Source organism: Pedobacter hartonius, assembly GCF_900107535.1.
Classification (GTDB): Bacteria; Bacteroidota; Bacteroidia; order Sphingobacteriales; family Sphingobacteriaceae; genus Pedobacter; species Pedobacter hartonius.
Genome location: NZ_FNRA01000001.1, coordinates 461,373 through 692,058, shown reverse-complemented (window position 1 = coordinate 692,058; position 230,686 = coordinate 461,373). Strand labels below are relative to the sequence as shown.

General features: G+C 44.3%; 207 protein-coding genes, 2 tRNA genes, 2 pseudogenes and 2 riboswitches (1 of these 213 running past the window's edge). Of the genes and pseudogenes, 110 read left to right on the top strand and 101 right to left on the bottom strand.

Annotation, left to right across the window (positions count from 1 at the left end):
* Both BLW16_RS03120 and BLW16_RS03115 read left to right on the top strand, forming a co-directional pair.
* A protein-coding gene (locus tag BLW16_RS03120; RefSeq protein WP_090555194.1) for an RluA family pseudouridine synthase crosses the window boundary here: on the top strand, positions 1-619 show its 3' portion. It extends 410 nt beyond the left edge of the window; the window shows 619 of its 1,029 coding nt (coding positions 411-1,029); the start codon falls outside the window, past its left edge; it ends in the stop codon at positions 617-619.
* Between the two features lie 6 nt (positions 620-625).
* Positions 626-1,465 carry an aminotransferase class IV gene (locus BLW16_RS03115; RefSeq protein ID WP_090555053.1) on the top strand — a complete coding sequence of 280 codons (840 nt, stop codon included), beginning with the start codon at positions 626-628 and terminating at the stop codon, positions 1,463-1,465.
* 12 nt (positions 1,466-1,477) lie between these two features.
* Here the strand turns inward: BLW16_RS03115 and fmt are convergent, their stop codons facing one another.
* Complete coding sequence (gene fmt / locus BLW16_RS03110; protein ID WP_090555051.1) at positions 1,478-2,386, bottom strand: methionyl-tRNA formyltransferase; 909 nt, start codon at positions 2,384-2,386, stop codon at positions 1,478-1,480.
* 59 nt (positions 2,387-2,445) lie between these two features.
* On the opposite strand from fmt, the gene BLW16_RS03105 reads away from it, so the two are divergent.
* Entirely contained in the window at positions 2,446-3,498 is a 1,053-nt protein-coding gene (locus BLW16_RS03105; protein WP_090555049.1) for a DNA topoisomerase IB, read from the top strand.
* Between the two features lie 50 nt (positions 3,499-3,548).
* On the opposite strand, the gene BLW16_RS03100 is transcribed toward BLW16_RS03105, so the two are convergent.
* From BLW16_RS03100 to BLW16_RS03085, 4 genes and pseudogenes are all read right to left on the bottom strand, one after another.
* Positions 3,549-3,935, bottom strand: coding sequence for a hypothetical protein (locus BLW16_RS03100; RefSeq protein WP_090555046.1), 387 nt, complete (start codon positions 3,933-3,935; stop codon positions 3,549-3,551).
* Positions 3,936-3,965: 30 nt separating this feature from the next.
* Positions 3,966-4,079, bottom strand: a pseudogene (locus tag BLW16_RS23975) (type II toxin-antitoxin system HicA family toxin); the annotation flags it as partial.
* A gap of 134 nt (positions 4,080-4,213) precedes the next feature.
* Positions 4,214-4,429 carry a hypothetical protein gene (locus BLW16_RS03090; protein WP_090555044.1) on the bottom strand — a complete coding sequence of 72 codons (216 nt, stop codon included), beginning with the start codon at positions 4,427-4,429 and terminating at the stop codon, positions 4,214-4,216.
* A 15-nt stretch (positions 4,430-4,444) separates the two neighbouring features.
* On the bottom strand, positions 4,445-5,713 hold the full coding sequence (locus BLW16_RS03085; RefSeq protein WP_090555042.1) for an exo-beta-N-acetylmuramidase NamZ family protein: 1,269 nt from the start codon (positions 5,711-5,713) through the stop codon (positions 4,445-4,447).
* A gap of 80 nt (positions 5,714-5,793) precedes the next feature.
* On the opposite strand from BLW16_RS03085, the gene BLW16_RS03080 reads away from it, so the two are divergent.
* The 3 genes from BLW16_RS03080 (at position 5,794) to BLW16_RS03065 (ending at position 9,686) form a co-directional block, all read left to right on the top strand.
* Entirely contained in the window at positions 5,794-7,014 is a 1,221-nt protein-coding gene (locus BLW16_RS03080) for an ABC transporter permease (protein ID WP_090555040.1), read from the top strand.
* A 381-nt stretch (positions 7,015-7,395) separates the two neighbouring features.
* Positions 7,396-8,700, top strand: a complete 1,305-nt coding sequence (locus BLW16_RS03075; protein WP_175470469.1) for a DEAD/DEAH box helicase — start codon at positions 7,396-7,398, stop codon at positions 8,698-8,700.
* A gap of 395 nt (positions 8,701-9,095) precedes the next feature.
* The gene (locus BLW16_RS03065; RefSeq protein ID WP_139298247.1) at positions 9,096-9,686 is read left to right on the top strand and encodes a styrene monooxygenase/indole monooxygenase family protein; all 591 of its coding nucleotides are present in this window, start codon (positions 9,096-9,098) and stop codon (positions 9,684-9,686) included.
* Between the two features lie 103 nt (positions 9,687-9,789).
* Here the strand turns inward: BLW16_RS03065 and mazG are convergent, their stop codons facing one another.
* The 4 genes from mazG to mnmD form a co-directional block, all read right to left on the bottom strand.
* Positions 9,790-10,599: a nucleoside triphosphate pyrophosphohydrolase gene (mazG, locus tag BLW16_RS03060; RefSeq protein WP_090555034.1), complete on the bottom strand. Its 810-nt coding sequence runs from the start codon at positions 10,597-10,599 to the stop codon at positions 9,790-9,792.
* A 36-nt stretch (positions 10,600-10,635) separates the two neighbouring features.
* Positions 10,636-11,751, bottom strand: coding sequence for an AI-2E family transporter (locus BLW16_RS03055; RefSeq protein WP_317039932.1), 1,116 nt, complete (start codon positions 11,749-11,751; stop codon positions 10,636-10,638).
* Between the two features lie 97 nt (positions 11,752-11,848).
* Positions 11,849-12,802, bottom strand: a complete 954-nt coding sequence (locus BLW16_RS03050) for an aldo/keto reductase (protein WP_090555032.1) — start codon at positions 12,800-12,802, stop codon at positions 11,849-11,851.
* 90 nt (positions 12,803-12,892) lie between these two features.
* On the bottom strand, positions 12,893-13,564 hold the full coding sequence (gene mnmD / locus BLW16_RS03045) for a tRNA (5-methylaminomethyl-2-thiouridine)(34)-methyltransferase MnmC2 (RefSeq protein ID WP_090555031.1): 672 nt from the start codon (positions 13,562-13,564) through the stop codon (positions 12,893-12,895).
* Between the two features lie 44 nt (positions 13,565-13,608).
* On the opposite strand from mnmD, the gene BLW16_RS03040 reads away from it, so the two are divergent.
* Positions 13,609-13,953, top strand: coding sequence for an MmcQ/YjbR family DNA-binding protein (locus BLW16_RS03040; protein ID WP_090555029.1), 345 nt, complete (start codon positions 13,609-13,611; stop codon positions 13,951-13,953).
* A 114-nt stretch (positions 13,954-14,067) separates the two neighbouring features.
* Positions 14,068-14,772, top strand: a complete 705-nt coding sequence (locus tag BLW16_RS03035) for an OmpW/AlkL family protein (protein WP_090555027.1) — start codon at positions 14,068-14,070, stop codon at positions 14,770-14,772.
* A 71-nt stretch (positions 14,773-14,843) separates the two neighbouring features.
* Here BLW16_RS03035 and BLW16_RS03030 read toward each other — a convergent pair whose 3' ends face one another.
* Positions 14,844-16,883 carry a M13 family metallopeptidase gene (locus BLW16_RS03030; RefSeq protein WP_090555191.1) on the bottom strand — a complete coding sequence of 680 codons (2,040 nt, stop codon included), beginning with the start codon at positions 16,881-16,883 and terminating at the stop codon, positions 14,844-14,846.
* 401 nt (positions 16,884-17,284) lie between these two features.
* On the opposite strand from BLW16_RS03030, the gene BLW16_RS03025 reads away from it, so the two are divergent.
* Together BLW16_RS03025 and BLW16_RS03020 are read left to right on the top strand one after the other, a co-directional pair.
* The gene (locus BLW16_RS03025; RefSeq protein ID WP_090555025.1) at positions 17,285-17,830 is read left to right on the top strand and encodes a GNAT family N-acetyltransferase; all 546 of its coding nucleotides are present in this window, start codon (positions 17,285-17,287) and stop codon (positions 17,828-17,830) included.
* Between the two features lie 57 nt (positions 17,831-17,887).
* Positions 17,888-20,563, top strand: a complete 2,676-nt coding sequence (locus BLW16_RS03020; RefSeq protein WP_090555024.1) for a valine--tRNA ligase — start codon at positions 17,888-17,890, stop codon at positions 20,561-20,563.
* A 167-nt stretch (positions 20,564-20,730) separates the two neighbouring features.
* On the opposite strand, the gene BLW16_RS03015 is transcribed toward BLW16_RS03020, so the two are convergent.
* From BLW16_RS03015 to BLW16_RS02990, 6 genes are all read right to left on the bottom strand, one after another.
* The gene (locus BLW16_RS03015; protein WP_090555023.1) at positions 20,731-23,172 is read right to left on the bottom strand and encodes a TonB-dependent receptor domain-containing protein; all 2,442 of its coding nucleotides are present in this window, start codon (positions 23,170-23,172) and stop codon (positions 20,731-20,733) included.
* Between the two features lie 2 nt (positions 23,173-23,174).
* The gene (locus BLW16_RS03010) at positions 23,175-24,518 is read right to left on the bottom strand and encodes an HTTM domain-containing protein (protein WP_090555022.1); all 1,344 of its coding nucleotides are present in this window, start codon (positions 24,516-24,518) and stop codon (positions 23,175-23,177) included.
* Positions 24,505-25,620, bottom strand: a complete 1,116-nt coding sequence (locus BLW16_RS03005; RefSeq protein WP_090555021.1) for an imelysin family protein — start codon at positions 25,618-25,620, stop codon at positions 24,505-24,507. Before BLW16_RS03005 ends, BLW16_RS03010 begins: the two co-directional genes overlap by 14 nt.
* 70 nt (positions 25,621-25,690) lie before the next feature.
* Positions 25,691-26,782: a DUF4856 domain-containing protein gene (locus tag BLW16_RS03000; protein WP_090555020.1), complete on the bottom strand. Its 1,092-nt coding sequence runs from the start codon at positions 26,780-26,782 to the stop codon at positions 25,691-25,693.
* Between the two features lie 93 nt (positions 26,783-26,875).
* Positions 26,876-27,517: a response regulator transcription factor gene (locus BLW16_RS02995; protein ID WP_090555019.1), complete on the bottom strand. Its 642-nt coding sequence runs from the start codon at positions 27,515-27,517 to the stop codon at positions 26,876-26,878.
* Positions 27,518-27,613: 96 nt separating this feature from the next.
* A complete protein-coding gene (locus BLW16_RS02990) occupies positions 27,614-28,075 on the bottom strand; it encodes a type I restriction enzyme HsdR N-terminal domain-containing protein (RefSeq protein ID WP_090555017.1) in 462 nt (153 codons plus the stop codon).
* A 56-nt stretch (positions 28,076-28,131) separates the two neighbouring features.
* Between BLW16_RS02990 and holA the strand changes: the two genes are divergently transcribed.
* The gene (gene holA / locus BLW16_RS02985) at positions 28,132-29,157 is read left to right on the top strand and encodes a DNA polymerase III subunit delta (RefSeq protein ID WP_090555015.1); all 1,026 of its coding nucleotides are present in this window, start codon (positions 28,132-28,134) and stop codon (positions 29,155-29,157) included.
* An 86-nt stretch (positions 29,158-29,243) separates the two neighbouring features.
* The gene (locus tag BLW16_RS02980) at positions 29,244-29,648 is read left to right on the top strand and encodes an EVE domain-containing protein (RefSeq protein ID WP_090555013.1); all 405 of its coding nucleotides are present in this window, start codon (positions 29,244-29,246) and stop codon (positions 29,646-29,648) included.
* A gap of 29 nt (positions 29,649-29,677) precedes the next feature.
* On the opposite strand, the gene BLW16_RS02975 is transcribed toward BLW16_RS02980, so the two are convergent.
* Positions 29,678-30,199 carry an acyl-CoA thioesterase gene (locus BLW16_RS02975; protein ID WP_090555011.1) on the bottom strand — a complete coding sequence of 174 codons (522 nt, stop codon included), beginning with the start codon at positions 30,197-30,199 and terminating at the stop codon, positions 29,678-29,680.
* A gap of 77 nt (positions 30,200-30,276) precedes the next feature.
* On the opposite strand from BLW16_RS02975, the gene BLW16_RS02970 reads away from it, so the two are divergent.
* Positions 30,277-31,767 carry an alpha-amylase gene (locus BLW16_RS02970; protein WP_175470468.1) on the top strand — a complete coding sequence of 497 codons (1,491 nt, stop codon included), beginning with the start codon at positions 30,277-30,279 and terminating at the stop codon, positions 31,765-31,767.
* A gap of 51 nt (positions 31,768-31,818) precedes the next feature.
* Here the strand turns inward: BLW16_RS02970 and BLW16_RS02965 are convergent, their stop codons facing one another.
* The 3 genes from BLW16_RS02965 to BLW16_RS02955 all read right to left on the bottom strand — a co-directional run bounded on the left by BLW16_RS02965 (position 31,819) and on the right by BLW16_RS02955 (position 35,456).
* On the bottom strand, positions 31,819-32,151 hold the full coding sequence (locus BLW16_RS02965; RefSeq protein ID WP_139298246.1) for a hypothetical protein: 333 nt from the start codon (positions 32,149-32,151) through the stop codon (positions 31,819-31,821).
* 117 nt (positions 32,152-32,268) lie between these two features.
* Positions 32,269-33,537, bottom strand: coding sequence for a type IX secretion system plug protein (locus BLW16_RS02960; RefSeq protein WP_090555007.1), 1,269 nt, complete (start codon positions 33,535-33,537; stop codon positions 32,269-32,271).
* The gene (locus BLW16_RS02955; RefSeq protein ID WP_090555005.1) at positions 33,537-35,456 is read right to left on the bottom strand and encodes an ABC-F family ATP-binding cassette domain-containing protein; all 1,920 of its coding nucleotides are present in this window, start codon (positions 35,454-35,456) and stop codon (positions 33,537-33,539) included. Before BLW16_RS02955 ends, BLW16_RS02960 begins: the two co-directional genes overlap by 1 nt.
* A gap of 166 nt (positions 35,457-35,622) precedes the next feature.
* On the opposite strand from BLW16_RS02955, the gene BLW16_RS02950 reads away from it, so the two are divergent.
* On the top strand, positions 35,623-36,654 hold the full coding sequence (locus tag BLW16_RS02950) for a quinone-dependent dihydroorotate dehydrogenase (RefSeq protein ID WP_090555003.1): 1,032 nt from the start codon (positions 35,623-35,625) through the stop codon (positions 36,652-36,654).
* 89 nt (positions 36,655-36,743) lie between these two features.
* Here BLW16_RS02950 and BLW16_RS02945 read toward each other — a convergent pair whose 3' ends face one another.
* The 3 genes from BLW16_RS02945 to BLW16_RS02935 form a co-directional block, all read right to left on the bottom strand.
* On the bottom strand, positions 36,744-36,926 hold the full coding sequence (locus BLW16_RS02945; RefSeq protein ID WP_090555001.1) for a spore protein: 183 nt from the start codon (positions 36,924-36,926) through the stop codon (positions 36,744-36,746).
* A gap of 36 nt (positions 36,927-36,962) precedes the next feature.
* Positions 36,963-37,036 (bottom strand) — tRNA-Cys (locus tag BLW16_RS02940).
* 48 nt (positions 37,037-37,084) lie between these two features.
* Positions 37,085-37,834 carry a TrmH family RNA methyltransferase gene (locus tag BLW16_RS02935; RefSeq protein ID WP_090554999.1) on the bottom strand — a complete coding sequence of 250 codons (750 nt, stop codon included), beginning with the start codon at positions 37,832-37,834 and terminating at the stop codon, positions 37,085-37,087.
* On the opposite strand from BLW16_RS02935, the gene tamL reads away from it, so the two are divergent.
* Positions 37,825-40,200, top strand: a complete 2,376-nt coding sequence (gene tamL, locus BLW16_RS02930) for a translocation and assembly module lipoprotein TamL (protein ID WP_090554997.1) — start codon at positions 37,825-37,827, stop codon at positions 40,198-40,200. The two genes, BLW16_RS02935 and tamL, sit on opposite strands and share 10 nt — an antisense overlap.
* Here the strand turns inward: tamL and BLW16_RS02925 are convergent.
* The 3 genes from BLW16_RS02925 to BLW16_RS02915 form a co-directional block, all read right to left on the bottom strand.
* Positions 40,197-40,727 (bottom strand): hypothetical protein, encoded by a 531-nt coding sequence (locus BLW16_RS02925; protein WP_090554994.1) that lies wholly within the window; start codon positions 40,725-40,727, stop codon positions 40,197-40,199. The two genes, tamL and BLW16_RS02925, sit on opposite strands and share 4 nt — an antisense overlap.
* 32 nt (positions 40,728-40,759) lie before the next feature.
* Positions 40,760-43,012, bottom strand: a complete 2,253-nt coding sequence (locus BLW16_RS02920; protein ID WP_245735106.1) for a patatin-like phospholipase family protein — start codon at positions 43,010-43,012, stop codon at positions 40,760-40,762.
* A 91-nt stretch (positions 43,013-43,103) separates the two neighbouring features.
* On the bottom strand, positions 43,104-43,598 hold the full coding sequence (locus BLW16_RS02915) for a TspO/MBR family protein (protein ID WP_090554992.1): 495 nt from the start codon (positions 43,596-43,598) through the stop codon (positions 43,104-43,106).
* A 96-nt stretch (positions 43,599-43,694) separates the two neighbouring features.
* On the opposite strand from BLW16_RS02915, the gene BLW16_RS02910 reads away from it, so the two are divergent.
* Entirely contained in the window at positions 43,695-44,243 is a 549-nt protein-coding gene (locus tag BLW16_RS02910; RefSeq protein ID WP_090554990.1) for an acyl-CoA thioesterase, read from the top strand.
* Between the two features lie 277 nt (positions 44,244-44,520).
* Here the strand turns inward: BLW16_RS02910 and BLW16_RS02905 are convergent, their stop codons facing one another.
* Positions 44,521-45,414 (bottom strand): LysR family transcriptional regulator, encoded by an 894-nt coding sequence (locus tag BLW16_RS02905; RefSeq protein ID WP_090554987.1) that lies wholly within the window; start codon positions 45,412-45,414, stop codon positions 44,521-44,523.
* 352 nt (positions 45,415-45,766) lie between these two features.
* Between BLW16_RS02905 and BLW16_RS02900 the strand changes: the two are divergent.
* The 7 genes and pseudogenes from BLW16_RS02900 to BLW16_RS02870 form a co-directional block, all read left to right on the top strand.
* Positions 45,767-46,408 (top strand): annotated as a pseudogene (locus BLW16_RS02900) (RagB/SusD family nutrient uptake outer membrane protein); the annotation flags it as partial.
* A 123-nt stretch (positions 46,409-46,531) separates the two neighbouring features.
* The gene (locus tag BLW16_RS02895) at positions 46,532-48,484 is read left to right on the top strand and encodes a glycoside hydrolase family 127 protein (RefSeq protein WP_090554984.1); all 1,953 of its coding nucleotides are present in this window, start codon (positions 46,532-46,534) and stop codon (positions 48,482-48,484) included.
* Complete coding sequence (locus BLW16_RS02890; RefSeq protein ID WP_175470467.1) at positions 48,477-50,303, top strand: SGNH/GDSL hydrolase family protein; 1,827 nt, start codon at positions 48,477-48,479, stop codon at positions 50,301-50,303. The genes BLW16_RS02895 and BLW16_RS02890 overlap by 8 nt, the downstream gene beginning before the upstream one ends.
* Before the next feature lie 31 nt (positions 50,304-50,334).
* Positions 50,335-50,724 carry an SxtJ family membrane protein gene (locus BLW16_RS02885; protein WP_139298245.1) on the top strand — a complete coding sequence of 130 codons (390 nt, stop codon included), beginning with the start codon at positions 50,335-50,337 and terminating at the stop codon, positions 50,722-50,724.
* A 10-nt stretch (positions 50,725-50,734) separates the two neighbouring features.
* Complete coding sequence (locus tag BLW16_RS23150; protein ID WP_090554979.1) at positions 50,735-50,884, top strand: DUF5989 family protein; 150 nt, start codon at positions 50,735-50,737, stop codon at positions 50,882-50,884.
* Positions 50,885-50,889: 5 nt separating this feature from the next.
* Positions 50,890-52,596: a carbamoyltransferase family protein gene (locus BLW16_RS02875; protein WP_090554977.1), complete on the top strand. Its 1,707-nt coding sequence runs from the start codon at positions 50,890-50,892 to the stop codon at positions 52,594-52,596.
* A 317-nt stretch (positions 52,597-52,913) separates the two neighbouring features.
* Positions 52,914-53,012: riboswitch (SAM riboswitch) on the top strand.
* A gap of 56 nt (positions 53,013-53,068) precedes the next feature.
* Positions 53,069-54,241 carry a cysteine desulfurase family protein gene (locus BLW16_RS02870; protein WP_090555188.1) on the top strand — a complete coding sequence of 391 codons (1,173 nt, stop codon included), beginning with the start codon at positions 53,069-53,071 and terminating at the stop codon, positions 54,239-54,241.
* Here BLW16_RS02870 and BLW16_RS02865 read toward each other — a convergent pair.
* Both BLW16_RS02865 and BLW16_RS02860 read right to left on the bottom strand, forming a co-directional pair.
* The gene (locus BLW16_RS02865) at positions 54,192-55,145 is read right to left on the bottom strand and encodes a bifunctional helix-turn-helix transcriptional regulator/GNAT family N-acetyltransferase (protein ID WP_090554975.1); all 954 of its coding nucleotides are present in this window, start codon (positions 55,143-55,145) and stop codon (positions 54,192-54,194) included. The two genes, BLW16_RS02870 and BLW16_RS02865, sit on opposite strands and share 50 nt — an antisense overlap.
* 333 nt (positions 55,146-55,478) lie before the next feature.
* Positions 55,479-55,814: a hypothetical protein gene (locus tag BLW16_RS02860; protein WP_090554972.1), complete on the bottom strand. Its 336-nt coding sequence runs from the start codon at positions 55,812-55,814 to the stop codon at positions 55,479-55,481.
* A gap of 367 nt (positions 55,815-56,181) precedes the next feature.
* Between BLW16_RS02860 and BLW16_RS22930 the strand changes: the two genes are divergently transcribed.
* A complete protein-coding gene (locus BLW16_RS22930; RefSeq protein WP_139298244.1) occupies positions 56,182-56,340 on the top strand; it encodes a FeoB-associated Cys-rich membrane protein in 159 nt (52 codons plus the stop codon).
* Here BLW16_RS22930 and BLW16_RS02855 read toward each other — a convergent pair.
* The 10 genes from BLW16_RS02855 to BLW16_RS02810 all read right to left on the bottom strand — a co-directional run bounded on the left by BLW16_RS02855 (position 56,331) and on the right by BLW16_RS02810 (position 71,230).
* Complete coding sequence (locus tag BLW16_RS02855; protein ID WP_090554969.1) at positions 56,331-56,882, bottom strand: P-loop NTPase family protein; 552 nt, start codon at positions 56,880-56,882, stop codon at positions 56,331-56,333. The two genes, BLW16_RS22930 and BLW16_RS02855, sit on opposite strands and share 10 nt — an antisense overlap.
* Before the next feature lie 206 nt (positions 56,883-57,088).
* Positions 57,089-57,991: a glycerophosphodiester phosphodiesterase family protein gene (locus BLW16_RS02850; protein WP_090554967.1), complete on the bottom strand. Its 903-nt coding sequence runs from the start codon at positions 57,989-57,991 to the stop codon at positions 57,089-57,091.
* 228 nt (positions 57,992-58,219) lie between these two features.
* Positions 58,220-58,363, bottom strand: a complete 144-nt coding sequence (locus BLW16_RS23145) for a hypothetical protein (protein WP_175470466.1) — start codon at positions 58,361-58,363, stop codon at positions 58,220-58,222.
* Between the two features lie 267 nt (positions 58,364-58,630).
* Entirely contained in the window at positions 58,631-59,512 is an 882-nt protein-coding gene (locus BLW16_RS02845) for a PorP/SprF family type IX secretion system membrane protein (protein WP_090555187.1), read from the bottom strand.
* A gap of 60 nt (positions 59,513-59,572) precedes the next feature.
* Complete coding sequence (locus BLW16_RS02840) at positions 59,573-67,192, bottom strand: MBG domain-containing protein (protein ID WP_090554966.1); 7,620 nt, start codon at positions 67,190-67,192, stop codon at positions 59,573-59,575.
* Between the two features lie 170 nt (positions 67,193-67,362).
* Positions 67,363-67,890: a phage tail protein gene (locus BLW16_RS02835; protein WP_090554962.1), complete on the bottom strand. Its 528-nt coding sequence runs from the start codon at positions 67,888-67,890 to the stop codon at positions 67,363-67,365.
* Between the two features lie 27 nt (positions 67,891-67,917).
* The gene (locus tag BLW16_RS02830; protein ID WP_090554959.1) at positions 67,918-68,412 is read right to left on the bottom strand and encodes a phage tail protein; all 495 of its coding nucleotides are present in this window, start codon (positions 68,410-68,412) and stop codon (positions 67,918-67,920) included.
* Between the two features lie 7 nt (positions 68,413-68,419).
* Complete coding sequence (locus tag BLW16_RS02825; protein ID WP_090554957.1) at positions 68,420-68,947, bottom strand: phage tail protein; 528 nt, start codon at positions 68,945-68,947, stop codon at positions 68,420-68,422.
* 3 nt (positions 68,948-68,950) lie between these two features.
* A complete protein-coding gene (locus BLW16_RS02820; RefSeq protein WP_090554954.1) occupies positions 68,951-69,922 on the bottom strand; it encodes a methionyl-tRNA formyltransferase in 972 nt (323 codons plus the stop codon).
* A gap of 369 nt (positions 69,923-70,291) precedes the next feature.
* Entirely contained in the window at positions 70,292-71,230 is a 939-nt protein-coding gene (locus BLW16_RS02810; RefSeq protein ID WP_090554951.1) for a DNA/RNA non-specific endonuclease, read from the bottom strand.
* 407 nt (positions 71,231-71,637) lie between these two features.
* Between BLW16_RS02810 and BLW16_RS02805 the strand changes: the two genes are divergently transcribed.
* The 3 genes from BLW16_RS02805 (at position 71,638) to BLW16_RS02795 (ending at position 78,572) form a co-directional block, all read left to right on the top strand.
* Positions 71,638-73,023 (top strand): aspartate kinase, encoded by a 1,386-nt coding sequence (locus BLW16_RS02805; RefSeq protein ID WP_090555186.1) that lies wholly within the window; start codon positions 71,638-71,640, stop codon positions 73,021-73,023.
* An 870-nt stretch (positions 73,024-73,893) separates the two neighbouring features.
* The gene (locus tag BLW16_RS02800; RefSeq protein ID WP_090554949.1) at positions 73,894-77,043 is read left to right on the top strand and encodes a SusC/RagA family TonB-linked outer membrane protein; all 3,150 of its coding nucleotides are present in this window, start codon (positions 73,894-73,896) and stop codon (positions 77,041-77,043) included.
* 11 nt (positions 77,044-77,054) lie between these two features.
* Positions 77,055-78,572, top strand: coding sequence for a RagB/SusD family nutrient uptake outer membrane protein (locus BLW16_RS02795; protein WP_090554948.1), 1,518 nt, complete (start codon positions 77,055-77,057; stop codon positions 78,570-78,572).
* Between the two features lie 781 nt (positions 78,573-79,353).
* Here BLW16_RS02795 and BLW16_RS22925 read toward each other — a convergent pair.
* Positions 79,354-79,506: a lmo0937 family membrane protein gene (locus BLW16_RS22925; protein ID WP_139298243.1), complete on the bottom strand. Its 153-nt coding sequence runs from the start codon at positions 79,504-79,506 to the stop codon at positions 79,354-79,356.
* A gap of 174 nt (positions 79,507-79,680) precedes the next feature.
* Here BLW16_RS22925 and BLW16_RS02790 point away from each other — a divergent pair, with 174 nt between their 5' ends.
* The gene (locus tag BLW16_RS02790) at positions 79,681-80,439 is read left to right on the top strand and encodes an SDR family NAD(P)-dependent oxidoreductase (RefSeq protein WP_090554946.1); all 759 of its coding nucleotides are present in this window, start codon (positions 79,681-79,683) and stop codon (positions 80,437-80,439) included.
* On the top strand, positions 80,411-80,872 hold the full coding sequence (locus BLW16_RS02785) for an OmpA family protein (RefSeq protein WP_245735105.1): 462 nt from the start codon (positions 80,411-80,413) through the stop codon (positions 80,870-80,872). Before BLW16_RS02790 ends, BLW16_RS02785 begins: the two co-directional genes overlap by 29 nt.
* Positions 80,873-80,979: 107 nt before the next feature.
* On the opposite strand, the gene BLW16_RS02780 is transcribed toward BLW16_RS02785, so the two are convergent.
* The gene (locus BLW16_RS02780) at positions 80,980-82,296 is read right to left on the bottom strand and encodes a PQQ-dependent sugar dehydrogenase (RefSeq protein ID WP_090555184.1); all 1,317 of its coding nucleotides are present in this window, start codon (positions 82,294-82,296) and stop codon (positions 80,980-80,982) included.
* 126 nt (positions 82,297-82,422) lie between these two features.
* On the opposite strand from BLW16_RS02780, the gene BLW16_RS02775 reads away from it, so the two are divergent.
* From BLW16_RS02775 to BLW16_RS02745, 7 genes are all read left to right on the top strand, one after another.
* Positions 82,423-83,118 carry a DUF2490 domain-containing protein gene (locus tag BLW16_RS02775; protein ID WP_175470465.1) on the top strand — a complete coding sequence of 232 codons (696 nt, stop codon included), beginning with the start codon at positions 82,423-82,425 and terminating at the stop codon, positions 83,116-83,118.
* A 178-nt stretch (positions 83,119-83,296) separates the two neighbouring features.
* Positions 83,297-83,605 carry a GNAT family N-acetyltransferase gene (locus BLW16_RS02770; RefSeq protein ID WP_090554942.1) on the top strand — a complete coding sequence of 103 codons (309 nt, stop codon included), beginning with the start codon at positions 83,297-83,299 and terminating at the stop codon, positions 83,603-83,605.
* Between the two features lie 86 nt (positions 83,606-83,691).
* Positions 83,692-84,210, top strand: coding sequence for a (2Fe-2S)-binding protein (locus BLW16_RS02765; protein ID WP_090555183.1), 519 nt, complete (start codon positions 83,692-83,694; stop codon positions 84,208-84,210).
* The gene (locus tag BLW16_RS02760; RefSeq protein WP_090554939.1) at positions 84,203-85,222 is read left to right on the top strand and encodes an FAD binding domain-containing protein; all 1,020 of its coding nucleotides are present in this window, start codon (positions 84,203-84,205) and stop codon (positions 85,220-85,222) included. The genes BLW16_RS02765 and BLW16_RS02760 overlap by 8 nt, the downstream gene beginning before the upstream one ends.
* A gap of 25 nt (positions 85,223-85,247) precedes the next feature.
* The gene (locus BLW16_RS02755; protein WP_090554937.1) at positions 85,248-87,488 is read left to right on the top strand and encodes a xanthine dehydrogenase family protein molybdopterin-binding subunit; all 2,241 of its coding nucleotides are present in this window, start codon (positions 85,248-85,250) and stop codon (positions 87,486-87,488) included.
* A gap of 129 nt (positions 87,489-87,617) precedes the next feature.
* Positions 87,618-88,394, top strand: coding sequence for an alpha/beta hydrolase (locus BLW16_RS02750; protein WP_090555182.1), 777 nt, complete (start codon positions 87,618-87,620; stop codon positions 88,392-88,394).
* A 436-nt stretch (positions 88,395-88,830) separates the two neighbouring features.
* Positions 88,831-91,281 (top strand): PAS domain S-box protein, encoded by a 2,451-nt coding sequence (locus BLW16_RS02745; protein WP_175470464.1) that lies wholly within the window; start codon positions 88,831-88,833, stop codon positions 91,279-91,281.
* A 15-nt stretch (positions 91,282-91,296) separates the two neighbouring features.
* Here BLW16_RS02745 and BLW16_RS02740 read toward each other — a convergent pair whose 3' ends face one another.
* Entirely contained in the window at positions 91,297-92,847 is a 1,551-nt protein-coding gene (locus tag BLW16_RS02740; RefSeq protein WP_090554936.1) for an acetolactate synthase large subunit, read from the bottom strand.
* Between the two features lie 340 nt (positions 92,848-93,187).
* On the opposite strand from BLW16_RS02740, the gene BLW16_RS02735 reads away from it, so the two are divergent.
* Positions 93,188-94,042, top strand: coding sequence for a lysophospholipid acyltransferase family protein (locus BLW16_RS02735; RefSeq protein WP_090554933.1), 855 nt, complete (start codon positions 93,188-93,190; stop codon positions 94,040-94,042).
* A 7-nt stretch (positions 94,043-94,049) separates the two neighbouring features.
* Here the strand turns inward: BLW16_RS02735 and BLW16_RS02730 are convergent, their stop codons facing one another.
* The 3 genes from BLW16_RS02730 to BLW16_RS02720 all read right to left on the bottom strand — a co-directional run bounded on the left by BLW16_RS02730 (position 94,050) and on the right by BLW16_RS02720 (position 98,852).
* Positions 94,050-95,993 carry a non-ribosomal peptide synthetase gene (locus BLW16_RS02730; RefSeq protein WP_090554931.1) on the bottom strand — a complete coding sequence of 648 codons (1,944 nt, stop codon included), beginning with the start codon at positions 95,991-95,993 and terminating at the stop codon, positions 94,050-94,052.
* Between the two features lie 321 nt (positions 95,994-96,314).
* Positions 96,315-97,187 (bottom strand): inositol oxygenase family protein, encoded by an 873-nt coding sequence (locus tag BLW16_RS02725; RefSeq protein ID WP_090554929.1) that lies wholly within the window; start codon positions 97,185-97,187, stop codon positions 96,315-96,317.
* A 36-nt stretch (positions 97,188-97,223) separates the two neighbouring features.
* Positions 97,224-98,852, bottom strand: coding sequence for a sodium/sugar symporter (locus BLW16_RS02720; protein WP_090554927.1), 1,629 nt, complete (start codon positions 98,850-98,852; stop codon positions 97,224-97,226).
* A 357-nt stretch (positions 98,853-99,209) separates the two neighbouring features.
* On the opposite strand from BLW16_RS02720, the gene BLW16_RS02710 reads away from it, so the two are divergent.
* Entirely contained in the window at positions 99,210-99,410 is a 201-nt protein-coding gene (locus BLW16_RS02710; protein ID WP_090554922.1) for a hypothetical protein, read from the top strand.
* A 393-nt stretch (positions 99,411-99,803) separates the two neighbouring features.
* Here the strand turns inward: BLW16_RS02710 and BLW16_RS02705 are convergent, their stop codons facing one another.
* The 7 genes from BLW16_RS02705 to BLW16_RS02670 form a co-directional block, all read right to left on the bottom strand.
* Positions 99,804-100,916: an acyltransferase family protein gene (locus tag BLW16_RS02705; RefSeq protein WP_090554919.1), complete on the bottom strand. Its 1,113-nt coding sequence runs from the start codon at positions 100,914-100,916 to the stop codon at positions 99,804-99,806.
* 641 nt (positions 100,917-101,557) lie between these two features.
* A tRNA-Arg gene (locus tag BLW16_RS02700) sits at positions 101,558-101,632 on the bottom strand.
* A gap of 205 nt (positions 101,633-101,837) precedes the next feature.
* Positions 101,838-102,575 (bottom strand): GntR family transcriptional regulator, encoded by a 738-nt coding sequence (locus BLW16_RS02695; protein WP_090554917.1) that lies wholly within the window; start codon positions 102,573-102,575, stop codon positions 101,838-101,840.
* A gap of 453 nt (positions 102,576-103,028) precedes the next feature.
* Positions 103,029-103,556, bottom strand: coding sequence for a hypothetical protein (locus BLW16_RS02685; protein ID WP_139298241.1), 528 nt, complete (start codon positions 103,554-103,556; stop codon positions 103,029-103,031).
* Positions 103,557-103,741: 185 nt separating this feature from the next.
* A complete protein-coding gene (locus tag BLW16_RS02680) occupies positions 103,742-106,561 on the bottom strand; it encodes a lantibiotic dehydratase (RefSeq protein ID WP_090554909.1) in 2,820 nt (939 codons plus the stop codon).
* A gap of 64 nt (positions 106,562-106,625) precedes the next feature.
* Positions 106,626-107,585 carry a sensor histidine kinase gene (locus BLW16_RS02675; RefSeq protein WP_175470462.1) on the bottom strand — a complete coding sequence of 320 codons (960 nt, stop codon included), beginning with the start codon at positions 107,583-107,585 and terminating at the stop codon, positions 106,626-106,628.
* Between the two features lie 353 nt (positions 107,586-107,938).
* Positions 107,939-108,658, bottom strand: coding sequence for a LytR/AlgR family response regulator transcription factor (locus BLW16_RS02670; RefSeq protein ID WP_175470461.1), 720 nt, complete (start codon positions 108,656-108,658; stop codon positions 107,939-107,941).
* Positions 108,659-108,941: 283 nt separating this feature from the next.
* Here BLW16_RS02670 and BLW16_RS02665 point away from each other — a divergent pair, with 283 nt between their 5' ends.
* On the top strand, positions 108,942-109,490 hold the full coding sequence (locus BLW16_RS02665) for a TetR/AcrR family transcriptional regulator (RefSeq protein WP_090554901.1): 549 nt from the start codon (positions 108,942-108,944) through the stop codon (positions 109,488-109,490).
* A 122-nt stretch (positions 109,491-109,612) separates the two neighbouring features.
* Positions 109,613-110,986 (top strand): magnesium transporter, encoded by a 1,374-nt coding sequence (mgtE, locus tag BLW16_RS02660; RefSeq protein WP_090554899.1) that lies wholly within the window; start codon positions 109,613-109,615, stop codon positions 110,984-110,986.
* 238 nt (positions 110,987-111,224) lie between these two features.
* Here the strand turns inward: mgtE and BLW16_RS02655 are convergent, their stop codons facing one another.
* From BLW16_RS02655 to ychF, 3 genes are all read right to left on the bottom strand, one after another.
* Positions 111,225-112,031, bottom strand: coding sequence for a phytanoyl-CoA dioxygenase family protein (locus tag BLW16_RS02655; protein ID WP_090554896.1), 807 nt, complete (start codon positions 112,029-112,031; stop codon positions 111,225-111,227).
* 294 nt (positions 112,032-112,325) lie between these two features.
* Positions 112,326-113,102, bottom strand: a complete 777-nt coding sequence (locus BLW16_RS02650) for an SDR family NAD(P)-dependent oxidoreductase (RefSeq protein WP_090554893.1) — start codon at positions 113,100-113,102, stop codon at positions 112,326-112,328.
* Positions 113,103-113,248: 146 nt separating this feature from the next.
* Complete coding sequence (gene ychF / locus BLW16_RS02645; RefSeq protein ID WP_090554890.1) at positions 113,249-114,343, bottom strand: redox-regulated ATPase YchF; 1,095 nt, start codon at positions 114,341-114,343, stop codon at positions 113,249-113,251.
* Between the two features lie 131 nt (positions 114,344-114,474).
* On the opposite strand from ychF, the gene BLW16_RS02640 reads away from it, so the two are divergent.
* Entirely contained in the window at positions 114,475-114,960 is a 486-nt protein-coding gene (locus BLW16_RS02640; RefSeq protein ID WP_090554887.1) for a DUF5362 family protein, read from the top strand.
* 25 nt (positions 114,961-114,985) lie between these two features.
* On the opposite strand, the gene BLW16_RS02635 is transcribed toward BLW16_RS02640, so the two are convergent.
* The 8 genes from BLW16_RS02635 to tatA all read right to left on the bottom strand — a co-directional run bounded on the left by BLW16_RS02635 (position 114,986) and on the right by tatA (position 124,321).
* The gene (locus BLW16_RS02635) at positions 114,986-115,675 is read right to left on the bottom strand and encodes a YgaP-like transmembrane domain (protein WP_090554884.1); all 690 of its coding nucleotides are present in this window, start codon (positions 115,673-115,675) and stop codon (positions 114,986-114,988) included.
* Between the two features lie 2 nt (positions 115,676-115,677).
* Positions 115,678-115,923 (bottom strand): hypothetical protein, encoded by a 246-nt coding sequence (locus BLW16_RS02630; RefSeq protein ID WP_090554881.1) that lies wholly within the window; start codon positions 115,921-115,923, stop codon positions 115,678-115,680.
* A gap of 477 nt (positions 115,924-116,400) precedes the next feature.
* Entirely contained in the window at positions 116,401-119,556 is a 3,156-nt protein-coding gene (locus BLW16_RS02625; protein WP_090554879.1) for an efflux RND transporter permease subunit, read from the bottom strand.
* Between the two features lie 32 nt (positions 119,557-119,588).
* Positions 119,589-120,692, bottom strand: a complete 1,104-nt coding sequence (locus tag BLW16_RS02620; protein ID WP_090554877.1) for an efflux RND transporter periplasmic adaptor subunit — start codon at positions 120,690-120,692, stop codon at positions 119,589-119,591.
* A gap of 7 nt (positions 120,693-120,699) precedes the next feature.
* On the bottom strand, positions 120,700-121,989 hold the full coding sequence (locus tag BLW16_RS02615; protein WP_090554875.1) for a TolC family protein: 1,290 nt from the start codon (positions 121,987-121,989) through the stop codon (positions 120,700-120,702).
* Between the two features lie 69 nt (positions 121,990-122,058).
* Complete coding sequence (locus BLW16_RS02610; RefSeq protein ID WP_090554873.1) at positions 122,059-123,423, bottom strand: sensor histidine kinase; 1,365 nt, start codon at positions 123,421-123,423, stop codon at positions 122,059-122,061.
* An 8-nt stretch (positions 123,424-123,431) separates the two neighbouring features.
* Positions 123,432-124,109 carry a response regulator transcription factor gene (locus tag BLW16_RS02605; protein ID WP_090555180.1) on the bottom strand — a complete coding sequence of 226 codons (678 nt, stop codon included), beginning with the start codon at positions 124,107-124,109 and terminating at the stop codon, positions 123,432-123,434.
* Between the two features lie 50 nt (positions 124,110-124,159).
* Positions 124,160-124,321 carry a twin-arginine translocase TatA/TatE family subunit gene (gene tatA, locus BLW16_RS02600; protein ID WP_090555179.1) on the bottom strand — a complete coding sequence of 54 codons (162 nt, stop codon included), beginning with the start codon at positions 124,319-124,321 and terminating at the stop codon, positions 124,160-124,162.
* 286 nt (positions 124,322-124,607) lie between these two features.
* Between tatA and BLW16_RS02595 the strand changes: the two genes are divergently transcribed.
* The 3 genes from BLW16_RS02595 (at position 124,608) to BLW16_RS23140 (ending at position 125,996) form a co-directional block, all read left to right on the top strand.
* A complete protein-coding gene (locus BLW16_RS02595) occupies positions 124,608-125,060 on the top strand; it encodes a KTSC domain-containing protein (RefSeq protein WP_090554871.1) in 453 nt (150 codons plus the stop codon).
* A gap of 229 nt (positions 125,061-125,289) precedes the next feature.
* A complete protein-coding gene (locus BLW16_RS02590; protein ID WP_139298240.1) occupies positions 125,290-125,838 on the top strand; it encodes a DUF6934 family protein in 549 nt (182 codons plus the stop codon).
* Positions 125,835-125,996, top strand: coding sequence for a hypothetical protein (locus tag BLW16_RS23140; protein WP_175470460.1), 162 nt, complete (start codon positions 125,835-125,837; stop codon positions 125,994-125,996). The genes BLW16_RS02590 and BLW16_RS23140 overlap by 4 nt, the downstream gene beginning before the upstream one ends.
* A gap of 398 nt (positions 125,997-126,394) precedes the next feature.
* Here the strand turns inward: BLW16_RS23140 and BLW16_RS02585 are convergent, their stop codons facing one another.
* Positions 126,395-127,369 (bottom strand): YihY/virulence factor BrkB family protein, encoded by a 975-nt coding sequence (locus tag BLW16_RS02585; RefSeq protein ID WP_090554867.1) that lies wholly within the window; start codon positions 127,367-127,369, stop codon positions 126,395-126,397.
* 161 nt (positions 127,370-127,530) lie between these two features.
* On the opposite strand from BLW16_RS02585, the gene BLW16_RS02580 reads away from it, so the two are divergent.
* From BLW16_RS02580 to BLW16_RS02560, 6 genes are all read left to right on the top strand, one after another.
* Complete coding sequence (locus tag BLW16_RS02580) at positions 127,531-127,968, top strand: DoxX family protein (RefSeq protein WP_090554865.1); 438 nt, start codon at positions 127,531-127,533, stop codon at positions 127,966-127,968.
* Positions 127,969-128,033: 65 nt separating this feature from the next.
* Entirely contained in the window at positions 128,034-128,621 is a 588-nt protein-coding gene (locus BLW16_RS02575; protein WP_090554863.1) for an LEA/WHy family protein, read from the top strand.
* Positions 128,622-128,710: 89 nt separating this feature from the next.
* The gene (locus tag BLW16_RS02570) at positions 128,711-131,146 is read left to right on the top strand and encodes a PIG-L family deacetylase (RefSeq protein WP_090554861.1); all 2,436 of its coding nucleotides are present in this window, start codon (positions 128,711-128,713) and stop codon (positions 131,144-131,146) included.
* A 4-nt stretch (positions 131,147-131,150) separates the two neighbouring features.
* Positions 131,151-131,282: a hypothetical protein gene (locus tag BLW16_RS23830; protein ID WP_262497142.1), complete on the top strand. Its 132-nt coding sequence runs from the start codon at positions 131,151-131,153 to the stop codon at positions 131,280-131,282.
* The gene (locus BLW16_RS02565; RefSeq protein ID WP_090554859.1) at positions 131,279-132,979 is read left to right on the top strand and encodes a sodium:solute symporter family protein; all 1,701 of its coding nucleotides are present in this window, start codon (positions 131,279-131,281) and stop codon (positions 132,977-132,979) included. The genes BLW16_RS23830 and BLW16_RS02565 overlap by 4 nt, the downstream gene beginning before the upstream one ends.
* Positions 132,980-133,039: 60 nt before the next feature.
* Positions 133,040-133,696: a DUF4142 domain-containing protein gene (locus BLW16_RS02560; RefSeq protein WP_175470459.1), complete on the top strand. Its 657-nt coding sequence runs from the start codon at positions 133,040-133,042 to the stop codon at positions 133,694-133,696.
* Positions 133,697-133,759: 63 nt separating this feature from the next.
* Here the strand turns inward: BLW16_RS02560 and BLW16_RS02555 are convergent, their stop codons facing one another.
* On the bottom strand, positions 133,760-135,568 hold the full coding sequence (locus BLW16_RS02555) for a hypothetical protein (protein WP_090554855.1): 1,809 nt from the start codon (positions 135,566-135,568) through the stop codon (positions 133,760-133,762).
* Between the two features lie 165 nt (positions 135,569-135,733).
* On the opposite strand from BLW16_RS02555, the gene BLW16_RS02550 reads away from it, so the two are divergent.
* The 5 genes from BLW16_RS02550 (at position 135,734) to hemN (ending at position 140,231) form a co-directional block, all read left to right on the top strand.
* Positions 135,734-136,060: a hypothetical protein gene (locus BLW16_RS02550; protein WP_090554853.1), complete on the top strand. Its 327-nt coding sequence runs from the start codon at positions 135,734-135,736 to the stop codon at positions 136,058-136,060.
* Between the two features lie 24 nt (positions 136,061-136,084).
* The gene (locus BLW16_RS02545) at positions 136,085-137,269 is read left to right on the top strand and encodes a PAS domain-containing sensor histidine kinase (RefSeq protein ID WP_090554852.1); all 1,185 of its coding nucleotides are present in this window, start codon (positions 136,085-136,087) and stop codon (positions 137,267-137,269) included.
* A 6-nt stretch (positions 137,270-137,275) separates the two neighbouring features.
* Positions 137,276-138,334: a response regulator gene (locus tag BLW16_RS02540; RefSeq protein ID WP_090554850.1), complete on the top strand. Its 1,059-nt coding sequence runs from the start codon at positions 137,276-137,278 to the stop codon at positions 138,332-138,334.
* Positions 138,335-138,418: 84 nt separating this feature from the next.
* Positions 138,419-138,877, top strand: coding sequence for a Rossmann-fold NAD(P)-binding domain-containing protein (locus BLW16_RS02535; protein ID WP_090554848.1), 459 nt, complete (start codon positions 138,419-138,421; stop codon positions 138,875-138,877).
* On the top strand, positions 138,867-140,231 hold the full coding sequence (gene hemN, locus BLW16_RS02530; RefSeq protein WP_090554846.1) for an oxygen-independent coproporphyrinogen III oxidase: 1,365 nt from the start codon (positions 138,867-138,869) through the stop codon (positions 140,229-140,231). The genes BLW16_RS02535 and hemN overlap by 11 nt, the downstream gene beginning before the upstream one ends.
* Before the next feature lie 33 nt (positions 140,232-140,264).
* Here the strand turns inward: hemN and BLW16_RS02525 are convergent, their stop codons facing one another.
* The 8 genes from BLW16_RS02525 to BLW16_RS02490 all read right to left on the bottom strand — a co-directional run bounded on the left by BLW16_RS02525 (position 140,265) and on the right by BLW16_RS02490 (position 148,565).
* Positions 140,265-140,945: a sulfite exporter TauE/SafE family protein gene (locus BLW16_RS02525; protein WP_090554844.1), complete on the bottom strand. Its 681-nt coding sequence runs from the start codon at positions 140,943-140,945 to the stop codon at positions 140,265-140,267.
* Positions 140,946-140,965: 20 nt separating this feature from the next.
* Positions 140,966-141,388 (bottom strand): FixH family protein, encoded by a 423-nt coding sequence (locus BLW16_RS02520; RefSeq protein ID WP_090554842.1) that lies wholly within the window; start codon positions 141,386-141,388, stop codon positions 140,966-140,968.
* Positions 141,389-141,391: 3 nt separating this feature from the next.
* A complete protein-coding gene (ccoG, locus tag BLW16_RS02515; RefSeq protein WP_090554840.1) occupies positions 141,392-142,789 on the bottom strand; it encodes a cytochrome c oxidase accessory protein CcoG in 1,398 nt (465 codons plus the stop codon).
* A gap of 2 nt (positions 142,790-142,791) precedes the next feature.
* Positions 142,792-143,628 carry a cbb3-type cytochrome c oxidase N-terminal domain-containing protein gene (locus BLW16_RS02510; protein ID WP_090554838.1) on the bottom strand — a complete coding sequence of 279 codons (837 nt, stop codon included), beginning with the start codon at positions 143,626-143,628 and terminating at the stop codon, positions 142,792-142,794.
* Positions 143,612-143,791: a hypothetical protein gene (locus BLW16_RS02505; RefSeq protein WP_090554836.1), complete on the bottom strand. Its 180-nt coding sequence runs from the start codon at positions 143,789-143,791 to the stop codon at positions 143,612-143,614. Before BLW16_RS02505 ends, BLW16_RS02510 begins: the two co-directional genes overlap by 17 nt.
* Before the next feature lie 16 nt (positions 143,792-143,807).
* On the bottom strand, positions 143,808-145,919 hold the full coding sequence (gene ccoN / locus BLW16_RS02500) for a cytochrome-c oxidase, cbb3-type subunit I (RefSeq protein WP_090554834.1): 2,112 nt from the start codon (positions 145,917-145,919) through the stop codon (positions 143,808-143,810).
* 67 nt (positions 145,920-145,986) lie between these two features.
* Entirely contained in the window at positions 145,987-146,175 is a 189-nt protein-coding gene (gene ccoS, locus BLW16_RS02495; protein WP_090554832.1) for a cbb3-type cytochrome oxidase assembly protein CcoS, read from the bottom strand.
* A complete protein-coding gene (locus tag BLW16_RS02490) occupies positions 146,172-148,565 on the bottom strand; it encodes a heavy metal translocating P-type ATPase (protein ID WP_090554830.1) in 2,394 nt (797 codons plus the stop codon). The genes ccoS and BLW16_RS02490 overlap by 4 nt, the downstream gene beginning before the upstream one ends.
* Positions 148,566-148,787: 222 nt before the next feature.
* On the opposite strand from BLW16_RS02490, the gene BLW16_RS02485 reads away from it, so the two are divergent.
* Entirely contained in the window at positions 148,788-150,083 is a 1,296-nt protein-coding gene (locus tag BLW16_RS02485) for a sensor histidine kinase (RefSeq protein ID WP_175470458.1), read from the top strand.
* 54 nt (positions 150,084-150,137) lie between these two features.
* A complete protein-coding gene (ribB, locus tag BLW16_RS02480; RefSeq protein ID WP_090554825.1) occupies positions 150,138-150,788 on the top strand; it encodes a 3,4-dihydroxy-2-butanone-4-phosphate synthase in 651 nt (216 codons plus the stop codon).
* Positions 150,789-150,832: 44 nt separating this feature from the next.
* Here ribB and BLW16_RS02475 read toward each other — a convergent pair whose 3' ends face one another.
* On the bottom strand, positions 150,833-151,705 hold the full coding sequence (locus BLW16_RS02475; RefSeq protein WP_090554823.1) for a LysR substrate-binding domain-containing protein: 873 nt from the start codon (positions 151,703-151,705) through the stop codon (positions 150,833-150,835).
* 96 nt (positions 151,706-151,801) lie between these two features.
* Between BLW16_RS02475 and BLW16_RS02470 the strand changes: the two genes are divergently transcribed.
* Positions 151,802-153,016, top strand: a complete 1,215-nt coding sequence (locus BLW16_RS02470; RefSeq protein WP_090554821.1) for an MFS transporter — start codon at positions 151,802-151,804, stop codon at positions 153,014-153,016.
* A 1-nt stretch (position 153,017) separates the two neighbouring features.
* Here BLW16_RS02470 and BLW16_RS02465 read toward each other — a convergent pair whose 3' ends face one another.
* From BLW16_RS02465 to BLW16_RS02455, 3 genes are read right to left on the bottom strand one after another with little or no spacing between them, the layout of a single operon-like run.
* Positions 153,018-153,413: a DUF1634 domain-containing protein gene (locus BLW16_RS02465; protein WP_090554820.1), complete on the bottom strand. Its 396-nt coding sequence runs from the start codon at positions 153,411-153,413 to the stop codon at positions 153,018-153,020.
* A gap of 5 nt (positions 153,414-153,418) precedes the next feature.
* The gene (locus tag BLW16_RS02460; RefSeq protein ID WP_090554817.1) at positions 153,419-154,252 is read right to left on the bottom strand and encodes a sulfite exporter TauE/SafE family protein; all 834 of its coding nucleotides are present in this window, start codon (positions 154,250-154,252) and stop codon (positions 153,419-153,421) included.
* Positions 154,253-154,259: 7 nt separating this feature from the next.
* Positions 154,260-154,898 (bottom strand): FadR/GntR family transcriptional regulator, encoded by a 639-nt coding sequence (locus tag BLW16_RS02455; RefSeq protein WP_090554814.1) that lies wholly within the window; start codon positions 154,896-154,898, stop codon positions 154,260-154,262.
* A gap of 175 nt (positions 154,899-155,073) precedes the next feature.
* A riboswitch (TPP riboswitch) is annotated at positions 155,074-155,161 on the top strand.
* A gap of 60 nt (positions 155,162-155,221) precedes the next feature.
* On the opposite strand from BLW16_RS02455, the gene thiS reads away from it, so the two are divergent.
* From thiS to BLW16_RS02415, 8 genes are all read left to right on the top strand, one after another.
* On the top strand, positions 155,222-155,425 hold the full coding sequence (gene thiS / locus BLW16_RS02450; RefSeq protein WP_090554811.1) for a sulfur carrier protein ThiS: 204 nt from the start codon (positions 155,222-155,224) through the stop codon (positions 155,423-155,425).
* A gap of 76 nt (positions 155,426-155,501) precedes the next feature.
* The gene (gene thiC / locus BLW16_RS02445) at positions 155,502-157,385 is read left to right on the top strand and encodes a phosphomethylpyrimidine synthase ThiC (protein ID WP_090554809.1); all 1,884 of its coding nucleotides are present in this window, start codon (positions 155,502-155,504) and stop codon (positions 157,383-157,385) included.
* A gap of 10 nt (positions 157,386-157,395) precedes the next feature.
* On the top strand, positions 157,396-157,995 hold the full coding sequence (locus BLW16_RS02440; protein WP_090554807.1) for a thiamine phosphate synthase: 600 nt from the start codon (positions 157,396-157,398) through the stop codon (positions 157,993-157,995).
* Entirely contained in the window at positions 157,995-158,615 is a 621-nt protein-coding gene (locus BLW16_RS02435; RefSeq protein ID WP_090554805.1) for a thiamine phosphate synthase, read from the top strand. Before BLW16_RS02440 ends, BLW16_RS02435 begins: the two co-directional genes overlap by 1 nt.
* The gene (locus BLW16_RS02430; RefSeq protein WP_090554802.1) at positions 158,596-159,360 is read left to right on the top strand and encodes a thiazole synthase; all 765 of its coding nucleotides are present in this window, start codon (positions 158,596-158,598) and stop codon (positions 159,358-159,360) included. Before BLW16_RS02435 ends, BLW16_RS02430 begins: the two co-directional genes overlap by 20 nt.
* Positions 159,353-160,468 carry a 2-iminoacetate synthase ThiH gene (thiH, locus tag BLW16_RS02425; RefSeq protein ID WP_090554800.1) on the top strand — a complete coding sequence of 372 codons (1,116 nt, stop codon included), beginning with the start codon at positions 159,353-159,355 and terminating at the stop codon, positions 160,466-160,468. Before BLW16_RS02430 ends, thiH begins: the two co-directional genes overlap by 8 nt.
* A gap of 121 nt (positions 160,469-160,589) precedes the next feature.
* A complete protein-coding gene (locus tag BLW16_RS02420) occupies positions 160,590-161,333 on the top strand; it encodes a DUF481 domain-containing protein (protein WP_175470457.1) in 744 nt (247 codons plus the stop codon).
* 70 nt (positions 161,334-161,403) lie between these two features.
* A complete protein-coding gene (locus BLW16_RS02415; protein ID WP_090554796.1) occupies positions 161,404-164,094 on the top strand; it encodes an alpha-L-rhamnosidase-related protein in 2,691 nt (896 codons plus the stop codon).
* 3 nt (positions 164,095-164,097) lie between these two features.
* Here the strand turns inward: BLW16_RS02415 and BLW16_RS02410 are convergent, their stop codons facing one another.
* Positions 164,098-164,613 carry a hypothetical protein gene (locus tag BLW16_RS02410; RefSeq protein WP_090554794.1) on the bottom strand — a complete coding sequence of 172 codons (516 nt, stop codon included), beginning with the start codon at positions 164,611-164,613 and terminating at the stop codon, positions 164,098-164,100.
* 154 nt (positions 164,614-164,767) lie between these two features.
* On the opposite strand from BLW16_RS02410, the gene BLW16_RS02405 reads away from it, so the two are divergent.
* The 7 genes from BLW16_RS02405 (at position 164,768) to BLW16_RS02375 (ending at position 173,236) form a co-directional block, all read left to right on the top strand.
* Positions 164,768-166,075, top strand: a complete 1,308-nt coding sequence (locus BLW16_RS02405) for an NAD(P)/FAD-dependent oxidoreductase (protein WP_090554791.1) — start codon at positions 164,768-164,770, stop codon at positions 166,073-166,075.
* A gap of 118 nt (positions 166,076-166,193) precedes the next feature.
* Positions 166,194-167,522 (top strand): cytochrome ubiquinol oxidase subunit I, encoded by a 1,329-nt coding sequence (locus BLW16_RS02400; RefSeq protein ID WP_090554789.1) that lies wholly within the window; start codon positions 166,194-166,196, stop codon positions 167,520-167,522.
* Between the two features lie 3 nt (positions 167,523-167,525).
* A complete protein-coding gene (locus BLW16_RS02395) occupies positions 167,526-168,545 on the top strand; it encodes a cytochrome d ubiquinol oxidase subunit II (protein WP_090554786.1) in 1,020 nt (339 codons plus the stop codon).
* Between the two features lie 205 nt (positions 168,546-168,750).
* Positions 168,751-169,953: a DUF763 domain-containing protein gene (locus BLW16_RS02390; protein ID WP_090554784.1), complete on the top strand. Its 1,203-nt coding sequence runs from the start codon at positions 168,751-168,753 to the stop codon at positions 169,951-169,953.
* Between the two features lie 85 nt (positions 169,954-170,038).
* Complete coding sequence (locus BLW16_RS02385) at positions 170,039-171,469, top strand: glycoside hydrolase family 30 protein (protein ID WP_090554782.1); 1,431 nt, start codon at positions 170,039-170,041, stop codon at positions 171,467-171,469.
* Positions 171,470-171,563: 94 nt separating this feature from the next.
* Positions 171,564-172,325 (top strand): AcvB/VirJ family lysyl-phosphatidylglycerol hydrolase, encoded by a 762-nt coding sequence (locus BLW16_RS02380; RefSeq protein ID WP_090554780.1) that lies wholly within the window; start codon positions 171,564-171,566, stop codon positions 172,323-172,325.
* A 131-nt stretch (positions 172,326-172,456) separates the two neighbouring features.
* A complete protein-coding gene (locus BLW16_RS02375) occupies positions 172,457-173,236 on the top strand; it encodes a DUF3050 domain-containing protein (RefSeq protein WP_090554778.1) in 780 nt (259 codons plus the stop codon).
* A 46-nt stretch (positions 173,237-173,282) separates the two neighbouring features.
* Here the strand turns inward: BLW16_RS02375 and BLW16_RS02370 are convergent, their stop codons facing one another.
* Together BLW16_RS02370 and BLW16_RS02365 are read right to left on the bottom strand one after the other, a co-directional pair.
* On the bottom strand, positions 173,283-174,116 hold the full coding sequence (locus tag BLW16_RS02370; protein WP_090554776.1) for a CvfB family protein: 834 nt from the start codon (positions 174,114-174,116) through the stop codon (positions 173,283-173,285).
* A gap of 106 nt (positions 174,117-174,222) precedes the next feature.
* Positions 174,223-174,816: a hypothetical protein gene (locus BLW16_RS02365; RefSeq protein ID WP_139298239.1), complete on the bottom strand. Its 594-nt coding sequence runs from the start codon at positions 174,814-174,816 to the stop codon at positions 174,223-174,225.
* Between the two features lie 143 nt (positions 174,817-174,959).
* Between BLW16_RS02365 and BLW16_RS02360 the strand changes: the two genes are divergently transcribed.
* From BLW16_RS02360 to BLW16_RS02345, 4 genes are all read left to right on the top strand, one after another.
* Entirely contained in the window at positions 174,960-175,472 is a 513-nt protein-coding gene (locus tag BLW16_RS02360; RefSeq protein ID WP_090554772.1) for a DNA-deoxyinosine glycosylase, read from the top strand.
* Positions 175,473-175,516: 44 nt separating this feature from the next.
* The gene (locus BLW16_RS02355) at positions 175,517-176,677 is read left to right on the top strand and encodes an MFS transporter (RefSeq protein ID WP_090554770.1); all 1,161 of its coding nucleotides are present in this window, start codon (positions 175,517-175,519) and stop codon (positions 176,675-176,677) included.
* A 214-nt stretch (positions 176,678-176,891) separates the two neighbouring features.
* The gene (gene trxA / locus BLW16_RS02350; RefSeq protein WP_090554768.1) at positions 176,892-177,188 is read left to right on the top strand and encodes a thioredoxin; all 297 of its coding nucleotides are present in this window, start codon (positions 176,892-176,894) and stop codon (positions 177,186-177,188) included.
* A 107-nt stretch (positions 177,189-177,295) separates the two neighbouring features.
* Positions 177,296-177,733 (top strand): nuclear transport factor 2 family protein, encoded by a 438-nt coding sequence (locus BLW16_RS02345; RefSeq protein ID WP_090554766.1) that lies wholly within the window; start codon positions 177,296-177,298, stop codon positions 177,731-177,733.
* A gap of 19 nt (positions 177,734-177,752) precedes the next feature.
* On the opposite strand, the gene BLW16_RS02340 is transcribed toward BLW16_RS02345, so the two are convergent.
* Positions 177,753-179,015: a prephenate dehydrogenase gene (locus tag BLW16_RS02340; RefSeq protein ID WP_090554764.1), complete on the bottom strand. Its 1,263-nt coding sequence runs from the start codon at positions 179,013-179,015 to the stop codon at positions 177,753-177,755.
* A gap of 97 nt (positions 179,016-179,112) precedes the next feature.
* Between BLW16_RS02340 and BLW16_RS02335 the strand changes: the two genes are divergently transcribed.
* Positions 179,113-179,493, top strand: coding sequence for a YybH family protein (locus BLW16_RS02335; RefSeq protein ID WP_090554762.1), 381 nt, complete (start codon positions 179,113-179,115; stop codon positions 179,491-179,493).
* A gap of 3 nt (positions 179,494-179,496) precedes the next feature.
* On the opposite strand, the gene BLW16_RS02330 is transcribed toward BLW16_RS02335, so the two are convergent.
* Positions 179,497-180,138, bottom strand: coding sequence for a YceH family protein (locus BLW16_RS02330; protein WP_090554760.1), 642 nt, complete (start codon positions 180,136-180,138; stop codon positions 179,497-179,499).
* A gap of 220 nt (positions 180,139-180,358) precedes the next feature.
* Between BLW16_RS02330 and BLW16_RS02325 the strand changes: the two genes are divergently transcribed.
* A complete protein-coding gene (locus BLW16_RS02325; protein WP_090554758.1) occupies positions 180,359-180,670 on the top strand; it encodes a hypothetical protein in 312 nt (103 codons plus the stop codon).
* 475 nt (positions 180,671-181,145) lie between these two features.
* On the opposite strand, the gene BLW16_RS02320 is transcribed toward BLW16_RS02325, so the two are convergent.
* Positions 181,146-181,700, bottom strand: a complete 555-nt coding sequence (locus BLW16_RS02320) for a hypothetical protein (RefSeq protein ID WP_090554756.1) — start codon at positions 181,698-181,700, stop codon at positions 181,146-181,148.
* Between the two features lie 188 nt (positions 181,701-181,888).
* On the opposite strand from BLW16_RS02320, the gene BLW16_RS02315 reads away from it, so the two are divergent.
* Positions 181,889-182,272, top strand: a complete 384-nt coding sequence (locus BLW16_RS02315) for a (deoxy)nucleoside triphosphate pyrophosphohydrolase (protein WP_090554754.1) — start codon at positions 181,889-181,891, stop codon at positions 182,270-182,272.
* Between the two features lie 55 nt (positions 182,273-182,327).
* On the top strand, positions 182,328-182,513 hold the full coding sequence (locus tag BLW16_RS02310) for a hypothetical protein (protein WP_090554751.1): 186 nt from the start codon (positions 182,328-182,330) through the stop codon (positions 182,511-182,513).
* Positions 182,514-182,658: 145 nt separating this feature from the next.
* On the opposite strand, the gene BLW16_RS23135 is transcribed toward BLW16_RS02310, so the two are convergent.
* Positions 182,659-182,835, bottom strand: coding sequence for a hypothetical protein (locus BLW16_RS23135; RefSeq protein ID WP_175470456.1), 177 nt, complete (start codon positions 182,833-182,835; stop codon positions 182,659-182,661).
* Between the two features lie 132 nt (positions 182,836-182,967).
* On the opposite strand from BLW16_RS23135, the gene BLW16_RS02305 reads away from it, so the two are divergent.
* From BLW16_RS02305 to BLW16_RS02295, 3 genes are all read left to right on the top strand, one after another.
* Positions 182,968-185,109, top strand: a complete 2,142-nt coding sequence (locus tag BLW16_RS02305; protein ID WP_090554749.1) for a S9 family peptidase — start codon at positions 182,968-182,970, stop codon at positions 185,107-185,109.
* Positions 185,109-186,314, top strand: a complete 1,206-nt coding sequence (locus BLW16_RS02300; protein WP_090554746.1) for an MFS transporter — start codon at positions 185,109-185,111, stop codon at positions 186,312-186,314. The genes BLW16_RS02305 and BLW16_RS02300 overlap by 1 nt, the downstream gene beginning before the upstream one ends.
* A gap of 66 nt (positions 186,315-186,380) precedes the next feature.
* Positions 186,381-186,797, top strand: a complete 417-nt coding sequence (locus BLW16_RS02295; protein ID WP_090554743.1) for an OsmC family protein — start codon at positions 186,381-186,383, stop codon at positions 186,795-186,797.
* Between the two features lie 398 nt (positions 186,798-187,195).
* Here the strand turns inward: BLW16_RS02295 and BLW16_RS02290 are convergent, their stop codons facing one another.
* The gene (locus BLW16_RS02290; RefSeq protein ID WP_090554741.1) at positions 187,196-187,801 is read right to left on the bottom strand and encodes a hypothetical protein; all 606 of its coding nucleotides are present in this window, start codon (positions 187,799-187,801) and stop codon (positions 187,196-187,198) included.
* A gap of 98 nt (positions 187,802-187,899) precedes the next feature.
* Positions 187,900-188,025 carry a hypothetical protein gene (locus BLW16_RS23825; protein WP_262497141.1) on the bottom strand — a complete coding sequence of 42 codons (126 nt, stop codon included), beginning with the start codon at positions 188,023-188,025 and terminating at the stop codon, positions 187,900-187,902.
* A 146-nt stretch (positions 188,026-188,171) separates the two neighbouring features.
* Here BLW16_RS23825 and BLW16_RS02280 point away from each other — a divergent pair, with 146 nt between their 5' ends.
* A complete protein-coding gene (locus tag BLW16_RS02280) occupies positions 188,172-188,588 on the top strand; it encodes a hypothetical protein (protein WP_090554736.1) in 417 nt (138 codons plus the stop codon).
* A gap of 41 nt (positions 188,589-188,629) precedes the next feature.
* Here the strand turns inward: BLW16_RS02280 and BLW16_RS02275 are convergent, their stop codons facing one another.
* A complete protein-coding gene (locus tag BLW16_RS02275) occupies positions 188,630-188,956 on the bottom strand; it encodes a DUF3276 family protein (RefSeq protein WP_090554734.1) in 327 nt (108 codons plus the stop codon).
* 69 nt (positions 188,957-189,025) lie between these two features.
* Positions 189,026-190,816, bottom strand: coding sequence for an ABC transporter ATP-binding protein (locus BLW16_RS02270; RefSeq protein ID WP_090554732.1), 1,791 nt, complete (start codon positions 190,814-190,816; stop codon positions 189,026-189,028).
* Between the two features lie 112 nt (positions 190,817-190,928).
* On the opposite strand from BLW16_RS02270, the gene BLW16_RS02265 reads away from it, so the two are divergent.
* From BLW16_RS02265 to BLW16_RS02230, 9 genes are all read left to right on the top strand, one after another.
* Complete coding sequence (locus BLW16_RS02265) at positions 190,929-192,017, top strand: Glu/Leu/Phe/Val family dehydrogenase (protein ID WP_090554730.1); 1,089 nt, start codon at positions 190,929-190,931, stop codon at positions 192,015-192,017.
* 90 nt (positions 192,018-192,107) lie between these two features.
* Positions 192,108-193,001, top strand: coding sequence for a transcription antitermination factor NusB (gene nusB / locus BLW16_RS02260; protein WP_245735104.1), 894 nt, complete (start codon positions 192,108-192,110; stop codon positions 192,999-193,001).
* 2 nt (positions 193,002-193,003) lie between these two features.
* Positions 193,004-193,447 (top strand): DUF1573 domain-containing protein, encoded by a 444-nt coding sequence (locus tag BLW16_RS02255; protein WP_090554726.1) that lies wholly within the window; start codon positions 193,004-193,006, stop codon positions 193,445-193,447.
* Between the two features lie 26 nt (positions 193,448-193,473).
* On the top strand, positions 193,474-193,794 hold the full coding sequence (gene yajC, locus BLW16_RS02250) for a preprotein translocase subunit YajC (protein WP_090554724.1): 321 nt from the start codon (positions 193,474-193,476) through the stop codon (positions 193,792-193,794).
* A gap of 78 nt (positions 193,795-193,872) precedes the next feature.
* Positions 193,873-194,823, top strand: a complete 951-nt coding sequence (locus BLW16_RS02245; protein WP_090554722.1) for a CdaR family protein — start codon at positions 193,873-193,875, stop codon at positions 194,821-194,823.
* Positions 194,820-195,404 carry a dephospho-CoA kinase gene (gene coaE / locus BLW16_RS02240; protein WP_090554719.1) on the top strand — a complete coding sequence of 195 codons (585 nt, stop codon included), beginning with the start codon at positions 194,820-194,822 and terminating at the stop codon, positions 195,402-195,404. The genes BLW16_RS02245 and coaE overlap by 4 nt, the downstream gene beginning before the upstream one ends.
* Positions 195,405-195,417: 13 nt before the next feature.
* Entirely contained in the window at positions 195,418-196,359 is a 942-nt protein-coding gene (locus BLW16_RS02235) for an MBL fold metallo-hydrolase (protein WP_090554716.1), read from the top strand.
* Positions 196,359-196,520, top strand: a complete 162-nt coding sequence (locus BLW16_RS23130; protein ID WP_175470455.1) for a DUF5522 domain-containing protein — start codon at positions 196,359-196,361, stop codon at positions 196,518-196,520. Before BLW16_RS02235 ends, BLW16_RS23130 begins: the two co-directional genes overlap by 1 nt.
* A gap of 22 nt (positions 196,521-196,542) precedes the next feature.
* The gene (locus tag BLW16_RS02230; RefSeq protein WP_090554713.1) at positions 196,543-196,992 is read left to right on the top strand and encodes a MarR family winged helix-turn-helix transcriptional regulator; all 450 of its coding nucleotides are present in this window, start codon (positions 196,543-196,545) and stop codon (positions 196,990-196,992) included.
* 31 nt (positions 196,993-197,023) lie between these two features.
* On the opposite strand, the gene BLW16_RS02225 is transcribed toward BLW16_RS02230, so the two are convergent.
* Genes BLW16_RS02225 through BLW16_RS02215 form a run of 3 tightly spaced genes read right to left on the bottom strand, consistent with a single transcriptional unit; the run spans position 197,024 to position 199,040 of the window.
* Positions 197,024-197,746 carry a ZIP family metal transporter gene (locus BLW16_RS02225; RefSeq protein WP_090554710.1) on the bottom strand — a complete coding sequence of 241 codons (723 nt, stop codon included), beginning with the start codon at positions 197,744-197,746 and terminating at the stop codon, positions 197,024-197,026.
* Positions 197,746-198,312, bottom strand: a complete 567-nt coding sequence (locus tag BLW16_RS02220) for a phosphatase PAP2 family protein (protein WP_090554707.1) — start codon at positions 198,310-198,312, stop codon at positions 197,746-197,748. Before BLW16_RS02220 ends, BLW16_RS02225 begins: the two co-directional genes overlap by 1 nt.
* Positions 198,309-199,040 carry a class I SAM-dependent methyltransferase gene (locus tag BLW16_RS02215; RefSeq protein WP_090554705.1) on the bottom strand — a complete coding sequence of 244 codons (732 nt, stop codon included), beginning with the start codon at positions 199,038-199,040 and terminating at the stop codon, positions 198,309-198,311. The genes BLW16_RS02220 and BLW16_RS02215 overlap by 4 nt, the downstream gene beginning before the upstream one ends.
* Positions 199,041-199,157: 117 nt before the next feature.
* Here BLW16_RS02215 and glmM point away from each other — a divergent pair, with 117 nt between their 5' ends.
* The 5 genes from glmM to BLW16_RS02190 all read left to right on the top strand — a co-directional run bounded on the left by glmM (position 199,158) and on the right by BLW16_RS02190 (position 205,339).
* A complete protein-coding gene (gene glmM, locus BLW16_RS02210; RefSeq protein ID WP_090554703.1) occupies positions 199,158-200,546 on the top strand; it encodes a phosphoglucosamine mutase in 1,389 nt (462 codons plus the stop codon).
* A 5-nt stretch (positions 200,547-200,551) separates the two neighbouring features.
* A complete protein-coding gene (locus BLW16_RS02205; RefSeq protein ID WP_090554701.1) occupies positions 200,552-201,700 on the top strand; it encodes a cysteine desulfurase family protein in 1,149 nt (382 codons plus the stop codon).
* Between the two features lie 101 nt (positions 201,701-201,801).
* The gene (locus BLW16_RS02200) at positions 201,802-202,344 is read left to right on the top strand and encodes a GNAT family N-acetyltransferase (RefSeq protein WP_090554698.1); all 543 of its coding nucleotides are present in this window, start codon (positions 201,802-201,804) and stop codon (positions 202,342-202,344) included.
* A 67-nt stretch (positions 202,345-202,411) separates the two neighbouring features.
* Positions 202,412-202,624 (top strand): hypothetical protein, encoded by a 213-nt coding sequence (locus BLW16_RS02195; protein WP_139298238.1) that lies wholly within the window; start codon positions 202,412-202,414, stop codon positions 202,622-202,624.
* Positions 202,625-203,044: 420 nt separating this feature from the next.
* Positions 203,045-205,339 carry a GH92 family glycosyl hydrolase gene (locus tag BLW16_RS02190; RefSeq protein WP_394332002.1) on the top strand — a complete coding sequence of 765 codons (2,295 nt, stop codon included), beginning with the start codon at positions 203,045-203,047 and terminating at the stop codon, positions 205,337-205,339.
* A gap of 542 nt (positions 205,340-205,881) precedes the next feature.
* On the opposite strand, the gene accD is transcribed toward BLW16_RS02190, so the two are convergent.
* Positions 205,882-206,727 (bottom strand): acetyl-CoA carboxylase, carboxyltransferase subunit beta, encoded by an 846-nt coding sequence (gene accD / locus BLW16_RS02180; protein WP_090554690.1) that lies wholly within the window; start codon positions 206,725-206,727, stop codon positions 205,882-205,884.
* Between the two features lie 173 nt (positions 206,728-206,900).
* Between accD and fbaA the strand changes: the two genes are divergently transcribed.
* The 5 genes from fbaA (at position 206,901) to BLW16_RS02155 (ending at position 212,310) form a co-directional block, all read left to right on the top strand.
* The gene (gene fbaA, locus BLW16_RS02175; protein ID WP_090554688.1) at positions 206,901-207,980 is read left to right on the top strand and encodes a class II fructose-bisphosphate aldolase; all 1,080 of its coding nucleotides are present in this window, start codon (positions 206,901-206,903) and stop codon (positions 207,978-207,980) included.
* A gap of 114 nt (positions 207,981-208,094) precedes the next feature.
* Positions 208,095-209,093 carry a hypothetical protein gene (locus tag BLW16_RS02170; protein ID WP_090554686.1) on the top strand — a complete coding sequence of 333 codons (999 nt, stop codon included), beginning with the start codon at positions 208,095-208,097 and terminating at the stop codon, positions 209,091-209,093.
* Entirely contained in the window at positions 209,056-211,344 is a 2,289-nt protein-coding gene (locus tag BLW16_RS02165; protein WP_245735103.1) for a hypothetical protein, read from the top strand. Before BLW16_RS02170 ends, BLW16_RS02165 begins: the two co-directional genes overlap by 38 nt.
* Positions 211,345-211,409: 65 nt before the next feature.
* Positions 211,410-211,910: a low affinity iron permease family protein gene (locus BLW16_RS02160; protein ID WP_090554683.1), complete on the top strand. Its 501-nt coding sequence runs from the start codon at positions 211,410-211,412 to the stop codon at positions 211,908-211,910.
* Positions 211,888-212,310 (top strand): GNAT family N-acetyltransferase, encoded by a 423-nt coding sequence (locus BLW16_RS02155; RefSeq protein WP_090554681.1) that lies wholly within the window; start codon positions 211,888-211,890, stop codon positions 212,308-212,310. The genes BLW16_RS02160 and BLW16_RS02155 overlap by 23 nt, the downstream gene beginning before the upstream one ends.
* A 47-nt stretch (positions 212,311-212,357) precedes the next feature.
* Here BLW16_RS02155 and BLW16_RS02150 read toward each other — a convergent pair whose 3' ends face one another.
* From BLW16_RS02150 to BLW16_RS02135, 4 genes are all read right to left on the bottom strand, one after another.
* Entirely contained in the window at positions 212,358-213,206 is an 849-nt protein-coding gene (locus BLW16_RS02150) for a hydroxymethylglutaryl-CoA lyase (protein WP_090554679.1), read from the bottom strand.
* A 93-nt stretch (positions 213,207-213,299) separates the two neighbouring features.
* A complete protein-coding gene (gene secDF / locus BLW16_RS02145) occupies positions 213,300-216,248 on the bottom strand; it encodes a protein translocase subunit SecDF (protein ID WP_090554677.1) in 2,949 nt (982 codons plus the stop codon).
* A gap of 195 nt (positions 216,249-216,443) precedes the next feature.
* Positions 216,444-216,929 (bottom strand): dihydrofolate reductase, encoded by a 486-nt coding sequence (locus tag BLW16_RS02140; RefSeq protein ID WP_090554675.1) that lies wholly within the window; start codon positions 216,927-216,929, stop codon positions 216,444-216,446.
* Positions 216,926-217,720, bottom strand: coding sequence for a thymidylate synthase (locus BLW16_RS02135; RefSeq protein WP_090554673.1), 795 nt, complete (start codon positions 217,718-217,720; stop codon positions 216,926-216,928). Before BLW16_RS02135 ends, BLW16_RS02140 begins: the two co-directional genes overlap by 4 nt.
* Positions 217,721-217,932: 212 nt before the next feature.
* Between BLW16_RS02135 and ispE the strand changes: the two genes are divergently transcribed.
* Both ispE and BLW16_RS02125 read left to right on the top strand, forming a co-directional pair.
* A complete protein-coding gene (gene ispE / locus BLW16_RS02130; protein WP_090554671.1) occupies positions 217,933-218,736 on the top strand; it encodes a 4-(cytidine 5'-diphospho)-2-C-methyl-D-erythritol kinase in 804 nt (267 codons plus the stop codon).
* 4 nt (positions 218,737-218,740) lie between these two features.
* Positions 218,741-219,157, top strand: a complete 417-nt coding sequence (locus tag BLW16_RS02125) for an OsmC family protein (RefSeq protein WP_090554669.1) — start codon at positions 218,741-218,743, stop codon at positions 219,155-219,157.
* Between the two features lie 147 nt (positions 219,158-219,304).
* Here the strand turns inward: BLW16_RS02125 and BLW16_RS02120 are convergent, their stop codons facing one another.
* The 5 genes from BLW16_RS02120 to tgt all read right to left on the bottom strand — a co-directional run bounded on the left by BLW16_RS02120 (position 219,305) and on the right by tgt (position 225,862).
* Positions 219,305-219,589, bottom strand: coding sequence for a LapA family protein (locus BLW16_RS02120; RefSeq protein WP_090554667.1), 285 nt, complete (start codon positions 219,587-219,589; stop codon positions 219,305-219,307).
* 4 nt (positions 219,590-219,593) lie between these two features.
* Positions 219,594-222,230, bottom strand: coding sequence for a TolB family protein (locus tag BLW16_RS02115; protein WP_245735102.1), 2,637 nt, complete (start codon positions 222,228-222,230; stop codon positions 219,594-219,596).
* 504 nt (positions 222,231-222,734) lie between these two features.
* Positions 222,735-223,628, bottom strand: coding sequence for a DMT family transporter (locus tag BLW16_RS02110; protein ID WP_090554663.1), 894 nt, complete (start codon positions 223,626-223,628; stop codon positions 222,735-222,737).
* Positions 223,628-224,731, bottom strand: coding sequence for an LptF/LptG family permease (locus BLW16_RS02105; protein WP_090554661.1), 1,104 nt, complete (start codon positions 224,729-224,731; stop codon positions 223,628-223,630). The genes BLW16_RS02110 and BLW16_RS02105 overlap by 1 nt, the downstream gene beginning before the upstream one ends.
* Complete coding sequence (gene tgt / locus BLW16_RS02100; protein ID WP_090554659.1) at positions 224,732-225,862, bottom strand: tRNA guanosine(34) transglycosylase Tgt; 1,131 nt, start codon at positions 225,860-225,862, stop codon at positions 224,732-224,734.
* Positions 225,863-225,994: 132 nt separating this feature from the next.
* Between tgt and BLW16_RS02095 the strand changes: the two genes are divergently transcribed.
* The 4 genes from BLW16_RS02095 to BLW16_RS02080 all read left to right on the top strand — a co-directional run bounded on the left by BLW16_RS02095 (position 225,995) and on the right by BLW16_RS02080 (position 230,396).
* The gene (locus BLW16_RS02095; RefSeq protein ID WP_090554657.1) at positions 225,995-227,116 is read left to right on the top strand and encodes a glycosyltransferase; all 1,122 of its coding nucleotides are present in this window, start codon (positions 225,995-225,997) and stop codon (positions 227,114-227,116) included.
* A complete protein-coding gene (gene rsmG, locus BLW16_RS02090) occupies positions 227,107-227,739 on the top strand; it encodes a 16S rRNA (guanine(527)-N(7))-methyltransferase RsmG (protein ID WP_090554655.1) in 633 nt (210 codons plus the stop codon). The genes BLW16_RS02095 and rsmG overlap by 10 nt, the downstream gene beginning before the upstream one ends.
* A 46-nt stretch (positions 227,740-227,785) precedes the next feature.
* Positions 227,786-228,877, top strand: a complete 1,092-nt coding sequence (gene dprA / locus BLW16_RS02085) for a DNA-processing protein DprA (RefSeq protein WP_090554653.1) — start codon at positions 227,786-227,788, stop codon at positions 228,875-228,877.
* 157 nt (positions 228,878-229,034) lie between these two features.
* Positions 229,035-230,396 carry a pyridoxal-phosphate dependent enzyme gene (locus BLW16_RS02080; RefSeq protein WP_090554651.1) on the top strand — a complete coding sequence of 454 codons (1,362 nt, stop codon included), beginning with the start codon at positions 229,035-229,037 and terminating at the stop codon, positions 230,394-230,396.
* Positions 230,397-230,686 lie beyond the last annotated feature (290 nt).

Here is a 230,686-nt window from a genome sequence, read left to right as displayed (position 1 = left end):
GCTGCCGCAACTTCCCGGAAATGAAGGCAGGCCAGGCCTGGTTCACCGGATTGACAAAGACACTTCAGGCCTGCTGATCATCAGCAAAAACGAAATTACGATGACTAAACTGGCGAAGCAGTTCTTCGACCACAGTATTACCCGTAAATATATTGCACTTGCCTGGGGCGATATTCAGGAAAATGGCACAGTTTCTGGGTATATCGGCAGAAGCGCAAAAAACAGGATCGTGATGGACGTTTATGATGATGAGGAAAAAGGCAAGTGGTCGGTTACACATTATACAGTTTTAGAACGTTTAAATTATGTGACTTTAATCAGTTGTCAGCTGGAAACCGGGCGTACACATCAGATAAGGGCACACATGCAGCATATTGGCCACCCATTATTTAATGATGCCAATTATGGCGGAGATAAAATACTGAAGGGAACAACCTTTAACAAGTACAAGCAATATGTGGCTAACTGTTTTGAATTGTTACCACGCCAGGCGCTGCATGCACAAACTTTAGGCTTCATACATCCCACAACAAAGGAGTATATGGAGTTTGAAGCGCCACTGCCACCGGATTTTGATGCTGTGTTGAACAAATGGAGAAACTATATTGTACAGGCATAACAATTAATGCAACACGAATATATATTATATAATGACGAGTTCGTTGCCGTAGATGAGAAGATACTTACGGTGAAAAACCGTGCTTTCAGATATGGGGACGGCCTTTTTGAATCCATGCGGATGTCTGGCGGCAAGTTGAAATTTGCAGAACTGCATGCCGGCCGTCTGCAGGCCGGCATGAATGCGCTGAAGATGGATGGCGGGATTTTGTTTGATAACTATTTTCTGAAACAGAAAACCGCCGAGTTATGTAAGAAAAATAAGCTCAAAGATAATGTAAGGTTCCGTCTTTCTGTTTATCGTGATGCAGACGGGCTGTACACACCGGACAACAATAAATCCGGCTATGTGCTGGAAGCGTCTGCCATGCAGGAAACTGGTTATGAATTGAATAAAAAGGGACTGATCATCAACGTCTATGATGAGATCACCAAACCGGTGAATAAACTGTCGAATTATAAAACAAGTAATTCCCTGCTGTTCGTTATGGCTGGCCTTTATAAAAAGCAGCACCGGCTTGACGAGGCCTTTATCCTGAACCAGAATGGCTTTCTGTGCGAGAGCATCAGTTCAAATGTATTTGTGGTGTACGATAAGCAGATCTATACCCCGGCACTGTCTGAGGGCTGTATTGCCGGAGTGATGCGTAATGTGGTCATGCAGACGGCGAAAGCCAACGGCATTTCAATCATAGAGGCCCAGATCAATCCCGAGGTCTTAAAAGAAGCCGAGGAAGTTTTTATCAGCAATGCTACCTCAGGTATCCGCTGGGTAATGGGATATGGCAAGAAGCGTTATTTCAACGAAGTGACAAAATCGTTAAGCTCGCTGCTCAATACGTTATAGCTGCCAGGTAGGTTATAAACGCATCCCCCTCAGAAATTCATCCACCATCATTCTCTTCTTTCCTTCATATTGTACATCCAGTACACTGATAAAGCCATCTAGAGCAGCAAACTTCAGGAAGGTCTTTCCGTCGGTTAGGTATGTGCCGGGAGCAGTATCAGGTATTGTTTCCTCATATTGCGTTTTAAAGAGCTTAATGGTTTTACCGTTCAGCGCTGTAAACGCAGTTGGGTATGGACTAAGACCGCGGATCAGGTTATAAATGGTTTTTACCGGCTGGTTCCATTCCACCTTACAAAATTCTTTATATATTTTAGGGGCGTGTTTCAGCTCATCTGATGACAGCTGAGGCTGTTCTTTGTAATTGTCTTCAGCAATAGCTTTCACTGTTTTAACCAGCAGACCGGCTCCTGCTGCCATGAGATGATCATGCAGATCGCCTGCAGAATCGTCTTCGGCAATGGCCACTTTTTCCGAGAAGATTACATCACCCGTATCAATTTCGTGTTTCAGGAAAAAGGTAGTGACTCCACTTTCCGTTTCTCCGTTGATAATAGCGTGGTTGATCGGCGCTGCACCACGATAATTTGGTAACAGGGAAGCATGCAGGTTGATTGTTCCTTTCGCAGGCATATCCCAGACGATTTCAGGAAGCATCCTGAAAGCCACCACTACCTGCAGATCCGCTTTTAAGGAACGGAGTTCTTCAACAAATTCAGAATCTTTTAGTTTCAGAGGCTGTAATACCCTCAGTCCTTTTTCTACCGCATACTTTTTTACAGCACTTTCCTGCAGTTTCTGACCTCTGCCTGCCGGTTTATCTGCTGCGGTAACTACACCAACAATATCGTAACCTGCTTCAAACAAAGCATTTAAAGAAGCTACTGCGAAATCGGGGGTGCCCATGAAAACTATCTTCATTTTTGTGTGTTTATTGAACAAAATAACTAAAAATTTAACGCATATTTTGCTCAATTTATATGGTACAGACCCCGGAGGAGATTAAAGAAAGTGGTTTAGTGTATGTTACCGACAGTATGCCTGGCATTTACAGAAAAGGAAAACCCGGTAATTTTTATTACGAGGACAAAAATGGTGATAGAATTACTGATGAGGCACAACGGGATAGAGTAAAAGGACTGGTATTACCACCGGCATGGACGGAGGTTTGGATCGCTGCGAAAAAGAACGCTTACCTACAGGCCACGGGCCTTGATGCTGCCGGCCGCAAACAATACCGCTACCATCCAAAATGGACCTCCCGGAGATCGGATCATAAGTATTTCAGGTTGCTGGAATTCGGAAAAGCACTTCCCATCGCAAGAAAAAGAATAGCTAAAGACCTGAAACGAAAGGATTACGATGAACAGAAGGTACTGGCAATTTGTGTTCAGGTAATGCAGAAAACACTGATCCGTGTGGGCAACGAATCTTATGCGCAACTTTATGACAGTTATGGGCTTTCCACCCTGAGAACCAAGCATGCCAAAGTTGATGGTAATACCTTAAAGCTGAAATTCATCGGTAAAAAAGGAGTGAAGCAGGAGGTAGCCCTCAATGATAAAAACCTGGCGAAGATGGTCAAGCGCTGTATGGAGATCCCTGGACAGGACCTATTTCAGTATTATACCGAGGAAGGTGAACATAAGGGTGTTGATTCAGGAAAGATCAATAACTATATCAGAGAGATCACCGGGAGTGATTTTACGGCTAAAGACTTCCGCACCTGGGGCGGAACTTTAGAGGCACTAAGGCAATTTGCTGTCTGCTCAGGCAATGTAGAAGAGGACCATTCTAAAAAGAAGATCATCGTGCAGGTGCTGGACTGTGTAGCCGGCAAACTGGGAAATACCCGGGCAGTGTGTAAAAGTTCTTACGTATATCCGCTGTTACTGGACGCTTTTGAAAATGATGACCTGGTCAAATACCTGAAGCAGATTCATAGGGAGGCCCCTCATACACAGCAGGCGATAGAAAATGATGAAAAGGTGTTGATGAAATTCCTGAGAGCGGGGCAGAAAGCGAAAAAGTAACAGAGACTGTGATTGTAGAAGGTTAACCATCCAATCACAGTCCATGATAACTACTTAGCATGAATCAGCACTTTACTCATGTCATGCCCTAACTGATGTATGGTCTCTTCAATTTTCTTTGCTTGTTTGGCCGAAGGATATTTGACCTGGCTGGCATACTGACGTAAGAGGCCGGCATTAATTCCTGCACGTTTCGCAACCTTTCCTATATTCAAGAAATTGAACTCCTGAAAGAGAGAAAATATATCATAATAATATTCAAATTCAATGCGGTCAGGATCAAGTTCCTCAAAATCGAAGAGGAGAACTTTCAGTTTTTCTGATAGTGAATGTACATCTTGTGCATTTTCAATGATAAGATTGTTATTATAAGTTACCCGCCCTGTCAGATCATTCTCGCCCCGTTCAATGATCAGTTCTAATTTTAGTTTTTCCATTTGATTTAAATATTACATCAAACAGGCGGGCTATTTAAGCCCTGCCTGTTTTAAAATTGAATTCAGGGTACCTTTTGGTATATCCCCCAAATGTGCCGGCAAGGTAACTTTGCCAGGCTTTGAAGGATGCTGAAGCCGCAGATGACTACCCCCGTTGGGTTTTTAATTCCCAACCATCTTCTTTAAGCAGCTTGAGTACCGCTTTGTACTTCATACAACAAAGGTAGCAAATTTGCTACCTTTTGTAAAATAATATTTAAAATTTCAATGGGATTGTCTTAATCTTTAGTCGGCGCTTTTTTGATAGGATCTACCGGCTGCTCTTCGCGTTCGCGTTGTTTTGCGGGATTCTTAAAATCAGGGTTATCTTCTGTATAATCTTTATCCTCTGGTTTTTTTACAGCTTTCTCTCCCTCGTCAACCTTCCCTTTCGGAGTTGGTTCCTGGAAATTGCTGCTCGGTTTTTCGTTTTTCTTTTTAGGTTCGTTATTCATGTTCGTAGATTTTAGTTAAGGATACAGCAGGTATTTCCTGCGTATCTCCTTGTAATGGCTCAATCCTGGTTCCCAGCTTGCCCTGATCTCTTTTTCAGATTTACCTGCGATGATCTGCTGTTTTAAGGTATACACACCGGAAAGCTTATCAATATTACCCATTTGCTTACTCAGCTTTGTGTCGAAAAAGTCGGCTTTGTCAGGATAAGCTTTATACAACTCGATCAGCCATTTAATGTTTAACGTTTTATCTTTTCTAATGTTTGAAATATCATAATTTCTCAGGTCCAGCCCATAACATTCCTGATCCTGATGAAGTGGTGTTTCAGCCATTCCTTTGATGCTTTTTGGTGTAAAGGAGAAATCATACTTCCCTTTCAATTTCGGGGCACCTAAAACGGTAAACGGAAATTGTGTACCGCGTCCCTGACTCAGATAGGTTCCTTCGAACAGGCATAATGTAGGGTATAGCAAAATAGATTGCTGTGTGTTCAGATTCGGAGAGGGTTTAACCGGCAGCTCATAAGCCATATCATGCGTATAGTTTGCCACTGTAATGATAGTAATCTTACATTGGGCTTTATTGTTCAGCCAGCCTTCACCGTTTAACATCTGCGCATATTCTCCAACGGTAAGCCCGTGAACGATAGGGATGGGCTTCAGGCCAACTCCTGAAACCAGTTTGGGATCAAGTATGGGTCCATCGATATAAAAACCATTCGGATTAGGGCGGTCAAGGATCAGCAGTTCTTTGTTGTTCTCAGCACAGCCCTGCATCACATGCTGCAGTGTATTGATATAGGTATAAAAGCGAACGCCGACATCCTGGATATCAAAAACCATGATATCTATATCAGAAAGGTCTTCCGCGCCAGGTGTAGTATGTTTGCCATATAATGATATGGCTTTAATCCCCGTCTTTTCGTCGATGGCGTCGTTTACCGTTATGCCGGCACTCGCATCGCCTCTGAAACCATGCTCCGGGCCAAAGATTTTGACGATGTTTACGCCTACTTTAATCAGGCTGTCCACTGCTGTCATTTTTCCGATCACAGATGTAGGGTTTACCACCATGCCTACGCGTTTTCCGCGGAGCAAAGGAAGATATTTCTCTGTTTGTGCAGCGCCGGTGAGTATTTCTTCAGCAGGTTTTTTAAGGCTGTCAGCTTTAACTGAAGAATTTGACTGCGCCGCAGCGTCTGCTGGTTTCGGACTGGCACCACAGGCTTGTACAGCGAGCATACAAAGACCCAGGGGATAGATGAGTTTGGAAAATAGTTTCATTCAGTACCTTTTTTAATTAATTATGGTTGAATTCAAAATCAAATAACCACTTTTGCTAAGTTACAGTTTATTGAAAAAATTTGAACACAGAATATTTTATAGCCAGGCGCATCGCCATTAAATCTGAACGTACTTTCTCTAAGCTGATCGTCCGTATCGCTATCTCGGGAGTAATGCTCAGTCTGGCCGTTATGATGCTGTCCGTTGCTATTATTAAGGGTTTTAAAACAGAGATTCAGGAAAAGGTGAGAGGGTATGTGGGGGATGTGAGGATCTTCAAACTGGATCTGAACAATTCCTTTGAACTTACGCCTTTTGTGCCTTCGTCAAAAACGATCTCCGATCTTAAAAACAACAAAAATATAGTATATTTCCAGTCATATGCCACAAAACCGGCAATTATCTCTGCAAATGAGGAAGTGGAAGGGATTAATTTCAAGGGGATAGACCGCAATTTTAACTGGGCATACATCACGAAACACCTGGTAACCGGTAGGACCATAGATTTTACAGATAGCGTTAAGGCAACTAAAGAAATCATGATCTCTGCTTTTACGGCCAACCGGCTTAAGCTGAAAACAGGAGACACTTTTATCATGTATTTTGTACAGAACCCGCCGCGGAAAAGGCCATTCAAGATTGTGGGTATCTACGATATCGGTGTAGAGGAAATTGACAAGGGCTTTGTTCTGGGAGACATCAACATCATCAGGCGTTTAAATAATTGGGAGCCCGACCAGATCGGGGGAATAGAAATCAGGCTGAAAAACTTCTCTCAGCTGCAACCGGTATCTGACGAGATCTATGCCAACCTGGAAATCAAACTGAAATCTGAATCCGTACAGGAATACTTTCCCAATATCTTTACCTGGCTGTCACTGTTGGACATAAATACAAAGGTATTACTCATCCTTATGATGATCGTGGGTGTGATCAATATGATCACGGCCCTGCTAATCATGATACTGGAGCGGACCAATATGATCGGGATGTTAAAGGCTTTTGGAATGACAGACTACAGCGTAATGAAGGTCTTTCTGTACAATGCGGTTTACCTTGTTGGAATCGGCTTGCTGCTGGGCAATGTACTGGGCTTAGGCCTGGGCTTTATACAGCAGTTTACTCATGTCTTTAAGCTCAACCAGTCATCCTATTATTTGTCTTATGTGCCAATTGAATTCCATTTGACAGATGTACTGCTGCTGAACCTTGCTACACTGGTGATCTGCCTGGTTGTACTCATTGTACCCTCTATGCTGGTCAGCAGGGTCTCTCCGCTGAAAGCAATCAGGTTTAAATAGATTTTTCTTCCGGAATTAAAGACTGACTATACATGCGTTTATCTTTTTCTGTAGTAAATCCGATGCAGGTCTGAGGTAACTCCGGGTTTAGGCCTGAATCTCGAAGTTACCTCAGACCTGCATCGGGTTTACCCTGGACTTACATACTTCCGTAAAGCCGGAATGATCTTAAAATGCGTCTGTTATACAAAAAAAGCTGCTTCCGGATAATGATCATTCGGTTTGGCGGATGCCTGCCGTTGGCACGGTTTGTTAGCGGCAGATAGAAAACAGCATTTGAGAGGTGCCGGATAACGTTCATTTTCATCAATTCCGGGGATTATACCAGATATTAGGCTTATTTGCGTAAATTTGCATCAATATCATTTTAACTGTAAAACTGTGTCGTTAGATAAATTAAAACTGAGTAAGTCCCTGGTAACAGCAATGACTGATGCCGGCTACTTAACCCCAAAAGAAATTCAGGCCAAAACTATGTCGAGAATTCTGGGAGGACAAGATGTGCTTGCTGTAGGCCCTGAAGGATCAGGAAAAACAACAACTTATATTCTTGGCGTTTTAATGCGTTTAAAATACACTAAGGATGATGCACCAAAAGTGCTGATCCTGGTGGCCGACAAAGACCGTGCAATTGCCGTGATCGATCAGTTTGTGTCACTCAGCAAAAACAGGGACCTCAATATTGTTGGGCTTTACGGTACCGGTGGAGTAGAGGCCGAAGTAAATGAGCTCGTTTTGGGTATCGATATCGTGGTAGCTACACCTACCCGCGCCAGGGCCATCTATCTGAAGCTGGGTTTAAACCTGAGTAAACTGCAAACCTTTATCGTAGATGATGCAGAACTGATCATCAAACAGGGAATGCAGCTGCCGGTTTGTGAGTTGGCCAGAAGTGCTGGCAAATGCCAGCACCTTGTTTTTACGGAGGTAATCCACGAGAAACTGACCAAAATGACGGATCAGTTCCTGAACTTCCCAACGGTTATCGAAGTAGAAGATTTTGGTGATACCAGTGTAGAAACAGTCACACAGGTGCTGTATCATGTGCCGAACTATAAAACCAAGATCAACTTGCTGCATACGCTGCTGCGTGACGAGGAGGTGTTTGAAAAGGTTGTTGTGTTTGTAAATTCACGGTTAACTGCGCAAAAGCTAACCAAAAGTATTGCCAGTGCTAAGGAGATGGAGTTCTCCATGTTAAAGCCGCTGCATTTTGATGAGGAGGGTTTTGACGATTTTGAAGACTTTAAACAGAACCCTGAAGCAAGGGTATTGGTAGTTGCAAATGAGGGCGAAGGGCCTTTGGACTTAAACGGAATCCCTTTCATTTTCCACTTCGAAGTTCCTGAAGAAAAAGAAACTTTCTTAAGCCGCATCATTAAAAATAGGAACAGTCCTGAAGAGGTTGTGGCAATCACTTTCGCTACCGATATGGAACTTATCCAGGTGAAAAAGATCGAACAGTCTATCGGCCAGAAAATGGAGCTTTCAGAACTTCCTGAAGAGATCCTGATTGAAAAGAATACCAAACCTAAGGGCTTGGATAAGAACAGGATCGTGAAAACAAAGGCTGATGAACCCGCAGGTGGAGGAGCTTATCATGATAAGAAAGAAAGCAACACGAAAAATTATAATTATGGCATCGGCCAGAAGGCTAAAATGACCATGAAGAAAAAGCATTCCTAAGGCTTAGGAAACAGCTATCTTAACAAAAGGCTGTATCATTGACGAAATGATGCAGCCTTTTTTACACAAGACCGTCTCAAATATTCATAATTATTAATGTATTCTATTTTAATTATTTTTACAATCTGTTTTTATTAATGATAAAGCAATAAATCTCCTTGTTTGACGCTTACCAAACATATATTACTAGAGAAACATTGAGAAAAATAGCAATTATCGGCACAGGTCTGGCAGCCCTATACCTGGCAAACAAACTTCTTAAAAGTCAATATGATGTTACCCTTATTTCAGATAAGACTCCTGAGGAAATACTAAATGGTCCTCCAACCGGAGCCACTTATTATTTAACGATGCAATAGAACTGGAACGGCAGCTGGGGCTTGACCTATGGACTGATGCTGCATTTTATTCTACCGGAGAAAAACAAAACTACAGCCATAACCCTTGATAACATCATGGGAGCCGGCGAAATCATCACCGCACCCTTTTATCACAAAGATGGTGTTCAGTGTGCCTTCTTCCTGATTGAAATTGTTCCGGGCAGTATTATTGATGTTTTTGATGAAGCAACATCAGGAGCAGAAATTCTTCAGAAAGGTAAGGAGATCATTAAAAATCTTGTACCCTGGAGGTTTGACGTTTTTGAAAATGCAGAACTTGCTGATAACAATTTCCTGAGGGGTTCACTTACTGCTGTTGTGCGTAAACCCGTCTTACAGCTGGGAGCATCAGCTATTCTGGAAATGGGTGATACTGTGATTCTCAATGATCCTATCGTGGGCCAGGGCGGCAACAATGCGATAAAAATGGCAGATGCCTATGCCAGGTCTATCCTGGAACATGGTACAGCTGCTTTCGATGCACACTGGATGGATAAGACCTTTGAAGCTTTCTGGGACTATTCGAAGTATGTAAACCACTTTAGTGATATATTCCTACTGCCGCCAGCTCCTCATGTTGCTGAAATCCTGGGGGAAGCCTCATAAAACGGAGCAATCGCATCTGACATCGCCAATGGATTTAACTATCCTCCGGGACTGTTCCCATGGCTGGAAGATCAGGGAAAGCCAGCAAATATCTCTTGTCCGGTTATTTCATCGTCTTTGCTTCGTTCCAGTAAATATCCATCTCTGCTAAGGTCATATCCTGAAGCGCTTTTCCGCTTTCCAGGGCTTTGCTCTCGATATACTGGAAACGCTTTATGAATTTCTTATTGGTTTTCTCCAGCGCATTCTCGGGGTTGATTCCGATAAACCGTGCGTAGTTCACCAGGGAGAAGATGAGGTCGCCAAATTCGCTTTCGGCTTTGTCGATATCTATCGCCTCATTTTCTACTACATTGTATTCTTTTTTAAATTCTTCCAGTTCCTCTTCCACTTTTTCCCAAACCTGTGCTTTATTATCCCAGTCAAAACCGATCCCACGTGCCTTTTCCTGGATCCTGCCGGCTTTAACCAATGCGGGTAAGGAGGCCGGAACTCCACCCAATACAGACTTGTTTCCCTCCTTCAGCTTGATCTGCTCCCAGTTACGTTTTACATCGTTTTCATCCTGCACTTCCACATCGCCATAAATATGCGGATGGCGGTTGATGAGCTTATCGCAAACGCTGTTGAGAACATCCACAATTGTAAAATCATTAGTTTCGGAAGCAATCCTTGCATAAAAGACCAGGTGCATCATTACGTCTCCAAGTTCTTTTTTTACTTCCTGCAGGTCGCCATCCAGTATCGCATCAGAAAGCTCATAGGTTTCTTCTATCGTCAGGTGGCGCAATGTTTCCATTGTTTGTTTCTTGTCCCATGGACACTCTGTTCTCAGTGAGTCTAATATGATTAACAATCTCAAAAACGCTGATGATGGATCGGTGGCTGTTACAGGAGGAATAGTGTTGGGCATAACTGATATGAATTGGAAAGCAAAAGTACAATTTTTCTATTCTGGTTCTTCCAGTTTGATTTTTTTGGTGATACGGTAAACTTTTCTCTTTTTCGAAGGATTTATTTTTTCGCCCAGCAGAATACCCCATGGCTTTAATTCATCTATCCTGTCAAATATAATCTTTAACATTGCCAGATAGGGGATGCAGAGAAACATACCTGAGATGCCCCAGATCATTTCCCCTACTACTATACCTATAAAGGCGAACAGGGCGTTGATCTTTACCTTTGAACCTACTACCAGGGGCATCAGGATATTGCCATCCAGTGCGTGTACAGCTACAAAAGCAATGATCACCAGCACAACTTTCGCTCCTCCTGCCGTGGCAAAGGTGATGAGCACGCTGATCAGTAAGGCCGAAAAGATCCCGACGTAGGGTACCAGGTTAAAGATCCCGGTGATGAGCCCCAGCAGAACGGCATATTTTACACCCAGGATGGTAAGCACGATCATCATCAGTCCCGTAACGATCAACATCTGTAGAAATAAGCCCAGGATATAACGTTTGATGATGTACTGAATTTGCCCCACAATATCACTTACTTTCTGTTCGTGTTCTTCTTTGAATACAGCTCTTAGAAAGGAATATAATATTCCGCGGTAGTTTAAAATAAAGAAGGTGAAGAGCAGTAAAAAGGCCAGAAACAGAAAAGTTGAAGACAATGTCATTAAAGTGACGCCCACCAGCGTAGCACTGGTGGCAATGGCATTTGCAGCACTATTTTTTAAATAATCGATCTGTTTATGCGCATTTACCTTAAAAGTTCTGGAGACCCAGTGCTGCAGTTCCTCAAAGGAATGCATGGCCTGTTGTTTTAACAAGGGCCAGTCCTGCCCGAGGTCACTCAGCTGGTTGGCAAGAAAGGTCATGATCATCGCAATCACGGCGATCATGATCACGACAGAAACAATTGATGCCAGGCTTCGTTTAAACCTGCACTTAAACTCGAGGAAATTACACAGGGGCAGTAATAAAAAGGCGAGTAAAAATGAGGACAGCAGCGGTGCAAGTATAGTCTGGCCTAAAATCGCAAGGTAACCCAGGCAGATGATGGCAAACAGGACCAACGCAAGTTTGGCGTAAAAGGGCAGGTAAATGGTTTTGATCAAAATGTTCGTATTAAGCGTATACCTTGCTGAAAGACAAATGCCCTGCCAGAATTAAGGGGCAGGGCATATCGTGCGAAATTTTATTGAAATACCTGTCTTATGACCAGGCGCTTGCTTCATCCAGAATGGAAATATCCTCAACGTCCAGCTTTAAGGCTGCTGCTCTGGTAAGCTCACTGAGCTGATTGAGGCTCGTAACACTGGCAATTGGTGCTATAACTGACGGTCTGGCAATTAACCAGGCCAGGGCTATACTGGCGGGTGTAGCATCGTATTGTTCAGAAACTTCATCCAGTGCCTTCAGGATCCTGAAGCCCCGTTCATCCATGTGTTTTTTCACTCCGCCGCCTCTCTTGCTTTTATCGAGATCAGCCTCGGAACGGTATTTTCCTGACAGGAAGCCGCTGGCAAGTGAATAATAACCGGTTACCCCCAGATGATGATCCAGGCAGATCTGCTCAAATTCTTTTTCAAAGGTCTCTCTTTTATACAAGTTATATTCGGGCTGAAAGCTCTGGTATTTCGGGAGGCTTAACCTTTTACTGGTTTCCAGGGATTCTTTCAGACGTTCTGTACTGAAGTTCGAAGCGCCAACCCAGCGTACCTTGCCAGCCCTGATCAACTGGTCATACGCTTCAAGGGTTTCTTCCACAGGGGTTTCCGGATCGTCATAGTGTGAGAGGTAAAGATCAACATAATCTGTCTGCAGGCGTTTTAACGATCCCTCAATAGAGGCTATGATATGCTCCTTCGACAAGTCTTTCTTTCCGCTGCCCATATCGCCGCCTACCTTGGTAGCCAGGATCACTTTACTGCGGTTATTTCTGGATTTCATCCATTTGCCTATGATCTTTTCAGATTCGCCGCCTTCATTTCCATCCGCCCATCTGGAATAGGTATCTGCGGTATCAACAAAATTGAAGTCCGCCTCAAAAAAACCATCCAGTATCTCAAAAGATTTTGCTTCGTCCAGCGTCCATCCAAAAACATTACCTCCAAAGGTTATCGGAGATACCAGTAAGTCGGTACTCCCTAATTTTCTTTTATCCATCTTATTGTCTTTGATGTATGAGGAACAATTTTCAGGATAACATGTTTGGGCTGTTCAGCGTGGATGATGTAATTAAAATGTAATGTATTGTCACGCGATCTTGGTTGCGCGCAGCATTTCCCTTTTTCCGGGGGCACCGGGAAGTTTTTCAATTTGCATACCAAAACTTTTAAGTGCACGTTTCAGTTTTCCGGTGATCGCATAGGTAACAAAGATCCCTCCGGGCTGCAGAAATGAGCAAACGTGGCCAATGATCTCATCAGACCACATTTCCGGCTGATGCTGTACCGAAAAGGCATCAAAATAAACCAGCTTGAACAGGGTAGGGGAGTTAAATTCCTGAAGGGTGGTATGTGCAATTGTCAGTTGCTGGTTTGCATTCAGCACTGCCTTCGCTGCCAATGCCTGTTCATAATTGCTGATAAAGGTATTCCAGATCTCAGCGGGTACATATTGGGCATAAAGGGTGGACAGGAGTTCTTCTTTAGTCAGGGGATAGGCCTCAATCCCTGTATAACTGACCGTCATCTGCTGCGCTTCCGCGTAGGCTGATGTCATCAGGAAGTTTAACCCCGTTCCAAAACCAACTTCCAGTATAGTGATCGCCTCGCCCGGAAAGCTTTGCCCGGCATGCCTGAGCCCTGCCTCTATAAATACATGTTTACTTTCCTGCAATGCACCATGTTTAGAGTGGTAATGCTCGCCAATGGTTTCATTGTACAGGGTGTTAGAGCCGTCTGCGGTGGGGGTGATGATATTCATTTCTGCAAATTTATCCTATTTACTTAAATTAGCTTAAATTATTAATGATGGATATAGAAATGTTTCGGGAATATTGCCTGAGCCTGCCAGGCACAACGGAAGAAGTTAAATGGGAAGATAACCTCTGCTTTATGATCGAGAGGAAGATTTTTGTGATGAGTTCCCTTACAGCAGGAAGCCTGGCTTTAAAATGTAACCCTGAAGAATTTGAGGAGCTTGTTGCCCGTGATGGCATTACACAGGCATGGCATCTGGCTAAAGGACAATGGATTGGACTGATGGGCCTGGAGGTGATGCCCGCCACAGAGCTGAAAAGAAGGATTTCGGAATCGAGGGCACTGGTACTCGCTAAGCTGCCTAAAAAGATCAGGGAAAAATATATGGAATAAGCATTATATCTCTTCTCTGAAATTTTTATGCGCAATATCACTTTCATTTGTGTTGCGATACATTATTTTAACCGCATTGTGACGATAGATTTGCTTCAAATAAATCACGTTATTATGAAAAGTTTATTCGTATTTGCTGCAATGATGATTGTTGGACTGGGTGTTTTTGGTCAGTCAACCGAGAGTAAATCATCCGAAACTCGTTACAATTGGAGAATCAGGCTTCGCGGTGTTGGGGTGATGCCCCAGGAAAGTGCCACGATTGGTGTGATAGGAGGAGATGCCAAAATCTCTAATTCATTTATTCCTGAACTGGACTTCACCTATTTTTTTACCGGCCACTGGGCTGCAGAGCTGATACTGGGTACTACCAGGCATAAGGTAAGTACCGTTGGGTCAGACCTCAGTGCCATTGGTGCGGGCAGTAATGCCAGTGTCGACCTGGGTAAAGTGTGGTTATTGCCGCCAACCCTTACGCTTCAATACCATTATCCTGTTGGGAAATTCAATCCATACCTGGGCGCAGGCATTAACTATACCATATTTTATAATGCAGATCAGGGGCCTGTAGTAAAAAATGTGGATTATAAAAACAAGTTTGCCTTTGCCGCACAGGCGGGTATAGATTACGATGTGAGCAAAAGATTCTTTATCAATATCGACCTGAAAAAGATCTTTTTATCTACTACGGCAACTGTCGATGCTGCTAATTTAACTCCTGCAGCAAGCCCTCAGCTTTCACCGGTGCTGGGAAATATCCAGGCAGATGTGAAGATCAACCCCTGGTTGCTTGGCGCAGGTATAGGGTATAAGTTTTAAGAAACTCTACTACAATAAAAAGGCTCCCTGCCGGTTTATTCCGGAGGGAGCCTTTTTATTGTAGTATCCATTTACCACATCCTGATCCTGTCCTCCGGTTTTTTATATAATTTATCCCCGGGTTTAACATCAAATGCTTTGTACCAGGCATCCATGTTTACCTGTGCCCCGATCGTTCTGAACTCTCCCGGCGAATGCGGATCTGTTTTGATCAGCTGTGCAGCACTTTGCGGAAGAATATTGCCCCTCCACACCTGCGCCCATGAAAGGAAGAAACGCTGGTCGGGAGTAAAGCCATCGATGGTCTCATTAGATTGGCCCTGTTTGGTCAGCTTAAACGCTGTGTAGGCAACGTTCATTCCGCCCAGATCTCCTATGTTTTCACCCATCGTCAGTTTACCGTTGACGTGGATAGAATCCAGTACGGTATAGTTGTCAAACTGCTCTCCCAGGGCTTTTGTCCTGGCTTCAAATTTGGTACGGTCTTCATTTGTCCACCAGTTCCGTAAGTTACCGTCTTTGTCGTACTGGCTTCCGCTGTCGTCAAATCCGTGCGACATCTCATGTCCGATCACCGCGCCGATACCGCCATAGTTAACGGCATCGTCTGCATCAGGAGCAAAGAAAGGGAATTGCAGTATTCCTGCCGGAAATACAATTTCATTCATTGTTGCGCTATAATACGCGTTCACCGTTGGAGGCGTCATGCCGAAACGCGTACGGTCTGCCGGTTTGCCCAGATGAGAGATCATGTCTTTATACTCCCATGCACCTACGTTTCTTAAGTTTTGAAAATAAGCATTGCGCGCAATGGTCAGCCCCTCATAGGTTTTCCATTTATCGGGGTAGCCGATCTTTGGTACAAAAGCATGCAGTTTAGCCAGGGCTTTCTCTTTGGTTGCATCGCTCATCCAGTCCAGCCCTTTGATACGGATCTCAAACGCCGCACGCATATTTTTGATCAGTTCGGTCATCCTTGCTTTGGCTTCCGGTTTGAAATATTTTGCTACATATAACTGCCCCAGCAGTTCGCCAATGGCATTATCGGTTAAAGAAGACATGCGCTGCCATCTCGGGGTCTCTATTTTTTGTCCTGTCTGGGTCTGGGTAAAGGCAAAATTGGCTTTTACAAAGGGAGAACTTAAGTTGCCTGCTGCGCCTTTAAGAACAGACCATTCCAGGTATATTTTCCAGTTGGCCACAGGGACGCTTTTCAGCATTCCGTCTAAGGCCACGAAGAATTTTGGTGCAGATACCAGCAGGGTGTCCTGTCCATGTACCTGCAGTTCAGATAAGGTTACTGCCCAGTTGATATTTGGTGTGGTGGCCGTAAATGCCGCAACAGTAAATTTATTATAGGTTTTATAAGGATCACGCATTTCCAGGCGCGGCATCTGTGCTTCAGCCAGTGATTTCTCCATCGCGAGCACCGTATTCGCTTTTTGTGCAGCTTCGCCTGCTGAACTGCCGGTCAGGGTAAACAGCGTAGTCATATAGGTGATGTAGGCTTCGCGGATCTTCAGTGAGCGGCTATCGTCCTTCAGGTAATAATCACGATCTGGCAGGGTGGTGCCTCCCTGGACCATTGAAGGAAGGTATTTGGTAACGTTTTTTCTGTCCTGCTCAACGCCGAAGCCAAACATCGGGGAGGCAATACCTGAAGTGCGCATGTAAGTGGCTTCATTCAGGATGCCCTGCAGGTCTTTAACCTTTTTAATTCTTGCAAGATCTGGTTTTATAGGGGTATAGCCCAGTTTTTCAATGGTCAGGCTGTCCATGGCAGCAGCATAAAAATCGCCTGTGCGTTTTTTTGCAGATCCTGCGGGGGCGGATTTGTCGACCGATGCCTCTTCTACAACACTCTTTACAGCATTGATATTAAAATCTCTCAGTTCGTTAAAACTTCCCCAGCGTGTTTCTTTTGCCGGAACCGGATTGTTCCTGATCCAGGTACCGCTGGCGTATTCATAAAAGTCATTTCCGGGTTTTACTGTCAGATCCATATTGGCCGGATCAATGAATTTTTTGGGTGCTTTCTGCGCGTAGGAGGAATAGCCTGCAGCCAGGATTCCCAGCGCCGCGAGGATGTTTTTCAGGTGTTTAGGTTTCATTATTTTCAGTTCATAAAAATATCTTAGCATGAACCTGGGCTGGTATGATGAAAAAATAATAAGAAACAGGTCTTCTAAAAAGATATCGTAAGGGCTGAAATTAATAAAATACCGATAATGAAAAGTTTTCTAATGAAAATATTACCGATTGAACCAATGATAGATTTTGGTTAAACCTAACTTCCTGATGATTAATCCCGGAAGGAGAAACACTTTGATCGATTTCATAGCTGGAACAAGTTATATAGCCTGATGACTATTCATACTATTAACATATTTTAACATTTATTATTGTGTTGATTTGAAAAATTATATTATGTACATCAAATTTTTGGTTTATTCGGGCATTTATGACCTGTTTCATATTTAGTATATTTGACCTTTAATCCCAACGAACACAAATGGCTGAGTTGAAATTTTTTACGGAACGCTTAAAATTGAGATTGGTGGAAATGGCAGACCTGGAGGCTATCCATCTGCTGCATCACCTGGCAGAAACAGATCAGTACAATACACTCGGAATTCCAAAGGATCTGGAAGAAACCTATGTTATTGTAGATGGCTGGATAAATGATCATCTGAAAAGGACGATAAAGAACTATACTTTCGCCGTAGAGCTGGAGAAAGGTGGTTTCATCGGCCTGATCTCCCTGAAGTTGTCCTCCTCTAAATTTAACAGTGCTGAAGTATGGTACAAGATCAATGTTGACCACTGGAATAAGGGCTATGCAACAGAAGCTATCCAGGCGGTGATCAGGTTTGGCTTCAGCCGCCTGACGCTGCACCGCATTGAAGCGGGCTGTGCAGTGGAAAATCTGGCATCTATCCGCGTGCTTGAAAAAGCCGGCATGACCCGGGAGGGCAGAAAACGGCAGATCCTGCCGCTGAAAACCGGGTGGATGGACAGTTTTGAATACGCTATTCTTGATGAAGAATGGAAAGCCTGAAGATTTTGCCTCAAAAACCTTATTTTTGTAATTCAACCCCGATATTTTTTTAAACTAATGAGCATTTCTACTAAATACGATCCTGCAGAAACCGAAGATAAGTGGTACAGCTATTGGCTGGAAAAGAACTTTTTTCATTCAGAACCTGATGAACGTGAGCCTTATACGATTGTAATTCCTCCGCCCAATGTGACCGGTGTGCTGCACATGGGCCATATGCTGAACAATACCATCCAGGATGTGATGATCCGCCGTGCGAGGATGCAGGGGAAAAATGCCTGCTGGGTAGCGGGTACAGACCATGCTTCGATCGCTACTGAGGCCAAGGTAGTGGCCATGTTAAAGGAGAGGGGAATCAGTAAAAAGGACCTGACCAGGGAAGAGTTTATGGCCTATGCCTGGGAGTGGAAAGAGAAATACGGGGGCATCATCCTTGACCAGCTTAAAAAGCTGGGAGCAAGCTGCGACTGGGAGCGCACACGTTTTACGATGGAAGACGACCTTTCCGAAGCGGTGATCGATTGTTTTGTTGATCTCTATAAAAAAGGAAAGATCTACCGCGGTATCCGTATGGTAAACTGGGATCCCGCGGGTAAAACTGCCGTTTCTGATGAGGAAGTAATCCGTAAGGAAGTGAACCAGAAACTTTATTATATCAAATATTCTATCGCACCCGCAAAAGCAGATGCTGCGGTAGAGTGTTTAACTATTGCCACTACACGTCCGGAAACGATCATGGCCGATGCTGCGATCTGTATCAATCCGAATGATGAACGGTATACACACCTGAAAGGGAAAACGGTTTTTGTACCGCTGATCAACCGCGAAATTCCGGTGATCGAGGATGAGTATGTGACGATGGATTTTGGTACGGGTTGCCTGAAGGTGACACCTGCACATGATTTGAATGACTATGAACTTGGAGTAAAACATCAACTCCCGGTGATTGATATACTGAATGAAGACGGTACGCTGAATGAACTGGCGGTGATCCTGGTGGGCGAAGACCGTTTCACAGCAAGGAAGAAAATTGCAGTGCTGCTGGACGAAGCCGGTCATCTGGATAAGGTAGAAGACTACAAATCCCAGGTAGGGTTTTCTGAACGTACCGACGCAGCGATTGAACCAAAACTTTCGATGCAATGGTTCTGTAAGATGGATGAAATGGCAAAACCTGCCCTTGCAGATGTGCTGAACGGTGAGGTGAAACTGATCCCTGAAAAGTTTGTGAATACTTACCGTCACTGGATGGAAAACGTAAGGGATTGGAATATCAGCCGGCAGTTATGGTGGGGGCAACGTATTCCCGCCTGGTATGACGATAAAAACAATTGGGTGGTAGCAAAAACAAAAGAGGAAGCACTGGATGAGTTTCTGAAAGTTAAAGATATCGATGGCAAATTCTCAGAAGAGGAAGCTCATGGGTTCAAACATCAGCTGGCTCCTTTTATCAGGCAGGATGATGATGTAATGGATACCTGGTTTTCATCATGGTTATGGCCCATCTCTGTATTTAATGGCTTCAAAGAGCCTGGTAATAAAGATATTAATTATTATTATCCTACAAATGACCTGGTGACTGCCCCTGAAATCCTTTTCTTCTGGGTGGCACGTATGATCATGGCAGGACATGAGTTTATGGGCAAAAAGCCATTTACAAATGTATACCTGACGGGGATCGTCCGTGATAAACTTGGCCGCAAGATGTCTAAATCACTGGGGAATTCCCCTGATCCGATTGGCTTGATTGAGAAATATGGAGCTGACGGAGTGAGGGTAGGCATGCTATTGTGCTCTCCTGCCGGAAATGACCTGATGTTCGATGAAAGTTACTGTGAACAGGGAAGGAACTTTGCCAATAAAATATGGAACGCTTTCCGTCTGATTAAAGGATGGGAAGTTGATGACAGCCTTCCTAATCCCAATGAGCAGGCAATCCTGTGGTTTGAAAACCGTTTCAATGAAGCCCTGGCAGAAATTGAAGAGAACTTTAAACAGTACCGCCTGTCGGAGGCCCTCATGATCACCTATAAGCTGGTTTGGGATGATTTCTGTGCCTGGTACCTGGAAATGGTGAAACCGGTATATCAGCATCCTGTAGATGCGGCTACGCTGAAAGCAACGATCGGCTTCTTTGAAAAGGTACTGAGCCTTTTACATCCTTTTATGCCTTTTATTACAGAAGAACTCTGGCATGATGAGCTATTTGGCGAAAAAGGAGAACTGGATTGTATTATCGTAGCGCCCTACCCGGTTGTGGGTGCCGCTGACGCTGCTTTACTGAAAGATGTGGAAGTGGTGAAAGGGATTGTAGCCGAGGTACGTAACATCAGGAATACGAAACAGATCTCTCCAAAAGAGGGACTGCCATTGAGCATAAAAGTAAATTCTGCTATAGCTTATGATAAATGGCTAACGATCATTTCTAAGCTGGCGAATGTCACCGAAGTTGATTTTGTGACTGATAAAGTAGCTGGCGTTTCCGGGTTTATGGTTGGGAACGATGAGTTTTTTGTTCAACTAAATGAGACGCTGGATGTTGAGGCTGAACGCGAACGTTTAAATGCGGAGTTGGTTTATTTGCAGGGATTTTTGAAGTCTGTGGATGCGAAGTTGAGTAATGAACGTTTTGTACAGAATGCCAAGCCGGAGATTATTCAGAATGAACGGAATAAAAAGGCAGATGCGGATGCGAAGATAAAGATTATAGAAGATTCTTTGGCTTCGCTGTAAAAGGAAAGGTACTTCAATGCTGCCCTTCAGCAGCATTGAAGTACCTTTCCTTTTACAGGGTTTATCCAATGTATGGCGCTTTACCAGTCAGGATTTATATAAATTCTCTTTCCTTAGTCCGTGTATCATGATGTGTAGATATCTATATGTCAAGATCTATATACCATTTATAATTTTACCTGCAGCGTTAAAAATACGCTTCTTGCATCTGCAGGGATGATACCGGGTCCGGGATAACTTTCAGCACGGCGGGTGAAATACCTTTTGTCTGCGAGGTTGTTTACTGAGCTTTGTATGGTGAAAACTTTACTGAGTTTATATTCCGCAGAAAGATCCATTACAGTATAAGCCGGGATTAAACCATCGATAGCATTGCTTGTAAAGATGGCATTCGTGGCATCGGTAAATTGTTCGCTGGTGTAGGATACCTGATAGCTGGCTGAAAATCTCTGATGCTGAAAGGAGAGCCCTGTTTTAAAGATCAGGTCTGGTGCCAGTTCTACCTTTTTATTCTGATAAGCAGGTTCATCACTGTTTACATAACGCGCGTTGATCAATGCAAGGTTAGTGAAGAGGGATACCCTTGTATTCTTATTGGTGATGTCATGGGTGATAAAGTGCAGGAGCTCCAGCTCTGCAAAAGATTCGAGGCCCAGGTTCCTGGATTGCGAAACATTGGTCCTCAGGCGGTAAATATTGAACGATACCGGGTCTACCTGTTGTACAGTTCCAATCCTGTTGTTATAATTGATAAAGAAGGCACTGACATCATAATTGAAGATACCGGAGATATTTCCCCTCATACCCAGATCAGCAGAATACCCTTTTTCATCTTTTAGATTAGGATTTGTGACGATATTTGGATTTGCAGAATGGATATCATTGAAATTAATGGCCCTGTAGTTTTGGGAAATATTGCCATACAGCTGAATGGCCTCGTTCTGCATATAACTTAATCCGAGCCCAGCTATTACAAAACGCCGGCTGCTGTTCCTGTCTTCCTGTATCTGCTCGCTAAAGAAAATATTTCCTGCCTGGTCTTTTTTGATGTTTGAATAAAAACCGTCGGCTTTGGTGATGATGTTTTCAAACCGGATACCGGGAATCACGCTGAATTTTGGGCTGATCTTAAATATATTTTCAGCAAATAAAGCCAGGTTGTAATTCGGGAAATTGTATTTTGAATAGGCATTGGCATCGCTGATCACGTAATCAAAGTCGGACGAATTACCCGTGCTGCCATCGTTTCCGATCCCTTGCTGGCGGTCAGTATGGCCTCTGTAAGCTCTCACACCCAACAGAAGGTTCTGCGGATTGTTGTTGATGTTATAGGCATACAAAAGGCGGGTTTCATTGCCGTAATTGCTGTATTTATCCTTGTACAGGTCTCTTGGCAAACCAGGGTCAGGGCGGTTAATAAAATCCAGATCGCCCAGCGCATCCCTGTCTGCTGACAGGCCGAAGAACCTTGAGTTCAGTTTCAGGTGGTCATTGATCTGGAAGTCTAAAATTGCCGCGCCGAGGTTCCAGTCTACTTTAAACCAGTTTCTGGCCCTTACAGACTGACGCGGATCTTCAGCGAATTGCGCATCGGTGAGTCCGCCGGGCTGTTGGGCAAGATAGTTCATATGCGTGTACTGAACAGTAACGGCCAGTTTATCATTGATGGTATAAATTACGGATGCGTATCCGGTGTTTACGTTAAAACCGGAATTTGGCCGCCAGCCATCGCCAGACTTGTGCTGGAAAAGCGCATAGTACTGCACCTTTTTTATCTTACCGGCAATGCTGTTGGTGGTATTGAAAAATCCCCATGACCCTGCTGTTTCACGGGAGATGACCTCTATGGGTTTGTCTGTGGTGGGGCCTTCCTTAAGTTTGAAGTTGATCAGTCCGCCGAACTGTGTTCCGTACTGCAGGGAAGCCGCGCCCCTTAGGATTTCTATGCGGTCTACCAGTTCCGCCGGGGGCGAATAATAGCTTTCGGGATAACCTAGTGCATCGGCACTGATGTCATATCCGTTTTGCCTGGTATTAAAGTTGGTAATCCTGTTTGGGTTTAATCCTCTTCCGCCGATGCCCAGCTGAATACCAGCGCCATCATTTTCCCAGATGTTCAGGCCTGCCACCTTTGCATATATCTGCCTGGTATTGTTGGTGGCCATATTGCCTACCACATCATTCAGTACAATGACCTCACTTTTTTTACCTGCATTAATGGTGGTGCCCTCTACTGCCTTTAAGCGTGTAACGCCAAATGTCTCTTCATCTTCGGCTCTTATTTTTACATCAAGCAGCTGTTTTACCGATTCCTCCATCACCAGGTTTAAGGTGAGGCTGCTGCTGACTTTTAGTGTGCGGACCAGCAGCTGGTATCCGACGGCAGAAATTTCCATGGTATAGGCAGCCGGTTTTATACCTGTTAAGCTGTAATTTCCTGCCTGGTCGCCCACTGCGGAATGGTGTGTTTTTTTTAAAGACACTGAAACCCCTGGTATACCTTCGCCCGAAGCCGTTTTAATCTGGCCTTGTACGGTAAAGTTTTGAGCCGACAGGTTGAAGGAAGTGATAGTTAACAGTAGAAAGATCAGTGTAAAGATGTGTTTCATTCTTATTTTCTATGAAATGGAAGGATCCATTTTTTGTGGTCAAAAGTTTCTTTTTCGTTCGTCAGATTTACGGTACTGTCGATATATAACCTGCTGCCGATTCCATTCAGCGTGACATAACTTTCGGCGGTAACTACAGGATGTTTAATCCCTTTCTTTTGATATTCCCGGGCCAGCAAATGTGCATACTGAAGGATCATATCGGGCTGGGTAGCCATCATGTTTTCCTGGAAAGGCGTAAGGTATTGTGCATTGATGATCTCAGATTGCAGGCCCGTTTCCGGATCTTTAACATGAAAGAAGGCTGTTCCCCCTTTCTCCATCAGCATGACACGCCATGAGAAACGATAGCCCTCTTCCGTCCAGTACAGGCTTCCGGGGTAGAGTAAATACCTGAAGGGCAGCAGTGCCTGAATGGTAAAATGAAGGATCAGAATGGCATATATAACGTTACGTTTGGAAACAGAGAGTCTATAAGGTATACCCGGTGTTTCCCGCTCCCCGGCTACAGCCCGAAGTATCTTTCTGAGCACGCTGATGATCTTTAGATGTGTCTGCGTTGAAAAGAAAATAATGGTGACAAAGATCATGATATAGGGGAACATCCCTATCCTGAAGAGCCAGGCGGTTACCAGGTGAAAAATGATCACCATCAGATAAGCTGGTTTCCTTGTAGAGGGATTTAGCAGTAAAAAACCAATAAAAAGGTCGAATACCGCACCGCACCAGCTGAATGCATAAGCAACCCAAAGCTTGCTTAAAAGGCCGCCTATGACAGGTAAATTGCTATTCGCCGGCAGCCATATGCGGAGTGGCATGGCCGCAATGAGCCAGTCATAGTTTAATTTGGATATTCCGGCAAAAAGATAGACCAGCAGGAGCTGTAATTTAAAGATGTTGATGGTCCAGGCAGGAACCCGGATAGTTTTTATTCGGGGATTCCGTATCACATCGACAGAGAAATAACGGTTTGCAGGAACCAGTATCATCAGAAAAGCCATGACACTGATAAAGTAATAGTGATTGAGATAAGTGGTTTTGTCAATCAGTTCTACATAAGTAAAACAGAGGAAAAAGAGCAGGATAGCAGTCCTGTAAAACAAACCTATGGTTACGAAAATGGCGGCAATGATAAGCAATGAGAACAGGGCATACATGCCTGTCGCCCCCATTGGTTTTACCCATCCGAAACCATAAAATGTAAAATGGAACTTTGGATGAATATAAAATGCATCTATCCACCCCCTTAAGACAAAGCGGACAGTGCTGATGAGCATAATAACCCCGAATGCCATCCGTAGAACGACAAGCGGGGCTATGTGTTTTGAGGTGTTAATCTCCGTCATTGTCACCAAAGGTGATTAAAACGCCCAGTGAGGAGGTCATATCTGTTTTGAGCAATACCGTAAGTTTTTGCAGCTCGGTATAAGCGGCGGTTACAGCAGCGGGGTTGGTTTTGATCTGATCTGACAAAGGATCTGTTAATCCCTGCAGTTTGGCTAGTGCAGCTGCAAACTGATTCTGGATAGTGGTGTTTAGCGATGCTCCGTCTTTTTTGGCATTTGCCTTGACCAGATAATCATCTAAGCCCAATCCGTCTCCCTGGGTACTTTTGCCCAGATAAATGTTTTGTATCGCCTGTATGTGCAGGATGGCCAACTGGACAGACATTTTGGAGTAATAGGCCTGAACCTTTGTTGGAAAGGTAGTGCCCATTGACTGTACCCCAGCCGGAACACCAACCTCGTAATTTTTAAGGATCTCATAGTCGTACACCAACTGGTTAATCAGCAGACTGGTAGAACTGCCAGTTGCAGTGCCTGCAGAAGCGTCGAAAGTTGCTTTATAAGTGGACCAACCCGTTAAAACAGTTGTAGCCGCTGCTTTAATTTCTGCAGACAGTTTAGCCAGGTAAGCTTTCCTGTTCGCCGCTGCTGCGTCGGAAGTGTACATCAGTAAAATAGAGCTATTATCAGCACCCAGGCCAAATAACAGATAATCCATTGCAGGAAGGCCTTTTGCCGACAGATTGGCAAATGTACTGAGGTCATAGGTCCCTGAACTGATATTTGAACTGATCTGGGATACACTGGTTGGATAAGTGTTTACATTCACTCTCAGTGTTGCGGTCTCTGCCGGGCCGAATTCAAAGACCGAGACAGCCTGCCATTGTTTATATGTAGCCTGAAATGCTGTCTGCAGCGCCAGAAGTCTGGTGTTGTCCGGACTGGCGTTAAATGCTGAAACCGCAGCGTCTAAATTGACTGAGGCGGTTTGGAAGGAGGTGTATGCCGGTAAGATGATATTGGTACTGATGTTCCTGAGCATGCCTTTATTGTCAAAGGACGAGGAATTATCAGTAGAGGAGGAGCTGCCAGATTTTTTACAGGACTGTACAGCAATCAGTGTCGAAGCAGCGATTAAAGCTACATAAATGGATTTTCGCATTGTAAATTTTGTTTAAAGCCAGCCCCGGTTATTACTGAGGCTGGCTGATTTTCGGGAAACCTGGGGAAGACTATAAAATGTCTTTCACACTTTCAAATCCGTATTGTGCGGCAACCGCATCCCTGATCGCATCCAGCTGGACAGGGGTCAGGTCATAAAAGTTTTTGGGGAACAAAGCAAGTATCTCATTGATCTTTGCATCAGTGATTTTTTTCTTTGGATTGTATTTCAAAGAGTAGACAAATCCGTAACATTCAGAAAGCCTGCTGTTTCTTACAATGTTATCATTGATGGATTCTTTCACTTCTTTTACCTCCTGAAGGGCTGCTGCAGCGGTTAGCTTTTCGAAGGCCTCCAGGATAATAGTGGCCTGGGCAAGTTTGGTTTTATCATCCTTGTTGCTGATCGCTGCTCTTCCTTTCAGGAAGGCATCCATCAGGGTTTTATTGGCCGGATAGCCTGCATCTACCTGGGTGCTGTAGCTTCCCCAGAATTTTACGCCGGTTTTATTGGTTGGAAAGTCGATAGGCACGCTCCAGTAACCGAAGGCGAGGTCCCAATTGTGTTCCATGGCCGTTCCGCTTCCGGTAACAACTGTCGTGTTGTTCACTGAAGAGCTGATTCCACCATCCATATAGTTGCTTACGATCTGGTAGGTGATCAGTCCGCCCATGATGGTTTTGTTAAATACCTGAGCATAGTTGATGCCCGAGCCCGTTAATGCATATACAGGTGTATTTGCCGCGTTTTTACCCACGCCTGCAACTCCTCTGCTGGCTGGCTGGGTAGACTGGCTAACCTTTACGAGGCTGTCAATAAAACTCAGTACGTCTGTCTGGAACAGGGCTGCAGTCTGATCTTTGATCTGGATACCTGAAGTATTGTAAGCAGCTGTGGCAAATGGTGCGCCTGTATTGCTGAACATCGCTTTTAGCTTTGCTCCGTCAACCGGGCCTGAGATTGCATTTTTCATCAGGTTAGACATTTCAGTAGCCATTCCCAGGCGGGTAGTTGAAGCTGAAAAATCTACATTTGAGAAATTATAGGTTGTCGGGACAGTATAAACCGGAATGGTATCTCCACCATTGTCTGAATCCTTACTGCAGCTTGCTGCGATCAGTACCAGTGCCGAAAGGCTGAGTGCTGTAAATGTTCTTTTCATATTTGAGTTATCAGTTGCTTATTATAATAACGCAAATTTAGATTCGGGAACGGGGCATGGCAATACCCCCCTGGGGGTATATTAATAATCAGTCTAAATAAAGACGTCGTTAATATAACTCAGCAGAAAAATTAATTCTGAAGCATGTTTAAAGGTAAAACCCAGTTTTTTGATGATATTCTTACGGTGTGTTTTAATCGTGTGCACACTCAGAAACAGCTTTTCCGCAATTTCTTTGTTGGCTTTACCTTCAGCAATTAACTGGATAATCTCCGTTTCACGGTAAGACAGCAGGGGAGTGCCATCTGCCTTTCTTGCAGGCAGCTTATGACCGAAGAGGGTTTCCTGAGTCTTTTTGCAATAGTACTGTTCGTTCCTGGCCGTGGCATGAATGGCCTCTAGAAGTTCTTCAACGGAAGACTCCTTACATACATAACTTCTGATACCGTGATTGATGATCTCAAGAATATCGTTCTTATGCTGCCTGTTGGACAGGATTAAAATCCGTGCAAAGTCAAATGACGCGTAGATATTTTGAATATCATTCGCCGAGTAGTCATGTCCATAATTATGGTCCATGATAATTACATCAGGTTTTAGTGCCCAGAGCATTTTTTTTAGCTCTTCAGGGGAAGCCGCAGTTCCCAGCACCTCAATATCATGATGATTTGATAATACGGATATGACCCCTTCACGGGTTAATATTTGCTTATCTGCGAGAAGTACTTTGATCACGTTATGTAGTTATTAAGTCTGGTTCTAAATACATTTACGTAAGGTACATACTATCGGTTGCCTTATTCTAAAATTATTTTAATTTCTGATGGATAATTACAACATGCCATATTCGGGTAACTCCTCAAAGAACAAAAACTTTGAAGCTTCATGATCAATCTGCGCATAACAGTGTTTCAGCCCGTTTGTAACCACCAGCCATTTGGCCTGGTGTACAGAATTATATCTTGCAGCCTGATCAAATACTCCCTGCGAGATCTTAACAGCAGGTGCCTTGCATTCGATCACCATAATTCTCTCTCCTGCGGTATTGAAGATCACGATGTCAGTACGCTTTTGTAATTGATTTAGGCTCAGTCCGCCTTCAATCTGTATCAGAGACCTGGGGAACTTTTTGTCCCTGATCAGGTAATGGATAAAATGCTGGCGTACCCATTCCTCAGGGGTTAAAACCAGGTGCTTTTTTCTAACTTCATCAAAGATGAAATGCTGATTTTCTTTCAACGTGATTTTGAAAGGGTACGGCGGTAGGTTTAATGCTGTGGGGGTAAATGCCATTTGTGCAAAAATAACCTTTAATAATTAGTTTTAAGCGGTTACATTTGGAATAATTTATGACTGCTTCCGATATTATAAAAGACCTTAAAGCTAAAAAGTTTAAGCCTGTTTACCTCTTACATGGTGAAGAACCCTATTATATTGATCAGATCATTCATTATATGGAACAGCATATTCTGACTGAGATGGAAAAAGGCTTTAACCAAACGGTGTTGTATGGTAAGGACACGGATATGGCTACGATTTTAAATGCAGCAAAACGTTATCCGATGATGTCTGACTACCAGCTGATTGTAGTAAAGGAAGCACAGGACCTGAAATGGTCTAAGGAAACGGAGGGGAGCAGCAAAGAAGCCGAATTTGTACAGAATTATTTTGAAAATCCCCTCAGCAGTACGATACTGGTGCTGGGATTTAAATATGCCAACTTTGACAAGCGGAAGAAGATCTTCAAGTCGGTCACAAAAAATGGGCTTGTCTTTCAGTCAGACCCGGTAAGGGATTATAAGCTTGCCCAGTGGATCGAAGACCTGGTAAGAGAAAAGGAAATGAAGATCGCCCCGCAGGCTTCCGCCCTGATGGCCGAATATCTTGGTGCAGACCTGTCCAAGATCTCCAATGAACTGGAGAAACTGATGCTGAATATCAGTAAGGAAACTACTATTGATACTGATCTGGTTCAAAAGAATATCGGGATCAGTAAAGAGTATAATGTGTTCGAGCTGCAAAAGGCCCTGGCCTCCCGTAACGTGTTGAAATCAAATCAGATCATTAACTACTTTGCCGATAACCCTAAAGCCAACCCTATGGTAATGGTGATGGCCAATCTGAACTCCTACTTTTCCAAGATCCTTAAATATCATTACCTTCAGAATAAGAATGATGCAGCCAAAGAACTGGGGGTGAACCCATATTTTGTAAAGGATTACGAAATGGCAGCGCGGAATTACAACCTGAATAAAACTTTCGATATTATCAGTCTGCTGAGGGAATATGACCTGAAAAGCAAAGGAGTAGACAGTACAGGCAACGTCACAGACGGGGAACTGCTGAAGGAGTTATTGTTTAAAATGATACATTAATCGCATTGATTCACCCTGATATTGTCCGGTTTTAGTAGTTTTGACCATTATTCCATCATAGTATACAATTAAGCATTTTAACAACAATGAACTATTTCTTAGTCAAATCAGAACCTTTCAAATACAGCTGGGAACAGTTTAATAAAGACGGCCGTACTTTTTGGGATGGTGTACGGAATTACCAGGCCCGCAATAACATCAAGCTGATGAAAGAGGGCGACCTGGTTCTTTTTTATCACAGTAACGAGGGCAAGAACGTTGTGGGGATAGCTAAAGTAGTAAGAGAATTCTACCAGGACCCAACTACAGATGATGCCAATTGGGTAGTGGTGGATTTATCGCCGGTAGAAACCCTGAAAAATCCTGTTTCCCTGGAGCAGATCAAGGCAGAAGAAAGCCTGAAAGAGATCTCCCTGGTCAAACAGGGACGTTTATCGGTAATGCAGCTTAAGGCGACAGAGTTCGATAAAATTCTTGAAATGGGCAGCTAAACAGCTGCCTTTGGGTTTTAATGAAGCGGTTATTCGTTGAAGAATAAGGCTTTTAATTCTTTAGCATCATGAGCGTTCATTTTACCCGCCAGGATCAGGCGGATCTGCCGTCTTCTTAAAGCACCGGCAAACAGTTCAATCTCTTCCTCCGTCTCAGGAGACAGTTCCGGCACAGGTATCGGCCTGCCGCTCTGGTCTACAGCAACAAAAGTGTAATAAGCTTCATTTGATTTGATGCGGCTTCCCGAAGGAATGTTTTCTGCCCATACATCCATACGGACCTCCACGGAAGTATGAAATGCACGTGTCACTTTGGCTTCAATAGTGATCACATCTCCCAGTTTAATTGCATGCTGGAAAGAAACATTATCTACAGAAGCTGTCACTACGATCCTGTTACAATGTTTTTGTGCAGAAATCGCGGCGGCGATATCCATCCAGTGCAGCAATCTGCCCCCCATTAAGTTATTCAGCGTATTGGTATCATTGGGTAACACTAATTCATTCATGACGGTGAATGAATTCTTGGGATGTTTAATTATTGTGCTCATATTTCCTGCAAAAGTAAACAAAAACTAAGACTTCATGTTATTGTACTGCAGGCTTAAAAAATACACATATAAATATAATGATCAATCAAACCCTGGTACAGTACTTCCACTGGTATTACAACGACGAACTGAAATTATGGAAAAAAGTTTCTGCGGAGGCAAAAACATTAAAAGAGATAGGAATTACCGGAGTTTGGCTTCCACCGGCCTATAAATCTACAGAAGGGGATAACTCTGTCGGGTACGACTGTTACGACCTGTATGATTTGGGCGAGTTCGATCAGAAGAATAGCGTGCCTACCAAATATGGTACTAAAGAAGAATATCTTCAGGCAATAAAAAATCTGCATGAGCAGCAGATCATGGTCATTGCCGATGTTGTATTTAACCATAAGGCGGGAGCAGATGAACTGGAAAAGGTACCTGTAAAGAGGGTTAACACCGATAATCGCAGTGAATTTACTTCTGATACCTTTGAAATCGAAGCATGGACAAAATTCACCTTCCCCGGCAGAAAGGGCAAATACTCAGAATTTATCTGGGACAAAAGCTGTTTCAGCGGAATTGACTGGGCAGAAGACCTGCAGGAAACTGCTATTTTCTCTATACAAAATGAATATGGCGATGGTTGGGAAGATGTACCTTCAGATGAAATGGGGAATTATGATTACCTGATGTTCAATGATATTGAATTCAGGAACGAAGCCGTTCGTGAAGAGTTGAAAAGGTGGGGAGAATGGTATCATGAAACCTGCGGTATGGGTGGCTTCAGGCTGGATGCCGTAAAACATATTTCGCCAAGATACCTGAAAGAATGGCTGGACCACATGAAGGCCAAATTTGATAAAGATTTTTTCATCGTGGCAGAGAACTGGATTCTTGATGATGTAAATAAACTCAGAAGTTATGTAGACCTCACAGAGAGAAGGATGCAGCTATTCGACTCGATGCTTCACCACAACTTCTATCAGGCGGGACAGCAGGGTGACGGATATGATATGAGCAAGATCTTTGTGGATACACTGGTGGAATCACATCCGCAGCTTTCGGTTACTTTTATCGATAACCATGATTCGCAGCCCCTGCAATCCCTTGAAGCTTATGTGGATTTCTGGTTCCGTCCTTTAGCCTATGCACTGATCCTGTTAAGAGAGCAGGGAATTCCCTGTATCTTTTATCCTGACCTGTACGGGGCGAAATACATAGACAAAGACACCGAAGGAAATGATGCTGACGTGGAGCTGATCGGTGTGCCGCAGCTGGACGTAATGATCAGGACACGCAGAGATGCGGCCCATGGTTTACAGCGGGAGTATTTCGACCATCCGAATTGTATCGGCTGGACAAGAGAGGGGAGTGCTGAAAATGAAAATTCTGGTGTTGCCGTTGTATTGAGTAATGGTGAAGAGGGAACCAAGCATATGGAAATGGGCGGAGGGCATGCCGGAAAAACGTTCGTTGATGCTTTGGGATACAGCGCTGAAGAAGTGACAGTGAATGAAGATGGGTGGGCAGATTTCTTTTGTGCAGCGGGCAGTGTATCGATATGGATACTTAAAGCAGAATAGGGAATAGATTATTCTACCAGCGGTTTCAGTCAACTGCTGTTAGAATATAGCTTACTGCTGCAGGAAGAGCTTGATCAGCCCGGCAATTACCGCTGTTTGCCCCATAATAAAGATAAAGGTCCATTTCATGAGCTCTGTCTTTGTTTCCAGGATCATTTTGGTCAGTTTAGTTTCCAGTATGATCAGGTCTTCTTTTATGGAGGTGATTTTTGTATTTACTATCACCAGATCCTCTTTTGTGGCAAGATGTGAAATTTTTGTGTCTGTTTCTTTTGCTACCATAGCTTTCATACATTCTTTAAGATACGTAACGACGGCCTTTGCACTGGCATCATTCAATCTGTTTTTAAGTACTTCATAAAGATTTAATGCTTGTGTTGTCATTTTACCGTTTTTTAAATTATTAACTAAACTGGCGGTGTAATGTTCTTCACAAAAATAACAAACTTTCATTAAAGTAGAAAATAAAAACAATAAAAATATTAACGTATATGAAATACACTATTTCTGTACGGTGCTGACGGTACTGTAACCAATCAGTTCATCCCAGCGGGAGCCAGGTCTGCGGTAATAAACAAAAGCCTGATAGTCGTTCTCGGTCTCAAAGAAAGAGCCTTCAAATACGGTATTGTCAATATCTCCGCTGGCATTGTCTTTCCATACATACTGATAGTCGTACACTCCCTGTTTCAGGTACAGGCCGGAATAGAATTTCTTTTTGGAGGCATCATAGTTCAGTTTGTTCTCTTCGCTAAGCGTATAGTTATTGAACCTGCCCACTACATAAACGCTGCCGTTCTCATTGGGCGCTTTGGCATTTAATGTAAACAATACATGTTCATAGTCGCTGTCTGTATCGTTGTCTACATTATCCTGGTTGCGTACAAAGAAAGCTCCATTGTCATCAGTTATCTGCGTGTATTTTGGTGCATTCCCATTCAGGTCCTGGAACAGCACAATATTATTTGTACTGTCGGTAGATAAATCCTGCACGTGTACGCCTTTGTAACGCAGGCTGCGGGAATCGAACTTCCTGAATTCGTTACCTCCCGGAAAATCGTTGCTGCTGAGGTCATTGTAAATCAATGAACCCGGTTTTACAAAGGTTGGCTTCGTGTTCAGCTTTGCCGTCAGCGGATTTCCGTTCTGCAGCAGTATCAGCTTAACATCTGAAAAAGGATTTTGAATGGTTAGGGTATACGTAACGGTCACATTCAGCTTCTGGTTGCTGAATCTTAAAGAGACCTCATTGCTGGGCAGGATTTGTGTGCCGGTATTCACCTGTTTGTCGGCAGCTATAAAAAAGCGCTGTGAGCAAACCGGCTTACGCTGATCTCCGTCCTCATATACTTTCAGCAGGTAATTGCCGGATATCTTCGGCTTGATCTGCTCATTGGGTAAACTGAGCGTATAATGGGTAAACTTTTGAAGTGTCTTTGAAGAATAGGCATAATCGATGATCCTGTCTTCGGTTGTTCCTTCCAGGTAATCCAGTGCAGATATCCCCGAAGACTTCCAGTCATAGGTACAATGCTCTACGGTATACCAGTAGTTCTTGCTTCCTCCCCTTAAATCGTCAAAAGAGAACAGTAACTGCTCTTTTGAACCCAGGGTGATCACCGGGATGGATTGCTCTCTCTGAGCGTTGTAACACTGTACGGTTTTTATTTGTGTGCTGTACACTTTATTGTCGTACACAAACTGCTGCTGTGCTGCAGCAATTTGTAAGATGAACAAACTTAAAAAGAGCAATACTCCCTGTTTAACCATTAATTGCTTTCTAGTTCCATAATTTCAGCTGCAAGTTCCTCCCATTTATTCTGGGCGGCGTCCAGCAGCTGTTTTGCTGTAAGATATCTCTTATTCGCATCGGCAAGTTTTGCCTGATCGCTGTAAACTTTTTCATCGGCCATCTCAGCTTCAATAACTTTTACATCTTTGTCCAGCTGAACAGTTTCCTGTTCGATCTTCTGTAACTGATCATTTAGTTTTTTGAGCTGCTGCTGGCTGTTTGCCGTTACCGGTTTTTCTTCAGTTTTCGGTTTAACCTCTTTCTCCGCGGGTTTTACAGGAATACTTTTGGGAACAGGGATAATTCTCTTACTATTCCAGATTTCATATTCTGCATAAGTACCGGGATATTGTTTGATCTGTTCTTCTTCTATGAACCAGATCTTATTGGCTACATTATCCAGGAAGTACCTGTCGTGGGATACGGCAATGAAAGTGCCTTCAAACTGTTTTAAAGCCTGGATCAAAATATTAACCGATTGTATGTCCAGGTGATTCGTAGGCTCATCCAGGATCAGGAAGTTTGAATCCGTTGTTAATGACTTGGCCAGGGCAACCCTTGACTTTTCTCCTCCGGAGAGGACTTTGATCTTCTTGAATACATCGTCTCCAGTAAACAGGAAACATCCGAGAATGGACCGTAACTCCGTATCCGTATGTTTTGGTGCAAAGGCCTGCAACTCTTCCAGAATGCTATTGCCGAGGTGCAGCGATTCCAGCTGATGCTGGGCAAAGAAAGTAGTGGTGACATTGTGCCCGGTCTCGCAGGACCCCTCAAATTTCTCCACACCTGCAACCATCCTCAACAGGGTTGACTTTCCTTTTCCGTTGGCACCAATCAGGGCAATCTTATCGCCTTTTTCAATTACTGCTTCCGCATTTTCAAGAATATCTATATTGGGATATTTTTTTGTTGCATTTTCAATCCTGATCACGTGGCGGCCCGAAGGTTTGGTGAACTTAAAGCTGAAGTTCACTGTAGGGTTGTCGTCGTCGACATCTTCCACACGTTCCATCTTATCCAGGGCCTTCATGCGTGACTGAGCCATTTTAGCTTTACTGGCTTTGGCTTTAAAACGCTCAATCAGTTTTTCTTCCTGTTTGATCTTGGCCTGCTGGTTTTTAAATTCTCCTTTTTGGATCTCGCCCCTTAATGATTTCTCTTCCAGGTAAAAGGTGTAATTTCCGGCGTAAGTGGTCAGTTTTCCCTTGCGTGATTCTACCGTACGGTTCACGATTTTATCCAGGAAATACCTGTCGTGAGACACGATCACGATAGCCCCTTCAAATCCGGCCAGATAAGTTTCCAACCATTTGATGGAAGGTAAATCCATGTGGTTGGTTGGCTCATCCAGTAACAGGATGTCCGGAGTTTGCAAAAGGATCTTCGCCAGCATGACACGCATACGCCATCCTCCCGAGAAGGTATTCAGCGGGCGGTGCTGATCTGCAGTGCTGAAACCCAGACCTGCAAGGATCTCATTTGCCTTGTATTCGATATTGTAACCGTCAAGTGCCTCAAACTCCTGCTGCTTGTCGCTCAGTTTGTAGAGTACTTCTTCAGAATAATCGGTTTCTATCTTTTTTAAGAGTACTTCAATTTCATCATGTATCTGGTTCTGGCGCTCAAAAGCTTCCATGGCCACATGCAAAATCGTATGGTGGGATTCGTAAGATAGTAAATCCTGGTTCAGGTAGCCGATCTTTAAGTCTTTGGACATAGAGATACTTCCTGAAGAAGGCGCATATTCCCCTACAATTATTTTTAGTAAAGTAGATTTTCCCGTTCCATTGGCGCCAATAAGGCCAATTCTTTCTCCTGGTTTAATGTGCCAGTTCGCTTCGTCATATAAAGCCCTGGAACCTATAAGGAATGTTAAGTCGTTTATCGAAATCATGTTGGGTGCAAAAATACAATTTTTAGGCGCATTTTGTTTGATATTCAAGCGTATCTCTGACGAATTTCTACGTTTTAATTACACGAACCGGTCAGTTTGGGGGGAATGTGCGGACTGACGTGATATTTTTGATCAATATACTGATCACATTTTTTATCTTCGTTGGATGTATCGACTGATTAAACCTATCTTTTTTAAGTTTGACCCTGAGAAGGTTCACTATTTTGTGGTGAAGAGACTGAAGTGGTTCCATGAACATTTCCCTCTGGGGAAGACCATATTGCGCAGCAGTTTCGACATTCATATCAGGGGGCTGGAGCGCGAGGTTTTCGGGATCAAATTCAGGAACCCTGTAGGGCTGGCCGCGGGCTTTGATAAGAATGGTGAATACGTTGAAGCACTGAGCGATCTGGGCTTTGGATTTATTGAAGTGGGAACAGTAACACCTCTGCCGCAACCGGGAAATGACCTGCCAAGGATGTTCAGGCTTCCTGATGATGAAGCACTGATCAACAGGATGGGCTTCAATAATAAAGGGGTTGACATACTGGCCGAAAGATTAAGGGTATTGAAGGCAAAGGATAACAGCATTGTAGTTGGCGGCAACATCGGGAAAAATAAAAATACCCCTAATGAAGAGGCAGTAAACGATTATGTGAAATGTTTTGACCGGCTGTTTGACGTGGTTGATTACTTCGTTGTGAACGTAAGTTCTCCCAACACACCGGGCTTAAGGGCACTGCAGGAAAAAGAGCCTTTGACCCTGCTGCTGAACACCCTGCAGGAACGCAACCATAAAAATGGTATCTCCAGGCCCATCTTACTGAAGATCGCGCCAGACCTCAGCAATGAGCAGCTGGATGATATCGTGGATATTGTAAAAGTTACCGGTATTGCAGGTGTGATTGCCACAAATACAACGATTGACAGAAGCGGTCTGTATACCGCTCCGGAACTTTCTGCTGAAACCGGCGGACTGAGCGGCAAGCCCCTGACACAACGTTCAACAGAGGTGATCCGCTACTTATCGGAGAAATCAAACCGTGCATTTCCTATTATAGGTGTTGGCGGGATCCACTCTCCCCAGGATGCAAAGGATAAAATTGAAGCAGGCGCCTCACTGGTGCAGCTATATACAGGCTTCATTTATGAAGGGCCGGGCATTGTGAAAAGGATCTGTAAAGAGCTGATCAGATAACAGGGCAGACCCGTCTGGCCTAAAATACAAGGCATAAAAAAAACCTTTCCGGATATCCGGAAAGGTTTTTGTCTTTTAACAAAAAGAACTTATGCTCTTAAAGCTGCAGAAAGTTGATCTAACAACAGGTTGTTTTTAGCTAACTGATCTTTTTTAGACTGTTTTGAACGGCTGCCTAATTCGATGTTTGTAGCTAGTTTCAACGTTTTAACTTCTAAACGTGAAGTTACGTGGTTTTGTCTGTCTTTTCTTTTTAATCTGGTAACTGCCATGGTCTTAACCTTTAGTTTTTTTAATTTATATAAATCTGGAGGTCGAGAGCGGATTCGAACCGCTGTACGAGGTTTTGCAGACCTCTGCCTAGCCACTCGGCCACTCGACCTGTTGAAATTCAGGCTGCAAAAATAGCAATTAATACTTAAGATGCAATTTATTTATTCAAATTTCTGCTAATGTCTGCACAAAAGATTGCCGCAGATACTGCAACATTCAATGATTCAGCCTGTCCCACTCTAGGAATTGTTACCGGACGGTCGATCAGATTAACGATTTCGGGGCTTACGCCCTGCCCCTCATTTCCCAGAATGACCAGCCCCTCGGTTCCCCACTGGGTTTCATAGAGGCTGCTCCCGTTTAACATCGCTCCGAAAACAGGCATACTGATGTCCGTTAGCAGACCGGCCAGATCCTGATAACTCACATTTACACGGCATAATGATCCCATTGTTGCCTGTACAGTCTTAGGATTGTATACTTCTACCGTATTTGATGAACAGATCACATGTTTGAATCCAAACCAGTCGGCTGTTCTGATAATGGTACCCAAATTTCCCGGATCCTGAATACCATCCAGTACAAGAGAAAAATTGTTTCTTAGTACAGTCCGGTCAATCGTAGTCGTTTCAGGAATATTTACCAGTGCCAGGATACCCTGAGGTGCCTGTAAAGTGCTTATCTTCTCCAATTCAGCACTGGTTACTTCAAATAACTTTATATTTGCTGGTAATTCAGGAAGTAAAGATTGATATTGTGGCTGAAAATATACACTATGGATCTGGTAATCTGAAGGAATAAACTCAATAATCGATTTTATTCCTTCGATAATAAATATCCCATGCTCTTTACGGTACTTTTTTTGATGTAATGATTTTATAAAACCTATCTGAGACTTTGAAAGCATATTCTATTTATAAAAATAAATTCCAGTTTCCCGCAATATTACTATTTATTATTCTTTTTATATGTGCCTGTTCCTCTACAAAGTTCATTGATGACAATCAGTCGATCGTAAAAAAAGTAGAAATAGACAGTATTCCGGGCAGATATAAGGAGGAAGCGCTGAACTATATACAGAAAGATATCCGTCCTGCTTCGAGGCTGGGGATAAACGTAGGCCTGTACAACATCTTTTATTCTCTTTTTAAAACAAAGTCAGTAGGTAAGCCTGCTCCGGTACTGGACAGTACCCTGGTAGAGATCTCCAGGAGTCAGATTGAAAAGTTCCTGATCAGCAAGGGCTATTTTATGGCCAAAGTGAAGTCTGAGATCAGGGTGAAAAAACAGCGTGCCCAGGTGGATTTTAAAGCGAACACAGGACCTGCATTTTATGTGGCCAAGGTCAACTATACAATCCCTGATTCTGCCGTGCGGGAAATATATATGAGCAGAAAGGGAATGTTTACACATTTACACGAGGGTATGCAGTATGATGACGATTCACTGGCATATGAACGTGAACAGATCTACGAGGTGATGAAAGAAAACGGGTATTACGACTTCTCAAGGCCTTATGTAAGGTTTACTGTAGATTCCGCATTGCGCAGCAGCAGAACGAATGTCGTGCTGTATATTGACGACCCGGATTCTTCCAGACATGCAAAATACAAGATTGGCGAGAGTAACATCGTAATTGCCCCTACTACAGAAGGTTTCCCGGATTCTGTCAAATTAAACCCGCGTATTTTCAGGGGAATCAGGTATACCGATCTGTCCAAACGTTTCAGAAGGAACCCTGTGGTGCGATATGATTTTATCAGGCAGGGCGAAACTTACGATATATCGAAAGAGAACCTGACTTATGACAGGCTGTACGAACTCAATGTGTTTAAAAACGTAAAGATTGAATATGTAAAGTCGAAAGACACAGCTAACACGCTGCAGCCTGTAATTCAGCTTACTCCGCAGAAAAGGATGAGCAACCGGATAGAGGGAGAGGTGCCCTTCAATGCAGGTACCGTGGGTTTTACGCTGAGCAATACCTATACGAATAATAATATTTTCAGAGGGGCAGAGCGCTTCGAATTCCAGATCAAAGGCGGGCTGCAGGCCCGGATCGGACAGGGGGGCTCATCATTTAACGATATTTATCAGCGTGATTTTTCCCTGAGTGCAAACCTGGCAGTGCCAAGGCTCATGGTCCCATTTGATATTCCGATGATGGGCAAAAACGGAATGCCTTCCACCATTTTCTCTACCAGTTATGTCTACTCGCTGCAAAAGGACGCCTTCGTCAGGCGTGTTTTCCTTAACTCCTTTACCTACCAGTGGGTGGAGACTAAATCAAAGCTGCATTCATTCACTCCCCTCAACTTTGAGTACCGTTTCGGAGGATTGCTGATCGATTCCACTACTGCAGACGGAAAGCAGCTGATCAGTGATAACTCTTACAATATTTTACTGCTGGACAGAAAGGATATCACCCTGGGTATGAAGTATGCCTATACGCTAAACGCGAATAAATTGCTGCTTCCGGGCAAAAGTTTTGTGTATTTCAGGGGAAATATCGATATCGCAGGGAATGGGCTGGCCGCAGTAACGAAACTTACAGGCGGCAAACATAATCCTGATGCAGGAGATTTTGCCACGATCCTCGGGCTTCCGTACAACCAGTATGTACGTCCGGAGGTTGATATACGATGGTATAAGAACTTAGGGTTAGAAAGGCAGTTCGTTGCGCGCATCAACGGCGGTGTGGGGGTGGCGTATGGAAACTCCACGGCTATTCCTTTTGAAAAACTGTTCTTTGCAGGTGGCGCCGGCGGTGTGAGGGCCTGGCAGGCCAGAACGCTCGGACCGGGTAACTATAACCGGGGCGACCGGGTACCTACAGAGGAGGCAAGAAGAACCCTTTACGGTATAGACCAGTTAGGGCAGATGCATATTGAAGCTAACCTGGAGTACCGTTATAAGCTGATTGACAATTTTTTTGGTGCCAAACTCAGGGGCGCAATATTCCTGGATGCAGGAAACGTCTGGAATATCTCTTCAGGAAATCCGCAGCCCGAAACCTATTTTGATTTCAAGAACCTGGGCAACCAGCTGGGTGTTGGAACAGGGATGGGCTTCAGATACGACCTGCAGTATTTCATATTCCGTTTTGATATAGGCCTCAAACTAAGGGACCCGCAGTTTGACCCTGCCGATCAATGGGTGATCCGGAAGTTGTTTAGCGGCGGATCAGAATTTAAAGAAGCTTACAGGCTAAAGAACAGCCCCGATGATTACCATTTCTTCCAGTACAATTTCGGGATAGGGCTGCCTTTCTAAAATAACGTCTTCAAAGTATCGAATATCGACTCGAAAAATGTAGACAGGTGTAAGCCGTTGCTGTGGTTAAAGTAAATGTAAACCAGGAGAATGATCAATACAAATATGATCAGCTTCCTGAAGGCAAATGCGATGAAAATCAGCAGCAGAGGGAAAAGGACAAGCCATAAGCTATTGATCGTGAAAGGGTTCAGACTCCCGTCTTTTTTATAAATGTATAACAATTTGCTATGCGTACCCCCATCATTCTGATGTTTGATATAAACAAACGACGACTTGTCCAGTTGCATAGGCAGAACGGCAACTCCGTCATTGAATTTCAGCTGCTGGGTAAAACCACTGACTGTAAACGTATAGAGCCCATTGATGCTTTCTATAGGCTGCTCCAATGAATCTGCCGCAATAATGGCGAGTTTACTGTTCTTCAACAGGCTTTCCTTGACAATGAAATTGTTAATGTCTGACTTTTGGGCAAAAGCCGGGCCGGAGATCATTAGGAGTAACAAACAGTAGTAGATCGTTTTCATTTGATATAGGTCTTTATCCTTTGATTATCTTGTTATTCTATAGAACGTTTGTTATAGATCAGATAGCCCAAATGTAATAAAATGCCGTTTCTTTTTATCGGATCATCATATAAATTATAGCTTATGCTAATCGGCCCCACAGGCGTATGATAAACCAGCCCTGCAGTGCCCGCATAGAGCAGTTTGTTAAAGGTGGGCGAGTTCTTTACATCCTGAAATCCAGTTTGTGTGATTTCCTGGTAAGGCAGGAATACAAAGCCCTCTACTCTGAAATCAATATTTCTGCGCAAACTGTAAACATTCTTTAATCCTCCGGCAACATAACTGGATGCACGGAACTTTTCAAGAAAGAGAGACCTGCTGTCCTGAAGAGGATAGAAAGCCGGACTGGCCAGCAGCGTAGCATAATAATTGGAGAATAAGGGCTGGTTTGAAATCACGGCCTCCGCCTGGTAACCAAGGGTATAATTTCCCTCGTGAAGGAAATAGTTCTCGTCACTGATCTTCATACTTACCCATTGCCTGAATTTTCTGGTCACTGCAATATCGCCGTTTGCAACAGGGACGTTCCTCGATATATTTCCGGGAGTGTAGTTCTCCTTACCGGTGAAAAAGTTGAACGCGAACAGGAAGTTCCTTCCCCGGCTGGCATACTGTTTACGGTTGAAGGTGTTCTGTTCAAAGGCAAGGGTAGACCTTAGGCCATTAAAGATAGTTTCATCCAGAATATCGCCGGTATTAAAAGTATTTGTGGGGCTGTAGTTGTCTTCATTATTGATAAATGAGGTGCTCAGGGTAATCCGGGTATTCCGGTTCAGGGGTATGCCCCCCTTGATCTCGATTTTCCTGTCAGACTGTTCAATATAGGTAGGATGAGGGTTCTCGATAAAGATCTTGCTGGTGCTGTAATAGTTGAAGTGATTATAGGTCAGCTCTGCAGCAAGAAAAAACGGGAGCCGGGAAGGATAATCAATACGGGCATTCAGCTGGGCCGACTCATAGAAACGGCCCGAGTAGAAATCCGTACCAAAGGTATAGGCCTTGCGGTTCAGGTAGTTGTACTGCAATCCGAGGAAAACCGTGCTGATAGGCCTGCTGGAGATCACTCCCCCGAGGTCCAGCTTAAAGCTCCTCTTAGGTTGTGCCACGATTTCGAAGGTGTAACTGTCTGACGAAGGATTGTAGGAGATCTTGGGATAAATGGTTTCAAAAGTTTCATCGGCCACAAGCTTATAATAGCCCTGCCTGATATCGGAAAGGTCGAATGTAGGTTTATCCCTCTTGAAAAGCCGCTGGATATAACGTTTCTGCTGGCTGTTTACTCCGGTTACGGTCACTTCATTAAATTTCAGCTGCGGCTTTCTGTTATTGAAAGTATTCCGTTTGAGGGCAAGTTCCTTCGGATCAACCCTGCTGTGCACCGCTTTTAACAGCGCCGGCATGTCTGCCATAGTTGCATCATAACCTTTTTTGATCAGCTCTGCAACAGGGTAGAAGTTGCTTGCGCTGTAATCCTGCAGGTTGGGCTGGATATAGGTACCGTTCTTTCCTATCAGTGTGGAATCGGATTTGGACAGGAACATAAACATCATCAGGCGGTTCATGAGCCGTTCGTCGCCTGTTTTAGGATATTCTTTGAAATTCTTGGCAGATACGTTTACGCCGATGATGTAATCGGGCCTGAATTCCTTTTGCATGATGTCGGCCGGAAAATTATTGTAGAGGCCTCCGTCAAAAACATATTTATTGTCGAGTTTTATCGGCCTGTAGATTAGGGGGACGGTCATTGTGGCACGTACGGCTTCTGCCAGGCTTCCGTTTTTGACTGTAATGCTGGTTTGTGAGAAAACATCAGACACCATACAGCGATAGGGCACAAACAAATTATCAAAGTTATCTTTCGCGATAGCCGATGCCTGGGACAGGAGTTCTATTAATGCGAAATTTAAGGGGATGTCGTTGACAAGATTGTTTCTCACACTCATTCTCAGTGCAGTATCTACCTGTATTTTGGCGGTGACCAGGGAGGCATTCGTACTGCTCTTTTGAAAATAGAAACTATAATCACTTTTATAACGGCCGTTTACCCAGTCCTGAAACTCAGTAGTCAACGCTATTTTTTCAATTTGCTCAGGCGCATATCCTGCGGCATAGAGGGCGCCAACAATACCGCCCATTGATGTCCCCGTGATATAGTCTATGGGAATATGGTTTTCCTCAAGTGCCTTCAGCGTGCCAATGTGCGACAAACCCTTGGCACCTCCACCACTCAGTACAAGGCCCACCTTCTGGCCATTAGCGTGAAATGTCCAAAAGCAAATAATAAATAGTAGTATTTTTCCTGAAGAGCGCACTCCCTAAATTACAGGTTTTCTTTCAGACCTGATTCAAAATAAAAATATTATAAGTGAGTACCGTTGCAAAACTAACCCACATAAAATAAGGAATAAAGAGCAAACCGGCAGTTTTATCAATCTTATAGAATACCAGTCCGTTGATCAGGATCACGATGAGCAGCGCTATGATCTCAATGAGTGCAGCACCTATCAAATGATCATAGAAGAATAAAAATGACCAGCCCAGGTTAAGGATCAGCTGGATGAAGTATACGGCAATAGTTCGCGGTAAATGGACAATCCGGCTTCTTTTGGTCCAGACAAAATAGGCGGCTATGCCAATAATGATGAACAAGGTTGACCATACAGGGCCGAATAACCAGTTGGGGGGATTGAAAGACGGCTTTGCAATTCCCGGATACCAGGTTTTAACAGACCTTACCGTAATTAAACCACCTAAGGCACCAAAGACAAGAGGAATAAAGATGTTGATGAAAAATGCAAGAGGCTGAAAGCGTTTTTGGGGCAGGGGCATGTATAGCTGTTTGCCAGATTTTCATCAATAATCATGCCCTGCAGATTTGTCTGTCTTGCAAAAAAAACTAAATTGCAGCATTAAATCCCATTCCCAATGTTAGACTTTAAACCTGTCGGAGATTCCCAGATTACACTCACAGAGCTCATGATCCCATCTTATTCAAACTTTGGCGGAAAAATACATGGGGGGATTATCTTGAGCCTCATGGATAAGGTCGCTTATGTTTGCGCAGCAAAACATTCTGACGGGTATGCCATCACAGCATCCATTGATATGGTGAATTTCCTGGCCCCTGTAGAAGTAGGCGAACTGGTTTCGTTAATGGCATCGGTGAATTATGTGGGAAAGACTTCAATGATCATCGGTATCAGGGTGGTTTCAGAAAACCTGAAAACACAGGTGCTGAAACATACGAATACGAGTTACTTTACAATGGTTGCAATTGGAGATGACAATAAGCCGAAACAGGTTCCCGGATTGATACTGACGAGTCAGGATGATATCAGGCGCTTCTCCCAGGCAATGGATAGAAAACAGCTTAAAGATACTTATAAGAAGGAAGAGGCGATGTTGAAGAAAGTGTATGACAGGGATAGTTTTCTGGAGGTATTACAGAATGAACGCTGCCAGATTTCTTTGTAAGTTCTTAAAGAGGGACTGTTTGTAGCATGATGTTTATAGCTGGCGCTTACGGATCTCTTTGTGAATTCTTAAATAGAGATCTTCTGGCTTCGCTGAAAAAAAGAACATTGGTTTCGATGCTGCCGGCTGCTGAAGCGCAGCCGGGAAGGCAGCGAAACCAATGTTTCTTTTTTTTGAAGTTTATCCTGTAGCATGATGCTTTTAGCGGCCGCTTACAGCGGGTAGTTAAGAAAATTTATTGAAAAACATTATTTATAAGACGGGTTGGAATCTTGTTTCACATCACTTTTCTGATCAGGTCTTTGATGGACTGGATCTCTTCCCGGTACATGTTCTTTTTGCGCGTTGCAAAATACAGTGTGTTTTCCAGTACCGGGCTGCCCTCCCAGATGATCTTTACCTGCTCGTTTTCAATTTCTTGTTTACCCAGGTGGTTGGGAATGATGGTGAGTCCCTCTCCGCCGCTCAGGCAGCGCACAATGGAGTTTAAATTCGGAACGATGTAATTTGGCCTGAAATCGGGGTATTTATTGAAATTTAACTGCCAGAACCGGCGCAAATGCTCCATGTCTCCGGTAGTTCCATACCACTTGTGTTTACTCAGCCATTCCAGAAGCAGGTGCTTATCCCCATTCTGCAGTAACTCATCAAACTCCTGCTGGTTTACATTGATGCCGCCAAGCAGGACTATTCTTTCAGAAGAGAAGGCTTCGTGTTCTATGCTGGTGGTGGTTCCGGTCTGCGGTGTGATGATCAGGTCCAGTATCCCCTTGTCCAGGTTTTCCAGCATCTCGGGATATTCTCCAAACTGGATGATCAGGTTGAAGGGAAGGGAGGACATATAGGGTTCGAGCGTGATCTGGAAAGTTTCAAAACACATCCTCACACTTATCGTAGGGGTATGTTTTTCGGTGCTTCTCTGGAAGTTTTTTTCCGCATCTTCCAGCTTTGCAAGGGCTTCAATAATAAAGTTATAGAACACTTTCCCTTTTTCCGTAGGCACCATCTTCCGGCCGGTGCGGTCAAACAGCTTATAACCTACATAACTTTCCAGGGAACTCAGGTGTAAACTTACGCCTGGCTGTGAGATAAAGAGGGACTGGGCCGCTCCTGTAAGAGTTCCGGTCTTATATATTGCTTTAAAAGTTCTGTACCATTCTAAATTTACCATAACATACCGGTATCATTAAGATGATACCTCATGCAAAATTAATCATTTTAATGATCATATGATATCTGTAATACTGTTCTTTTGACGTCGAAATGAAGGCAGCTTCCGTCAGTTTAGCCCCTGCCTGAAATAATAATTTTCTTTTTGACGTTAAATCCTGTCAAATAGTTTTTTTATTAAAAATCTGTTATTACATTAGTGTACCAATTATAAACCACTACCAGGCTGTAGTATAAGATTATACTTATTCATAATGTATGAACGATCCTTTGGATGATACGCAATTATTGAAGAATATTGTGAATGACGACTGTATAAGTTTTAGTGAACTTTACAGCCTGAGAATCAGCAGAACTATAACTTCCAGAACTCGCCATGGGGCGGAATCTGTGCCATGCCCCAGTTCATCGATACTTTTGATCCTGATGACAGTCGCTTAAAAGATGATTTTGTACAGGGCCAGCAGTATACCTCAAGCGGCGGGATGATCCTCTGTACGTTTGGTGCCAACAATGGCCAGCCGCTAAAATATGTGAATGAGGTTCCGGGAGTAGATTCTTCAGAAGAGGTGCATGGCTACCGCCTGGGTAAATTTGAATACAAAAAAGGTGCGCTGGTAGGATTGGGCAACGACTTTCCATTACTGCGTTATGCAGACGTGCTGATGATGAAGGCAGAAGCTTTACTCAGGACAGGTGATGCCGAAGGTGCCACAACGCTGGTCACCCAGGTTAGGCAAACGTCATTCAGCAGTAACCCGGCAAAAACTACTGTAACTGCTGCACAGCTGATGCTCGGAAGCGCATATGACTACGGACTGCGGAACCATTTGCGCACTACTGCGGAGGGCGGAACGGATATCCAGTACGGGCGTTTCCTCGATGAGCTTGGCTGGGAATTCACCACCGAAGGCCGCAGGCGGAAGGACATTGCTGCCGATCCCGAGAAACGAGATCTCGAAAACCCGAACCTGAAACAAAATGCAGGATATTAAAATATATTGATATCTGTATATCCAGATATATTTATAGGCTGGTGATTGTCATCATTCATCAGTTCAATAAAATATTCCGGGAAAGAAGTGTCAGTAAGCGTATGATTTGTTAAATTTAGAAATATGAAGAGTAAAGCGATTTTAATCCTATTGACTGTCGCGGCAAGTAACTTAGCTTTTGGACAGCAAGGGGATTACCCCATCCAGCCTGTATCTTTTACAAAAGTAAAACTTGACGATACTTTTTGGCTGCCAAGGATAGAAACAAACCGCACCGTTACCATTCCGGCATCCTTTGCAAGATGTGAAAACACCGGAAGGATAAAAAACTTTGAGATGGCTGCCGCCAGAAAAGGGAAGTTCTGTACGGTGTTTCCTTTTGATGATACGGACATCTATAAAACGATAGAGGGAGCATCCTATTCTTTAGCCATGCATCCGGATGCGAAGCTGGACGCCTATGTGGATTCGCTGATCACAAAGGTTAAAAATGCACAGGAACCAGACGGCTACCTGTATACCGCACGTACCATTGATCCCTTACATCCGCATAAGTGGTCCGGCCCCGAACGCTGGGTGGAAGAGAATAACATGAGCCATGAGCTATACAATTCAGGGCATCTGTTTGAAGCCGCTGCTGCACACTACCAGGCTACCGGCAAACGCAACTTCCTTGATATTGCGCTGCGCAACGCAGACCTTCTGGTGCAAACCTTCGGCCCGGCCAAAAGACATGTAGCCCCGGGGCATGAGATCGTTGAAATGGGTCTCGTCCGCCTCTACCGGATCACAGGAAAACAGGACTACCTGCAGCTGGCGAAATTTTTCATAGACGAACGCGGTAAAAGGGTATACGATAAGAAAAGTGCAGACGTATGGAAAAACGGAAGTTATTTCCAGGATGATGAGCTGGTAACTGATCAGGACGAGGCCGAAGGACACGCTGTCCGCGCTATGTACCTGTATAGTGGTATGGCTGATGTGGCTGCATTAACGGGAGATATAGCGTATATCGGCGCGATCGACAGGATCTGGGATAACATGGTAGGTAAAAAGATCTATGTGCAGGGCGGAATAGGTGCCGTACCAAGCGGGGAACGTTTTGGAGCGGATTACGACCTGCCCAATGCAACAGCCTATAACGAAACCTGTGCAGCCATCGGCAATGTATTCTGGAACCAGCGGATGTTTCTGTTACATGGAGATTCGAAGTATGTGGATGTGATGGAGAAGGTACTGTATAACGGGCTGATCTCGGGTGTGGGGCTGGACGGTAAATCATTCTTTTATACCAACGCCTTACAGGTGACCAAGGGTTTTACCCATAAAGCACTGGAAGCCGGACGCTCCGGATGGTTTGAATGCTCTTGCTGCCCTACAAATATCGCGCGCTTTTTACCTTCGTTACCGGGTTATATCTATGCTCAGCGCGGTGAGAATACCTATATCAATTTATACATCAGCGGCAGGGCCAGTCTGAAAATAGCTGATCAGCCCGTTACGATAGATCAGCAGAATAACTACCCCTGGAACGGCCTGCTGACTTTCCATATATCCCTTAAAGCTGAACAGGAGTTTACACTGCATTTCCGTCTTCCCGGCTGGACCAGCAACCAGGCCATCCCCTCGCCGTTATACAGTTTTAACAAACAGCTCCCTTCAGCGATAGTGATCAAAATTAACGGCCAGCCGGTTAAATATACTACCGAGGCCGGTTATGCCGTGATTTCCCGTACCTGGAAACCCGATGACCTGGTTCAGATGGATCTTCCTATGCCGGTACGCCAGGTGGTGGCCAGCAAAAACGTGAAGGATGATATCGGTAAGGCAGCCCTGCAAAAAGGGCCGGTTGTTTATTGTGCAGAATGGAAAGACAATGGCGGCAGGGTAAGCAATCTGGTATTGCCGTCAAATGCCGTTTTTAAAACACAGTTTGAACCAGATCTGCTGGGGGGAGTAAACGTGTTGAAAAGTAAAGCCTTTACTGCCATTCCCTACTATGGATGGGCTAACCGTGGCGAGGGTGAAATGACAGTATGGTTCCCTTCATCTAAACAAACAAAAAATCTTGAATAAAAATAAGCTGATCTGGTTTAAGGTACTGGCACTGCTGCTGCCCGTAGTTATTTTATGCCTGGCGGAACTGATGCTCCGGCTGTTTAACTATGGGCATACCACCGCACTGTTTGTAAAAGACCCGGACGATCAAAGCTGTATGGTGATGAACCCTTATGCTTCTGCCAAATTTTTCTCCGATTCGGTCAATGCAACCAAGGGTAACCACGAGCAGTTTAAAATCGTTAAGGCGCCGGGTACCTTCAGGATCTTCGTTTTGGGTGAGTCTACTACAGTGGGTTATCCCTATATGCACAATGGTTCTTTTCACCGCTGGTTACAATACCGGCTGATGCATACCTTTCCTGACCGTAATTTCGAAGTGGTGAACGTTTCCCTTACCGCGGTAAATTCCTATACGGTTTTGGATTTTGCCCGGCAGACCATTCCCTATCATCCCGATGCCGTATTAATTTACACGGGCCATAATGAATATTACGGTGCGCTGGGGACAGGATCTACAAGCAGGATAGCCGGGAAGCCATTTTGGATAAACACGGTTGTAACACTGCGCGGACTGCGGCTGGTTCAGCTGATCGAAAACGCAGTGCAGGGTGTTCAGAAAGTATTCGGCGGCGCGCATACAGACACACGTGATAACCTGATGAAACGGATGGCGGCCAGTCAGGAAATAGCTAACGGATCGGCAGATTACCGGCAGGGAATAACGCAGTTTAACCAGAATATGACTGAAGTGTGCAGGTTATTGTCAGCACAGCATATCCCCGTGTTTTTAAGTACGCTGGTCAGTAATGAGAAAGACCTGAAACCTTTCATCAGTGCTTCGGGCCCGCGTTCTGCAAACGAGTTTTACCAGTTGGCCAATACGGCTTATGCTAAAGGCGATTACAAATCTGCAAAATCTCAATATATACAAGCCAAAGAATCTGACCTTCTGCGTTTCAGGGCGCCGGAGGCGATGAATGCTGCTATTAAAAAGATTGCCACGCAATTTCCCGGGGTTTACCTGACGGACAGCAGAAGCTTGTTTGAACGGTATTCTCCTCATGGCATTTTGGGTAAGGAAACATTGCTGGAACATGTTCATCCCAATTTACTTGGCTATGCCTTATTGAGCGATGCCTTTTACCAGGAAATGAAGCGGAGCCACTTGTTAAGGCCCGGAGCTGGCATGGAGATGTCTTTTGCACAGCTGCTGAAACAAATGCCCCTGACCAGGGTAGATTCCCTGTATGGGGCCTGGCAGATCATGATGCTGAAAACCGGCTGGCCGTTTAACATACCCATTCCGAAAGATTTTAAGCGGGGCGGAGGGATGGATGAAAAAATAGCGGGGGCACTTGCGGTAGACCGCATCAGCTGGGCCGATGCAATGGATAACCTGTTCAGGTACAGTTTGAAGATCAATGATAAGGCGATGGCACTAAAGATCACGGAAGCCCTCATCCTGGAAAACCCATACCATGTCCCTTATTATCTCTATGCAGGCAGGCTCTCTTTTGAAACGCAGAATTTTAACCATGGATTGCTATATTTTAAGAAGGCCTGGATGCTGGAACCTTCTGAGGCAAACCTCCAGAATCTATACCTGCTGTGTTTAAAGGCAGACCATCCGGAAGAGGCTTTGGTTTACTTAAACAAACTCGCAGCCGGCAATACTTCAGGGCAGGGCATAGACAGGGCGGTATCAATGATCAGAGACATCATCCGGCTAAAACAGCAGGGTGCTTTGATGCCTGACAGCTCAAAAAACCGGATCGCATGGAATTACAGACAGTTAAACGCCCAAGAAGCAGCAGTTAAATACGAGGACAGATGAAGAAAAACCTGATATCAAAGAGCACATGAAAATGGAAAAGAATATCAACACCAGTAACCGTAAATTTGGCCTTCTGATGGGCGCTGTATTTTTGCTAGTGACCATTTATTACGGAATCATGAAACATGAATTTCTGCCGGTTTTACTTGCGGTTTCTGCATTTTTTGTCTGTGCCGCGCTTTTGATGCCCCGTATTTTATACCCCTTAAACTGGGGCTGGACTAAATTTTCTGCAATCCTGGGTATGCTCAATACATGGATCATCTTAACCTTGTTATATGTGGTCATCATTACGCCGCTGGGTTTACTGATGAAGGCCCTGGGAAAAGATGCATTGAAACTAAAGCTTCAGAAAAAAACAACGACCTATTGGGTTAAGGCTGCTGCCGTAGAAGGAAGCTCCGTTAAACAACAATTTTAATTTGAAACAAATGGATGTAATCGTAGAGTTTTTTGTATTTCTGAAGAACCGCAAGAAATATTGGCTCTGGCCTTTATTTATTCTGTTGCTGATCCTGAGCCTGCTGATCGTTTTTGCACAGGGATCTGTTTTGGGGCCTTTTATCTATTCTTTATTTTAGAAGGGATGTATATACTGGGGATCTCAGCTTTTTTCCATGACAGTGCAGCCTGTTTGCTCAAAGATGATGAGATCATTGCCGCAGCGCAGGAAGAGCGGTTTTCAAGGCTGAAAAATGATGAATCTTTCCCTGTACAGGCCATCAGCTGGTGTTTAAAGTTTGCAGGTATTGAACTGACTGATGTGGATCATGTAGTTTTCTACGAAAAGCCTTTCCTGAAGTTTGAGCGCCTGCTGGAGACCCACCTGAACTTTGCCCCCTTTGGCCTGAATGCTTTTTTAAAATCTCTGCCTGTCTGGCTGAAAGATAAACTGTTTATCAAAAAAAATATCAATGCACAGCTGCATCAGATCAATCCCCTGTGGGGGAAAAACAGTGGGATTTTATTTGCCGATCACCATCAGTCGCACGCTGCCTCTGCGTTTTTTCCATCCCCTTTTAATGATGCGGTAATTTTAACCGTTGACGGCGTCGGCGAGTGGTCTACCACAACCGTTTCAAAAGGAAGCGGCAACCAGATTGAGTTGATAAAAGAGATCAGGTTTCCGCATTCACTGGGACTGCTTTACGCTGCATTTACTGCCTACCTTGGATTTAAGGTGAATTCTGATGAATATAAAGTAATGGGATTAGCTGCCTACGGACAGCCGGAGTATACAACACTCATCTATCAGCAGCTGGTAGACGTCAAAACAGATGGCTCCTTCTGGATGGATATGACCTATTTTAACTATTGCGCAGGATTGACGATGACGAACAAGAAATTCCACCGGTTATTTGGTGCAGATCCACGCAGACCGGATGAGGATGTAAGTCAGTTCCATAAAGATATTGCCTGTTCCATACAAAAAGTAACGGAAGAGATCATGCTTTCCCTGGTTCGGAATGTTTTTCAGCAATATCCTGCTGAAAATCTTTGTATGGCAGGAGGGGTAGCTTTAAACTGTGTCATCAACACCGCGATACTTAAACATTCCGGCTTTAAAAATATCTGGATACAGCCCGCAGCCGGGGATGCCGGTGGAGCTATAGGAGCAGCTTTTACAATATACTATCAGTATCTTGAAAAGGAGAGGCAAATAACTTTAAATAAGGATAAGATGAAAAATGCTTTGCTCGGGCCGGCATTTACCGAAATCGAAGTGGAAGAAGCACTGGCTGCCGAAAATCTGTCCTGGAACCGCCCTTCCGATTTTTATGTGGAGCTGGCACAATGCCTTTCCGATGGTAAGGTGGTAGGATATTTCAAAGGCCGCATGGAGTTTGGCCCCCGGGCATTGGGATGCAGAAGTATACTGGCCGACCCAAGAAATGCAGATATGCAGCAGGTGCTGAACCAGAAGATCAAATTCAGGGAAAGCTTCAGGCCATTTGCCCCGGCAATACTGGAAGAGTTTGCAGATGATTATTTCTTTGATATGCAGCACAGCCCCTATATGTTATTTGTTGCACAGACCATAACAGATAACGTCCCTGCAATAAAACATATTGATGGGACGGCGCGTGTACAGACGGTCAATGCTGCAGACCATCCCGATTTTTATAAAGTGATCCATGCCTTTTATGAATTAACGGGCTGCCCGTTAGTGATCAACACTTCTTTTAATGTCATGAATGAACCTGTGGTTTGCTCCCCTCAGGATGCCATACGCTGTTTTAAACAAACAAATATGGACGTTTTGGCTATAGAAGGGATGCTGGTTTACAAATGAGCTTTTGCGGGGAGGATGTAAAGAAAGGTACGATATGTAACCGCAGCCTCAAAGATACAGCATCAATTCACGAGATATATTTTATTGGAAAAATAATTATAATCCTAAACATTAATATATTGATCCGATAATTTTTAAGATTGAAATTACGTTATGTTTATAATAGAGAAAGATGGGGTCTGATATGAGCCTATAGTAATGTACTTTTCGCTGGTTGTCCTCAGGAAAGACTGTTGAAAAAAAATATCAAAATAAAATATACTAATTTGGTAGACTATTGCTATATTTGCTCTTAGTAAACAGTTCTTAAATTTATTTACTTATCCAGAAAGACTGAGGGAAAGGCCCTGTGACGTCTTAGCAACCTGTATTTAACAAGGTGCTAAATCCTTCCGCTAATAGCGGATAGATAAGATTATTTCCATCTGACTCTCTGAATAAGTAGAATTTATCACCCTTAAAATTGATGGAAATGAAAATTTATCTTGACAATGCAGCTACTACACCCTTAAGCATCGATGTTTTTCAGGCTATGCAACCCTATTTTTTCGAAAACTTTGGTAATCCTTCATCTGCACATCATTGCGGAAGGGAGGCCAAAACAGCAGTAGAACATTCCCGGACTGTAATTTCCGAACTATTGAACACTACTCCTGATCACATTATATTCACTTCGGGTGGTACCGAAGCAGACAATACTGCTATACTGTCCGCAATCCGCGGTAACCAGATCAAACTGGCCATCACTACACCATTTGAGCATCACGCTGTATTAAATACCCTGAAGACTCTGCAGCAGAACGGCGAGATCAGCCTGGTGTATTTAAAACATGACGAAAGAGGCAACCTGTCCCTGTCTCACCTGGATCAGCTATTGGCTGCGGGTGAAAAGGCATTTGTTTCGGTAATGCACGGAAATAATGAAGTGGGTAACTTAAACGATATTGATGAGATCGCCAGGGTCTGTAGTAAGTACAGTGCTGTTTTTCATTCAGATACTGTACAAACCATGGGACAATACCATTATGATACCAAAAGGCTTAAAGCAGATTTCCTGGTAGGTTCTGCACATAAGTTTCACGGGCCTAAAGGAGCCGGATTTTTATATAAGAGTACTGCAGCACCGATCAGGCCCTTTATCAACGGAGGCTCGCAGGAAAGCAGCCAGCGGAGCGGAACAGAAAATGTAACAGGTATCGTCGGGCTGGCAAAGGCGCTGGAACTCGCCTACGAGAACAGGGATACCTACCAGAAACATATCAGCGACCTGAAGGACAGGATGATCCTTAAGCTGACCAATACCATTCCCGGAATTCAGTTCAACGGAAATTCGGCCCAAAAAAGCCTCAGTCTTTCTACAGTACTGAGTGTGGCAGTTCCACCATCCCTTACCGGTCAGTCTCCCCTGGATTATCTGGATGTGCATCAGATCTGTGCTTCAGGCGGTAGTGCATGCAACAGCCATTCCGCCGGAGGTTCGCATGTTTTAACTGCCCTGGGAAATCATCCGGGACGCAGCACGGTGAGGTTTTCTTTCAGCAGGTATAATACCGCCGAAGAGATCGATTATGTAGTAGACCGACTGGCTGAACTTTTTAAGCTATCACCAGCTCCATTTGAATATTACAGCGTTCGTACGGCGTAGCCCGTCCCGCTACTTTCTCAAAGCCCAGTTTATGGTATAAATTAATAGCAGGTTTCAAAAGGGTGTTGCTTTCCAGGTAAAGTTTGGCAGCACCCAGCGTCCCTGCTTTCTGAATAATTGCCTGGCCCAATAACCAGCCAATGCTTTTGCCCTGTACCCTTGGTGAAACTGCCATTTTTGCCAGTTCAAAATCATAATCAGGATCGTTCATTTTCACCAGCGCGCAAACACCTGCCGGTTCGCCATCAAAGAGGGCAACGAGGATGCTGCCTCCCTTATTCAGAATGTATCCCTGGGGATCATCCAGGGCTTTGTAATCTGCTGTTTCCATTTTGAAATAGGTAGAGATCCATTCTTCGTTCAGGTCTCTGAATGCGGACTGGTACTCAGGCTTATAGTCAACGATCTCAACTTTTCCGCTTTCGCGTTTTTTTCGCTGTTCCTTCACCCTGGCAAATAATGACTTTTGCTCCAGGATAAACTCCCATTCTTCAATTGCTTTCCACAGATCATGATTCGCTTGTTCAGAGATCTGTTCAATGGCCGATTCTATGTCAGTATACTGGTCTTTTATTTTATCGCTGATCTCGTTTCCTTTCCTAGAAAGTTTTACAATATTCCTCCTGCCGTCTGTCCGGTCTTTTTTCTCCGTGACAAAACCCTTTTTTGTCATCTCGCTGATGATCTTGCTCACCGAAGGATGGGAATGCCCAATCTCTCTGGCGATGGAGGTAATGGTTTTTTCTTCGCCCTGCGACAAAACATAAAATACCGGGAACCATTTCGGCTGCAAGTCTACCTCATACAGCTTGTAAATGTGCGCAGCATCTTCTGTTATTTTTTCTGTAAGCATCCGCAGTCTGCTGCCAATTGCCATCTTGCCGGCCTTGTTGAAGAAATCCATTCGTATCTAGTTATGTAATCAGTTACGCAAATATATATAAACCCGGAATTTATTCCAAAAAGTTTTATTTCTCCTGATGTACCTCAAATACACACAGGATTTATATTGCCCTGCCGTTGTTAAAAAAGAAGCTGTTTTGAAGTCTATCGGACTGGAAGATGTGGCGGAAGGGTTGCAAAACTATTGAGGATCAGCCTGGCGAACCCGGACGAAAAAGCAGTAATGCAATTCTTAAAATAATAGCATTGCTGCTGTATAATGAGGAGTACTCGTATTTAAACAGTCCTTTATTTAATAGGGGACTGTTTAAATTTTACGATAAGGTTGGATGTCTTATGCCTTTTCAGTTTCTGCCGGAACTTCTTCCGCCTTCACTGATTTAATTTTTTGTTTTTTTGCGGGTGTTGCCTCAGCAGATTCTACTACCACCTCAGCCGCTATAGTTTGATTTCCACTTTCAATTATAGCTGATTTATCAATTTTGATATCTTTAGAAAGTTTTTTCGCTAATTGTTTTGATCCTTTCTCTATATCTTTATTTAATTTCTTTGATCCTTCTCCAAACTTGGAGGCTATTTCTTTTAACCCGGCAACTAAACTTAACCTAATATCTTTCTTTGCAGTTTTTCTGGCTGATTTTACCAGGGATTTGAGCTTGCTTTTTTTCATCAGAATATATTTGTTTTTATTGGTTATGAAGCTATCATCAGCTTATTTATTACGTTTTGTTAGTGGTAAGCTGATGATGGTTTCATATTTTTTCGCTATTAATTCAAAGATATATGTTATTAATGTTATGTGTATATTATGTTTATGTTAACTAATCTGATTTGCTTAACATTAGTCTTTATTTTTCTTAAATTCATGTTACAATAAGAAATCATTACCATACCGTTAAATGATAAGTTTGATAGTCTCAGTACAAATCCGGCGATGTAAATTTGTTGCGGGTTAAGTCGTTAATTAACAGGGTAGAGCGTTGGCAGGCAACATGCTGAGGGTTCGACTCCTTCCTCTACAGCTATCAATAAATCTTATGAACATCAATTATCCAATTGCAGGTATTGTCCTGCTGGCAATGATTTTACTGGTTTTTTTCCTGATCAGGAGAAACCGGAAAGACGAGAAAACTTTTGAAAAAGAAATGAGCGAATCGGAGCTGAAATCCGAAAAGCACAAGGAAGATCAGCACTGAGGCCGGATGTTGCTAATCTTGTTCATGATCAGTTTTCTTCTTTGTTCAATGGACAAATCGCTTCTGATATTCAATACCGGACAGGTCAGGGCTTTCATCCATGTTTCATGCGCCGCCAATGTTCTTCCCCTAGCAGTATTGTCGTCATATCCTGCGCACCAGCTCATAAATTCCTCAAAAAGGCGATTGCGTTCAGGATCCGTAAATATGGCTTCTCCAAAACGTTCTATTTCCCTTCTTCTTAACCTTTCCAGTCTCAGAAGCGGCGGGACATAGAGAAAAACCGCCAGGTTAAATATATTATACCATTCCTCGCCCCAATTGGTGAGCGATCCGCCTAAGATCCAGCTTTGCTGTTTGCTCAGAGCTGTTCTTAACATCAGATTTCTGACCTCAGGGTCGCGCCGCACCGTAAATGGTGCAGATGCAGGCTCCCAAAAGTAATGATCAGTGTCAAAATAGGGAATTTCCAACACCAGGGATAAATCTTCCCCCTGTGTGGTTGAACCAGCTCCTGCTGCGCCGAATATGAGAATCTTCACGCATCCTGATGCTCTTCGTCCTCCATTTTAATAGGATTGACCACTATAGCTATTTTCCTGTCGTGTTTCATTTTCTATGATCTAAAAGAATTTAACGGTGTATAGTTATATACAAAAATATGAAAAAGGCTTTATCCTGATGCCTTAAACCGCAAGTTTCCTCCGGGCATCAGAATAAATCCGCTTTTATGGTCAAGGCGTCCTGTCTATTTATGCAGCGAGCGTTTTCTCAGATAGTTCAGCATCATGAGCGGCCTGTCGGTCTGTAATACCGTGGCCCCATGGCTGATCAGCCAGTCCCAGCTGTCTTTGGTATTTCCATCGTCAAAGGCCAGGTCGTCTTCATGGCCTGCATTTAAGCTTGCCCAAAGCGAGTTGTACCAGATCTTTGAGCCATGTGCGTTGATAAAGCTGTTATTGGTTAGTAAAGCAGAGGTGTCTGTGCCGAAGTTCAGTTCAAATGCTACTGGTTTGATTGCTTTCTGATAGTCTTCAATTATTTTCTTTGCCCCTGGTTTGTCAAGGTTCACTATGGCCATAAAGGTAATGCTGTTCAGGATTGCCGGATACCGTTCTTTCAGTTCCGGATAGGTGATATCCGTTTTGAACAGCGCCTGTTGCAGCGTACCTGTTTTCTTCAGGATGTCATAAGCTTCATTGTAATATTTAATGCTTTTGTCCAGATTGACAAGCACTTTACCTTTAGCCAGTAGCATCACCTCTTCCAGGGTTGGGATGGTATGTTTGGTTAGCCTGCCCAGACCGTTTCTCAGATGGAATTTTTTGAGTTCGGCCAGCGTATAGTCGGAAAGTTTCCCTTTGCCGTCAGTAGTCCTGTCAATGGTAGCGTCATGCATGATCACCACCACGCCGTCGCTCGTTTTGCCCAGGTCTGCCTCAATCATATCTACACCCATATCAATGGCGAGTTTATAGGCTTCCAGTGAGTTTTCGGGTGCATTTCTCCAGTCGCCACGGTGAGAGGCAACCAGTACTTTTTTTGTAGAAGGATCGTGAAGCTGTTTGATCAGCTCGTTTACCTGTCCGAATGCTGTTGAAGCAGAGAATGGGAGCAGGATGACCGCTGTAAGTTTAAATAGGAGTTTCATTGATGTGCTAATATAGCGCAAAGGTAACCTGAAGAGCGCAAAGCCAGGTTAATATAATGTTAACAAACATGAATTGACGGGTTAAGGCCATATGATTTCATTCATCGAGACATTCCGGCTATTTTTACTGGTCTTGCTACTGCCACTTCCCTTGCTGCGCTCAGGTAATGAGTACTGATCTTGCTTCTGGCTTTGGCGGCTGTACGGAGTGCCACGAATAGAAATGCCTTACCTGTTCAGGATGTATACCAGTTTGATGGCATCAAGGTAGATCAGGAATAATTTCCCTCTGATAGTTTTTCCTTTAATGGTTTTTAAAGATCTCATGAGTTCCGCGCTATTGATATCGCTGTAGTAATTGCATCTTGTCATCTGATGGGTATTAGACATATAGTGTGCCAATTCTGTATATTATTGATCTTTATGGTTTTAAAACCTGTATTGTCGTTTTTGTTATTGTTTTTGCGGTATATAGGCGGTTATCATTTTATCGGGTATAACTTTCTGTATATCAATTATTAATGTTGTTTGATTTGTCGGTTTGAATGCAGCCGGCCCTGGTATGGGTTAACCTTGTAACAGATAAAGCTTTGTCAGATCCCTGCGGACCTGACAAAGCTTTATCTGCGAATTTTTTATTTAGAAAACACTCAGTCTGAGGTTAATTTCAAAGGTTCCGTTTGCATCGCGGCGGAGTGCGGACGTCTCTGTAGTATAAGCCGCATTGATGTTGATCCACTGGTATTGCATGCCTACGCCAAATGTGGTGCTTTTTGTGGTATGATAAATTGCCAGCAGGTTGAGTTTGTTATTGATAAAAGTAAGGTTGGCCCCTGCATCTACAATATTATCCAGTCCTTTCACCCCTCTGAATACCACTTTAGGTTCCAGGCCCATGCCATCCTGCGAGTTGCTCAGGCTTAATTTATAGGCTGCGGCAGCAAAAAATGTAGCGCGGTCTGCGAGGCTTGAGGGGTCATTGTCTTTGAAAAGATGTTTGAGGTTCGGAAGCGCTGCCTGGAGGGTCAGCCTTTTTGAGGTATAGGCTGCTCCGGCGTCACCGTCGATGTAGGTACCCCTCCGGTTATAGGCATCAATCAGCACATCATCCGTACTTCCGTTGATCAGGCTGTTATCGAGGCGTTCTGAAGAGAAGCCCAGTGAAACCCCGAAATGCAGATGCTGCTCGTCATTATTGAGCTTTAAGTGATAGGCATAACTTCCTACTACGCGGGTCCAGCGCTGTAGCCCGGATTTATCATTGTATAAGTTTAACCCAAGGCCGACTTTCTTAAAACCATAATCTCCGGTTAGTGCCTGTGAGGTGGGGGCTCCCGGAATGGAATTCCACTGGTTGCGGTAAGTGAGGTTAATATGAAGCGCGGTATCCAGTCCGGCCATTGCGGGGTTGGCGATATACTGATTTTGGTAATAAGAGGCTGTCAGGGGGTTAAGCTGCGCCTGAACTTTGCTGATCGTGACTCCTGCAAAAAGCAGCAGACATAAAAGTAATTTTTTCATCTGTATATTTTTTAATATCACCATCATGATAAGTTCATGATGGTGATAGCTTAATTGATATTATTGTTGTCTGATGACCGTAATGAAACCTTTCATTTTACCTAAACCTGCGCCAAAGTCTACGATATAATAATACGTGCCTTCACTTAGCGGAGAACCGTTTATAGTGGCATCCCAGGTGTTCTGGTAATGTTTCTGGCTAAACAGGATCCTTCCTGCCTTGTCAAATACCTTCACTTCATTATTGGGATAGAGATCAATATTCCTGATCATCCAGAAATCATTCTGGCCATCTCCGTTAGGGCTGAGAATATTTGTGGCATCCAGGGTTTTGTAATCTTCCAGTACGTTGAGCGTTATACTCTGCTGTGCGGAGCAGCCCGAGGTATTGGTTACCGTTACGGTATAAGTGGTGGTTACCGAAGGACGGACGGTTAAGGTCGCCGTCTGCTGTCCGCCGATGATACCTGCGCTTGTACTCCAGAGGTATGTACTACCACCGCTGGCAGTTAATTTGGCTGTCAGACCTTTGGACAGTTCGGTAGGCTGGTCAGAAGAAATAACGATCGCCGGCAATGGGTTAATGGTGATGGTAAAATCGCGGGTATACGTGTCCGATCCCCCGTTTGCGGTGCCTCCGTTATCCTTCACCGTAACCGTGACCCTGGCGGTGCCGGAAGCGCCGTCTTTTATGCGGTAGCTTAAAACCCCGGCGCCTGCCGATGTTGTTGTTACGGTAAGGTTTTCCAGCAGGTTATTGTCGCTGTTTACGGTAAGGCTGCTGGTCTGGCTGGTTTCTGGTCCTGCGCTGATCCCTGTTAAGGCGATATTCTGTTTTTCTGTAATATAACACAATACCTGATTGGCAACAGCGTCCAGTGCCGGTATCTCATTCACATCAGAGAGATTGATGCTGAATACCTTGTCCAGTGAGAAGCCATACTGTGTAGCAGAACGTACCCTGATACTGTAAACTGCTTTTTGCTCAAAGTTAAGCGGGGCAGCGCTGCGCAGCTGGTTGCCGCTGATACTGAACAGGCCATTGTCAGCATCGCCTGCTCCGCTTACTAATGTATAGCTGAAGGTGGCGTTCGCATCATCCGAAGTGGAGCTCAGCGTACCTGCGTTTGTGCCTGAAGCCTGATTTTCAAATAGTATTGCTGCAGCGAGGCTGATGCCGGCAGGGGCACCGGCTTTCACAGTCAGTGTTCCGTTTACAAAACTGGTCACATAGTTAGCTGCCGCGGCATTACTTACACTGATCGGGTAGGTCCCGATCGGGCTGTTGATATCAGCTGTGCTGCTGATTACAGGCGCAGCAGTGAATACTGCGCTGTTTTCATTGTTTGCAAAGCCATTGAAACTGGCAGTAAGTACCGGGTTCGCAGTGCCTGTGAATTTCTCCTTATTGTCTGCAGTGACCACCAGGCTTTTCCTGTTCAGGGTTAAAGTACCATTGGTATAGGAAAGCAGGTAATTGGAGAGGCCTGTTCCCGCAGCTGCTGATGGTACAATCGTGTAAGGAGAACCGGCTACCGTAGCGGTATTAATGCTGCCACTGCTGCTGAGCGTCACGGTACTAACCGTATTGCCGTTGATCAGGCCTGTGGCGGTGAACGCTGTAGCGGCAAAGGTGACGGTTTCCCCATAAATTTTGGTACGGTCAGCCGCAGTAATGACTAAAGCTTTCTGTGTTACCGTCAGGGTGCCGTCCGGATTATTCAGGTTATAATTTGATAATCTCAGATCCGGATCACTAAGCGCAGCAACAATAGGATAAGTTCCGGTTGTCGCACTTGCAGCGGCTCCTGTACTGCTACGGGTCAAGGTGATATTGTCATTATTTACAATGCCTGTGACAGATCCGCTGAAATCGGTATTGGTTAAAACATCGCCATAAACTTTCGCCCTGCTGGTGTTTACTATAGTCAGGTCTTTTAAACCTGTGCTCAGCGTTTGTGGTACAGCGGGAGCAGGGTTAAATGCTGCATTGCCCGGCTGACTCGCCGTAATCACTGTACTTCCTGCTTTCAGGATTTTTGCAGTATTGCCTGTAATGGCAACGATGGCCGGATCAGTTGCTGTATACGTAACCGGAAGGCCTGCCGATGAATTTGCTGCGCCTAAGGTGAAATCAGCATCACCGTAAGTTTTAGCCGCTATGGTATTAAATGTGATGGTCTGGCCTGCTTTTGGAATAGCCGTAACATCTGCACTGGCTGTACTGCTGTTGCCGGTTTGATCGGTAGCAAGAATCCTGTAGAAATACGTTATCCCGTTGCTGAGCCCGGTATGTGTGTACGTAGTGGTTCCCGCGGGGATGGTAGTTAAGAGCGTAGCGGGAGCAGGACTTGTTCCGTACAGGATGCTGTAACCGGCAAGGTCCGTTTCTGTGTCCGCCGTCCAGTTCAGCTGGATCTGTGTGTTTCCGGAGGTGGCAGCCAGACCGGATGGGATAGCAGGGGCGGTTTTGTCAAAGGTGACTGATCCTGTTCCAGAGGTTACCGTAATTCCCGCATTGGCCGCCAGGTCACTGAAGTCAATGCTGAAGGGTACATTTCCTTCGGTATCAGAAGCCGTTAACGTATAGGTGGCAGTCCAGTTGTTTCCGGCGGTATTCAGCACCGTTGCATTATGGCCCGTGATACTCACTACAGGTGTCTGGAGGGTTTCATCGGAACTGAAGGTAACGGTAACCACATCGCCCGTGGTTGCTTTAGTGGGCTGTACATTGTTAGATGTGATGGTTACTGCACTTAAGGTTGGGATAACGCGGTCTATCGTGTAAAGCTCTCCGGTGTTAAAACCACTGCTAACCGGGTTGTTTGCGATATCGATGATCCCGGTTCCTGCATTGTTAAGATCCAGCCGCAAGGTACCCAGACCTGTAATTGAACTGACAGTTACGGTATAAACAGACCCCGATACAGGGCTGGCCGCCGCAACAGTGCCTGTAGCAGAACCGGTGGCAGTTGCTGTGAAATCACTGATTTCAAGTCCTGAAATATTCTCAGAGAAAGTGACAGTATAATCCAGGCTGGCGGCATTGGTTAAGGCGGCGCTGACCCTTGCAATTGCAGTAACAACAGGGGCTGTTCCGTCAACAAGCACAGCCGTTGTGGCACCTGTGTTGTTTAAAACAGGTATTGCGTCATTACCGGCAGCATCTTTTAATGTGCCGCCGTTCAAAGCAATTGTATTGGCTAATATGACCCCGTCATGGTCTGTATTTCCTGCCGCTACTGTATAACGGAAGGTCAGTGCTGCAGTACCGCTGCCCGAGAGATAGGCTGCCTGTACCGTACCGCCGGTATTGAGTGTAAGATCAATCGAAGGTATTCCTCCGGTTGTACTGACCGTTGTATTTTCACTGAAGTTGACTGTAAAGTCCAGGTTCTGCCCTGTTCCGTAATTGCCGTTTGCAGGCACGGTAACACTGCTGACCACAGGGGCAGCCGCATCTACAAGTATTCCTGTTGTTGGGGCAATTCCGTTTAAAGTAAGATCTGCAGGGTTACCCGCATCGTCCGTTATCGTTCCTCCGCTTAATACAGGTGCGGAAGCCAGGGTAATGCCGTCATCATCCAGATCTCCGGTGACTACGGTATAACGGAAGGTTAAAGCAGCTGTACCGCTGCCAGAAAGGTAAACCGCATTTACAGCGCCGCCTGTGTTTAACGTAAGGCCAACAACAGGTGCTCCTGTTACGGTAACATTTTCACTCAGGTTCAGCGTAAGATCAAGGTTCTGACCCGCTACGTAAGTTGCATTGGCAGGAAGGCCCACCGTAGCAATGACAGGAGTAATGCGGTCTACCGTATAGGCCTCCCCTGTGATAAAACCACCGTTCAGCGGATTGGCAGCGATATCAGTAATACCGGTGCCAGTGTTATTGAGATCCAGGCGTAAGGTGCCGTCTCCGGTAATTGAATTCACAGTGACGGTATATACAGATCCGGATACAGGGTTGACTGCGGCAATGGTGCCAGCAGCGGAACCGGTGGCAGTTGTGCTGAAATCACTGATGTCCAGTCCTGAAATATCCTCAGAGAAAGTAACAGTATAATCCACACTGGCGGCATTGGTCAGCGCGGCTCCAACTCTTGCAATCGTACTAACGACAGGAGCATTCCCGTCAACAAGTACTGCTGTTGTAGTACCAAGATTATTTAAAGCAGGTACTGCGTTATTGCCGGCAGCATCTTTTAACGTGCCGCCGTTCAATACAATTGTATTTGCGAGTATTATTCCGTCATTGTCTGTATTTCCTGCCGCTATGGTATAACGAAAGGTCAGTGCTGCAGTACCGCTGCCGGAAAGATAGGCAGCCTGTACCGTACCGCCGGTATTAAGTGTAAGGTCAATCGAAGGTATTCCTGTTGTGGTATTTACCGTAACCATTTCTGTCATGTTTACCATAAAATCCAGGTACTGACCTGTTCCATAACTGGCGTTTGCAGGTACAGCAACACTAGTGCTGACAGGGGCAATACCATCAACCAAAATGGCTGTGGTAACACCGGGGTTGTTTAAGCCCGGTATGGCATCATTACCCGCAGCATCTCTTAACGTGCCTCCGTTTGGAGTAATTGCAGCGGCAAGTACAATTCCGTCGTTATCCGCATTTCCGGCCGCTACCGTATAACGGAAGGTTAAGGCCGGAGTACCGCTGCCGGAAAGATAAAAAGCATTTACTGTACCGCCGGTATTCAGGGTTACTTCTACAAATGGGGTGCCCCCGCCGGTACCTACGGTAACAGTTTCACTTGTATTTACAATAAAATCAAGATCTTGTCCTGCTCCGTAATTTCCGTTGACAGGAACAGCCACACTGCTGACTACCGGTGCAACTGCATCCACGAGTATTCCTGTTACCGGAGGAACACCATTCAGGGTAAGCACGGCAATATTGTTTGTATTGTCCAAAATCGTTCCACCATTCAAAGTAACTGCGGCATCCGGTATAATCCCGTCATTGTCCAGATTGCCTGTCACTACAGTATAGTGGAAAGTAAGGGCTGTAGTGCCGCTGCCGGAAAGATAGGCAGCCTGTACTGTACCACCGGTGTTTAGGGTAATACCCAGGTAGGGTGAACCCGTTACGTTCACAGCCTCGTCAAAGTTTACTGTAAAGTCGAGGTTCTGTCCGGCAATATAAGTGGCATTAGCAGGAACATTTACAGTAGCAACAACAGGTGTTACCCGGTCTATGTTATAGCTATCCCCGGTGATAAAACCACCGCTGACCGGATTGCCTGAGACATCGGTTATCCCGGTTCCCGTGCTGTTCAGGTCCAGACGCAGAATCCCCGCTCCCGTAATTGAATTGACAGTTACCGTATAAACAGATCCGGATACAGGGCTGATGGACGCAATAGTAGCCGCAACGGAACCAGTGGTAATGAAGTCACTGATGTCTGCTCCTGAAACGCTCTCAGAGAAAGTCACTGTAAATTCAACACTTGCTGCATTGGTTGCAGCAGGGCCAACTATTGCGATGGTACTGACAACAGGTGCGACGCCATCAACTAAAATTCCTGTGGTCATGCCGGGGTTGTTTAAAGTCAATACCGCATTATTTCCCGCCGCATCTTTTAACGTACCTCCGTTTAAAGCGATTACAGAACTCAGGATAATACCATCATTGTCTGCATTTCCCGTTGCAACTGTATAACGGAAAGTCAAAGCAGAAGTACCGCTGCCGGATAGGTAAGCCGCATTTACAGTACCTCCGGTATTGAGTGTAACAGCTATGGCAGGAATGCCTCCGCCGGTATTTACAGTAACCGCTTCGCTCATGTTTACCGTAAAGTCCAGGTTTTGTCCTGTACCATAACTGCCGTTAGCCGGAACAGCCACATTACTGACTACCGGGGCAATGCCATCAATAACAATGGCTTTCTGGCCGCCTAAAGAACTGGCGCCGCCTACTGCAGGTAAAGTAAGTGCCGCGTTATTTCCTGCGGCGTCTGTTAGTGTTCCGCCTGCAAGGCTGAGTGAACTGGTGGCAGTGTAGTCCAGATCAGGACTGGAATCGCCTGCTCCAACGGTATAACTGAAAGTAAGTGTTCCCGTGCCGGAACCTGAAGCATAGCTGGCGGTTCCGCCGGAATTAAGGGCCAGCTGGGGAGTGCCGGTGGCCGTCACATTCTCCGGAAAACTGACCTGTATATTCAGGTTAGCCCCTGCCATGTATGTGGCATCTAAGGCGGTGGAACTTACTGATGAAACAACCGGCGGGGTATGGTCAATAGTATATACATCACCTGTAATATATGCTGAACTCACGTTAGGCGTTACGCCTGTGAGGCCTGTGAAATCAAGCCTGATTGTTCCGTCCCCGGTGATGGAATTTACAGGAACAGTCCATGTAGTGCCGCTGCCTGCTGGCGTGCCGATGGCGGCTGCAGCTGAGGCTGTGGCCGTTAGTGCGAAATCAGCAGCATCTACACCTGTTACGGCACCGGCAAAAGTAACCGTATAATTGACGGTGGCTGCACTGGTTGGATCGGGCGAAGCCCTCAGAATAGAAGACACCGTTGTTGTGTTGGGAACAATGGTTACAGTGAAGGGAGTGGCAGGTGAAGTACAGCCTGTTACACTATTCCTTACTGTTAAGCTGAAGTTATACGTATTCGCGGCGCTTGCCGGAATAGTTACAGTTATTGGTGTGGCGCCAAGTGTTGCATTGCTGACGGCACTGAACCCCGGCATAGGGGTGATGCCGCCGGTAGTGATGGAATACTGATTCGGAGAGCCGCTTGCGACGGTATAGGGAATAGCAAAGGACGTGGCGACAGAATTCACCGGGGTGATGCTGCCTAATACAATCGACGGTGTGGTATTGACTGTGCCGCTTAGTGCGACAGTTTTGGTTGTTGTTCCGGAAGAAACCGTGATGCTGCCCGCAGGAGTACCCGTTGCGGTAGCGGCCAGTCGTGCGTAAACAGTAGTTAAGGCTACGCTGCCGGCCGTTGGAGTCAGCATCAGCGTACCTCCATATATACCTCCCGGCGTAGTCGAGATTTCAAAACCGGTGGGCGCTGTTAATGCGATATTGCCGGTTAAGTTACTACCGTCAACGGTGAACGACTGGGAGGTCGAAGGACTTCCGGAGCAGCCGGTCATGGGTGTCATGTTACTAAGGGTATTGATCACAGGTCCGCCAACGGTTACATTTGCCGGGCCGGTAACAGAAAAGCTTAAAGGCCCGGTTTGTCCGGATGTGTAGGAGCTTAAGACGAGGTAATACACCGTTCCTGCGGTCAGGCTAAGATTCGTGACCCTGGAAAGAACCGTAAGGTTGCTGAAATCGTCATTGGCCCTGACGAGGTTGGTCAGGGGAGACAAATAATTAAAATTACCCGAATAGACGAACAGATAGGTGTCATTCGTATTGCCGGCAACATCTGTCGGGGTTAAAACAGCTGAGCTTACATCAATAGTATAAGTGCCCGTAACCGAGGGTATAATATTTTGTACATAATAATTGTACGTACCGCTGCCGGGCTTTAGATCAGAGGCGTTTAGCTGCGCATCGTAATTTATTCCATCGTCAAATACCAGATCCGGCCTTGTGAAGATCTGCGAGTTAAGGAGGTTGCCCGAAAAATTAGTCATTTGGGCATTTGCATTAAAAGCAATCAAAAAGAGCAGTAATGCGGAGAGGTTAAATTTCATAATCGTAAAATATAATTAGAGAAAGGGGGGAGCGTTATCATAGAAAATGTATAAATAGCTTCCCCCTCAAGCGCTTTATATTTTATCAGGATTACGGTAAAATTTTGATCATAGTTTAACGGCTTTACATGGATTTGAATAAAGCCGCCTGTTGAGGCGGCTCTGGAAGCTTATGGTCTTGGCGGGAAAATCCCGTTCATACAAATGATAAAGTTGAGCGGCAGGTAGGGTTGCATATTGCTTGCAGGTAAAGAACTTCCTGAAAGCCCTGCTGCCTGGGGGTTAAGGAGTGTATCTGCGCTATTTGCGTACTTATTGGTCTTTACCTTTCCCGCAGTCATTGCCGCCGGCAGGTTGCCCTCTGCTGTTGCGGCATTGGCGCTGGCGCTCGATGCGTTAACGGGGAGGTGGCTATGAGGAGGCATGGTTGATGTGTCTAAGGTATAACTTGTGCTGCCCGCACTTTCTCCCAGTGCGTAAGGGGAAAGCCCTGGTCCCTGTCCTGCTCCAAGGGGGCTTGCCCCGTTCAGGTTAGGCAGGGCAAAATTGTTAGTCCCGTTACCTCCGTAAGTAACGCCAAGGATTGAAAAAAGGGGGGTGTTTTGGTTGATAGGAAGAAGTGCGCCATTGCAAAAGGCCCAGTCACGGGGAGCAAAAGTGCCGCAGAAAATTCGGATTTCTCCAATATAAGCGTCCATATGAGTTTGTTTAAATGTATGTCCTGTTTAAGGTCTGGATGGGAATATTCCCTGTATAGCGATTGCAAATGTGGTGGCCAGGTAAGGCTGGACATTACTGACAGGGATATTACCGCCGGTATTTGATAACATTCCGGTTGCCATTGGTGCTATCGTGCCGGTAGCATATTCATTGTCTGCAGAAGCTGCAAAAAAGTTGGCCTCTGGCGAAAGCTGGCTGGCTGCTGTTGTTGAGGCCTTTATCAGATGGTTATGCACAGGCAGGTTTGTAATGTTCAGCGTGGTGGTGGTTGTACCGCCCAGGGCCCCCTGTGTATTGGACGGGCCGGCTCCCATGGGCACACGGCCGCGCAGGTCGGGCAGGGCAAAGTTGGTTGTTCCGTTGCCGCCAAACTGTGTCCCTAACAATGAAAATAATGCTGCATTCTGATTGATAGGCAGTAGTGCCCCGTTGCACGCTGCCCATCCTCTTGGGATCTGGTTAAATGCGAAAATCCTGATTTCTGCTATATATGGTTCCATAAAAAATCTAACTAAATGATGGGAATATGCCGTAGAGGGCGATGATAAAATTGATGGTTACGTAGGGTTGCATAACAGGCACCGGGAGTCCGTTACCGGCAGGAACAATACTGCTGTTGTTCATTTGCACCATGTTTGCTGCGGGTGTGGTGATATAGGCGTTTCTTCCCGCTGTATCAGGCGTTGCAGGAAATAGTCCTGCCGGATTTCCTGATGTTCCGGTCGCATTTACCCCGTTTACCGTATGGCTGTGCGCAGGCAGGTTGGCTACTGTCAGCGTTAAATTTTCGGTGCCTCCCGTTTGTCCGGCTACTACATTGGGGATACCCGTTCCATTGCCCACATGTACAGGCACCCTGCTGCGCAGGTCAGGTAATTGAAAAGTTGTGACGCCATCGCCGCCGTAGGTGGTGCCAATCAGCGTAAAAAGCGTCTCGTTTTGCGATATTGGGAGCAGGCTTCCGTTACACAGCGCCCAGTCCTGTGGTGCAAAATTTCCGGCGAACATTCGAATTTCTCCTATGTAATTCTCCATTTTTTAATGTTTGTTTATGATTTGATGAGTTTGTTTCCGGGAGTGTAGGGCAGGCATGTCTTCAAACCTGTCCCCGGCTTTTACGCCTATGGCGGATAGTTTAAAGCCTGTGAAGATGCCTTCGCTCAGCTGCAGAATGTTTATCCGCAGTATATTCCGGTCTGCACACAGCACAAATATTCCGTGTTGCGGATCTGCATGTATAATGGTACCGGGTGTTGTTTCAGGGATATCGGCGGCATCAGCAGGATTTACTTCCAGGATCCTTATAGGCTGTTGCCTGAACCAGGTCACAGCGCCTTTAGTATAGGGGTTACAGGCGTTTACCAGGTTTTCGATTTCCGCTGCAGTTTGATGCTGCCAGCTGATGGCGATATCCTGCGCATCCGGCCGGCTGAAATATGATGGATGTTGTTCTTTATGCTCTTCTCCCGCGGGGCGGAAATCCGTTTCGATGAGTTCTTTTAGCAGGGCAACGGAAAGGTGGCTTAGCCTTAAACCCAGCAGGCCTTCATTCTCTCCCTGTAGTATGGGCACAGCAAGCTGGCGGACTACCGGCCCCTGATCAAATTGGTCATCCATCTGATGAATGGTGATTCCGCTCTCTTTATCGCCTTTTTTTAGTTGCCAGAAAAGCGGCGCCGGGCCCTTGTATGCCGGCAGAAGACTATAATGGATATTATAGAACCCATAGCTGACACAGCTGAATAAAGATGATGGAATTCGGTATGGAAAAGTATAGACCAGTACCATGCCGGCATGGGTTTTTGTGATCATTGCCGATATCACCGGAAATAACTCTTCCCTTTCCACCATGCTGAAAGGGACGTCTGCTGCGTTTGCCAGGTCCCGGAACTGCAATATATCCTCAGTTTGTCTTTTCGGACAGATGATTCCACTTAAAAGATTATGCTGCTGCAAATAATATAGCACCGGTAATGCCGTTGCATTACTTGCCAGTAAGATCATCTTCATATTTGGTGAATTGGAGCGTTAATTTTAAAACACATGCAGGTTAATGCATCATTTTTTTTTCAAAATAGAGGTTTAAATGATTGATAATCAAATAAAACGGACGTTCACTTTGTTCAGTTTATTCAGTCTGATTTTGTGATTTGCTGCCAGGTCAGAGAAGGACAAGAGCATGCCGGGGATACTATATTCCTTCCACACCACACCCAACCGCTGGCCGCAGCAAAAAAGATTAAGTGATATGCACTACCTGATCAGAGAAAGAGTTTTAAATCATCCGAAGTTGATCTCGAAGTAAGGTTCAAAGACCTTTCTCACTTTTCGCATGCTTATAAAAAGGCTTATGGCGTGGCGCCTTCCCGGTATAGGAGCTTAGTTTCCGCCTTTAAATTTCTTCAGTTCTATACGGTCCTGCAGAGCCTTTGGTAAGGCAGATAGCAGGTCATAACCGGTTGCTTTTTCAATATCTCTTACGGTACAGAGATAGTTCATCCAGTTTGGTGTGATGCTGTTGTCATTTGGGGTATCAATAGCAATCAGCCTGGTGTCGGTACCTATTCTTTGCAGGTCATCATCTCCCTCCGGAATGATGACCACTACCTTCCATAGATGTGAAGGAACATTGATCCGGCCATCGTCAATGGTTTCAAAGTATCCGTTTTTACCTGTGCCGCCGGTTCCGTAACTTCCCATGATCACGTAGGCCTCATTTCCTCGTTTTACCTGTGTTCTGCAATAGCTTTCCAGGTGTTCCCAGGTATGCTGGTTGTTATTGGGTGCCTGCGGAATGATGTTGTCCATTAAAAAAGTTGAGGAGTTGGCTGCTGTTGAACTGGTGCGGTCGCCACTCGGACAATTGTGCCCCTTATCGAAGCCGGAACCTCTGTAACTGGTATTATTTGCTTCATACCAGCCTTGTGGCAGATCGGTGTCAGGCCTGAAATTATTTGAGCGTCCGGCATGGCCGAGGTCTTCTGCGCCGATATGCCAGCTCACCCAGTTTGGTTCAGCTTTGGTTCTGCTGTAGCTTTCAATGTAATATTTGTGGTCAATCAGGTAATTGTCTGCGTTCTCTGTAACGGCCGTTGCGCCGCTTGGGTTTCCCAGCAGGAGATGATCAGTGCTGTCGGCCAGGTCAGCATTGCTGCTGTCAGGCAGTTGAATGTCTTTTGAAGCCGCAGACGCTGTTCCGGATTTAGGGCTCAGGGTAGCCTGGTGTCCGTAGCTGTTGAAATCAGTTTGTTGTGATTGCTGGCAGCTTCCGCATAAGAAGATTGCAATGATAGGTGAAAGTATCTTTTTATAGTTCATTTCAAATATTGAAGGCTGGCGCAAAGCTAAATTAAAGGGAGAATTTATCAGGAAGTTAAAACGTTTTTTTTGCTCAAATTAAAAGATTAGGTATTCATCAGAAGTTTGGCCGGTTAAAATAATAAATATTTTATGATGAAATTTAGGATATTACAATAATAGTGTATACCTTTAATATTAAAGAAAAACACACACCAAAATAGAAGCCCTGCAGTTTAAACTCAGGGCTTCGCTTTTCGCGTTACTCAATTATGTTATAAGGCGCTGATTCTTATCATTATCTTATCTTTATCTTCTTGCGGATATCCACAAAAAAAACCTCAGCAGATTTGCCATAAAATTGATAATTTAGGCCAGCAATACAGGCTATGCAATTCACCTGGCCTGATCATCATTTTTATTATACCATGTTAACAGTAGAAAAGATAGGCGGCACTTCTATGAGTGCCCTGAAGGATGTGATACAAAATATCATTTTATTTGAGCGCACCGGCGACCAGCTATATAACCGTGTCTTTGTGGTTTCAGCATTTTCAGGCGTTACCGACCTGCTTCTTGAAAACAAAAAGACCGGCGCACCCGGAGTTTATCACCGCATAGCGAAACACCAGGATTTTCACAGGCCACTGAAAGATCTCATCGTCAAGTTAAAAGCGATCAACAAAAAATATGCGGAGCTTGGGCTGGATCTTGCTGTTGCCGATCAGTTTATCGAAAAACATATTACAGAGGCACAAACCTATCTGGAAAACCTGGCAAATATCCTGGCCTCAGGTTATGTAAGCAGGGAAGGTATCCTGCAGGCAGCAAGAGAAATCCTGGCGTCCATTGGTGAAAGCCATTCTGCTTTTAACTTTACAAATATCCTGCAGAATATGGATATCAATACCCGGCTGATAGACCTGAGTGGTTTTGGCGACCATCTGGCCTATACCATTGACCAGCGGATAAAACACGCGTTTAAGCAGATTGATTTTGTAAAGACCATCTGTATCGTTACCGGTTATGCAAAAGGTACGGAAGGGATTATGCGCGAGTTTGACAGGGGTTACTCTGAAGTGACCTTCAGCAAAATAGCTGAGTTCCTGAAACCTGAGGAGGCTATCATCCATAAAGAATACCATCTTTCAACAGCCGACCCCGCCATGGTTGGAATAGAGAACTGTACACCGGTAGGTTATACCAATTATGATATTGCAGATCAGCTTGCTGATGTAGGTATGGAGGCAATCCATCCCAAAGCGTCGAAACCACTGGAAATCAATGGTGTTAACCTGCGGATAAAAAATACGTTTGAGCCATCACACCCCGGCACACTGATCACGCGCGAATTTGTGTGTGAACACAAGCGTGTGGAACTGATCACCGGAACAGATAAGTTACTGATCATCGATGTTTATGATCCGCTGATGGTGGGTAACGTTGGCAGCGATCTGCAGATTATGCAGATCTTTTATCAGCATAAATTAAGCTATACCTTCAAGGCGACAAGTGCCAATAGTATCTCCATAGTGATATGGGAACGTGACTTTGATAAAAAACTGATCAGCGATCTGGAAAGTAAGTTTGAAAAGGTGACGGTTGAAAAAACAGCAATGGTATGCCTGCTGGGATCAAATATGGATCAGCCGGGCCTGCTCGCCAAAAGTGCTTATGCGCTTACTGAACAAGGCATCAATATCAAAAGCGCAGGTTTTGCCCTGCGAAAAGTAAATATCCAGTTTTTAGTCGCCCCTGAAGATTTCAGGATGGCGATCATTGCATTGAATAAAGCAATGCAACCAGTCGTATAAAGTAAATTTGTAGATTTTCTATACCTACAGCAAAAGCCCATGCCCATACAGCATGGGCTTTGCTGTAGGTATAGAAAAAATAACTTATAATGCCCGCATTATAAGTTATGAATCACAAGGGGTATAGCCTAATGAAATAATAGCTGTAATATGACCAATTTTCTGATTCTCTGTAGTATTTTTATCAATGCTCTTCATATTTTTTTCTTGTAATTTTGTATCACCTCAATGTGTTTGTGATTTTTATATATAAATTGAGACATTTGATACAATGTTTGGTTTTTAATATATTATAAGCGGTTATTAGTATATTATTTTATGATCTAAGCATTAATTTCTCTTTTTCTGGAGCAATTACGTAATTTAAAAACCTGATTTTATTTTTTATTTTCTGATAGTGATTACTCTTCTTATAATGTAATTGTAAAAATTTACTATATTAGTTAAACTTTGTGTGTTTTATAATAAAAAACGTATTGTTATATAGATAATAATAATGCATATAGATATTAGTAAAAATCACCTGAAGTAAATTATGGTAAATCTGTTTATTATGTCTACTGATTTAGTGGATTTATATTTTATATTTGAATGATGATCAAACGCTCTCATCTCTTGCTGATTTCTGGCTTATATCGCTATGTCTGCCCGCCCTGTTGCCAATCGCAAGTATTTGGAAGGTAGGCAGGTATATTGATGATAACCGCCGGCCTTTTCATCCTGAAAGGTTTTTTTTTGCTTTTACAAATCTTTAAATCCCTACCCAAATGATGTAACCAGTTCCACAGCACTCAAATCAGATCAGATCTGCGTTGTTTCCATTTCGAAAAAATATCACTACTAACTATTATTAAACTTAAAAAAATTAATATGATGAAAAAAGTACTCTATTTATTGGGGTTTGTTTTGCTTTTCGCCGTGCAGGCCTTCGCGCAAACACGCACGATCACAGGAAAGGTCACCGATGCAGGTGACGGTACGCCACTACCGGGCGTAAGTGTCTCGGCAGGCCGGAACGGGGCTGTTACCAGAACAAGTGCGGCCGGAGAATATAGCCTTACTGTTCCCAACGCGGTAAAAAACCTCAGCTTCAGTTTTGTGGGTTATACCGGCAGGACGCTTGAAATCACCTCTCAAAAACTAAATACAGCACTTACATCCAGTCAGAACCAGCTGAATGAAGTTGTTGTTTCAGGATATTCCACTACCAGTAAAAAGGATTTTACCGGTTCCGCAGTTAAGGTAACTGCGGCGCAGATCGCCAATAAACCGGTTCAGAGTTTCGACCAGGCACTTGCAGGACAAGCTGCGGGGGTGAACATCATCCAGCCCAACGGTGTGCTGAACAACCCGCCTGTTTTCAGGGTAAGGGGATTTAACTCCATCTCCCTCAGTTCCTACCCGCTGATCGTAGTGGATGGTGTGCCCGTATTTACAGGCAACACAGGTAATACATCTTCAGTCAGCAGTAACAGTGCATCAAATAACCCTCTGGGAGATATTAACCCGAATGATATTGAATCTATTGATATCTTAAAAGATGCTTCCTCCACTGCAATTTACGGTTCGAGGGCTGCCAATGGCGTAGTGGTCATCACTACAAAAAAAGGTAAACAGGGAAAGACCAGGATCAATTATGATGGTTGGGTGGGCATCACCAAAGCTTTCAATCTGCCTCACCTGCTGAATGCCGAACAATATGTTACCCTGAAGAATGAAGCACGGGTAAACGCAAACCTTGCACCAGCCTTCGCATTGCAAAAAGATGCCAGTGGCAATAACATAGAAACCGACTGGTTCAAGGTAGTTTACCAGACGGGGATATCACAAAACCATAATATGAATATTTCGGGGGCTACAGAAAATACTTCTTACTTCCTCTCCACTGGTTACAGTAAACAGGAAAGCTTTATCAAAACCAACTCATTTGAGCGTAAGATCTTCAGGGGAAACGTAGATCATCATCTGTCTAAAGCAATTACTGTCGGAACAAACTTCAGCTATAGCAATACATTGAACATCGGGCCAAATAGTGGTTCACTGCTTGGTCAGGCCTATAACACAGGCGGTTTAGCGAGGTTGCCGCTCGTGTTGTTTCCCAATGTTTCCCCTTATAATGCTGATGGCTCGTATAATATTTCCGGTACGGGAACATTGGGCCAGGGTGCCAATACTGTTTCCAATAATTACCCGAACGCTGTGGTACTGCTTGATAATGACAGGTTTACATCCAAAAATGACAACATTATTGCCAATGTTTATGGAGAACTGGAAATCATAACGGGGCTGAAACTGAAAACCCAGTACAGCATTAATAAACTGAATACCGCAAATACATCCTTCCAGAACCCGATTGCCGGTGACGGACAAAGCAATAACGGTTTGGCGTTAAATACTTTTGAAGAGTACAACAGAAGGGATTGGACCAATACCCTGAACTATGTGGTTGCCTTAGGCAAAAATCACATCAATGCGCTTGTCGGACAGGAGGAGTACCACACCACAAATGTAGGTACAGGTACAGAGCGTACTAATCTGGCCGATTCTTATTTTAAGAACTACCAGGGGAATTTCCTGAACGTACGTAGTACGCCAGCCACGGGAAACTTCAATTCAGAAAATGGTTTCCGGTCGTTCTTTGGTACGGTAACATATGACTTCGATAAAAAATATCTTTTGAGCGGAACTTTCAGGCGCGATGGATTTTCAGGTCTTTCGGCCAATAATAAATATGGTAATTTCGGAGGTGCCTCCATCGGATGGAATATTGCCGAAGAAGATTTCTTTAAAAGCAGCACACTTTCGACCATCTTTGACGACCTGAAACTGAAAGGCAGTTATGGTGTGGTTGGTAATATTGGCGTAAGTGATTATGCGTCCCTGTCTCTTTTTAATTCAGGTTTGTATGGCGGTTCATCCACCGTATATTTTAACCAGGCAGGTAATCCCAACTTAAAATGGGAAACAAGTAAAAAAACGGATGCAGGTATCAGTTTCAGTCTCTTTAAAGGAAAGATCCAGGCAGATATCGATTATTACAATAACAGTATCAACAACCTGATCCTGAATGCACCCCAATCTCCGTCAAGAGGTATTCCCGGAGACCCGGCCAATACCATTGCGGCAAATGTAGGCTCCATGTTTAACCGTGGTTTTGAATTTAGCTTTACCTCAAGAAATATCGCCAGATCAAACTTCAGCTGGACCACCAATTTTAATATCAGTACACTCAACAATAAGGTTACCGGCCTGGCGCAGGGTAATTCAGACATCTACGGATCTACATCAGGACTGGAGACCGCAAACATTACCAGGGTAGGGCACACACTGGGATCAATCTTTGTGGTTCCTACGGCAGGAGTAAATCCGGCGAACGGACAGCGTATTTTTGTCAACCGTTTTGGTCAGCAGGTACAATACAACCAGGCTGCCGCGCAAAAATGGACCTACCTCGATGGTACGGTTGCACCCGCCATAGACGGTACACTGGATGGAACAATTGCCGGAAAAAGTATCCCTACTTATTTTGGAGGTCTGAACAACACTTTTACTTACAAAAACTTTGATATGATCGTTGGTATTACCTTCTCGGGAGGGAACAAGATTTACAACGGTACACAGGCTACTTTAAGAGACCAGCGTTTCTGGAATAACCATACTGAAATACTGGACCGCTGGACAGCTCCCGGACAGCAAACTGATATTCCAAGGGTAGTATATGGTGATAACGTATCAAACGGATCGGCTATTCCCAATTCCTCAAATGTTCAGAATGGTGCATATGCCAAGCTAAAGAACGTGGCGCTTGGTTATAAATTTCCTGCAGAACTGATCAACAGTGCCGGCATCTCCTCACTAAGGATCTATGTACAGGCAACAAACCTCGCCGTTGTTACCGGATACAAGGGCTCTGATCCTGAGGTTTCCAGCAATGGTAACTCCAATCTCTCCCCGGGGGTAGACCGTAATACGGTGCCATCCGCCAGGATATTTACATTCGGACTTAATGTGGGCTTTTAATCTTGACAACTATGACAACGCTAAAAAAATATAAACACAGCATAAATGTAGCCTTACTGGCATCCATCATGGTATTTGGTAACTCCTGCACCAAGGATCTCTTAAACCCGACACCCACCACCAGTATCATCGATAATGAAGCATTTGCTACTCCCGCCCGGATCCTGAGCCTGGTTAATGGCCTGTACGCCGGAGTTAAACACGGTGAGTTCTATGGTGGAAGGTATCTCATTTATAATGAGATCCGCGGAGAAGAATTTATCGTGAACAAACCAAATGGGGTGACAGGGCTGGATACCTGGAACCAAAACGTGAATTCCAATACCAATGAGGTAGTCTCGCTCTGGAGCCGGTCATATGCGGCAATTAACCGCGTGAACGTTTTCCTGGCCGGCCTGAATGCCAACAGCTCGAAGGTTGATGCGGCCACCCTCAGTCTGTATACCGGTGAAGCGGAGTTCCTGCGTGCTTTGTCTTATTTCGCATTGGTACAAACTTATGCAAAGCCCTATACATTTGACAATGGCGCCAGCCTTGGCGTACCTCTCCGACTGGTTTCTGAGACAACGCTGACGGGTGAAGGTACGAATGACCTGGCCAGGAGTACCGTTGCACAGGTATATGCCCAGATCATCAAAGATCTGGATGACGCTGAAACCAAGCTTCCTGCAACTCCGGTTACTCCGATTGCAACAACCGCTGCATTCCGTGCATTTAGAAACACAGCGATAGCATTGAAAGCAAGAGTATACCTTACACAGGCTAATTATACACAGGTGCTTGCTGAATCTGCCAAGATCATTACGGCAACAGCACCTTACCAGTCGCCTAATGGTGTGAGCAGGCTGGAAAGCAGTATTGCAACAGTTTTCAGTGGGTCATATACGAGTACCACCACCAGTGCAGGAACATTTTCTGAAAGCTTGCTCTCTCTTCCGTTTACCAGTACAGATGCACCTGGTACGCAAAATCAGCTGGCTTTTTATTACAATAACTCACCCGGCAATCTGGAGTATTACCTGAATACAGCAGGGATTCTGGCCAATCCTGCATTGAGCGGAGCGGCTTCCACTGATGCCCGTAAGGGATTTATCGGCAGCAATGCTACAGTTAGTTACCTGACCAAGTTTAAAACGGCCTCTCCCTTTACAGATTATATCCCTGTCATCAGGTATGCCGAGGTCTTATTGAATGCCGCAGAAGCTTATGCAAGAACCGGTGAGCTGGCAAATGCAACAGCATTACTGTATGCGGTCAGACGCCGTTCTGATGCCAGCTACACATTTGCTGCGGAAGATATTGGTTCACAGGCCAGCCTGGTTAACACTATCCTTACAGAAAGACGTATCGAACTGCTTGGAGAGGGATTCAGAGCCCCGGATCTGAAACGTACCCTTCAAACGCTTCCTGCTAAGGTCAGCCCGCAATCAGGAACATCGCCTGCTGTTGCACCAACGGCCTCAAACTATATCTGGCCGATATCAGGTCCGGAACTTCAGAACAACAAGCTGATTGTGCCCAATCCATAAAACTGGTGCCGGCTCTGGCTAAAGCTTATGCTTTATCCTGAGCAATTTAAATACTGATACAGCCCGTATGATTGATTTCATATGGGCTGTATTTGTAATAAAACAAAGGAGACAAATGATCTGGTATGCTGTAATCCGGCCTGCTTCCGGCTTGCTCTATGCTTGCCTACCTTGGACTCACAAGCATAGATGAAGCCATAACGAAGCCGTAAAGTATTGTAAACCGGCTTACTTAAATGAGTGCTGAATCTCTTTCACCCGACTGGGATGACGAAGGATTGATGGCAACACAAAGTTTATTTGAGAGAAGAGCGGGAAGGGTATTTCGGGCAGTTAGGAAGGGCAATGGAGATAAAAAAAATTTATAAATCAAAAGCCGGGTTTGCATCCACAAATTCCGGCTTCTGAGTTTTTTACCTATCTCCAAACTTAAGCTCCAGTTCACGTTCTGGAATCAATTTTGGATATCTTGAATGATTGTCGTAAAATTCAGAATTATTAAGATCAGTGAAAATCCCCTATTATGGTGATTATATAAAATGCAAAAGCCGGTCTGCATCCACAGTGACCGGCTTTTGATATTATTAACTAACCTAAACCCCGACTCCGGCGTTTCCACCGGAGGCACCCCGGGGTAATCGAAATAAGGATATTTTATAGGATAAAAATCTGGAAAATAAAAACCAGCATCAATGCCCTAATCTGGGGATTCTTTTAATGAAAGAACGCCTGATAAACTGGTTATCAGGCGTTCTTCATTGTCCTTAAATTCGTAATCCGGTTAAGCAGCACTCCTGACTAACCTCAGGATAACCGCAATTACAGCAATAACCAGTAATGCGTGAATGATACCGCCTGTATAAAAACCACCCAGGAAGCTAATGGCCCAGATGACAACTAAAATGACTGCGATTAAATAAAGTAAGTTTCCCATAACGTTTAATTTTAAGCGTAAGTAGTAGATGATTTTTGAAGACAACGCTTAAGAATGAATATTGTTTAGGAATTATCGTAAAAACCTATCTTCTACCACATTTGGGGATATTAATCCCGGTTCTTTTTCTTTTATTTCGGGTATTCATCTGCTCATTTAAATTATATCATCTCAATGGAAGTATTAGGTAACAAAGTCGTCATTATCACCGGAGGCGCCGGTACGCTTGGTCTGGCAACTGCAAAGCTGTATTTAGCTAAGGGTTCATCGGTAATGCTGGTAGACCGCGATGAAAAGGCGCTGGAGGCAGCTATTGCGCTGTTGGGTGATCAAAACGTAGGCTTTGTTGTTGCCGATGTTACAAGAACCGCAGATACCCGCCGGTATGTGAATAAAACGGTGGAAAAATTTGGGAAAATTGATGTTTATATCTATTGTGTAGGTGTAATTGGTATGATCAGGCCTATTACTGAAATTCCGGATGAAGATTTTGCTTACATGAAATATGTGAATTTTAGTGGCGCATGGCTGGGCTGTCAGTATATCTTACCCGAGATAAACAATGGGGGAAGCATTATCATCGTCTCTTCAACAGCAGGCCACTGGGGAAACGCAAACAACAATTCTTACGCAGAAAGCAAACATACAATGACAGGTTTGGTGAGGGCGCTGTCTTTAGAGGTTGCGCATAGAAATATCAGGGTGAACACAATTGACCCGATTAATTTTAAAGGAAGGATGATGCGTGATCCGGAGGAAGTACTGATCTCGGGAGACCGGGAAGAAATGAAGAGGATCATGAGCTCAATGATCCCTTTGGGAAGGTATGCCCAGCCTGAAGAAGTTGCCCATTCACTGCTGTTCTTTGGCTCTGCGAACAGCACTTATATTACCGGTACAACTCATGTCATATCGGGAGGTTTCAGGTCCTGACCAGTCTTTAGCTGAGAATATACTGCTGAAAGTTCTCATGCTTACTAAAGATCCCAAACCTTCTGCAGTGAAAAAAGGGAAAATGCCTTTGGCAGCTCTACCCAGGAAACTGGAATATGACAATGCCAAACCTGTAATCAGGAGCATATACTATTCCAATCTGGATCAGTTGGCAAAAACAATTAAAGATGACAATTATGCGGTATCGCTGAGGGGCCATGCCGACTCAGTAGGAAGATACAAATACAATTGGGTACTATCTGATAACAGGGCGATCAGCGTAAAAAAGTATCTGGTAAGTAAAGGTGTAAAAGAAGACAGGATTGTGACTACGCCCTATGGAAGCACTGTTCCTGTTGCATCAAACAAAACTGCGGCCGGACGCCAGAAGAATAGAAGGGTAGAAATTGAACTTAAAAAAATCAGCGAATAAGGAACATTTATTCCCTTGGTTTCCTGTTGCAAATCCCTTTATATTAAATCAGGCTTAGTTGAACAACCAAGCCTGATTTTTTTGGCTGAAATTACCTCTTCTGGTGATTAGTTGGCAGCAACCCTCCAGATGGTACTGCTTACATCATCTGCCACTAACAGAGAGCCGTCATTGGCCACCGCCACGTCAACCGGGCGGCCATATACTTCGCTTTTCTTCTCATCAGCAATAAAGCCGGTCAGAAAATCCTGCAGTTTTCCCGATGGTTTTCCATCTTTAAAGGGTACAAAAGCAACCTTATATCCTACAAGTTCGGACCTGTTCCATGAACCATGCTGCCCGATGAAGGCACCTTTCTGATAGCTTTCAGGGAATTTGCTTCCGGTGTAAAAAGCCAGTCCCAATGAGGCGGTATGGGAACCGACAGGTACATCAGGCACTACGGCCGATTTTACCAGGTCAGATCCCTGCCCTTTCATTCTGGGATCTTCATGCTGGCCGTAGTAAGAATATGGCCATCCATAAAATGCACCCGGTTTTACACTGGTGATATAATCCGGTACCAGATTGTCACCCAGGCCATCACGTTCATTAACAGCGGCCCACAACATTTTGCTGTCTGGCTGCCAGTCCATTCCGACAGGGTTTCTCAGGCCTGAAGCATAAATTTTTTCACCTGTACCATCGGGGTTAACTTCCAGGATATCGGCACGGCGAAGTTCATTTTCCATCCCATGATCGGCCACATTACTACCCGATCCAACAGAAATATATATTTTGGAGTTGTCTGCTTTTGCAATAAGGTTCCGTGTCCAGTGGTTATTGTACCCACCTGCAGGCAGGCTCACAATCTTTTTGCCCTTGCCGGTAATTTTGGTCTCACCTGCTTTATAAGGATACTGAAATACGCCATCCGTATTGGCTACATAAAATGAGTTGCCAATGATCAGCATCCCATAGGGCTGGTTAAGGCCGGAAAGAAAGGTACTCCTGATTTCAAACTTGCCGTCATTATTCGTATCCCTGAACAATAAGACGGTATTTTCGCTTTCTCCGCCCACCTCAGATTTGGCTTTACCGCTGACGGCATTCGCTATTTTATCTTTGGCGTCCCTTTCAGAATTTGACAAAGCGATAAGGATATCCCCGTTAGGTGCAATGTAAATGCTTCGCGGGCTTTTCATATTGGTTGCAAAAGCCGTTACACTGAATCCTGCAGGTGCAACCGGGGTTTTTCCGGCAGGCCAGCCAATAACCTTACTGAAATTGTTTTTGGTAGCATTGGTGTCAGGTGCAGGCAGATCTAAAGATCCGGTGGTGGTGCTATCTGTGGTTAAGCTGTCCGTTTGTCCGGTCTTGTCCGGCCGGGAGTTACAGGCAACAACAAAAGGAGCCGCCGCCAGTAGAAGAAAAAGTCTGTTCATAATCATTTCTTTAATAGTCGATATTACGCTAACGGTTCATACAGAGAATTGTTTGGACATTTATTTCCTGATAACCGAACTTTTACCCGGAACGGGCGTTATGGTTCCATGGCTAAAATTGCAGGAATGCTGAGAAAAAGGAACTGGAGATTTTTAACCTGTGGATTGCTGTTTTGCAATATCACGGCTTTTGCCCAGGGGGACGGCGCCTGGCTCTTTCTTTCCCACACGCAAAAACTCAGTCAAAAGTTTGATCTTCTTGCTGATGTGCAATTGCGCAGCACGGAGCATATTACTTATTTTTCTACCTTGTTACTGCGCACTGCCTTTAATTATAACCTGAACAAACATCAGTCTGTAGCGTTGGGTTATGCACATAAAGGAGACTGGGAAAAGGAGGATGGCCGCAAGAGCTATTCCCCGGAACACCGCATCTATGAGCAATACCTTCATCAAATTAAACTGGAACGCATGGAGCTGATGTTAAGGGGCAGGCTGGAGCAGCGTTTTGTGAAGGAAGAACAGTACGAATTCTCTCAGCGTGCCAGGTTGCTGCTAAGTGCCCAGATCCCTTTAATCGCAAACAAAGATTTTACCAGGGGAATTTATGCCAGCCTTCAGGATGAAGTTTTCCTTAATGTTCAGCATAAGGGAAATGTAAATGGTAGTTTTTTCGATCAGAACAGGCCGTACGCTTCTGCAGGTTACCGCTTCAGTAAAAAACTGGATATAGAATTTGGATATACACGCTGGCTTCAGCGTGAGGATACAGGCGACAAAACATCTGATGTGATGCAGCTGATGATCACTACAAACCTGTAAAGTCTGGTGGCGTACCATTATTGAAGTGTTATTTTATAAGAGTAGCTATTCATAACATCAAACTTAATATCATATTTGTTGTATATTCTATAGGTATTACAGTTCTTTAAAATCTATCTTTATACATAGATATCTATATATAAAGATATTATTTCATTGAACGCTAAAAATCATGATTATGGCAGAAATTAAATTTGAATCAGCAGGAAGTGACCCGGATGCATTCAACCTGTACGATGAAGGGAAAAAGATTGGCGAGATGATCGTAGAGATTAATAACAGGGACCTGAAGGTATACCATACCGAAGTTGATGAAGACCAGTCCGGCAAAGGTTATGCACAATCTCTGCTGGACGCGATGGTAACTTATGCAAGGGAACATCAGTTAAAGGTTATACCCTTGTGTTCTTACGTGGGCACTCAGTTCGGGCGCCACCCCGATACCTATGGGGATATCTGGAACAAAGATGTAAAACCGACTTTCTGATCATTCCGGGCAGGAGATAATGCGTCAAGATTTTGCAAACAATTCTTTTGCATATTTCTTATATCATTACTAATATTTACCTGCTTATGAATTCAGAACTTGATTTAAAACCTGCCGCGGTATTTACCAGTAAAACCAGGCAGATCACGCTAAACATCAATGGCATCTCCAGAGGTCTTGAGGTTTTGCCTTATGTAACTCTTTTAGACGCACTGAGGGAATACCTTGATCTGACAGGTACAAAAAAGGGTTGCGACCATGGGCAATGTGGTGCCTGTACCGTAATCTGTGATGATAAACGGATATTAAGCTGTCTAAGTCTGGCTGTGGCTAAAGATGGTGCTGAAATCACCACCATTGAGGGGGTCAGCACCGGCAACGACCTCCATCCTTTGCAACAGGCTTTTATTGATCATGATGCTTTCCAGTGTGGTTACTGTACACCAGGGCAGATCTGCAGCGCTATCGGTATGCTCAGTGAAGGAAAAGCAAAAACACGCGCAGATGTAAAGGAGCTCATGAGCGGCAATTTGTGCCGTTGTGGCGCCAATATGAGTATTATTGATGCGATCATGGAAGTTAAAGACGGAGGCGGACATGAATAATTTTGATTATGGCGCTGCGGCTGAACTAAAAGACGCATTCATACAGGTGAATGAAAATGCGGCAAATGCCTTTCTCGCCGGAGGAACCAATCTGATAGATCTTCTGAAGTATAATCTCGTGAAAGCCGAAAAACTGGTGGATATCAACCCTCTGCCAGATTATCATGGAATAGAGGAAACTTCAGATGGGAAGGTCAGGCTTGGTGCTTTATTGACCAACGCAGATACAGCCTATCATCCGCTGATCGAAACAAATTATCCCTTATTGTCCAGGGCAATCCTGGCTGGCGCTTCGGCACAGATACGTAATATGGCCACCAATGGCGGCAATCTGTTACAGCGTACACGCTGTTATTATTTTTATGATGCAAATGTACCCTGCAATAAGCGGAATCCTGGTTCAGGCTGTTCGGCAATTCCGGGATATAACCGTACAATGGCCATCCTCGGGACAAGCGAATACTGTATCGCTGTTTTTCCGTCAGACATGTGCGTGGCACTCGCAGCCTTAGATGCTACTGTTGATGTCTCAAGCGCTGAAGGCAACCGGAGCATTGCTTTTGCTGATTTCCATCGCCTGCCGGGCAATACTCCTCATCTGGACAATAACCTGCAGCATGGCGAACTAATCACAGGCATCACGCTGCCCAAGAAAGGGTTTGAAAAGAACTATTCTTACCTTAAACTTCGTGACCGTAATTCTTATGCTTTTGCGTTGGTTTCTGTGGCTACCGCACTGGATCTTGACGGCGATAGGATCAAAGAGGCCAGAATTGCTTTGGGAGGCGTTGCACATCGACCCTGGCGCGTAAAAGAGGCCGAAGACCTGCTGCAGAATCAAACCGCTACACGGGAGAACTTTGCCGCTGCTGCGGATCTCATACTGAAAGGGGCAAAAGGATTTGAACACAACAGTTTCAAAATAGAACTGGCTAAGCGGGCGATCATACGTAACTGTATGATGGCGCTCCATCCCGAAAGCCAGATGCCAGGTGCACAGCCGTCTGCATAACCAATTTACCACTAAACTGCAAACCATGAAAAACCCACCTGCTACAGGTCAATCCATCAGCCGAATTGAAGGCCCCTTGAAAGTAACCGGTGCTGCTAAGTATTCCGGTGAATATAATGTGCCCGGCCTCTTGTATGGATATGTTGTGAACAGCACCATTACCAAAGGAAAGATCATCAAGATATATACAGAAGAAATAAAAGCCCTGCCGGGAGTTATTGACGTATTCAGCCATGAAAACCGCCCCTCGACGGCTTGGTTTGATATGAAATATGCTGATATGGATGCCCCGCCGGGATCGCCCTTCAGGCCCCTGCATGACGCAGAGATCAGATATAACGGGCAGCCTATCGCCCTTATCGTTGCAGAGACCTTTGAACTGGCACGTTATGCCGCCTCCATCATCAGCGTTGACTATGAAAAGGAGATCTTTGATACGGATCTCCGGAGTCATTTCGGTGATGGACGTGAGCCTGAGACAGGTATGGCCTCCCTGCTGAAACCGCCTCCGCCAGAGCCGACAGGTTATTTTGAAACAGCCTATGCTGCAGCGAAATATAAGGCTTCGGGAGAATTCTATCATGGAACAGAGCACCATAACCCGATGGAACTTTTTACTACCACCACACTTTACGAGGGCAAGGGAAAGCTTTCCATCTATGACAAAACACAGGGTACCGTCAATTGCCAGTTGTACGTAGCTAACGTTTTCGGTTTGCGTTTTAAAGATGTAAAAGTAATATCTCCTTTTGTAGGGGGAGCCTTCGGCTCAGGTTTAAGGCCTCAATATCAGCTTTTTCTGTCCGTTATGGCCGCTTTGGAACTGAAGCGCCATGTTAGGGTTACGCTTGACCGCAGCCAGATGTTTACCTTTGGCCACCGCCCTCCGACCCTGCAGCGTACCCGTTTTGCTGCTGATGCAGATGGAATGGTGACCGCCCTGAATCACACTGCATTTGCCGAGACTTCCAGATTTGAGGATTATACTGAAGTTGTAGTAAACTGGTCCCCGAAATTATACCCTGCAGCCCATACGCTGTTAGACTATAAGCTTGTACCGCTGGATGTATTTAGTCCGATGGATATGCGGGCTCCGGGCGGAAGTACCGGCATGCATGCCATTGAGAGTACATTGGATGAGCTCGCTTACCAGCTCAAAATGGATCCTCTGGATTTGAGGCTGAAAAATTATACGATGATCGACATTACGGTTAACCTTCCGTATTCAAGCAAAGAATTGAAGGAATGTTACCTCAAAGGCGCTGAAAAATTCGGATGGGCCAACCGGGCTCCTGAACCACGCAGTATGAAACGCGGGCACAAACTGGTAGGGTATGGTATGGCCACAGGAATCTGGGATGCTATGCAGGCGCCTGCCAGGGCAGAAGCGGCCATGACAAGAGATGGTAAATTACATGTTAAAAGTGCTGTAACGGATATAGGTACAGGAACGTTCACGGTCATGACCCAGATCGCTGCCGATGAACTGGGCCTTCCTGTAGCAGATGTTATCTTCTCCTACGGAGACAGCAAATTGCCCTTTGCACCAATACAGGGTGGCTCGATGACTACATCTACCGTCGGCACCGCTATCAGGGCAGCAGGTAAGGCACTCCGGAAAAAACTGCTCAGGGTTGCAAAGCGAATGAAGGATTCGCCGCTGGGCAAAGCTGAACTGGAGGAGGTGATCTTTCAAAATGGATACATTATATTAAAAGATAATCCTCAGGCAGCTGTTTCTTTCGCAGATATCATCAATGACGGGCACCATGGCCTGCCTTTGAAAACTACAAATACAGGTGTTCCTAATATGGCTAAACTCAATAAATATTCGCGTGCAGCGCATAGTGCGGTTTTTGTAGAGGTGGAAGTGGATGAGGAGTTGGGTGTAATCAATGTAACGCGGGCTTTAACGGCCGTTGCAGCCGGAAAGATCATCAACCCGAAAACTTCCAGAAGCCAGATCCTGGGAAGTATGGTGTGGGGAATCAGCAAAGCCCTGCGGGAGGAGACCATTCTCGACAATCAGCTGGGAAAATATATGAACCAGAACCTGGGCGAATATCATATCCCTGTTCATGCCGACATCCATGACCTGGATGTAATGTTCATAGAAGAAAACGATGAGCATATCAACGAACTGGGCATAAAAGGACTGGGCGAAATAGGCCTGGTGGGAGTGGCGCCAGCCATAACAAATGCGATATTCCATGCTACCGGAAAGAGGCTGAACCAGTTGCCGGTTCACTTTGATATGCTGTTGTAATTGATGCTTTTCGTATTGATTACCAGTAGTTTATTGTTGTTTCCGTAGAAGTCATTAAAACTAATGCCATTTGAGGTTGTTAGTATAGGGAGCTTTCATAGCTCCTTTTATGAACTTAAATATTTTTTTATGAAAGATATCATTTTTGTACACGGAATGTTCCAGAACCCCAGAAGCTGGGATAAATGGGTAGGTTATTTTAGTGAAAGAGGGTACAATTGTTTAACTCCGGCCTGGCCAATGCACGAAGGAGAACCGGAATTATTGAGAGATAATCCGCCTGCCGAACTTGGACAGCTTCGACTGGATGAAGTGATCAGCGAAATTGAAATACTTGCTTTGAAACACGATAATCCTATTATGATAGGCCATTCTGTTGGTGGCCTGATCGTTCAGCTCATGGTGAACAGGGAAGTAGCGGGAATGGGCGTAGCGATAGATTCGGTAGCCCCAAATGCGATGATGGACCTGGATTGGAGTTTCCTTAAGAATGCTGCCATCATTACCAATCCCCTGAAGGGAAATGATCCTATTTATATGGATATTGAAATGTTCCAGGATGCGTTTGCAAATACGCTGTCGGATGAGGCTGCTTTAGGGGCCTTTACGCAGACGGCAATACATGACAGCCGGAACGTACTGAGGGATTGCCTGGGATCAGCAGGACACGTAAATCTGGATTCTCCACATGTGCCATTATTGCTGATCGCGGGGGAAAAAGATGAGATTATTCCTGCCTCCTTAACTGAGAAGAACTATAAGGCGTATACTGATCAGAACAGTGTGTTAGGCTTCAAAGAGTTTCCGGAACGCAGCCATTATATCTGCGGAGAGCCCGGTTGGGAAGAAGTAGCTGATTATGTATACAACTGGCTTCAGGCCCAGGAGAAAGCCGCCCTGGTATAATCAAATAATTCTCTTTCCTTGATAAGAAGTGCTGATCAGCTGCATTCCTTCATTCAGGTTATTTTAAAAAGTTGCATACCTGATATCATCTGCAGTATAGCAGCAGATGATATCAGGTTATGCAAATACGTATCTTTGAATGGTTAGGTATATTTTCAATTTTGCAAAATCTAAAATAGCGGAAAACAACAGGTAAGACAACTGTGAACCTCTTCCTTGGAAGTGATGCTTTTGACCGCACTGAAGGGAAAATAGAAAAACTGACTGCCGGAATGGGAAAATGTTACCCGCTCTAGTGATTTTTTGAATGAATAGCGCAATGTAATCCACCGGGAGAGGCTGCGGTTTTGAATGCAGGGGATGCTAATGTGAATGAACGGATTGAACGAAGCGTTTTAGCACGACTTTTTTTACCTTCAATCTCTTTATTACCTAAATGCACTCTTACAATCCCTCAAAAACCAAAGTGACCGAAATTCCAATACCTGTAAATGAGAAGGAGCGTTTAACCGCATTGCATAATTATGCCATATTAGATTCATTAAATGAAGATGAATTTGACCGGATTACGGAACTGGCCGCACTGATTTGTGAGGCGCCGGTTTCCCTGGTCTCCTTCATAGATGAAAACAGGCAGTGGCTCAAGTCGGTTATAGGCTTTGGAAGCAAGGAGACACACCGGAATCTATCGTTTTGCCAGTACACCATTATGGGCGACGTATTTTTTGAAGTGCCGGATGCCACTAAAGATGAGCGTTTTAAAGATTATGACCTGGTGCTGGGCGATCCTAATATCCGGTTTTATGCCGGCTATCCGCTGATTGATCCTGACGGATATGCGCTTGGTGCTATAGCTGTGGTTGACTACCGGGAAAGGACATTGACAGAGCGGCAGAAGAGGTCGCTGCATTTGCTTGCTGAAGAAGTGATTGCGCTGATTGTGCAAAGACGGCAGAAGGAAGAATTAAAGCATTTTGGGCAGCTATTTAAGTTGTCAGATGATTTGATCTGTATCAGTGAAGCAGATGGCACATTCAAAAAAATTAATCCTGCATTTAAAAAAGTACTGGGATGGGATACCGAATTCCTTTTAAAAACGTCCCTTTTTGAACTCGTTCACCCTGATGATGTGGAAATCACCAGGCAGGAAATTAAACATCTGGCAACTGGTGCGCATACCATCAGCTTTACACAGCGGTTTAGAACGTTTACCGGTCACTATAAAGATCTGCAATGGACGGTAACTCCTGAACTGTCCACCGGAAGCCTTTTTGCAATTGGCAGGGATGTCACTAATGAAAGATTAAAGGAGGTGCAACTGGCAGACAGTGAAGAAAAATTACGGGTGTTTTTTGAAAACTCACAGGGATTGATGTGCTCACATGATCTGCAGGGAAATTTTTTGACATTCAATCAATCCGGGGCTGTCATGCTTGGATATTCAAGAGAGGAGATTACGGGGCTTAGCCTCTATGATATTGTTCCGCAGGGAAGAAGCGATGAGATCACGAACTACCTGTCTGACATCAGAGAAAAGGGGGCTGTAAAAGGACAGATGGTTTTGCAGCATAAGAACGGATCTGTGCTGGTATGGATGTTTAGCAATGTGCTGGCGCGTGATGCAGGCGACGAGCCGTATGTGATCTGTAATGCGGCAGATATTAACGACAGGTATCAATTGATTAACGACCTGCAGCGTCAGCGTGAGGAACTCGAAGTTTCAAAACAGGCGGCTGAAAAAGCCAACATGGCTAAATCAGAATTTATGGCAAATATGAGCCACGAGATCAGGACACCATTAAACGGGATCATCGGGTTTGCAGACCTGGTGTTAAAAACCGATCTCAATGAAAACCAGCGCCAGTATCTTTCAATTGTGAACCAGTCGGCCGGCACCCTATTGACCATTATCAATGATATCCTCGATTTTGCAAAAATAGAGGCCGGAAAAATGGAGCTGAATATCGAAAAACATGATGTTTTTCAGATTGCAGCTGATGTAACGGATCTCATTTTTCAGCCCATCCAGAAAAAGGGGCTGGAAATGCGCTCAAATATATCGGCCGAACTGCCAATGCATATCTGGGCGGATGCGACCCGTTTAAAGCAGGTGCTGATCAACCTGCTTGGAAACGCGGCCAAGTTCACTAAAGAAGGGGAAATAGAGATCAGGGCGGAGCTGCTGGGGATCAACGGTGATCAGTCTCAAATACGTTTTAGCGTAAGGGATACGGGAATAGGGATCAGTGCTGACAAACAGGAGAAAATATTTGAAGCTTTCTCTCAGGAAGACGGTTCTGTAACAAAAAAATACGGGGGAACCGGACTAGGGTTAACCATATCCAATAAATTACTTGCGCTAATGGGCAGCCGGCTTTATTTAAAAAGCACAGCCGGGGAGGGCAGCTTATTTTATTTTGACATTACTTTCAGATCTGAAGGCAGTGATGCTGCCGGTACGCAGCAACCAGAGCTTTTTAAAAATGCAGCTGTACTGCAATTCAATACCAATCCGCTGACGATCTTAATCGCTGAAGATAACCCTGTAAATATGTTGCTTACCAAAACTGTGATGAAAAGGATCGTTCCCAATGCTTCCTTAATTGAGGCCTCAAATGGCCTGGAAGCCCTGAACTCCTGCGAGGCCGGGTTGCCTGACCTGATCCTGATGGATATTCAGATGCCCGATATGAACGGATATGAGGCTACTACCAGGATAAGGGCACTGGAGCGTGCGGCGCACATACCCATTATTGCGGTTACCGCAAGCTGTTTAAAAAGTGACAGGAAGAGATGTTACGATGCAGGGATGGATGATGTAGTAACCAAACCATTTGTGGAAGAAACCATGGCTTTGATGATCAAAAAATGGATCATCAATAAGTAGCCGGGGGAACGATCATCAAATCATTGCTTCAATCAAAAACGGCCTTTTTCCGGACATGGCCGTTTTAAACAAAGCGTAAAACTCTTTTGTGGTTTCCGCCTGCGCTGCTTCAATACCCATACTCTGCGAGAGCTTAATCCAGTTCAGATCCGGATCGCCCAGATACAGCATAGGCGGTTTTTTTACTTTTTTTGTCACCACATGCATCAGTTCCATTTCCTGTTCCAGAAAAGCATAATTGCGGTTAGAATACACTACAATCGTAATATCCAGGTTTTCCCGTGCCATAGTCCACAAGGCCTGGATGGTATACATTGCACTACCATCCCCCACAAGGCATAACACTTTTCTATCAGGGCAGGCAATGGCTGCGCCTATACTTGCGGATAGCATACAGCCAATAGAACCGCCTGTGAGCTGTAACATATCGTGCGGCTGAACGGCGGCCGTAAGCGCGTAATAAGGAAGACCTGAAGAGATAGATTCATCGCATATGACCGTCTGCGGCGGAAGCAAACGTCCGATGATGCGCATTGCGCCCTCAGGCGTAAGCGGCCCTTCTTTCGGAAGGTCCGGCAATGCGAGTTTTGTGATCAGTCCCTTATTGCCCTCATGAACGTTTAACAGCGAGCAAAGGACTTCCAGGGCCGCAGGACCGTCCTCATGCGGATGGGAGAGCGTGATCACTTTGCAGGTGGCAGGCAGAGAGGAACTGCTCCCTCCGGGGTAGGCGAAAAAAGATATCGGTGGCTGTGCGCCAACGAGAATGAGTACATCGATTTCCTTCAGGACAGCCAGTGCATCTTCCGTGTGGTATGGCAGGCGCGTCACCATGGGATAGCCGGCGCCCCTTTGTATTCTGGGGTAAAAGGTATCAGAGAACAAGCGCGCTCCGGTAGCCTCTGCTATCTTACCTGCCCTGCGCAATCCATTGTCTTTAAGTGCTTCATCTCTTAATAGCAAGGCGATTCTGGTTCTCTTTTTAAAGGCATCACGTACCTGTTTAACGATCTGTTCATCTACCTGTGCTTTCTGTTTTTTCGGAAGTGTTGAGGCAGGTACGGCACCTTCCTCCCAGGCTACATTTGCAGGCAGGATCAGCGTGGCCACCTGTCCGTTGTTTTCAGCTGTGGCCTGTAGAGCTCTCGCCGTGTCTGACCCCAGGGTGCGTATATTTGATACACGGTATACACAGTCTGATGTGTGGGCTGCAATAGCTCTGATATCAGTTGTTAAAGGTGCATCGTAATGAAGATGAGTATCAGGATGATCGCCTACAATATTCAATAACGGGGTTTTTGCCCTTTTTGCATTATGGAGGTTTGTGGATCCGTTCATTAACCCTACGCCTAAGTGCAGCATGGTAATAGCGGGCTTTCCTGCCATTCTTCCGTAACCATCCGCGGCTCCTGTGGCCACCCCTTCAACTAAGGCCAGTACAGGACGGATCTTTTCCGAGTTTTTTATCGCGGCAACGAGGTGTATTTCTGACGGTCCTGGATTTGCGAAACAAACTTCTACATTATTATCAATAAGTGTTTTTACCAAAATCTCTGCTCCATTCATGCTTTTATCATTATCGTCCCGTTATCTCTCTGTAAGAGATAGCAGATTAATTTTTTTTGGATTTTTTTATTAAATATTTTTCAATAGTAAACGAATGGAGTCTCGTTAAATTATTAATTTGTTGTGTAAAATTCTTTAATATGATATTTCTCAGTTAAAAATAGGAAAAAAAGTGATTGATTACGGCCTTTGCGCGTCAGAATTACGTTTTGGTAAATGTGGGATTTATGTTTGTAACGTAATTATTGCATTTAGTGCAGAATATCGTTTGATATTTTAATCATTGAATAATAATTTTATAAATGGTAAGTTGTTATTGATGATTACTCATTAATGTGTTATGGTTTTATTGCGGGGAATGGCAAAGTTGCCTTTATCAGTTTTATATGTTATCTCGGGCATCGTTGCTTTTTTTGCCTACCATGTAATCAGGTACAGGTATAAAGTGATCTTCACAAATTTGCAGCAGAGTTTCCCTGAAAAAGATGACAGGGAAATCAGAAAGCTGACCAGGCAGTTCTATCTGAATTTGACTGACTGGCTGGTAGAAACGCTCAGGGCATCTGAAATGAGTGCCGGAGAGCTGGAAAAGAGAGTCAGATTCGTGAATACGGGGGTATTGGATAAACACCTGGAGCAGGGGAAGTCAGTAATTACGATGGCAACCCACCAGTTTAACTGGGAATGGATGCTGCTGGCCGGCAGTTTGAGGTTTAAGGTGCCGGTTGATGCGGTCTACACACCTGTCAGTAATAAAAAGGTAGAAGAATTTATCCTCCGGACGCGGTCCCGGTTTGGCGGGCTGCCTATACCGAAGGATGAAACCCTGCCGGTTGTTGCAAAACGCATTAAAGAACAGCGGATCATTGGCTTGGTGGCAGACCAGATGCCAGCCAAAGATAATCAGCATAAATACTGGACTACTTTCCTGAACCAGGACACTGCTTTTTTTATGGGCGCAGAGTCCCTGCCCAAGATTACCAAACTGCCTGTCGTATTTATGGCGGTACACAAAGTGAAAAGAGGGTATTATGAAGTTAAACTGGAGGAAATTGCGCAGCCGCCCTATAATTATCAGGAGAACCAGATCCTCCCGGCATACGTGCAGCGCGCAGAGCAGCTGATCAGGGCTAACCCTGACGGATGGTTATGGAGCCACCGCCGCTGGAAATACCAGCGGGGGGCATATGAGTAAAATGGCCTTATTCTTTACTGTGGATATGGGCAGCCAGCTTGCTCAATGTCGGATAATCAAAAATATCTGTGATCTCCAGTTTGCCCGGATAGGCTTCATCAATACGCTGAAAGAGCTGGGCAAGTAAGAGGGATGTAGTGCCCATCTCAAAGATATTGTCATCTGGCAGGATCTGTTTTTCAGGGATCAGCTCATCACAAAGGCCTTTTAGAAATTGTTCAATCCTTTCTGCCGGGGCTTTGCCATTTTTTGCCGACAGGGTTTGGGTGTAAGAACGCATCTGCTGAATGGTATCGTTAAATTCTCCATCCAAATACCTTGAACCCAGTAGATAGCGCTGCAGCTTCCCACTGGTAGTTTTTGGGAGTTTAGCCACAGGGATAACCTCTGCAACTTCAAGTCCGGCCTGTTCAGTGATGGTTCGTTTTAAAGCCTGGATGTGAGGTGTAAACCCTTCCAGGGCTCCTTTGTGCAGTACAAACAAAATGACCTGATCCTGGATATCTCCGGGATTGCGGACGCCACAGGCGGCAATCTTTCCTTTCTCTATGGACAGGTTCTTCTCTGCAATAATTTCAAGGTCATGCGGGTAATAATTCTGGGCATTCACGAAGATGATATCTTTTTCCCTGCCCGTTACCACCAGGTCCTGGTCATTATCGATGAAGCCGAGATCGCCGGTAGTCAGCCATCCATTCTGAATGAGCGTTGCATTCAGCTCAGGCAGGTTCAGGTAACCTTTGGTAACATTATCTCCCCTGATTTCGATATGGCCAATTGTATTTGGGGCCAGTGTATTACCTTCTCCATCGGTAATCCTTATCTCACAGCCCTGTACGGCTTTTCCCTCTGCCATAAACACAATACCCGATGCGTCGGCCACAACCTGTGCCCCTGTCGATAAATGGTGGCGGCTCAGCATGACCTGCTTTAAAGGTTTTCCGGCTTCGGGAAAGGCTACTGCAAGGCTTGCTTCGGCAAGGCCATAAACGGCGAACATCGTTTCGCGTTTCAGTCCGAAGGGTTCAAAGGTCTGCAGAAACTGTTCTGTAAGAGACACGGAAATAGGTTCAGCTCCATTGAAGATCAGCCTGATATGTGCCAGGATGATCTTGCCGGCATGAGCAGGTGCCCAGGCATTGAGACAGTGCTGATACCCGAAATTCGGAGAACAGGTTACTGTTATATTCGGCTGGCTGATCTTCTCAAGCCATAACACGGGCCTGCGTATGAATATTTCAGTAGGCATGATATACTGGTCTATCCCAAAAAATAACGGTGTCAAGTGAAATCCGATCAGGCCCATGTCATGGCTGAGCGGCATCCAGCTGAAAGTAGTATCCCGCTCACTGATCTTCATTCCTTCACCAATCCCAATAATATTGGTTACGAGGTTCCGGTGTGAAAGTACTACGCCTTTTGGGTCGCTTGTTGTACCGGATGAGAACTGGATGAATGCCGTTTCATCCCTGTCAATTTCTTCCGTCGTTCCCGCTGCTGTGAAATTCGGAATCTGTTCAACCATGAACAGGCGGTCTTTCACCTGCATCCATTCGCTTTCAAGACCATTGCTTTCGGCAAATTTCTCAAGACGCAGCACATTGGCCTGGTCAATGACTATCCAGGGGCGGCTGAGTTGTCTCAGGATACGGAACAGTTTCCATTTGTGTTCATCAGAGATGCCGAAAGATAGGGGAACGGCAGTTACAGCTCCGAATAATGAAGCCCAGAATGCTTCCAGGAAGGCTTCATTCCGTTGGGTGATGAGCACCATCTGATCACCCCTGGAAACTCCGGATTGCTGAAAATGATGCAACAGGCCAAGGGCTCTTTCCCGGAGCCGGGTATAGGTGATGCTGTGTTCCTTTTGCTCAGCCCTAATATAATGTATGGCCCGGGATGAATTTGTCTGGTTATTTAGTGCTTGTATAAGTGTAGAAGGATAATTCATTTTTTAAGGGATAGAAAAGAATAAAAAGGTTGGCGGGGCCGCAGGTTAATCCGGGCTTCCATGGTAATGGTCTCCGGTAGCAGGAGCTGCATTTCCACCTGTGCGATTATCAAAAGCAACCATTATTAACAACTATTAATATTCAAATTTACAAATCCGAAAATTTCATTTGACCATATATAACAGTATAATTGCGACATTTTAATGTCAAATAATGTTGTTACAGGATGCTTTTAGGCTTTTCTTTTAGAGGGAATAGCCAGCTATATATGAATGTGAATGAAATATAGCTGGCTGAAAAGGTTTAGTATAAGCTGCATATCAGAGTTTAACTGTTGCCGGTAAATATTTGGCGATCAGATCTTCATAATATGGTTTAAGTTCGGATACTACGGGTGGTTTAGGACTTTTGGAATACAGGTCGTACGGATTGAATTTATCCACCCATTTCAACATCTCCTGGTCATGGGCATTCAACAGGTGATCATAGGAATGCTCCCTGTGCTGTGAGTAAAAGGAATGATACCTGATCATGTATAGGGCTTCTTCAGGGAGATAGTCTTTGGTGATGTGGTATAGATATTCATCATGTCCCCATGACATATGTATATTGTCCAGTCCGCACTGATGGGTATAGACACCATATTTTGTGTTATACCTTTCATCCTTACTGTCCGGGTTATCGGCAAAGAATTCCGGATAGACGATCTTATCAGAAAACCTGCATCCCACAGGGAATGAATCACCGACAACGTTCCACTGGGGTTCACCAAACAGGCAAAGTACCTTACCCAGGTCATGTATAAATCCTGTCAGGACAAACCAGTCCGGATGCCCGTCTGCGCGGATCGCTTCAGCTGTTTGCAGCAGGTGCTGTAACTGGTCGAGCGAAATATCCGGGTCCGAATCATCGATCAGTGTATTCAGGTATTCCATTGCCGACCACCAGGGCATTTCCATCTTATCAAACTTCAGGAAACTCGCTTTTTTTGCGAGCACATTGCCATAGGTCTGATATTTATGGTTGAGGCGATAGAATTCCCGTACAGTATCAATTTCCGGACTATCATAATTCCTGAATTCTTCTTTGCTTTTTGCCGGGGTACCTGGTTCAGGGTACCGCTTCAGCACATCATCTTCCCACTCTTCGAGGCTAGACAATGGAGAGATCTCCTCTTTGCTTAACGCTTTCATATTCTTTAGTTTTATTGTTGATAATTTAATTAATTACTACCAAAACACGGTATACAACGCAGCAAGTATGCCACAAATAATTACCGAGGCCACCATAAATGACGGACTAACTTTAAACATTTTCGTATCTATCTCTAATCCCTGGGGATTGTTTTTGCTTTTGGGGTCTGTAGCAGTAATAACGATCATAACCGCAATAATGATACAGAACACCCATGACATGCGGTTTAAGAACGGGATTGGCTCCATTGCCCCACTGCTGATCTCCGGCAGGAATTTAAATAAAGTTGATAAAGGAATAGTAAGCAATGCAGCCGTAAGCGCTGCTTTTGACGTTGTCCTTTTCCAGAAGAAACCCAACAGGAAGATGGCAAACACCCCAGGGGAGATAAAACCTACATACTCCTGGATAAACTGGTACACCTGGTCAAAACTGCGCAGTGCGGGGGCGATAACGATCGCGATGAGTGATGCCACCACTACAGACCAGCGGCCTACGTTTACCATCTTTTTTTCCGAAGCGCCTTCGTTGATAAATTTTTTATAAATATCGAGGGTAAAGATCGTAGCTATACTATTGCATTTCCCTGCAAGGGAGGCTACGATCGCCGCTGTCAGTGCTGCAAAGGCTAATCCTTTTAGTCCTGTAGGCAATAAGTTCATGAGTACAGGATAAGCATGATCAGGTTTCACTGTACCTGAAGCATCCATCATTTCGCTGTGGAAATAGCCTTTCTGATAAAGTACCCAGGCGCAGATGCCGGGTATAACAACAATCACCGGAATGAGCATCTTCAGAAAAGCGGCAAATAACAGCCCGCTGCGGCCCGTTTTCAGATCTGCTCCAAGAGCCCTTTGCACAATGTACTGATTACATCCCCAGTAATTCAGATTGTTGATCCAGAGGCCTCCTACAAGCACAGCTATTCCCGGCAGTTCACTGTAGAATTTATCCCCTTTTGAAAAGATCATGTGAAAGTGATCGTCGGCCTCGGCCCTTAATACGGGTAGTGCTCCCATAACAGTGCTGATGCTGAACTTGTCAGATACCATGTTCAGTGCCATGTAACAGGTAACCAATCCGCCGGCTACCAGCACAAATACCTGGATCACATCGGTATAACCGATGACTTTCATTCCGCCCAGCGTGATCAGTGCTGAAAATACGGCCAGCGCGATGATGCAGACGTTAAACGGGATGCCGGTGATGGTTTCAATGGCAATGGCACCCAGGAAAAAGATAGAGGTCAGATTGACGAAAACATATACCAACAACCAGAAAACGGCCATCAGTGTACTTACTGTATTGTTATACCTGCCCGATAAAAACTGGGGCATAGTATATATTTTGTTCTTCAGATAGATGGGCAGAAAAAACACAGCTACGATAATTAAGGTAGCTGCTGCCATCCATTCGTAACTGGCAATAGCGAGCCCCATGGCAAAGCCGGAGCCGGACATTCCGATGAAATGTTCTGCCGAAATGTTAGAGGCGATGATAGAGGCGCCTATAGCCCACCATGTCAGCGAGCCCTCCGCAAGGAAGTAATCCTTTGTACTGGTGCCTGTCTTTTTTTTATTCCAGTATACCCAGTACCCATAACCGGATACGATAATGAAGTAGATTAAAAAAACGACGTAATCGTAGACTGATAAATGATTCATGTAAAATTTGGTAAATAACTGTCTGATTGATTTCAGACAGCTGTGTTCATCAATATTTAGTGATTAACAAATATGACGATTCCTTATAATAATGTATAAATTAATTATAACCATCAGGAACAGCGCTGTGGTATGGAGCAGCAGGCGGCCGGATTATTTCGGGCATATGATGGAGAGCCAAGATGTGGCCGACCTCAAAATGACCGGTCCGGATGGAGACTCTGCTTTTCCGGGGAAGATCGAAGCCATAAAAAAAATAATCATCTTGTTTGAATTTTGCAATTATTGCTTCGATTATTGCAATTTTTTGCGTGCTGAACCGGCATATATTTGTATTATCAAATTTAAACAACTGATATGAAAACATTCTTCAACCAACATCAACATAGCTATCCGTTCGCCGTTTGCAGGAATTCGGCGGAAAAACAGAATAATACAGATCAGCTTAAGGAAGAAGCCATCGCCGAACATATTAAGGCCATTGCCAAAGGAAGTTCAGCGCTTCAGTCTGAAGATCTGACTGATCTGATGAGTTATTATTTATCTGTAGCCGGTTAAATGAAAAAAATGTACCTATTTAGAAGAGCTTCGGCCGGAGAAGACAGGGATTATGGCTTTCTTATCTATATTTCGCTGGTATTTATCCTGATATGCCATACATTGCTTGAGTTTTTCTGCAATATTTGAAAGATGTAACCCCATCCGTTGCTCCCATCAGCCCGTATTTCCCCCCGGCCGCAACGTTGATTTATCTTCCGGATAAGTTATTACTTTCTTGTTCTTAAAATTGCTAAATCGATTTCATTTGCATTTGCGATATTATCTCGTAATATTGCTATACCAAATATAGCATCATGAAATCTTTGTATTCTCTGTTAATAATCGTCTCAGGCTTATTACAAATCACCCAGAAGCCGGTTTTAACTATGCTCTGCTGGATTGTTGCTTTTGCTAGGCCACTGCTTTTTGTTTTGCAAGCCTTTCCTTCCGTTTGCCGGTTAAATATTTCCTTAGAGGGATATCGTAAATTACCATCACCAGGTACGCTGCTCCAACCAGCAGGATTATCCCGGCTATGATGATGAGGGTCAATTGCAAAATGCCTGGCTTATGGCTGATGTAATAATTACCGAACATCCATAACGCGGCATAATGCGTCATGTATAATGGATAGGAGATCTTTCCCGAAAAAATGCAAATCTTTTTAATACCGGTTGTTAACGTAGCCCCTGCGCCCAAAGCGATCAGCAAGGGAAAGTAGAACAGCACTACCAGAGGTTCGGAGAACCAGTTCCATTTCGGGGAGGCAGGCATGATAAAGGCCAGGAGTAATAATATAGCCAGGCCGATAAACCCCAACTTGTTTTTGATGATCCAGTTGTAACGGTAAATCAGCAGCCCTGCTAAAAAAGAATACGATATCCTGACCCCTCCATCCCAAAAGGTTGGGCCGCTCCAGCCACCTAATAAATTGCCTGAATGATAACCTACATAGCAAATGCCCAGGGCCGAGAGTATTGTTAACAGCAGCAGATAGCTGCGGCCAATTCGATAAAGCACAAAAGCGTAAACAATATTGGCAATATATTCCCAAAACAATGACCAGGCCGGCGCATTGAAGCTGAACAGGTTAAAACCACGGTCTTCTATTACAGGTAAGGGAATAAGGAGTATGGAGCAGAAAAAAGTCAAAATGATTTTGCCGCTGCTGTACAATTCCAGATGGCCGCCAAACGGATCGAACAAAAATGCCAGCAGACCCAGTACCGATCCAGCTACAACAAGTGGGTGCAGCCTGATGATTCTTGATACAAAGAAGTTGAGAACGCCCGTTTTTGCTATACGATCATCATAGGCATATCCGATCACAAATCCCGAAAGGCAGAAGAAGAAATCAACGGCTAAAAAACCATGTCCGATAAAGTTCTGGCTGGAATCGGTATACGCCCACTCCATAAAATGAAACGTTACAACTGCCAGGGCGGCAAAGCCCCTTAGTCCGTCGAGAATTTCGAAATGCTGTTTTGTTTGAAGAATTATAGCCGCGGGTTTGTTCGTATCCATTTTAATGTCTATCCTGTCGGAATGAGTTCAATGTGGCGGTAATGCCAGATTAGCTGTTGCCGCAAGCTATCTAAATTATTGATTCAATCAAAATTTCTGGTCAGCCATCCGCAGAACGCGGACAAGATACAGCATCAGTTACTTTTCTTTAAGCATTCTTTCTAAAAACATCTTTACTTCAACAACATCATTAGAAACTTTAAACACCTGACCTTTTTTATTTCCGGAGTTTGCTGGCATTTTGTGCAGTAGTAGGAATATTTCCGCAGGAGTAGGTTGATAATCCTTTTAAAGAGAAGCAGTCAATTTAGCCATTGCATCATCATATTCAATGTCTCTTTTTTTTGAGGGATAGTATTTATTCAAAATGGTTTCTATAAGTTTGAAGCTTTGAATTCCAGGAGAAACTAAACCATCTATCAAGCTTCCAATCAATTTTCTGAAGCTATATATAACGAAGTCCAAGGTGAATGTCTGACAGAAAAAGAGTGAATACCACTAAAATTATATCATCTGAACTATCGGAACGACTTATCGAACACCTAAAATGAATGAAGGCTCTCTTTTGAGATCGCTGTTAAACAAATGTTTAAGTGGAAATAACAACGGGACAAACTATGATTTTGATAGCTTGTCCCGTATGGTGTCCCCGAAGGGATTCGAACCCCCATCGTTGGTACCGGAAACCAAAATTCTATCCATTGAACTACGGAGACAGTTCGGCGAAGATAGGAAATTATGTACTTATTTTATGGATTTTTCTAAAATAGCAAGAAGATCTCCGCAGAAACAGATTTTAACCCTGTTTCCACAGGCTTAAGTACGGATTGATGCTTGAGGCCCATGCTGAACTGCTCCCAATGATTAGCCGCGTGCCTGCAAACAAAGGTTTTTATGAGTGGTATGATGTGCATACGGGAATCATTGGCTTTCTCTTCTGCTCTCTAAAGTATAGGTGAAACTATCTGCTTTGTAATAACCCAGGTTGTATTCAATAGGACGGTCGGCCTGGTCGTATACAAATCGTTTTCTAAAAAAAATAGGGCTGTTTACTTCGACTTCCAGTTTTTCGGCAATGAATTTATCGGCAGCCCTGGCGCTGATTTCTTCTTTTGACAGTTCGGCCCTGTAGCCGTAGTCTGTTTCCAGTATATCATATAAAGGCCTTTTGAAATCTTCGTCGCCGCTGAGCCCGATGCGTGGATGGAAGTAAGAAATGAAATATACGATTGGCCCTGCAGTAGTTCCTCTGAGCCTTATCATTTTTAGTACCTTGGTTTCTGTACCAATGCCAAAAAAGCCCGCTACAGGCTCCTCAGGAAATACCCAGCTGATGTGCAATTCGAAATTTTTGATGGGTATGCCCCTGGCTTCCATTTCCTGCGTAAAGCTAAGCCAGTTTCTTGATTTTGAACTGACTGATCTGGATGCTTTTTTAGTACCAACACCTTTTTTTCGTGTCAGTAGCCCCTCATAAACAAGTTTACTGATGGCCTGTCTGAGTGTAGTTCTTGAAATTGCAAGCTGTTTGGCCAGGTCCACTTCATTGGGTAAAAGCTTCCCGTTGTCATATTCAGGATCATCAAGGATTTTCCTTAATAATTCTTCTGTCTGTACATGTAGGGAAATATTGCTTTTATGATTGAGTTTAAACTTCATTACTAAGTGATGATAGGTGACCGCGCTTGTTCAAATTACGCAAATAAATCTTGATAATCCTATTTAAAACATATTGTAATTTCTGTTCTTTGTATATTATGTCCGTACATGTTAAAATTGACTGCTCACTTTTTAGGCGCCTTATTTACTTATAATCGCTTGTTTAATTGAATTCCGACCTATACTGAAATTACAGATGGAAAATAAATTCTATATATGTTTATACATAGTTATATTTATAAACACATGGCGTCGCTGTTTAGCGGCAGAAATGAAGTGCAGACCAACGGGCTGTGAGGATGAGAAAAAAGTTTTGCTATTGAAGATCCAAATGTATCAAGGGAAAACAAATACGGGCGCAACAGGAACCGGGGCCTTGAAAGCATTTCTCCTGCACACTAACATTTGTATCCTATACTGACAGCGACAGGCAACTTGCCGCTATCAGTATAATCAATGTTTACCTAAATTTCCGGTCATCGATAAGATCTCAAAAGTATAGCTGAGTTGTGTTTTGTTTTTCTGATAAGTTTGGAGAGCATCCCATAAGCTCTTGAATTTTACATCCTGTAAACTGTTTTTTACATCTCTGCAAAATGCGATTACCCCATGGTCTTTCCATTCATTGCTGCTGGTGGAAAGTTCAATAAAAGGATGTGATTCCCCCTTTGATAACAGTGTTATTTTGAAGCTTTCAATGATATCTGTCAACAAGCGGAAGGGTGTTTCGCTGTCCCGGTAAAGGTCAGGGAAAAGGTCATCAAGATGGATCGTGTTGATCTTTTCTTCGAGGGCAATAACCTGTTTAAGAAACGCGATCCTGATCTTGTCTGCCGACTCATCAGGTACAGACAGGTCTTTTTGCAGCAATTTTACTGCCTGCAGTGCCTGTGCCATAGAGTTTCTCGACTCCTCGTCGTCTGTTTTCAGGTATAACTTGTGTGCCGATTGAAAGCGCTCTATTGCTTCTAAGCTTGTCATCAATAAAGATGGAACGTTAAAATAATTTTTGATTGAAGGTTTCATAATCATCCATTGTTCGCAGTAATCAGCCTGTAACTAACACTGCAATGTTACCACTGATGTAAAAATAGTAATTTTGTTCAATGTCAAGAATATTTTGAAAATAATTTTATGCTGTTCAGGCAATTGGTGCAAATTTTTTCTCATTTGGCACTTTGCTGAAGCCGGCCCAGTTTAGTCTTTATTTTTTTTGTCAGATAATAGTACATGATCATCTCGTGCATACGCTGGTCATTGCTGAAAAGCCTGTTTGTATGCATATGAAACAAGTCGGAAAGCATTTTTTCCTTTTCCGATGCTGTACATTTTTCTAATACTTTTAGAAAAAACCGGGATGTTTCAGCGATCTTTTTTTGCTGCGCCTTATTGATTTGCATGGTTCCGGCATCAGTTGTGAACTCTTTATATCCCAGATTTACCTTTTTAAATCCTTCCGGTGGAATATTCATTTCTGCAGCAAATAAGCCCGCCATTTTTTCTACAAACCTGAGCTGTTCCTGTGTACTGAACCCCCCGGTTTCCATTACCTGCTCCAGCAGAAAGATAGATAAATAATAAAACCAATGTACCGGCGCCGGTCTTTTGATCAGGGATAAGATCAGCCTGCTGTTGTTGCCAAAACATCGTTCTGTCAGCTCTATTCTTCCAGGGCCATAGCGTTCTATTTCCCTGCGGTAAGTTTTCAGCTGCAGGTCTGATATCATGCTGGTTTCAACATATGGAGCCAGTACCGCAGAAAGGTTGGAGACGAGTTTGGCAATATCTGCTGTTTCCTTTAGTTTTACCCTCAACCGGATGTGGTAAGACGGGTCACCGTAACGTATGAAAAACCAGTCTTTCAGTTTCTTTTTTGCAGGAGTGAGGTAATTCCGGGCGATAGTCTGCAAAATAAGGTTGCTGTTGGAAGGCTGGCAATAGATTTCAAAATAGAGCCAGTCCTGGCCGGGCAGAAAAGTATCTTTAACAGGCTGCTGTTTTTTCTCTTGTTCCATTGGGTAAGGGGCATAAAGCTGCTTCCGGTGTTCCAGGCTGATGATAAATTCAGACAGATAGGGCTTGCCATATTCATCATTGATCAGTTGCGTGCCGGATAAGAATGTTTCTTCGATATAAATATCTGTTTTGTTTTTACAGAATAACAGGAAAGACTGCATATCCTCTTCCGAACCGGGATTAAAGACCAGTGTCTGATCGGCAAAACCACATTTAAACGGGGCCTCCGGTCCGATCTTATCCAGCCATTGCATCAATGCATTCAGCGCATCTTTTTGACCGGCAGCACTGCATACATTTTGCGGAATTAACCATTTTTCGGGAGACAATACCACGTGTTTATACTGTACCCGCTGATAATGCAGAAGCCCGGGGAACATGTCCGGCAGGCTCAGCGTTAACTGAGAATGTAAGTTCTGATGCTGAAGATCTGAAAGGAACCTGTATACTGACAAATCCGACCGTGAATAGTTATATGCAGAGGCAAGTTTTGGAACGATACGCTTTTTATATTTCCGGGAGTGGAGGATAAGTTCATCTCCCTTAACACTGAGCAGGATATCATCCGGGTCAATGATCCCGCCGCTTTCCGACCAGCTTAGGATAGGTAATTCGTAAGGGTAAATGGATTCCCTGCGGTTGATATTATCTGCATTCTTTTCAATTTGATAAGCAATATCAAAAAACAGTACGCCCGGATTAGCTTCATGTTCTGCATGTGCAAAATTCTTTCCAAGGGTGGTGATATCGCCATTGGCGATAGAAAACCGACCCAGAAGTGCATTTGCTGTGCACCCGCCGATCTGATCTACAACCAGAAGGTCATTGGCGTAGTGCAGCATTACACTCAGTGTATTTGCAACATCTGGCACATCTTCCTGTCCCGCATCTTTAAATTCTTCCAATTGCACGGTTTTCTGCTGCATCATCCCGTTCAGGAGAAACTGGTGGAGAGGGGAATAGTCCAATGTAGCCAGGGATTGCCGCTGTTTCCGGTATGTTTTAAGTTCCTGTATCAGCTGATCTTCTTCCTTATATTGGGTGAGCGACCTGTAGCCAATGCCCATTTCAGGATCCATTGCTACGAGTAAGGGGATCTTTTTGTCCTCAAATCTTTTACTGAATTTCATTTTGAAATCATCCAGCGACCTGCTCTTACCAGGATCCAGATGTTTGCTGAGGAAATCTACCAGCTCCGGAATGATATGGAGTTCCTTTTCTGAGAGGTGTCCTGAAGCTCTTTTTCTCTCCGCAATGATATAATCATTTTTCTTTTCTATAACGGGATAACTGATCCGGCTGAAGTAATCTGTTCCGGTAATGTTGGGCTGTAAGTCGGTGATTAAAAGCTGCGTGCCAATCAGTTGTTCGATAAAATAATTGCTGAGGAACGGGTTTAAATGATAAGTGGCCTGTAGAAAATCACGCACTTGTGAGAGCATGCGCTGCGTGCGGCAGAATTTTAAGGTTTCCATTGTGGTCGTTTCAGCCGGAATAGCTGACAGCTCGAAACTACCGTTTTCAATATTTATATAACGCAGGTCCTGATTACACAGGTAACTACTGGTATTTGTCCTTACGTATAGTGCATTGCTGCTCAGAAATTCCGGATCAAAATTAATGTGTTCCTTTTCCTGCCAGTTGGGAAAGCGGTGTACAAGTGTTTTTTCAAAAAGGATCACCTGCTCTGACCGGTTTTCCCTTATCAGCGGAACCAGGGAAAATGCTGCAAAATTGCCATATGGAGTTGCCCTGAACTTTGCCCGGTTAAAATATTTCCATATGGTAAACCTGATCTTTGGTTCCAGATTCGGTAAATCCGAATAGTCATGATCTTTAATTACCTCAAAAAATGCAGGTGATGATTCATGGATATAAACTTTTAGTTCAGCCCATACATTACCTAATTCTTCATGGCAGAAGAACCTTGGCGTACGGCAAATCGTAGTGGTTGAGAGAGATAATTTCATCTTTCCAAAATCAGTTTCAATGTTAATATATTGAATATTAAAGATATGATTTCTGATATTCAGTTTAATTATTTCTGATATTAATTTTTATATAAACTTTGAATAAATTATCTGTCATGCCGTGACAGAATTCATAACCTTCCTTATAGGTCTGGCTGAGCCTCGAACTGATGTTTAACAGTCCCTTATTGTTGCTGACGGCATTGCTGTTCTGAGCTGGCAGATTACTGGTTTGCAGGATGATGTATTCGTCTGTAGATCTTATATAAATTTCGGCAGGATATCTTTCATCCATAAGATTGCCATGCTTAAAAATATTTTCTATGAGTGTAAGTAAGACTATCGGGATAATGGTCGCCTGCTTATTCTCTATTTGCGTGATATAGCTGATGTGCAGTTGATGATTAAATCTCAACTGGTTGAGCCCGATAATATTCTCCGCCTGTTCCAGTTCCTTGGTCAGCCTGATCATGTGTGTATTGTTGTCGAGTGCAAAACCCATAATGCCTGATAACCTCATTACAGCTTCATCAGCCTCACCTGGATTCTTCTTTGCGGCATACTTGATAAAGCTCAGGGTGTTGAAAAGCAGGTGCGGATTAATCTGCGCCCTGAGAAAATCCTGTTCTGCACGGAGCAGGTCGTTTTTTAGTTTTTCATTTTCGATGGTCTGCGTGAAAGCTTTTTCCTTTTTCTGATAATAGCTTAATAGAAAATGATAGCCTGTTCCATATAAAATAAAGTAAATACCTCTCCACAACGTGACTAAAAGATATCTGCGCTGTAGAAAGGTTTCCTGGTAGTACGCGTAACCCATTTTTTTAAAAAGCAGCGTAATCAAATAAGTCAGAACGAAATAAACTGCTAATTCAAGAATCGTCAGTAAAGGGATATATAATAATATATCCAGAATTTTTTTAGTGTATGCCCTCTTCAATACTACACCCGAATGGAAATAGAACAGTGAAATATTTAGGGAATAAAATAAAAGATACACGACAAGTGGTAGTAATGTAGTTACCATGGATGTCATTGATATCTCGTAAAAGGCAAATATTAACCAGCACAGAATATGAATTCCGTATTTGCTCTTTATATCTGATTTAGAGATCATTAACCGTATTTCATATAATAAACCAGCCATGTAATATAATAAAATGTAAGAAATTTTTTTTCATATATACTATTGGGTTCATCATTTTAAAACCATAGTTATGAACCTAAGTAAAAGAAATTTCAAATTAGCAAAAAAGACAGTGTTTGTATTTAAAAATCAATTGAATAGGAGTGGATTGTTGATCAGTTCAGATCAGAATACATCCTTTTCAATTACAACGCCAAACACGTCAATTACTCCGAGGAATGATTAGAAACTGATTAAGATTTCAAAGTGTGTTTCTTCAAAAATTCAAGAAACACACTTTTGTATTTTTCACCTATCTGGTAACTTTTCCCGTTTGCCAGTCTTGCAATATTTCCATCTACACGGTCCAGGTAATGCAGAGAGATGATAATAGATTTATTGACCCTGAAAAAGACATCCATCAACTGCAGTTTATCCTCCATTGCCTTCAAACCGATGTACGTAATCTCATGACCGGTTGTGGTATGGATCATGATATAATTCAGCATTGCTTCGATGTAAACAATATCACTGTACCTGATTTTAATGTAACTGCTTTTTTGCCCGCCCTTAATGAACAGGAATTGATTCTCATCACGCTGCAGCTTAAGGATATCCTGGAATTTACTGATCAGGTCTTCCACCTGTTGCCTGAAAGACATATAGCTAACCGGCTTCAGCAGATAGCCATCAGCTTTTACTCCGAATGCTTCCGGTGCGTATTCCCTGTAGCCAGTTACGTAGACCAGGAAGTGGCAGTAATTGTTCAGTATATCTGCGGCATCTATTCCATTCAGAACAGCCATGCTGATATCTGAGAAAATAATGTCTGCATGACCTGTTTCCTGCAAATAGGCGATAGCCTGCCTGGCGTCAGAGAACGTTGACAGTAGATTTAAATGTGGTACCTGGGCGATTAAATCGCATAGCTCATCAATAGCATGTGGTTCATCATCAATGACAATACAGCTCATTATCATAAGGATATTTTATTATGTAGGCAATCAATTAACAACTTACATAAAGATACAACGTATAAGAATAAAGAGGTCATGTTTTGTTAAATATTGCTTGCTCATATAATATTTTACATGTTTCATATAAGTTATTACCCTGATTTGGGCAACTGTGATACCTTGTAGTTATTAAACGAACAAAAAACCAAATATCTACCTATGAAGCCGTAGTAAGCTTTTTGCTTTAGATGCAGGAAGCTTATTGCGGTTTAACATCCTCTGGAAAACAAATATAATCTGTATGAAAAACAAAGAAAATACAAAACGTAAGCTGCTTGATGCTGTAGGTAAAATTATCAGAAATGACGGATTTTGCGGCTTGGGTGTAAATAAAGTAGCAAAGACCGCTGCAGTTTCCAAGATTCTCATTTACAGGTATTTCGGTAACTTTAATCAGTTACTGAGAGCGTATATACTGGAAATGGATTTCTGGAAGAACCGCGTATCCGATGAGGGCGATGCTGAAGCTTTACATTTATCAATGCGCGAACAGGTGTGTAAAGTATTAGCTGAACAATTTACCAATTTTTATAACCATTGTAAGACGGAAGCGATGCTGGTAAACGAAATCTCGAATCACAATGTGAAGCTGAACACTACGATGTGGGAAGAAAATACTGCTGATCAGCCAACCTATTTCAACGTGGTCTCTACGCTGCTTCTTGCAGGAACTGACCACCTGATCCTAACTGAGCAGGGAATAAATAATTCTCCTGATTCTGGTAGTTCCCTGCGTAAAACTGACTTATTACAGTCGATCAGGCAGATTGTGAAGTGGACTTTATGGTAATGCGCCGGAGGTTCTGATATCCTATTTATTTTGTTCTTTCTGTAATGCGTTTCTAAAAATAAAACATCACTTTTGCAATCTTGGAAAAGCAATAGAAGATGTAAAAAATTAAAGCGGTATTTATGGAAGAAAAGGTTATTAACGAAGTTATCGAACTAATTGAGCGTAATGCTGAGGGGGAATTAAGGGATTATTTAGATGCACTCAATATATCAGATGTAGAACATCTGATAGACGATCTTCCTCAATATGCAGTTACCTTCCTCAATACATTATCCGTTAAAAGGGCCGTAAATGTTTTCAGGATCCTGGACTTTCCAACACAGGAGAAGATCATTAAAAAGCTTCCCGGAGAAAAGCTTGCCGAGCTGATCAACCTGCTTCCCCCGGATGACAGGACCTCCCTTTTTTCTGAGTTAAAAGGAGACGCTGTAAAAAAGCTGATCATCCTTTTACCAGCAAAAGACCGGGTAGAAGCGCTATCGTTACTTGGGTATAAAGAAGATAGTGTAGGCCGTTTAATGACGCCGGATTATATTGCTGTAAAAAAAGACTGGACTGTTAAGACGGTTTTAGAGCATATCAGGAAATATGGTAAAGATTCCGAGACCATTGATGTGATTTATGTGATCGATGAAAACGGGATCCTGCTGGATGATATCAGAATCCGGGAGATCCTGCTTGCAGATCCCGGAGTACCCATTGTGGCACTTACGGATAACCGCTCCATCGCACTGAATGCAAATGACCCGCAGGAAGAAGCAATCAACGTTTTCAGGATGAACAATAGGGTAGCGCTGCCCGTTACGGATGATAACAATGTACTTTTAGGTATTGTTACCGTAGATGATATCCTTTGGATTGCAAATGAAGAATATACCGAGGATATGCACAAGATCGGGGGTACCCAGGCGCTGGATGAACCTTATCTTGATATGCCGATCTTTGGATTGTTTAAAAGAAGAATAGGCTGGCTGGTGGTGCTCTTTCTCGGTGAAATGTTAACGGCAACTGCCATGGCACATTTTGAAGCAGATATTGCCAAAGCAGTGGTACTGGCGATGTTTGTTCCGCTGATCATCTCCAGCGGGGGAAACAGCGGTTCTCAGGCCTCCACTTTAATTATCCAGGCGATGGCCCTCGGGGAGATCACCATCGGCGACTGGTGGCGCGTCATGCGGAGGGAGCTGATCTCCGGATTAATGCTGGGGATTGTGCTGGGCACAATCGGGTTTTTAAGGATTTTCACCTGGACGCTGTTCTCCGATTTATATGGGCCACACTGGGCACTTTTAGGCATAACCGTTGGTATTGCGCTGGTAGGGGTCGTATTGTGGGGGTCACTGGCCGGCTCTATGCTGCCCCTGCTGCTTAAAAAACTTGGGGCCGACCCGGCAACCTCATCTGCCCCTTTTGTGGCTACACTGGTGGACGTAACCGGACTGATCATTTATTTTTCAGTTGCTGTAATGTTCCTGACCGGCGTATTGCTCTAAAAATCAGTTTATTCTGATCAAATAATATTCCGCCTTTCTATGCCTTAAGTACAGATATAGAAAGGCGTCTTTATTTATAGGTATTTAAGTATAAAGATATCTATACATATATGTATACTAACAGCGAACCGGTTTTGTCCTGGTAAAATATCTGAATACCCTGCTCTGTTTTCTGATCCCGGCAAGTTTTCCTGAACGTACGAGGTAGGTGACAATGATTGCGATTAACATGGTCTTATTATTTAACTAAACCTGCAAAACGCTGATAAAATGCCGTTGGGCTCTTTTCATTTTTTGGCTCGAATTTGCCCGCTATAATGGGCAGGTAAATCACCCTTCTGCGGCTCTCTTCTCCGGTTACTGAAGACTGTGCAACCCGGTGCCACAACCTGCCGTCGTGTATAGTCAGGTCCCCCGCTTCAGGAACAATGGCAATTTCCTGGCTGTCACATTTGTTATCTAAAAAGTACCGTTTTCTGAACAGCATATTGTACAAACTTTGTTTATGTGTTCCCGGCAATACTCTCAAACCCCCATTCTCTGGTTTTACGTTGCTGAGATGTATGCCTACATTAAGCATAGGATTTAGTTTTTGTCCCTGGAAGATGTCCCTCAGGCCATCGGTATGCCATCCCATTTGGGTAAACTTACTTTGAAGCCCGTTTATGTAGTGGTTCAGTACCATTCCATCCTTTTCTTCCGTTCCAAGCCTTGCCCCTGGCCCTATAAGGTCCAGCAGTATTTCGAATCTCGGGTCATGTGTCAGTCCTTCGAATAGTTGATGGTGCTGGTTGATAAAGGCAAAGCGCTGTACGATGGGCGTGCCGTCCAGGTCTTTCCCATATTTGACAGGTATTCCGTTTATCTTGACTTTTTGCTCCGTTATCCATTGCTGCTGTACCTGTAAGGAAGCATTGATGATATCGTTTACGGTTTCTTTTTTGATGAAATTCCTGAAATGAATAAATCCATTCTGATTGAAGAAATCTTTTTGTTCGGCTGTAATGTGATTGCCTAAAGTGAATTTTGCATATGAGTTGTCCATGACTGTAGTTTTTAACGTAATAAATACGGTGAAGAATACCTCAAGCCTGGGTACCGGGCCTGTGGGATGAATAATTAATCAATAAGAGAGATAGAGATTAAATACAACAACAGCAACAAACAGCCCTTTGTGAAAAGGACATTCGCATGGAGGATGCGCGATGGATATGTTTGTGATTTGCCATTTGAAATAAAGTATACTTATTTAGTAGACATTACAAATGTAGTAAAATATTTGTCCAAACAAATTTTATTTTAGTTATTTTTTGGAGATATCGTTTTATGTGTCAGCTGGCTACCTGGTATACAATCCGGCGCCAATCCGTTCAACTATTGCCTTTGGCAGATGCCTTGCTCCAAAAGAGGAAAGTCTGTGTAAAAAACCAGGTATGATTTCGGCCTTTTTATTAAACATGCCCTTCAGGCCGGTCTTTGCTACTTCATCGGGCAACATATTAAATTTTTCTGCCAGGTCTGCAAATACGTCCAATCCTGCGCGGCTTGCAAAACCTGTATCGGTAGGGCCGGGACAAAGGCAACTCACTGAAACAGGGGAGTGCCTTAATTCAAATCTTATTGCTCTGCTGTAATTTAAGATGAATGTTTTACTGGCCGCATATAAAGACAGGGTAGCCAGTGCCTGGTAGGCAGCAGTACTTGCTATATTGAGTATGTATGCCTGCTTTTGCTGTTTCAGCAGGGGCAATAAATGGTGGGTAAGTTCTACCACTGTACTGATATTCAATTGCAGCATATTCATTTGGTCTTTTAACGGAAGGTCGGCAAAGTACCCCCATAACCCGTAACCTGCGTTGTTGATCAGGATGGATAATGATGAAGTTTGGTCTTTACACCATTTGGCCGTTTCTTCAGCCGCATGATTAGCTGAAAGATCAATTGCCAGGAATACCACCTTAACGTTATATTCTTTTTGAATGCTGAACGAAAGGTCTTCAAGGTCCGCTCTGGAACGGGCGACCAGCATTAAATTGTAACCAGCTTTGGCAAGCAGTAGCGACATTGATTTTCCAATGCCTTTGCTGGCACCTGTGATGAGAGCGTATTCAGTCATGAGCGGTAAATTTACTTTAGTAAAGTAACAGCTTTAATTGGCAAATCATAATCCATTGTGAAGCTGAGTATAGATATTGGCCTTCAACAACAAACCCGGCTGTAAGCCGGGTTTGTATGATTCAGTCAACTAACCGGAGTTAATTCTTATACGTTGAAACGGAAGTGCATGATGTCGCCATCTTCCACTACATATGTTTTTCCTTCGATACCTAACTTACCGGCATCTTTACAGGCGTTCTCAGAGCCCAGCGTGACGAAGTCAGTATATTTGATCACCTCAGCACGGATAAAGCCTTTCTCGAAATCTGTGTGGATTACGCCGGCTGCCTGCGGAGCAGTAAAACCTTTGGTAATTGTCCAGGCCCTTACTTCCTGTACGCCTGCAGTAAAGTATGTATACAGGTCCAGCAAACGGTAAGCAGCAACGATTAGCTTGTTTACACCGGATTCTTCCAGTCCCAGGTCAGATAAAAATTCTATGCGTTCTTCATAGCTTTCCAGTTCGGCGATCTCTGATTCTATTTTCGCAGAAATGATCAATACCTCGGCATTTTCATCTTTTACGGCTTCTTTCACACGGTCTACATAAGCATTGCCGTTGATGACAGAGTTCTCATCAACATTACATACATACATTACCGGTTTTTGGGTTAATAAGCCCAGGCCCTCAATAAAGTCGAAATCATCTTTGTCCAAAGGCGCAGAGCGTACTGATTTTCCACTTTCCAGGTGCGGTTTGATCACACTTAAAACCTCAAATGTCCGCTTTGCTTCTTTATCGGTTTTAGCTATTTTTTCAACTTTCTGAATTCGTTTTTCTACAGTATCCAGATCTTTCAGCTGTAATTCGGTATCTATGATCTCTTTATCCCGGATCGGATCAACCGAGCCGTCAACATGGATCACGTTTCCATCATCAAAACAACGTAAAACGTGTATGATTGCATTCGTAGCCCTGATATTGCCTAAAAACTGGTTGCCAAGTCCTTCACCTTTTGATGCGCCTTTCACCAAACCCGCGATATCCACGATCTCTATCGTGTTTGGTACCACGCGGTTAGGCTTCACCAGCTCTTCAAGTTTGGTTAGTCTTTCATCAGGTACGGTGATCACACCGATATTAGGTTCAATTGTGCAAAAAGGGAAATTTGCAGCCTGAGCTTTTGCGTTTGATAAACAGTTAAATAGGGTAGATTTTCCAACATTTGGTAAACCAACTATACCACATTGTAATGCCATGAATGATTATTTTCTTGATTTGCCGCAAAGGTACCAATTTTTTTAAATGCCCAGTACAATAAACTTGCGGCACACCCAAATATTCATTATGTTTAACAACTTAAAAATATATTTTAATCTATCCCAGCATTATGGACAACTTTGAAGAAATAGAACCGGTTTCCCCGCAGGAGGATGAAGTGGAGGCGTTATGGGTTTCAGAGGATGTGCGCAGTTACCTGTATGAAGCTGCCAAATGGACTAAGTTTTTATCTATTGTAGGATTTGTATTTGCTGGCATGACAGCCATTGGAGCTTTTGGTGCAGGGGCAGTTTTAAATTCAGTATCTGCTGTAAGTCCTAATAATCCGCTGATGAAGGTCGGTGCAGCAGGCCTTACTATCATCTATCTGCTGTTTGCAATTTTCCAGTTCTACCCAAGTTTCCTCTTGTATAAATTCTCTGCTGCGACCAACCAGGCGGTTTTATTTGGTGATCAGGAAAGCCTTTCGGTGGCAATGGGCAAAATAAAATCTTTCTTTAAGTTCTGGGGGATCATCACCATAATTTTTATCGCATTCTATGCCATCATGATCATTTTTATGGCAGTGGTGGGTGTAGCGGTGGCGGGCCGTTAAGCCCGCCGTTATCTTGACAGGAGGGTTAGTACCTTGCGGGACTTTCTATCTCATGTTTAAAGGTCTTGATTTCCCTGGTCAGCAAATACTCGAAATAAGGATTGAATAATCTTGCCAGTCCAATTCCCACTCCGCCTGCAGGTGGGTGATAGGAAAGAACGATCTTCAGCAGTGTACCTGTTCCGTCAGGTGTTTCATCAAATTCTACTTTTCCCACATGCTGTAATACTGAACCTGTTGATTTCCATCCAATCAGGTGGCCCGGTTCGTCTTTCACGATTTCCGCCTGCCAGTCTAAAGGAAGTAAGCTCCCCAGTACCCTGCTTTTCCAGTGGGAAAGATTTTCGCTCAGCATTTTAACATCAAAGAGGTGGTTTAAACTTGCAGGCAGGTTGTTCAGGTTCCGCCAGTAACTGTATACTTCGGCCGCAGGGCGGTCAATCACAAATTCTCCGCGGATATTCACAGCCTGGGGTTTGGTACTGTCTATGTCCAATTGTTCGTAAACAAGGCAGCGGCCGGTAAATCCGCGGTAGGTCAGATAGGCACCATACAGGAACTTAGGCTTAAAAGGATTCTTCAATCCTTTACTGAGCAGGACAGCCCCTGCAAATACAGAAACAAAACGTTCTGTAAGTCCTACATTTTCGTACTGCTTTTTCTCTATCGAGAAATTACCGGAACGTAATTTCAGATTGGTCTGATGCGTATCCATAGTTATTTTGTTTGTTCAATAGCTTCACCAATAGCAGCAACCTCTTCATCGCTGAGTTCGCCCCAGAGCTGCTCCCATTTGTTATCCTCGTCAAGCCTGATCTGTGTGATCTGCTCATCGCCGGATTTGCAATTGAAGTATTCCACGCCATCACTCGTTTCATCCGGTTTAACCCGGATAGTTTTGCTTTGTCCGTCCAAATTGATCACGATGTCAAATTCCGGGTTGTGTAGTTCTAGATCTGCCATAATTTATCTTTTATCATTAGGTAACAGTTTTAGGGCATGAGTGTTTCGGGAAAATCAGTTTAATTGACAGCGGTGCCATCAATAGAGGGCAGATGCATTACGCATTCGCTATCAGAAAGAATTCAGTAGAATTTGAAAGGTATACAAATAATATCTGCAACAAATCTGAGACGATTTTATAATGCGTATGAATCGGGTTTGTAACGACTGATTGTCATTTAAAACTCGTTTCATACCCGATTCACACCCGTTGCAAACCCCTTCCAAATAGAACGAAAATATAATTGAATAATAAGTATAAACTGTGGTGTATAGCTCTTTAAACCATGTTTATAGCGGTTATTTGCGGCTGCTGAAAAATAAAAAGGGGCCCGCTTTCGCGGAACCCCTTTCCAGTGTTTGCCAAGATGCGCTTCAGGGATCTGCCAATCCTTTTACGCTACGCAAACACAACCCTAACCAACTGAAAAAACTATCTTAAATATCATGCTCCCCTGCTCTTGAAATATCTCTTGTTTCTACAATCTGCTCTGCTTTTTTACGGTATGCCCAGAAAAACACTATAGGGTAAACAAAAAGACTGAACAGCGTATTTGTAATTAAACCTCCAATTACCACAATGGCCAGCGGTTTTGATGCCTCAGAGCCGATGCCGGTAGATAATGCGGCTGGCATCAGTCCTATGGCGGCCATCATTGCTGTCATGATCACCGGGCGCAGGCGGGTTGCAATACCATCTTTCAATGCGTCTGAAAACGTCCATGTAGGATGATGTTTCAGCTCTGCAATATTCGTTTTAAACCTGGTAAGCAGGATCACCCCGTTTTGTACACAGATGCCGAAGAGTGCAATGAATCCGATCCCTGCCGATATATTAAAGTTAACTCCTGATGCCAGGAGGGCCAGAATTCCGCCCACCATGGCAAAAGGTACATTGTTTAATACAAGAAGGGAATCTTTAATATTTCCAAACAGCACGAACAGGATGAAGAAGATCAGCAGTAAACTGATCGGCACTGCCTGAGATAACCTGGCGGTAGCCCTCTGCTGATTTTCAAAATCTCCTGCCCACTGCAAATTATATTCTTTCGGCAATTTGATCTTCGCATTTACTTTAGCCTGTGCTTCGGCGATAGTGCTTCCCATATCGCGTCCCCTGATGGAGAATTTAATGGCACCATAACGCTCATGTTTGTCCCGGTAGATGATACTCGGGCCGGTTACTTTTTTGATCGTTGAGATCTCGCTCAACGGTATTTTGGCGCCTGATATGCTCTGGATCCTCAGGTTGCCGATAGACTGCTCATTTTGTCTGAAAGAATCAGGATACCTGATCCTCAGGTCAAATTTGCGTTCTCCTTCGAAGATCTGTGTAGCTGCTTTTCCGCCGATTGCCATTTCAATTACGGCATTTGCATCTTCGGTTGTTACGCCGTACAAGGCCATTTTTGTCTGGTCGAGATTGATCTGCAGTTCAGGCTGGCCCAGGTTCCTCAGGATGCCGAGGTCTTCAATGCCGGGTACTGTTTTCAGGATAGCTTCAATTTTCTCTTCCTCATTTTCGATGTAGTTATAGTCGTTTCCGAACATCTTTACCACGATTGATCCTTTTACACCAGATACTGCTTCTTCCACATTATCCGAGATCGGCTGGGAGAAGTTCAGTGCAATGCCTGGATATCCCTTCAGGCGTTCCTGCATACGCTCAATCAGCTGCTCTTTGGTCTCATGCCGTTTCCATTCCTCTTTGGGATAAATATCTACCAGGAATTCCATGTTGTAGAAACCCGTAGCGTCCGTTCCGTCATTTGGCCTTCCTGTTTGTGAAACCACCTGTTTTACCTCATCAAAGTGAAGGAAGATCCTGCGCATCTCGTCAGACAGTTTTTTGGTTTCATCAAGGGATATACTCAGTGGTGCACTTGCCCTTACATATATAGATCCTTCATCCAGTGTGGGCAAGAACTCTGTTCCAAGGAATTTAAAACTGAACAGACCCGCTACAAGAATGATTATAGACACGGGGAACACGATTTTACGCGCCTTAAACGCGGTGTTATAAATTCTGATCGTCCCGTTAGTGATAGCCCTCAGGAAGAAGTTGTGCTTTTCCTTTACATCCTTTTTCAGCAGTACACTTGCCATGGCAGGTACCAGGGTAAAGGTCAGGATCAGGGCACCCAGCAGGGCGAAACTTAAGGTCCAGGCCAGTGGCGAGAACATTTTGCCCTCTACTTTTTCAAAGGTGAAAATAGGCAGCAGGCCTGTTACGATGATCAGCTTGGCGAAAAAGATTCCCTTACCGTTTTCCAGACAGGCCCTTTTGATAATGCCCAGCTTGCTCAGCTTGTTGAATTTCTCCATGCCGTCTTTTTGCGCACGATGGTCAAGGGCTACAAATATACCTTCAACCATCACAACGGCCCCGTCTATAATGATTCCGAAATCTATAGCCCCCATCGATAATAAATTGGCTGACATACCTTTTAGCTTCAGACAGATGAAGGCAAAAAGCAGTGCCAGCGGAATGATGATCGATACAATCACTGTTGTCCGCCAGTCTGCCATGAAAAGGAATACTATAACAGTGACAAAGATGATTCCTTCCATCATATTGTGCATTACCGTATGGATGGCATAGTTTACCAGGTTTTCCCTGTCATAGAAAGTATTGATCTTTACATCTCCCGGAAGGATGTGCTCATTAATATCTGTGATCTTTTCTTTCAGGCGTTTCAGTACCTCACTTGGATTTTCTCCCTTGCGCATCACCACGATTCCTTCAACCACGTCGGGATCATTGTCCCTTCCAACCTGTCCGAGCCTTGGGAGTGCACTTTCGGTAACCTCAGCGATGGTCTTTACGTATACCGGCGTTCCGTTGATATTGTCTACGATCACATTTTTGATCTCATCAATATTGTTGAGTACGCCAATTCCGCGTACTACATAGGCTTGTCCGGCCTGCGTGATTACATCTCCGCCTACATTGATATTACTCTTTGATACCGCATCATAAACTTCTTTTGCCGTAACGCCATACTGAATGGATTTCTGCGGATCTACGGTGATCTGGTAGGTTTTTACTTCTCCGCCAAAGCTGACTACGTCAGCCACACCGGGAACAGAAAGTATTTCTCTTTCTACCACCCAGTCCTGGAGTGTCTTTAATTCCCTGATCGATTTTTTGTCGCTCTGCAGTGTATAGCGGAAGATCTCACCGGTAGGGCCTGATGAAGGCTGGATGCCCGGCGATACGCCCGCCGGAAGATCTGCCTCATCCATATGGTTGTTTACCTGCACCCTTGCGAAGGCATAGTCTACGTCATCTTCAAAGGTGATCTTTACGATGGAGAGGCCGAACAGGGAGGACGACCGGATACTGGTCTTTTTCTCTGTAGGGTTCATGGCTATTTCCAGCGGTCTGGTCACAAACTTTTCTACTTCTTCGGCGCTTCTTCCCGGCCACTGGGTGATGATCGTAATATTGGTATTGGTGACATCGGGAAAGGCTTCTATTGTGGTATTCCTGAAACTCAGGTAGCCTGCCAGGATCATTACGAGCGTGGCAAAAAATACGAAGTATTTATTTTGTAAGGAAAAACCTATGATCGACTTAATGAATTTATTCATTATAATGAGTTTAATCTAAACGTCCTGAAAAATTAGTCTTTAAGGCTTTGATAAAGGAATACCGTCTTTGAGGCAACGATACGGTCGCCCGCCTGCAACCCTTTGCTGATATAAGCGGTATCGCCCGATTTGCGTTCTATGGTTACTTCCTGTATGCGTATTTTCTTCACCTTGTCCAGTACCAGCACATAGTTTTTGTTTTCGTCGAAAACAATGTTATTTGCATTGATGGACGGAAGGTCGCTATTGGTTTTTGCTGAAATCTGTACGGTAGCCATCATCCCTGGTTTTAATAACAAACCCGGATTAAGGATACTTACACGTGCATTCATCACCTTGCTATCAGGATCTAAAACATTATAGATCTTATCTATTTTACCTGAAAACACCTTATCCGGGTAGGAAAGAATAGAGATTTTTACCGGGTCTCCCTGTTGGATACTTGATATATCAGATTCATAGATATTGATCACTCCCCATACGGTAGAGAGATCGGCCACGGTAAACAGGCTCTGGTTATTATCTGGCCTGATTGCCATGTTATTGTTCAGGTTTTTCTCAATTACAAATCCTGAGATTGGTGATTTCAGGGAATAGCTGCCGTTGGTACTTCCGCCGTTCAGGTTCAGCACAGCCCTGCTGCGTTTATCTTCGGCCTGTTTAACCAGGAAATCATTTTTTGCTTCCTCCATCTCCCGGGCTGATGATAATCCGCTTTTGTACATATCTTCAGCAAGCTTTAAGTTTCTTTCTGCATTTCTGAGTTCAGCAGATGAGCTGATGGCATCTTTATCAAAATTGGCCATTTCGGGGCTTCCCAAAGTAGCCATCACCTGGCCTTTTGACACATGGTCGCCCAGTTTTACCGGAACGGAACGTACACTACCGCTAACCATCGGAAAAATTCTGGCTGTTGTTTCTTCATTTGGAGCTATTTTAGCAGAGAAGCTCAGTTCTGTTTCACTATTTGGGTTTCTCACAGTGTCTATCAGTAACCTGTCCAGGAGTGAGTCTGTAAGGGTAAATTTATCATCTTTGGGTTGTTCCTTCTGGTTTTCAGCGCAGCTCTGTAAAAAGATGGCAGTCGTCAGTATGCTGAGCGTAAGCATGCTGAGTTTTTTAATTTGAGTTTGCATGGGGTTATTATTTGAAAATGGTGGAACCGGTAACATAATTGATTTCTTCTTTGGCATTCATACGCTGATATTTCATATCATTCATCTGCAGCGTGTTTTGCCGGTAAGAGTCATAGAAGTCCATGAATTCGATCAGGCTTAAGTTCCTGTTCTTAAAGTTCCTGATCACTTCTGTGATCAGCTTGTCGAAATCGGTACCGAAGTTTTTGTCAAAGCTTTTATACAGGTTTTCTGTTCTCAGTGCTGTTTTATAGCTGTTTGAAACCTCGTTCTCCAGTGTTGCTTCCTGCTGGTTGAGCAGGTTCTTTCCTGCATCAATAGCGATCTTTGCTTTTTTGATCTCTCCCTGGTTTCTGTTGAACAGCGGCAGCGGGATGCTTAAGCCCAGTCCCGTATAGTTATTGGGATGACTGCCCTGCAGGTCGTAGACCAGTGAAAACTGCACGTCCGGCACAGCCAGTGCTTTTTGTACCATCAGGCTTTTTTCTGCATAAGTGATACCCGTTTGAGTCAGTTTAAGATCGGCGCGGTTGTTTTGTGCGGAATCCAGCAAGCTGGTGTAAACGGTTTTGTCAAGCTGGTAGTTCTGCTCTTCTGAGGGGTCCATAACCAGGCTGATATTGCTGTCCGGTTTGATGTTTGTCATCAGTTTGAGGTCGGTTTCCATATCCTCGATATTATTTTGCAGGGTATTGTATTCTGTTTGCAGGCTGTACACGAGTGATTTGATGCGGATGATGTCTTTCACCGCGATATTGCCGGCCTTTAGTTGTTCTTCCGATGCTGAAAGTAATTTCTGCAGGGAACTGATCTGCTGCTGGTACAATTTTGCGCTTTGCTGTGCATAATAGGTTTTGTAGAAGTTGGCCCTCAGGTTATATCTTAAGGTACGCATCAGGTCGAAATACTGATATTCGGCCAGTTTTACGCCGGCTGTGGCCAGCTGGATATTCTTGTTGCGTTTACCTGCCAGTTTTACCAGTTGTGAAATTGAAGCCTGGTATTCGCCATTTGTTTTTGAGGTTTCGAAAAACCTTTTGGTATCGGGATTATAGAGTTGTGTTTCTGCGCTCAGGGTTGGGTTATCGAACAGTTTTGCAGTAATGATATCGGCCCTGGCCTGGTCGGTCTGATAGTTCCGGGCAATTAACTGGTAGTTGTTTTGTACAAAGAGTTTTTCGGCCTGAGGTAAAGTGAGCTGTAACGTATCGGCCGATTGCGCTGCAGCATGTTCTGCGAAACCTAGCAGTGTAAGGCAGAAGAGAAGCGTATAAAATTTCAGAGGGTGGGTTACCATTGACTTGTTGTTTGAAACAAATCTAATTTGGTAAAATTAAAGGTGAATTAAAGGCTAGTTAAAAACTGGTTAAAATGAACGGAACTGTATTTTAAAGGTAGTTCCAGTCTCTTTAGATGACACAATATTGATATTCCCGTTGAATAAAGTGATGATTTTATGGGCCATGTAGAGGCCCATTCCGTTACCTGCATGTTCGGCTTTATTTGAGGAACTGTAAAATGGCTTAAAGATCTCTTCAAGTTTATCTGCCGGAATGCCAACACCTTTGTCACTAATGCTGAGCAGAATTCCTCCGGATGTAATTTCCATGATGCAGGTCACCGGCTGGTTATCGGAGAACTTAAATGCATTCCCGATGATGTTATCCAGCGCAATTTGCAATAGGGTAGGATTGGCCCTGATGATCAGGGAGGACTCATCGTCCATCGGCATGTTGATCATTTCTACCTGCAGCTGGTTTGCCCCTTTTTTGTAGTTCCATTCTGCCTGCAGCTGCCAGACCAGTTCGTCCAGGCGGATATCTACGGCTTTTGATGAGCTGTACTCGAGGTCTGTCTGGGCAAGGTTAAGCAATGCGGTAATGATGTTCTCCAGCTTTTCGGCATCTTCAAGCACCGAATGAAGGGCTTTTTCATAGGCATCTTTATCACGTTCTTTAGACAGGGCAATCTCGGTACCGATGATCATCCTGGTCACTGGTGTCCTCAGTTCATGCGAGGCATTGGCCACAAAGGTTTTCTGAAGGATAAAGGAATGTTCCAGGTGCTCCATCAGGTTGTTGAAATTCTGTGACAGGAGTGTGATCTCGTCTTTATTCTTTCCTTCTTCTACACGGAAATGGAGATTGTTGGATTTGATGAGTTTCACCTGTTCAATAAATACATTGAGCGGGGCGAGAATGCTCTTGGCGATCCACCGTCCTGAAATCAGTAAGCCAAGAAAGATGACGATGAAGACAATGACCATTACCCTCAGCAGGGTTTGTACCCTGATCTCTGTAGCCTGGTCTATAGCGGAAGCAAGAATGACAAAATCACCCTGGTTATCTTTATAAAAGATACCTACTACCTGCCTGTCGCCCTCTTTAAAACGGACTTTCCCCTGCTGCCTTACCCTGTTAATGGTCTCGCTGGTCCAGAATTGCTGGTCGTCACCAATGAAGGTAGGGCTGTTGCGTTCGTTATAAATACGGATTACCTCTCCGTTGAGCTTTTCAAGATATTGTTCGCGGACTTTATTCAGTGCATCACTGGAGATCTCATCGGCTTTCAGGTATAACTTGGCCGTCACCATGGTACGGTCTGTAAGGCGGTCAAAGAATTCTGTTTCCATGAGCTTTTCAAATGAAAAATAGACCACGCAGAGTACGCCGAGCAGTGTGAGGGTACTGATCAGCGTAAAGTATAAAGCCAGGCGGTCTTTTATCTTCATTGTTTGGCTTACTTCATGATATAGCCCATCCCGATTTTGGTGTGGATCAGTTTCCTGTCGAATCCTTTTTCGATCTTATTTCTGAGGAAGTTCACATATACGTCGATCACATTCGTGCCGGTATCGAAACTGATGTCCCATGCATTTTCGGCAATATACTGGCGTGAGAGCAGGCGGTTCGGGTTTTTGAGGAACAGCTCCAGGAGGGTGAATTCCTTTGCCGTGAGCTGGATGTCCTTCCCGTCGCGTTTTACGGTTTTGCTGTATGTATCCAGCACGATGCCTTCATAACTCAGCGTATTCTTCTGCTGGGTAAAAGCGGGGGCATGCCGCCGGAGCAGTGCCTCAATCCTGGCGAGCAGTTCTTTAAAATGGAAGGGTTTTACCAAATAATCGTCGGCACCGGAGTTTAATCCGAGCACTTTATCGTCTACTGAACCCAGTGCGGTAAGCATTAAGACAGGCACGTCTTTGTTGGTTTCCCGTAACTGGCGGCATACTTCAATGCCGTTCATTCCGGGCATCATGACATCAAGGATGATTAAATCGAAGGCTTCTTCCTGAAAGGCGTAAAGTGCCATGATCCCATCAGGGATGGTGGTGACGCTATAGTTGTGTTCCTGAAGTCCGGTTTTTATCAGGCTGGCTATTTTGGTGTCATCTTCTGCTAATCCGATCTTAAACATTGGCTGATTACGGTTGGTTGAACCATAAAGGTAGCTATCTATTTCTAAACTCATTCATTTCCGTTTTGTCCGTCTTTAAATTCTTTAATTCCCTGTCCCAGTCCCTTCATCAGTTCGGGGATTTTTTTGCCTCCGAAAAGAAGCAGGACAACAACGAGTATCACCAGGATCTCGGGGGTACCTAATGCAGCAAGAATAAATGGATTTGACATATGTTTTAGTTTCTGGATGTATAAGACCATCATCAGCTAACTGCTTACAAACAGGTTCAGCACCGTTAAAAGCAGTTATATCCTGATGAAATAACGAACAAAATTAAAACGGGTCAGTTAAAGCCTGATTAAAACTGTATTAAAAAGGGATTAAATATCAATAACATAACCTTAATCTTAGTTTCGTTTTTAAAATTGTACCTTTGCAAAATTGTTTCCCTGATCCATCGGTTGATCCTGCCATTCAGCCTGTTAATCACAAACATTTATTGCCATTAAATACATTATGAAGAAGATTGTTGATTACAGAAAATTATTGGGTGTTCAGAAAGATGCCGAACTTAAAGAGTTGAAAACTATTTACAGAAATTTAATGAAGGAATACCATCCGGATAAATTTCAGGAAAGCGACGAAGCCAAACATGCCGCTGAAGTAAAAAGTAAAGAAATTATCGAAGCTTACCATTTCCTGGTAAGTATTGCTCCTGAAACGCTGGCGCTTTCCATTGAAGAATATTCCGCTACAACTGCTTCTTGTGGTATTGCTGACTATAAATGGGCAGGATTGGTGCTGACAGTGTATTTCCTTGACGGAAGTGCATATGAGTATTTTGAAGTACCTAAAGCGATTTATGTGAAATTAGTGAACGCTGATTCTCCGGGAAGATTTGCCCGCCGCCATATTTTTACTTCGTTCCCTTACAGGAACATTGTGAAACTGGAAACAGCTGAGAACTAGTTTTTGATTTGTATATACTGATCGGTGTGTAATGTACCGGGAGGATAAGATATGGAACACCTGCGATGAAATTGCAGGTGTTTTTTTTGGTTATTTTTAATATCCGTTCTTTCTGAAGGCTGGCATTTGTTGGTCTGATAATGACAAAGAGGCCAATACATTTCTTGTTACGTTACTTTTGTAGTAAATAAATTTCTAAATGTTTATATTTGTCAATTTAAAATTAAATATGACAAAACAAGGTTATCATGTTGCGAAAGAAAAGTCAAAATTAAAACTTAGATTTTTATTTTTCAGTGAGGGAGTAAAAACGGTATTTAAGGTAGTTGATTATGATTATATAGGATTATTGTACTTTGGAACGAAAACATTTAACCTGAGTTTAGGAGATCTTGATCCGATTACCCGTAAAATTGAGGATAATGTAAATACTGAGAACGGTGATGTGTATGATGTTCTAAACACAGTATTAAATACTGTTCCTATCTTCTTTGATAATTACCCGAAATGTACTCTTATGGTTAAAGGGAGTGATAGTGGAGAAGAGTTTGCTACAAAATGTAAGGCAAGCTGTACAAAGAAATGCATAGATGTTAATAATTGCAAAAACAAGGACCGAAGGATAAACGTTTATAGCAGATATGTAAGTTCAAATTATGATGAATTAGTAAAAGAATATGCATTTTTTGGTGCCAATAATGATATGGTTGAACCTTTTGAAAAACATAAAAAGTATGATACTGTTTTCGTTCAGAAAAATATTAACTTTGTAATATGAAAACAAAGAACATAAAGAAAGACGATCTGATACAGGTACCGGAGTCTACATTAATGGCTTTGGTCTTGTCACAAATAAGGGGGATAGTTTTATTCCCTGAAAAAATCGAAGCTGCGAAACGACAATTGAAAAGAATAAATAATAAAATGGCTGTCTAATGCCGTTTTAACTATATTTAAAAAGTGCGTCTCAGAAGTGAGGCAGCTTCTTTGTTTTGATATGATATTTTAGTAATTTAAGGTCATAGCCTTGAAGATTTGGTGCCCATCTTGAGCGATATCTTGTATGGGTTTATTAAAGTTATTCTGCGTAACTTTGACTAGATTAATTACTTAGTATCGGAGAACTAGAAAAACCTACTATTTCTTTAAACAAATTACTGAAATTGTAATTTATGCCAGACAGAAAGCATATCAAGTAACAATGCCATTGTGTTAGAGCTGTACTGGCAGATTGGCTATCTTATAGTTGAAAATGTAGTATCTGACCCCGTGGTTTATTTCCACTCCAGAGATAAATGAGAAACTGGCAGATGGATAATTGACAGCAAATACCGCTATTTTTCTTTAATCTCCGTAGGCTTCGCATCGTTTTTCTGCACAGAATCATTACCTGTCTCAATCTCCACTTCCCTCGTCGTAACTGCATAATGGTTCGGCCGTATCTCCGATCCGTAATTCATCGCATAAGCTTTGGTAAACTCTGCACCAAAAAACAAGATAATCGAAGAGTAATAAGTCCAGAGTAACAACACAACCAGTGACCCTGCTGCCCCATATGTACTGCCTACATTGCTCTGGCCGATATAAATAGAAATTCCGAATTTACCGATCATGAAAAGGACTGCTGTAACGACCGCTCCGGATATCACATCCCTCCATTTGATCTGTGCATCAGGCAGTACCCTGAAGATCACTCCAAAGATCAGTGAGACTACCGCTAAAGTAATCGCCTGGTTCACGATATAAAAGAAAATCACTGATACTTCACTGAAATTTTTCTCCAGTTTGTTACTGAAACCATCAATCAGGGACGTAACCCCTAAAGAAACGAGCAAGACGAAACCAAGGCTTATAATCACTGAAAAGGACAGGAACCTGTTCTGCAACAATTTCAGCCAGCCTCTTTTAGGCTTTGGTTTTAAACCCCAGATGGTATTGATAGAATCCTGTATTTCGGCAAAAACCGTAGTGGCACCGACCAACAGGGTAATACCGCCAACCACTACAGAGAAAAAACTCTTATTGCTCACAGCAGCATTTTTAATAATATCCTGCAGCTGCAAGGCTGTATCCTTTCCAAGGAAATCAACGAGCTGGTAATATACCTGTCCTTCTATCGCTTCCCTTCTCCAGACAATACTGCAGATGGAAATGATCAGGATCACCAATGGTCCCATGGAAAACACCGTGTAATAGGCGAGCGATCCGCTTAGTTTGGTTACTTTATGATCAGAAAATCCTCCAAATGAATCTGTCAATACTTTCCAGAGACCTTTGAAGGTTATTTTTTTGTTTTTTTCAGCTTCCATGTATGAGCGTTTTCTTTAGGTTTTACTGAATAACTTGTCAAAATATATTTTGTTTTAATTAAGATTACTAAGATTTACTGCCATTTGGGCTGGTCTACGTTATATTTCCTGATTTATTATCTTTTGCTAAACATATATGTTTGCACGAATGTTATCCTATCATGAACCGAATATTTAATACCAATTTCAATCACCGGGGTCTGGACATTGCGCTGCTGATCCTGCGTTTTGGCATCGCAGCATTGATGCTTACCCATGGCCTCCCTAAACTGAATACCTTACTTGAGGGGGGAGATATTCAATTTGCTGATCCTATTGGTATTGGTGCCAAAGCCTCTCTTGCCCTGGCAGTTTTTGCAGAGGTTTGCTGTTCATTTTTGCTGATCTTAGGTCTTGCCACACGCCTGGCGGTATTACCGCTGATGGTGACGATGCTGGTGGCACTGCTGGCCGTACACGCCGATGATCCTATCGGGAAACAGGAGCCTGCACTCCATTATCTGCTGGTTTACCTTGTTTTGCTGATCACCGGTGCCGGAGCGATCAGCCTGGATAAGATCATCAGCAGAAAAGGTACGCGTTCAAGAAGGGGTTATTGATGCAATAATTCTATATTTGACCGTTATAGTGTAGCATAGAATGTTATGCTGAATAAATCAAAGACATGAAGAAATTAGTATTGATATGCTTTGCAGCAATAACCATTCTGGGTTGCGGGGTAAATAAACAGGCGCAGCAGATCAAAGCCCTCGAAAAATGTACATACAGGGTAGTTTCGGCCACGAACCTTTCTGTTGCCGGAACAGATGTGAAACGGCTGATGAACAACCAGGACCTGAACCTGGCGAGCTTACCCGCCCTGGCATTCGGGCTGCTGAGAAAAGATGTTCCTTTGAGGGCCACCCTGAACATGGAAATTTCCAATCCTGCAGGAAACCTTGCAGCGATCAACCAGTTTGAATACAAGATACTGATCAATAACCAGGAACTGGCCGACGGATTTGTAGACCAGCAGGTGAGCATTCCTGCCGGGCAAACGGTGGTAGTACCGGTAGCGATGAACGTAAATGTATACCAGTTCATTTCCAATGCGAGGGTAATGTCCGAAATTTCAGATTTTATCCGCGGCGGCGATAAAAAAGGCCTGGTAACGCTCAAAATCAGACCGAGCATCATGGTAGGAGGTACGCTGATCAAATATCCGGGTTATATCAGCATCGACAAAGAGTTCAGCAGTAAAATACTGTTGTAACCTGTAATACACAATTGTTACTATTATTAATTGCCGGATATTAAGGTGCCCGGGTATTTTTAATTAATTTCGGCAATTAATATTACTGTATGAATTATCGTTTATCATTCCTCTGCTTATTTAGCTTCGCCCCTTTTTTTGTGAAAGCACAAGCCTCTGTACAGCTCAATGCTGCAGAGATCAGGCAGGGACTGGCCAGTTTGAATGTGACGGGCAGTGTATTGTACATTGCTGCGCATCCTGACGATGAAAACACACGTTTGCTGACCTACCTGTCAAAGGAAAAAAAAGTACGTACCGGATATCTATCGCTCACCAGGGGTGATGGCGGACAAAACTTAATCGGAACAGAACAGGGTGAACTACTCGGACTGATCCGTACCCAGGAACTCCTTGCAGCAAGACGTATGGACGGCGCAGAGCAGTTCTTTACCAGGGCTAACGACTTCGGCTTTTCCAAAACTTCAGCCGAAAGTTTTAAAATATGGGGCAAAGAACAGATTCTTTCTGATGTGGTATGGGTGATCCGTAACTTCCGTCCGGATGTGATCATCACCCGTTTTCCTGAAGACGCCCGTGCAGGACATGGTCATCACCAGGCTTCGGCAATCCTCGCGAGGGAAGCTTTTTCAGCAGCAGCTGATCCCAAACGTTTTCCTGAACAGCTGAAATATGTAAAAGTATGGCAAGCCAAACGCATCGTATGGAATACGTTTAATTTTGGAAGCGGCAATACCACTGCAGATGATCAGCTGAAGCTGGATGTGGGCCTTTTTAACCCGTTATTGGGGAAAAGTTATGGTGAGATTGCTGCCCAAAGCAGGTCGAACCACAAGAGCCAGGGTTTTGGTGCCAGTTTGCAGCGCGGTTCTTCCATAGAATTCTTTAGTCCCGTAGCCGGAGATGTAGCAAAAAATGATCTTTTTGAAGGGTTGAACTTTAACCTGGACAGAGATAAAGGCACCGGAAAAGTACAGCAGCTGCTCAACGCAATCAATGCCGCTTATGATCCTGCCGATCCCTCTAAATCTATCCCAGCTCTGCTGCAGCTGAAAGAGGAGGCTAAAACACTTCCATTTAAACAGGAGAAACTGGATGAGCTGATCCTCGCCTGCGCAGGAATTTGGATAGAGACTACTGTTCCGGAGGCAACTTATGCATTGAATGACTCGATTTCTGTACTCATCAGTGCAATTTCAAGGGTAAAGAATGACTTTCCTTTGGAAATCACATTGCAGGATATACACACACATCAGCTGATCAAATTGCCACCCAACCAGATGGTGACGCAAACGGCAATCATTACAGGTAGCTCGGTTGGCATCACGCAACCGTACTGGCTGAAGAAAACACACCCTACAGGTAGTTATATGATCGATTCGCTGTCGCACCTGGGGCGGCCGGAAGCATCTGCCCCGCATGTGGGAACATTCCGGGTCAGCTTCGGTAAACAGTTTGTTGACGTTACAAGACCTGTCGTTTATAAACATACTGATCCCGTGAGGGGGGAACTCTACCAGCCATTAGTAGTTGCACCACCGGTGACGGTTACGATGGCGGAGAAGTCGTACGTTTTTACAAATAATAACACCCGGAAAATTGCAGTACAGCTGCAGGGTTTTAAAGATAAGACTAAAGGAGTACTGAACCCTAAGGTGCCCGAAGGCTGGAAGGTTTCACCGGAAAAGATCAATTTTGATCTGGAGAAAAAAGGAATGCAGCAGCACCTCGAGTTTACCCTGACGCCCGCAGGCAGTGTTGAAGGAGGCGAATTCTCCATCTGGGCCACTGTGGACGGGAAAACCTATAACCAGGGATTGAAAGTGCTCAGTTATGACCATATTCCGGTGCAAACGCTCTTTCCCTTTGCTGCCGCCAAAGTTGAAAAAGCAGACCTGAAGTTTGCCGGCATGAATATCGGCTATATCGCGGGGGCAGGTGACCTGATCCCTGAATCGCTCAGGCAGGTAGGCTACCATGTAACCCTGCTCACAGAGAACCAGGTGACCAATGCCGACCTTTCTGTTTATGACGCAGTGATCACGGGAGTACGCCTGTACAATATCAGCGAACACATGAATGCCATACAGCCAAAGCTGATGGACTATGTGAAAAACGGTGGCGTGCTGCTGGTGCAGTACAATGTAAACGGCACACTCAAACTGGATGATATCGGGCCTTATCCATTTAAAGTTACGCGCGACAGGGTGACCGACGAGGATGCCCGGGTGACTTTCCTGGCACCGGATGATGCCGCCCTGAATTTTCCTAATAAAATAACCGCTAAAGATTTTACAGGATGGATCCAGGAACGCGGATTATATTTTGCCGGCGATATTGATGCACATTATACACCGGTATTGGGAATGAACGATACGGGAGAACAGAGCAGTAATGGTGCTTTACTGGTAGCTCCGTATGGGAAAGGCAAGTTTGTTTATACATCACTTGCATTTTTCAGGGAACTGCCTGCAGGTGTGCCCGGTGCATACCGCCTGTTTGTGAATCTGATCTCTAGCAAATAAGCCTATGAAACCTCAGCAGCCTGATCAGGAACTGCCACCTTTCGTGAAGACCTGGAAACAGTTTTACCTGCTTCTGGCAGGCTGGCTGATCTTTCTGATCCTGGCCTTTTACCTTTTTACGCTGTATTTCCAATGAGTAGTATAGACTGGGCCGTACTGGTTTTAACGCTGATCTCAATTGTATCCTATGGGATCTATAAGAGTCGCGGTGCACAGAATATCCAGGGATATCTGCTGGCCAGCCAATCCTCACCCTGGTACAGCGTCTGCCTGTCGGTGATGGCTACCCAGGCCAGTGCAATCACTTTCCTTGCTGCGCCCGGACTGGCTTATTCTTCCGGAATGGGCTTCGTACAGTTTTATTTTGGCCTGCCGCTGGCAATGATCGTCCTGTGTATCACCTTTGTGCCTATTTTCCACCGCCTGAAGGTATATACGGCCTATGAATATCTGGAGCAGCGTTTTGACCTGAATACACGTGCACTTACCGCTTTTTTGTTCCTGATCCAGAGAGGCCTTTCCACCGGGATCACTATCTATGCCCCCTCTATCATTTTATCAACCATTCTGAATATCAATACTACCTACACCACATTGTGTATAGGAGGAATTGTAGTCGCCTATACCGTTTACGGAGGCAGTAAAGCAGTTTCTTACACGCAGATGCTGCAGATGAGCATTATCTTCCTCGGGCTCTTCGCTGCGGGGGTGATGGTGGTACACCTGCTTCCCGCAGATATCGGACTCGTAAAAGCCATCGGTATAGCGGGGAAGATGGGGCGTACAAATGTGATAGACTTTAAGTTCGACTGGAACAATCAGTACACCGTATGGAGTGGTCTGATCGGTGGATTCTTCCTGCAGTTATCCTATTTTGGAACAGACCAGAGCCAGGTAGGGCGTTACCTGACGGGAGCCTCTGTCAGTCAGAGCAGACTCGGTTTACTGATGAACGGACTGGTTAAAATACCCATGCAATTCCTGATCCTGCTGATCGGGGTGCTGGTGTTTACTTTTTACCAGTATAACCGCCCGCCGGTATTCTTCAATAGCTTTGAATTGAACAAGCTGGAAAAAAGCAGTTACAATCCACAGCTGAAAGTACTGCAGAAAGAGTATGAAAAGGCATTTGAAGAAAAACAGCTGGGAGTGAATAAACTCAGCAAGGCCCTGGAAATCAATGATAAGTTAACAATAGACGAGCAAAGAACTGTTTTGCAGCAGGCTGACGGGCATACTAAAGCTGTACGCAAACAGCTGACTGAACTGATGCTGAAAAATGATAAAAACGCGGATGTCAATGATAACAATTATGTCTTTCTCAGTTTCGTGACCAAATACCTGCCAAAGGGATTGATCGGACTGCTGATCGCTATCATTTTCCTGGCCTCAATGGGCTCTACGGCCAGTGCATTAAATTCCCTGGCTTCTACCAGCGTGATCGATATTTACAAACGGCTGCTGAATAAAGAAGCCGGTGATGAAAAATACCTGAAGGCATCCCGCTGGGCTACGGTAATATGGGGCTGCATCTGTATCGCAATGGCGCTCTATGCCAGTAAAATAGGCAACCTGCTGGAAGCGGTAAACATCCTGGGATCATATATTTACGGGACGATCCTGGGCGTATTCCTGGTCGCCTTTTATATCAGACATGTCAACGGTAAAGCTGTGTTCTATGCGGCAATTATTACTGAAGTGATCGTTTGTATCTGCGGATGGCAGAAGCTGGTGGCCTACCTCTGGCTCAATCTGATCGGCTGTGTGCTGGTGGTGCTGATCGCGCTGCTGCTGCAGCAGTTTTTTAAGACTAACGTAAAAGCACAGGCTTAACCTGCAAAACCTTTTCTGCTGAATGTTGTTATGGGCTTATATAACATATATAACCTACCTATGAAAACATTAAATTTATTCGGATTATTAATAGCCGGTGCCTGTACATTACAAGCCTGCCACAGCCCGGAAAGCCGTGCGGGCAGTGGTGATTCTGCGATGAAGGATTCCAGCAAAACTGATACAGCAGGTGGTGCAGTACCAATGGGCTCATCTCCTGAACAGGGTGACAGTAGCAATGCAGGCGGAATGGCCACAAAAACAGGTGATGTAACCAATCAATCGAAGGTTGATGGTGACGAAGCTACCTTCATGACCAAGGCCGCAATTGGCGGAATGATGGAAGTGGATGCAGGAAAAATGGCATTAAAATCTACAAATCCTAAGGTGAAAGCATTTGCTGCACAAATGGTGGCAGATCATTCCAAAGCCAATGCAGAATTAAAGGCATTGGCACTGAATAAAAAAATCATCCTTCCTGCTGAATACCCTGCAGAGGAGAAAGCACACCTGGAAGCAATGAAAAATATGAAAGGTGCGGATTTTGATAAACACTATATCGACATGATGGTTACTGACCACGACAAAACGATTGCGCTGTTTAAAACCGGTTCGCAGGCACAGGATAAAGCGGTGAAAGATTTTGCCAATAAAACTATTCCCGTAATTACAGGACATTTTGAAAAAGCGAAAGCCATACAGGCCGGGCTGAAATAATTTTTAGACCGGAGGCCACACATCCTGGCCTCCGGTTTTTATAGCTTAAACCTGCCCGGTATCTTAAGCCTGGGCGACAGACCTACTCAGGTCTTTTGCAATAAACTTTAACTTCTCTTCCGCATTTAATAGCTGCTGCTGCAGTTCCTGCGCTGCAGGGCCTGTGCTGAATTTCAGTTCCGGGATCATGTTCCTGTAATAGCTGATGCCATTGAACAACTGCTCCGTGAACTTCTCAAAGTATTTCGTCTTTTTAGCATTCAGGTCGTGTAACTGCGCATTCAGGTCTTTTTTCAGGTAGTCCACGTATAGATTCAGCTCATTGATGAACAGGTTGGGACGGTTGATCTTAAAGCTGATCGCTTCCCTTCCGTAAATATGGTTTACCATTTCCTTCAGCGAGTAAGTCTTTGAAAAATAAGCCAGGTTTGGACCGGGGCAGATACTTACCGCTTTATTTTCCCTCGGTTTCAGTATGTTATTCTTCAGGTAGGCAGAAGCGCACAGTCCTTCGCATAAACAGATCTTTTCGGTGATCGCCTCAAACTTTTCGCGGAAGGCTGCAGGCTCCGTTTCGGTTGCTTCCAGTTCCTTTATCTTCAGGTTTTGATATGCTCTCGATGCGGTGCAGATTGGCAGTGCCGTGAACTCTGTATTGGTAGACAACAGCTTTTTCTTGCAGGGGCTTCCTGGTCTGCCTTTTTCAATGCGCTGTAAGCGCTGTGTTTCCATGGTACTTTTTTTGAAGTTGTTGTAAAGAACACCCAGCGGAGAAGAATTGCTTACATAATAGTCTTCAGTACTTGCCGCAGCCAGCGCATCCAGTGTGTCTTTGTCAACATTGGTCACTTCAGGGACCAGTAGAAATGGGCTTCCCCATCCGGCGGCATCCAGCTGGTAATAGTTCATCAGAAAACGGTGTTCCTCGGCAGTTCCTATTCCGCCCTGTGCGGTGATCATCAACGCTGGCCTGCTGCCCGGAAGGATGTTTTTCGCTTCCAGGGCCGCATGATAAATGGCATACAGCTCATTGGACAGTTCTGTTCTTTTTTGTTTGAATTCTTCCAGGATCGGGCCCAGCAGCAGGCCTTCTGTGGCAAAGGCATGCCCGCCGCAGTTCAATCCGGATTCTACCCTGAATTCAGTTACCCATAAGCCTCTTTTAGCCAGTATTTTTGCCTGTATCAGGGCCGACCTGAAGTCGCTCACTTTGAGGATGATCTGCTTCCTGATCAAACCTGTTACATCCGGATAAAAGTCTTTACAGGTCTCCATGTAGGAATACAGGCGCGGGTTCAGGCCTGCAGAAATCACTACGGATGAGCGTAATGTGCTGTTTGCAAATCCCCTCATTGCTGCTACTGCATCAGTATAATCGTTGCCCAGGTTTTCTTTGTCAGCGTTATAGTTTGCTTTGTCTACTTTCGACATGATGTTGACATCAATATGGCCTGGCGTCATTTGCCAGCGCAGTTCCTTTTGCAGGACTTCCTTCTCTTCGTCTTCTTCCATCTGCATCATATGCCTGTAGATCATCTTTGGCCTCGAATGTTCAGGAAGCAGTTCAAAGTAAGTGTGGATATCATTGCCTTTAGCAAAACTTTCCGTTTTGATGCGGCTGACCTGCTGGTCTACCAGCAGATTGACCAGGTTAAGATAGGCGGTGATCCTCCTGGCCCGTCCGTCCTGTTCTTCTTTTTGTATAGGCTGATATACAAGCCCGTTCTCTGCTGCATGAAACTTTCTCATGCGCTCACACAGCTCGTCATCAGTAATAGAGAGAACTGAAGAGATACCATATCTGGCAACTTTTAAAGGGGTATCGATCGAGTAGCCTAATCCCAAAACTGGAATGTGAAAGGTATGGTTCATGCGATTTTGGTTTATCTGTAGGCTAGCAAAATAGCGCAGAAATCACAACTTAAAATATGACAGGCATCACTTTTTATGATGATCTCTATCTGGCTGAAACATGACCACGATCATGGCTGAAGCCTGGCATAGCCCGCATATTTGTATCAATCAAAACATTATATCATGGCAACTTTAGTATTAACAAACCACCCTACAATCTCTTTATGGACAAAATACATCACCTTTGCCGATGGTCAGAAAGAAAATCGGTTAGCCTGGTTCCTGGTTTCCCTTATTTTGCACGCCACAGTGCTTGTACCCCTCACATTCATTCTGGTGTATTCATTGGGAGGTTACGTGATCCCATGTCTGGCAACCAGTATGGTCATTTTTTTTGCCAACATCGTAGCTAATATGAGCGGCGCAAACACAAGATCCACTATTTTTCTTTTCGGTTTAAGCCTGTTGGTACATTGCCTGATCCTGATCATTACAGTAGCTGGTATTTAGCTATATTTGCCAAAAAGGCGATCAATGGAAAACGCGAGATTATTACATGCAATTATTGAGACGGCAATAGATGGTATCATTACCATTGACAGCAGGGGCAAGATGGAAAGTATTAATCCTGCGGCACTTAAACTTTTTGGTTATACTGCAGAAGAGGTAATGGGGCATAATATCTCCATGCTGATGCCCGAGCCTGAGCAGTCTGCACATGACCATTACCTGGAACATTATCAGCAGACCAGGGAAAAACATATCATTGGTAAAGGCAGGGAAGTGAAAGGCCTCAGAAAAGATGGCTCTACATTTCCCTTTCGACTGGCAGTGAGTGAAGTACAATACCAGGACAGAAAGATCTATACCGGCTTTATCCACGACCTTTCCAGGGAAAAAGAGGCTGAAGAACGTTTAAGGGATTATGCCGCCGAACTGGAAAACCTGGTGGAGGAGCGCACCAAATCCTTAAAGAAAACGGTTACCGCACTCCGCGAAGCCAAGGAAGAAGTGAGCCTCTCGCTGGAAAAGGAAAAGGAGCTGAACCAAATGAAGAGCCGGTTCGTATCGATGGCCTCACATGAGTTCCGCACCCCCCTGAGTTCTGTACAGCTGTCTGCTTCTCTCATCGAAAAATATGCTGAGCCTTATGAAAATCCGCAGATTGCAAAACATGTACATAAGATAAAAAATGCAGTTGGCAACCTGACGACTATACTGAATGATTTCCTTTCCCTGGAAAGACTGGAAGCCGGCAGGGTAGAGCCTGCATTTCATGAGTTCGACCTCGTGAAACTTGCCGAGGAGATTACTGAAGAAATGCAGATGATCGCCAAGCAGGACCAGAATATCATCTACCAGCATACAGGATTGCAAAGCGTGGTCATGCTGGACCAGAACCTGCTGAAGAACTGTATGATCAACCTGATCAACAATGCGATCAAATATTCCGGGGAAAATACTTTTATCGAGTTCAATACCGAGATCAATGAGCGGCAATGTATCGTGACGATCAAGGATAATGGCATCGGCATCCCTGATACCGACCAGAAACACCTGTTCCAGCCATTTTTCAGGGCCCATAATACCGGCAGTATCCCGGGGACAGGACTGGGGTTGAACATAGTGCTCCGTTATGCGGGTTTAATGAACGGCGAAGTGCAGTTTGAAAGTAAAATCAATAAGGGTACTACATTTATTCTTTCTTTTAATAAATAAACAGCTATGAAGAAACAGCGTATACTGGTGATTGAAGACAATGACGATATCAGGGAAAGTATAGCCGAGATACTCGATCTGGCCGATTATGAGGTCTTTCAGGCCAATAACGGAAAAACAGGGGTGGAACTGGCTAATGCAAATTTGCCCGATCTTATTCTTTGCGATATCATGATGCCGGAACTGGACGGGTACGGGGTACTGTACCTGCTGAATAAAAATCCGGCTACCACTGCAACTCCCTTCATCTTTCTGACCGCCAAGGCGGAAAGGATGGACATGCGTAAGGGCATGGAAATGGGTGCCGACGATTACCTGGTGAAACCCTTTGATGATGTAGAGCTGCTGAATGCTATTGAAAGCAGGCTGAATAAAAAACAAAAGCAGGAAAAATTCTATAGCAAATCCATTGCACAGCTCACACATCTGGCGGCGGGAAATGCGGGAATTAAGGAACTGGATAAGATGATCCTGGAGCGGAAGGTGCGCAGCATCAAGAAGAAACAGATCATTTATTATGAAGGCGATATGGTTTCGGGAATTTACCTGGTGCTGAGCGGAAAGGTGAAAACCATTAAGCTGAGCGAGGATGGAAGAGAACTGCTGACAGGCATGTACGGCCCTGATGAATACTTCGGCATCCCCGCACTGCTGCTCAACGAACCTTATACTGAAACGGCAGAAGCACTGGAAGATACAACGGTATGCCAGCTCCCTAAGGAGATGCTGGAAGAACTGCTGAACCGTTATCCGGATGTGGCAAGACAATTTATACACATCCTCTCCAATAATCTGCTGGATAAAGAAGAACAGCTGCTGCAGCTGGCCTATCACTCCGTACGGAAACGCATGGCCGAAGTACTGATCCGCCTCTGCAAGCTTGAGAAACAGGAAGGGCAGATCAGCCTGCGTATATCAAGAGATAACCTCGCTGCAATGGCCGGTATGGCAACGGAAACGGTAAGCCGCATCCTGAGTGATTTTAAGGATGAAGGGATCATTGAGCGGAAGGGAAGCCAGATCGGCATTCTGGACCATCCCAAACTGCAGCAAATGAAAAACTGATCAGGATCATATTTCTGGCTGACTAATCTCATTCCCCGGCCGGCACCATCCTGCTAACTTTGATCATTAACAAATCAATTGCGGATGAGAGTAGTAGCCTACAGTATAAAGTCTTTTGAAAAAGAGCCACTGGCGATAGCCAACCATAAGAAGCATGATATTACTTTAATATCAAATTCGCTGAGCAACGAAACTGTGAGTTATGCAGAGGGAAAGGAAGCGGTGATTGTATTTACAGATGACGATGTTACCGGTGCGGTGATCCATAAGCTGGCAGACCTTGGCGTAAAATATATCGCCACCCGGTCAACGGTTACCCTGCATATTGATCAGGATGCTGCAGCAAGCCGGGATATTAAAATTGCCAATGTGCCCGCAGCGGCGCTGTTAGCGGCTTCGGTAGAAGAACTGCCTCTTGCGCTTGCAAGAGAAACGATACTAAACCTCGATAAATGGCAGGAGAACCGTTGCCTGGGCTCTGCTTGTGTTTGTTCAGGAGCATGCGACCAGGTGAAGAAAGGAGCTCCGGATCATGAGCATTAAAGATCTCGTAGCCAGATATCATGTGGCAGCACCCCGCTATACCAGTTACCCTACCGTTCCTTACTGGGACAAAGAAGGGTTCGACGAAGAGCGATGGATCCGGGAGGTCCGCAGTTCGTTCAACCACAGCAATGCCACTGATGGCATCAGCTTATATATCCATTTACCTTTCTGTGAGAGCCTGTGTACCTATTGCGGCTGCAATACGCGTATCACGCGCAACCATGGGGTTGAACGGCCTTATATCGCGGCTGTACTGAAAGAGTGGGACACCTACCGGAAGATCTTCGGAGGGAAACCAGTGATCATGGAACTGCATCTGGGCGGGGGAACACCCACATTTTTTAACCCTGAGAACCTGGCCCTGCTGATCGGTGGTATACTTGCACCGGCATCCGTTCACCCCGAAGCAGAATTTAGTTTTGAAGCACATCCCGGAAATACGACGGCGGAACATCTGGTTACCCTGTACCGGCTGGGATTTAAACGGCTGAGCCTGGGAATCCAGGATTTTGATCCCAAGGTACAGCTGGTGATCAACAGGATCCAGAGCGTTGAAGAGGTTGCCCGGGTAACCGAAGAGGCACGTGCGACAGGCTATAACTCTGTCAGCTACGACCTCATCTATGGCTTGCCCTTGCAGGATGCCGAAGGGCTTTCTGCAACGATCAGCGCTGTTTTGGCACTGCGCCCTGACCGCATTGCATTTTATAGTTATGCCCATGTGCCATGGGTGAAACCCGGACAGCGCAGGTATACTGAAAAGGATCTTCCTGATGCCAGACAGAAACAGGAGCTCTATGAACTTGGGCGCGAGCTGTTGAAAAATGGAGGTTATACCGAGATCGGAATGGACCATTTTACATTGGAATCTGATAGTTTATACACCGCTGAAAAAGAAGGCAGGCTGCACCGTAATTTTATGGGCTATACCCATCAGTACAGCAAGCTGATGATTGGTCTGGGCGTTTCTTCCATCAGCGACAGCTGGACAGCCTTTGCACAAAATGTAAAAAAGGTGGAAGAGTACCTGGAGCTGGTAAATGCAGGGGAACTTCCTGTTTTTAAAGGACATATCCTTACCGGGGAAGACCTGGTGCTCAGAAGGCATATCCTGAACCTGATGTGTAAAGGGGAGACCTCGTGGTTTCTGCCCGAGGAACGGAACGAAGCTTTTCTGGAGGGCCTGGAGCGGATGAAACTGATTGCTGATGACGGGCTGGTCATTCTTGAAGACCATCAGCTCCGTGTCACTTTATTGGGCAAAAGATTTCTGCGGAATATCTGCATGGCGCTGGATTCCAGGTTATGGGCCAATCAACCGCAAACGCAGTTGTTCAGTATGGCCGGCTGATACACAGAAGAGCAGAAGCATACAAGCCCCGTTTTACCGGCAATCCGCAATGGTGCCGGCAGCAGCGGGGCTTAAATATGGAATGTTGAGTCCCAGTCCCCGCAGAATAAACCAAACGCCCAGAAAAACCATGAAATAGGGTACGATCCTGTTGATCTTTCTCCTGAAGATAGCAGTAGTAAAACCTGCACTGACCCCGGCGAGGAACATCAGTGGAAGGGTACCCAGCCCATACCAGAACATATAACTCACAGCAGAATTTACTGTCCCCGTATTTAAGGCTCCCGCAAGGGCAAGGTATACAAAACCACAGGGCAAAAAGCCATTGATGATCCCGATGATCAGGTGGTTTGCCTTGTGTTTGAGGGCATATCCAAAGGCTTTGTTAAAAGGTTTGATAAAAATAGAATCTGGATTGCTGACAGAGAATTTAAACAATCTTGAGGCAGCTGCGCTGAGGATCAGCATCCCGCTCAGGATACTTACTCCCTGTTGTATGCCAGCGAGCCATATCTGCTTTCCTACCAGGCCGGTCAGCACCCCCAATAGACAATATGAAATGATCCTGCCGGCCTGGTAACTCAGTTTGTTGAATACCAGGAATCCCCATCCGCTTCGCATGGAAGGAACTGCAAAAGCCAGCGGGCCGCACATGCCTACACAATGTAGGCTACCCAGTAGGCCGATCATGAAGGCGAGGTTTTGATAACTCATGACAATTGATTGATTACCCCTTATAAAGTGATTTCCTGTTCGTACATATAACTTTTCTCATCGCTGACCCACTCTATGATCAGTCTCCATGACCCTTTTTTAAGGTTCCTGGCAGGAATGATCAGCTGACGGTTGATGTTACTTTCAAATGGGATGGTCTTGTCCAGCTCTTTATCGGATGTGCGCATCAGCCTCGCTGTTCCTTTGGCATTGTGCACAAACTTAACAATGATCATCTCCTGATTTGCGGATACTTCCGGCCTGGCATGGTCGGTATTCGTTTGTTCTTTGCGGTTGTATACCTTGTTGTAATTGATGCCTTTCTCGTAATAGTCGTTATCAACCAGCGCATCCTTTTTGCTGTTGAACATGATGAGTCCTAATACGACGATAAAGATCATAAACGTGGCCAGTCCCAGTACTATTTTTGTTCCCCAATTCATAATTTAGTCGTTAGCAGGTGCAATAAATGTAGTTTCAAAATGAGCGGTCTGTTTGCCGCCGGATATTAATTTAAAGCCGATGGCCGATTTATACTGACGGATGGAAGCCTGTGGCAGGATCACAAAAAATGTGATCTTTATACTGCCGCCAACGGCCAGGCGGTCTTCCTTTTGGATGTACTGGATCTTCGCCAGGGGGTTATCCGGTACGATAGCAAAACGCAGCGGGCGGGTGGTTTTATTGACCAGTTCGGCATTGTACAGGTTACTCACCGTATGCTCCTTATCGCGCAGCTGATACTGTGTTCCTCCTGCCCTGAGGATGGTGGTCTCTACATCGCTCCGGCTGACCAGCAAATAGGCTAGTGTGCCCATCAGGAGCAGCAGCACTGCTGCATACCCGTAGATCCGTTTGTTCAGTATAAAAGATTTTTTTGCCAGAATCTCATCTTCAGACTTAAACCCGATAAGCCTTGTTGGGCGTTGAATTTTCTCCATGACCATGTCACAGGCATCAATGCAGGCGGTACAATTGACGCATTCCATTTGGGTGCCGTTCCTGATGTCAATACCGGTAGGGCATACCTGTACGCATAAGCCGCAATCGATGCAGTCGCCCGTAAGCTGTTCCTGTGCTTTAATCCTTTTCCCCCTGGGTTCGCCACGGTTGTAGTCATACGCCACAATGATACTCTGATTATCCAGCAGTACTCCTTGCAGGCGCCCGTAAGGACAGGCCACCGTACAAACCAGCTCCCTCATTTTAGAAAATACCAGGTAGAAAACGAAAGTAAAAACACAGATGGAAATGAATCCGGACAGGTGCATCGACACAGGTTCCCCCACAATTGCAAGTAATCCGCCGCTGCCAATCAGGTAGGACAGGAAGATGTTGGCGATCAGGAAGGATACGAGCAGGTAAAGGCTGTGTTTCAGGGTTTTCTTCCAGAATTTCTCGAAATCCAGGGCTTGCTCATCCAGTTTCTTCCGTTTGGCAGGTTCGCCCTCTATCCAGGTTTCAATTCTTCGGAATACCATTTCCAGGAAGATCGTCTGAGGGCATACCCAGCCGCAGAAGACCCTGCCAAAAACTACGGTAAACAGCACCACAAAAACAATGAAGGTGAGCAGTGCCAGTACAAAAAGATAAAAATCCTGCGGCCAGAAGATCAGGCCAAAGAACACCAATTTTCGTTCCAGTACATTTAAGAGTACCACTTGCTCGCCATTGAGTTTAATGAATGGCGCAGCAAATAGTAAAATGAGAAAAAAATAGCTGACCACGGCGCGGTACTTATACAACTTACCCCTGATCAGCTTGGGGTACAGCCATTTTCTTTTTTTTCCATCATCAGTAACCGTACCGGTCTGGTCTCTGAAATGCGCAGGACTTTGTGACATTTTTATTCTTTGTTACCCTGTGGAGCTTTTGGGTCGGCAGGTTTCGTTCCTTGTATAGACAGCACGTAATTGGCAATGTCTGCGATCTGCCGGGCACTCATAGATTTCTCCCAGGAGATCATTCCTTTTTCAGGCACACCGTATTTGATGGTTTTAAATACGTCTTTTATTTTTCCGCCATGCAGCCAGTATTCATCTGTCAGGTTTGGCCCCACCAATCCCTGTCCCTGTTCACCATGACAAGGCGGGCAGCGGGTGGCAAATAAGGCCTGGCCATTTTTCAGTACTGCTGCATCTTTGCTCTGTACAATGTTATTTTCATTTACAGCACTTGCTGAATTCACCGGGTTAGACAGGAATGCAACTTTATCGTCGGCAGCTTTTTCTATTTCCGCAACATATTCCTCATCCTGTAACTTTCCATAATGAAATACATGGTAGTTCAGGAAATACCCGATCCCGAATATGATCGTACCGTAAAAAAGCACCATGAACCAGGCAGGAGTAGGATTGTTCAATTCCGAGATTCCGTCAAACTTGTGTTCCATGACCAGCGAGCCTTCTTCCTCCAGGGGTTTCAGCTGCATCAGTTTGGTCCAGATGGTAGGTTTCTTTTTCTCCAGTGCCCTGAGGGCTTCTGCTTCAAGCTTTCTGATCTCTCTTTCTTCAGGTGTAGCAAAGGGAACAGGATTAATGGTCTCTTTTACATAAAATTTGATCACTTTCAGCATGAGGATAGCTACGCCAAGTACCATGATGGAAGTGATAATCATCAGGACAATCACGATGTCTGCAGAGGTATTCCCTGTAGACCAGCTGTTGTTAACTACCTCTTTCATTGCCGTCGTCTTTTAATGGGAGTTCTTTCATATATTGGATATCTTCTTTTTTCATGGTCAGCAGCAGTACCGCCACGAGGATGAAAAATAACATGAAGACTCCGAGTGAGCTGAGCAGATACCCCTGGTTTCCGTCAGCATGATCTAAAAATTGCTTGAACATGTCTTGATTGGTTATATTATTTAGCTTTGATATCTGTTCCCAGGCGCTGGAGGTAGGCAATGATCGCTACGATCTCCCTGTCGCTTTTCACCTTTATGTTGTTCTGTTTCAGATCTGCCGCAATACTTTTCGCCTGTTTTTCCAATGCCGCATTTGCCAGCAGCTCGTAACCGGTTTCATAGGGTACACCCAGGGAACGCATGGCATTGATCTTTGAACGGGTGGTGGTAGTATCCAGCTGCTGGTTGATCAGCCATTCGTACGGAGGCATAATACTGCCGGGCGACATGGTCTGCGGGTCGAACAGGTGATTGTAATGCCAGGCATTGCCATACTTTCCGCCTTCGCGCTGCAGATCAGGGCCGGTACGTTTGGATCCCCAGAGAAAAGGGTGGTCGTAAACGAATTCACCTGCTTTACTGTATTCACCGTAACGTTCTGTTTCGGAACGGAACGGACGGATCATCTGCGAGTGGCAGTTCACACAGCCCTCCCTGATATACAGGTCGCGCCCCTGCAGTTCCAGCGGTGAATAAGGTTTTACGCTTGCAATGGTTGGAATGTTGGATTTGATGGTAAAGGTTGGCATCATCTCGATCATCCCCCCGATCAGGATCACGATCAGCGACAGCACCATGAAAAGCATAGGTTTGCGTTCCAGCACCCTGTGCCATTTTTTATCGGAACCCTCCGCCAGGTACACCTTTGGCAGTGGGCTGGCCTCTGCAGCTTCATTTGCTACCAGGCTACCGGAAGCCATTGTTTTGATCAGGTTATAGGCCATCACCAACACACCGGAAAGATATAATGCACCTCCTATCGCTCTCATCACATACATCGGGATGATCTGTCTGACAGTTTCCAGGAAGTTCGGGTATTTCAATAGTCCTTCCGGGGTAAATTCTTTCCACATCAGTCCCTGTGTGAAACCTGAAAAGTAAAGTGGCACTGCATAGAAGATAATTCCCAGGGTGCCTATCCAGAAATGGAAGGAAGCCAGTTTTACGGAATATAGAGTTGTGTTATAGATTCTTGGTATCAGCCAGTACAGGATAGCAAAGGTCAGGAATCCGTTCCAGCCCAGGGCACCTACGTGTACGTGTGCCACTATCCAGTCGGTATAGTGTGCGATGGCATTGATCTGTTTTAAGGCAAGCATTGGCCCTTCAAATGTGGCCATACCGTAACAGGTGATCCCCACTACCATAAATTTCAGCCTTGGATCCTCTCTTACTTTATCCCAGGCCCCGCGCAGCGTAAGCAGGCCGTTGATCATACCGCCCCAGCTTGGTGCGATCAGCATGATTGAGAAAGCTACCCCTAAAGATTGTGCCCAGGTTGGCAGCGAGGTATACAACAGGTGATGGGGGCCTGCCCAGATATAGATGAAAATGAGCGACCAGAAATGAAGGATACTCAATTTATAGGAATATACCGGGCGATCTGCCATTTTTGGCAGGTAGTAATACATCATCCCGAGGTAGGGTGTGGTCAGGAAAAATGCTACGGCATTATGGCCATACCACCATTGTACCAGTGCATCCTGTACACCGGCGTACAGGTAATAGCTTTTAAAGGCCGAGATGGGCAATTCCATTGAATTTACAATATGCAGCACGGCTACGGTAACAAACGTTGCGATGTAGAACCAGATGGCCACATACATATGTTTTTCCCTTCTTTTAATGATCGTACCAAACATATTGATACCAAACACTACCCATATGACTGTGATGGCGATGTCTATCGGCCATTCCATCTCGGCATATTCATGCGAGGTGGTGAAACCCAGCGGAAGGGTGATTGCTGTAGCCACAATAATCAGCTGCCAGCCCCAGAAATGAATATTGCTGAGGACGTCGCTGAACATCCTTGCTTTAAGGAGCCGCTGCAAGGAGTAATAGACGCCCATGAAGATGGCGTTACCTACAAAGGCAAAGATGACTGCATTGGTATGTAACGGCCGGATACGTCCGAATGTAGTGTACTGGTTGCCCATATTCAATGCAGGTTTGAAGAGCTGCATGGCAATCAGCAGTCCCACCGTCATTCCTACTATTCCCCAGACAATAGTGGCGATAGCGAAATTTCTGACGGTCTTGTTATCGTAATAAAATTTTTCAGTCATGAGAAAAATGAGTAATGTTTATGGTGGTAAAATTAGGGGCTGGCATCAAGTAGGGATGTGATGCCAGCTATGGATGTGGATGATCTTCATCACTTTTTTTTTCATCTGCCGGAGGGGCGTCATCATCAAACAGTATCCGTATACCCGGCGTGTAGAGATCGTCGTTCTGGCCGGACCGGCTTGCCCAGAAAAAGGCCAGCAGGAAGACAAGGGCCAGCAGAATACTGAATCCGATCAGCATGTATATGATGTTCATAATAAGTTGTTTTTATGTGCATAGAGCCTTGCAGCAAGACTGGTGAATAAAATAATGGTCACGGTGCTCAGGGGCATGAGAATAGCTGCAATCAGGGGCGACAATATTCCCTGAACGGCAAAGAACAGTCCGACTGCATTATAGGTGAGCGAGATGGCAAAGCTCATGTGGATTACTTTTACCGCGTCCTTTGCCTGGCGGATGAACTGTGGGATCTTCTCGAAAGCCGCTCCGTCCAGTATGGCGTCGCAACCCGGAGAAAAATTATTGATATCGTCCGTTACAGCAATTCCTATATTACTTTGTTTGAGTGCACCCGCATCATTGAGGCCGTCTCCCAGCATCATAATTTTGGTATTGCCCTTTTGCTGAAGGCCCAGGATATAGTCCAGCTTATTCTGCGGGCTTTGCCGGAAATGTAACTGCTGCATTCTCGGAAAAAATGGGGTTAACAGCTCCCTGTCGTGATCCTGATCGCCGGAGAGCAGGTGCAGGTCCTGATCCTGGCCCAGTTTGATGGCCGTTTGTTTAAATCCGGTTCTCCAGCGTTGCTCTGAACGGAAATAACCACAATAACGGTCGTCAATCAAGATATGTACAACGCTTCCCTTATCCTGTGCCGTTAAGCCCAGGTACGCGGCACTGCCCATCTTTATACTGTGCCCGTTTACCGTGCCACTGATTCCCCGGCCAACTTTTTCCATGAAGTTATCCACCGGATAAAGTGGGGCGAGGTTAAGGGATTTCACCAGTTCCCTGCTCATCGGATGACCGGAGTTTCTGGCCAGGTCATTGATGAGCTGCTGTTCTTCAATGCTCAGTCCGCCTGTAAATTCAAAACCTTTGGCCGTTGGGTTAGTGATGGTCCCTGTCTTATCAAAAACGATGGTATTGATCCTCGCCATTTCTTCAATGACGGCGGTATTTTTCAGATAGAATTTATTTTTATCGAAAATGCTGAGCACGGCTGTCAGGGTAAAGGGTGAACTGAGTGCAAGCGCACAGGGGCAGGCGATGATCAACACGGCGGTAAAAGAAGCTATTGCCCTGTTCAGGTCCGTATTTACCCAGAATAATCCTGCTGAAAGTGCGATCAGCAGCAATACAATACTGAAATATTTACTGGCTTTGTCGCTGAAAGTTTTGATCGGATCCTTTTGCCCGGCGAAGGTTTCGTTGTTCCATAATTTGGTGAGGTAACTTTGTGAAACGGGTTTGATCACTTCCAGTTCGATGGCACCATTCAGTTGTCGTCCACCTGCGTAGATAATTTCTCCCGGCACTTTAGCAACAGGTAAAGATTCTCCGGTGACAAAGCTAAAATCAAGTTTTGCTTCTCCTTTCAGTAAGATCGCATCTGCGGGGATGATCTCATTGCTGCGGATCAGGATCCTGTCGCCTGTTTTCAGTTCATCCAATGGCACGGGCTGTGTATTGCCTTTGGTGAGCCGGGTAACTGCCACGGGAAAATAGGAACGGTAATCACGTTCAAATGAAAGGTAATGGTAGGTTCGCTGCTGCATCCATTTTCCGATGAGGAGAAAGAATACCAGTGAACATAAGGTATCTATAAAGCCGGCGCCGGTATGGCTGATGATCTCTGCTGCGGAGCGGATGAACATGACGGCAATTCCCAAAGCCAGGGGAAAGTCGAGGTTGAGCACCCCATTCCTGAGATTTGTCCAGGCAGATATAAAATAGTCGCGCCCGCTGTATAACAGTACAGGTATGGCAAAAGCGAGGTTTACCCATCCAAAAAAGGATTGGAAACTATGTTCAAAACTACTGAGTCCGAAATAATCAGGAAAGCTGAGCAGCATCACATTGCCGAAGCAAAACCCTGCAACGGCAATTTTGCTGATCAGGTTGCGCTCTGAGTGATCAGACTGTTGTTTCTTGACTACATCCTGAAGGCTGATCTGCGGTTCGTAACCTACCGAAGCCAGCAGTTCTACTACCTTGCGCAGCGAGATCAGCTGATTTTTGAAAGTAATGCTGACCTGCTTTTTGGGGAAGTCGATACGTGAATTGGAAATGTCAGGATTAACCTTGTACAGGTTTTCCAGCAGCCAGATGCAGGAACTGCAGTGAACAGCCGGAATGAAAAGGGTAATCACTGTAGTCTGATCATCCATATAATCTACAAGTTCCGCTGCTATAGCCGGTTCATCGAGATAATCGAAATGCTCTGCAGCTTTTTTTTGTGAGGCTCCGGGAATATCATTGTAAGCATAGTAGCTGGTCAGGTTATGGCTGGAGAGAATAAGGTACACACTTTTACATCCGGCACAACAGAATTGTTTATCGTCTGAGGAAAATGGGACAGCCGGAAGACTGTCTCCGCAATGGTAACATAATGTATCAATGGCCAGGGTTATTTGCTCTTTCATCCTGCGTTTTTTTACCACAAAAATATATGGTATAACGCATTCATAAAATGATTGAAGAAATGTTAAAAGGTGACGGAGGTCATTATTTCTTTCGCGTTTTTGGGATATATTTCTTATTATTATATATTATTTGTTAATTTGTTAACATAAATATGTGTTGTTCGAAGCCAGTAAAGCTAAGAAGCCCTATAGTGCCGCTCCCTTATGATCATGAAAAACAGTATGAAGTCAAGCTGGGTAAGACTTACCGGCAATCCTGACACGCATAAATTAGAAGCCAGAATATTTCATATTACCTGCATCTTCACTATTCTTCTTTTTACCTGTAGCATATTTTTTAATTATCTTATAGGTTTATATTCGCTCTCCCTGCTGCTTATTCCATCTGTATTTGCGGCTTGCGGTTTGTATTACTTATCCAAGTTCAGGCATCAGCATAGTCTTGCCGTACTGGTCTTTTGTATCCTTGGTAATATCGTGTTCATTATATTTTTTCTGAACAATTCCGGGATTAACGGCCCAAGCCTGGTCATTTATGTGCTGTTCTTTTTCCTGGTCATGAGCATTGTGCCAGTCAACCAGCGTTTGATATGGGTAGGGGTAAATATCACTGTGGCAATTTTGCTGATTAGCTACCAGTACAGGTATCCTGAGGCCGTGCCCTTAAAACACAGGGATGGATTAAGCAGGTCTCTGGATTTTGCCTATGTCTATTTCTTTACGCTGCTTATTGTATATTTTATCATTACCAGTATCATCAACAGCTATAACAGGGAAAGAACACTGGCCGAAAACCGTGCAGAACTGCTGGAATTGTCCAACCAGTCGAAAAATAAATTGTTCTCGATACTGGCCCATGACCTGCGGTCTCCCCTAAATTCCATACAGAGCTTCCTGGAGCTTTCACTGGATGAACAGCTCAATGCAGACGAAAGAAAGATCATTCACTCGAGCCTGCTCAGGGAAACCCGGTATACCAGGCAAATGCTGGTCAATCTGCTTTCCTGGAGCAAGACCCAAATGGATGGGGTAACGGTGAACATGGTCAGGCTGGACCTCGAAGAAACACTGGAATCTACCATAATGATGCAGGCAAACCTGGCCGAAGAGAAAGGTATAGTGATCAATAACCTGATTTTGAAGGGCATTTATGTGATCGCTGACCATAATATGCTGGAGCTGGTGATCCGTAACCTGATCAACAATGCCATTAAGTTCACTGATGCTGACGGCGAGATCAATATCTGTTCCGAAGACCATGGAGAGGAATGCTGGATCAAGGTGCAGGACAATGGCGTGGGCATTACCGAAAAAAATGAACGGAATATTTTTTCGCTGCAGTCTGAGAGTACCTATGGTACGAATAACGAAAAAGGAGTTGGGCTGGGACTGGTGCTGTGTAAAGAATTCATCCTTTTGCAGCAGGGTAAGATATGGGTGGAAAGCATCTCAGGTATGGGAACAACCTTCTTTATCAGCTTAAAGCTGGCTAAAGACCTTAATCAGGCATTTATCTAATTTGAATTCAGCCGTTAATTGTACACCTTTGCAGCATTAAAAATATAGCGTACTATGGAAGATCAGAATGAGCTGTCGCGTTTCGGAAAAGACTTTAAGGAAAGGGTAGAAAATGCGCTCAATTGCCTAAAGGATGGCAAGGGCGTATTGGTGGTGGATGACGAAAGCAGGGAAAATGAAGGGGACCTGATCTTCCCGGCAGCAACAATGACTGTAGAGAATATGGCGTTAATGATCCGGACCTGCAGCGGCATTGTTTGCCTCTGCCTTACTCCTGACAGGGCAGATCTGCTGGATCTGCCGCCGATGGTGCATGTGAACACGAGTAAATACCATACGCCTTTTACAGTTACCATTGAAGCCAAAGAAGGTGTAACTACAGGCGTTTCTGCGGCTGACAGGATACACACGATCAGGACTGCCGTTGCCGACCAGGCCAAACCGGAACACCTGTCCAGACCAGGGCATGTTTTTCCGCTGAGGGCAAATGCCGATGGGGTATTTGGAAGACGCGGCCATACCGAAGGCAGCATCGATCTGATGGTACTTGCAGGATTAAAACCTGTTGCGGTATTGTGTGAATTGACAAATGAAGACGGCACAATGGCACGTTTGCCTGAGATCACGGTTTTTGCCGGAGAACAGCGCAGTACGGTAGTTTCTATTGAAGATATCTTCCAGTACAGGTTATCACTGCAGGAATAATTACTGTAAAAGCTGTTGTATAAGCACTCGCATTTTAACTGCTGCTATACAACCTTCATCAGTTCTTCCATAAACAAGACGGCTGACCGTTTCCGGTAAACTCCCTGCTGCCAGAGGATAGATGCCTGCCGGTACAGTTCTTTTCCGGAAATTGGCACCGCAACCAGCCCGTCCCAGGTACTGATCGCTTTCTCATTGATGATAGTTACCCAGTTACCGGCTTCTACCATGGAAAGCAGGGAATGGACATCATTGATCTCAATCTTTATAGTTGGGGAGATCCGGTTCTTTTTAAAGATCTCATTGAGCACATCCCGCGAACTGTAGCCGTTACTCTGTAAGATAAGATCGGTTTTACCGATTTCCTTTAAGCTGATTTTGGGGAGTTTTGCGAGCGGGTTATTTTTTGACACTACCATCATCACCCTTGAAGAAAACAGATGCTGCATCTCCAGTCCGTCACCCTCTGTCTGTTCATGAAAGGCAAGAACAATATCCAGGTCTGCCACCCTGAGCTTATTCTCCAGTTCCAGCGCTGCCCCAGATTCTACGTGAATGGTTATTCCGGGATATTTTTCCGAAAACGGGGTGAGGGCCGGCAGGAGCAGGGAGCTGAAGGAATAGGTAACCCCGATCTTGAGTTCTCCGTTCAACATGTTGGCATATTCAAATAATGCCTGCTTGGATTTCTTGATATCCAGGATGATCTTTTGTGCATGGATCAGGAAAACATGGCCCGCTTCTGTAAGGCGAACCTGCTTGCCTATCCTGTCAAACAGGAGCGTGCCCAGTTCCCCTTCCAGCTGTTTGATCTGCTGTGAAAGTGTGGATTGCGTTACGAATGATGCCGCCGCCGCATCGGTAAAGTGTAGCAGCTCTGCCGCTTTGATGAAATAATTGAGTTGCCTGATCTCCATAACCGATCGTTAAAACTAATCAAAATCATTAAAACAATCAATTTTATAAATAGATTCCTATTGCCGAAATTTGTTGGTGTAACACACACACTAACAATGACAGTTTTCAGATCCCTCAAATCACGGAATTTCAAACTCTTTTTTTATGGACAGTCTATCTCCCTGATCGGGACCTGGATGCAGAAGACAGCGGTAAGCTGGTTGGTTTATCAGATCACGGGATCTGCGTTGCTGTTGGGCGTGGTTGGTTTTGTGAGCCTGATCCCCTCCCTGATTTTATCCCCCTATGCAGGAAGCCTGGTAGACAGGCAGGACCGTTACCGTATCATGGTGATCACACAGGTGGTATCCATGATCCAGGCAGGGGCACTGGCAGGGATGATCTTTTTTGGATACAACAATATCATCTTTATCATCGGTTTAAGCCTTTTACAGGGGATTATCAATGCTTTTGACGTGACCTGCAGGCAATCGCTGATGGTAGAAATGGTAGATGATAAAAATGATCTTCCGAATGCAATAGCCCTGAATTCCACCATGACGAATTTTGCACGTATCGCCGGGCCTGCAGTGGCGGGGATCATCCTGAGCACCTTTGGAACAGATGTTTGTTTTATCGGGAACTTTCTCAGTTATATCCCTGTACTGATCTGTCTTTTTATGATGAATTTACATACCCCGGTTATTGAAAAACCGCTGAAAAGCATCTGGGCTGAACTCCATGAAGGATTTAAATATGTATCAGGCGATAAAGAACTGAGCAGCGTAATTATGATGATCGGTATCAGCAGCCTTTTTGTAATGCCATTCAATACGCTGATGCCAATTTTTGCCAAGGATCTTTTTCACGGTGATGCAAAGACGTTCAGCTGGTTTGAAAGCGCTGCGGGCTTAGGCTCTATCGTGAGCGCTATTTACCTGGCGAATTTAAAGAACAGCGATACGCTGATGAAGCTGATCATGATTGCCGGAGGGGTACTGGGGTTTAGTTTATTGCTGTTATCCTACTCACCGCAACTCCCAATTGCCTTACTGTTCATGACACTGGCCGGGGTAGGTATGATGGGACAAAGTTCAGCGATCAATACCTACATCCAAACTCATGCTATTCCTGAAATGAGGGGCAGGGCAATCAGTTATTATATCATGGCCTACCAGGGGCTGATCCCGGTGGGTAGTTTGCTGATCGGATGGCTGGCCAATTTAATGGGCCCCAGACCTGCAGTTCTGATCGAGGGGCTGATCGGTTTAACCGCCACCTGCCTGTTTGTGTATTACAAAAGCAGGGAAGTGGCAGTTAAAACAGCGTAAATTATACCTTCAGTCCTGCGAACATGCTGAAGAGGATAATGAACAATACGATAGAGGTAATTACTATATAGAGCCTGTCTTTCTCAATGATGAAGGATACCAGGGAGAAAAATATCCGGATGATCGGCGTAGCGATCAGGATAAGCACGCCAAGCTGAATAATCTCAGAGGCGCTGCCCTGTGCCAAGCCCTTCAGGATGCCGGTAAGGCTCGTATATCCGGCAGGTTCTCCATTAAATGTAGTGTAATTCGGAGTGCCTGAACCCTGCTGGTACAGATACCATATCCCACCGATGATCGCTATGCTGCCTGAGATCAGTACCCCGTACCGTAATACCTGGCCAATCAGCTGTTCCATATCGTAATCGTTCATTTTTTTATTTTCTTTCGTAGTCATCTTGTTTAGAATTTATGGTTAAAACCATTGTAGATCATATTCAGGGCAATGAGCGTGATGGCAATGCTGAAGATCAGTTTGAGTGAATTGACATTGATCTTCATCAGCAGTTTGGAGCCTGTAAATGCCCCGGCGAGTACGCCAATGATCACAGGGAACGCAATTCCCGGATCGATATATCCCCTTTGCAGGTACACCACTGCACTGGCTGCAGCCGTTACGCCTACCATGAAGTTACTGGTGGTGGTGCTTACCCTGAACGGAACTTTCATTGCGGTATCCATGGCCAGTACCTTTAAGGCGCCCGAACCTATGCCCAGCAATCCCGAAAGTATGCCTGCAATGGTCATGATAGAAAATCCTGCACCAACATTATTGAGTTTATACGCTATAGGGCCGTTTTTTGACGGATAACTGCTATTTAACTTTAGTGTGTATGATAATTTGCTGCCTACAGTTAATGCGGCTTCACTTTTCTTTCTGAGTGTCATGGCTGCTGAAAAGATCAGCATCACACCAAATAAGATGGCCACGATATTCACAGGGGTATAAATGGCAAGTATAGCCCCCATCACCGCACCGGCAGTTGTTGCAATTTCAAGGAACATCCCCAAACGAACATTGGTAATTCCTTCCTTTACATAGGCGCTTGCGGAGCCGGAAGAAGTGGCAATAGAGGCCACGAGTGCCGCCCCGATGGCATAGCGGATATCAACATGGAAAAACAGGGTGAGTAACGGGATGATCACTACGCCGCCTCCAAGGCCGGTGAGCGAGCCGGCAAGTCCTGCAAGATAGGCGCCCAGTAATAAGATCAGGGTAAAAGTAAAGATGGTCATCATGATATTAATAATTGTTGTGTAATATACTTGTTAAAAATTGTTCTGCCGATTTTTGGTCCTGATCCGTTATGGCGTCGACAAGTTTTTCGTGCGATTCCTGGCTTCGGCTGAAATGATCGATATTTTCCTCCCGCTTAGAGAAGAAATCACGCAGCACCAGGCTGAAATTCTCATAGAGATCTGACAATACCTGGTTTCCGGATGCCTTTGCAATACTGATGTGAAAAGCAACGTCAGCATCGGCACATTTTTTTTGCTGTCCTGCCTCGATTGCATTTTTCCGCTGCTGCAGCAATGCCTGCATCTTTTCCAGATCGGCTTCCGTCCGGTTGCTGCAGGCAAGTTTTACCATTTCTTTTTCAAGTATCAGACGGACAGTATTTACTTCATCAAAATCCGCCCGCTTTAAGCGCTGGCTCAGTGATTCGTCTTTAATCTTTGAGGCTACATAGGTTCCGGATCCCTGCTGCACTTTTAGGATACCGGAGATGGCGAGCGTTTTGATGGCCTCCCTGATGGTTGAACGGCCAACCTGGTAAATTTCCATAAGTTCCGGTTCTGCAGGTATCTTCCCGCCCTTTTTGAGCTTCCCGGCGGCGATATCTTTTTTTATCGCGATGATGACCTGATCTGAAAGTTTCATTTTTTATTTGTTTTAAACGTCAGATGTTTAATGATGTTTATGATAGTTAAACATCTGATGTTTCAAAGATGTATTTTATATTTAAACATCTGATGTTTCTATGGAGAATGTGACAATATCATGAGATTCTTTTTTTAATAATTTTCTTTTTACAAGATATAATTTATACGTTTACAAAAAACTTTAGGGGTGCCTTGTGCTGAGATATACCCTTTGAACCTGATGCAGTTAGTACTGCCGAAGGGAAAAGTAAGACAACTTTGCGGTTGTCTTTTCATCCCCCCGTTACAGGTCATTTCCTATCGTTTTAAAAAAACAATAAGATGGAAATTACCGTAAACAATCAACCCTTCAAGCTTAGTGCCCCTTCATCTGTAGCCCAGTTATTGTCTGCTGTTTTACAGGTCCCGGGAACCGGAATTGCAATAGCCGTCAATCAGGCTATCGTTTCAAAATCTGACTGGGCCGATCATCTTCTTCAGCCGGGCGACCAGGTTGTGCTCATCAAAGCCACCCAGGGCGGCTGATCTCTGAACATAAAGAACAATTTATCATACGTGAAAAAGAGCACCAGAGCTCATCACAATTAAAAAATATGTACTCATGAAAACAGAAAAAACTCCGAATGACGAGGTGATCAGCAGGACGCCCTTTCCGGCCTCCCGAAAAATCTTTGTAAAAGGCCGGCTTCATGATATTGAAGTTGCCATGCGTGAAATCAGCCTCAGTGAAACAAAGATCCATAACGGATTTGGCCACACTGAGAAAAATCCGCCGGTAACGATATATGATACCAGCGGCCCGTATACCGATCCGGATGTGCTGATCGATGTAAAAGCAGGCCTGCCCAGGATCAGGGAAAAATGGATCGCAGGCAGGGGTGATGTGGAAAAGCTGGACCAGATCTCTTCAGAATATGGTACAACGCGGCTCAGCGACCCATCGCTTGATCATTTGCGTTTTGCCTTTCAGCATCAGCCCTACCGCGCCAGGGCAGGGAGCAACGTGAGCCAGATGCATTATGCAAAAAAAGGCATCATCACTGCTGAAATGGAATATATTGCCATCAGGGAAAACCAGAGGATAGACCTGGTGAACGCACAGCTTGGTGAGCAGGCCGCAACGATGAACCATCAGCATAAAGGACATAGTTTTGGCGCCAATACCCCGCAGGGATATATTACCCCGGAATTCGTACGGCAGGAAGTGGCGGCAGGCAGAGCAGTTATTCCATCAAACATCAATCACCCGGAATCAGAACCGATGATCATTGGCAGAAACTTCCTGGTAAAGATCAACGCCAATATAGGCAACTCGGCGGTGACTTCAAGCATAGAAGAGGAAGTGGAAAAGGCGGTTTGGGCATGCCGCTGGGGTGCAGATACGATCATGGACCTCTCTACAGGTAAAAACATCCATGAAACGCGTGAATGGATCATCCGCAATTCTCCCGTGCCCATCGGTACGGTGCCGATATACCAGGCGCTGGAAAAAGTAAATGGTAAGGCTGAAGACCTGACATGGGAGCTGTTCAGGGATACCCTGATCGAACAGGCCGAACAAGGCGTGGATTACTTTACGATCCACGCTGGTGTGCTGCTGCGGTATATTCCCCTAACGGCAAAACGTGTGACAGGCATAGTTTCCAGGGGCGGATCTATCATGGCCAAATGGTGCCTTGCACATCACCAGGAAAGTTTCCTCTATACCCATTTCGAAGAGATCTGCGAGATCATGAAAGCCTATGATGTAGCCTTTTCACTGGGAGACGGCCTGCGGCCGGGCTGTATTGCCGATGCCAACGATGAAGCACAGTTTGCCGAACTGGAAACACTGGGGGAACTCACAAAGATTGCCTGGAAACATGACGTGCAAACGATTATTGAGGGACCCGGACACGTGCCGATGCACCTGATCAAAGCAAACATGGAAAAACAGCTGGAACATTGTTCCGAGGCACCGTTTTATACCTTAGGGCCGCTGACTACAGACATCGCCCCTGGATATGACCATATCACTTCCGCCATCGGTGCTGCAATGATCGGCTGGTTCGGAACGGCAATGCTCTGTTATGTAACGCCCAAAGAACACCTCGGCCTGCCCAATAAAAAAGATGTCAAAGATGGGGTGATCACCTACAAGATCGCTGCACATGCGGCAGATCTGGCCAAAGGGCATCCCGGGGCGCAGTACCGCGACAATGCACTGAGTAAAGCCAGGTTTGAATTCAGGTGGGAAGACCAGTTTAACCTTTCCCTCGATCCGGATACGGCCAAAGAATTCCACGATGAAACCCTGCCGGCAGACGGAGCGAAGATTGCCCATTTCTGTTCGATGTGCGGACCCAATTTCTGTTCGATGAAGATCACCCAGGATGTGAGGGAGTATGCGGCAAAACAGGGTGTGGACGAAGAGGCCGCACTGGCAAAAGGAATGCAGGATAAATCACGCGAGTTCACCGAAAGGGGAAGCGAAATTTATCTGTAGTTAAGGGGGGATGGAATTGATAGTAGTTACACCACCGGATTATTTTGAAGGGGAGGCCGCACTGATCAACCGGTTTTTTGAAGAGGGGCTACATTTGCTCCATATCAGGAAACCGGTTGACGATCCGGAGAAATTCAGGAAGCTGATGCAGGGAATTGCTGAGCAGCATTACCCCCGCATCGCGATCCATCAGCACCATGAGTTTGCGGAGGAGTTTTCCCTAAAGCGGCTGCATTTTACAGAGCAGCAGCGGAAAGCGCGGGCAGCAGGTGATTTTGCCGGTTTAACAGCTGATGGATTTCATTTGAGCAGTTCCGTGCATGATCCGCATACAATTCAGGAACTGACGGAGTTTGATTATGTTTTTTTTGGCCCTGTGTTTAACAGCATATCCAAAAAAGGCTATGAAAGTGCGCTGGGTGATGAATTTACCTTAGCTCCGCATGTGTTGAAAGTGTTTGCCATAGGAGGTGTCAGGGCAAACCGCCTGGCACAATTGAAACAGATGAACTTCGATGGGGCAGCGGTACTGGGAAGCCTTTGGCACCAGACAGTTTCTCCCTTAACCGAATTAAAGAATATCATGAAAGCAATAAATAAGATACAGTAATGATGATAGATAAACTGCATTATATTTCACAGGCGCCCGAAGAAGGTTCACATCTGACGGCCATAGAGAAGGTTTTGCGCTCCGGCGGGAAGTGGATACAGTTACGCGTAAAGGAACAACATGAAGATAATGTCCTGGCACTTGCAGAGCAAGCAAATCTGCTGTGCCTGAAATACCAGGCCAGGCTGATCGTGAACGACTATCCCCGAATAGCCCTTCAATCCGGTGCATATGGTGTGCATCTCGGACTGGACGATATGCCCGTTCCTGAAGCCAGGATGATACTGGGTGCAGAAAGATGTATCGGCGGTACCGCCAATACCTTCGAAGATGTGCTGAGGAGGGCAGATGAGGGGGTGGATTACATCGGGCTCGGACCATACCATTTTACAACCACGAAGAAAAACCTGAGCCCCACACTGGGTCTGGAAGGATATATCCGCATCATGGGGCAGATCCGCGAAGCGGGGATTAAGATACCGGTAATTGCAATCGGAGGGATAGAGCGGGCGGACATCGATCCTATACTTTCAACCGGCATTCATGGCATTGCAGTATCAGGATTATTAACAAGAAGTAATGACTTAAACGAGGAATTTTATGTTCACTATAGCAGATAAGGTATTTGGATCCCGTTTACTAACGGGAACAGGTAAATTTAATTCAGCAGGACAAATGGAAGCCGCACTGCTGGCCTCCGGTTCTGAACTGGTCACCGTAGCTTTGAAAAGGGTAGACCTGAAAGGCCAGGATGATGATATCCTCAGTCACCTGCGCCATTCACATATCAGCCTGCTGCCCAATACATCGGGCGTGAGGAATGCCAAAGAGGCTGTGTTTGCAGCCCAGCTGGCTAGGGAAGCACTGGAAACCAACTGGCTGAAACTGGAGATCCATCCCGATCCGAAATACCTCATGCCAGACCCGATAGAAACGCTGAAGGCTACCGAGGAACTGGCAAAGCTGGGCTTTATCGTATTGCCCTACATCCATGCAGACCCAGTATTGTGCAAGCGGCTGGAAGACGCCGGAACGGCTGCAGTAATGCCCTTAGGCTCTGCCATTGGCAGCAACAAAGGTTTAAAAACGATCGATTTCCTGGAAATGATCATCAGCCAGAGTAACGTTCCGGTGATCATAGATGCAGGGATCGGAGCCCCTTCAGATGCAGCTAAAGCAATGGAAATAGGAGCAGACGCCGTATTGGTAAATACAGCAATAGCTGTTTCAGGTGATCCGGCAAGGATGGCTGAGGCTTTTAAGATCGCTGTCATTGCAGGCAGAATGGCCTTTGAAGCAAAATTGGGTTCTATCAGTTCACTGGCTGCGGCAAGCAGTCCCTTAACTTCATTTCTGGATGACTAACACCTTCAACGAGCTTTTTGAAACCTATAGCTGGGACGAGACCAGCAAAAGCATTTATGCCAAAACTGCTTTGGATGTGGAGACCGCATTGAACAAAAGTAAAAGGACACTCGAAGACTTTAAGGCACTGATCTCACCGGCGGCTGCCCCTTATCTGGAACAAATGGCGCAGTTGAGCAGAAAACTCACGCTGAAAAGATTTGGTAAAGTGATGCAGCTGTATGTACCGCTGTACCTTTCCAATGAATGCAACAATATCTGTACCTACTGCGGCTTTAGTTTTGACAACAAAGTGAGGCGTAAAACATTATCACCCATGGAGATCATGCAGGAAGTAGCGGTGATCAAGGACATGGGCTATGATCATGTATTGCTGGTAACGGGAGAAGCCAACCAGACGGTGCATACAGCTTATTTTAAAAAGGTACTGGAACTGATCGGCCCGCATTTCTCCCATATTTCTATGGAAGTACAACCCATGGACCTGGAAGATTACCGGGAGCTGATCCCCTTCGGGCTGAACACCGTACTGGTATACCAGGAGACCTACCACCGGGAGGATTACAGGAAACACCACCCCAAAGGAAAAAAATCGAACTTCGAATACAGGCTGGAAACGCCGGACAGGCTCGGCGCGGCAGGTATCCACAAGATGGGGCTCGGTGTACTGATCGGTCTGGAAGACTGGCGCACCGATTCTTTTTTCACGGCCCTCCATCTTGGTTACCTGGAAAAGAAGTACTGGAAAAGCAAATACAGCCTGTCTTTCCCACGGCTGCGCCCCTTTAGCGGGGGACTGGAACCCAAAGTGGAAATGACCGACCGTGAACTGGTACAGTTGATCTGTGCTTACCGGCTGCTGAATGAAGAGGTGGAGCTGTCCATTTCCACGCGGGAGTCTACGGTGTTCCGTGACCATATCGTTAATCTGGGAATTACGGCCATCAGTGCCGGTTCGAAGACAAATCCGGGAGGTTATGCGGTTGAACCGGAATCACTCGAGCAGTTTGAGATTTCTGATGAGCGCAGCCCTGCGAAAATTGCGGAAATGCTGAGGAAACAGGGATATGAACCTGTATGGAAGGACTGGGATAGCAGCCTGGCATAATTGTCTGCCGGTTTGCAGGCCGAAGCACAGCTCCAGAACTTAGAAGCTGAAGCCGCATTCATCCGGCGGATCAAACAAATTTTAAATGGGCTGTGTTAGCCTATTTAAAATTGTTGTGCATATGCCAGTAAAACCCGATTATTTTTACCTGATCTTATCCTTTTTCCTGCTGCCGGTTAACGCTGCCGCCCAATTTACAGACAGCATACATTATTCAGTGAACTATGCCACAGCCGGATCGATCAATAAAACGAATGACGGGCAAACGTACCTGTTAAATAACGCCGCAAAGTTTGGAATTAAAAAGAAAGCATTCAGTTTGAATTTCAGCAACAGCTGGGTTTATGGAAAACAGGACCGTCAGTTGACGAATAATGATTTTTCCTCATCGTTAGACTTCAATTTATACAGTTCAGTGCCGCATTTCTTTTACTGGGGCCTTGCCAATTACAATACCAGCAAATCACTGCAGATCAATAACCAGCTGCTTACCGGGGCAGGTGTTGCCTATAGTATATATGACCGCAAAGATGCCTATCTGAATATCAGTGACGGATTTTTGTTTGACAGCAGTGACCTGCTGCTTAAAGGAGATTTCAGGGACGTTTACCAAACCTACAGGAACTCCCTTCGGGTAGTGTTTAAGTTTGTGATCAGGGAGTATATTGTACTGGATAACTCGACTTTTTTCCAGCCCTCGCTCAAAAGGGCTGACGATTATAACTTCAGGTCCAATTCTGCACTTTCTTTCAAAGTCAGCAAATGGCTGAGTTTAACAACAGCCCTCAATTACAACCGCGTGTCCAGAACTGACCGCGAAAACCTGCTGTTTACTTATGGCCTTTCCTTTGAAAAGTTTTTTTAAGGATTATTCATATAATGTTTGATTGGATAGCGCTATTCGAATATGTTTGTAATTGTATTACCAGCATCAAATGAAGCCTATACCCCTATATATAATTGTTTCTTCTCTTTTACTGTTATCCCTGCCGGGATGTAAGTCGCGAAAACCAATGGACAAGATCTATCAGTCTGATTTTTATAGTTTATCGAAGAATAAAGTTACCCAGGGCAACTTTGAAGCGGTAGCCCTCTCCCCAACAGAATTGAGTTCCAGTTACAAGAGCCCGGTGAACCGGGAGATCAGCCCTGCGCTGGCCTTTAAGTTTAGTCTTAACGGTAAAGACAATGAGATGGCTTCCGGTAAGAACCACCTGCTGAACATCATTGCGGAGAGCGGATCATTTGAGAGCCCGCTGATCAGGTTTGGTCAGCAATATGTAGACCGCACCGTTCCGGCAAACGGGGTTTTCCTTCAGCCTGATACAAAATTCACTATCCGTTTAGACATGCGAAGTGTATTGGCTGACTTTAAGGAAAAGGGATTTTATACCGCTTATGACGGGACAAAGATCTACCAGTCAGACTTTAAAGGTGTTTTTGTTGCAGGCAGCGTCAGTCCGCTGATCTGGGATTTCGATAATTTAGCTAACCACAAAGAACTGCAGCTGCAGGATAGTGACGGCGATGGGATCTATACCATCAGCCTTGAAATGAACAAGCCACAGGAACAAAAGACGACTGCTTCTGCCTGGCATTTATCAAAAGATATCTCTGCCTTCCCGCAATATCACTCGGATATTCCGGTGATGGATGCGCTCTATAACCTGGCGCTGGAAGAGATGGTGAATGCAGTGGAACCTGACAGCACATTCAGAACCGGAAAGGAATGGGCGGGGGTGTGGACCAGGGACATCAGCTACAGCATCATCCTGTCCATGGCAACTTTACAGCCTAATGTGGCAGAGTATAGCCTGCTGAGAAAAGTGAAAAACAACCGGGTGATTCAGGATACAGGAACGGGCGGCTCCTGGCCGGTTTCATCAGATCGGATGATCTGGGCAGTAGCCGCCTGGGAGGTTTATAAAACTACCGGAGATCAGGACTGGCTGGCGAAAGCTTACCAGATCATTAAAAATTCCGTGGAAGATGACCTGAAAAATGTATATGACAGCCGGACCGGACTGGTACGGGGGGAATCTTCTTTCCTCGACTGGCGCGACCAGACCTATCCTAAATGGATGCAGTCTGCCGATATCTACTCCTCTGAAAATTTGGGTACCAACGCCGTTCATTACCAAACTAATAAGGTGTTGGCGCAAATGTCGGTACTGATGAAGGATAAACAAGCCGCAGAGAAATATACAAAGATAGCGGAGCAGATCAAAACAGGGATAAACAACCATCTGTGGATACCTGAAAAGGGCTATTACGGGCAGTACCTGTACGGCAGGCAGTTCATGTTATTGTCGCCCCGTTCAGAAGCTTTGGGAGAAGCATTGACCGTATTATTTGATATTGCCGATGAAGCACGTCAGCAATCTGTGGTTGCACGTACGCCGGTCACTAATTTTGGCATTCCGTGTATCTATCCGCAGATTCCGAATATACCTCCGTACCATAATGATGCCGTATGGCCATTTGTACAGTCTTACTGGTCGCTCGCTGCAGCAAAAACCGGCAATGCCGAAGCCTTGGTTCAAAGCATGAGCGCCATTTACCGCCCGGCGGCATTGTTCCTGACCAACAAGGAAAACTTCGTTTCCTCTACCGGGGACTTTGCCGGTACACAGGTCAATTCAAGTAATATGTTATGGAGCTTGTCGGGCAATATCAGTATGATCTATAAGGTTTTATTTGGTATGGATATTCGTGAAAATTCTCTGGTGTTTAAGCCTTTTGTTCCGGAGAGGCTGCAGGGCAGGCGTAAGCTCAGTCATTTCAAATACAGAAATGCCATACTTGATATTACCATGACCGGTCATGGCAATCAGATCAGGTCCATTATGATGGATGGTAAAGAGCTGACTTCTGCCACTGTTCCGGCAGACTTGTCAGGTACCCACCAGATACAGATCTTTCTTGCAAATAATGCGCTGGAAAAAGGGAGTATCGGATTAGTTAAAGACCAGTTCTCTGTAGCTGCCCCGGTATTGAAACATAACGATGATCTGATTTCCTGGGAAAAGATAGACAATGCTGTAAGTTACACGATCATCCATAACGGGAAAGAAATAGCGAAAACCACCGGCCAGAGTTATACAGCAGATGGAAACGGGGAGTACCAGGTGATTGCCGCAGACGCAGCAGGGATTCCGTCATTTGCCAGCGAGCCTGTACTGATCTATCCGCCGCAAAAAATAAAGATCATTGACCTCAGCCTGATTGCGGAAAAATCATCCCTTCCTTACCGGGGATTTTGCGGGGGCGGATTTGTGGAGATCAGCAAAACAAAGAACAGGAGCCTTATGGTAACGGTAGACGTACCTGAGCAGGGTGTGTATGCGCTGGATTTCAGGTACTCCAATGGAAACGGGCCTACCAATACAGAAAATAAGTGTGCGATCAGGACTATCAGCATTGATGACGTATTTGCAGGGACTTTTGTATTTCCTCAGCGTGGCAGAGACCAGTGGTCTGACTGGGGTTTCAGCAATAGCCTTCGGCTGGAATTAACCAGCGGAAGTCATCAGCTGCAGCTGTCTTTTGAGCATTGGAACGAGAATATGAACGGGGAAGTGAACCAGGCGATGCTGGATTATCTGCGCGTGATCAGGCTGAATTAGTATTTATTTAGGTTCATTCAGCGGACGGCGAAGAAAAATATACTCTTCCTGATGATCCGCAAAGTCCCGGAATTCCGGAGAAGCCTGTATGCTTGCCGGTATTTTCTTAAAATTCTCGGGGCTGATGAACTTCCATGTTACGCCGTTCGACTCCTGCAGCGACAATATTTCGATAGGGAAGTTTAAGATGTACTGGTTCAGGAATTCTTGCTTGGCGGCCGTCCATTGTGCGGTGCTGCCAAGGTTGTGCGGCCAGATATAGAGTTTATGCGCTTCGGTCATTTTTCCGTTTTCATCGATATAGGTAGACTGCCTTAAGATCAGGTCACTGATATTGAATACAGCAATATCCCCGCTAAATTCAGCCGCGTTTTCTTTAATCACAATAGCTTTGGCAGTAAAAAAAGGAACACTGAGGCCTTCAGTTAATTCTTCTTTTAACTCATCTGTGAATACATATTTGCCTTTTTGGAGCAATTGTGTTTTTTTTGAGGCTGATTCTTGACTGAAAGTAGACATCTGAATGGTGTTTTTGTAAAATTACTTAAATTGTGATTGAAATCATTGCCGGGCTAAAATATTCATTCTGAACATGACAATATAATGTTAGGATTTATAAAACTTAGCACATTTATTGTTGTTAACGGGCTATAAATTATCAATAGCCGTTAAAATGAATCATACTCCAAAAAAGATAGTCATTGTGGGCGGAGGATTTGCAGGCGTAAACCTTGCAAAACACCTTGCCGACCATGAATCCTTTGACGTTGTCTTAGTCGATAAGAATAATTACAACTTTTTTCCTCCTTTAATCTATCAGGTAGCTACCGGTTACCTTGAAACCTCCAATATTTCCTATCCGTTCCGTAAACTTTTCAGAGGCAAAAAGAATTTTTCATTCAGACTGGGCGAATTAGAGGAGGTTTTACCGGCAACAAAGAAGCTGATCCTGTCAACAGGTGAGATCAGTTATGATTATCTGGTATTTTCAACAGGCTGTGTGACGAATTATTTTGGCATGGAAAGCGTGGAGAAAAACTCCATTCCCATGAAAACCATATCTGATGCCCTTCAGATGCGTAATACGCTGTTGGAAAGACTGGAACAGGCCTCCCGTGAAACTGATCCTGAACTGAAAAGAAAGCTTTTAACGGTAGTTGTTGCAGGCGGCGGGCCTACGGGAGTGGAGATCTCAGGGATGTTCGCAGAAATGAAAAGGACTATCATTGCAAAAGATTATCCTGAACTGGCAGGTGCCAGCGGGGAGATCTACCTGGTTGACGGACTGAAAGCGCTGCTTACCCCAATGAGCGAAAAATCACAGAAATACGCATACGATACGCTGACCAAAAATGGTGTGAAAGTGCGTTTAAACGCAATGGTGAAAGATTTTACGGATGACGTGGTTTATTTTGCAAATGGCGATACGATTGTGTCTAAAAACCTGATCTGGGCTGCCGGTGTAACGGCAATCGTTTTCAAGGGAATACCCGAAGCTTGTTATGGCAGGGGAAAAAGAATGATCGTAGATGAATTTAACAAGGTGCAGGGACTGGAAGATGTATATGCTATCGGAGATACCTGTATCCAGGTTACTGATCCGAATTTCTCTCAGGGACACCCTCAGGTTGCCCAGGTAGCGATTCAGCAGGGACAGAACCTCGGGAAAAATCTGATCAAAGCATTGTCCGGCAAAGCGTTAAAACCCTTTGGTTATTATGATAAAGGTTCAATGGCCATTATCGGAAAGAACAAGGCTGTGGCCGACCTGCCAAAACCTAAGTTGTTTTTCAGCGGTGTGATCGCCCTGTTTATGTGGCTGTTCATTCACCTGTTATCCTTAATCAATTACAGAAACAGGATCAGGACATTATATAACTGGGGAGTAGCGTATCTGACCAATGACCAGTCCTTAAGGATGATCGTAAGACCGGCCAGCAAATTTAAATCAGAAGACGTTCAATCCAGTAAAGAGGTTTAAACTCGTTTAAATCGTTCCAAAGGCCATCTGAAAGGAGGCGGAAAATTATTACATTAACAAAGCAAAAGAATAGGATCTAAAGCTATCTTGCAATAGTGAATACACCTATTTTTGCAGAATGGATGATTTTTTCGCTGCCCGGCTCCAGATGGCCTTTTCGTTAGGCTTCCATATCGTTTTCTCTTGTATAGGTATGGTAATGCCCTTCTTTATGTCTACCGCCCATTATCTCTGGATAAAGAAAAAGGAGGCCGTATATCTCGACGTCACCAAGGCCTGGAGTAAAGGCGTGGCCATATTTTTTGCCACTGGTGCTGTTTCAGGAACGGTATTGTCTTTTGAACTGGGGCTGTTGTGGCCCCGATTTATGGAGCATGCAGGCCCGATCTTCGGGATGCCCTTTTCTCTGGAAGGGACAGCCTTTTTTATTGAAGCAATAGCGCTCGGATTTTACCTGTATGGCTGGAACCGGTTTCATCCCTGGTTCCATTGGCTGACGGGTGTTGTGGTAGGCATCACCGGGCTCTTGTCCGGAATTCTTGTTGTAGCCGCAAATTCATGGATGAACAGCCCTTCGGGCTTTGACTTTGTGAATGGGCAGTATCTGAACATAGATCCAATGAAGGCGATGTTTAATGCGGCATGGTTCTCCCAGGCACTGCATATGTGTGTAGCCGCTTTTGTGTCTACAGGGTTTGCCGTGGCTGGTGTACATGCCCTGATGATTCTGAAAGGGAAAAACGTAAATTTCCATAGCAAGGCCTTCCGGATTGCAGCTATTTTTGCTACTGTGGCCGCCTGCCTGCAGCCGCTGAGCGGTGATATTTCTGCTAAGGATGTTGCCAAAAGGCAGCCTGCAAAACTTGCTGCCATGGAAGCACACTTCCATACCGAAAAAGGGGCTCCACTGATTGTCGGGGGGATTCCTGACACGGCCACTCAAACGGTGAACTACGCCCTGAAGATCCCTAAGCTCCTCAGTTTTATGGCCACTAATGATTTTAATGCAGAAGTAAAGGGACTGGACAGTTTTCCAAAAATAGACCATCCGCCAATTCTGGTCACCCATTTTGCTTTCCAGATCATGGTGGGTCTCGGAATGGCAATGCTGGGGCTTGCCTTGCTCTATTTCATCGCCCTGTTCAAGAAAAAAAGCTGGTCTGAAAGCAGGTGGCTGCTGAAACTGTTTGTGATTGCCACACCGCTGGGCTACCTGGCGCTGGAGGCGGGATGGACGGTAACTGAAGTCGGGCGACAGCCCTGGATCATTTATGGAGTGATGCGTACAGCAGATGCAGTGACGCCAATGCCGGGTATTGCCTATTCCTTTTATCTTTTTACGGCTGTGTATATTTCTCTGGCCGTAATTGTAAGCTTTTTATTATTCAGGCAGATTAAAATGGTAAATACATTATACGATTCATCCACTGATCACAAAACTCGATAGACCATGGTATACGTAGTAATAATTTTCCTCTGGACAGCCATTCTTTTATACCTGTTACTGGGAGGAGCTGATTTCGGCGCCGGAATTATTGAGCTGTTTACCTCCAGGGCCAACAGGCACCGTACCCGAAAGAATATGTACGAGGCAATAGGACCCGTTTGGGAGGCCAACCACATGTGGCTGATCATTGTGATCGTTATTCTTTTTGTGGGTTTCCCGAAGATCTACACTACCGTATCCATCTACCTGCATATTCCGCTGGTCTGTATGCTTCTGGGTATTATAGCCCGGGGGACGGCCTTTGTGTTTAGAAATTATGACGCGGTAAAGGACGATATGCAGAAAGTGTATACCAGAATATTCATTCTTTCAAGTGTACTGACGCCATTTTTCCTGGGCATTATTGCGGCCAGCGTGGTTTCTTCAAGAATCGATCTGCAGGCCGGTGATTTCTTTTCTGCCTACATCCTGAGCTGGCTGAACTTTTTCACTGTAGCGGTAGGCATATTTACCGTGACGATATGTGCCTATCTCGCCGCTGTATTTATCATTGGGCAGGCCGATGATGAGGCAGACCGCAAACGTTTTACCCGGAAAGCCACTTATCTGATCTTTGTGGTAATGGGTGCCGGGGCGCTGGTGTTTATTGCCGCCTGGATTGAAAATATCCCTTTATTGTACTGGATCTTTAGTGATGTTCCCGGGATTATCGCAATCATACTGGCTACGATCTCCCTGATCATTATGTTTTATTTTTTAAACAGGAACAAACCTGTAATGCTCAGGATCCTGGCCGGCTTTCAGGTGTCCATGATCCTCTTTGCGGCAACGTACAGCCATTTTCCGGATATTGTGCTGCTCAAGGGCGGACAAAACCTTTCGCTGCTGGAAAACCAGGGCGAGGCTAAAACAATGGAGGCGCTGGGTTATGCGCTGCTAATTGGAAGTGTGTTCATTTTGCCTGCGCTGGGATATCTGATCTACAGTTTTCAGAAAAAAACGGATGAGATAGCTGATCATTAGACATATCAGCCCGGGCTCACAATTGCGTATTCCGGATGATCTGTTCCATTGTATCGGCAGGAATTAGTTAAATTGCATTATTTAAGCGAAATACTTTATGGAAAAATCTGATTTTTCAAAACTCAGTCAATTGTCGGAAGGCGAGTACGAGGCATTTTTGTATGACTGTGACGGTACTCTTGCAGATAATATGCCTGGCTAACCCATGAAAAGATCCGGAACAGCAGATATGCCTTTGCATTATGGCCATATTCCAAAATGGCTTGCTGAACGTATGTCCAGGCTCGGGCTGGCGATTACGGAAGCAATCATTGCGGAGTATGGAACTGCCGAAGTGCTGAGGCGCTTAAGTGATCCTTTCTGGTTCCAGAGCCTCGGTGCCGTAATGGGAATGGACTGGCATTCTTCGGGCATCACCACCTCGGTGATGGGTGCTTTAAAAAGTTCCGTCAACCCGCTGTCCAAGGAACTGGGCATTTACATTTGCGGCGGCAAAGGCCGGTCTTCTAAAAATACTCCGCAGGAGCTATTGTACTACAGCGACCGTAATGGCCTGAATGGTACCGAACTGGTGCGCTGCAGCAAGCTCAGTGCAAAAGTGGATAATACTGCTGTGCAGGACGGATTTCAATTATATATGCACAGCTTCGTGGTTAATACCGAAGGTTTATGGACAGTTGTACAGCAGGGCATGCAGGACGGAAGCTCTACCGCAAGACGGTATCACTGGCATTCCGGTACCATGCAGTCTTTTGTAGAAGATCCGCATACTGCCGTTTGTGGTAAGAACCAGGGACCGATCCTCAACATGGTGGCTAAAGAAGCACTGCCATCCCGTGAGGCTATTTTAGCTATGACCATGGAAAACCCTTCCCGCATGATTGCTGAAGTGCAGCAGCTGGTGATGCCGCGCCACCACGATGTGAGGGCTAAAGATATAGACCTGAAGCGCCTTGGCGCCATGTTATGGCTCACTCATGAAAAACAACCGGCTGACTTTGAAGACCTCCTGCTGCTGCAGGGCATGGGGCCGCGCACTTTACAGTCTATGGCACTCGTCAGTGAGGTGATCTACGGTACACCATCCAGGTTTAAAGATCCTGCACGTTTCTCTTTTGCCAATGGAGGGAAGGACGGTCATCCCTTTCCTGTACCACTAAAAGTTTATGATGAGACGCTCAGCGTACTTTCTAAGGCTATTGAAAAGGCTAAGATAGGGCAGGGCGACAAGCTGCAGGCCATTCAAACACTGGGAGAACTTTCCCGGCAGGCAGAAAAAGATTTTACGCCAAATGATAATTTTGAGGAACTTATTGAGAGAGAACGAACTGAATCATGGAAATATGGCGGTAAAACGATTTTTGGTAATGCAAAGCCCCCAAAGGGCGGACAACTCGATCTATTTTAGTCTTTATTTTATATATTTAAAAAATTAAACTGCCCTGTTTCGTTGCCTCTCCGGTAAACCTTCAGGATATAATGATAAACAGCAAATGAATAAAATTTATTTAATCGCATTGCTTTTTCCTTTTGGAACAGGGCTGATGGCACAACAAAAACAACCTTCGGCAACGGTGTACACCACTGCTCAGGGATCCGATCTCAAAATATCGAAGACAGGCACATTAAGTTTTACCGACCTTAAACAGCCCCTGGAAACCCAGGTATGTATCTTTGTAGATCCTGCAAAAACATTCCAGACCCTGGTAGGGATCGGCGGCGCAATTACTGATGCTACAGCTGAAACCTATGCTAAACTGCCGAAAGCAGCACAACAGGAATATCTTAAGGCCTATTATGATCAGGAGAACGGAATTGGCTTTACGCTGGCCAGAACAAGTATCCACAGTACAGACTTTTCAAGTGACAGTTATACCTATGTAAAAGATAACGATGCAGAGCTGAAATCTTTTGACGTAAAACATGATGAGAAATACCGTATTCCGCTGATCAAACAGTCTATTCAGGCGGCTGGCGGAAAATTAACGATGTTTGTAAGCCCCTGGAGCCCGCCGGCATGGATGAAAACCAATGACAGTATGTTAAAAGGAGGGAAGTTAAAACCTGAATTCAGACAAAACTGGGCAAACTATTACGCTAAGTTTATCAAAACCTATGAGGCTAAAGGAATGCCGATCTGGGGCCTCACCGTGCAAAATGAGCCTATGGCTACGCAAACCTGGGAATCATGTGTATTTACTGCAGAAGACGAACGTGATTTTATTAAAGGATATTTAGGCCCAACCTTACAGAAGGATGGCCTGTCAGACAAGAAACTGATTGCATGGGATCATAACCGCGATCAGATGTACCAGCGTGCAAGTACGATCTTAAGTGATCCTGAAGCCGCTAAATATGTATGGGGAATAGGTTACCACTGGTATGAAACCTGGACAGGCAGCGGAATGTTGTTTGACAATGAGAAGCTCGTGAAACAATCCTTTCCTGATAAAGAACTGATCTTCACCGAAGGTTGTGTGGAGAAATTCAACCTCGATAGTATCGGCAGCTGGGCTCTGGGTGAAAGATATGGCTACTCGATGATCAATGACTTTAACAGCGGCACTGCAGCCTGGACAGACTGGAATATGCTTCTGGATGAAAAAGGCGGTCCGAATCACGTGGGTAACTTCTGCTTTGCCCCGGTACATGCGGATACAAAAACAGGCAAGCTGATCTATACCAATTCTTACTATTACATGGGGCAGTTCTCTAAATTCATCCGTCCGGGAGCAAAGAGGATCGTGAGTTCTTCAAACCGTGATAAACTGATCACCACTGCCTTTATCAATACTGACGGCAAAATGGCCGTGGTAGTGATGAATAAAACAAATGATAAATTACCATACTATTTATGGATAGGTGGAAAAGCAGCTGAAACTACCAGCCTGCCTCACTCTATCTCTACGATAGTTGTGGAGTAAATAATGTATTATTTCTGCTAATTCCGTGGCTTGCCCTGTGCCGTTTACGATCTTGGCACAGATTATGAATCACCTGAATCTTTAATTCCAATTCATGAAGCGCTGGCAACTGGGGTTCTGCCTTATTTCTATTTTTCTTTTTTCCGGTTGCGGTATCTTAATGCGGACAAGGCAAATCAATCATCATGGTCTGGAAACGCATGATTTTAATCTGCCCGTAATCACCTATCCCAGCGTAGATGCTACATCTAAAAAGCTGCTGATCCTTTTTTCCGGTGACGGGGGCTGGCTCGATTTTGAAGATCAGTTGGGTACTGGATTTGCTGCTGAAGGATTCGAAACTATAGGATTTAACTCAAGGACCTACTTCTGGAGCGGCAGGACACCACAGCAAACGGCAGATGATGTAATGCTGCTGATCAGTAAATATTCGGCACTTTATAAAACGAACAGGATCTATTTATGCGGATATTCTTTTGGTGCTGATATTGTACCCTTTGTCTATAACCGTCTGGTGCCGTCAATGAAGAATAAGGTGGTAGCTATCGAGTTGCTCTCTCCTTTTGCCTCGTCTGATTTTATGGTGCATACTTCCGATCTCTTAAATATTGCGGGTGATGATAAACCTTATAAGGTTCAGCCCGAAGTTGAAGCCATAAAGATCCCGGTTTTCTGCTTTTATGGTGAACAGGAGAATCCTAAACCTATGGAAGCAATCCAAAAAAGGAATTTCTCCCTGAGGGTTTTACCGGGCGATCATCACTATGATGCTGCCGGTTATCCTGATATCCTTTCGGCACTGCAGGGCTTACGCAGGAACCAGTTATTCAGGCAGTACAGGTTATGGAAGCTATAATATGCGCTATAGTTGTAATTCTTCTTTGAAAAGTAATTTTACGGCTTCCTCTTAAAAAAACGAATTGTCTCTTAGTGTAAAAGCTTCAATTACCAATACCTTTGCCGCCGTAATATAAAAGAGAAAGCAAGATGAAACTTCAGATCGCAAGGATACAGTCGGTAATAGAACCATTAAGAGAGGAAATCATAAACCATAAGGTATATTCAGTTATCAATGATATAGATGACCTGAAAGTATTTATGCAATACCATGTATATGCAGTGTGGGATTTTATGTCCCTGTTAAAGTCACTGCAGATTGGGTTAACCAGTACCACCACGCCCTGGTTCCCGGTGGGCAATGCGAATACAAGATACCTGATCAACGAAATTGTTACGGGTGAAGAATCTGATGTGGATAAGGAAGGCGTCCGTAAAAGCCATTATGAGATGTACCTCGAAGCGATGGAGCAATGCGGAGCAGATACCACGCCTATTCAGCAGTTTGCAGCAATATTAAAAGAAACAGGTTCCTTTTTTAAAGCATATACAGAGGCTGATGTGCCAAAGGAAGCACGTGAATTTATGGACTTTACTTTTCAGGTGATCAACGGTAAACAATCCCATTTACAGTCTGCCGCCTTTACTTTCGGCAGGGAAGATCTTATTCCGAATATGTTCATTTCCATTGTAAGAGATCTCAATCAAAAGTTTCCGGACCAGCTCTCGCTGATCAAATATTACCTGGAACGCCACATTGAAGTGGATGGCGATCATCACAGTCACCTGGCTTTGGAAATGACGGCAGAACTTTGCGGTGACAGTGAAGCCTACTGGAAAGCTGCTGAGGAGATCACGGTAGCGTCACTTCAGCAACGGATCAATCTCTGGAATGGGGTATATAACGAGATCGTTGGTATAAAAGCTTAATATTTCATAGAACAGGTTCTTTCCATCGGAAAGAACCTGTTCTATTTTATTCAGACAGCAACCTGATCTCATGGTCACCAATGGTGATCAGGCGTTCTTTGTATAATGCACCTGTTGTTTTCTTAAATGCCTTTTTGCTGACTTTCAGCAGTTCGTAAATATCATCCGGGGTGCTTTTATCACCAATGGGTAAAGTACCCTGATTTTCTTCCAGCATCTTGATCAGCACCTCTTTCATGTCGAGGATGTGGCCATAACCCATAGGTTGCAGGCTCAGGTCAATTTTGCCCTCAACACGCACTTTTTTGATCCATCCTTTTCTGATTTCACCAGGATTCAGCTGGTCGAACAATTCATTCGTGTACAGCAACCCGATATATTTATTGTCAATGATCGCATTGTAACCCAGGTCACTGCGGTCAGCAATTAACAGGCTCACTTCGTCACCTTCCTCAAAGTTGATGTCATCTTCCTCTACGTAATTGGTTAACCTTGAAGAAGCCACCATACGGTCATTACTGTCATCCAGGAATACGTACACAACATGTTTATCTCCCTTAAACATCGGGCGTTTCTGTTCCTTTTCCGGTACATAAACGTCTTTATCTATCCCGATATCCATAAAAACCCCGTTTTCACCGTCTTCTACAACGGTCAGATAGGCAAAGTCGCCCACACAGGCCAAAGGTTTCTGTGTTGTGGCATGCAATTTCCCATCCTTATGCATGTATACAAAAACATTGATATTCTCGCCTACTTCCGCATCCTTAGGAACGTGGTTATAGGGTAAGAGCGCTTCTTTATCGCCGTCTGACAGTATCAGCCCTGTTTCTGTCTTATTTATAATTCTGAGTTCGTTGTATTGTCCTATTTGTATCATTGGTGTTTACCGTTATTCAATCTGCAAAGGTAGCAATATCGGAACAGGAACTGACAATGATAAAATATCCTTTTTAAAAATTGTGGAAATATATGCTGATCCGTGTTTAAAATATCCTGTACCCGAGCCTTACGGAAAGCTGATTGGACCAGGAGAAATCTGTGTAATTTTCGTATTTCAGCCCCAGATCGTACCTGCTACCCAGTTTTATTCCGGCTGTTGCAGACCATACGAATGATGAGTTTCCGTTGATGTCTATTGCAATGCCGCCAGCTCCATGCAGGTATATTTTTTCAGCCGGAAAGACTTTTATTCCGAGCTTAAGGGGGATCATGTTCCGGTCAGTATTATATTTAATGCTTACAGGGGCTGCATCAGGAAAGGTATAGTTAATCGTTCCGGTCTTATTGGTTATGTGTGTATACCCTGCGCTCAGCGTTAACGCGAGATCGCTGGAAACATAACGTTCAAGCTGCAGGTCGGCACCGATTACGAAACGGGGCTCACGGAGGGTTATTCCCGGGTTGAGTGATCCGTTCAGTTGCCACGGTCCGCGCTGATCTGATTTGCCGGCTGAGTTCGGAGCTGGTATTCTGCCTGCTGTTCCTGAATCCTTGCCCGGGGAACCGGGCGTTTGTGCATGTAATTGCGTAAGCTGTGTAATAAGTGTAAGTACAGCAAGGTAAAAGAATCTTTTCATTTTTATGTATTTTGATTTATACATAGGACTACTGTAGCCGGGTTTACCCCCATAGGACATTAAGTTTTTTCTGCAAAACCCATTATATTGAAATTCTGTGAACATCTTTTGCTGATTAACGTTAATGAGTTATACTTGTATCAATGAATATTTCAGACATCAATCCCATTAAAACAGCTTTTCCTCCAATTGCAGACGAGCAGTGTACGGTGCTTTTGTTAGGTACCATGCCCGGCGACAGGTCGCTGAGGCTTCAGCAATATTACGGACATGCAGGAAATCATTTCTGGAAACTGATCTATACCCTTTTTGATCAGCCCCTTGAGCCCGATTATCAAGCCAGGAAATCGTTTTTGCTCGATCATCATATTGCATTATGGGATGTATTGGAGTCCTGTACCTGCGAGGGAAGTTTGGACAGTAATATTAAAAACGAGGTGGTGAATGATTTTTCCGCCTTTTACGCCCGGTATCCAAAGATTGATCATGTCTTTTTCGATAGCCGTAAGGCTGAGGAGTTTTACCTGCGGTATGTGAAAAAGAGCCCTGATAAGATCTATCATTTACTGCCTTCGCCGAGCCGTGCCAATGCCTCAAAATCCTTTGAGCAAAAACTGGATGCCTGGAGGGAACTGCTGCTCTATGTAAAAGGATAAAACGTATTAATCAATCATTCAGGATGCTTATCTTTGCCGCATAAATGAACGACATTATATCAAAAAACACGCACAGAATATTCCTGAGTACCTTTTTCTTCATGTCTGGCTTCAGCTTTGCTACATGGGCATCCAGGATTCCGACCATTAAAATGGCCTATGGTTTTAATGATGCTGAACTGGGATCTATCCTGCTGGCTATGCCGGTGGGTTCTCTGATCGGGCTGCCGATCACAGGCTGGCTGGTATCCCGCTATGACAGCCGTATTCCGCTGACCGTGGGTTATGCTTTAAATTCACTGGCAATGGCTTTGATCGGCTTCACACATAATACAGTAGCATTGGTAGTGGCGGTGGTGTTATTTGCTTTTACTTCCAGGATCTTTAATATTTCGATGAATACGCAGGCGATTACCGTGCAAAAACTGTTTACGAAGAAGATCAATGGCTCTTTTCATGGTTTCTGGAGCACCGGTGGAATTGCGGGCGTAGCCTTTTCCACATTGCTGCTCGCTTTAAACGCATCCATACAGGTTCATTTCGTGATTGTGGCCTGTATTACGCTGTTAATGGCAGCTTATTCGTTCCGGTTCCTGTTGAAAGGTGACCGGTCTGCAACGGGAAATAAGATTATTATTGGGAAACCGGATCCTTATATTCTTTGCCTGGGAATCGTGGCCTTCCTCTCGGCCATTTGTGAAGGAGGGATGTTCGACTGGAGTGGCATCTATTTCCAGCAGGTACTGCATGTAAAGATCTTCACCTATGGATACCTGATATTTATGCTCTTTATGGCAATGTCCCGTTTTATTTCTGATATCATCATAGGAAGGATAGGCATGGCCGCAACCTATCTGATGAGTGCCCTGTTTATCATTTGCGGTATCGCAATGGCAATTATCATCCCCCAGTTCTGGATTGCGATGATAGGTTTCTCACTGGTAGGTTTTGGTACGGCTTCGGTCATCCCTATGTCGTACTCCATGGCCGGGAATTCCAAAAAGTATTCTGCAGGTATGGCCATTTCTATTATCGCCACCTATTATATCACAGGGACATTTTTAGGGCCCCCGCTTATTGGTTACCTGGCTCATGCATTTGGTTTAAGAATCGCATTTATTGTATTTGGATTTTGCGGACTAATGCTTATTCCCATATCGCAGCTGGTATTTAAATATAAAAAAACGGAAGCTGAAGCGGCCTAGGAACCTGATTGTGGATTTAAATCAAATTATTTTAAAAAATATTTGTCAGGTTATATAATATTGAGGGTTATTAACGTTTATATATCTGAGAGCGTTAATTTAGATGGCGGGGATATTGCGAAAGTGGTATCCCCGCTTCTTTTTATTCAGGCAGGCACTACCGTACGAAAACAATATGCAACCGCATATGTTAATTCCTTAAAATACACTGATCATGTCAAACTTCACAGAAATCATCAAATCAGATAAACCCGTATTGGTAGATTTTTCTGCTGAGTGGTGTGGCCCATGTAAAATGATGGCGCCAATCCTCAAACAACTGAAAGGAATGATAGGGGAGAAGGCAACTATTCTAAAGATTGATGTCGACAAGAATCCGGCAGTTTCCAGTCAGTATCAGATCCAGGGAGTTCCTACGTTAATCCTCTTCAAAGGAGGAGAAGTGAAATGGAGGCAGTCCGGAGTGATCCCTGCCAATCAGCTGCAGGGTATCATCGAAAGGCACATTTAGTGGCTAAGGTTAAATCATAAAGTGCGGCATTGTAGCTGATAAATTACATCGGCTTAACTATCAGCAATAGCCAATTTATGTATAACTTTAGAAATCAAATATAAATTATGAAGAAACTATCAGTGATACTCTTAATCTTTGCCAGTAGTCTGGCCGCCAATGCCCAATCTAAAGACGAAACCCTTGTTGCTGCAAAAGTAGAAAAACTCAGGGCAGCAATGATCAGCGGAAATAAAGCTGACCTGGAAAGCCTGTTATCTGATGATCTGACTTATGCACATTCCAGCGGAAAAATTCAGAGCAAAGCCGTATTCGTAGAGGAGATTTCCACAAAGAAATCAGATTTTGTAACTATTGAACTGAGCAAACAGAGCATCAGCATTACAGGTGATATAGCTATTGTAAGCCATCAGTTAAATGCAACTACCAATGATGGTGGTAAACCTGCGGCTCCTCATTTGAACATCGTTCTCGTATGGAAGAAAACCAAATCTGAATGGAAGCTGATTGCCAGAAGGGCATTTCATGCTCCTGTAGCAGAATAAGAAATGATTGCAGAGCTGATCAGTAGCTGCGGTTTAACCTGCTGATCAGTTCTGAACTTTGTTGTCTTCCATGTTCCAGCCTGTCTTCAAAAAACAGTTTCGCATCATTAAAATGATGTTTATATCCATTGATATCACCATAACCTATAATAGATGACCATTCGCGCACAGCTGAATGGAATTCCAGGTCGTCGGTACGGATCTGTTTGTTATAAACAGCCGCATTGATTGATTCTTCCAGCAGCTCTTCATCTCTGAACAGGTATTCTACTATTCCAAGGCGCAGCCTGAAAGGCGGTGTCTGGCAGATCAGGTTATCATAAGGGTTGATGCCCAGCTGATACCATGCATCGGCCATACTCAATAAGCTTAAGTGCGAATTTGGTGTACGCGGTATTCCACCGCCTGATAAAGAAAACTCCTGCATTACCTCATTGTCCAACAGCAGGAAATCTTTGCTATCGGGAAAAAGAAAGTTCTTTGCTTTTTTTATTCTTGCGCGGAAGTCGGTTTCATTTTCCGTGATCATCATTTTAAAGAGATCAGATTCTGACTGCGCATAGGATTTGATCTGCTGGCGGGCATAAGGGTTCATGATTGCCAGTCCGGCATAGATATGGGCTTTATAACTGAATATCCTCAGCATGGTCAGGATTTTCACATTGTCTATTCCACCAAAGTAAGCTGCATTCTCCCAGGGAAAAAATCCTGCACTTTTCCATGCAGTACCCATACTTTCAAATCCCATATGTGTTACGGCCTGTGTATCGGCTACGATCTTGTCGTGTGTATGGAAATCGTTCATCTCTACAAGCTCAGACTCCAGTGCAGACAGTACATCTGCCATACGCATATAGGCGTCGGCGTTACAGCGGTGGGGGATCACAATGAGGGTCTGGTCTTTGGTATCAAAACCAGGGCCATGCAGCGAATGACAGGTGATGATATTGACGTCTTTTGGCAGGTATGCTTCAAATGCGGCGATCTCAGGGTGTTTCACAGAAGTCTGTCCGCCTACAATGGCGCCATATTTTGTTGATCCGCCATATCTTTGTACTACTTCAGCAATTTTTTCAGCTTCAACAGCGTAAAAAATGATATCGGCCTTTCTTGATACAGCACTTCCATCCACCATCAGTTCAATCCCAAAAGGGGAAAGTTCCTCTTCCAGTTTTTCATAAAATTCCGGCAGATCTGAACCGCAGACCTGATATCCTGCTTTTGCAAAACGTTTCGCATAAAGTTTGCCCATATCTCCCAGGCCAATAATTCCTATAAGCATCTTATCTTAATATGTAGCAAATTACCGAAATTATGCTGATAAAGGATGAACATTTGATACATTTCTTATTAGTTTTGCTATGGTTTAAGAAATCAGTATGAATCAGCAGGACAAAGAAGCGGTGGAAAATATCCGCCGGGCACGGGAAAATTCGAATGCAGCTATCCGTGAGCACAATGTGGCGGGTGTAGCAAAGTATTGGCTGGATGAAATGATCGTTATATCTGGAGAAGGTGGTCAATATGTTGGAAAAAATGCTCTGATAGCTGTCTTTACAGAGATGTTTGCAGAGAAAGACCCGCTGGTCTTTGAACGGGTCCCTTCAGAAATTAAAATTGCTGAAAGTGGTATTCTGGCTTGGGAAACAGGTAGCTGGGCATACGAGAATGCGCAGGCCAGGGGCAACTATTCGGCAATGTGGCGCAAAGTAAATGGCAATTGGCTTACACGTTCGGAATTGTTCGTTTCACTGGATTAAGTATTACTGGTTCATCAGCAGGTTCAGCATTTCTTTCACTTCGTCGAGTTCCTGTTCCAGTTTTAGTACTCTTTGTTCAAGATCTGTGGAAATAGGGGCGGTGATTTCAGGCTCCGGGATTTCGTCTTCAATTACTGCCGGACCTAAAAGGTGCTGAAACCGGGCTTCCTTTTGTCCGGGTTTTTTATCCAGCTGCCTGACAAAGGCGGGGGTATCTGACGAAAGTTTATGCAGGATCTCCTGGATTTCTTCAATCGTTCCAAATTCATAAAGGCGTGCCGAGTTGGTATTGATTTCACCCGGGGTTAAAGGGCCGCGTAAAAGCAGCAGACAAATTACAGCCAGTTCGGCTGGTACCAAAGGATAAACAATTGCCAGGTTATGCTTGTACTTGATGGCGCGGCTGCTTCCTCCGGTAGCGGTGCTGGTCAGCCCTTTAATCTTCAGGGCGTTTAAGGTAAGTGTGATCGTCTCCTCGTCATAGTTTACTACCGGATTCCTCGATGTTTTTTGATTACAGGCATTGGCTAATGCAGAGATCGTCATAGGGTAATAATCCGGCGTAGTTCTGCTTTTTTCTATGAGTGCGCCCAGGACGCGCTGTTCAGGGGCGTTCAGAACAAGTAGAGAAGAAGAGTTTTCCATGGCGGTAAATATATACTTTGATACTTATTTCGGCAAATTGTGGATATATTCTACAGGGTTTTTTGAATGTAATATTATTAATATACTGATAATCAGTTGCTTGTTTTTCGTGCCAACTATGGCATCATTATGAAACAACCCTATGCGAATTAAACAAATGAATTAAACGGGTTTGCCGGAAACTCTAATCAGTTCCCGGCTAATATAAAAACAAATCATTATGAAAAATTTCATTTTAACAGCAACAGTATTAGCCTTCGCAGGAATATCAACAGTAAAAGCATCAGAAATTAAAGCTCCAACAGCAATTTCCGTACAACAGGATAGCACTCAAAAAGTACCTGTTAAACTTGAAGAACTTCCTGCTCCAGTAACTACAACTCTAAAAGCCGATGCTTATAAAGAATGGGCTCCGACAGCAGCATTTTTAGTAACCAATGCTGATAAAACTACCTACTATCATATTGATGTTAAAAAAGGTACAGAAGTAGCTTTTATCAAAATCAATAAAGATGGAGTAGTAGTTCAATAAGCCTTATATCAACCATTTCATATAATAAGAGAAAGCCGGATTTATCCGGCTTTTTTTATATACAGGCTATGGCTTTTATTAACATTTTTTGTGGATAACTATTGTAATAGCTTATTATACAGTTTATTGTAGTGTGTATAAAGTTGCAGACAAATTGGGAAACGACCATTAACACATTGAGATCGTAACAGGTCTGGTGTTGGTTTCATTTTCTACTGAAATTCTCCGCATTGATTGTTGATAACTTGTTGGCAGGCATGCTCAGATTGTGAATTGCTGTTAGTCAACCAGCCGGAATGCGGGTATTAAGGTGCCGGCCCTACTGGCGAACAATTCTTATTGACATCTTATTCACATTTTCGGTAACCACCTGTTAGTATATGTTGATTACGATCAGTGGGGAAAGGATCATGCAAAGCAAAACGCCGGTCCATTTACGGACCGGCGTGTTTACCAGTGTGTGTATGATTTGTTATTAACGGCCTCTTCCACCTTTTTGGCCCTGATTGTTGCCTTTTCCGTTACCATGGCCATTGTTATTGCCTTTATTGTTATTACGGTTATTATCAGTTGTGCCAGGTCTTTGAGTACCGCTGTTATTCCTGACATTAGTTGGTCTGCTGTTTCTTGCATTTGCGTATCTCGAATCCTTGCTATCCCTGATGTTACCCTGTTTTCCATTATAGTTTCTGTATTTACTATATTCTTTCACATGTGTCTGGTGAGATAAATAAGGTTTTGGAGTGTTCATCACTACTTTGTAAGAGTTGTACAGATCATATCCGCTGTATTTTGAGGGCAGGCTATTTCTCCATACCCAGCTTCCATTATTTAAATAAACATATTGTTTTGCTGGTACATTATAATAGGCATCCACATCCGGCAGGTAATAGTAGTCTACATGATCATATCCTGTAGGGCCCCATTGTGGCTGTGAACCGATATTGATATTCACGCTTACCTGTGCTTTTGTGCTTATGCTGCTTAACGAAGCTACTCCGAAGATGACAGCTAAAATAATTCTTTTCATTTGTGTGTTTGTTAGTTGTAGTGGTTATTCCAAACGATATGCCGGAAAATGGATTGCGGGTGATCTGAGGTGTGGAAAGGGTGTATGTGCCGACCAACACCGTACTCTTGTCGCCAGCAGGTTGGTTTGTATCGACGTCAGAAAAGCGGAAATGTTAATTAATGAATTGATTTTAATAATTTAGCGCCATGATTGACGTATCCTGCGCACTGATTACAGGCCACAATGGGAAAGTTTTAGTTGCCCAGCGAAGTTCTGTAATGCGGCTGCCTTTAAAATGGGAGTTTCCGGGCGGTAAAGTTGAGCCTGGTGAAACACCTGAAGAATGCCTTCTGCGGGAGCTCGCTGAAGAATTGGGTGTGGTTGTGGAAATCGTAAAGGCAATGGCTCCTCATGAGCATGCTGAAATACGTCTGATCCCCTTTGTTTGTGTGATCAGATTGGGGGAAATAAAGCTGGCTGAACATGCTGCCTTCCGCTGGCTGGGACCTGATGAGATGAATACGGTTGATTGGGCAGAGGCTGACATTCCCGTTGTTCAGCAATATCTTGACGGCCTTAAAGGAACATAATGTTCTGCTATCAAAACTTATTGATCAAAGTAGTGTTGTTCCTAAAATTTAAATTATGAACTCTTTCTTCAAAACAATCATTGCCGGCTGGGGAGCTAAAAAATTAGGTGGCGGCTGCTTATCTACCATATTGATCTTCGTACTGATCTATGTAGCCCTCGGACAGTGCAGCAGAACACCGCAACGCTCAGTATTACTGCAAAAATCTGTACCAGCTATCGAAAGCAGGAAAATAGGATAAAACAAATTTAAGATGATACCGGTATGCTGTAAAAATGAAACGGGGAACATCCAGGCGGATGCTCCCCGTTATCTAATTAACGCTCTCGGATATAAGACGCTTAAAAATTCTGTTTATTGTATGTGCCCGAAATAAATTTCAATAATTAATTTGCGCGGAAGGAAGCTGTGGGTTTGGCCAGTTCATATCTGATCCAAAAATCAGAGGACTTTGCGCTGCCACCGGTACTGTCACCTCCCATGCCGCCACGCATACCACCGCCATGTCTTCCACGATCACCACCATGGTGACATTCCCCCTCCTCCATCCATACCGCCGCCACTCATACCTCATAATTTAACTATGCGGTTAACAAAGGGCGAAAGCGGTTTTCATTTCATGAAAAGGTGTTTTTTGATTTAATGGTTTAATTTCCGGTAATGTTTATTAATTTAGGAATTAACTTTCGCGAGATATGAAATTACGTTGCGTCCTCATTTTATGGCTATTTACACTCAGTTCCTTCGCCCAGCAAAAGGGACGGATTCTGGTGAGCGACCTGTACCAGATCAAAACTGCCTCTAACATAAAATTTTCACCTGATGGAAAATGGTATATCTACAGTGTGCAGTCCATTGTTGAAAATGATACCAAAAATGGAGAATACGATTATCGCACGCAGTGGTTCCTGGCACCCTCGGATCTGAGCTCCCCGCCACGCGCCATCACCGATGCTAAAGAGATGACCGCCGGAGCATGCTGGTCTGCCGACGGCAGGCAGCTGTTTTTTACGAGGCTGGTGAAAGAGAAACCGCAGGTGTTTAGTCTCGCGATGAATGGGGGAGAAGCAACACAATTGACAGATTTCCGCTATGGTGCCACCAATCCTAAAATAAGCCCGGACGGCAAAACCCTTATTTTTTCAGCCGCTCTCAATACCGACGAGCTGCTGAGGGATTCAGTATTGAATACTGGTAAGGCTTTACCTTCGTGGAATCTGGAGAAGCCGGGTATGAATACCCCTGCGGTATATCAAAATCATGCAAAAGGAAATGCCGATGGCAGCCTGGAGGAGATCAGGGCATACCTGCAGCAGAATGAGAAAGATAAAAAAGCCAAGGTTTTTAACCGCCTTAACTTTCAGGGAGAAGCGGCTACAAACCCTGAGCTGAAGTACATGCAGTTGTTTACCTTATCATTGTCAAAAACGGATGCAGCTCCGGTAGCACTGACCACCGGATTTTACAGTTATAGTCTTGCAGACATCAGTCCCGATGGCAAATTCCTGCTGATCAATGCAGATCTGAACCCCTCTCAGCACCCGGACAGGTCTCAGGAATCTGCGATTTACCGACTATCGATTACCGGGGGAACGCCGGAATTGATTTTACGCGGACCGGATCAGCGCTTTTCTGCGGAGAGTATCTCGCCGGACGGAAAATGGTTGAGCTGCCAGGTGCAGTCATCAAAGGGAGTAAACCTGAGCAGGACATTTATTTATAATTTTACTACCAAAGAAAGGGCAGATGTTCCGATTGAACGTAATGCCAACGCCCTTACCTGGAGCGGGGACAGCAAGTTTTTGTATTTTCTTGCCCAGTCTAACGGTGGAAGTGTATTGTACAGGTATAACCTTTCCGGCAAGCGGGCAATACGCCTGTCAGACTTTGATAGTGGCATTGTCTCATTTGATGTCAGCAGATCCCGGCTGGCCTATGTAAAACTCAATGTGTCTGATCCTTCAGAAGTATATGTTGCAGATTTGCAGAATAAATCTCCTAAAGTGATCAGTAAGCTGAATACAGGATGGCTTGCAGCAAGGCAGCTGAGTTATCCTGTAAAAAAGGCCTTTACCAATGAGCTTGGAATGCAGGTAGAATACTGGGTGATGAAACCCTCCGGAATGGAGAGCGGCAAGAAATATCCCATCATGCTGGAAATCCATGGTGGCCCGGCAGCAATGTGGGGGCCGGGAGAAGCGAGCATGTGGCATGAATTTCAATATTATACCGGCCTGGGTTACGGTGTAGTGTACAGCAACCCCCGCGGATCGGGAGGATATAGCGAAGCATTTCTGCGCGGGAACGTGAAGGACTGGGCTGAGGGGCCAACACGGGATGTGCTGAAGGCACTGGACCTGACCATCGCCGAGGGCTGGGCAGATACAACCAGGCAATTCATCACCGGCGGATCATATGCCGGTTATCTTACTGCATGGATAGTTGGGCATACAAACAGGTTCAGGGCAGCATGCGCGCAGCGTGGGGTATATGACCTGACCACCTTCTTTGGCGAAGGCAATGCGTGGCGGCTGGTGCCTAATTATTTCGGGGGATACCCCTGGGACAGTAGTGCTGCTGCACTGCTTAAAGCACAATCGCCATTTACCTATGTTGACAAGATCCATACACCGGTCATTATCTTTCATGGAGAAACTGACCTCAGAACAGGAGTGATCCAATCCGAAATGATGTACAAGGCCTTAAAGGTATTGGGCAGGGATGTAGAGTATGTAAGGCATCCCGGAGCTACACACGAACTGACACGTTCGGGAAATAACAGGCAGCGTGTTGATCAGATGTTGAGAACCATGGAGTTCTTCGAACGGTATAAATAATGATAAAAAAAGTAACCGCTACCTATAAACAGTCATTTTCTGGATTAAGCCGCGAAACATGGGTGTTGAGTATTGTAATGTTCATCAACCGGAGCAGCAGTATGGCCGTACCCTTCATGAGCTTATACATGACGCAATATCTGCACAGAGCTCCTTCTGATGCGGGGCTGATCATCACGCTGTTTGGGCTGGGTTCTATTGCCGGGGCTACGGTAGGAGGAAAACTGACTGATGTAATAGGCTTCAGATCGGTACAGATCTATTCTTCTGTCATAGGAGGGGTGTTTTTTATTTTATATTCAACCATTACCCAATTTAATATCCTCTGCCTGTTCACCCTGCTGATCAGTTTCTTTTCTGAGGCCTTCAAACCCGCAAACTATGCTGCAATCACCAGTTACGCTGCTCCGGGTACCGAAACGCGTTCTTTTTCGCTGAACAGGCTGGCAAATAATATGGGGTTTGCCATTGGCAGTGCCATAGGAGGTATCGTGGCATCTTTTAGTTACCCGATGCTGTTTATTGTAGACGGCAGCGTAAGTATTCTGGCGGGAATAGCATTGTTGTTCTTTCTGCCTGTTCTTCATGTCCTTCCTAAAACGGTGGCCGAGAAGATTAGAAACTCTGCGGTGCTCAAACCCTGGAAAGATGTGCTGTTCGTTAAATTCCTGCTGCTGAATATCATGCTGACAATCTGTTTCTTCCTGATGTTCAGGGTTGCGCCTCTTTTTTATAAAGAAATATGGCATATTGATGAATTCTGGATAGGTCTTATCCTAGGCTTAAACGGACTGATCATTGCACTTTTTGAGATGGTGATGGTCAGCAAAATTGAAAATAAACGGTCACCGATCCAATATATCATCATGGGTGTGTTATTGATTGCTGTTGCCTATTGCATCTTGCTGCTGCCCGGAATCACACCGATAGTTGCGGCTATACTGGCCATCATTGTATTTACCATTGGCGAAATGCTGGCTTTACCTTTTATCAACACTTTTGTGATGAGCCGTACCAATGACCATAACAGAGGACAATATGCTGCGGGTTATACTATGAGCTGGTCCATCTCACAGGTGATCGGTCCGTCTGCAGGTTTTTATCTGGCAGAAATGTATGGCTATAACTGGCTATGGACCGGGCTGATCGTACTGCTGCTGGTATGTGCATGGGGATTTAAACTTCTTGGCAGGAATATGGACTAAATTTTGCTGTAAAGCGATGTTATCAACTGAATACGAACAAAAGCTCACAACCATAAAAAAAACAATATGAAACGTAATGCAACAGCCGTTTGGAATGGCACGATCAAAGAAGGTAAAGGTCATTTAACTACAGACAGTACTGTACTGAACCAGACACAATATTCATTCGCCAGCCGTTTTGCTGATGGAATCGGTACCAATCCTGAAGAATTAATGGCAGCTGCCCATGCAGGCTGTTTTACCATGAAGCTAAGTCTTGACCTGACCGAAGCTGGTTTTAATCCTACTTCATTGGAAACTAAAGCTACGATCACTTTAGATACCAACACAGGAACGATCACTACGTCTAACCTTGTACTTACAGCAAGTATTCCTGATATCACTGAAGAACAATTCAGGGAAATTACAGCAGGAGCAAAAGCAAACTGTCCGGTAAGTAAAGCTTATAATCTGGATATAACGCTGGACGCAAAATTGGTATAATACCTATGGAACATGATGCGGTGTTGAAAATCCTTGCTAAAAAAGGATTATCTTAGGTCATCTATAGCATAAAGTCTAAGGATCATCTGGCTTCGCTGAAAAAAAAGAATACCTCTTTCGATGCTGTATGCTGCTGAAGCGCAGCAGAAGGCATCGAAAGAGGTATTCTTTTTTTTAAAAGATTATCTGTAGCGCAGTGTTTATGGATCTTCTTAATCTCAGATCATCTGTAGCGCGGTGGTTATAGATGATCTCCTGTAATTTCTAAAAAAAAGAGTTATGCTCAATTCCTGCTTAGTTGTTCTTTCGCGCAGCGAATTAATGCAGCAGGAATTGAGCATAACTCCTTTTTCAAAATTAGATCATCTCCGGTAATCAACAACAATGCTACAGATGATCTATTCCATTGCCGCCATGTTGCGGATTACCTGGTCAAGTTCCTTTGCACTTTCATTGATCATATTGATCATATCTTTCAGCTCAGGATTGACATCCATTGATTCGAGCAGGACACTGAGCCCCATGATATTTGCTATTGGTTTTCTCACCACGTGAGATTGTATATAATTGATCTGGGCCAGGTTATACTGTGTTTTTGTCAACGACTCCTTCGTGTCCTTCAGCTCGTTGCTATTGAGGACCAGTTCGGTGATGTCATGTCCGACACAAAACATTCCGGCCGGTATGTTATGGTCGTCAAACATGGCTTTGTATTCCCACTTTGTGACCACGTATCCTCCATGTCCGTCGTGTTTCCTGATGATGGCAGGAAAGACTTTGTCAGGATTTGAAAAAGCAAGTTCAGATACTGACTGACAAACCCAGGTGTCATCAGGATGTATTGTAACCGAATAATGTTGACCTACAAGGTTGCCGTGAATATTGTTAAAAACCTGTTGATACCTTTTATTGACATAAGAATATTTGCTGTCCATACCTACGCTTATTAAATAATACATAGTAGAATCGTCGAGTAATTTCTTTGTTTCTTCAAATTCTGGCATAAACGGATTGTATTATAATGAATCTCTATTATATTACACAATAAATGTGAAAATGTTTGATCTTCAAGAAATACAATAGTGTTCTAAAGCTGCAAAATTTATTCCTTGGGCTGGTAGATCATGTTTCTTACAATAAGGAAAACGACGAAGGCGGCCAGCATGACGATCATAATTTCGGAAGCGCCAACGTTGACGCCACCTACCATAAAAAGGAATGTGCTCATAGGTTTGTTTTTTTGCGGGGTGATGAAGCCCTCTTTAAGATGAATATATAGATTAAATGATGAAACCAACTTTAAATTTTAATCTTTAACCAAACAATACAGGCTTTCATTCCTTTTTACAGTATAGATTTCTAAAGAAGTAAATTATGGACAGATTGATAATAGAATCAATATTGGCTGATGTTGATGAAATATATTTTTCAAATGACAGTCAGAACCCGGAGTTAAACCCGTCGATTGTACTTGGATTCAAAGCCGGGAATGCTGATCAGGTAATCAATGCTTTCGGGGCATTGAAGAATGTGGCGCAAAACAGCAGGGTAGAGCTGATCATTTGCCGCACGCTGGTATCAGGAATTTATGACCTCGAAATTAAAACCGATGCACTGGATGAACCTGTGAGGATCCTGAATAAGGTAATTTCCAACGAAATGCTGACGCAGATCGAAGAGCAGTTACATCAAAGCAAACAGATCGTATTGGGTACCAATGTCTCTGAAGAAGAGAACTGGATCACGGTCAGTGAAGCTGTGGTAAAGGAATGCGCTATCAAGGAAAACTAAAAAAAAAGCCCCAACGGAGCTTCTAAAAGGATTTTTAATTTCTAAAAAGAGAAGTCGTCATTTTGGCTTTTGCCGGCCGCTTCGTGGTTCTCAGAATATTCGTAGCGCTTTTCAACTACTTCCTGATGAGTCTTAATGTAATCTACCGTTTCGTTTAAACCTTCCGCAAACTTTTCGAAATCCTCTTTATAAAGGAAAATCTTATGTTTTACAAATACACCGTCTTCCAGTCTTTTCTTGCTTTCAGTCAGGGTTAAATAATAATCGCCTGAGCGAGTAGCTTTAACGTCGAAAAAATATGTTCTCTTACCGGCCCTTACTTTCTTAGAAAAAACCTCTTCTCTCTCTTTGTTGTCAAATTCTCCCATGTTTGGTATTACTGTTGGTTTTGGTTCGGGTAAATATAAACTATTAATCAGTAAAGATCAAAATAGAAATTAAAGAGATTTATTTTCTTCTTCCAATAACTGGTTCTGAAACATTTCCTCATAGATGCCGTGGAGCTCTATAAGTTCGTCGTGTGTACCCTGTTCTGTGATTTTACCGTCCTCTAAAACAATGATCTTATCGGCCTTTCTGATCGTGGAAATCCTGTGCGCGATGAGTATACTGGTCTTTCCCTTCATCACGTTGCCCAGGTTATTCAGTATTTCTTCTTCCGTTCTGGTGTCTACTGCTGACAGGCAATCGTCAAATATCAGAATCTTAGGTTCCTTAATTAAGGCTCTGGCAATAGATACACGCTGTTTTTGTCCACCGGAAAGTGTAATTCCCCGTTCTCCTAACATGGTGTCAAACTTCAGCTCGAAATCCATGATGTTGTGGTAAACGGCTGCATTTCGTGCAGCTGTTTCAATCTCCGCATCTGTAACTTTGTCCAGGCCAAAGGCAATATTATTCCTGATATTATCTGAAAAGAGAAAAACTTCCTGCGGTACAAAACCTACCTGGTTCCTGAAAGAATTCAGGTTTATTCCGGGCAGCGGCTCTCCGTCAATGGAGATCTGTCCTCTATCTGCATCATACATTCGCATGATCAGGTTGGCAAGTGTGGATTTTCCCGATCCGGTACGGCCAATGATCGCTACAAACTGACCGGCTCCGATGTCAAAGGATATATCTTTCAGCGCCTCGATGCCTGTATCCTGGTAAGTAAAACTTACTTTATCGAAATTTATATTTCCACTGAGTTCTCCCAGTGAGATGTTTCCCGAACGGATATCTGGTTGAAGTTCAAGGAACTCATTGATTCTTTTCTGTGAAGCGGCTGCCCGCTGGATCAGCGTGGTTACCCAGCCCAGCATGGTAACGGGAAAGGTAAGCTGGTTCACATAAACGATAAACTCAGCAATGTTGCCAGCCGTAATTGAGCCTTCGAGTACCTGTTCACCCCCTACATAAACAGTGAGGATTGTACTCAGTCCCACTAAAAGCAGCATGGTAGGGTAGAAGAGTGCCTGTACGCGGACAAGGCTCATGGCATTCGACTTATAGTCGTCACTTTCCCCGGCAAATATTTTTCTTGTATAATCTTCGCGTACATAGGATTTTATTACCCTGATGCCCGAAAACCTTTCCTGTACAAAGCTGGAAAGGCGCGAAAGCTGTTCCTGAATCTGCTCGCTCTTATTATTGATCTGGGTATTCACATAATAAATGATGATCACCATCACCGGTAATGGCAAAAGGCAGAATGTTGCAAGTTTTGGATTTACGGAATACATGGAACTCACGATCAGCAGGAAGAGGACCAGTGTATTGATGGCATACATAATTGCAGGGCCTACATACATCCTTACCCTGTTCACGTCTTCCGTTGCCCTGTTCATCAGGTCGCCGGTATTGTTACGTCGGTAAAAGCCAAGGCTCAGCTCCTGGTAATGGGCATAGATCTCGTTTTTCATGTCAAATTCAATATGCCTTGACATCAGTATGAGTGTCTGCCTCATGAAAAAGAGAAACAGCCCCCTGATCAGGTAAAGGATGAGCACCAGTGTACCGAAATAGAACAGGCTATAGCTAAAGATGTCATAGATGACCTGCTGCCTTTCGAAACCATCAAATAATCTATAGATCTCTATGTTTTCTGTGATCAGGTTAAATGCATGGCCAATCACCTGTGCGGGAATTACCCCGGATATGTTGGAAATGATGACGAAAAACACCCCCGGCACAATCCACCATTTATATTTATAAAAGTATTTATTTAAGAAAAGAAGGTGCTTCATGTGGGGGCAAAGTTAGCCAATTGATAAGGGTTTTTGAAAACTGTTTCGTTAAAACAATGTAATTAATCTTTTTTATCATTAGTTTTGCGAACTGTCTGATAAACGAAATCATATGTCTGTTAAGAGTTCTGTGGTAACCTCAATTTTAGATCAACTAAGTGCATTAGGACATAAAAAAGTAGTGTATTGTAGTGATCCCGATACAGGTTTAAAAGCCATTATTGCTATTCACGACACCACACTCGGTCCTGCTTTGGGTGGTACACGTATGTGGAATTATGCTACCGAAACAGAGGCGCTGGAAGATGTTCTTCGCCTGTCCAGAAGTATGACCTATAAAGCTGCCATTACTGGGTTAAACCTTGGTGGCGGAAAAGCTGTTATTATCGGCGATTCCAGAAAAGGAAAATCTGAGGCAATGATGCGCAGTTTTGGCCGTTTTATTAAAAACCTCAACGGGGAATTTATCACCGCCGAGGACGTAGGTACAACGACGAAGGACATGGAATACATCAGCATGGAAACTACACATGTTACAGGTGTTCCTGAGTCGATTGGCGGTATGGGAGATCCATCTCCGACAACGGCAAAAGGTATTTTCCTGGGGATGAAAGCTTGTGTTAAAGAAGTATTCGGAACCGACATGATGGCCGGCCGCTCGGTGGTGGTGCAGGGAATAGGTAATGTGGGCGAGCATCTGGTAGAGCTGTTGAGGAAAGAAAATGTAGAGGTCTTTATCAGTGACATCAATGAAGAACGTTTACACCAGGTGGCGCGGAAATATAAAGCAAAACCTGTGGAGGCCGATAAGATCTTTGGACTGGATGTAGATATCTACGCCCCATGTGCATTGGGGGCAACGGTGAATGACAAGACCATTCCGAAGATGAAGTTTGCCATTATTGCCGGCTCGGCCAATAACCAGCTGGCAGATGAGCAGGTACATGGTGCGCTGCTGCTGGAAAAAAACATTTTGTTTGCTCCGGATTACCTGATCAATGCAGGAGGGCTCATCAACTGTTACTCTGAGCTGACGGGTTATGGTAAAAAACGAACGATGCAGCTGACAGAAAATATCTATGATGCTACGCGCAACGTCATTAAACTGTCGAAGGCAGATAATATCCCAACTATCCTGGCGGCAAACAGGATCGTTGAACAAAGAATAATTGATATCAAGAAGATAAAATCATCATATTAATAACCGGTAAATTACCAACTCGTTCTTACATTCATGTTAAATAGAAGGCACTTAAGAATTAAAGCTCTGCAAAACATTTTTGCATGGCAAATGACTGAAAAGAAGGATCTGACTTCCGCAAAGAAGGAACTGATGCTCAGTATCGATAATGTTTATGAAATGTATGTCAGAATGCTGGCATTACTTTCTGAGATTACCGAATATACTGAAATTGACGCAATAGAAAGAGCAAACAAGCACTTTCCAACGGCAGAAGATCTGAATCCTAATAAGAAGCTGCTGACCAACAGGTTTATTGTATTGTTACAGCAGAACCCGGAGTTTAAGGCTGCAGTAAACAAATACCAGATCAACTGGCATGCCGATCCTGAGTTTATCAAAACTATCTACAACAAGTTAAAGTCTACTCCCGAGTATATGGCTTATCTGAATGATTCGGATGAGAGCCTGGAGGGATCAAAAGAAATTATCAAATTCATTTTCAGAAAGGTCATACTTAAAAGCCAGAACATCATCCAGGCTTTTGAAGATAAGTTTATCAACTGGTCGGTAGATAAGGAAGTGATGCAGGGAATGGTAGCAAAGACCTTAAAGAACTTTACCTCGGAAGATCCCTTCAAAAACAAACTTACCCCAATCAGTGCAGACTGGAAAGAGGATGGTAAATTTGTGGAAGACCTGTTTGTATATACCCTGAAAAACAACAATGAGTACCAGGCACTGATCGCTGAACGTACCAAGAACTGGGAATCTGAAAGGATTGCACTGATGGATACGATCTTAATGAAGATGGCCATTTGTGAACTGATGAACTTTCCGTCCATTCCGGTCAAAGTAACTATAAACGAGTATCTTGACTTGTCGAAAGATTACAGTACCCCGAAAAGTAATTCATTTATTAACGGTATATTAGACAAAATTTTGAGCGACTTAAAACGTACCAACAGTATCAAGAAAATAGGTCGCGGATTAATAGAAGAATAAACATGAGGAAATTATTTATACTGTTTTTGGCTGCAGCTTCATTGAGTGCCTGTCAGCAATCCAAATCTGCAGGTTCTGCAGACAGTACTGTGGCTACAATGCCTCCGGTTGCCGCTGCAAACGCAGCTGTGATCAGCTTTGAAAGTGGCATGTACAACTTTGGCAAAATCAGGCAGGGTGAAAAAGTGAACCATGAGTTCAAGTTTAAAAATACAGGAAAAAGCCCACTGATCATTACCAATGCCACTGCTACCTGCGGTTGTACTACTCCTGGCATTCCGAAAGCACCGATCAAACCAGGTGAAGCCGGCGTGATCAAAGTTGTTTTTAACAGTGCAGGTAAATCAGGAATGCAGGACAAGATCGTGACGATCACTTCTAACGGTAACCCCGCTACAACTGAGGTGCACCTGATCGGTGAAGTAAACGAAAATGCTGCACTATAATTGATAATAATACACAAACAAATAATATGACATCTACAGTAATTTTACAGGCAGCCGGCGGAAGCAGTATGTTAAGTACATTGGTTCCAATGGTATTGATCATGGTAGTTTTTTACTTCTTCATGATCAGGCCACAGGTTAAAAAAGCAAAAGATCACAAGAAACTTGTTGCTGATCTAAAAAAAGGTGATAAGATCGTTACTACGGCTGGTATTCACGGAAGAATTGTTGATATGAACGAACTTACCTTTCTGATTGAAGTTGAAGGTGGTACAAAGATCCGTTTCGATAAAAGTGCTATTTCTTTAGATGCCACAAAAGCCTCTACGGAATTGCCTAAAGCTTAATCTATTGATTTACAAATAAAGCCGCTCCTTAATTTGGTGCGGCTTTTTTGTTTTATTAAATTTGTTTACTTTACAGCCATGCCTTTTATTAGACTTACAAAAATTGAGCGAAAGCGCTTTTTGGTATTGATCACCTGTATCCTGCTGGCTATTGCAGGATGGCTTTTTCTGGCGTTGAACAATAAGTACGTTTATACCGCAAAAACGGTACTGGTGTATAAGAATTTTCCTCAAAAAAAAGCTTTTCACCCATTACAGTCAGACACGGTTGACCTTTTGGTAGAAGGAACCGGCTGGCAGCTGCTGTTTGCACGCCTGCGCGTGAGTCCTCCCTCCATAAACATCAGTCTCGATAAACTGAATAACAGAAATTATATACTTTTTTCGGAGCAGTTGTACAGTGTGAATAACCAGCTGGAAACCTCACAAAAGATCATTTCTGTACGCCCTGACACACTTTATTTTGATTTCTCCAAAAGAACCGTGAAAAGGGTGCCGGTGAGGCTGGTCTCCAATTTAACTTTTGCCAAGCAATATGGTGTTTCTGATGATATAGAGTTCAGTCCTGACTATGTAACTGTATCGGGCCCGCAGGAGGAGCTGGAAAAGATCAGGGAGTGGAAAACGGATACCTTGAAAATGCGTGATATCCAGGGTCCTTCCGTTTCCCGGATAGCCATGAGGCCAAACCTGCAGAAGAATGTGAATATATTTCCTTCTACCATAGAAGTAAAGCTGCCCGTGGATGAGTTTACAGAGAAAACGCTGGAAGTACCTTTAAAAATATTAAATAACGGCGAATATTATAACGTAAAGCTGTACCCCAAGAAGGTGAAAATCACGTTTATGGTGGCGCTGTCCAGCTATCAGCAGGTAAATGAAGATTTTATTGAAGCCGCAGTTGACCTGAATGAATGGAAGCTGCAAAAGCATGACCAGCTGAGCATTAAGCTGACCCGCTTTCCGGACTATTGTAAGAAAGTGAAGCTGGTTCCGGAAAAGGTTGATTTTATTATTGAAAAGCAATGATGAAGATTGGTATCACCGGTGGAATAGGAAGCGGGAAAAGCACTGTCTGCTATGTGTTTGAGCATTTGGGTATTCCTGTATTTTATGCTGATACGGTCGCAAAAGAGATTATGGTTACTGACCCTGTGCTTACAGCGGGTGTCATGGAGGCTTTCGGTGCCGAAAGTTATGATGCGGCAGGCAGGTTAAATAACAAACATATAGCAGGCATCGTTTTTAACAACAGTACTGAGCTGGCCAGGCTCAATGCACTGGTCCATCCGGCAGTCTTCAGGGCTTTTGACCTGTGGCTGGAGGCATTACCGGCGAATGTACCCTATGTACTCAAAGAGGCCGCCTTACTGTTTGAAAGCGGTTCTTACCAGGCCTGTGACAAAACCGTGCTGGTCACCTCGCCGTTGGAAACGCGTTTAAGACGGGTAATGGAACGGGACGGGGCAACAGAAGAGCAGGTACTGGCACGGATGAGTAAGCAGTGGAGCGACGATGAAAAATTGAAAATGGCTGATTTCCTGATCAGGAATGACGAAAGTCAGTCGGTTATACTCCAGGTGATGGAGCTGCATCACCAATTTATATAGATAAACATACCAGATGATATTAGATGATTTTTTGGTTCCAACCAAAATAGGGCTGTTTTGCGCCTATGGAAATTTTTACCTGGATCCAAAGGAAATAGTGAAGGATGCGGTGATCTCACATGCACACGGAGATCATGCCATCAGCGGGAACCTGAATGTTTATTGTACACAGGCTACCTCGTTATTTATGAAACAGCGTTACAAGAAATTTGCTGGCGGTGAATTTCATATCCGGTCTTTTCATATGCCGTTTACGTTGAATGATGTAAAGATTAGTTTCGTACCTGCGGGGCATATGCTTGGTTCTGCCCTGGTATTAATGGAATACAAGGGTATACGGTATCTGTATACAGGGGATTATAAGCTGCAGCCGGATGATACCTGTGAGCCGATAGAATTTGTACAGGCCGATGTACTGATTACAGAGACTACCTTTGCTAATCCAGACACCAGTCACCCGGATGCGGTGACGGAGATTCAGAAACTGAACTCTACACAGAGCAACATTATGCTGGGGGCCTATGCCCTGGGCAAGAGCCAGCGTTTGATCCGCCTGATCAGTGACCACTGTCCAGAAAAACGGATACTCGTACACCATAGTATACTTCCTTTCGTTAGAGTATATGAGGAAATGGGAATTGATATGGGCAGGTATGAGGTGTACGACAGAAAGGTAATGAAGGCAAATCTGAGCCAGATGATTTACCTGGTTCCGCCTCTTGTATACAGGAGTTATATCAAAGCAGTAAACGTGATCAGGGTGTTTGCAACGGGTTGGAAACATTTACAAAACAATAATGAGTTACAGTTGTATATATCAGATCATGTTGACTGGGAAGATATAATTTTAACCATTGATAAGGTGAAGCCATCGCAGATATGGACCACACATGGTAGCGGAATTCAATTGAAAAGTTATTTTCAAAACATTTTGGACGTTAAATTGCTTAACTGATGGAAGAATTTTCCGATTACTATTTTAACAAAGAGGGGTTGATGGTTTTTACGGAGTCATTCCATCTTAGACGTGGTTATTGCTGTAAAAATAAATGCAAGCATTGTCCCTGGAAATACGGTAAAGAAAAAATTAACAATACTCAAAAGAAAAGCAGTTGATAATCATTAGATAAATTAAGTAATGTTAAAAGAAACCAAAGCTCCCCGTTATGAAAGCGCATTTCACGAGGTTATTGTGAACGTATCTTTTACACACAATTGGTGTAACGATAAAGTTAAGCAGGCTGTGTCGCCATACGATATTACCTCACAGCAATTTAATGTACTGAGAATCCTGCGCGGACAATTCCCTAACCCATCAACCATTAACCTGATTAAATCCAGAATGCTGGATAAAATGTGCGATGCCTCCAGGATCGTAGACAGGCTGGTACAGAAAGGTATAGTCATCAAAAATGTCAATAATTATGACAAGAGGGCTGTCGATATTTTAATTAATGACAAAGGGCTGATTCTGTTGAAAAAAATAGACAATGAAGTCAGCCTGTCAGGAATCCTTTCTTCAAATATTACACAGGAAGAAGCGGAACAGCTGATCACATTGCTGAATAAAGCGAGGGGAAATATCTAGTTCCCTTCTTTTCCTTCATATGCCGCTAAGTTTAATGATGTGCTGAAAGATAAAAGCCGATTAAAGCAATGCTGATGCCCAGCAACACAGCGATCATTTTTCTTTTTGATACTTTATGATCTACACTGGACTCAAACAAAATGGTGGTTGATATATGAAGGAATATGCCGATCACAATACCCATCATTTTGTTGAAATAAAGTTCAATCCCGCCAATACTTCCGTTGCTGATGCCATAGCTTAATAAAAAGCCAAGTGGAGCCATCAGGGCAAATATGCCGAGGTAAATGACAATTCCCCTGAACTTGAAATTGTTTTGCAGCAGGATGCTGGATAAAGCAAAGGCTGCAGGAATATGGTGCAGGGAGATACCGAAGATCAGGGCATTGTGCTGGTCGGCGGCCAATGGCATCCCCTCCAGGAAGGCATGCAGGCATAAGCTGATCATGATTCCATACGGAAAGGAATGTCCCTCACCATGTTTATGGATATGCCCATGCTCAACGCCTTCAGAAAACTGTTCCAGAAAGATCTGGAGTAAGAAACCGATCAATATGAAGATTCCGATCTCCGCATGGTCAGGACCGCTGTATGCGTCCGGAATAAGATGCAAAACGGTGATTGCAAATAAATAGGCCCCGCTAAAAGAAAGAATCAGTTTGAGCAGCTGCGATTTGTCGCTCTTTACCAAAAATATGGATAAGCCTCCCAGAAAGGCGCATAAAAATAATACAAGGAGCTTCCAGAATTCCATTATATCGCTGTTACCTGTGTTTTTTTATAGATTGCTGAAACTACAAATCCGACCGTAGTTCCCAGTGCCGCTCCTGCAACGGTATCCAGCGGGTAATGAACACCTACATAGATCTGCGCAAAAGAAATGATAAATGCCCATGCAAGCCCCAAAGGCAGGATGGGTTTCCATTTCGGATAAAATACCATGATCAGAAATATCGCGATGCCGAAATGATTGGTGGCGTGTGCCGAAGGGAAGCTATACCCCGTTCCGCAGGGAACGCGGTGGATAATCTCGTTTGCCAGATTGAGATCATTGCAGGGTCTCAGGCGTGCAACGAAGGGTTTGATCAGCCTTGAAGAGACCAGGTCTCCGAGCGCAAAAGTGAGCAGCACCCCGCCGATGATGTACCAGCCCCCTTTCTTGTATTCCCTGAAGCAGAAAACGATGATAAAAAGGTACAGGGGCGACCAAAAATAGCGGTTTCGCACCAATGGCATCAGCCAGTCGAAAAAGCCATTGGAAAGCCCTTTATGTATCTTCAGAAAAAGGGCTATATCAAAATTATATAAGCTCTCTATCATGTTTTTTGGCAGATGAGGACCAGTCTCTCGGATTGAATAGCATCAAAAGGGTCAAGATTGTAACTGCCGAAAGTTGCGCTGATGGTCAGCCCGCTTTTTTCGAACATGCGCTCAAAATCGGTAAGTGTAAAAGCCTGTACCCGTTCTTCAAATGCAAAGTGCTTGTTCTTATGTTCAAAATTAATATGTTTAATGATCTTGCCTTCGGAGACAAACTTATGGATATCGAATTCTATGCCTTCAATAGTTTTGGTTTCTCTCTGCGTAAGATTCTTCAGGATCTTTTGTGTATTGAAATAATCAATGACCAGTTTACCGTCATCTTTAATACTTTTTCTGAAAGATTTCAGCGCATTGACGTGATCTTTTTCCGTTTCAAAATAGCCAAAGCTGGTAAACAGGTTCATTGCAATATCATAGTAATTGATATAACCCAGCCTGCGCATGTCGTGCACAAAAAAATGAAGGTGTTTCTGCTCAAACTGTTTTGCATATTTTATGCTTTGTTCAGAAAGGTCAATTCCCGTCACGTCAAATCCTTTTTTATTCAGATAAACAGCGTGGCGTCCCCTCCCGCAGGCGATATCAAGGATCCTGGAATGCAGGGGCGGTTTAAGGTATGCAGTTAAATTATCTATCAGAAATTCGGCTTCTTCATCGTTACGCTGACTATATAAAATATGATAATATGGAGAGTTAAACCAATACTGAAACCACTTACGCTGCATAAGGAACTTATTTATAAAATGCAAATATAGTAAACGGGTCAGATATTCAGATCAATTCGGTTTAATTGGTATTCATTCTTAATTTTTTGTATTTTTGAAAAACAAAATTTACAACAATTGACACTTATAAAATCTATCTCCGGCATCAGGGGAACCATAGGTGGAAAGGCCGGTAACGGCCTGACACCAATTGACATCGTAAAGTTTACCGCAGCCTATGGCTCATGGGTAATCCGCAATACGAACATAAAAAAAATCATACTGGGGCGTGACGCACGTATTTCGGGTGATATGGTCAATAATTTAGTTACCGGAACGCTGCAGGGGCTGGGTATCGAAGTGATCGATCTTGGCTTATCTACTACGCCTACCGTAGAGATCGCTGTTCCTATGGAGAAGGCAGGTGGGGGAATTATTCTCACGGCCAGTCATAACCCCAAACAATGGAATGCATTAAAGCTGCTCAATGAAAAGGGCGAATTTATCAGTGATGCCAATGGCAAGGAAGTGCTGGAAATGGCAGAAAAAGCTGAATTTGAGTTTGCCGATGTGAATGATCTTGGAAAGGTGATCTATGATGACAGCTATCTGCAGAAACATATTGATGCAATTCTTGCGCTTCCGCTCGTTGATGTGGAACTGATCAGAAAGGCTGAGTTTAAAATTGCGATCGATTGTGTGAATTCAACAGGAGGAATCTTTATTCCGGCATTATTGAAAGCACTGGGCGTAAAAACTGTGTTTGAATTGTACTGTACACCAGATGGCGAATTTCCGCACAACCCGGAGCCACTCCCTGAAAACCTGACCGAAATTTCCAAAGTGGTGCAGAGTAAACAGGCAGACCTGGGTATCGTTGTTGACCCTGATGTGGACAGGTTGTGTTTTGTCTGTGAGGACGGATCTATGTTTGGCGAAGAATATACGCTTGTAGCGGTGGCTGACTATGTACTGCAGCATACACCTGGCAACACCGTTTCTAATTTGTCATCAACCCGTGCCCTGAAAGATGTAACGCTGAAGGCAGGAACTGAATATAATGCGGCAGCAGTAGGTGAGGTGAATGTAGTAAACCAGATGAAGGCCAGCCATGCGATCATCGGCGGTGAAGGCAATGGGGGGATTATTTATCCGGAATTACATTATGGCAGGGATGCCCTGGTAGGAATTGCCCTGTTCTTAACGCATCTTGCGAAATTCGGCAAATCTGTATCCTTGCTGAAAAGTAGTTATCCAAACTATCATATTTCTAAAAATAAGATTACACTTACCGAAGAAATGGATATTGATGCTTTGCTGCTGAAGGTGCAGGAGAAATACAAAAACCATCCCAGCAGTACGATTGACGGGCTGAAAATTGAATTTGATAATGAATGGGTACATTTGCGCAGGTCAAACACAGAGCCGATCATTCGTATTTACAGTGAAGCAGAGAATGAAACTGTAGCTGAAGGCCTTGCCAATAAGATCATATCAGACATAAAAGAAATATTAAAATTGAATTAATACCAATGAACAGGATCTATTTAGATAATGCCGCTACCACACCTCTTGATAAAAGAGTAGTAGCTGAGATGGTTCATGTGATGGAAAACTATTATGGCAATCCATCTTCTATTCATGCGCAGGGCCGCGAGGTGCGTACGTTACTGGAAAAAGCGAGAAAAACCGTGGCCGGCTTGTTAAATGCCGTGCCAGCTGAGATATTTTTTACATCAGGTGGTACGGAAGCCGATAACATGGCCATCCGCTGTGGAATTGCTGCGTTTGGTATCAAACATGCAATTACTTCTAAAATTGAACACCACGCGGTGGAACACACCATGGACCAGTTACTCAAAGATGGGGTAATTGATCAACTCAGCTATGTGAACATCGATGCAAAGGGAAATATAGATTATGCACACCTGGAAGAATTGCTGAAGGATAACCCGCGCTCTTTCGTGTCACTGATGCATGCCAACAATGAATTGGGCACGCTGACCGATGTGGAAAGAGTTGGCGAGATCTGCGAGAAATATAATGCCATATTCCATAGCGATACGGTACAGACCATGGGGCATTATAAACATGATGTCAGAAAGCTGAAAGCACATTTTATCGTTTGTGCAGGTCATAAGCTGCACGGGCCTAAAGGTGTGGGCTTCATCTATATCAACCATACAATAAAAATTAATCCGCTGATTTACGGCGGTGCCCAGGAGCGCAATATGCGCGGAGGAACCGAAAATATCTATGGCATTGTTGGTTTGGCGAAAGCGCTTGAGCTGGCCTATGCCGAAATGGAAGAACACCAGAATTATGTTCAGGACCTCAAGACCTATATGAAGGACAAGCTGACTGCTGAAGTTCCCGGAATTAGCTTTAACGGTGAAACCGAACCTGCAAATAGTTTGTACACCGTACTGAGCGTGTGCTTTCCTGAGATGGACATGTCAGATATGTTATTGTTCAACCTGGATATCAATGGTATATCGGCATCAGGCGGCAGCGCTTGCTCATCAGGGTCGAATATCGGCTCACATGTGCTCACCGCAATTGGCGCCGATCCAAACCGGCCATCTGTCAGGTTCTCTTTCAGTAAGAACAATACAAAAGAAGAAATCAACTACGTTGTGGAAAAGGTAAAACAGATCGTAGAGCAAAATATAGCCGTTTAGTGCGACACCAGTAAATTCTAGAAAGCTTTGATCAAGGTCAGGGCTTTTTTTTATGTCTGTATTTTTCAATTGTTGTTTTTAATATCAAGTAATCCCATATCATGCAATACCTGTTGATAGATAGCCCCGGTGATCCCAATTTACCATTTGTTAAGGATCTGTATTATAGCGCTTTTCCAAAAAAAGAGCGGCGGGAATGGGATGAACTGACAGAGATGCTCGGGTCTGTTCCGGAAATGCAGCTGCAGGTAATCGTTGAAGGCGGGGAGCCTGTTGGAATGATTACCAGCTGGAAGCTGAGGGACTGGCATTTTATTGAGCACTTCGCTATATCGGAAATGCAGAGGGGAAATGGCTGCGGACAAAACGTGATGAAGGATTTTCTTGAGGACGGCAAAGTACTGCTGGAGGTAGAGCCTCCATCGAATGCTGAGGCCATTCGCAGGATAAAATTTTATGAGCGCGTAGGAATGGCTTGCCTGGACTTTCCTTATCTGCAGCCTCCCTACAGAAAGACCGGTAAACCTTATGAAATGGTGCTGATGAGCAATGTAACCGGGGATGATGAAGCTGAAACTGCTGAAATTGTAAAACTTATTTTTGAGAAGGTGTACAATTCTCCGGGAGGTTATAGTCAATTGTGACAAACAATTCTATTTTTTTTCCTGTTGTTATAGTAATCTACTTATTTTTTACTAAAAACCAATGATTATGATTACTCCGGAAGAACACAACGAAGAAGAAGAAAACAAAAAAACAGTATATAAAGAAACGACTACCGATGAAGATGATGAGCTGAGCAACGGCGAAACTTCTTCAAGTTCGGGATCAGGAACTACAGCATTTTCACACACGCCTGACAGAAAGAGCAAACCTCTGGGTTCTGGTCATGAGCCTGGAGTTACCCCTGGAAGGGATTTTTAAACAGCTGCTCCGGGAGGTTATGCAATGACTTGCATAGCTAATATCCTGGCTTCGCTGAAAAAGATGATACCCTGTTTCGATGCTGCCTGCCGCTGAAGCGCGCCAGAAGGCACCGAAACAGGGTATCATCTTTTTTGAGGGTATCCAATGCAGGGAAGCTTTGCAGGATGGAATGAAATAACGCAGAGAAGCCGTCAGAGTGGACTTGTAAAATGGCGCGGTATGATAGTCTGGGAGCCGGAATAGCAGGGCTTAAAGATTTTTATGTAAATATTATAGTATTAATTTGTCTCTTAATATATAGTCTGTTACATTAGAGGGCGTAATTCGGGAGCTGAATAAAAAACTCAATTTTTTGAGATTTGCTAAAACGTTTTTAATTTGAATACACCGTAATTAATACTAAACCAAAAAACTATGATGAAGCACTTCTTATCAGTGTTAATGATCGCTGCCGCAATGCCGGCTTTGGCGCAAAAAACAGATAAGGTTACTGATCCCGTAGAATGGATTAACCCATTGATGGGTACCGCGAGTAAACCTGACCTGTCCAATGGTAATACTTATCCTGCAATTGCCCTTCCCTGGGGAATGAACTTCTGGACACCACAGACAGGTAAAATGGGCGACGGATGGGCCTATACCTATGACGCAGATAAAATCAGGGGATTTAAACAAACCCACCAGCCTTCTCCATGGATGAATGACTACGGACAGTTCTCCGTCATGCCTGTTACCGGTAAAATGAGGTTCAACCAGGATGAAAGGGCAAGCTGGTTTTCACATAAAGCCGAAACTGTGAAACCTTATTATTACAGCGTGTACCTGGCGGATGCAGATGTAACTACAGAGATTACACCAACAGAGCGTGCTGCACAGTTTCGTTTTACCTTTCCAAAATCAGATAGTTCATACGTAGTAGTAGATGCATTTGATAAGGGATCTTATATCAAGGTGATCCCTAAAGAGAGAAAAATTATAGGTTACAGTACAAAATATGCCAGGGGACCCCTGCCTAATTTTAAGAACTACTTTGTCATCTACTTTGATAAGCCCTTTGTTTCTGCCAATACCTGGCATGGAAAAACACTGGCAGCGGATACACTTGAACTGCAGAGCAATCACTCTGGCGCGATCATAGGTTTCAAAACTACGAAAGGCGAGCAGATCAGTATGAAAGTGGCTTCTTCATTCATCAGTGTAGAGCAGGCAGACCTTAGCCTGAAACGCGAGCTGGCAAATGATAGTTTCGAGACCACCAAACAGAAAGCAAAAGCAACCTGGAACAAGACTTTGAGCAGAATCGCCGTAGAAGGCGGAACGGTTGATCAGACCCGTACTTTTTATTCAAGCCTGTACCGTACACTGTTCTTTCCAAATAAAATGTATGAAATTGATGCCAGCAACAAGATCGTACACTGGAGTCCTTATACAGGCAAAACATTGCCTGGATATATGTTCGCAGGAACGGGATTCTGGGATACATTCAGGGCATTATATCCATTTTTAAACCTCGTGTATCCGTCTATCAATAAAGAGATGCAGGAAGGCCTGATCAATGATTACAAAGAAGGAGGATGGCTGCCGGAATGGTCAAGCCCGGGTTACGCAAATATCATGGTAGGTAATAACTCAGCTTCTGTAGTTGCTGATGCCTATATCAAAGGCCTGCGTGGCTATGACATTGAGAAACTTTATGAAGCCTTAAAACATGGAGCCAACAATGAGGGCCCTATTGAAGCAGTAGGCAGGGCAGGAGTAAAATATTACAATGAACTGGGCTATGTTCCCTTTGACGTCAAAGTGAGTGAAAATGCTGCCAGAACCCTGGAGTATTCTTATGACGATTTTACAATCTATCAACTGGGCAGGGCATTGCACAAGCCGGCCTCAGAAACTTCCATTTATGCAAAGAGGGCAATGAACTATAAGAACCTTTTTGATCCTTCTACCAACCTGATGCGCGGAAAGAATAAGGATGGCTCGTTTCAGTCGCCTTTCAACCCCTTCAAATGGGGCGGAGCCTTTACTGAAGGAAACAGCTGGCATTATTCCTGGTCAGTTTTCCAGGATATTAACGGTCTGTCTAAGTTAATGGGCGGGAAAGAAAAATTTGTAAGCAAACTGGATTCTGTATTTTCTTTACCCCCGGTTTTTGACGACAAAGAATATGGTTTTGTGATCCATGAGATCAGGGAGATGCAGATCGCAAACATGGGACAGTATGCCCATGGCAATCAGCCGATACAGCATATGATCTATCTGTATAACTACGCAGGTCAACCTTGGAAAGCCCAGTATTGGGTAAGGGAAGCGATGAACAGGTTATACAAAGCTACGCCTGATGGTTATTGCGGTGATGAGGATAACGGACAGACTTCGGCCTGGTATGTGTTCTCTTCATTAGGTTTTTACCCGGTAACGCCTGCTGTTGATCAGTACGTATTGGGAGCGCCGCTCTTCAAAAAAGTAACGCTGAACCTGGAAAACGGAAAACAGGTGGTCATCAATGCACCGGCTAACAATGCCGATAACCGCTATATCAACTCGATGAAATTCAATACTAAAGATTACCAAAAGAACTGGATCAGTCACTCAGAGTTGCTTAAAGGAGCTACATTAGAATTTGATATGTCTGCCGAGCCGAATAAAAAAAGAGGAATTACCGAAGCAGATTATCCATACTCACTGTCTACAGAGGCCGGTGTAAAGTAAATCTTTTGAGGTTATACCTTTACAGGGACTTTAGTAAAGCAGATGTCTTTAGGTTATCTGCGAGCTTTACCGAAAGAGATCGTCTTTAGGATCTTCTTAATTGCAAAAAACCGGTATGCTGTATCAAGGCTGCCTGCTGCTGAAACGCAACAGAAGGCCTTGATACAACATACCGGTTTTTTTTTGCAACAGAACATTTCATGGCATCCTCAGGGAGATCTCCTAAGGGTATCCACGCAGTTATTCCATAGGAGCCAGTAGCAAACCTCAGATTTGCCTATGCTGCGCCAAAAGTAAGTATTTCCATAAAATCCGGAATAAGCAAGATTTTTTTTGACGCTCACTGATAATAAAATTTTCCCATAAAGCCCCTATATCGTTCCGCTGGGGGTTAAAGCACCCTGCATTGGATAACCTCAAAAAAAGACGATCACCTCTTTCGATGCCTTCTGCTGCGCTTCAGCAGCATACAGCATCGAAAGAGGTGATCGTCTTTTTCAGCGAAGCAAGATGATCTATACTCTATAACTCCGGCAATATCATTAATTCTTCACCATTTTCAGGAAAGTAGCCAGCTTAGCTTTCATCGCCCTGCGGTCTACAATAAAATCAAGGAAACCATGTTCCTGAACAAATTCAGCGGTCTGGAATCCTTTTGGAAGGTCTTTTTTAATCGTTTCTTTGATTACCCTTGGTCCTGCGAAACCGATCAGTGCTCCCGGTTCTGCGATATTGATATCGCCCAGCATCGCATAAGAAGCCGTTACACCACCAGTAGTAGGATCGGTAAGCAAAGAAATATAAGGGATTTTTGCCTGGCTAAGCAGGGCTAATTTGGCAGATGTTTTGGCCATTTGCATCAATGAAAATGCCGCTTCCATCATTCTTGCGCCTCCTGATTTTGAGATCATCAGGAAAGGGATTTTGTGTTTGATACTGTAATCGATCGATCTTGCGATCTTTTCTCCTACAACCGAACCCATTGAACCCCCAATGAAGTTGAAGTCCATACAGGCGATCACCAGGTCTTCTCCGTCGATCTTTCCTACTCCGGCACGGATCGCGTCTTTTAATCCTGTCTTCTGCATAGTATCTACCAGGCGTTCTGTATAGGGTTTGCTATCAGTAAAATTCAGCGGATCGCCGGATGTTAAGTTGGGGAAAAGTTCTGTGAACTCGTTATGATCAAACAGGACCTGGAAATATTCTTTGGAACCTACTCTTAAATGATAATCACAATAATGACAAACATATTTATTTTCTATAAGGTCTGCGCTGTGTAATGCCTTTTTGCAATTAGGACACTTGTTCCATAAGCCATCCGGCGCTTCCTTTTTTTCTTCTGTCAGCGTGCTGATACCTTTTTTTTCTCTCTTAAACCAAGCCATGTTATTCGTTGAAAAATGCGATTACAAAGAAACGAAAAAAAATTAGAACAGTTTCACCTAGATGATGGTAAAATAATATAGGATTGATTTGCCCGTTAAGATAAAATAATATAAGATAGATTTGCCCGGCCTAATATTTTTCCTAACTTCGGCTTACAAAAAATCTAATAACAATGAGTTTAAAAGGCTATAAAGGCGTAATTTACGGAGATGCCCTTCAAGAACTATTCGAACAGGCTAAAAAACATCAATTTGCATTACCTGCAGTAAATGTTACCGGTACAAATACGATCAATGCAGTTATGGAAACTGCTAAAGCGGTGAATTCACCAGTGATGATCCAATTATCTAATGGTGGCGCGCAATTTTATGCGGGCAAGACCTTAAATAATGACAACTTAAATGCATGTGTACTTGGTGCGGTATCAGCAGCAAAACACGTTCATTTGTTAGCAGAGCATTACGGTGTTGCTGTTGTTTTACATACAGACCATGCTGCTAAAAAATTATTGCCATGGATCGATGGTCTTTTAGATCATGGAGAAAAATTCTTTGCTGAAACCGGTAAACCATTATTTTCTTCTCATATGCTGGACCTTTCGGAAGAGTCAATTGAAGAAAACATGGAGATCTCTGCCAAATATTTAGCGCGTATGGCTAAAATGGGCATGACGATCGAGATTGAACTGGGAGTAACAGGTGGTGAAGAAGATGGAGTGGATAACAGTGATGTTGACAGCTCAAAATTATATACCCAGCCTTCTGAAGTAGCTTATGCTTATGAAGAGTTAAGTAAAGTAAGTGATAAATTTACGATAGCAGCAGCTTTTGGTAATGTTCATGGTGTATATAAACCAGGTAACGTTAAACTTCAGCCTGTGATCCTTAAAAATTCTCAGGAATTCTTAAAAGAGAAATTTAACCTTACTGCTGAAAAACCTATCAACTTCGTATTCCATGGCGGATCGGGCTCTACCCAGGAAGAGATCAGGGAAGCAATTTCTTACGGTGCGATCAAAATGAACATTGATACAGATATGCAATGGGCATTATGGGAAGGTATCCTCGAGTATTACAAGAAAAACGAAGCTTATCTTCAGGGCCAGATCGGAAATCCTGACGGTGAAGATAAACCTAACAAGAAGTATTATGATCCGCGCGTTTGGTTGCGTAAAGGTGAAGAAACTTTTGTACAGCGTTTAACACAGGCTTTCGAAGATTTGAACTGCAAAGACGCGAGCGACAAATTGTAAGCTCAGCTAATTTCATACCGGCGCTTTTCAGTATTACTGGAAAGCGCTTTTTTTTTACCTTTATCTCTATGATGAAGCGTAATGGTTAGTAAATTTAATTTGGCAGTATGCTGTATGTTACTGCTGTATTTCAGTGGCTGCAAAAGCAAAGGGAAGACGCATACTGCTTTTTACTATTGGAAAACTGTATTTCAGCTAAATAAAGAGGAAAGGGGGATGCTCAGGAAAACTGTGGATAACCATTTATATCTGCATTTCTTTGATGTAGTCTGGAATGAGCAGGAGCAGCAGGTTTTACCAAATGGACTGCTCACAGTTCAGTGTCCTCTAAAAGGATTAACCGTTACCCCCGTTGTATATATCACCAATCAATCCCTGAAAAACAGTGCTCCGGCACAAATGGACAGCCTCGCTTTTAAGGTACACCGGTTGCTCAGCCGTCTGACAGCTAAACAGGCTGTTGTATATGAAAATATTCAGGTAGACTGCGACTGGTCAGTAGATACCAGAGCAAAATATTTTACTTTTCTGCGTGCTTTTAAACAAATTACCGGAAAAAAACTGGAAGCCACTATCCGCCTGCACCAGGTAAAATATCCTGAACGTACAGGCGTTCCCCCAGTGGATAAAGGGGTGCTGATGTTTTACAACATGGGCAGGATATCGGCTGATTTAAACGCAAGAAACTCTATCTATAACTATGAGGATGCCGCTGCTTATACTGCAGCCCTTCCAAATTATCACCTGCCTTTGGACATTGCTTTACCCCTGTTTTCCTGGAGCATTCAGATCAGGGCTGCTAAGGTTATCCAGCTGTATGCAAAGATCAGCCTTCAGGACCTGTCGGACCGCCAGAAGTTTGAACCAGTATATGGAAAGGCTGTACATGTCTATAAAGCCCTTACAAGTTTTTACCTGAAAGGCGCCTATATAAAAAAAGGCGATCTGTTTAAGTTTGAAGGTATGGATACCGCAAGTCTTGCCCGGGCTGCGAAGCAGGTATCCGAATACCTGGCACCTCTTGAAAACCGAAATATCATCTATTATGAAATCTCATCAATCAATTTACCGCTCTATGCCAAAGATATCAAAGACCTTTCTGCTTATTTTTAGCCTTGCACTCATTGGTGCGGGCAGTATAGTCTGGGCATGTGGCGGGGGCGACTGGGATGAAACCGAATATTCCAACTTCGCGCCGGAGGCTTTTGTAGACCATCAGTATTCGCCTTTTTTCTACAATAGCTGGCAGACCTACTACGGCACGGATGTAAATGACAACAGCAATACCCGTTACAATCAGCAGGTATCGGAAGATTGGCTAGGTTACCTGGATAAAAATATCGCCCAAAAAGACCTGAATATTTTACTTTTCAGCACATCCTACGGTGGAATAGATTCAGCCTATCAACATTTTAAAGGCAAACTTAATACCCTGCCAGCCGGTTTGCCGGACCTCAAAACATCGGGGCTCAGTAAAAAGCAGGGTGATACTTTTTTCAGCTATCTGCTCTTAGCTAAGAAATGTGAGCAGTTTGCCGTATCAAATGTCACCTATTACTGGGATGAGAAGGTAAGCCTGGTTACGCCTGCGCCGGAGATTAAAGCATCACTATTCAAAGCATTCAAAAAAAACCGTGATGTTTTTGTGAAACAGCGGTACTGGTTCCAATTGGTACGTTATGCGTATTTTGAAGAATTACCCCGCTTGAATGCCGACAGTAGTGCCGGGCCAGACAATAGCGGCCTGGTTACCCTTTTCAAACAATATGAAAACAGCTTCCCTAAAAACAGCATCTATTACCGGGCCTTAGGATACCTCGCGGGGCATTATTACAAGCGGCAAGACTTTGCCCGGGCAAATTACTTCTACAGTTTATGTTATAACTTTTCTTCGGACATGAAAATCCCGAGCAAATGGAGCTTTCATCCGCAGGAAGAAAAAGACTGGGCAGAAAGCCTGCAGCTTGCGAAAAACAAAGAGGAAAAAATCACCCTGTGGCAAATGATGGGGATTGTACATGATGAAAAAAGGGCAATAGAAAACATATATCTGCTTGATCCGAAGTCGGAAAAACTGGATCTTCTGTTAAGCAGGCTGATCAACAAAATTGAGGTGCCCAATCATGAATCGTATATGGACAGCACACTACAGATAATGGTGGCTGCGGAGGATATCACCCTTGTTGACCGGATTGCCGTCAAAGGAAATACCCGGAAACCTTATTACTGGAACATGGCAGCCGGATACCTGCATGCACTGCATGGTGATCACATAATTTCCGGGAAGTTTTACGATCAGGCAAAATTACAGCTGCCTGAGAATGACCGGTTGATGGAAGCCCAGTACAGGCTGCTGAAATGGTCCCTCTATCTTTCACAGCTGAAAAAGATTGACAGCAATGCGGAAAGTGAAATGGTGGCCGACATCAACTGGCTGGCCGATCTGAGGGACCAGAAAGATACAGTGGGCGGCTTAAGGTACCAGCGTGCCTTATCAGAAAGTATCAGTGGTTTGGCTAATCGCTATAAAATGCAGGGCGACCTGTTAAAATCGAACTGTTTTCAATCCACTACTGCGTTTTATGCCAGGGACGAAAACATTGAAGCCATGAAATCCCTCCTGGGCAAAACCAATAAAACCCCTTTTGAAAAAGCAATGCTCCGTTATTACCCTTACCATATGGGAGACCTGTACTACCAGCAGGGGTTAATGCTCGTGTACCAGGAAAAGACCGATGCTGCTATTGCGCTGTTTGAAAAATCGGGAGAAAATGCCGCCCATGAATTGCTCGCCAATCCTTTCAACGGCCGGATTAATGATTGCCATGACTGCGATTTCGCAGCGGTGCAAACCAAAAAATATACGGTACTGACTATGCTCAGGACAATCAAAGCCATAAAAAAGGAAATTACCGCAGGAAAAAACCTCTATACCAATAATGATCTGCTGGCAAACGTATACTATAACATTACGCATTATGGCAATGCAAGGAATTTCTATCAAACGGAAATCACGGGGGCTGATGCAACCTCGGCAATAGATATCCCGGTAGCGTTCAGGCCACAGTTCACCTCGTCAAAGATTGCGGAAAAATATTATCTGCAGGCCCGTTCAGCTGCTAAAACCAGTGCGCAGCGTGCCCGTTGTACTTTTATGGCTGCCAAGTGTGAACGCAACGATATTTACAATGTAACCTATAACAACCCCGCAAATGAAAAAAAATACTATTGGGATTTTGACTTTGAAACTATTCCCGCAGGGAGGTATTTTGCCGAATTAAAAAGCCGCTACAGTACCACCGCATTTTATAAGGAAATACTGGAGGAATGTGGTTATTTTAAAAGTTATGTCAATAAACCCTAACAGATTGTTTAATCCATTTAATTGATCAACTTTACGAAGACAATAAAAATGGTCATTCAATCACGATGGAAATAACAGGCAATAAAAAGGGCTTATTTGAAAAATTTTCAAACGCAGCTACAAAATTTACAGGGAGCTCTACTGCTTTCATCATTGCGTTATTAACTGTCATCATTTGGGCAGTAACCGGTCCGCTGTTTCATTATTCCGAAACCTGGCAGCTGGTGATCAATACCGGAACGACGATCATCACCTTCCTGATGGTCTTCCTGATCCAGAAAGCGCAGAATAAGGATGGCAAGGCCATACAACTGAAACTAAACGAGCTGATCGCCGCCCATGAAAGGGCGAGCAACAGGATGGTGGATATTGAAGACCTGACAGAGCAGGATCTTGACCAGTTGCATAAATTCTACGTTACATTAGCCGAACTTTCAAAACAAGAGACCAATATTCATTGTTCTCACTCTATAGATGCCGCTGAAGAAGTAAACGAGTTTAAGTCCAAACATGTACGCAAGCCTAAACCAAATAAAGACCACCATGGAGATACTGCAGGTAAATAAGATCAGAACAAAAGAAGAGCTTGAAAGTGCATTTGCGGTACGCAGAAAGGTATTTGTAGAAGAGCAGGGTGTGCCTCCTGAACTGGAACTGGAGAACGAAGAAATCTCCGTTCACTTTCTGGCCTTACTGGATAACCAGCCTTGTGGCGCCTGCCGTTACCGGAAAACCGATAAAGGGTATAAGCTGGAGCGTTTCGCTGTCTTAAAGGAATTCCGCGGGAAAAGGGTAGGACTGGCAATGGTTGCGGCCGTACTTGATGATATCCCTGATGATGACCTGCCGATCTATCTGAACTCTCAGAGTGATGCAGTGGGACTTTACACCAAATTTGGGTTTGCCGTTGAAGGCGAACAATTTGAAGAAGCAGGTATCCCACATTTCAGGATGGTCAGAAAATAAACAGAATGATCAGAAACAAACGATGAATCAAGAAATATACCGCTTTATCAGGATGTAAAAATGCTGGAAGAGAGCAGCATTGCCTGCTGCCATTTTTCCGGATTAAGATGCAGGTTTTCTCCCTGCTGTTCCAGATAAGCAATAACGTCCTCTGTAGCCATATTTCCCGTCAGGTCATCCATTGCCATCGGACAGCCACCGAAGCCCCTGAGCGCGCTGTCAAACCGTTTACAGCCGCTCTTATATGCCGCCTCAATCTTTTCCAGACGACTATCCGGAGTACTATGTAAATGAATGCCAATTTCGGTTTTAGGAAAGCTGCGGGTAAGTAATGGTAAAAGCTCTTCTATCTTCTCCGGGGTTGATACACCTATGGTGTCTGAAAGTGAAAGTATCTTTGTGCCTTTCGTCACCAGCGTTCCCGCCCAGTCTTCCACTATAGCAGTATTATATTCATCCCCGTAGGGATTTCCAAAACCCATAGAGAGATAGACAACAGCGGTTTTTCCATGGCGGTCACATCGTTCGAGCATTTGCTCCACGGTATTCAAAGACTCTTTAATGCCGGAATTGGTATTGCGCTGCTGAAAGGTTTCCGAAACAGAAAACGGGAACCCGATATAACCGATCTCAGGGAATGCCATCGCTTCCTCAGCGCCCCTTAGATTAGCCACAATAGCCAGGAGTTGGGTGGCAGTATCACTGAGGTGCAGCCGGGCCAGCACTTCCTTCGTGTCCCTTAGCTGGGGAATAGTCTTCGGAGATACAAAACTTCCGAAATCAATGGTGTCAAACCCAACCTGCAGGAGTAAATTGATATAACTGGCCTTTAGCGCGGTAGGAATAAATTCATGGATTCCCTGCATGGCATCCCTCGGACATTCAACTAATTTCATATGGTATTTGGTTACGGGACCAATTTAAATTAAAAATGCGACATAAAAAAAGGCACCCTTTTTGGGATGCCTTTTCAGTATGATTTGAATGTGTTAGTTCAGTTTTGGTTTTTTCTGTCCCAAGTCGATTACGATAGGAGTAGAGATACACAGTGAAGAGTAAGTACCGATGATACGTCCGATCAGCAATGCGAAGATAAATCCGCGGATGCTTTCTCCACCGAAGATAAAGATCACCAACAGTACAAAGAACACTGTTAATGAAGTCAGGATCGTACGACTCAGTGTACTGTTCAGTGCGAAGTTGATCAGCGTATTGCGTTCTTCTCCGTAAAGATCATCTTTACCGGCTTCAGCAAGCTTCTCACGGATACGGTCAAACACAACCACCGTTTCAGTCATGGTGTATGACATTACCGTTAAGATCGCCGCAATGAAATCCTGTCCGATCTCCAGTGAGAAAGGCAATACACCATCCAGGATCGTATAGAATGATAATACCAGCATCACATCATGGAACAATGCGATAACCGCACCCAAACCGTAGTTCAGTTTCTTAAACCTCACGATGATATAAATAAACATCACCAGGCAGGAGAATAAGATGGCTCCGTATGCACTGTAAACCAAATCACTTGCAATGATAGGCCCCACTTTCTGGTTACTTTCAATGCTGTATTTAACGCCTGTTTTGGCTAAACCTTCTTTCAGTGCATTTTCTACCAGTTTATCAGCACCAGCATCCTGGTCGGTGATATGGTAAGTGGTAGTGATCTTTAAGTCCTGATCGTTACCGGCGGTTTTAACCTGAAGCTCTTCATTTTTAAAGCTCGGCGCCAGTTTGGCTTTTACATTTTCAGTGTCCATTCCTTTATCGAAATGAACGATATAAGTTCTTCCACCTTTAAAGTCGATACCTAATCTCAAACCACCGTTTTTGAAGTAGAAGATGATACCTAGGATAATGATGATTGAAGAGATCGTGTAGTAGATCTTTCTGCGTCCGACAAAGTTGAATGCAATGTCTTTAAAAGCGTGGATAGTTGCTTTGTTGCCAAACGTGATGTTCGCATTTTTGTTCAGTAAAGATTCGAACACTAAACGTGAGATCAGTACCGCACAGAAAAGAGATGACAGGATACCAATACATAATGTTGTTGCAAAACCCTGAACAGGCCCGCTACCGAAGATGTAAAGGATAATACCTAAGATCAGGATGGTAACGTTAGAGTCGATGATAGAAGGCATCGCATGTTTGAAACCTTCTTTGATTGATGCTGCTGTGCTTTTACCGTGGTTAAGTTCTTCCCTTACACGTTCAAAGATCAGGATGTTTGCATCCACTGATAAACCGATTACCAGGATGATACCGGCGATACCAGGTAAAGTCAGCACTGCTCCCAGTGAAACCAGGATACCCATGATGAAGAATAAGTTGATCACCAATGCAAGGTTAGCTACCCATCCGGCCTTGTTGTAATACAATGCCATAAAGATCAGGATCACTACAAATGCAAGTACGAATGACAGCAAGCCATTATCGATTGCCGCCTGACCCAATGACGGGCCAACCACAAACTCTCCAACAATACGTGCAGGAGCTGGCAATTTACCTGCTTTTAAGATATTGGCTAAATCCTGGGTTTCGTTTACAGTGAAGTTACCTGTGATGGAAGAGATCCCGTTAGGAATTTCATTCTGAACAGTAGGGGCAGAGTAAACTGCGTTGTCCAGCACGATAGCAATTGCTTTTTTATTGTTTGCATCCGCAGAAGCTTCAGCAGTAATTTTTTTCCATTTCTGTGCGCCTTCGCCAGTCATGTACATGGTCACCTCAGGTTTACCTTTCTGATCGTAATCATGACGGGCATCACTGATGGCTTCACCACCTAAATCTGGTTTTCCATCAGGATTGATAGATTTGATGGCATACAGTTCAAAAACCTTTGTTCCGTCCATTGGTCTTACGCTCCACATGAATTTCATGCTTTGCGGAATGATCGCTGCAATTTCCGGTGTTCTGAAATATGAATTTACTTTAGCAGTATCTTTTTGTGCTACCCATCCAACAGTTGCTCCCGGACGTAAAGCAGGCTGTCCGTTTTCGCCCTGATAAGTAGGGATATTTAAAACAGCAAACAAGGGGTTAGTTTTTGCAAGTTCTTTAGTTTTCAGGTCCAGTGAATCTTTACCGGTAGATTTTTTTGCAAGGTTAGCTAAGGCACTTGTTTTTTTCGCTGTATCTGCTGAAACTGCTATTGCAGTTGTATCTTTCAAAACAGCGGTAAGGGTTTTGTTGATATTCTCCATGATCGAGTAAACCTCTTCATTTTGATATACCTGCCAGAACTGTAATTCTGCAGAACCCTGTAATAATTTATGCACCCTTTCTTTGTCCTGCACACCCGGCATCTCAATCAGGATGCGGTTGGTACCTTCCTGTTTCTGCATGTTCGGGCTCACTACACCAAATCCGTCGATACGGCTTCTGATAATGATGAACGAACGGTCGATTGCGCTGGTGGCTTCTTTTTGCAGATAGCTTTTCACCTCGGCATTGCTGGCATTAGCTTTTAGCTGCTGTGCATTGTCCTGGTTAGAGAAAAAATCTGCAAGTTTGACATTGGGGCTATTTTTTTCAAAATCATTTACAAACAAAGTAATGAAATCTTTACCACCCGCGTTAAGCTGGGTTTGTGCGCTGGAGAGTGCTTTGTTAAAGTTGGCATCATCAGTGTTGTTCGCTAAAGATTTTACCAGTTCACCTAACGAGATTTCCATCGTTACGTTCATACCGCCTTTAAGGTCGAGACCGAGGTTGATTTCTTTTCCTTTGCAGAACTGGTAGTCAAACCCGAGTACAGGATAAACCGGTACAGCTGACATTGAGTCCAGATAAGCTTTTTCTTTAACCAGGTCGCCTTTTGCAAACGCTTTAGCGTCTTTTTCTACCTTCGACGTAACGAGATTGAACGAGAGTGAATACACACAGACAATACCTAATAGTATTGCCATAAATTTAATGAAACCTTTACCTTGCATTTTTTGTTTGTAATTATTTGTCTATGCTGTATATTTTTTTCAACAAGTCGGCAAATCTAATTAATTTTTTAATTAATAGTCAGCCTTCTATAATTTTCATTGGTATATATTTTTTTTTATTTGTAATGAAGCTTGCATGAGCTAATACCAGCTTTTGGATTGTCAGCTCATGCAGGTGTTATTAAGGATACTAAACTATTTACGGAGAAGGGTTGAAAATGTATATGCCCAGGCATTTTTTTCATCCGGTTCAAAACTGATGCTGTCAATTTCTTTCCACAGATCAGGATCTATTAGCGGGAAAAAGGTATCCGCATCAAAAGTCCCTTTTACGACAGTTAAATAGATCTTATCCGTAACGGCCATGGCCATTTTATAGATCTCTGCGCCCCCTACGATAAACACTTCTTCGTTTTCATCACACAATGCGATGGCCGCGTCCAGAGTATTCACTACATCGGCGCCGGGGATCTCCAGTGAAGTATTGCGGGTGATCACAATATTCCTGCGCCTGGGCAGTGGTTTTCCTACCGACTCAAAGGTTTTTCTGCCCATGATCACGGTATGTCCGCTGGTGGTTTCTTTGAAGTGTTTCAGGTCTGCCGGCAAATGCCATAAAAGTTGGTTATCTTTTCCAATGCCGTGATTTTCGGCAATGGCTACCATAATTGAGATGATCATACGGCTACAGCGGCTTTAATATGCGGATGCGGCTCATAGCCTTTCAGGTTGAAATCCTCGAATTTGAAACTAAAGATATCTTTCACTTCAGGATTGATCTCCATTACAGGCAGGGCTTTGCTTTCCCTGCTGAGCTGAAGTTTTGCCTGGTCGATGTGGTTGTTGTACAGGTGTGCATCACCCAGGGTATGGATAAAGTCGCCATATTGCAAACCGCAAACCTGTGCCACCATCATGGTCAGCAAAGCATAGGAAGCAATATTAAACGGCACGCCCAAGAATATATCGGCACTGCGCTGATAAAGCTGGCAGCTCAGTTTGCCTTCGGCTACATAGAACTGGAAGAAGGCATGGCATGGCGGCAACGCCATTTCATCGATTTCGGCTACGTTCCATGCCGATACAATGATCCGTCTTGAATCCGGGTTGTTCTTTATCGTATCGATGATCTTGCTGATCTGGTCGATATGCCCGCCCTCAGGAGTTGGCCAGGAGCGCCACTGCGAACCATATACCGGGCCGAGGTTTCCGTCTTCGTCAGCCCATTCATCCCATATTTTTACATTGTTATCTTTCAGGTATTTGATATTAGTCTCGCCACTCAGGAACCAGATCAGTTCATGGATGATAGATTTGAGGTGTAATTTCTTGGTAGTTACCATTGGAAAACCTTCCTGGAGGTTGAAGCGCATCTGATAGCCGAAAACGCTGATGGTTCCTGTTCCTGTCCTGTCGTGTTTCTGTGCACCGGTATCCAGCACGTGCTGCATTAAATCCAGATATTGTTTCATCTATTTTTTTATTTTTTTTCATTGGTAAGATGGAGCCTTTGATGATTAAATTATTATTTACTCATGTCGGGTTCATAGTAAGAATTGAAGCATTCAGCTTAAGATACAAAACTAATTATTTTTTTGATGACAAAAGGAATATTAGAGCGCCATCAGGGATGGAATATTTAACATAATATTTAAGTTTGCCTCTCAATCTTTAAAAACACGAAATGCTTGCATTTGCCAATGCCAAAATCAATCTCGGCTTAAATGTGATTGAGAAGAGACCCGACGGTTACCACAATCTGGAGACAGTTTTTTATCCTGTAAAACTTTACGATGGGATAGAGATCACTGATGCGGAAAAAACTTCATGTGAGATCAGGGGGATTGACATACCTGGCGATACCACAGATAACATCTGCCTGAAAGCTTACGAGCTGCTCAAAAAGGATTTTGACCTGCCTGCACAGCAGATCACGCTGCTGAAGAATATTCCGGTGGGTGCGGGACTTGGGGGAGGATCAGCAGATGCGGCATTTCTGATCAAACTTGTCAATACGAAATTTGAATTGGGTTTAACTATGGCCCGGATGGAAGACTATGCCAGGGTACTTGGTGCCGACTGTGCCTTCTTCATTGAAAATCAGCCGGTATATGCTGGTGGCAGGGGGGATGAGTTTTCCCCGGTCCACATTGATCTGTCGTCTTATTTCGTGGTACTGGTAAAACCGCCTGTTCATGTTTCTACTGCAGATGCCTTTAGCGGTCTTAAGCCTGTGAGGCCTGCTGTCAATATCAGTGAGCTGATCAGTTTACCTCTTAACGAATGGAAAGGAAAGGTGAAGAACGATTTTGAGGAGACAATATTTCTGAAATACCCCGAAATATCGCAGATCAAACAGGATCTTTATCATGCGGGTGCCACATTTGCACTGATGAGTGGGAGTGGCTCAAGTGTTTTTGCGATATTTGATACTGCGGTTACCCTTCCGGAGTTAGAAAAAACAAACGGGGTATTTTACAATATTTAGAATCATGGAAATCAACTTAGTACGAAAAAATAAAAAATTTCATTTCGAAGCCGAAAACACAGAAGGACAAACCGTAGGAATTGATGCCAATCCTGCTATAGGCGGGGAAGGTAAGGGGTTCAGGCCGATGGAAATGTTACTTGTTGGATTGGGCGGCTGCAGCGGGATTGATATGATCAATGTGCTGACTAAGCAGAAAGAGCCATTGGAAGATGTAAAAATTAAAATCAATGCCACACGTAAGGACAATGAAGTCCCTGCAATATTTGACGTGATCAATATTCATTTCGATTTATACGGAGCACTAAGTGTTCAAAAAGTGGAGCGGGCACTGGACCTCACCTTTGAAAAATACTGTTCAGTGTCTAACATCATCGGCCGTTCAGCAACAATAGAATTCTCGTATGCTATCCATGCCTGATTTTAAAGCGCAAGCCTGAAATAAGTAGACCTCAGCTTTCCCGGTTGCGGAATAGCCATAAACACCGCAAATATCAGCTCCTATCATCTGTATGAGGATGAGCTTATCGTAAAAAAGTTAAGTTGTTGTTTATGTTGGCGAGGCCGGTTAGCTGATATACTCCCTGTCTTCTTCGCTCAGGCCATCTTTTGGCCCGGAGCTGATGTTCTCCTGGTCGGAGGATCTGTCATCATAGGTGCTAATCACAGTTCTTGGGCGGCCGGCAAGGTAGCCGAGAATAAAACCTATAAAAGTGCATACTCCTACGACCAGCAATTTTGAGATCTGTCCTTTACTCAGGATAAAGTCGAATTCTACAGCGTCTGTATTCATCATTAAAAAAACGGTGATCAATACGGTGAAAATGATGATAAAGATAGTTTTAGCGCGCATAATTCTAAAAAGTGAAGTTCAACATGAGTTCAAATATAGGATTCTGATGATATTCCCGGTTAACAAATACAATTCTTGTACCTAAATCCAGATCCGGTGAATAACGGAGAATATTCATCGTGCTGTGCAATTCAAACCCGTAAGTCTTGGGTTGGGAAATATTCGTTCCCTGACCGATATTTTCGTAATGGCAGAATATTCCGCCCCGCACATTGGTGATGTAGGCCAGGGGACCGATCTCCGCGTCAGGGAAAGCAATAGGGAAACGGTAGTTGAACAGGAGCGTATTTTTAAGTTTGCTTTTTGCCTGGATATTGTTGTAACCGTAAACCGTGTTGATGGCCGAGTTGTAGATCCAGATGCCGGAGCTCTCCTGGTAGTTGAAATTTGCAAGGAAGGTATGGTTTTTAGCGAGGCCCGGAAAATAGGCGAAACCTTCGGCTGCAAAAAGATTTCCGCTCAGGTTGTCATCAAAAGGCTGGGTCAGGTAAGTGAACCGGATGATCTGCGCCCACCTGGGTGCAATGTCTCTTTCAGCCGTGCGGATAGAATGCGAAAAGCTGAATCCTGTTTCGACGGGCAGGGTTAAGGTTTTGATAAAATTGGAAGGCATTGTTCCGGCATCGTACCGTTGTGTGTAACTCGTTCCGGCATTGACCGAAAAATCGAAAAAATGGTTTTGTGCGGTTAGTGTAAGTGGCACCTGCACCTGGAACCGGTAGTAGTTTTCTCTGAAGTCGCCCTGCTCGGTTCCGTTATTGCCTTCATAGAAAAACCTGCGGGGCCTGTTGTTGTAGCTGATATCGAAAATAGGGTAGAGACTTTTGAAGCTGATCCCGGCATTGTACTCTACCCGGCCGAGGTCCCTGTGATAGTCTGCCCCGATGTGGGTATCAAAAGTATTCAGCAGGTTGTTAGATTTTAGCTGAATACCCCAGACATATTCATCGAGTACTTCAGGGCTGATGCTGTGAAAATGGAAAGGGCTGCCGAGTTTTTTGTAGGGGGAAGAACTGAAAGTGCTATCCGGCACATTCGTGAACACATTGCCTGTATTTTCCTGTTTTGCCGCTGCGGCACCAAAAAAAACAAAATTGTTTTTCCCGGTCTCCGAAGCTTCAATTTTAGTTTTGGACACTTCGTATCCGTAGAGATTGAAATTATTGAAGATGATGCTGTCCGTACCGGGAATACGGCTCGGATTAAAGGCGCCGTATTTTGCGGCGCTGAGAGCACTTATTTTTCCGGAGGCTACATCTACATCGTAAATGTTGTCAATGCCGCTGTAGTGAGCGTTAAATGCGATCTTATCGCCAATGAATACCGGCCTGCTCAGCTGCTGCGGAGTCTCCCTGATGATTTTTCTGGTTTTGCCATTACTGTCAACCGTCCAGAGGGCTTTTCCCAGTTCGGAAACGCTGATGTAAGTGATCACTGTTCCGTCGCTGTTGAAAGAGGGTGTCTGGATCAGCAGGTTCTCCGGATTCGGATAGCTGCGGATGATCTTTCCATTTTCGGCATCCATCACGATCAGCTGTACTTTGTTGCTGAGGTCAATATTCACAGCAACGATCTTCGAGCCGTCGGCCGAAAGGGTAGGGGAGAAGATACGTGACCTGGAACTCAGCTTCTTGAGTTTTCCGGACTGTAGGTCATACCTGCAGATGACGCTATAACTCCTTCTCAGGAACCTGCCATCATATCTTACCTCGTCCCATACGATCCTGCCGTTTGCATAGCTGAACCAGGGTTGTTCCTGCTGGCCTATTTTCTGTATCCGGCGCTCTTTTTTGTTTTTATCGATCAGTATCAGTGTTGGAACTTCTGCTTTACTGCTCTTCAGTGCAAGAATATTCCCGTCAGGCATTTTTGCAGGCAGGTAATAATTGGTTTCATATCTGGCCTGGTGGTTGAGTGCCGGGTATTCTTTGGAAGGTGTGATCATTGCCTGGTGTTCCCAGTCTGATCTTATTTTTTTTGTCAGGGAGTCATACCACTGCTTTCCGGTTTGTCCGGTGTACTTCTTGAGGCTTCCTGCAAAAGGGTAAAGGCGTACCGGGCGTTTTTTGATGTCGGTAAGCAGGCTGTCGATAATATACTTTCCGGAATTTTCCCGAATGGCGGAAATCAGCAGGTAACCCAGCTGGTAATACCCCGGTATGACATCCTTTTCAGAACCGAAATTGGATTTGCTGTAAGAGTAGTTTTTCCCATTCAGGATGGCTGTGCGGTAAGGCATGATCCAGCTGGGCTGACGGCCTCTTCCTACATTAGTCAGGGAGGTCTCATTGCTTACTGCATCCCCCTCAAAAAACCAGCGCGGAAGGCTGGCGCCAAACCAGCCGAAATAAATTTCTTCAGGAAAAGGGTTAGCCTTTCCACCAGTCAGTTTATCGAACTGGGCAACATGGCGGAGCTCATGGATAGCGAGGTTGTTCAGCCAGTCCTGACTATCGAACGACTGGGGGGGGGTGGTAAAGAATTCCGACTTCTTGGGGGCAAGCTGGACGAAGGCGTTTGAAATCACCCCGCGGTTCTGAAGGATGACAGGTATCTGTGTTTTTTTTATCCCGAGGTTGCCGCCAACACTGCTGAAAACATAGGGGATTGTATTGGCCATCCGCTGTGCTTCTGGTTCCATTTCTACAGGGTAGATGATCCTGAAACCGGAGCTGTTAATTTGCCTCCAGTTTACACTAAGTGGGTTTTGTTCACTGTCATATATCTGTCCTTGTACGTTATTTGATATAAGTATTGAGGTGAATAAAGTTAATATGCTGATTATAAGATTTATATTGTGTTTCAAATTATGTATAGTATAGGTATGCTAAAATATTTAGTTTTTCAAAAGGATGCATTTCAGGAATATATCTTGTAATCAGTTATATAAGTAATGTTAAAAATCTGATAATTATCTGTTTATATAAAGTAGTTAATTTTAATTTAGTGTTTAAATATGGTTTTAAGCGCTGTTTAATTGATAAATTAATTTCTATTTTTATCAATTTAATTCCGTTCTTAAACCAAGTGTTGAAGATACACTATTTCGGGAGATAACAAGAAATAAAAAATGCAGTTTAACACTTTAAATATGCGGAATAGTGCCAGCGCGGGAGCTCCTCCCCTGTTCAGAAACGGCGGAATATCAGCTTCTGCTTTTGCGTTTTTTGTATACCGGATAGAGGAAAACCGCAGACAGGATCAAGGCAGATCCCATGTAAAAACCAGTTGACATGGTCTCTTTATGACCAAAGAAAATGAACGCTAACAGGATGCCGTAAACAGGTTCCAGGTTGCTGATGAGGGCTACTCTGAAGGCCGACAAGGTGCGCATTACTGACACGCCTGCGATGTAGGCAAGTGCGGTACATATGGTGCCCAGAACCATCAGGCAGATCCAGTCTGAGGCACTTAAATTGAAGCGTTCCTGAAGCAGGCTGCCATCGAGTAAACGGTAGATAGTGATCCAGAAAAAGGCGCCTGACAGCTCATAAAATCCGATCACTTTGGCATCGCTTTTCTGTGCAAAAGTTGAGTTGATGATAGAGAATAAACTGGAGGCAACAGCGGCGGAAAGCCCCAGGATAATACCCTCGGTATAGCTGGACTCGAACTTAAAGATCAGGTAAATTCCAAAGATGATCACCAGGCCGATGAACATGTCGCCAGCCTGTATGCGGGTCTTTTTAATGAGAGGTTCAAGTATAGCTGTAAACAGGGTAAAGGAGGAGAGGCAGACCAGTGTAACCGATACGGTGGATACTTTAATGGCCTGGAAAAACAGGATCCAGTGGAGGGCCACAATAGCTCCTGTGAAGAAGAACTGCAGGAACTGCCGGGTGGTTACTTTCAGGTTTAGCCCGCTCAGTTTAAAATAAATGAAGAGCGTTATACTCGCAATCATCACCCTGTACCATACCATTTGTACGGCATCTACAGAGATCAGTGCGCCGAGGATGCCCGTGAAACCCCAGATGAAAACGGTGAAATGAAGGATAAGGAGGTTTTTGTTAACGTCTGAAAGAGCGCTTCTGGTCATTATTTTGGTGCTTTTTTTAACAGGTACAGACCCAATACTCCAAAGAATATGGTCGGTATCAATACAGCCAGCAGTGGTGGAATGCCGCCCTTGAGGGAAAACATTTTAGCGAACTGGTTCATTACAATATACAGGAAACTTAAAACAATACCTATTCCAAGGGGTAGTCCTACTCCCCCTCTTACCTTTCTGGAAGATAAGGCTACGCCGATCAATGTCAGTACAAAGGCAGATAGGGGCTGGAACCAGCGCTTGTATTCCTCAAACAGCAGGTCGTTCCAGATGCCTGATCCCCTGATTTTCTCTTTCCTGATCTTGTCAGACAGCTCCTGGTTGCTGAGGTTTTCATATATGTTTTCATAGGCCGAGAAGTCGTCCGGGCGCATGTCCAGGACAGTGTCCTTTTCCTTGGCCAGACCGGTAACCATTGTCTCTTTCAGCCCTTTGATATAACGGATGGAGTAGTTGGTCAGCTTCCAGCTGTGCTTGACAGAGTCCCATTTGATCTGATCTGCGATCAGTTTTTTTGTCAGGATATCCCCATTGAAGTTGTCCAGCGAGAAGCGGTATCCCGACTTGGTTTTATTGTTAAAGTCATCGATATAGATATACGTATTCTCATCCAGCTTCATATGAATATTCAGCTTGCTGGGAGAATCGTTTTTCTTGATATAGGTGTTCTCAAAGCTGTTTTTAAGCGTATTGGTATAAGGGAGTATGTATAAATTGGCGCCAAGATTGGCGGCAAAAATAATAAAAGCCGATGCAAAATACGGCAGCAGAAAACGGTTAAAGCTTACTCCGCCGCTGAGGATCGGTACAATTTCTGTCTGGTCGGCCATCTTTGCCGTAAAAAAGATCACGGCAATAAAGTTGATCAGCGGCGACAGCATGTTTACGTAAAAGGGTATAGACCCTGCATAATACAGCGTGATTACCTGCCAGAAAGAGAGGTTGTTGCCTAGAAAATCATCGAGTTTCTCAGAGAGGTCAAAAATGATGATGATCACTACGAATATCGACAGGGTAAAAACGAATGTACCCAGGTATTTGCCAATAATATAGCCGTCAATAATTTTTAATCTGCTTTTGAGGATATTCATTTATAATTTATTCCCTAATATAGTTACCATTTTGTTTTTCCAGGCGTAGAACTCGCCGGAAATGATCTTTTCTCTGGCTTCTTTGACAAGCCACAGATAAAAATGGAGGTTGTGTAGTGTAGCAATCTGTGCGCCCAGCATCTCTTTCGAGTGCATCAGATGCCTCAGATAGGCCTTGGAATAGACCTGGTCGGCATATAAATCACTCTCCGCGTCTATCGGTGAGAAATCATCCGCCCATTTTTTATTGCCAATGTTGATAATACCGTTCCTGGTGAAAAGCATCCCGTTCCTGGCATTTCGGGTGGGCATTACACAGTCAAACATATCAATGCCCAGTGCAATGTTCTCCAGGATATTGATGGGTGTACCCACGCCCATGAGGTAACGCGGTTTTTCCACAGGCAGGACGTTGCAGACTACCTCAGTCATCGCGTACATTTCTTCGGCAGGTTCCCCAACGGAAAGTCCCCCGATTGCGTTTCCTTCGCGGTCCATTGAGGCGATGAATTCAGCAGATTTGATACGCAGATCCTTGTATACAGAGCCCTGTACGATAGGGAAAAGCGTCTGATCGAAACCGTATTTTGGCTCGGTGGTGTCAAACCGGTTGCAGCAGCGTTTCAGCCATCTGTGGGTCATGTTAATGGAATTTGCAGCATATTTATAATCACAGGGATAAGGTGTGCATTCATCAAATGCCATGATGATATCGGCACCGATGGTACGCTGGATATCCATCGCATACTCCGGGCTGAACAAATGTTTGGACCCGTCAATATGGGAGCGGAAGGTAACACCTTCTTCTTTGATCTTGTTTACTTTGCTCAGGGAATAAACCTGATAGCCACCGCTGTCTGTTAAAATAGGACGGTCCCAGCCGATAAATTGATGCAGTCCGCCAGCTCCTTCAATGATGTCCAGCCCTGGCCTGAGGTATAAATGATAGGTATTGCCTAAGATTATTTTTGCATCAATATCATTTTTCAGCTCACGCTGATGTACCGCTTTAACGGTTCCTGCGGTGCCAACCGGCATAAAGATAGGGGTCTGGATATCGCCATGGGCAGTGGTAACCACGCCTGCCCGGGCTTTAGACTGGGTATCGCTGGCCTGTAAGGTAAATTTCATAAATATGTGTACGATTCAAAAAATCTCGGCAAAAATAGCAAAAAACAGCCGGTTTACCGCTTTAATTTTTTATCAACATACAGTTGCATTACAGATTAAAAAGCAGAAATTTGGATCTTTCAAAAATACATCGTGGAATTAACCTTATCAGAGAGCTGCCTGCTGGGCGCCCTCATTTTTTGTTTTGTCATTCAGCTCTATTTCAGTCTGTTCGTCCATTTAAAACTCGCACTGGTAAAAGTGGAGGAGATACCGGTGCATGCCCCTAAACCACTGAGTGTGGTCATTTGCGCACGCAATGAGGCCGAAAATTTAAAGCAGTACCTGCCTTATGTGCTTCATCAGGAATATCCTGACTTTGAGGTGATTGTAGTGAATGACCGCTCCTGGGACAAAACCAGAGAGGTGCTGGAAGAATTTGCCGCTGAATACAAACATCTTAAAGTAGTTACTGTAGCTGAGGGCGAAAAGTTCATCGCAGGGAAGAAGTTCGCTGTCACCATGGGTATCAAGGCTGCTGTGAATGAATGGCTCGTATTTACCGATGCGGATTGCCAGCCGGCAACGGCTAACTGGCTGATGGGGATGCAACAGCCCGAAAATGAAGCTAGCGAGATCGTATTGGGCTATTCTCCTTATATGCGCAAGGGTGGATTGCTGAATGGCCTGATCCGTTTTGAAACTTTTTTTACGGCGGTAAACTACCTGTCATTTGCCCTGAAAGGCATGCCTTATATGGGCGTAGGCAGGAATATGGCCTACAAAAAGTCGTTGTTTTTTAAGAAAAAAGGGTTTGCGGCACATATGCATATCCCCTCGGGAGATGACGATCTGTTTGTAAATGCGCATGCAAACAGGCACAATATAGAGATCCGGATAAATAAGGACACACACGTTTGGTCGGTGCCTAATTCTACTTTTTCGGGTTACCTGAAACAGAAGAAAAGGCATTTCGGAGCAGGAAAAATGTACAAGGCAGGGCATAAATTTATCCTGTCTGCGCAGGTCATTATCCAGTTTTTGTTTTACGCATTGTTCATTGCAAGCCTGTTTTTTAGTCCTGCAAATTATATCGCCGCCAGTGTTTTTGTACTGAGCCTGATCATCAGAAGTTTTATTTATCCGCGCCTGCTGAACCGTTTGAATTACCCCGGTTTGAGGTGGTGGTTTCCTCTTTTGGATATTCTTCTGTTCATTTTCTTAGTGTTTAATGGCATTCTGTCTATATTTGTCAAAAAAGTAAAGTGGAAATAAGCTCAGCCCTCATTCAAAAATATTTTAAAAACCTCAGCGAAGATCAGATCTCGAAGTTTGATCAGTTGTACGATCTGTACAGCTTTTGGAATGCCCAGATCAATGTGATCTCCCGCAAAGATATCGAGGAACTGTATGAACGCCATATCCTGCACTCCCTTGGAATTGCTAAATTCTGCGCCTTCAAACCTGGGGAGAAGGTGCTTGACGTAGGTACGGGAGGCGGTTTTCCCGGTATTCCCCTGGCTATCCTTTTTCCTGAAACGCAGTTCCACCTTGTAGATTCTATCGGAAAGAAGATTAAAGTGGTGACGGAAGTTGCGGCTGCATTGGGTTTAACAAATGTAAAAGCCTCTCATTTGCGCGCAGAGCAGGTGACCGACAAGTATGACTTTGTGGTTTCACGTGCAGTAACACGCCTGTCGGACTTCTACCCCTGGATCAAAGGAAAGTTTAATAAGGACTCAAAAAATGCAATTGCCAATGGTATTTTGTATCTAAAGGGCGGCGAACTGACAGAAGAGATCAAAGAATCGAAACTGAAAGCAGAGCTCTATCCGCTGTCTGATTACTTTGATGAGGCCTTTTTTGAGACTAAGTATGTAGTCTACATTCCGCAATAAATAAAAAAGATTACCACTCAATATGGGTTTAGCATTAAGTTGGCCCATGAGTTTAATCCATCAGATCGCCCTTACCTTAATTCACAACGTAGGCCATGTGACTGCCAAAAGTCTGCTGGCCGAATTTGGTACCCCTGAAGCTGTTTTTTCTGCAAGCAGGGAACAGCTGCTTGGTATTGAAGGCATTGGTACGGTTACGGCCGACCGTATACTTCATACCGACGCCCTCGCCCGGGCAGAGGAACAGTTAAAGTTCCTGAAGAAACACCATATCGAAGTTCTTTTTTATACGGCGGAACGGTACCCGCAACGGCTGAAAAGCTGTTATGATGCTCCTGTACTGTTGTATTACAGGGGTACTGCTGACTTGAACCACCCAAGGATTGTTAGCATTGTAGGCACCAGAATGGCCAGTCCATACGGCCTGATGATCTGCGAACAGCTGGCAGAAACACTGCAGCATTACAATGTGCTGGTCGTGAGCGGACTTGCTTATGGAATCGATGTGGCAGCCCACAGGCAAAGCCTGCAGTTCGATATCCCTACAGTAGGAATTCTGGGCCATGGGCTGGACCGCCTTTACCCTTCCGTACACACGCAGATTGCAGGTAAGATGCTTAAGAATGGCGGGCTGCTCACCGAATTTCCTCCATATACCAATGTGGATAAAGAGAACTTCCCGAGGCGGAACCGGATTATTGCCGGGATTGCCGATGTAACGATTGTTGTCGAAGCAGCCCTGAAAGGGGGAGCACTGATCACAGCCGAAATCGCCAATTCCTATAACAGGGATGTGTTCGCTTTCCCCGGCAGAACCACAGACCGCTACTCCGAAGGCTGTAATTTCCTGATCAAAACCAATAGGGCAGGACTTCTGAGCCATGCCCGTGACCTGGTGTATTATATGGGATGGGAGGCTGCCGCCAGTGCTGGTGATGGTCAGCAAACTACGCTGGCAATAGCACTTTCCGCACCGGAAACGGCAATTATGGCTATACTCAGGTTAGGCCCGCTGCGGATAGATGAACTGGCGGTAAAAGCTGGAATACAGCAAAGTAAACTGCCAATACATCTGCTCAACCTGGAGATTAAAGGAATGATTATGACCCGTCCCGGCAATGTTTACCAGGCGGTTTAGCACAATGACTCCCTAAACTTACAATATATTAGCCCGCTCGGGGGACAATTTACCCCCATGTTTCAGAATTAAATTTCTTCAGAATCCTGAAATCAAAATTTGATTATGAATGAAATTTTTAAATAAAAATCTAGGAATCAAGTCGTATTTTTGTTTCATGTGGTATAACAATATATTAGAGACAATTGGGAATACTCCCCTGGTAAGGTTAAACAACATTACCAAAGAAATTGAGGCGACTGTACTGGCTAAAATAGAAACCACTAACCCCGGTAACTCTATCAAAGACCGCATGGCCGTTAAAATGATTGAGGATGCTGAAAAGAGCGGAAAGCTGAAACCAGGCGGTACGATCATTGAAGGTACCTCGGGAAATACGGGTATGGGACTTGCTATGGCAGCAATTATCAAAGGATACAAATGTATCTTCACTACAACCGACAAGCAAAGTAAAGAGAAGGTAGATGCCTTACGTGCTTTTGGAGCGGAAGTGATTGTCTGTCCCACCAATGTTGAACCTGAGGATCCACGTTCCTATTATTCGGTTTCATCCCGTTTAGAGCGTGAAGTTCCGAACTCATGGAAGCCAAACCAATATGATAACCTGTCGAATACCCAGGCACATTATGAACAAACGGGACCTGAAATATGGGCCCAAACCGAAGGAAAGATTACCCATCTGGTTGTAGGGGTTGGTACCGGCGGTACCATATCCGGTACAGGAAAGTACCTGAAAGAGCAAAACCCTGATATCAAAGTATGGGGTATTGATACTTATGGATCTGTATTTAAAAAGTATAAAGAAACCGGAATTCTCGATAAAAATGAGATCTATCCTTATATTACTGAGGGGATCGGAGAAGATTTTCTTCCTAAGAATGTAGATTTTGATATCATTGATCTTTTTGAAAAAGTGACGGATAAGGATGCTGCCCTGATGACACGCGATATTGCGCGCAAGGAGGGGATCTTTGTAGGAAACTCTGCAGGTTCAGCGATTGCAGGACTATTGCAGCTGAAAGATAAACTTAAACCTGAAGACGTTGTCGTGGTGATTTTTCATGACCACGGTAGCCGTTATATGGGTAAAATGTACAATGAGGATTGGTTGCGTGAACGCGGATTCCTGAAGGATGAAAAGTTGACTGCAAAGGCTATTATTGCTAAAAAGGAACAGACTGAGATCTTTACTATAGACTGTGAGAAGACGATTGCGGAGGCGATCAATACGATGAACACGATGAATATCTCGCAGATTCCGGTAACCCAGCAGGGGATGATAGTTGGTAAACTGGCAGAAGGGGATATTCTGAAAGCGCTCATGGAAAGTCCATCGCTGAAATCAGCTTCGGTGAAAGAGATTATGTCTGCTTCGTTTCCTTTTGTAGATTTGAATACGTCGATAGATAAGATCTCTGCGCTGATCAATAAGGAGAATAGTGCGGTATTGGTTGAGGATGAGAAAGGGCAGTTTGAGATTATTACGCAGTATGATATTATTAATGCGATATCTGGTTAGACAAAGCTTTTTGTTAAAAACCGGTTGCGAGAAACTCTTGTATAAACCAGTTGGCGATCAGGAGCTTAAGGTTATCTGGCTTCGCTGAAAAAAATGAATCCCTCTTTCGATGCTCTATGCTGCTGAAGCGCAGCAGAAGGCATCGAAAGAGGGATTCATTTTTTTTTGAGGTTATCCTGCAGCATGATGCCCTGTATAATGGTCTTTGCAGCATCTTATCCCATATCTCTTTCCTTAATCTCCATCCTTTATCCTTGGATACTCCCTTTGCTATTCTTTATCTCCGGATA

Bases quoted from the DNA above. Each gene is read 5' to 3' on its own strand.
- BLW16_RS02945 (WP_090555001.1), bottom strand. From the start codon at position 36,926: ATGGCAGTTACCAGATTAAAAAGAAAAGACAGACAAAACCACGTAACT.
- BLW16_RS03025 (WP_090555025.1), top strand. From the start codon at position 17,285: ATGGCTGAGTTGAAATTTTTTACGGAACGCTTAAAATTGAGATTGGTG.
- holA (WP_090555015.1), top strand. From the start codon at position 28,132: ATGACTGCTTCCGATATTATAAAAGACCTTAAAGCTAAAAAGTTTAAG.
- BLW16_RS02970 (WP_175470468.1), top strand. From the start codon at position 30,277: ATGATCAATCAAACCCTGGTACAGTACTTCCACTGGTATTACAACGAC.
- BLW16_RS02535 (WP_090554848.1), top strand. From the start codon at position 138,419: ATGAGAGTAGTAGCCTACAGTATAAAGTCTTTTGAAAAAGAGCCACTG.
- dprA (WP_090554653.1), top strand. From the start codon at position 227,786: ATGAGTTTAATCCATCAGATCGCCCTTACCTTAATTCACAACGTAGGC.
- BLW16_RS02120 (WP_090554667.1), bottom strand. From the start codon at position 219,589: ATGCGCGCTAAAACTATCTTTATCATCATTTTCACCGTATTGATCACC.
- BLW16_RS02850 (WP_090554967.1), bottom strand. From the start codon at position 57,991: ATGAAACTCCTATTTAAACTTACAGCGGTCATCCTGCTCCCATTCTCT.
- BLW16_RS02955 (WP_090555005.1), bottom strand. From the start codon at position 35,456: ATGATTTCGATAAACGACTTAACATTCCTTATAGGTTCCAGGGCTTTA.
- BLW16_RS02705 (WP_090554919.1), bottom strand. From the start codon at position 100,916: ATGGATACGAACAAACCCGCGGCTATAATTCTTCAAACAAAACAGCAT.
- BLW16_RS02375 (WP_090554778.1), top strand. From the start codon at position 172,457: ATGAAACTTCAGATCGCAAGGATACAGTCGGTAATAGAACCATTAAGA.
- BLW16_RS02115 (WP_245735102.1), bottom strand. From the start codon at position 222,230: ATGGAACCAGAAGCACAGCGGATGGCCAATACAATCCCCTATGTTTTC.
- BLW16_RS02725 (WP_090554929.1), bottom strand. From the start codon at position 97,187: ATGAAAGCGTTAAGCAAAGAGGAGATCTCTCCATTGTCTAGCCTCGAA.
- BLW16_RS02585 (WP_090554867.1), bottom strand. From the start codon at position 127,369: ATGGAAGCTGAAAAAAACAAAAAAATAACCTTCAAAGGTCTCTGGAAA.
- BLW16_RS02545 (WP_090554852.1), top strand. From the start codon at position 136,085: ATGGAAAACGCGAGATTATTACATGCAATTATTGAGACGGCAATAGAT.
- thiS (WP_090554811.1), top strand. From the start codon at position 155,222: ATGGAAATTACCGTAAACAATCAACCCTTCAAGCTTAGTGCCCCTTCA.
- BLW16_RS02275 (WP_090554734.1), bottom strand. From the start codon at position 188,956: ATGGGAGAATTTGACAACAAAGAGAGAGAAGAGGTTTTTTCTAAGAAA.
- BLW16_RS02160 (WP_090554683.1), top strand. From the start codon at position 211,410: ATGGAAATAACAGGCAATAAAAAGGGCTTATTTGAAAAATTTTCAAAC.
- ispE (WP_090554671.1), top strand. From the start codon at position 217,933: ATGCTTGCATTTGCCAATGCCAAAATCAATCTCGGCTTAAATGTGATT.
- BLW16_RS02290 (WP_090554741.1), bottom strand. From the start codon at position 187,801: ATGCCAGAATTTGAAGAAACAAAGAAATTACTCGACGATTCTACTATG.
- hemN (WP_090554846.1), top strand. From the start codon at position 138,867: ATGAGCATTAAAGATCTCGTAGCCAGATATCATGTGGCAGCACCCCGC.
- BLW16_RS03015 (WP_090555023.1), bottom strand. From the start codon at position 23,172: ATGAAACACATCTTTACACTGATCTTTCTACTGTTAACTATCACTTCC.
- BLW16_RS02305 (WP_090554749.1), top strand. From the start codon at position 182,968: ATGAAATTACGTTGCGTCCTCATTTTATGGCTATTTACACTCAGTTCC.
- BLW16_RS02360 (WP_090554772.1), top strand. From the start codon at position 174,960: ATGAATATTTCAGACATCAATCCCATTAAAACAGCTTTTCCTCCAATT.
- BLW16_RS02325 (WP_090554758.1), top strand. From the start codon at position 180,359: ATGAAAAATTTCATTTTAACAGCAACAGTATTAGCCTTCGCAGGAATA.
- BLW16_RS02380 (WP_090554780.1), top strand. From the start codon at position 171,564: ATGAAGCGCTGGCAACTGGGGTTCTGCCTTATTTCTATTTTTCTTTTT.
- BLW16_RS02650 (WP_090554893.1), bottom strand. From the start codon at position 113,102: ATGACTGAATACGCTCTCATCACAGGTGCCAGCAAAGGCATTGGAAAA.
- BLW16_RS02885 (WP_139298245.1), top strand. From the start codon at position 50,335: ATGGAAAAGAATATCAACACCAGTAACCGTAAATTTGGCCTTCTGATG.
- BLW16_RS02170 (WP_090554686.1), top strand. From the start codon at position 208,095: ATGTTACTGCTGTATTTCAGTGGCTGCAAAAGCAAAGGGAAGACGCAT.
- BLW16_RS03115 (WP_090555053.1), top strand. From the start codon at position 626: ATGCAACACGAATATATATTATATAATGACGAGTTCGTTGCCGTAGAT.
- BLW16_RS02595 (WP_090554871.1), top strand. From the start codon at position 124,608: ATGAAGAAGATTGTTGATTACAGAAAATTATTGGGTGTTCAGAAAGAT.
- BLW16_RS02605 (WP_090555180.1), bottom strand. From the start codon at position 124,109: ATGTTTAAGATCGGATTAGCAGAAGATGACACCAAAATAGCCAGCCTG.
- BLW16_RS02625 (WP_090554879.1), bottom strand. From the start codon at position 119,556: ATGAATAAATTCATTAAGTCGATCATAGGTTTTTCCTTACAAAATAAA.
- BLW16_RS02820 (WP_090554954.1), bottom strand. From the start codon at position 69,922: ATGAAGATGATCTTACTGGCAAGTAATGCAACGGCATTACCGGTGCTA.
- BLW16_RS02635 (WP_090554884.1), bottom strand. From the start codon at position 115,675: ATGGATACGCATCAGACCAATCTGAAATTACGTTCCGGTAATTTCTCG.
- BLW16_RS02470 (WP_090554821.1), top strand. From the start codon at position 151,802: ATGACAGTTTTCAGATCCCTCAAATCACGGAATTTCAAACTCTTTTTT.
- BLW16_RS02740 (WP_090554936.1), bottom strand. From the start codon at position 92,847: ATGAATGGAGCAGAGATTTTGGTAAAAACACTTATTGATAATAATGTA.
- BLW16_RS02540 (WP_090554850.1), top strand. From the start codon at position 137,276: ATGAAGAAACAGCGTATACTGGTGATTGAAGACAATGACGATATCAGG.
- BLW16_RS02795 (WP_090554948.1), top strand. From the start codon at position 77,055: ATGACAACGCTAAAAAAATATAAACACAGCATAAATGTAGCCTTACTG.
- BLW16_RS02340 (WP_090554764.1), bottom strand. From the start codon at position 179,015: ATGCTTATAGGAATTATTGGCCTGGGAGATATGGGCAAACTTTATGCG.
- BLW16_RS02975 (WP_090555011.1), bottom strand. From the start codon at position 30,199: ATGAGCACAATAATTAAACATCCCAAGAATTCATTCACCGTCATGAAT.
- BLW16_RS03000 (WP_090555020.1), bottom strand. From the start codon at position 26,782: ATGAAAAGAACATTTACAGCACTCAGCCTTTCGGCACTGGTACTGATC.
- yajC (WP_090554724.1), top strand. From the start codon at position 193,474: ATGACATCTACAGTAATTTTACAGGCAGCCGGCGGAAGCAGTATGTTA.
- BLW16_RS02440 (WP_090554807.1), top strand. From the start codon at position 157,396: ATGGAATTGATAGTAGTTACACCACCGGATTATTTTGAAGGGGAGGCC.
- BLW16_RS02220 (WP_090554707.1), bottom strand. From the start codon at position 198,312: ATGATAGAGAGCTTATATAATTTTGATATAGCCCTTTTTCTGAAGATA.
- BLW16_RS02720 (WP_090554927.1), bottom strand. From the start codon at position 98,852: ATGAATCATTTATCAGTCTACGATTACGTCGTTTTTTTAATCTACTTC.
- BLW16_RS02965 (WP_139298246.1), bottom strand. From the start codon at position 32,151: ATGACAACACAAGCATTAAATCTTTATGAAGTACTTAAAAACAGATTG.
- BLW16_RS02665 (WP_090554901.1), top strand. From the start codon at position 108,942: ATGAAAAACAAAGAAAATACAAAACGTAAGCTGCTTGATGCTGTAGGT.
- BLW16_RS02510 (WP_090554838.1), bottom strand. From the start codon at position 143,628: ATGAAAGAGGTAGTTAACAACAGCTGGTCTACAGGGAATACCTCTGCA.
- BLW16_RS03085 (WP_090555042.1), bottom strand. From the start codon at position 5,713: ATGAAACTATTTTCCAAACTCATCTATCCCCTGGGTCTTTGTATGCTC.
- BLW16_RS02405 (WP_090554791.1), top strand. From the start codon at position 164,768: ATGAATCATACTCCAAAAAAGATAGTCATTGTGGGCGGAGGATTTGCA.
- mgtE (WP_090554899.1), top strand. From the start codon at position 109,613: ATGGAAGAAAAGGTTATTAACGAAGTTATCGAACTAATTGAGCGTAAT.
- BLW16_RS02620 (WP_090554877.1), bottom strand. From the start codon at position 120,692: ATGCAAACTCAAATTAAAAAACTCAGCATGCTTACGCTCAGCATACTG.
- BLW16_RS02860 (WP_090554972.1), bottom strand. From the start codon at position 55,814: ATGAAAAAAAGCAAGCTCAAATCCCTGGTAAAATCAGCCAGAAAAACT.
- BLW16_RS02430 (WP_090554802.1), top strand. From the start codon at position 158,596: ATGTTCACTATAGCAGATAAGGTATTTGGATCCCGTTTACTAACGGGA.
- BLW16_RS02675 (WP_175470462.1), bottom strand. From the start codon at position 107,585: ATGGTAACTACATTACTACCACTTGTCGTGTATCTTTTATTTTATTCC.
- BLW16_RS02525 (WP_090554844.1), bottom strand. From the start codon at position 140,945: ATGAGTTATCAAAACCTCGCCTTCATGATCGGCCTACTGGGTAGCCTA.
- BLW16_RS02215 (WP_090554705.1), bottom strand. From the start codon at position 199,040: ATGCAGCGTAAGTGGTTTCAGTATTGGTTTAACTCTCCATATTATCAT.
- BLW16_RS02330 (WP_090554760.1), bottom strand. From the start codon at position 180,138: ATGGAAAACTCTTCTTCTCTACTTGTTCTGAACGCCCCTGAACAGCGC.
- BLW16_RS03065 (WP_139298247.1), top strand. From the start codon at position 9,096: ATGCTGCATTTTATTCTACCGGAGAAAAACAAAACTACAGCCATAACC.
- BLW16_RS02590 (WP_139298240.1), top strand. From the start codon at position 125,290: ATGACAAAACAAGGTTATCATGTTGCGAAAGAAAAGTCAAAATTAAAA.
- BLW16_RS02750 (WP_090555182.1), top strand. From the start codon at position 87,618: ATGAAAGATATCATTTTTGTACACGGAATGTTCCAGAACCCCAGAAGC.
- fmt (WP_090555051.1), bottom strand. From the start codon at position 2,386: ATGAAGATAGTTTTCATGGGCACCCCCGATTTCGCAGTAGCTTCTTTA.
- BLW16_RS02385 (WP_090554782.1), top strand. From the start codon at position 170,039: ATGAATAAAATTTATTTAATCGCATTGCTTTTTCCTTTTGGAACAGGG.
- BLW16_RS23145 (WP_175470466.1), bottom strand. From the start codon at position 58,363: ATGACAAGATGCAATTACTACAGCGATATCAATAGCGCGGAACTCATG.
- BLW16_RS02080 (WP_090554651.1), top strand. From the start codon at position 229,035: ATGTGGTATAACAATATATTAGAGACAATTGGGAATACTCCCCTGGTA.
- BLW16_RS02575 (WP_090554863.1), top strand. From the start codon at position 128,034: ATGAAGAAATTAGTATTGATATGCTTTGCAGCAATAACCATTCTGGGT.
- ychF (WP_090554890.1), bottom strand. From the start codon at position 114,343: ATGGCATTACAATGTGGTATAGTTGGTTTACCAAATGTTGGAAAATCT.
- BLW16_RS23830 (WP_262497142.1), top strand. From the start codon at position 131,151: ATGAAACCTCAGCAGCCTGATCAGGAACTGCCACCTTTCGTGAAGACC.
- BLW16_RS02365 (WP_139298239.1), bottom strand. From the start codon at position 174,816: ATGAAAAGATTCTTTTACCTTGCTGTACTTACACTTATTACACAGCTT.
- BLW16_RS02485 (WP_175470458.1), top strand. From the start codon at position 148,788: ATGAAGTCAAGCTGGGTAAGACTTACCGGCAATCCTGACACGCATAAA.
- BLW16_RS02400 (WP_090554789.1), top strand. From the start codon at position 166,194: ATGGATGATTTTTTCGCTGCCCGGCTCCAGATGGCCTTTTCGTTAGGC.
- BLW16_RS02505 (WP_090554836.1), bottom strand. From the start codon at position 143,791: ATGTTCAAGCAATTTTTAGATCATGCTGACGGAAACCAGGGGTATCTG.
- BLW16_RS03020 (WP_090555024.1), top strand. From the start codon at position 17,888: ATGAGCATTTCTACTAAATACGATCCTGCAGAAACCGAAGATAAGTGG.
- BLW16_RS02925 (WP_090554994.1), bottom strand. From the start codon at position 40,727: ATGAAAACGATCTACTACTGTTTGTTACTCCTAATGATCTCCGGCCCG.
- BLW16_RS02780 (WP_090555184.1), bottom strand. From the start codon at position 82,296: ATGAACAGACTTTTTCTTCTACTGGCGGCGGCTCCTTTTGTTGTTGCC.
- BLW16_RS02335 (WP_090554762.1), top strand. From the start codon at position 179,113: ATGAATCAGCAGGACAAAGAAGCGGTGGAAAATATCCGCCGGGCACGG.
- BLW16_RS02295 (WP_090554743.1), top strand. From the start codon at position 186,381: ATGAAACGTAATGCAACAGCCGTTTGGAATGGCACGATCAAAGAAGGT.
- BLW16_RS03090 (WP_090555044.1), bottom strand. From the start codon at position 4,429: ATGAATAACGAACCTAAAAAGAAAAACGAAAAACCGAGCAGCAATTTC.
- BLW16_RS02265 (WP_090554730.1), top strand. From the start codon at position 190,929: ATGTCTGTTAAGAGTTCTGTGGTAACCTCAATTTTAGATCAACTAAGT.
- BLW16_RS02960 (WP_090555007.1), bottom strand. From the start codon at position 33,537: ATGGTTAAACAGGGAGTATTGCTCTTTTTAAGTTTGTTCATCTTACAA.
- BLW16_RS02390 (WP_090554784.1), top strand. From the start codon at position 168,751: ATGAAAAGATCCGGAACAGCAGATATGCCTTTGCATTATGGCCATATT.
- BLW16_RS02655 (WP_090554896.1), bottom strand. From the start codon at position 112,031: ATGGACAACTCATATGCAAAATTCACTTTAGGCAATCACATTACAGCC.
- BLW16_RS02460 (WP_090554817.1), bottom strand. From the start codon at position 154,252: ATGACCATCTTTACTTTTACCCTGATCTTATTACTGGGCGCCTATCTT.
- BLW16_RS23825 (WP_262497141.1), bottom strand. From the start codon at position 188,025: ATGAGCACATTCCTTTTTATGGTAGGTGGCGTCAACGTTGGCGCTTCC.
- fbaA (WP_090554688.1), top strand. From the start codon at position 206,901: ATGAGTTTAAAAGGCTATAAAGGCGTAATTTACGGAGATGCCCTTCAA.
- ribB (WP_090554825.1), top strand. From the start codon at position 150,138: ATGGAAGATCAGAATGAGCTGTCGCGTTTCGGAAAAGACTTTAAGGAA.
- BLW16_RS02810 (WP_090554951.1), bottom strand. From the start codon at position 71,230: ATGAACTATAAAAAGATACTTTCACCTATCATTGCAATCTTCTTATGC.
- BLW16_RS02435 (WP_090554805.1), top strand. From the start codon at position 157,995: ATGATGATAGATAAACTGCATTATATTTCACAGGCGCCCGAAGAAGGT.
- BLW16_RS02110 (WP_090554663.1), bottom strand. From the start codon at position 223,628: ATGACCAGAAGCGCTCTTTCAGACGTTAACAAAAACCTCCTTATCCTT.
- BLW16_RS02905 (WP_090554987.1), bottom strand. From the start codon at position 45,414: ATGGTAAATTTAGAATGGTACAGAACTTTTAAAGCAATATATAAGACC.
- thiH (WP_090554800.1), top strand. From the start codon at position 159,353: ATGACTAACACCTTCAACGAGCTTTTTGAAACCTATAGCTGGGACGAG.
- BLW16_RS02680 (WP_090554909.1), bottom strand. From the start codon at position 106,561: ATGAAATTATCTCTCTCAACCACTACGATTTGCCGTACGCCAAGGTTC.
- BLW16_RS02615 (WP_090554875.1), bottom strand. From the start codon at position 121,989: ATGGTAACCCACCCTCTGAAATTTTATACGCTTCTCTTCTGCCTTACA.
- BLW16_RS02785 (WP_245735105.1), top strand. From the start codon at position 80,411: ATGTCATATCGGGAGGTTTCAGGTCCTGACCAGTCTTTAGCTGAGAAT.
- BLW16_RS02135 (WP_090554673.1), bottom strand. From the start codon at position 217,720: ATGAAACAATATCTGGATTTAATGCAGCACGTGCTGGATACCGGTGCA.
- BLW16_RS02990 (WP_090555017.1), bottom strand. From the start codon at position 28,075: ATGGCATTTACCCCCACAGCATTAAACCTACCGCCGTACCCTTTCAAA.
- BLW16_RS02835 (WP_090554962.1), bottom strand. From the start codon at position 67,890: ATGGACGCTTATATTGGAGAAATCCGAATTTTCTGCGGCACTTTTGCT.
- BLW16_RS02150 (WP_090554679.1), bottom strand. From the start codon at position 213,206: ATGAAATTAGTTGAATGTCCGAGGGATGCCATGCAGGGAATCCATGAA.
- BLW16_RS02745 (WP_175470464.1), top strand. From the start codon at position 88,831: ATGCACTCTTACAATCCCTCAAAAACCAAAGTGACCGAAATTCCAATA.
- thiC (WP_090554809.1), top strand. From the start codon at position 155,502: ATGAAAACAGAAAAAACTCCGAATGACGAGGTGATCAGCAGGACGCCC.
- BLW16_RS02770 (WP_090554942.1), top strand. From the start codon at position 83,297: ATGGCAGAAATTAAATTTGAATCAGCAGGAAGTGACCCGGATGCATTC.
- BLW16_RS02410 (WP_090554794.1), bottom strand. From the start codon at position 164,613: ATGTCTACTTTCAGTCAAGAATCAGCCTCAAAAAAAACACAATTGCTC.
- BLW16_RS02765 (WP_090555183.1), top strand. From the start codon at position 83,692: ATGAATTCAGAACTTGATTTAAAACCTGCCGCGGTATTTACCAGTAAA.
- BLW16_RS02245 (WP_090554722.1), top strand. From the start codon at position 193,873: ATGCCTTTTATTAGACTTACAAAAATTGAGCGAAAGCGCTTTTTGGTA.
- BLW16_RS02630 (WP_090554881.1), bottom strand. From the start codon at position 115,923: ATGGCAGATCTAGAACTACACAACCCGGAATTTGACATCGTGATCAAT.
- BLW16_RS23140 (WP_175470460.1), top strand. From the start codon at position 125,835: ATGAAAACAAAGAACATAAAGAAAGACGATCTGATACAGGTACCGGAG.
- BLW16_RS02155 (WP_090554681.1), top strand. From the start codon at position 211,888: ATGGAGATACTGCAGGTAAATAAGATCAGAACAAAAGAAGAGCTTGAA.
- BLW16_RS02760 (WP_090554939.1), top strand. From the start codon at position 84,203: ATGAATAATTTTGATTATGGCGCTGCGGCTGAACTAAAAGACGCATTC.
- BLW16_RS02845 (WP_090555187.1), bottom strand. From the start codon at position 59,512: ATGAAAAAATTACTTTTATGTCTGCTGCTTTTTGCAGGAGTCACGATC.
- BLW16_RS02315 (WP_090554754.1), top strand. From the start codon at position 181,889: ATGATTGACGTATCCTGCGCACTGATTACAGGCCACAATGGGAAAGTT.
- BLW16_RS02105 (WP_090554661.1), bottom strand. From the start codon at position 224,731: ATGAATATCCTCAAAAGCAGATTAAAAATTATTGACGGCTATATTATT.
- BLW16_RS02205 (WP_090554701.1), top strand. From the start codon at position 200,552: ATGAACAGGATCTATTTAGATAATGCCGCTACCACACCTCTTGATAAA.
- BLW16_RS02555 (WP_090554855.1), bottom strand. From the start codon at position 135,568: ATGAACCATACCTTTCACATTCCAGTTTTGGGATTAGGCTACTCGATC.
- BLW16_RS02685 (WP_139298241.1), bottom strand. From the start codon at position 103,556: ATGACAAGCTTAGAAGCAATAGAGCGCTTTCAATCGGCACACAAGTTA.
- BLW16_RS02465 (WP_090554820.1), bottom strand. From the start codon at position 153,413: ATGACTACGAAAGAAAATAAAAAAATGAACGATTACGATATGGAACAG.
- BLW16_RS03050 (WP_090555032.1), bottom strand. From the start codon at position 12,802: ATGGATAAAAGAAAATTAGGGAGTACCGACTTACTGGTATCTCCGATA.
- BLW16_RS02790 (WP_090554946.1), top strand. From the start codon at position 79,681: ATGGAAGTATTAGGTAACAAAGTCGTCATTATCACCGGAGGCGCCGGT.
- BLW16_RS02710 (WP_090554922.1), top strand. From the start codon at position 99,210: ATGAAAACATTCTTCAACCAACATCAACATAGCTATCCGTTCGCCGTT.
- BLW16_RS03040 (WP_090555029.1), top strand. From the start codon at position 13,609: ATGATGGATATAGAAATGTTTCGGGAATATTGCCTGAGCCTGCCAGGC.
- tatA (WP_090555179.1), bottom strand. From the start codon at position 124,321: ATGTCAAATCCATTTATTCTTGCTGCATTAGGTACCCCCGAGATCCTG.
- BLW16_RS02870 (WP_090555188.1), top strand. From the start codon at position 53,069: ATGAAAATTTATCTTGACAATGCAGCTACTACACCCTTAAGCATCGAT.
- BLW16_RS02910 (WP_090554990.1), top strand. From the start codon at position 43,695: ATGTTAGACTTTAAACCTGTCGGAGATTCCCAGATTACACTCACAGAG.
- BLW16_RS02935 (WP_090554999.1), bottom strand. From the start codon at position 37,834: ATGCTTTCAAAGTCTCAGATAGGTTTTATAAAATCATTACATCAAAAA.
- mazG (WP_090555034.1), bottom strand. From the start codon at position 10,599: ATGCCCAACACTATTCCTCCTGTAACAGCCACCGATCCATCATCAGCG.
- BLW16_RS02805 (WP_090555186.1), top strand. From the start codon at position 71,638: ATGTTAACAGTAGAAAAGATAGGCGGCACTTCTATGAGTGCCCTGAAG.
- BLW16_RS02565 (WP_090554859.1), top strand. From the start codon at position 131,279: ATGAGTAGTATAGACTGGGCCGTACTGGTTTTAACGCTGATCTCAATT.
- BLW16_RS02580 (WP_090554865.1), top strand. From the start codon at position 127,531: ATGAACCGAATATTTAATACCAATTTCAATCACCGGGGTCTGGACATT.
- coaE (WP_090554719.1), top strand. From the start codon at position 194,820: ATGATGAAGATTGGTATCACCGGTGGAATAGGAAGCGGGAAAAGCACT.
- BLW16_RS02140 (WP_090554675.1), bottom strand. From the start codon at position 216,929: ATGATCATCTCAATTATGGTAGCCATTGCCGAAAATCACGGCATTGGA.
- BLW16_RS02165 (WP_245735103.1), top strand. From the start codon at position 209,056: ATGCCAAAGATATCAAAGACCTTTCTGCTTATTTTTAGCCTTGCACTC.
- BLW16_RS02640 (WP_090554887.1), top strand. From the start codon at position 114,475: ATGGACAACTTTGAAGAAATAGAACCGGTTTCCCCGCAGGAGGATGAA.
- mnmD (WP_090555031.1), bottom strand. From the start codon at position 13,564: ATGAATATCATCACCCCCACCGCAGACGGCTCTAACACCCTGTACAAT.
- BLW16_RS02475 (WP_090554823.1), bottom strand. From the start codon at position 151,705: ATGGAGATCAGGCAACTCAATTATTTCATCAAAGCGGCAGAGCTGCTA.
- BLW16_RS02255 (WP_090554726.1), top strand. From the start codon at position 193,004: ATGAGGAAATTATTTATACTGTTTTTGGCTGCAGCTTCATTGAGTGCC.
- BLW16_RS03030 (WP_090555191.1), bottom strand. From the start codon at position 16,883: ATGAAACCTAAACACCTGAAAAACATCCTCGCGGCGCTGGGAATCCTG.
- accD (WP_090554690.1), bottom strand. From the start codon at position 206,727: ATGGCTTGGTTTAAGAGAGAAAAAAAAGGTATCAGCACGCTGACAGAA.
- ccoG (WP_090554840.1), bottom strand. From the start codon at position 142,789: ATGTCACAAAGTCCTGCGCATTTCAGAGACCAGACCGGTACGGTTACT.
- BLW16_RS02235 (WP_090554716.1), top strand. From the start codon at position 195,418: ATGATATTAGATGATTTTTTGGTTCCAACCAAAATAGGGCTGTTTTGC.
- BLW16_RS03035 (WP_090555027.1), top strand. From the start codon at position 14,068: ATGAAAAGTTTATTCGTATTTGCTGCAATGATGATTGTTGGACTGGGT.
- BLW16_RS02825 (WP_090554957.1), bottom strand. From the start codon at position 68,947: ATGGAGAATTACATAGGAGAAATTCGAATGTTCGCCGGAAATTTTGCA.
- BLW16_RS02280 (WP_090554736.1), top strand. From the start codon at position 188,172: ATGGACAGATTGATAATAGAATCAATATTGGCTGATGTTGATGAAATA.
- BLW16_RS02355 (WP_090554770.1), top strand. From the start codon at position 175,517: ATGAACGACATTATATCAAAAAACACGCACAGAATATTCCTGAGTACC.
- BLW16_RS02755 (WP_090554937.1), top strand. From the start codon at position 85,248: ATGAAAAACCCACCTGCTACAGGTCAATCCATCAGCCGAATTGAAGGC.
- ccoS (WP_090554832.1), bottom strand. From the start codon at position 146,175: ATGAACATCATATACATGCTGATCGGATTCAGTATTCTGCTGGCCCTT.
- BLW16_RS02610 (WP_090554873.1), bottom strand. From the start codon at position 123,423: ATGAAGATAAAAGACCGCCTGGCTTTATACTTTACGCTGATCAGTACC.
- BLW16_RS02125 (WP_090554669.1), top strand. From the start codon at position 218,741: ATGGAAATCAACTTAGTACGAAAAAATAAAAAATTTCATTTCGAAGCC.
- BLW16_RS02190 (WP_394332002.1), top strand. From the start codon at position 203,045: ATGAAGCACTTCTTATCAGTGTTAATGATCGCTGCCGCAATGCCGGCT.
- BLW16_RS02570 (WP_090554861.1), top strand. From the start codon at position 128,711: ATGAATTATCGTTTATCATTCCTCTGCTTATTTAGCTTCGCCCCTTTT.
- BLW16_RS02840 (WP_090554966.1), bottom strand. From the start codon at position 67,192: ATGAAATTTAACCTCTCCGCATTACTGCTCTTTTTGATTGCTTTTAAT.
- tgt (WP_090554659.1), bottom strand. From the start codon at position 225,862: ATGAAATTTACCTTACAGGCCAGCGATACCCAGTCTAAAGCCCGGGCA.
- BLW16_RS02830 (WP_090554959.1), bottom strand. From the start codon at position 68,412: ATGGAACCATATATAGCAGAAATCAGGATTTTCGCATTTAACCAGATC.
- nusB (WP_245735104.1), top strand. From the start codon at position 192,108: ATGACTGAAAAGAAGGATCTGACTTCCGCAAAGAAGGAACTGATGCTC.
- BLW16_RS23150 (WP_090554979.1), top strand. From the start codon at position 50,735: ATGGATGTAATCGTAGAGTTTTTTGTATTTCTGAAGAACCGCAAGAAA.
- BLW16_RS03105 (WP_090555049.1), top strand. From the start codon at position 2,446: ATGGTACAGACCCCGGAGGAGATTAAAGAAAGTGGTTTAGTGTATGTT.
- BLW16_RS02550 (WP_090554853.1), top strand. From the start codon at position 135,734: ATGGCAACTTTAGTATTAACAAACCACCCTACAATCTCTTTATGGACA.
- BLW16_RS02270 (WP_090554732.1), bottom strand. From the start codon at position 190,816: ATGAAGCACCTTCTTTTCTTAAATAAATACTTTTATAAATATAAATGG.
- BLW16_RS02195 (WP_139298238.1), top strand. From the start codon at position 202,412: ATGATTACTCCGGAAGAACACAACGAAGAAGAAGAAAACAAAAAAACA.
- BLW16_RS02320 (WP_090554756.1), bottom strand. From the start codon at position 181,700: ATGAAAAGAATTATTTTAGCTGTCATCTTCGGAGTAGCTTCGTTAAGC.
- BLW16_RS22925 (WP_139298243.1), bottom strand. From the start codon at position 79,506: ATGGGAAACTTACTTTATTTAATCGCAGTCATTTTAGTTGTCATCTGG.
- BLW16_RS02345 (WP_090554766.1), top strand. From the start codon at position 177,296: ATGAAGAAACTATCAGTGATACTCTTAATCTTTGCCAGTAGTCTGGCC.
- BLW16_RS02670 (WP_175470461.1), bottom strand. From the start codon at position 108,658: ATGAGCTGTATTGTCATTGATGATGAACCACATGCTATTGATGAGCTA.
- BLW16_RS02200 (WP_090554698.1), top strand. From the start codon at position 201,802: ATGCAATACCTGTTGATAGATAGCCCCGGTGATCCCAATTTACCATTT.
- BLW16_RS02230 (WP_090554713.1), top strand. From the start codon at position 196,543: ATGTTAAAAGAAACCAAAGCTCCCCGTTATGAAAGCGCATTTCACGAG.
- BLW16_RS03100 (WP_090555046.1), bottom strand. From the start codon at position 3,935: ATGGAAAAACTAAAATTAGAACTGATCATTGAACGGGGCGAGAATGAT.
- BLW16_RS02415 (WP_090554796.1), top strand. From the start codon at position 161,404: ATGAAGCCTATACCCCTATATATAATTGTTTCTTCTCTTTTACTGTTA.
- BLW16_RS02520 (WP_090554842.1), bottom strand. From the start codon at position 141,388: ATGAATTGGGGAACAAAAATAGTACTGGGACTGGCCACGTTTATGATC.
- BLW16_RS02735 (WP_090554933.1), top strand. From the start codon at position 93,188: ATGGTTTTATTGCGGGGAATGGCAAAGTTGCCTTTATCAGTTTTATAT.
- BLW16_RS02800 (WP_090554949.1), top strand. From the start codon at position 73,894: ATGATGAAAAAAGTACTCTATTTATTGGGGTTTGTTTTGCTTTTCGCC.
- BLW16_RS02370 (WP_090554776.1), bottom strand. From the start codon at position 174,116: ATGATACAAATAGGACAATACAACGAACTCAGAATTATAAATAAGACA.
- ccoN (WP_090554834.1), bottom strand. From the start codon at position 145,919: ATGACTGAAAAATTTTATTACGATAACAAGACCGTCAGAAATTTCGCT.
- BLW16_RS02950 (WP_090555003.1), top strand. From the start codon at position 35,623: ATGTATCGACTGATTAAACCTATCTTTTTTAAGTTTGACCCTGAGAAG.
- BLW16_RS02300 (WP_090554746.1), top strand. From the start codon at position 185,109: ATGATAAAAAAAGTAACCGCTACCTATAAACAGTCATTTTCTGGATTA.
- BLW16_RS23130 (WP_175470455.1), top strand. From the start codon at position 196,359: ATGGAAGAATTTTCCGATTACTATTTTAACAAAGAGGGGTTGATGGTT.
- BLW16_RS02420 (WP_175470457.1), top strand. From the start codon at position 160,590: ATGCCAGTAAAACCCGATTATTTTTACCTGATCTTATCCTTTTTCCTG.
- secDF (WP_090554677.1), bottom strand. From the start codon at position 216,248: ATGCAAGGTAAAGGTTTCATTAAATTTATGGCAATACTATTAGGTATT.
- BLW16_RS02395 (WP_090554786.1), top strand. From the start codon at position 167,526: ATGGTATACGTAGTAATAATTTTCCTCTGGACAGCCATTCTTTTATAC.
- BLW16_RS02560 (WP_175470459.1), top strand. From the start codon at position 133,040: ATGAAAACATTAAATTTATTCGGATTATTAATAGCCGGTGCCTGTACA.
- BLW16_RS02310 (WP_090554751.1), top strand. From the start codon at position 182,328: ATGAACTCTTTCTTCAAAACAATCATTGCCGGCTGGGGAGCTAAAAAA.
- trxA (WP_090554768.1), top strand. From the start codon at position 176,892: ATGTCAAACTTCACAGAAATCATCAAATCAGATAAACCCGTATTGGTA.
- BLW16_RS22930 (WP_139298244.1), top strand. From the start codon at position 56,182: ATGAACATCAATTATCCAATTGCAGGTATTGTCCTGCTGGCAATGATT.
- BLW16_RS02895 (WP_090554984.1), top strand. From the start codon at position 46,532: ATGAAGAGTAAAGCGATTTTAATCCTATTGACTGTCGCGGCAAGTAAC.
- BLW16_RS02915 (WP_090554992.1), bottom strand. From the start codon at position 43,598: ATGCCCCTGCCCCAAAAACGCTTTCAGCCTCTTGCATTTTTCATCAAC.
- BLW16_RS02865 (WP_090554975.1), bottom strand. From the start codon at position 55,145: ATGGATTTCTTCAACAAGGCCGGCAAGATGGCAATTGGCAGCAGACTG.
- BLW16_RS02695 (WP_090554917.1), bottom strand. From the start codon at position 102,575: ATGAAGTTTAAACTCAATCATAAAAGCAATATTTCCCTACATGTACAG.
- BLW16_RS02455 (WP_090554814.1), bottom strand. From the start codon at position 154,898: ATGAAACTTTCAGATCAGGTCATCATCGCGATAAAAAAAGATATCGCC.
- BLW16_RS02490 (WP_090554830.1), bottom strand. From the start codon at position 148,565: ATGAAAGAGCAAATAACCCTGGCCATTGATACATTATGTTACCATTGC.
- BLW16_RS03005 (WP_090555021.1), bottom strand. From the start codon at position 25,620: ATGCGAAAATCCATTTATGTAGCTTTAATCGCTGCTTCGACACTGATT.
- BLW16_RS02980 (WP_090555013.1), top strand. From the start codon at position 29,244: ATGAACTATTTCTTAGTCAAATCAGAACCTTTCAAATACAGCTGGGAA.
- BLW16_RS02225 (WP_090554710.1), bottom strand. From the start codon at position 197,746: ATGGAATTCTGGAAGCTCCTTGTATTATTTTTATGCGCCTTTCTGGGA.
- BLW16_RS03010 (WP_090555022.1), bottom strand. From the start codon at position 24,518: ATGACGGAGATTAACACCTCAAAACACATAGCCCCGCTTGTCGTTCTA.
- BLW16_RS02775 (WP_175470465.1), top strand. From the start codon at position 82,423: ATGCTGAGAAAAAGGAACTGGAGATTTTTAACCTGTGGATTGCTGTTT.
- BLW16_RS02730 (WP_090554931.1), bottom strand. From the start codon at position 95,993: ATGAATTATCCTTCTACACTTATACAAGCACTAAATAACCAGACAAAT.
- BLW16_RS02875 (WP_090554977.1), top strand. From the start codon at position 50,890: ATGTATATACTGGGGATCTCAGCTTTTTTCCATGACAGTGCAGCCTGT.